Annotated in this window: 229 protein-coding genes, 2 tRNA genes, 1 other RNA gene, 2 pseudogenes and 2 riboswitches (2 of these 236 running past the window's edge); of the genes and pseudogenes, 171 read left to right on the forward strand and 63 right to left on the reverse strand. The window is 37.4% G+C overall.

Annotation, left to right across the window (positions count from 1 at the left end):
- The 5 genes from rnpB to NQZ71_RS09495 form a co-directional block, all read left to right on the forward strand.
- Positions 1-20, forward strand: an RNA gene (gene rnpB, locus NQZ71_RS09475) — RNase P RNA component class B (it extends 363 nt beyond the left edge of the window).
- A 177-nt stretch (positions 21-197) separates the two neighbouring features.
- Entirely contained in the window at positions 198-1331 is a 1134-nt protein-coding gene (locus NQZ71_RS09480) for a THUMP domain-containing class I SAM-dependent RNA methyltransferase (protein WP_144452896.1), read from the forward strand.
- 86 nt (positions 1332-1417) lie between these two features.
- Positions 1418-1585: a hypothetical protein gene (locus tag NQZ71_RS09485; protein WP_186303914.1), complete on the forward strand. Its 168-nt coding sequence runs from the start codon at positions 1418-1420 to the stop codon at positions 1583-1585.
- A gap of 229 nt (positions 1586-1814) precedes the next feature.
- A complete protein-coding gene (locus tag NQZ71_RS09490) occupies positions 1815-3734 on the forward strand; it encodes an ATP-dependent DNA helicase (protein ID WP_144452898.1) in 1920 nt (639 codons plus the stop codon).
- 420 nt (positions 3735-4154) lie between these two features.
- Positions 4155-5669, forward strand: coding sequence for a carboxypeptidase M32 (locus NQZ71_RS09495; RefSeq protein WP_275005686.1), 1515 nt, complete (start codon positions 4155-4157; stop codon positions 5667-5669).
- Positions 5670-5990: 321 nt separating this feature from the next.
- Here NQZ71_RS09495 and NQZ71_RS09500 read toward each other — a convergent pair whose 3' ends face one another.
- Positions 5991-6443 (reverse strand): chemotaxis protein CheX, encoded by a 453-nt coding sequence (locus NQZ71_RS09500; RefSeq protein ID WP_275005684.1) that lies wholly within the window; start codon positions 6441-6443, stop codon positions 5991-5993.
- Between the two features lie 618 nt (positions 6444-7061).
- Here NQZ71_RS09500 and NQZ71_RS09505 point away from each other — a divergent pair.
- The 3 genes from NQZ71_RS09505 to NQZ71_RS09515 all read left to right on the forward strand — a co-directional run bounded on the left by NQZ71_RS09505 (position 7062) and on the right by NQZ71_RS09515 (position 12540).
- Entirely contained in the window at positions 7062-10673 is a 3612-nt protein-coding gene (locus tag NQZ71_RS09505; protein ID WP_317010509.1) for a dynamin family protein, read from the forward strand.
- Between the two features lie 34 nt (positions 10674-10707).
- On the forward strand, positions 10708-11547 hold the full coding sequence (locus NQZ71_RS09510; RefSeq protein ID WP_317010510.1) for a sulfurtransferase: 840 nt from the start codon (positions 10708-10710) through the stop codon (positions 11545-11547).
- 138 nt (positions 11548-11685) lie between these two features.
- Positions 11686-12540 carry a 5'-3' exonuclease gene (locus NQZ71_RS09515; protein ID WP_394374127.1) on the forward strand — a complete coding sequence of 285 codons (855 nt, stop codon included), beginning with the start codon at positions 11686-11688 and terminating at the stop codon, positions 12538-12540.
- Positions 12541-12575: 35 nt separating this feature from the next.
- On the opposite strand, the gene sspL is transcribed toward NQZ71_RS09515, so the two are convergent.
- Positions 12576-12704 (reverse strand): small, acid-soluble spore protein L, encoded by a 129-nt coding sequence (sspL, locus tag NQZ71_RS09520; protein WP_127737664.1) that lies wholly within the window; start codon positions 12702-12704, stop codon positions 12576-12578.
- A 116-nt stretch (positions 12705-12820) separates the two neighbouring features.
- Here sspL and NQZ71_RS09525 point away from each other — a divergent pair, with 116 nt between their 5' ends.
- Both NQZ71_RS09525 and NQZ71_RS09530 read left to right on the forward strand, forming a co-directional pair.
- Positions 12821-13315, forward strand: a complete 495-nt coding sequence (locus NQZ71_RS09525) for a divergent PAP2 family protein (RefSeq protein ID WP_144452910.1) — start codon at positions 12821-12823, stop codon at positions 13313-13315.
- Positions 13316-13342: 27 nt separating this feature from the next.
- Positions 13343-13612 carry a DUF6123 family protein gene (locus NQZ71_RS09530; protein WP_127737666.1) on the forward strand — a complete coding sequence of 90 codons (270 nt, stop codon included), beginning with the start codon at positions 13343-13345 and terminating at the stop codon, positions 13610-13612.
- Between the two features lie 12 nt (positions 13613-13624).
- Here NQZ71_RS09530 and NQZ71_RS09535 read toward each other — a convergent pair whose 3' ends face one another.
- Together NQZ71_RS09535 and NQZ71_RS09540 are read right to left on the reverse strand one after the other, a co-directional pair.
- The gene (locus NQZ71_RS09535; RefSeq protein WP_317010511.1) at positions 13625-14536 is read right to left on the reverse strand and encodes a DMT family transporter; all 912 of its coding nucleotides are present in this window, start codon (positions 14534-14536) and stop codon (positions 13625-13627) included.
- Positions 14526-14939, reverse strand: coding sequence for a reverse transcriptase-like protein (locus tag NQZ71_RS09540; protein ID WP_260054841.1), 414 nt, complete (start codon positions 14937-14939; stop codon positions 14526-14528). The genes NQZ71_RS09535 and NQZ71_RS09540 overlap by 11 nt, the downstream gene beginning before the upstream one ends.
- Positions 14940-15117: 178 nt before the next feature.
- Between NQZ71_RS09540 and NQZ71_RS09545 the strand changes: the two genes are divergently transcribed.
- Both NQZ71_RS09545 and NQZ71_RS09550 read left to right on the forward strand, forming a co-directional pair.
- Positions 15118-15771 (forward strand): reverse transcriptase-like protein, encoded by a 654-nt coding sequence (locus NQZ71_RS09545; RefSeq protein WP_144452914.1) that lies wholly within the window; start codon positions 15118-15120, stop codon positions 15769-15771.
- Between the two features lie 50 nt (positions 15772-15821).
- Positions 15822-16031, forward strand: coding sequence for a zinc-finger domain-containing protein (locus NQZ71_RS09550; RefSeq protein ID WP_225314677.1), 210 nt, complete (start codon positions 15822-15824; stop codon positions 16029-16031).
- A 41-nt stretch (positions 16032-16072) separates the two neighbouring features.
- Here NQZ71_RS09550 and cspD read toward each other — a convergent pair whose 3' ends face one another.
- Positions 16073-16273, reverse strand: a complete 201-nt coding sequence (cspD, locus tag NQZ71_RS09555; RefSeq protein WP_119547134.1) for a cold-shock protein CspD — start codon at positions 16271-16273, stop codon at positions 16073-16075.
- 399 nt (positions 16274-16672) lie between these two features.
- On the opposite strand from cspD, the gene NQZ71_RS09560 reads away from it, so the two are divergent.
- The 5 genes from NQZ71_RS09560 (at position 16673) to mntR (ending at position 21548) form a co-directional block, all read left to right on the forward strand.
- Entirely contained in the window at positions 16673-16960 is a 288-nt protein-coding gene (locus NQZ71_RS09560; protein ID WP_275005666.1) for a hypothetical protein, read from the forward strand.
- Positions 16961-17337: 377 nt separating this feature from the next.
- Entirely contained in the window at positions 17338-17637 is a 300-nt protein-coding gene (locus NQZ71_RS09565) for a hypothetical protein (RefSeq protein WP_144452917.1), read from the forward strand.
- A gap of 2 nt (positions 17638-17639) precedes the next feature.
- The gene (locus tag NQZ71_RS09570) at positions 17640-18617 is read left to right on the forward strand and encodes an aromatic acid exporter family protein (protein ID WP_144452919.1); all 978 of its coding nucleotides are present in this window, start codon (positions 17640-17642) and stop codon (positions 18615-18617) included.
- Between the two features lie 125 nt (positions 18618-18742).
- Positions 18743-20902: a type IA DNA topoisomerase gene (locus NQZ71_RS09575; RefSeq protein WP_275005661.1), complete on the forward strand. Its 2160-nt coding sequence runs from the start codon at positions 18743-18745 to the stop codon at positions 20900-20902.
- 220 nt (positions 20903-21122) lie between these two features.
- Positions 21123-21548 (forward strand): transcriptional regulator MntR, encoded by a 426-nt coding sequence (gene mntR, locus NQZ71_RS09580; RefSeq protein WP_144452923.1) that lies wholly within the window; start codon positions 21123-21125, stop codon positions 21546-21548.
- Positions 21549-21630: 82 nt separating this feature from the next.
- On the opposite strand, the gene NQZ71_RS09585 is transcribed toward mntR, so the two are convergent.
- Positions 21631-21837, reverse strand: a complete 207-nt coding sequence (locus NQZ71_RS09585; protein WP_144452925.1) for a DUF3892 domain-containing protein — start codon at positions 21835-21837, stop codon at positions 21631-21633.
- Between the two features lie 135 nt (positions 21838-21972).
- Between NQZ71_RS09585 and NQZ71_RS09590 the strand changes: the two genes are divergently transcribed.
- Positions 21973-22671, forward strand: coding sequence for an AIM24 family protein (locus NQZ71_RS09590; RefSeq protein ID WP_317010512.1), 699 nt, complete (start codon positions 21973-21975; stop codon positions 22669-22671).
- 93 nt (positions 22672-22764) lie between these two features.
- On the opposite strand, the gene metA is transcribed toward NQZ71_RS09590, so the two are convergent.
- The gene (gene metA, locus NQZ71_RS09595) at positions 22765-23673 is read right to left on the reverse strand and encodes a homoserine O-acetyltransferase MetA (protein ID WP_144452929.1); all 909 of its coding nucleotides are present in this window, start codon (positions 23671-23673) and stop codon (positions 22765-22767) included.
- A 410-nt stretch (positions 23674-24083) separates the two neighbouring features.
- Here metA and NQZ71_RS09600 point away from each other — a divergent pair, with 410 nt between their 5' ends.
- The 4 genes from NQZ71_RS09600 (at position 24084) to coaW (ending at position 27706) form a co-directional block, all read left to right on the forward strand.
- Positions 24084-25754, forward strand: a complete 1671-nt coding sequence (locus tag NQZ71_RS09600) for a formate--tetrahydrofolate ligase (RefSeq protein ID WP_317011740.1) — start codon at positions 24084-24086, stop codon at positions 25752-25754.
- A 59-nt stretch (positions 25755-25813) separates the two neighbouring features.
- Positions 25814-26362 (forward strand): hypothetical protein, encoded by a 549-nt coding sequence (locus tag NQZ71_RS09605; RefSeq protein WP_317010513.1) that lies wholly within the window; start codon positions 25814-25816, stop codon positions 26360-26362.
- A gap of 5 nt (positions 26363-26367) precedes the next feature.
- A complete protein-coding gene (locus NQZ71_RS09610; RefSeq protein WP_144452934.1) occupies positions 26368-26844 on the forward strand; it encodes a glutathione peroxidase in 477 nt (158 codons plus the stop codon).
- Between the two features lie 61 nt (positions 26845-26905).
- Positions 26906-27706: a type II pantothenate kinase gene (gene coaW / locus NQZ71_RS09615; protein WP_260054843.1), complete on the forward strand. Its 801-nt coding sequence runs from the start codon at positions 26906-26908 to the stop codon at positions 27704-27706.
- Positions 27707-27778: 72 nt separating this feature from the next.
- On the opposite strand, the gene NQZ71_RS09620 is transcribed toward coaW, so the two are convergent.
- The gene (locus NQZ71_RS09620) at positions 27779-28363 is read right to left on the reverse strand and encodes a MerR family transcriptional regulator (RefSeq protein WP_144452938.1); all 585 of its coding nucleotides are present in this window, start codon (positions 28361-28363) and stop codon (positions 27779-27781) included.
- Positions 28364-28635: 272 nt separating this feature from the next.
- On the opposite strand from NQZ71_RS09620, the gene NQZ71_RS09625 reads away from it, so the two are divergent.
- From NQZ71_RS09625 to NQZ71_RS09695, 15 genes are all read left to right on the forward strand, one after another.
- Positions 28636-31716 carry a GNAT family N-acetyltransferase gene (locus NQZ71_RS09625; protein ID WP_317011741.1) on the forward strand — a complete coding sequence of 1027 codons (3081 nt, stop codon included), beginning with the start codon at positions 28636-28638 and terminating at the stop codon, positions 31714-31716.
- 31 nt (positions 31717-31747) lie between these two features.
- Positions 31748-32602: an amidohydrolase family protein gene (locus NQZ71_RS09630; RefSeq protein ID WP_317010514.1), complete on the forward strand. Its 855-nt coding sequence runs from the start codon at positions 31748-31750 to the stop codon at positions 32600-32602.
- A gap of 348 nt (positions 32603-32950) precedes the next feature.
- Positions 32951-33607: an HD domain-containing protein gene (locus NQZ71_RS09635; RefSeq protein ID WP_144452944.1), complete on the forward strand. Its 657-nt coding sequence runs from the start codon at positions 32951-32953 to the stop codon at positions 33605-33607.
- A complete protein-coding gene (locus NQZ71_RS09640; protein ID WP_144452946.1) occupies positions 33588-35471 on the forward strand; it encodes an ABC-F family ATP-binding cassette domain-containing protein in 1884 nt (627 codons plus the stop codon). Before NQZ71_RS09635 ends, NQZ71_RS09640 begins: the two co-directional genes overlap by 20 nt.
- A 34-nt stretch (positions 35472-35505) precedes the next feature.
- Entirely contained in the window at positions 35506-36636 is a 1131-nt protein-coding gene (locus NQZ71_RS09645) for a conserved virulence factor C family protein (protein ID WP_144452948.1), read from the forward strand.
- 93 nt (positions 36637-36729) lie between these two features.
- Positions 36730-37008 carry a YrhK family protein gene (locus tag NQZ71_RS09650; RefSeq protein WP_144452950.1) on the forward strand — a complete coding sequence of 93 codons (279 nt, stop codon included), beginning with the start codon at positions 36730-36732 and terminating at the stop codon, positions 37006-37008.
- A 79-nt stretch (positions 37009-37087) separates the two neighbouring features.
- Positions 37088-37522 carry a BrxA/BrxB family bacilliredoxin gene (locus NQZ71_RS09655; protein WP_127737688.1) on the forward strand — a complete coding sequence of 145 codons (435 nt, stop codon included), beginning with the start codon at positions 37088-37090 and terminating at the stop codon, positions 37520-37522.
- Positions 37523-37614: 92 nt separating this feature from the next.
- Positions 37615-38385, forward strand: a complete 771-nt coding sequence (locus tag NQZ71_RS09660) for a class I SAM-dependent methyltransferase (protein ID WP_317010515.1) — start codon at positions 37615-37617, stop codon at positions 38383-38385.
- 177 nt (positions 38386-38562) lie between these two features.
- Positions 38563-39153 carry a YpjP family protein gene (locus NQZ71_RS09665; RefSeq protein WP_144452955.1) on the forward strand — a complete coding sequence of 197 codons (591 nt, stop codon included), beginning with the start codon at positions 38563-38565 and terminating at the stop codon, positions 39151-39153.
- Between the two features lie 95 nt (positions 39154-39248).
- Positions 39249-39830, forward strand: coding sequence for a TerD family protein (locus tag NQZ71_RS09670; protein WP_127737691.1), 582 nt, complete (start codon positions 39249-39251; stop codon positions 39828-39830).
- Between the two features lie 127 nt (positions 39831-39957).
- Positions 39958-40740, forward strand: coding sequence for a TerC family protein (locus NQZ71_RS09675; RefSeq protein WP_144452957.1), 783 nt, complete (start codon positions 39958-39960; stop codon positions 40738-40740).
- Positions 40741-40988: 248 nt separating this feature from the next.
- A complete protein-coding gene (locus tag NQZ71_RS09680; RefSeq protein WP_317010516.1) occupies positions 40989-42188 on the forward strand; it encodes an HpcH/HpaI aldolase/citrate lyase family protein in 1200 nt (399 codons plus the stop codon).
- Positions 42127-43485, forward strand: coding sequence for a phosphoribosyltransferase family protein (locus tag NQZ71_RS09685; RefSeq protein WP_275008041.1), 1359 nt, complete (start codon positions 42127-42129; stop codon positions 43483-43485). The genes NQZ71_RS09680 and NQZ71_RS09685 overlap by 62 nt, the downstream gene beginning before the upstream one ends.
- Before the next feature lies 1 nt (position 43486).
- Positions 43487-44602 carry a cysteine protease StiP family protein gene (locus NQZ71_RS09690; protein ID WP_317010517.1) on the forward strand — a complete coding sequence of 372 codons (1116 nt, stop codon included), beginning with the start codon at positions 43487-43489 and terminating at the stop codon, positions 44600-44602.
- Positions 44599-45420: an HAD family hydrolase gene (locus NQZ71_RS09695; protein ID WP_260054479.1), complete on the forward strand. Its 822-nt coding sequence runs from the start codon at positions 44599-44601 to the stop codon at positions 45418-45420. Before NQZ71_RS09690 ends, NQZ71_RS09695 begins: the two co-directional genes overlap by 4 nt.
- On the opposite strand, the gene NQZ71_RS09700 is transcribed toward NQZ71_RS09695, so the two are convergent.
- The gene (locus tag NQZ71_RS09700; protein ID WP_144452967.1) at positions 45395-45649 is read right to left on the reverse strand and encodes a hypothetical protein; all 255 of its coding nucleotides are present in this window, start codon (positions 45647-45649) and stop codon (positions 45395-45397) included. The genes NQZ71_RS09695 and NQZ71_RS09700 overlap by 26 nt on opposite strands.
- A gap of 306 nt (positions 45650-45955) precedes the next feature.
- Here NQZ71_RS09700 and NQZ71_RS09705 point away from each other — a divergent pair, with 306 nt between their 5' ends.
- The 7 genes from NQZ71_RS09705 (at position 45956) to NQZ71_RS09735 (ending at position 52241) form a co-directional block, all read left to right on the forward strand.
- On the forward strand, positions 45956-47599 hold the full coding sequence (locus NQZ71_RS09705; protein ID WP_260054480.1) for a YceG family protein: 1644 nt from the start codon (positions 45956-45958) through the stop codon (positions 47597-47599).
- Positions 47600-47607: 8 nt separating this feature from the next.
- Entirely contained in the window at positions 47608-48705 is a 1098-nt protein-coding gene (locus NQZ71_RS09710) for a toxic anion resistance protein (protein ID WP_127737927.1), read from the forward strand.
- Between the two features lie 60 nt (positions 48706-48765).
- A complete protein-coding gene (locus NQZ71_RS09715) occupies positions 48766-49380 on the forward strand; it encodes a TerD family protein (RefSeq protein WP_144452970.1) in 615 nt (204 codons plus the stop codon).
- Between the two features lie 32 nt (positions 49381-49412).
- A complete protein-coding gene (locus NQZ71_RS09720; RefSeq protein ID WP_127737700.1) occupies positions 49413-49991 on the forward strand; it encodes a TerD family protein in 579 nt (192 codons plus the stop codon).
- A 231-nt stretch (positions 49992-50222) separates the two neighbouring features.
- On the forward strand, positions 50223-50930 hold the full coding sequence (locus NQZ71_RS09725) for an anthrax toxin lethal factor-related metalloendopeptidase (protein WP_275008035.1): 708 nt from the start codon (positions 50223-50225) through the stop codon (positions 50928-50930).
- Between the two features lie 31 nt (positions 50931-50961).
- Complete coding sequence (locus NQZ71_RS09730; protein WP_144452973.1) at positions 50962-51756, forward strand: thymidylate synthase; 795 nt, start codon at positions 50962-50964, stop codon at positions 51754-51756.
- The gene (locus NQZ71_RS09735; RefSeq protein WP_275008032.1) at positions 51753-52241 is read left to right on the forward strand and encodes a dihydrofolate reductase; all 489 of its coding nucleotides are present in this window, start codon (positions 51753-51755) and stop codon (positions 52239-52241) included. The genes NQZ71_RS09730 and NQZ71_RS09735 overlap by 4 nt, the downstream gene beginning before the upstream one ends.
- A gap of 36 nt (positions 52242-52277) precedes the next feature.
- On the opposite strand, the gene trhA is transcribed toward NQZ71_RS09735, so the two are convergent.
- Positions 52278-52901: a PAQR family membrane homeostasis protein TrhA gene (gene trhA, locus NQZ71_RS09740; RefSeq protein ID WP_260054483.1), complete on the reverse strand. Its 624-nt coding sequence runs from the start codon at positions 52899-52901 to the stop codon at positions 52278-52280.
- A 113-nt stretch (positions 52902-53014) separates the two neighbouring features.
- Between trhA and NQZ71_RS09745 the strand changes: the two genes are divergently transcribed.
- The 7 genes from NQZ71_RS09745 (at position 53015) to NQZ71_RS09775 (ending at position 60052) form a co-directional block, all read left to right on the forward strand.
- Positions 53015-53719 (forward strand): tubby C-terminal domain-like protein, encoded by a 705-nt coding sequence (locus NQZ71_RS09745; protein ID WP_275008030.1) that lies wholly within the window; start codon positions 53015-53017, stop codon positions 53717-53719.
- A gap of 142 nt (positions 53720-53861) precedes the next feature.
- On the forward strand, positions 53862-55127 hold the full coding sequence (gene ilvA, locus NQZ71_RS09750; RefSeq protein ID WP_144452981.1) for a threonine ammonia-lyase IlvA: 1266 nt from the start codon (positions 53862-53864) through the stop codon (positions 55125-55127).
- A gap of 250 nt (positions 55128-55377) precedes the next feature.
- Positions 55378-56220 carry a DegV family protein gene (locus NQZ71_RS09755; RefSeq protein ID WP_144452983.1) on the forward strand — a complete coding sequence of 281 codons (843 nt, stop codon included), beginning with the start codon at positions 55378-55380 and terminating at the stop codon, positions 56218-56220.
- A gap of 332 nt (positions 56221-56552) precedes the next feature.
- Complete coding sequence (locus NQZ71_RS09760) at positions 56553-56711, forward strand: YflJ family protein (RefSeq protein WP_144452985.1); 159 nt, start codon at positions 56553-56555, stop codon at positions 56709-56711.
- Between the two features lie 128 nt (positions 56712-56839).
- Positions 56840-58414, forward strand: a complete 1575-nt coding sequence (locus tag NQZ71_RS09765) for an ATP-binding protein (RefSeq protein ID WP_275008026.1) — start codon at positions 56840-56842, stop codon at positions 58412-58414.
- 220 nt (positions 58415-58634) lie between these two features.
- The gene (locus NQZ71_RS09770) at positions 58635-59465 is read left to right on the forward strand and encodes an SGNH/GDSL hydrolase family protein (protein WP_144452989.1); all 831 of its coding nucleotides are present in this window, start codon (positions 58635-58637) and stop codon (positions 59463-59465) included.
- A 2-nt stretch (positions 59466-59467) separates the two neighbouring features.
- Entirely contained in the window at positions 59468-60052 is a 585-nt protein-coding gene (locus NQZ71_RS09775) for a YpmS family protein (RefSeq protein WP_317010518.1), read from the forward strand.
- Positions 60053-60096: 44 nt separating this feature from the next.
- Here NQZ71_RS09775 and NQZ71_RS09780 read toward each other — a convergent pair whose 3' ends face one another.
- Positions 60097-60852 (reverse strand): DUF4397 domain-containing protein, encoded by a 756-nt coding sequence (locus NQZ71_RS09780; protein ID WP_144452993.1) that lies wholly within the window; start codon positions 60850-60852, stop codon positions 60097-60099.
- Positions 60853-61179: 327 nt separating this feature from the next.
- Here NQZ71_RS09780 and rsgA point away from each other — a divergent pair, with 327 nt between their 5' ends.
- The 3 genes from rsgA to msrB all read left to right on the forward strand — a co-directional run bounded on the left by rsgA (position 61180) and on the right by msrB (position 63381).
- Entirely contained in the window at positions 61180-62238 is a 1059-nt protein-coding gene (gene rsgA, locus NQZ71_RS09785) for a ribosome small subunit-dependent GTPase A (protein ID WP_317010519.1), read from the forward strand.
- 179 nt (positions 62239-62417) lie between these two features.
- Complete coding sequence (gene msrA, locus NQZ71_RS09790) at positions 62418-62957, forward strand: peptide-methionine (S)-S-oxide reductase MsrA (RefSeq protein ID WP_144452997.1); 540 nt, start codon at positions 62418-62420, stop codon at positions 62955-62957.
- Positions 62950-63381, forward strand: a complete 432-nt coding sequence (msrB, locus tag NQZ71_RS09795; protein ID WP_186303919.1) for a peptide-methionine (R)-S-oxide reductase MsrB — start codon at positions 62950-62952, stop codon at positions 63379-63381. The genes msrA and msrB overlap by 8 nt, the downstream gene beginning before the upstream one ends.
- A 43-nt stretch (positions 63382-63424) precedes the next feature.
- Here msrB and NQZ71_RS09800 read toward each other — a convergent pair whose 3' ends face one another.
- Entirely contained in the window at positions 63425-64513 is a 1089-nt protein-coding gene (locus NQZ71_RS09800; protein WP_317010520.1) for an SGNH/GDSL hydrolase family protein, read from the reverse strand.
- A gap of 193 nt (positions 64514-64706) precedes the next feature.
- Here NQZ71_RS09800 and NQZ71_RS09805 point away from each other — a divergent pair, with 193 nt between their 5' ends.
- Positions 64707-64943 (forward strand): YozE family protein, encoded by a 237-nt coding sequence (locus NQZ71_RS09805; RefSeq protein WP_144453003.1) that lies wholly within the window; start codon positions 64707-64709, stop codon positions 64941-64943.
- Between the two features lie 390 nt (positions 64944-65333).
- Complete coding sequence (locus NQZ71_RS09810) at positions 65334-66029, forward strand: hypothetical protein (RefSeq protein WP_144453005.1); 696 nt, start codon at positions 65334-65336, stop codon at positions 66027-66029.
- Positions 66030-66037: 8 nt separating this feature from the next.
- Here the strand turns inward: NQZ71_RS09810 and NQZ71_RS09815 are convergent, their stop codons facing one another.
- Positions 66038-66190 (reverse strand): hypothetical protein, encoded by a 153-nt coding sequence (locus NQZ71_RS09815; protein ID WP_186303920.1) that lies wholly within the window; start codon positions 66188-66190, stop codon positions 66038-66040.
- A 188-nt stretch (positions 66191-66378) separates the two neighbouring features.
- Between NQZ71_RS09815 and NQZ71_RS09820 the strand changes: the two genes are divergently transcribed.
- A complete protein-coding gene (locus NQZ71_RS09820) occupies positions 66379-66549 on the forward strand; it encodes a YozD family protein (RefSeq protein WP_144453007.1) in 171 nt (56 codons plus the stop codon).
- Positions 66550-66727: 178 nt separating this feature from the next.
- Positions 66728-67498, forward strand: a complete 771-nt coding sequence (locus NQZ71_RS09825) for a sporulation protein (RefSeq protein ID WP_260054491.1) — start codon at positions 66728-66730, stop codon at positions 67496-67498.
- 45 nt (positions 67499-67543) lie between these two features.
- Here NQZ71_RS09825 and NQZ71_RS09830 read toward each other — a convergent pair whose 3' ends face one another.
- Complete coding sequence (locus NQZ71_RS09830; RefSeq protein ID WP_259347199.1) at positions 67544-67669, reverse strand: hypothetical protein; 126 nt, start codon at positions 67667-67669, stop codon at positions 67544-67546.
- Positions 67670-67907: 238 nt separating this feature from the next.
- Here NQZ71_RS09830 and deoD point away from each other — a divergent pair, with 238 nt between their 5' ends.
- From deoD to NQZ71_RS09855, 5 genes are all read left to right on the forward strand, one after another.
- On the forward strand, positions 67908-68609 hold the full coding sequence (deoD, locus tag NQZ71_RS09835) for a purine-nucleoside phosphorylase (RefSeq protein ID WP_127737721.1): 702 nt from the start codon (positions 67908-67910) through the stop codon (positions 68607-68609).
- A 48-nt stretch (positions 68610-68657) separates the two neighbouring features.
- Positions 68658-69488, forward strand: a complete 831-nt coding sequence (locus tag NQZ71_RS09840; protein ID WP_317010521.1) for a M15 family metallopeptidase — start codon at positions 68658-68660, stop codon at positions 69486-69488.
- Between the two features lie 131 nt (positions 69489-69619).
- Positions 69620-71098 carry a lmo1851 family serine protease gene (locus tag NQZ71_RS09845; RefSeq protein ID WP_455710046.1) on the forward strand — a complete coding sequence of 493 codons (1479 nt, stop codon included), beginning with the start codon at positions 69620-69622 and terminating at the stop codon, positions 71096-71098.
- Positions 71099-71176: 78 nt separating this feature from the next.
- Complete coding sequence (locus tag NQZ71_RS09850; protein ID WP_144453013.1) at positions 71177-72082, forward strand: CobW family GTP-binding protein; 906 nt, start codon at positions 71177-71179, stop codon at positions 72080-72082.
- An 85-nt stretch (positions 72083-72167) separates the two neighbouring features.
- Positions 72168-73001 carry a hypothetical protein gene (locus tag NQZ71_RS09855; RefSeq protein ID WP_317010522.1) on the forward strand — a complete coding sequence of 278 codons (834 nt, stop codon included), beginning with the start codon at positions 72168-72170 and terminating at the stop codon, positions 72999-73001.
- A 74-nt stretch (positions 73002-73075) separates the two neighbouring features.
- On the opposite strand, the gene NQZ71_RS09860 is transcribed toward NQZ71_RS09855, so the two are convergent.
- A complete protein-coding gene (locus NQZ71_RS09860) occupies positions 73076-73318 on the reverse strand; it encodes a DNA alkylation repair protein (RefSeq protein ID WP_127737726.1) in 243 nt (80 codons plus the stop codon).
- A 444-nt stretch (positions 73319-73762) separates the two neighbouring features.
- Between NQZ71_RS09860 and NQZ71_RS09865 the strand changes: the two genes are divergently transcribed.
- Together NQZ71_RS09865 and NQZ71_RS09870 are read left to right on the forward strand one after the other, a co-directional pair.
- The gene (locus NQZ71_RS09865) at positions 73763-74518 is read left to right on the forward strand and encodes a CAP domain-containing protein (protein ID WP_260054495.1); all 756 of its coding nucleotides are present in this window, start codon (positions 73763-73765) and stop codon (positions 74516-74518) included.
- A 278-nt stretch (positions 74519-74796) separates the two neighbouring features.
- Positions 74797-75300 carry a GNAT family N-acetyltransferase gene (locus tag NQZ71_RS09870; protein WP_144453021.1) on the forward strand — a complete coding sequence of 168 codons (504 nt, stop codon included), beginning with the start codon at positions 74797-74799 and terminating at the stop codon, positions 75298-75300.
- Between the two features lie 37 nt (positions 75301-75337).
- On the opposite strand, the gene NQZ71_RS09875 is transcribed toward NQZ71_RS09870, so the two are convergent.
- Positions 75338-75754: an Hsp20/alpha crystallin family protein gene (locus tag NQZ71_RS09875; protein WP_275008105.1), complete on the reverse strand. Its 417-nt coding sequence runs from the start codon at positions 75752-75754 to the stop codon at positions 75338-75340.
- Between the two features lie 23 nt (positions 75755-75777).
- The gene (locus NQZ71_RS09880; RefSeq protein ID WP_144453025.1) at positions 75778-76254 is read right to left on the reverse strand and encodes an Hsp20/alpha crystallin family protein; all 477 of its coding nucleotides are present in this window, start codon (positions 76252-76254) and stop codon (positions 75778-75780) included.
- A gap of 180 nt (positions 76255-76434) precedes the next feature.
- Here NQZ71_RS09880 and NQZ71_RS09885 point away from each other — a divergent pair, with 180 nt between their 5' ends.
- On the forward strand, positions 76435-77931 hold the full coding sequence (locus NQZ71_RS09885) for an HD-GYP domain-containing protein (RefSeq protein ID WP_317010523.1): 1497 nt from the start codon (positions 76435-76437) through the stop codon (positions 77929-77931).
- 33 nt (positions 77932-77964) lie between these two features.
- Here the strand turns inward: NQZ71_RS09885 and NQZ71_RS09890 are convergent, their stop codons facing one another.
- The 4 genes from NQZ71_RS09890 to NQZ71_RS09905 form a co-directional block, all read right to left on the reverse strand.
- On the reverse strand, positions 77965-79323 hold the full coding sequence (locus tag NQZ71_RS09890) for an MATE family efflux transporter (RefSeq protein WP_275008002.1): 1359 nt from the start codon (positions 79321-79323) through the stop codon (positions 77965-77967).
- An 88-nt stretch (positions 79324-79411) separates the two neighbouring features.
- Complete coding sequence (locus NQZ71_RS09895; protein ID WP_317010524.1) at positions 79412-80509, reverse strand: mechanosensitive ion channel family protein; 1098 nt, start codon at positions 80507-80509, stop codon at positions 79412-79414.
- Between the two features lie 111 nt (positions 80510-80620).
- Positions 80621-81178: a GNAT family N-acetyltransferase gene (locus tag NQZ71_RS09900; RefSeq protein WP_144453033.1), complete on the reverse strand. Its 558-nt coding sequence runs from the start codon at positions 81176-81178 to the stop codon at positions 80621-80623.
- 259 nt (positions 81179-81437) lie between these two features.
- The gene (locus NQZ71_RS09905; RefSeq protein ID WP_285849543.1) at positions 81438-81977 is read right to left on the reverse strand and encodes an undecaprenyl phosphate transporter UptA; all 540 of its coding nucleotides are present in this window, start codon (positions 81975-81977) and stop codon (positions 81438-81440) included.
- 307 nt (positions 81978-82284) lie between these two features.
- Between NQZ71_RS09905 and NQZ71_RS09910 the strand changes: the two genes are divergently transcribed.
- A complete protein-coding gene (locus NQZ71_RS09910) occupies positions 82285-82620 on the forward strand; it encodes a DUF4870 domain-containing protein (protein WP_127737736.1) in 336 nt (111 codons plus the stop codon).
- 110 nt (positions 82621-82730) lie between these two features.
- Entirely contained in the window at positions 82731-83585 is an 855-nt protein-coding gene (locus NQZ71_RS09915; protein WP_275007996.1) for a patatin-like phospholipase family protein, read from the forward strand.
- 64 nt (positions 83586-83649) lie between these two features.
- On the opposite strand, the gene NQZ71_RS09920 is transcribed toward NQZ71_RS09915, so the two are convergent.
- Positions 83650-84213, reverse strand: coding sequence for a YdcF family protein (locus NQZ71_RS09920; protein WP_275007994.1), 564 nt, complete (start codon positions 84211-84213; stop codon positions 83650-83652).
- Between the two features lie 94 nt (positions 84214-84307).
- On the opposite strand from NQZ71_RS09920, the gene NQZ71_RS09925 reads away from it, so the two are divergent.
- On the forward strand, positions 84308-85096 hold the full coding sequence (locus NQZ71_RS09925) for a hypothetical protein (protein WP_317010525.1): 789 nt from the start codon (positions 84308-84310) through the stop codon (positions 85094-85096).
- Positions 85097-85464: 368 nt separating this feature from the next.
- On the opposite strand, the gene fabF is transcribed toward NQZ71_RS09925, so the two are convergent.
- Positions 85465-86700: a beta-ketoacyl-ACP synthase II gene (gene fabF / locus NQZ71_RS09930; protein ID WP_275007991.1), complete on the reverse strand. Its 1236-nt coding sequence runs from the start codon at positions 86698-86700 to the stop codon at positions 85465-85467.
- 116 nt (positions 86701-86816) lie between these two features.
- Between fabF and NQZ71_RS09935 the strand changes: the two genes are divergently transcribed.
- Both NQZ71_RS09935 and NQZ71_RS09940 read left to right on the forward strand, forming a co-directional pair.
- Positions 86817-87650, forward strand: a complete 834-nt coding sequence (locus NQZ71_RS09935; protein ID WP_144453043.1) for a helix-turn-helix transcriptional regulator — start codon at positions 86817-86819, stop codon at positions 87648-87650.
- A gap of 91 nt (positions 87651-87741) precedes the next feature.
- Positions 87742-89019 carry an ATP-binding protein gene (locus NQZ71_RS09940; protein WP_317010526.1) on the forward strand — a complete coding sequence of 426 codons (1278 nt, stop codon included), beginning with the start codon at positions 87742-87744 and terminating at the stop codon, positions 89017-89019.
- Positions 89020-89055: 36 nt separating this feature from the next.
- On the opposite strand, the gene NQZ71_RS09945 is transcribed toward NQZ71_RS09940, so the two are convergent.
- Positions 89056-89856 carry an EcsC family protein gene (locus NQZ71_RS09945; protein ID WP_144453047.1) on the reverse strand — a complete coding sequence of 267 codons (801 nt, stop codon included), beginning with the start codon at positions 89854-89856 and terminating at the stop codon, positions 89056-89058.
- Positions 89857-90102: 246 nt separating this feature from the next.
- A riboswitch (FMN riboswitch) is annotated at positions 90103-90253 on the forward strand.
- Between the two features lie 404 nt (positions 90254-90657).
- On the opposite strand from NQZ71_RS09945, the gene ribE reads away from it, so the two are divergent.
- The 8 genes and pseudogenes from ribE to NQZ71_RS09985 all read left to right on the forward strand — a co-directional run bounded on the left by ribE (position 90658) and on the right by NQZ71_RS09985 (position 98355).
- On the forward strand, positions 90658-91308 hold the full coding sequence (gene ribE, locus NQZ71_RS09950) for a riboflavin synthase (RefSeq protein ID WP_317010527.1): 651 nt from the start codon (positions 90658-90660) through the stop codon (positions 91306-91308).
- 37 nt (positions 91309-91345) lie between these two features.
- Positions 91346-91951 (forward strand): annotated as a pseudogene (gene ribB / locus NQZ71_RS09955) (3,4-dihydroxy-2-butanone-4-phosphate synthase); the annotation flags it as partial.
- 17 nt (positions 91952-91968) lie between these two features.
- Positions 91969-92436 carry a 6,7-dimethyl-8-ribityllumazine synthase gene (gene ribH, locus NQZ71_RS09960; RefSeq protein WP_127737746.1) on the forward strand — a complete coding sequence of 156 codons (468 nt, stop codon included), beginning with the start codon at positions 91969-91971 and terminating at the stop codon, positions 92434-92436.
- 217 nt (positions 92437-92653) lie between these two features.
- On the forward strand, positions 92654-93949 hold the full coding sequence (locus tag NQZ71_RS09965) for an NCS2 family permease (RefSeq protein WP_144453053.1): 1296 nt from the start codon (positions 92654-92656) through the stop codon (positions 93947-93949).
- A 226-nt stretch (positions 93950-94175) separates the two neighbouring features.
- On the forward strand, positions 94176-95411 hold the full coding sequence (locus tag NQZ71_RS09970; RefSeq protein ID WP_144453055.1) for an EAL and HDOD domain-containing protein: 1236 nt from the start codon (positions 94176-94178) through the stop codon (positions 95409-95411).
- A 136-nt stretch (positions 95412-95547) separates the two neighbouring features.
- On the forward strand, positions 95548-96534 hold the full coding sequence (gene dapF / locus NQZ71_RS09975) for a diaminopimelate epimerase (RefSeq protein WP_144453057.1): 987 nt from the start codon (positions 95548-95550) through the stop codon (positions 96532-96534).
- A 146-nt stretch (positions 96535-96680) separates the two neighbouring features.
- The gene (locus NQZ71_RS09980; RefSeq protein ID WP_150908855.1) at positions 96681-97319 is read left to right on the forward strand and encodes an FMN-dependent NADH-azoreductase; all 639 of its coding nucleotides are present in this window, start codon (positions 96681-96683) and stop codon (positions 97317-97319) included.
- A 94-nt stretch (positions 97320-97413) separates the two neighbouring features.
- Positions 97414-98355, forward strand: coding sequence for an ATP-dependent DNA ligase (locus NQZ71_RS09985; RefSeq protein ID WP_275007977.1), 942 nt, complete (start codon positions 97414-97416; stop codon positions 98353-98355).
- A 42-nt stretch (positions 98356-98397) separates the two neighbouring features.
- On the opposite strand, the gene NQZ71_RS09990 is transcribed toward NQZ71_RS09985, so the two are convergent.
- Positions 98398-98982, reverse strand: a complete 585-nt coding sequence (locus tag NQZ71_RS09990) for an HD-GYP domain-containing protein (protein ID WP_275007975.1) — start codon at positions 98980-98982, stop codon at positions 98398-98400.
- Positions 98983-99428: 446 nt separating this feature from the next.
- On the opposite strand from NQZ71_RS09990, the gene NQZ71_RS09995 reads away from it, so the two are divergent.
- Together NQZ71_RS09995 and NQZ71_RS10000 are read left to right on the forward strand one after the other, a co-directional pair.
- Positions 99429-100082 (forward strand): LuxR C-terminal-related transcriptional regulator, encoded by a 654-nt coding sequence (locus tag NQZ71_RS09995; protein ID WP_144453065.1) that lies wholly within the window; start codon positions 99429-99431, stop codon positions 100080-100082.
- 108 nt (positions 100083-100190) lie between these two features.
- Entirely contained in the window at positions 100191-101690 is a 1500-nt protein-coding gene (locus tag NQZ71_RS10000) for an AcpB/EbpR/MafR family transcriptional regulator (protein ID WP_144453067.1), read from the forward strand.
- 57 nt (positions 101691-101747) lie between these two features.
- Here the strand turns inward: NQZ71_RS10000 and ligD are convergent, their stop codons facing one another.
- Positions 101748-102956 carry a DNA ligase D gene (gene ligD, locus NQZ71_RS10005; RefSeq protein ID WP_317010528.1) on the reverse strand — a complete coding sequence of 403 codons (1209 nt, stop codon included), beginning with the start codon at positions 102954-102956 and terminating at the stop codon, positions 101748-101750.
- Between the two features lie 164 nt (positions 102957-103120).
- Between ligD and ku the strand changes: the two genes are divergently transcribed.
- From ku to NQZ71_RS10060, 11 genes are all read left to right on the forward strand, one after another.
- The gene (gene ku / locus NQZ71_RS10010; protein WP_144453071.1) at positions 103121-103960 is read left to right on the forward strand and encodes a non-homologous end joining protein Ku; all 840 of its coding nucleotides are present in this window, start codon (positions 103121-103123) and stop codon (positions 103958-103960) included.
- Between the two features lie 120 nt (positions 103961-104080).
- Positions 104081-104737 carry a phosphatase PAP2 family protein gene (locus NQZ71_RS10015; RefSeq protein ID WP_260054509.1) on the forward strand — a complete coding sequence of 219 codons (657 nt, stop codon included), beginning with the start codon at positions 104081-104083 and terminating at the stop codon, positions 104735-104737.
- Positions 104738-104765: 28 nt separating this feature from the next.
- Positions 104766-105305, forward strand: coding sequence for a glycerol-3-phosphate responsive antiterminator (locus NQZ71_RS10020; RefSeq protein ID WP_144453405.1), 540 nt, complete (start codon positions 104766-104768; stop codon positions 105303-105305).
- Between the two features lie 211 nt (positions 105306-105516).
- Entirely contained in the window at positions 105517-106335 is an 819-nt protein-coding gene (locus NQZ71_RS10025; RefSeq protein ID WP_144453075.1) for an MIP/aquaporin family protein, read from the forward strand.
- Positions 106336-106391: 56 nt separating this feature from the next.
- Positions 106392-107885 (forward strand): glycerol kinase GlpK, encoded by a 1494-nt coding sequence (gene glpK, locus NQZ71_RS10030; RefSeq protein WP_317010529.1) that lies wholly within the window; start codon positions 106392-106394, stop codon positions 107883-107885.
- A gap of 173 nt (positions 107886-108058) precedes the next feature.
- Positions 108059-109738: a glycerol-3-phosphate dehydrogenase/oxidase gene (locus NQZ71_RS10035; protein ID WP_317010530.1), complete on the forward strand. Its 1680-nt coding sequence runs from the start codon at positions 108059-108061 to the stop codon at positions 109736-109738.
- 829 nt (positions 109739-110567) lie between these two features.
- Positions 110568-110653: riboswitch (ZMP/ZTP riboswitch) on the forward strand.
- Positions 110654-110690: 37 nt separating this feature from the next.
- A complete protein-coding gene (locus NQZ71_RS10040) occupies positions 110691-111527 on the forward strand; it encodes a bifunctional 5,10-methylenetetrahydrofolate dehydrogenase/5,10-methenyltetrahydrofolate cyclohydrolase (protein ID WP_317010531.1) in 837 nt (278 codons plus the stop codon).
- A 192-nt stretch (positions 111528-111719) separates the two neighbouring features.
- The gene (locus NQZ71_RS10045) at positions 111720-111920 is read left to right on the forward strand and encodes a cold-shock protein (protein ID WP_127737763.1); all 201 of its coding nucleotides are present in this window, start codon (positions 111720-111722) and stop codon (positions 111918-111920) included.
- Between the two features lie 332 nt (positions 111921-112252).
- Positions 112253-113719: a degradosome RNA helicase CshA gene (locus tag NQZ71_RS10050; RefSeq protein WP_275007963.1), complete on the forward strand. Its 1467-nt coding sequence runs from the start codon at positions 112253-112255 to the stop codon at positions 113717-113719.
- Between the two features lie 108 nt (positions 113720-113827).
- On the forward strand, positions 113828-114028 hold the full coding sequence (locus NQZ71_RS10055) for a cold-shock protein (RefSeq protein WP_127737764.1): 201 nt from the start codon (positions 113828-113830) through the stop codon (positions 114026-114028).
- A 129-nt stretch (positions 114029-114157) separates the two neighbouring features.
- The gene (locus tag NQZ71_RS10060; RefSeq protein WP_127737765.1) at positions 114158-114559 is read left to right on the forward strand and encodes a cytosolic protein; all 402 of its coding nucleotides are present in this window, start codon (positions 114158-114160) and stop codon (positions 114557-114559) included.
- A 44-nt stretch (positions 114560-114603) separates the two neighbouring features.
- On the opposite strand, the gene NQZ71_RS10065 is transcribed toward NQZ71_RS10060, so the two are convergent.
- Positions 114604-114897 (reverse strand): DUF6509 family protein, encoded by a 294-nt coding sequence (locus NQZ71_RS10065; protein WP_144453094.1) that lies wholly within the window; start codon positions 114895-114897, stop codon positions 114604-114606.
- A gap of 344 nt (positions 114898-115241) precedes the next feature.
- Between NQZ71_RS10065 and NQZ71_RS10070 the strand changes: the two genes are divergently transcribed.
- Positions 115242-115445, forward strand: a complete 204-nt coding sequence (locus NQZ71_RS10070; protein ID WP_275008103.1) for a cold-inducible protein YdjO-related protein — start codon at positions 115242-115244, stop codon at positions 115443-115445.
- Positions 115446-115479: 34 nt separating this feature from the next.
- Here NQZ71_RS10070 and NQZ71_RS10075 read toward each other — a convergent pair whose 3' ends face one another.
- The 3 genes from NQZ71_RS10075 to NQZ71_RS10085 form a co-directional block, all read right to left on the reverse strand.
- Entirely contained in the window at positions 115480-116169 is a 690-nt protein-coding gene (locus NQZ71_RS10075) for an LrgB family protein (RefSeq protein WP_317010532.1), read from the reverse strand.
- Positions 116166-116543 carry a CidA/LrgA family protein gene (locus NQZ71_RS10080; RefSeq protein ID WP_260054569.1) on the reverse strand — a complete coding sequence of 126 codons (378 nt, stop codon included), beginning with the start codon at positions 116541-116543 and terminating at the stop codon, positions 116166-116168. The genes NQZ71_RS10075 and NQZ71_RS10080 overlap by 4 nt, the downstream gene beginning before the upstream one ends.
- 170 nt (positions 116544-116713) lie before the next feature.
- Positions 116714-117589, reverse strand: coding sequence for a LysR family transcriptional regulator (locus NQZ71_RS10085; RefSeq protein WP_144453098.1), 876 nt, complete (start codon positions 117587-117589; stop codon positions 116714-116716).
- A gap of 175 nt (positions 117590-117764) precedes the next feature.
- Between NQZ71_RS10085 and NQZ71_RS10090 the strand changes: the two genes are divergently transcribed.
- Positions 117765-117914, forward strand: coding sequence for a hypothetical protein (locus NQZ71_RS10090; RefSeq protein WP_260054513.1), 150 nt, complete (start codon positions 117765-117767; stop codon positions 117912-117914).
- Between the two features lie 83 nt (positions 117915-117997).
- Here NQZ71_RS10090 and NQZ71_RS10095 read toward each other — a convergent pair whose 3' ends face one another.
- The gene (locus tag NQZ71_RS10095; RefSeq protein WP_144453100.1) at positions 117998-118324 is read right to left on the reverse strand and encodes a hypothetical protein; all 327 of its coding nucleotides are present in this window, start codon (positions 118322-118324) and stop codon (positions 117998-118000) included.
- Between the two features lie 230 nt (positions 118325-118554).
- Between NQZ71_RS10095 and NQZ71_RS10100 the strand changes: the two genes are divergently transcribed.
- From NQZ71_RS10100 to NQZ71_RS10110, 3 genes are all read left to right on the forward strand, one after another.
- Entirely contained in the window at positions 118555-119085 is a 531-nt protein-coding gene (locus tag NQZ71_RS10100) for a pyrophosphohydrolase domain-containing protein (protein WP_144453102.1), read from the forward strand.
- 247 nt (positions 119086-119332) lie between these two features.
- A complete protein-coding gene (locus NQZ71_RS10105) occupies positions 119333-119953 on the forward strand; it encodes a TetR/AcrR family transcriptional regulator (RefSeq protein ID WP_275007957.1) in 621 nt (206 codons plus the stop codon).
- Between the two features lie 85 nt (positions 119954-120038).
- The gene (locus NQZ71_RS10110; RefSeq protein WP_144453106.1) at positions 120039-121550 is read left to right on the forward strand and encodes an MDR family MFS transporter; all 1512 of its coding nucleotides are present in this window, start codon (positions 120039-120041) and stop codon (positions 121548-121550) included.
- Between the two features lie 102 nt (positions 121551-121652).
- Here the strand turns inward: NQZ71_RS10110 and NQZ71_RS10115 are convergent, their stop codons facing one another.
- On the reverse strand, positions 121653-121940 hold the full coding sequence (locus NQZ71_RS10115; RefSeq protein ID WP_225314680.1) for a late competence development ComFB family protein: 288 nt from the start codon (positions 121938-121940) through the stop codon (positions 121653-121655).
- A 134-nt stretch (positions 121941-122074) separates the two neighbouring features.
- On the opposite strand from NQZ71_RS10115, the gene NQZ71_RS10120 reads away from it, so the two are divergent.
- The gene (locus NQZ71_RS10120) at positions 122075-122731 is read left to right on the forward strand and encodes a DUF3885 domain-containing protein (RefSeq protein ID WP_275007953.1); all 657 of its coding nucleotides are present in this window, start codon (positions 122075-122077) and stop codon (positions 122729-122731) included.
- A 125-nt stretch (positions 122732-122856) separates the two neighbouring features.
- A complete protein-coding gene (locus tag NQZ71_RS10125; protein ID WP_260054515.1) occupies positions 122857-123114 on the forward strand; it encodes a spore coat protein in 258 nt (85 codons plus the stop codon).
- Positions 123115-123156: 42 nt separating this feature from the next.
- Here the strand turns inward: NQZ71_RS10125 and NQZ71_RS10130 are convergent, their stop codons facing one another.
- Together NQZ71_RS10130 and hpaB are read right to left on the reverse strand one after the other, a co-directional pair.
- Complete coding sequence (locus tag NQZ71_RS10130; RefSeq protein ID WP_317010533.1) at positions 123157-123660, reverse strand: YhcN/YlaJ family sporulation lipoprotein; 504 nt, start codon at positions 123658-123660, stop codon at positions 123157-123159.
- A gap of 161 nt (positions 123661-123821) precedes the next feature.
- Positions 123822-125297 carry a 4-hydroxyphenylacetate 3-monooxygenase, oxygenase component gene (hpaB, locus tag NQZ71_RS10135; protein WP_317010534.1) on the reverse strand — a complete coding sequence of 492 codons (1476 nt, stop codon included), beginning with the start codon at positions 125295-125297 and terminating at the stop codon, positions 123822-123824.
- A 339-nt stretch (positions 125298-125636) separates the two neighbouring features.
- Between hpaB and NQZ71_RS10140 the strand changes: the two genes are divergently transcribed.
- The 6 genes from NQZ71_RS10140 to NQZ71_RS10165 all read left to right on the forward strand — a co-directional run bounded on the left by NQZ71_RS10140 (position 125637) and on the right by NQZ71_RS10165 (position 131098).
- A complete protein-coding gene (locus NQZ71_RS10140; protein ID WP_127737779.1) occupies positions 125637-125819 on the forward strand; it encodes a hypothetical protein in 183 nt (60 codons plus the stop codon).
- Positions 125820-125986: 167 nt separating this feature from the next.
- The gene (locus NQZ71_RS10145) at positions 125987-126430 is read left to right on the forward strand and encodes a disulfide oxidoreductase (protein ID WP_317010535.1); all 444 of its coding nucleotides are present in this window, start codon (positions 125987-125989) and stop codon (positions 126428-126430) included.
- A 442-nt stretch (positions 126431-126872) separates the two neighbouring features.
- The gene (locus NQZ71_RS10150) at positions 126873-128336 is read left to right on the forward strand and encodes a sugar porter family MFS transporter (RefSeq protein WP_260054518.1); all 1464 of its coding nucleotides are present in this window, start codon (positions 126873-126875) and stop codon (positions 128334-128336) included.
- A gap of 249 nt (positions 128337-128585) precedes the next feature.
- Positions 128586-129569, forward strand: a complete 984-nt coding sequence (locus NQZ71_RS10155; RefSeq protein WP_260054519.1) for a ketoacyl-ACP synthase III — start codon at positions 128586-128588, stop codon at positions 129567-129569.
- 298 nt (positions 129570-129867) lie between these two features.
- Complete coding sequence (locus tag NQZ71_RS10160; protein WP_144453119.1) at positions 129868-130059, forward strand: hypothetical protein; 192 nt, start codon at positions 129868-129870, stop codon at positions 130057-130059.
- Between the two features lie 199 nt (positions 130060-130258).
- Positions 130259-131098, forward strand: coding sequence for a glycosyltransferase family 2 protein (locus tag NQZ71_RS10165; RefSeq protein ID WP_317010536.1), 840 nt, complete (start codon positions 130259-130261; stop codon positions 131096-131098).
- A gap of 58 nt (positions 131099-131156) precedes the next feature.
- On the opposite strand, the gene NQZ71_RS10170 is transcribed toward NQZ71_RS10165, so the two are convergent.
- Positions 131157-131744 carry a nitroreductase family protein gene (locus tag NQZ71_RS10170; RefSeq protein ID WP_317010537.1) on the reverse strand — a complete coding sequence of 196 codons (588 nt, stop codon included), beginning with the start codon at positions 131742-131744 and terminating at the stop codon, positions 131157-131159.
- A 435-nt stretch (positions 131745-132179) separates the two neighbouring features.
- On the opposite strand from NQZ71_RS10170, the gene NQZ71_RS10175 reads away from it, so the two are divergent.
- Positions 132180-132794, forward strand: coding sequence for a lysozyme family protein (locus NQZ71_RS10175; protein WP_260054522.1), 615 nt, complete (start codon positions 132180-132182; stop codon positions 132792-132794).
- Positions 132795-132860: 66 nt separating this feature from the next.
- Here the strand turns inward: NQZ71_RS10175 and NQZ71_RS10180 are convergent, their stop codons facing one another.
- Together NQZ71_RS10180 and NQZ71_RS10185 are read right to left on the reverse strand one after the other, a co-directional pair.
- Entirely contained in the window at positions 132861-133577 is a 717-nt protein-coding gene (locus tag NQZ71_RS10180) for a GntR family transcriptional regulator (protein ID WP_144453125.1), read from the reverse strand.
- A 67-nt stretch (positions 133578-133644) separates the two neighbouring features.
- Entirely contained in the window at positions 133645-134844 is a 1200-nt protein-coding gene (locus tag NQZ71_RS10185; protein ID WP_260054524.1) for an enolase C-terminal domain-like protein, read from the reverse strand.
- Positions 134845-135147: 303 nt separating this feature from the next.
- Here NQZ71_RS10185 and NQZ71_RS10190 point away from each other — a divergent pair, with 303 nt between their 5' ends.
- The gene (locus tag NQZ71_RS10190; RefSeq protein ID WP_317010538.1) at positions 135148-136539 is read left to right on the forward strand and encodes a PTS transporter subunit EIIC; all 1392 of its coding nucleotides are present in this window, start codon (positions 135148-135150) and stop codon (positions 136537-136539) included.
- Between the two features lie 43 nt (positions 136540-136582).
- Here NQZ71_RS10190 and NQZ71_RS10195 read toward each other — a convergent pair whose 3' ends face one another.
- Positions 136583-137509 (reverse strand): LysR family transcriptional regulator, encoded by a 927-nt coding sequence (locus tag NQZ71_RS10195; RefSeq protein ID WP_275007939.1) that lies wholly within the window; start codon positions 137507-137509, stop codon positions 136583-136585.
- Positions 137510-137737: 228 nt separating this feature from the next.
- On the opposite strand from NQZ71_RS10195, the gene NQZ71_RS10200 reads away from it, so the two are divergent.
- A complete protein-coding gene (locus tag NQZ71_RS10200; RefSeq protein ID WP_260054527.1) occupies positions 137738-137860 on the forward strand; it encodes a hypothetical protein in 123 nt (40 codons plus the stop codon).
- 346 nt (positions 137861-138206) lie between these two features.
- On the opposite strand, the gene NQZ71_RS10205 is transcribed toward NQZ71_RS10200, so the two are convergent.
- Together NQZ71_RS10205 and NQZ71_RS10210 are read right to left on the reverse strand one after the other, a co-directional pair.
- A complete protein-coding gene (locus tag NQZ71_RS10205; RefSeq protein ID WP_144453133.1) occupies positions 138207-138635 on the reverse strand; it encodes a hypothetical protein in 429 nt (142 codons plus the stop codon).
- Positions 138636-138667: 32 nt separating this feature from the next.
- Positions 138668-139357, reverse strand: a complete 690-nt coding sequence (locus tag NQZ71_RS10210; RefSeq protein ID WP_260054529.1) for a DUF421 domain-containing protein — start codon at positions 139355-139357, stop codon at positions 138668-138670.
- A 462-nt stretch (positions 139358-139819) separates the two neighbouring features.
- Between NQZ71_RS10210 and NQZ71_RS10215 the strand changes: the two genes are divergently transcribed.
- From NQZ71_RS10215 to licT, 3 genes are all read left to right on the forward strand, one after another.
- Positions 139820-141739 (forward strand): beta-glucoside-specific PTS transporter subunit IIABC, encoded by a 1920-nt coding sequence (locus tag NQZ71_RS10215; RefSeq protein ID WP_317010539.1) that lies wholly within the window; start codon positions 139820-139822, stop codon positions 141737-141739.
- Positions 141740-141807: 68 nt separating this feature from the next.
- Complete coding sequence (locus NQZ71_RS10220; protein ID WP_275007932.1) at positions 141808-143229, forward strand: 6-phospho-beta-glucosidase; 1422 nt, start codon at positions 141808-141810, stop codon at positions 143227-143229.
- 129 nt (positions 143230-143358) lie between these two features.
- The gene (licT, locus tag NQZ71_RS10225; RefSeq protein WP_317010540.1) at positions 143359-144189 is read left to right on the forward strand and encodes a BglG family transcription antiterminator LicT; all 831 of its coding nucleotides are present in this window, start codon (positions 143359-143361) and stop codon (positions 144187-144189) included.
- A gap of 34 nt (positions 144190-144223) precedes the next feature.
- Here the strand turns inward: licT and NQZ71_RS10230 are convergent, their stop codons facing one another.
- From NQZ71_RS10230 to NQZ71_RS10245, 4 genes are all read right to left on the reverse strand, one after another.
- The gene (locus tag NQZ71_RS10230; RefSeq protein WP_144453142.1) at positions 144224-145603 is read right to left on the reverse strand and encodes an MFS transporter; all 1380 of its coding nucleotides are present in this window, start codon (positions 145601-145603) and stop codon (positions 144224-144226) included.
- 30 nt (positions 145604-145633) lie between these two features.
- On the reverse strand, positions 145634-146644 hold the full coding sequence (locus NQZ71_RS10235; protein ID WP_317010541.1) for a quercetin 2,3-dioxygenase: 1011 nt from the start codon (positions 146642-146644) through the stop codon (positions 145634-145636).
- Positions 146645-146713: 69 nt separating this feature from the next.
- Entirely contained in the window at positions 146714-147289 is a 576-nt protein-coding gene (locus NQZ71_RS10240) for a TetR/AcrR family transcriptional regulator (RefSeq protein ID WP_144453145.1), read from the reverse strand.
- A 119-nt stretch (positions 147290-147408) separates the two neighbouring features.
- Entirely contained in the window at positions 147409-148419 is a 1011-nt protein-coding gene (locus NQZ71_RS10245) for an AraC family transcriptional regulator (RefSeq protein WP_260054532.1), read from the reverse strand.
- 198 nt (positions 148420-148617) lie between these two features.
- On the opposite strand from NQZ71_RS10245, the gene NQZ71_RS10250 reads away from it, so the two are divergent.
- Positions 148618-149961, forward strand: coding sequence for an MFS transporter (locus NQZ71_RS10250; protein ID WP_260054533.1), 1344 nt, complete (start codon positions 148618-148620; stop codon positions 149959-149961).
- Positions 149954-152701, forward strand: coding sequence for an alpha-L-rhamnosidase (locus NQZ71_RS10255; RefSeq protein WP_317010542.1), 2748 nt, complete (start codon positions 149954-149956; stop codon positions 152699-152701). The genes NQZ71_RS10250 and NQZ71_RS10255 overlap by 8 nt, the downstream gene beginning before the upstream one ends.
- 36 nt (positions 152702-152737) lie before the next feature.
- Here the strand turns inward: NQZ71_RS10255 and NQZ71_RS10260 are convergent.
- Positions 152738-152811: transfer RNA gene (locus NQZ71_RS10260), tRNA-Arg, on the reverse strand.
- 367 nt (positions 152812-153178) lie between these two features.
- Here NQZ71_RS10260 and NQZ71_RS10265 point away from each other — a divergent pair.
- The 17 genes from NQZ71_RS10265 to NQZ71_RS10345 all read left to right on the forward strand — a co-directional run bounded on the left by NQZ71_RS10265 (position 153179) and on the right by NQZ71_RS10345 (position 174126).
- Positions 153179-153892, forward strand: a complete 714-nt coding sequence (locus tag NQZ71_RS10265) for a GntR family transcriptional regulator (protein ID WP_317010543.1) — start codon at positions 153179-153181, stop codon at positions 153890-153892.
- Between the two features lie 230 nt (positions 153893-154122).
- Positions 154123-154947, forward strand: coding sequence for an ABC transporter permease (locus NQZ71_RS10270; RefSeq protein ID WP_317011743.1), 825 nt, complete (start codon positions 154123-154125; stop codon positions 154945-154947).
- A 33-nt stretch (positions 154948-154980) separates the two neighbouring features.
- Positions 154981-156084: an ABC transporter ATP-binding protein gene (locus NQZ71_RS10275; protein WP_317010544.1), complete on the forward strand. Its 1104-nt coding sequence runs from the start codon at positions 154981-154983 to the stop codon at positions 156082-156084.
- The gene (locus tag NQZ71_RS10280; RefSeq protein WP_317010545.1) at positions 156071-157228 is read left to right on the forward strand and encodes an extracellular solute-binding protein; all 1158 of its coding nucleotides are present in this window, start codon (positions 156071-156073) and stop codon (positions 157226-157228) included. The genes NQZ71_RS10275 and NQZ71_RS10280 overlap by 14 nt, the downstream gene beginning before the upstream one ends.
- Positions 157225-158097 (forward strand): ABC transporter permease, encoded by an 873-nt coding sequence (locus tag NQZ71_RS10285; RefSeq protein ID WP_260054536.1) that lies wholly within the window; start codon positions 157225-157227, stop codon positions 158095-158097. The genes NQZ71_RS10280 and NQZ71_RS10285 overlap by 4 nt, the downstream gene beginning before the upstream one ends.
- A gap of 24 nt (positions 158098-158121) precedes the next feature.
- Entirely contained in the window at positions 158122-159390 is a 1269-nt protein-coding gene (locus NQZ71_RS10290; RefSeq protein WP_275007919.1) for a hypothetical protein, read from the forward strand.
- A gap of 20 nt (positions 159391-159410) precedes the next feature.
- Positions 159411-160952: a CehA/McbA family metallohydrolase gene (locus NQZ71_RS10295; protein ID WP_317010546.1), complete on the forward strand. Its 1542-nt coding sequence runs from the start codon at positions 159411-159413 to the stop codon at positions 160950-160952.
- Positions 160953-161232: 280 nt separating this feature from the next.
- Complete coding sequence (locus NQZ71_RS10300) at positions 161233-161847, forward strand: nitroreductase family protein (RefSeq protein ID WP_317010547.1); 615 nt, start codon at positions 161233-161235, stop codon at positions 161845-161847.
- A gap of 219 nt (positions 161848-162066) precedes the next feature.
- Positions 162067-162561, forward strand: coding sequence for an NUDIX hydrolase (locus NQZ71_RS10305; RefSeq protein ID WP_317010548.1), 495 nt, complete (start codon positions 162067-162069; stop codon positions 162559-162561).
- Positions 162562-162844: 283 nt separating this feature from the next.
- Positions 162845-163294 carry a GNAT family N-acetyltransferase gene (locus tag NQZ71_RS10310; RefSeq protein WP_317010550.1) on the forward strand — a complete coding sequence of 150 codons (450 nt, stop codon included), beginning with the start codon at positions 162845-162847 and terminating at the stop codon, positions 163292-163294.
- A 282-nt stretch (positions 163295-163576) separates the two neighbouring features.
- Positions 163577-164128: a hypothetical protein gene (locus NQZ71_RS10315; RefSeq protein WP_275007913.1), complete on the forward strand. Its 552-nt coding sequence runs from the start codon at positions 163577-163579 to the stop codon at positions 164126-164128.
- A 372-nt stretch (positions 164129-164500) separates the two neighbouring features.
- Positions 164501-166012, forward strand: coding sequence for a response regulator transcription factor (locus tag NQZ71_RS10320; RefSeq protein ID WP_275007911.1), 1512 nt, complete (start codon positions 164501-164503; stop codon positions 166010-166012).
- Positions 166013-166022: 10 nt separating this feature from the next.
- Positions 166023-167789 (forward strand): cache domain-containing sensor histidine kinase, encoded by a 1767-nt coding sequence (locus NQZ71_RS10325; protein WP_275007909.1) that lies wholly within the window; start codon positions 166023-166025, stop codon positions 167787-167789.
- Between the two features lie 164 nt (positions 167790-167953).
- Complete coding sequence (locus tag NQZ71_RS10330) at positions 167954-169243, forward strand: ABC transporter substrate-binding protein (protein ID WP_144453177.1); 1290 nt, start codon at positions 167954-167956, stop codon at positions 169241-169243.
- A gap of 202 nt (positions 169244-169445) precedes the next feature.
- A complete protein-coding gene (locus NQZ71_RS10335; RefSeq protein ID WP_144453415.1) occupies positions 169446-170261 on the forward strand; it encodes a carbohydrate ABC transporter permease in 816 nt (271 codons plus the stop codon).
- Positions 170254-171072 (forward strand): carbohydrate ABC transporter permease, encoded by an 819-nt coding sequence (locus NQZ71_RS10340; RefSeq protein WP_375545224.1) that lies wholly within the window; start codon positions 170254-170256, stop codon positions 171070-171072. Before NQZ71_RS10335 ends, NQZ71_RS10340 begins: the two co-directional genes overlap by 8 nt.
- Positions 171073-171096: 24 nt before the next feature.
- A complete protein-coding gene (locus NQZ71_RS10345; protein ID WP_275007906.1) occupies positions 171097-174126 on the forward strand; it encodes a beta-galactosidase, LacZ type in 3030 nt (1009 codons plus the stop codon).
- Positions 174127-174257: 131 nt separating this feature from the next.
- Here NQZ71_RS10345 and NQZ71_RS10350 read toward each other — a convergent pair whose 3' ends face one another.
- Entirely contained in the window at positions 174258-174677 is a 420-nt protein-coding gene (locus NQZ71_RS10350) for a hypothetical protein (RefSeq protein WP_260054546.1), read from the reverse strand.
- 182 nt (positions 174678-174859) lie between these two features.
- Here NQZ71_RS10350 and fumC point away from each other — a divergent pair, with 182 nt between their 5' ends.
- The 3 genes from fumC to NQZ71_RS10365 all read left to right on the forward strand — a co-directional run bounded on the left by fumC (position 174860) and on the right by NQZ71_RS10365 (position 179506).
- A complete protein-coding gene (fumC, locus tag NQZ71_RS10355) occupies positions 174860-176245 on the forward strand; it encodes a class II fumarate hydratase (protein WP_144453183.1) in 1386 nt (461 codons plus the stop codon).
- Between the two features lie 184 nt (positions 176246-176429).
- Positions 176430-178787 carry a sensor domain-containing protein gene (locus NQZ71_RS10360; RefSeq protein WP_317010551.1) on the forward strand — a complete coding sequence of 786 codons (2358 nt, stop codon included), beginning with the start codon at positions 176430-176432 and terminating at the stop codon, positions 178785-178787.
- Positions 178788-178930: 143 nt separating this feature from the next.
- A complete protein-coding gene (locus tag NQZ71_RS10365) occupies positions 178931-179506 on the forward strand; it encodes a nucleotidyltransferase family protein (RefSeq protein WP_317010552.1) in 576 nt (191 codons plus the stop codon).
- Positions 179507-179553: 47 nt separating this feature from the next.
- Here NQZ71_RS10365 and NQZ71_RS10370 read toward each other — a convergent pair whose 3' ends face one another.
- The 3 genes from NQZ71_RS10370 to NQZ71_RS10380 all read right to left on the reverse strand — a co-directional run bounded on the left by NQZ71_RS10370 (position 179554) and on the right by NQZ71_RS10380 (position 182056).
- Positions 179554-180009, reverse strand: a complete 456-nt coding sequence (locus tag NQZ71_RS10370) for a GNAT family N-acetyltransferase (protein ID WP_260054548.1) — start codon at positions 180007-180009, stop codon at positions 179554-179556.
- Positions 180010-180465: 456 nt separating this feature from the next.
- Complete coding sequence (locus NQZ71_RS10375) at positions 180466-181434, reverse strand: bile acid:sodium symporter family protein (protein ID WP_144453190.1); 969 nt, start codon at positions 181432-181434, stop codon at positions 180466-180468.
- A gap of 262 nt (positions 181435-181696) precedes the next feature.
- Positions 181697-182056 (reverse strand): hypothetical protein, encoded by a 360-nt coding sequence (locus NQZ71_RS10380; protein WP_275007897.1) that lies wholly within the window; start codon positions 182054-182056, stop codon positions 181697-181699.
- Positions 182057-182223: 167 nt separating this feature from the next.
- On the opposite strand from NQZ71_RS10380, the gene NQZ71_RS10385 reads away from it, so the two are divergent.
- From NQZ71_RS10385 to NQZ71_RS10415, 7 genes are all read left to right on the forward strand, one after another.
- Positions 182224-182466 (forward strand): hypothetical protein, encoded by a 243-nt coding sequence (locus tag NQZ71_RS10385; protein WP_144453194.1) that lies wholly within the window; start codon positions 182224-182226, stop codon positions 182464-182466.
- A gap of 64 nt (positions 182467-182530) precedes the next feature.
- Positions 182531-182890, forward strand: coding sequence for an antibiotic biosynthesis monooxygenase family protein (locus NQZ71_RS10390; protein ID WP_317010553.1), 360 nt, complete (start codon positions 182531-182533; stop codon positions 182888-182890).
- 129 nt (positions 182891-183019) lie between these two features.
- On the forward strand, positions 183020-183454 hold the full coding sequence (locus tag NQZ71_RS10395; protein ID WP_317010554.1) for an SRPBCC family protein: 435 nt from the start codon (positions 183020-183022) through the stop codon (positions 183452-183454).
- Positions 183454-183780 (forward strand): ArsR/SmtB family transcription factor, encoded by a 327-nt coding sequence (locus tag NQZ71_RS10400; RefSeq protein WP_144453198.1) that lies wholly within the window; start codon positions 183454-183456, stop codon positions 183778-183780. The genes NQZ71_RS10395 and NQZ71_RS10400 overlap by 1 nt, the downstream gene beginning before the upstream one ends.
- Positions 183781-183949: 169 nt before the next feature.
- Positions 183950-185638 carry an ATP-binding protein gene (locus tag NQZ71_RS10405; RefSeq protein ID WP_317010555.1) on the forward strand — a complete coding sequence of 563 codons (1689 nt, stop codon included), beginning with the start codon at positions 183950-183952 and terminating at the stop codon, positions 185636-185638.
- Between the two features lie 86 nt (positions 185639-185724).
- Positions 185725-186315 (forward strand): restriction endonuclease, encoded by a 591-nt coding sequence (locus tag NQZ71_RS10410; protein ID WP_317010556.1) that lies wholly within the window; start codon positions 185725-185727, stop codon positions 186313-186315.
- Positions 186316-186568: 253 nt separating this feature from the next.
- The gene (locus tag NQZ71_RS10415) at positions 186569-186886 is read left to right on the forward strand and encodes a CHY zinc finger protein (protein WP_144453204.1); all 318 of its coding nucleotides are present in this window, start codon (positions 186569-186571) and stop codon (positions 186884-186886) included.
- A 525-nt stretch (positions 186887-187411) separates the two neighbouring features.
- On the opposite strand, the gene NQZ71_RS10420 is transcribed toward NQZ71_RS10415, so the two are convergent.
- Positions 187412-188350: an acetamidase/formamidase family protein gene (locus tag NQZ71_RS10420; RefSeq protein WP_317010557.1), complete on the reverse strand. Its 939-nt coding sequence runs from the start codon at positions 188348-188350 to the stop codon at positions 187412-187414.
- Between the two features lie 79 nt (positions 188351-188429).
- Positions 188430-188774 (reverse strand): hypothetical protein, encoded by a 345-nt coding sequence (locus tag NQZ71_RS10425; protein WP_144453208.1) that lies wholly within the window; start codon positions 188772-188774, stop codon positions 188430-188432.
- 342 nt (positions 188775-189116) lie between these two features.
- Here NQZ71_RS10425 and NQZ71_RS10430 point away from each other — a divergent pair, with 342 nt between their 5' ends.
- Positions 189117-189404, forward strand: a complete 288-nt coding sequence (locus tag NQZ71_RS10430; RefSeq protein ID WP_275007885.1) for a hypothetical protein — start codon at positions 189117-189119, stop codon at positions 189402-189404.
- Positions 189405-189450: 46 nt separating this feature from the next.
- Here NQZ71_RS10430 and NQZ71_RS10435 read toward each other — a convergent pair whose 3' ends face one another.
- Complete coding sequence (locus NQZ71_RS10435; RefSeq protein WP_144453212.1) at positions 189451-190761, reverse strand: prolyl oligopeptidase family serine peptidase; 1311 nt, start codon at positions 190759-190761, stop codon at positions 189451-189453.
- Positions 190762-190963: 202 nt separating this feature from the next.
- Between NQZ71_RS10435 and NQZ71_RS10440 the strand changes: the two genes are divergently transcribed.
- From NQZ71_RS10440 to uxaC, 6 genes are all read left to right on the forward strand, one after another.
- Positions 190964-191965, forward strand: coding sequence for a LacI family DNA-binding transcriptional regulator (locus tag NQZ71_RS10440; protein ID WP_260054555.1), 1002 nt, complete (start codon positions 190964-190966; stop codon positions 191963-191965).
- 160 nt (positions 191966-192125) lie between these two features.
- Positions 192126-193592 carry a tagaturonate reductase gene (locus tag NQZ71_RS10445; RefSeq protein ID WP_317010558.1) on the forward strand — a complete coding sequence of 489 codons (1467 nt, stop codon included), beginning with the start codon at positions 192126-192128 and terminating at the stop codon, positions 193590-193592.
- Between the two features lie 78 nt (positions 193593-193670).
- Positions 193671-195161, forward strand: coding sequence for a UxaA family hydrolase (locus NQZ71_RS10450; protein WP_275007877.1), 1491 nt, complete (start codon positions 193671-193673; stop codon positions 195159-195161).
- A 175-nt stretch (positions 195162-195336) separates the two neighbouring features.
- The gene (locus tag NQZ71_RS10455) at positions 195337-196836 is read left to right on the forward strand and encodes an MFS transporter (protein ID WP_317010559.1); all 1500 of its coding nucleotides are present in this window, start codon (positions 195337-195339) and stop codon (positions 196834-196836) included.
- 122 nt (positions 196837-196958) lie between these two features.
- Positions 196959-198092: a glycoside hydrolase family 88/105 protein gene (locus NQZ71_RS10460; RefSeq protein WP_260054559.1), complete on the forward strand. Its 1134-nt coding sequence runs from the start codon at positions 196959-196961 to the stop codon at positions 198090-198092.
- An 8-nt stretch (positions 198093-198100) separates the two neighbouring features.
- Positions 198101-199513, forward strand: coding sequence for a glucuronate isomerase (gene uxaC / locus NQZ71_RS10465; RefSeq protein ID WP_317010560.1), 1413 nt, complete (start codon positions 198101-198103; stop codon positions 199511-199513).
- 65 nt (positions 199514-199578) lie between these two features.
- Here the strand turns inward: uxaC and NQZ71_RS10470 are convergent, their stop codons facing one another.
- Positions 199579-200343 (reverse strand): IclR family transcriptional regulator, encoded by a 765-nt coding sequence (locus tag NQZ71_RS10470; RefSeq protein WP_317010561.1) that lies wholly within the window; start codon positions 200341-200343, stop codon positions 199579-199581.
- 55 nt (positions 200344-200398) lie between these two features.
- Positions 200399-201241 (reverse strand): sugar phosphate isomerase/epimerase family protein, encoded by an 843-nt coding sequence (locus NQZ71_RS10475; RefSeq protein ID WP_144453225.1) that lies wholly within the window; start codon positions 201239-201241, stop codon positions 200399-200401.
- A gap of 161 nt (positions 201242-201402) precedes the next feature.
- Between NQZ71_RS10475 and NQZ71_RS10480 the strand changes: the two genes are divergently transcribed.
- The 6 genes from NQZ71_RS10480 (at position 201403) to NQZ71_RS10505 (ending at position 205966) form a co-directional block, all read left to right on the forward strand.
- Entirely contained in the window at positions 201403-202056 is a 654-nt protein-coding gene (locus NQZ71_RS10480) for a bifunctional 4-hydroxy-2-oxoglutarate aldolase/2-dehydro-3-deoxy-phosphogluconate aldolase (RefSeq protein WP_317010562.1), read from the forward strand.
- Positions 202053-203066, forward strand: a complete 1014-nt coding sequence (locus NQZ71_RS10485) for a sugar kinase (protein ID WP_317010563.1) — start codon at positions 202053-202055, stop codon at positions 203064-203066. The genes NQZ71_RS10480 and NQZ71_RS10485 overlap by 4 nt, the downstream gene beginning before the upstream one ends.
- A 31-nt stretch (positions 203067-203097) precedes the next feature.
- Complete coding sequence (gene kduI, locus NQZ71_RS10490) at positions 203098-203937, forward strand: 5-dehydro-4-deoxy-D-glucuronate isomerase (RefSeq protein ID WP_144453231.1); 840 nt, start codon at positions 203098-203100, stop codon at positions 203935-203937.
- Positions 203938-203973: 36 nt separating this feature from the next.
- Entirely contained in the window at positions 203974-204756 is a 783-nt protein-coding gene (kduD, locus tag NQZ71_RS10495; RefSeq protein ID WP_144453423.1) for a 2-dehydro-3-deoxy-D-gluconate 5-dehydrogenase KduD, read from the forward strand.
- Between the two features lie 244 nt (positions 204757-205000).
- Positions 205001-205657 (forward strand): MtnX-like HAD-IB family phosphatase, encoded by a 657-nt coding sequence (locus NQZ71_RS10500; RefSeq protein WP_317010565.1) that lies wholly within the window; start codon positions 205001-205003, stop codon positions 205655-205657.
- Positions 205658-205807: 150 nt separating this feature from the next.
- On the forward strand, positions 205808-205966 hold the full coding sequence (locus NQZ71_RS10505; protein ID WP_317010566.1) for a hypothetical protein: 159 nt from the start codon (positions 205808-205810) through the stop codon (positions 205964-205966).
- On the opposite strand, the gene NQZ71_RS10510 is transcribed toward NQZ71_RS10505, so the two are convergent.
- Positions 205963-206733 carry a serine/threonine protein kinase gene (locus NQZ71_RS10510; protein ID WP_275007865.1) on the reverse strand — a complete coding sequence of 257 codons (771 nt, stop codon included), beginning with the start codon at positions 206731-206733 and terminating at the stop codon, positions 205963-205965. The two genes, NQZ71_RS10505 and NQZ71_RS10510, sit on opposite strands and share 4 nt — an antisense overlap.
- Positions 206734-206855: 122 nt before the next feature.
- Between NQZ71_RS10510 and NQZ71_RS10515 the strand changes: the two genes are divergently transcribed.
- From NQZ71_RS10515 to NQZ71_RS10525, 3 genes are all read left to right on the forward strand, one after another.
- Positions 206856-207179, forward strand: coding sequence for a hypothetical protein (locus NQZ71_RS10515; RefSeq protein ID WP_317010567.1), 324 nt, complete (start codon positions 206856-206858; stop codon positions 207177-207179).
- Between the two features lie 271 nt (positions 207180-207450).
- Positions 207451-208800 (forward strand): amino acid permease, encoded by a 1350-nt coding sequence (locus NQZ71_RS10520; RefSeq protein WP_144453241.1) that lies wholly within the window; start codon positions 207451-207453, stop codon positions 208798-208800.
- 139 nt (positions 208801-208939) lie between these two features.
- A tRNA-Val gene (locus NQZ71_RS10525) sits at positions 208940-209011 on the forward strand.
- A 481-nt stretch (positions 209012-209492) separates the two neighbouring features.
- Here the strand turns inward: NQZ71_RS10525 and NQZ71_RS10530 are convergent.
- The gene (locus NQZ71_RS10530; protein ID WP_144453243.1) at positions 209493-210332 is read right to left on the reverse strand and encodes a Cof-type HAD-IIB family hydrolase; all 840 of its coding nucleotides are present in this window, start codon (positions 210330-210332) and stop codon (positions 209493-209495) included.
- 170 nt (positions 210333-210502) lie between these two features.
- Here NQZ71_RS10530 and NQZ71_RS10535 point away from each other — a divergent pair, with 170 nt between their 5' ends.
- From NQZ71_RS10535 to NQZ71_RS10550, 4 genes and pseudogenes are all read left to right on the forward strand, one after another.
- Positions 210503-211402: an AraC family transcriptional regulator gene (locus tag NQZ71_RS10535; RefSeq protein ID WP_317010568.1), complete on the forward strand. Its 900-nt coding sequence runs from the start codon at positions 210503-210505 to the stop codon at positions 211400-211402.
- A gap of 155 nt (positions 211403-211557) precedes the next feature.
- Positions 211558-212091 (forward strand): annotated as a pseudogene (locus tag NQZ71_RS10540) (sugar O-acetyltransferase); the annotation flags it as partial.
- 168 nt (positions 212092-212259) lie between these two features.
- Positions 212260-212967, forward strand: coding sequence for a GntR family transcriptional regulator (locus NQZ71_RS10545; RefSeq protein ID WP_260055445.1), 708 nt, complete (start codon positions 212260-212262; stop codon positions 212965-212967).
- A 188-nt stretch (positions 212968-213155) separates the two neighbouring features.
- Entirely contained in the window at positions 213156-213428 is a 273-nt protein-coding gene (locus NQZ71_RS10550; protein WP_260055446.1) for an HPr family phosphocarrier protein, read from the forward strand.
- Between the two features lie 168 nt (positions 213429-213596).
- Here the strand turns inward: NQZ71_RS10550 and NQZ71_RS10555 are convergent, their stop codons facing one another.
- From NQZ71_RS10555 to NQZ71_RS10565, 3 genes are all read right to left on the reverse strand, one after another.
- Positions 213597-214781, reverse strand: coding sequence for an MFS transporter (locus NQZ71_RS10555; protein ID WP_144453252.1), 1185 nt, complete (start codon positions 214779-214781; stop codon positions 213597-213599).
- 490 nt (positions 214782-215271) lie between these two features.
- Positions 215272-215637, reverse strand: coding sequence for a winged helix-turn-helix transcriptional regulator (locus NQZ71_RS10560; protein WP_144453254.1), 366 nt, complete (start codon positions 215635-215637; stop codon positions 215272-215274).
- Between the two features lie 151 nt (positions 215638-215788).
- Positions 215789-216604 carry an AraC family transcriptional regulator gene (locus tag NQZ71_RS10565; protein WP_275007854.1) on the reverse strand — a complete coding sequence of 272 codons (816 nt, stop codon included), beginning with the start codon at positions 216602-216604 and terminating at the stop codon, positions 215789-215791.
- Positions 216605-216862: 258 nt separating this feature from the next.
- On the opposite strand from NQZ71_RS10565, the gene NQZ71_RS10570 reads away from it, so the two are divergent.
- The 3 genes from NQZ71_RS10570 (at position 216863) to NQZ71_RS10580 (ending at position 220821) form a co-directional block, all read left to right on the forward strand.
- The gene (locus NQZ71_RS10570; RefSeq protein ID WP_317010570.1) at positions 216863-218821 is read left to right on the forward strand and encodes a primary-amine oxidase; all 1959 of its coding nucleotides are present in this window, start codon (positions 216863-216865) and stop codon (positions 218819-218821) included.
- A 61-nt stretch (positions 218822-218882) separates the two neighbouring features.
- Positions 218883-219452 carry a hypothetical protein gene (locus NQZ71_RS10575; RefSeq protein ID WP_260055451.1) on the forward strand — a complete coding sequence of 190 codons (570 nt, stop codon included), beginning with the start codon at positions 218883-218885 and terminating at the stop codon, positions 219450-219452.
- A gap of 109 nt (positions 219453-219561) precedes the next feature.
- Positions 219562-220821, forward strand: a complete 1260-nt coding sequence (locus NQZ71_RS10580) for an ammonium transporter (RefSeq protein ID WP_275008098.1) — start codon at positions 219562-219564, stop codon at positions 220819-220821.
- A gap of 188 nt (positions 220822-221009) precedes the next feature.
- On the opposite strand, the gene NQZ71_RS10585 is transcribed toward NQZ71_RS10580, so the two are convergent.
- On the reverse strand, positions 221010-221771 hold the full coding sequence (locus NQZ71_RS10585) for a YqcI/YcgG family protein (RefSeq protein ID WP_317011744.1): 762 nt from the start codon (positions 221769-221771) through the stop codon (positions 221010-221012).
- A gap of 199 nt (positions 221772-221970) precedes the next feature.
- On the opposite strand from NQZ71_RS10585, the gene NQZ71_RS10590 reads away from it, so the two are divergent.
- Positions 221971-222681 (forward strand): polysaccharide deacetylase family protein, encoded by a 711-nt coding sequence (locus NQZ71_RS10590; protein ID WP_275007849.1) that lies wholly within the window; start codon positions 221971-221973, stop codon positions 222679-222681.
- Between the two features lie 142 nt (positions 222682-222823).
- The gene (locus NQZ71_RS10595) at positions 222824-224149 is read left to right on the forward strand and encodes a diguanylate cyclase (protein WP_317010571.1); all 1326 of its coding nucleotides are present in this window, start codon (positions 222824-222826) and stop codon (positions 224147-224149) included.
- 47 nt (positions 224150-224196) lie between these two features.
- Here the strand turns inward: NQZ71_RS10595 and NQZ71_RS10600 are convergent, their stop codons facing one another.
- Complete coding sequence (locus NQZ71_RS10600; protein ID WP_275007846.1) at positions 224197-224391, reverse strand: PhzF family phenazine biosynthesis protein; 195 nt, start codon at positions 224389-224391, stop codon at positions 224197-224199.
- Positions 224392-224619: 228 nt separating this feature from the next.
- On the opposite strand from NQZ71_RS10600, the gene NQZ71_RS10605 reads away from it, so the two are divergent.
- Positions 224620-225915, forward strand: a complete 1296-nt coding sequence (locus NQZ71_RS10605; RefSeq protein WP_317010572.1) for a globin-coupled sensor protein — start codon at positions 224620-224622, stop codon at positions 225913-225915.
- 29 nt (positions 225916-225944) lie between these two features.
- Here the strand turns inward: NQZ71_RS10605 and NQZ71_RS10610 are convergent, their stop codons facing one another.
- Both NQZ71_RS10610 and NQZ71_RS10615 read right to left on the reverse strand, forming a co-directional pair.
- Positions 225945-226178: a DUF378 domain-containing protein gene (locus NQZ71_RS10610; protein ID WP_144453267.1), complete on the reverse strand. Its 234-nt coding sequence runs from the start codon at positions 226176-226178 to the stop codon at positions 225945-225947.
- 663 nt (positions 226179-226841) lie between these two features.
- The gene (locus tag NQZ71_RS10615) at positions 226842-227069 is read right to left on the reverse strand and encodes a hypothetical protein (protein ID WP_144453269.1); all 228 of its coding nucleotides are present in this window, start codon (positions 227067-227069) and stop codon (positions 226842-226844) included.
- A gap of 48 nt (positions 227070-227117) precedes the next feature.
- Here NQZ71_RS10615 and NQZ71_RS10620 point away from each other — a divergent pair, with 48 nt between their 5' ends.
- The 5 genes from NQZ71_RS10620 to thiM form a co-directional block, all read left to right on the forward strand.
- Positions 227118-227297 carry an H-type small acid-soluble spore protein gene (locus NQZ71_RS10620; RefSeq protein WP_127737861.1) on the forward strand — a complete coding sequence of 60 codons (180 nt, stop codon included), beginning with the start codon at positions 227118-227120 and terminating at the stop codon, positions 227295-227297.
- Between the two features lie 140 nt (positions 227298-227437).
- A complete protein-coding gene (locus NQZ71_RS10625) occupies positions 227438-228361 on the forward strand; it encodes a CobW family GTP-binding protein (protein WP_317010573.1) in 924 nt (307 codons plus the stop codon).
- 134 nt (positions 228362-228495) lie between these two features.
- The gene (locus tag NQZ71_RS10630) at positions 228496-229500 is read left to right on the forward strand and encodes a permease (protein ID WP_144453273.1); all 1005 of its coding nucleotides are present in this window, start codon (positions 228496-228498) and stop codon (positions 229498-229500) included.
- 77 nt (positions 229501-229577) lie between these two features.
- Positions 229578-230366, forward strand: a complete 789-nt coding sequence (locus NQZ71_RS10635) for a TIGR03943 family putative permease subunit (protein ID WP_317010574.1) — start codon at positions 229578-229580, stop codon at positions 230364-230366.
- Between the two features lie 307 nt (positions 230367-230673).
- Positions 230674-230686, forward strand: the 5' end (the start) of a protein-coding gene (gene thiM / locus NQZ71_RS10640; protein ID WP_144453277.1) for a hydroxyethylthiazole kinase. Its footprint extends 815 nt past the window's final position; 13 of the gene's 828 nt are visible here — the first part of the coding sequence; it begins with the start codon at positions 230674-230676; its stop codon lies off the right edge, out of view.

Raw genomic sequence — 230686 nt, forward strand, 5'->3', positions numbered from 1 at the left:
ACAGAACATGGCTTATAAAGCGTTAATGTTGATACACTAAACATGAAAAATAGCACAAGGTGACTCGATGTTTGCACTGACTAAATCAGGTAAGCATAAAGTCATCTTTTTATTTGAAGATAAATGATATTGGCACATGCCAAATGGACATAATAGGTAATACATAATTAGTTATTTTTTAGGAAATAGGTGAAGTCATGAAAAAATATTCATTGGTTGCAACAGCTGCAATGGGGCTTGAAGCAATTGTAGCAAAGGAAGTAAGAGATCTTGGCTATGAATGCACGGTTGATAATGGAAAGGTTCACTTTAAAGGGGATGAAAAAGCAATTGCAAGATGCAATATGTGGCTTCGAACAGCTGACCGCGTAAAGATCATTGTGGGCGAATTTAAAGCAACTACCTTTGATGAATTATTTGAAAAAACAAAGGCATTAAACTGGCAGGACTATTTACCAGTTAACGCTCAATTTCCTGTAGCGGGAAAATCAGTAAAATCTAAGCTTTTCAGTGTTTCAGACTGTCAGGCAATTGTAAAAAAAGCGATTGTTAATAAATTAAGCACACATTACAATAAAACAGGCTGGCTAGAAGAGAATGGCGCTATGTTTAAAATAGAAATCAGTATGTTAAAGGATGTAGCAACATTAACGATTGATACATCAGGCCATGGCCTTCATCGACGCGGTTACCGAGTTGGACAAGGGGAAGCGCCAATTAAGGAAACACTTGCAGCAGCTCTGATTCAGCTCACAAACTGGACACCAGACCGTCCTTTTGCTGACCCTTTCTGTGGTTCAGGCACAATTGCAATTGAAGCAGCCTTAATCGGACAAAATATCGCTCCAGGCTTTAATCGTGAGTTCATCTCAGAAGAATGGGATTGGATGAACGAAAAAATTTGGGATGAAGTCAGAATGGAAGCAGAAGACTTAGCTAATTATGATCAGCCTCTTGATATAACAGGAACTGATATTGACCATAGGATGGTTAAAATAGCAGGAGAGAATGCCTTCGAAGCAGGTCTTGGCGAGCTTGTGACATTTAAGCAAATGCAAGTAAGAGACTTTACGACAATGAAGGAAAACGGCGTAATAGTTGGAAATCCGCCATACGGCGAACGCTTAGGAGACAAGCCTTCTGTGCAAAAAATGTACCAGGAAATGGGACAAGCGTTTGAACCGCTTGAAACATGGTCTATCTACATGCTGACTGCAGATGAGGAATTTGAAGAGCTCTACGGCAAAAAAGCAACAAAAAAACGCAAGCTCTTCAACGGCTTCATTAAGACAGATTATTATCAATACTGGGGCAGAAGAAAACGGGATTAATTGTAAAAAGCAACAGCTGTAGTGCGTATATTTTCTCCATCATTTGTGTATATATAAATCTATATGCCGTTGGTGGAGGGAAAACTATGATGGACAATACAATTGATTATCAAAAAATATTGAATGCGATTAACCAGTCTTTAGATATTATCAAAAACGAAGATATCGGAGAAGATATGCTTCAGTCATATATAGATGCACAGCAGACAGTTATGCAAGCAATGAACTTTTCCATATCAAACAGCATCAAGTAGAAAACCTGATGCTGTCTTTTCTTTTTTAAACTTTTTCGATTAAAAATTGCAATACATGTAAGAGGGTGCTGTGCCTAAATTGGCGGCCCTCTTTTCGCTTGAATAGTACCAGTTAAATTGCCTGTTTTAATCATTTCACACATTTTAGTTAATGGAGGCATCCTCCTGTTAGAAATTAGTAAATTTACTTGCAGGCAGGCCTCTTATTTCATTTTTGCGGAGGGGTATCATGCAAAACAGCATGCCATTTGAGGTTTCGAAAACAGAATCATTTTACGATAAATTAGGAGAATGGATTGGGGATGTGTTTTACGACATTCTTCCGGACGCAGGGTATGAGCTTCGTGATGAACAAGTGTTCATGGCATACCAGCTTGAAAAGGCGTTTAAAGAGAAAAAGACGATTTTTGCAGAAGCAGGAGTCGGTACAGGTAAAACATTTGTATATTTACTTTACAGCATTTGCTATGCAAGATATGTGAATAAGCCTGCAATTATAGCATGCTCTGATGAAACATTGATTGAACAGCTTGTCAAAAAGGAAGGCGATATTGCGAAGTTGGAACAAGCTTTAGGGTTAAAAATAGACGTACGCCTTGCTAAATCGAGAAACCAGTATCTTTGCTTAAATAAGCTTGATCAAAAAATTACTTTTGAAGATACGTATAATACCATTTATGATACATTACCTGATTTCGTTCATGGCAGTGGTTCCCTGCAGTCATTTGCACCATATGGCGACAGGAAGGATTACTCTGACTTGACGGATGAAGATTGGGCTGGAGTTGCTTGGGATTCAATGCAGGATTGCTTTACATGCGATAAGCGTCACCGTTGTGGACAAACCTTGCACAGAGACTACTACCGCAATGCTAAGGACTTGATTATTTGCTCACATGATTTTTATATGGAGCATATTTGGACAAAGGAATCAAGAAAAAGGGAAGGTCAATTGCCACTGCTCCCAGATAGTGCTTGTGTAGTGTTTGATGAAGGCCACTTGTTAGAATATGCAGCTCAAAAAGCATTGACTTACAGACTAACAGAACAAAACCTAGAAAACCTTCTGACGAAACTCCTTGCAAATGACGTTAGAGAAAAAACATTAAATATTATTGAAGATACTATCTATCAAAACGAACAATTTTTCGCTGCATTAACAAATGCATCGTTTGAAACAGAAGGCTCGGACAAGCAGGAAATTAAAAAAACAGATACGGTCATGAAGGAAGGCAAAAGACTTGCAGGACTTATCTCTGACTTAGAGGAAGAATTAGTTTTCGAAAGTGAAATGTACGTCATTAATGAGTATGATTTAAAAGTTGTTGAAGAGTACTTAGAGCAAATCTCTCATTCCCTTCGTTTATTCCTAAGAGAAATGAATGGTATTACTTGGTTTGAGGAGCATGACGGGGAGCGCACATTAGTCATTATGCCTAGACTTGTCCAAGATATTATGAAGGAGGATGTATTCAGCCAGAAAAAACCGATTATCTTCTCTTCTGCAACATTATCTAACAACAAGTCATTTGAATATATGGCAAACAGCCTAGGCGCAAAAGACTTCCTATCTTTCTCTGTCGAATCTCCATTTGATTACGAAGAAAATATGAAAGTAATTATGAGAGAATATAATCACGGAGATAATGAACAGAAGAAGGAATATGTACTAAAGCAGCTTGTCGATGCTGGCGGAAGATCACTTGTACTGTTTAACAGTAAAGAAGACTTAGCTAGGTTTAAAGCAGGATTGCCAAAGGATTTCAACATTCCGGTTTATTTTGAAGGGGAAGCAGAAATTAGCGGCCTAGTTTCCAAATTCCAAAATGAAGAAGAGTCCATATTATGCGCTGTTAACCTATGGGAAGGCTTAGACGTACCAGGAAGATCACTAGAAAATGTCTTTATCTTCTCCTTGCCGTTCCCGCCAAACGACCCTGTTTATAAATCAAAACGTGAAAACTCAAAAGATCCATTTACAGAAGTAGATTTGCCTTACATGATACTCCGCTTAAGACAAGGTATCGGACGTCTAATCCGCACTACAGAAGACAGCGGCAGCATTCATATCTTAATGGACAAAGAAGAAAAACAAGCTGTTAAAGAAGCAGTGACAGCAGCATTGCCAGTAGAACCAGCTGCCGTTTAATAGGAGCAAAAAGTGTTCTCATTTGAACTTTTTTCCGAGTGCAGGCAACCCCAATCGATTTTAATTCGATTGGGGTTTTTATGTTTTAAGCAGATAACTCCACAATATAATATGTCTTTCGAAGAGTCTCAGTCAAAACTTTTTAACAACATTAATGCATCTATTACAAAAATAACTCCAGTACAAGCAGTCTCTCTCATTACATCTATTCGTATAATAAATAGCAAAGGATGCTGTAATAAGTAGACAACTGAATTGTTTGTAGAAGTGTTCGATTGACGATTGCATAGAGGTGAAAAATGAGATAGTTTATTTTGTCACCTACAGCTTAATTTTATTTACATAGTAGAAAAATATGGTAAGATAGTTTTCATATCTTACTATTTTAATTTTGAGGTAATTATAAGGAGGAGAAATTATTTGAGCAACATAAAAGAAATAGAGCAGACCTTTTTAGCATATGTTAAAAAAATCGGAGCATATAATGAAGCATTAGCACTGATATATTGGGATTTGCGAACAGGAGCACCAAAAAAAGCCGTTGATCAGCGTACAGAAGTTGTGGGCACATTATCGGCAGAGGCGTTCAACATGTCCGTTTCACCAGAGCTGGAAAGTTATTTAACAGAATTATCTGATGAAAGTATTCAAACAGAATTATCGTTTGTAACCATAAAAACAGTCGAAGAAATGAAAAAAGAGTTTGAACGTAATAAAAAAATTCCGCCGAGTGAATATAAAGAATATGTGATGCTCCAATCAAAAGCAGAAAGCGTGTGGGAAGAAGCGAAAGATAAGTCTGATTTTTCTATATTTGAGCCATATTTAGAAAAATTGGTAGAAACAACAAAACGATTCATCGGTTATTGGGGCTATGACAAAACACCTTATGATGTTCTTCTAGATATGTATGAACCAGGTGTTACAGTCCAAGTTATCGATCAAGTATTTGATGAATTAAGAGGGAAGATTGTTCCACTTGTTCAGCAAATTGCTGACTCATCACAAAAATTAGACACAGACTTTTTATTTAAGCACTTCCCAAAAGAAAAACAGCATGCATTTAGTTTGGAGCTTTTAAAGCAAATTGGCTATGATTTCGATGCAGGCAGGCTCGATGAAACTGTGCATCCATTTGCAACAGGCATTAACCCAGGCGATGTGCGGATTACCACAAAGTATGTGGAATCTGATTTCCGTGTGGCAGTATTTGGTACCGTTCATGAGGTTGGTCATGCATTGTATGAGCAAAATATCTCGGAGGAACTTGTCGGCACACCGCTAGCTACGGGAACGTCAATGGGAATACATGAGTCACAGTCTTTATTTTATGAAAACTTTGTTGGAAGGAATGCCTCCTTCTGGAAGAAGAATTACGCTTTATTAAAGGAATATGCAGACGGGCAGTTTGATAATGTAGAGGTAGAGGATTATTACAAGGCAATTAATGAATCTAAACCATCACTGATCCGGATAGAAGCAGATGAATTAACATATCCATTGCATATTATTATTCGCTACGAAATCGAGAAGGGCTTGTTTAATGGAGATATAGAGGTTAAAGACCTTCCAAAAATATGGAACGAAAAATATAAATCTTATTTAGGAATTGAACCAAGTAATGATGGAGAAGGAGTTCTGCAGGATGTCCATTGGGCAGGGGGCAGCTTTGGTTATTTCCCGTCCTATGCGCTAGGATATATGTATGCAGCCCAGTTTAAACAAACCCTATTAAAGGACTTGCCTAACTTTGATGAGCTCCTTGAGAAGGGTGAGCTGTTGCCAATAAAAAAATGGTTTAATGAAAAAGTCCATCAATACGGAAAAACAAAAAAACCGCTTGAAATATTAGCAGATGTAACAGGAGAAGGCCTTAACGCACAATACTTAATTGATTACCTGTATGAAAAGTACAGCAAGGTGTATCAACTTTAACTTTAAATATTTCAGACAAAAAGAGCAAGGAAGTCCTTGCTCTTTTCTGCTTTTCGTACGCAATGAAGCGCAATTGTCACGAAAAGCGCAGTACAGGAATATACTATTATAGAATTAATAAACTGGATGTGATAATCGATGGTACATTATTATTGCAAACACTGTCTCATTCTTTATAAGGAAAGCACAATCTGTTCCAATTGTGGAACGAAGGTTGAGAATAAGATAAAGATAGAAGTGCAAAGCCAAAAGGAAAATGAGTGATAATAGCAATAACAAAGAGTATGACGATTATACGCCATCTCTTTGTCAGCGAATTTTCTATACTTCAAGCATTAAAATAATATTAAGCGTGCCTGTGTCAGCTAGTGTTACTTTAAGGCTTAAAGCCTTGTCAAAGCCATACATTTTTGTCTCTCCCACCAAAACCGTCGGAGGGGTTATATCCATTGCAATTCCATTTTTTGATACAAAAGTAGTCAGGTTACCTGCGATCATGTTACCAAGCTCTCCAGAAAAAGAATCAAGCATTTCTCCTTCAAGAGCCATTCCAAACATTGCTTCACCGATTTTACTGAATACCTCTTGATTTCCATCTATAACGACTCTACCGCGGAAGTCACCTGTCAGACCAATTAGCACACCTAAAGATTTCTGCTGATAAGGTGCCGTTACTAAAGTTGGTTTATCAATTGTTAGTTCAAAGGGGATTACATTCTTAACTGAATCAATAGTCCCGTTTAATATTTCTGTTGCGCTTCTTGTGATAGTCAAAATTCATTCCCCCATACTGTAGTTATCATCATCTTAACATAGTTTATAAAAAATTTGGATAAGGAAAATTCAAAAAAACGACAAAAATTATAGTATAATATACCTAACTTTGCTGATGGGTGATTAGGTTTAAACTACTACGGTTTTTACTACTGGTTACTATTTACAATGAAATTTTTACTTTTTCCTTTTATAATGAAGAAGCACAGCAACATCCTTCAAAACATTTCATTCCTCCTTTTATGAGAGGAATTTTTTTTTGCCTATATTGAAAATGATTATCATTGATGTTACAATGTAACTGAAATTGAAAATTACTCTCATTAAGGAAAGAGGTGTACAATCGCATGGTTATGGTCTTTATTGCTGCTGCTGCAATTACTTGCTTGTCCGTTATGAAATATGTGTTGAAAAACGTCTCACCTTCTGCACATACAAAATAAATACATTAATGAAGGATATTTATATTCTTTATTATTTCACTTTTACCTCATAATTTATTCTGGTAATACCTCTTTTTCATCATCTGCGCTTAAAATTCAAAATATTTTCTTTATTCTAATGTTGAAAATGGTTAAAATGGAACTAATCTACATAATAAGATTAAAGGAGTTAGTCATGCTTCCGACAACCATTTTTCAGCTAAACCACCTAACTGAATTTCATCATTTTTTAAACAAACAAAAGGATACTGCTGCGGCCGAAAAGGTGAAGGACTTAATCAACAAAATTCACCAAAGTGATTTTGTCTTTACCTTTTGCGGTCATTATTCTGCTGGAAAGTCCAGCTTAATCAATGAGCTTATTGGCAAACCATTGCTACCAAGCAGCCCTATCCCGACAACAGCGCATAAAATAAAGGTTAGACGGGGCGATGATGCTGTAAAAGTTTATTTCACAGATAAACCTACTCTGTTATTTCCAAACTGTACGGATTTGAAATTAGTGGATGCCGAGCTAACAGACAAAGATTTGATAAAGGAAGTAGCTGTAAATGTAAGCGATATCGAATTGCCGAATAATATTATGTTTGTTGATACACCTGGAATAGATAGTATAGATAAAGCTCATATGCTTGCAGCAGAATCAAGTATTCATTTGTCTGATGTATTGTTTTATGTAGTGGAATATAACCATGTTCAATCTGAAATTAATATTGAATTTACAAAACAACTTGTCGACAGCGGCAAAAGCTTTGTTCTGATCATTAATCAGATTGATAAGCATCGCGAAGCAGAAATTCCGTTCCAAGCATTTAAAGATAGTGTAGAGCAAGCGTTTGTTTCAAGTGGTGCAGTGCCTGAACAGATTTTTTACACGTCTATAAAAGCAATGGACAGCAGCAAAAATCAAATAGACGAGTTAAAGCAGTACATTGCCGAAAAAATGGCGCACAAGGGCTCATTAATGGAAGCGTCTGCAGATCAATCCTTTATAAAGATAAAAACCGATCACAGCAATGCGATGGAATTGAAGTTGGAAAAAGAATTAGCAGAAGCAGGTGAACCGCTTGCTAATTTAACAGCAGAAGAGATTACCGCTTTAGAAAAAGAATTCCATGCACTTGAAAAGAAGCTTGAGGCTCTTAAGCAAACTAAAGTGCAACAGGCAGAATTGGAAGCAGGTTTTCTAGCCATCATTAAAGACGCTTATATTATGCCGTATGCAAACAGAGAGCTTGCGGAAACCTATTTGAACTCTAAAGACAAAAAGTTTAAGCTCGGATTGTTCTCTGGTAAACAAAAGATAAAAGCAGAGCAAGAAAAAAGGTTGGAGAATTTCCATGGCGTTTTGGCAGAAGCCGTCCAATTACAGCTGCTGGGACCTTTAACCAAATACTTAGAAACAGTCTCTGGGAAAATGGGGGTTAATACAGCTGCATTTAAAGAGGAATATTTAACAACTCCTTTATTTAAGCTAGACAAACCAGCTTTAGAGGAGCTTGTTAATCCTAATGCACAAATGTCAGAAACCTATTTGCTCCGATATTGTGAAGAAGTCGAAGATTACATAAAAAGCTCAGTGAAAAAAGAAGCAAACAAGCTTTTTTCTATTTTATCTAGTGAGCAAAATAGTCACACTAAACAGGAAGAGCGCATTATTTCAGAAGACCAGCGCCGACTTGAAACCTTGCTTATAGCTAAAGAGAAAAAGGAACAAATAATGAACAACTGGCTTAAATGGCAGGAAACGCTCATACAGCTTATCGAAAATAGACGTGAGAATATGGCTGACAATTACATGGAGCTGATTGATGATGAGGCTGCGCCCGTCATTCAAGAAATCAATCCTCTTAAACAAGTAAAGCAGGTTCAAAGGAAAAAAGAAACTCAAGTCCGCAGCAAACCAGAACAAATGCTGGTAAACCAAGAGGAAATGCTGGCACAGCTTGATTTTATATCAGATCAACTGCAGGACTTAAAAGGGTTTAAAGAGGTGTGGCGCAATCTACAGCGGCGGACAGAAACAATTCGTAATAAGCAATATACAATCTGTTTATTCGGTGCTTTCAGTGCAGGTAAATCTTCTTTTGCGAACGCGCTGTTAGGGCATCCACTGCTTCCTGTATCACCTAATCCTATGACTGCAGCAATAAATCGAATTCTGCCTGTTAATAAGGAAAACGAGCACGGGAAAATGGTGATTGTCTGGAAAACAAAAGAGGACATGTTAGGAGAGCTGCAGGATTATTTGCAAGTATTTCATGAAAACGCAGATTCACTTGAGACTGCCCAGCTTGTCGTTGAACGAATAAAAAATGACAGTGCTCCTTCCTCAGCCAGCCACTTTCGTTATTTAGAAGCATTTTTAGAAGGCTTTCCTTCCCACAAGGATATGCTTGGAACAGTCTCGACTGCAAGCATGGAGGAACTGAACCAGTATGTATCAGTAGAAACAGTTTCGTGTTTTATCGCAAAAATCGATGTTTATTTTGACTGCAGCCTGACAAGAAAAGGCATCGTTTTAGTTGATACGCCTGGAGGAGACTCGATAAATACAAGGCATAGTGAACTTAGCTTTGAATACATGAAGGCCGCTGATTCTATTCTGTATTTATCCTATTATAATCATGCTTTTGCAAAAGCAGACCGCTCGTTTTTGCTTCAATTAGGAAGAATGAAGGATTCCTTTGAAAAGGATAAGATGTTTTTTATAATGAATGCTATTGACCTAGGGAAGGATCAAGAGGAACTAGATCTTGTATTCAATTATCTATTTGACCAGCTTGAGCACTATGGTATCAGGAATCCGCGTATCTATCCTGTTTCAAGCTTATTTAGTGAAAAAGAGCCATATAAAGGGAAGATGGATGCTTTTAAAGGGAGCTTGCTGCAGTTTATTGAGGATGAATGGCTTCCGTTTATGCTAAAAGCAGCGGAGACAGATTGCGCTGCTAGCATTCAGATGCTCGAGGATTTCATTAATTCAGCGGAACTCGAGCACGCAAAGCAAAAGGAACAAATAGACGCATGGGAAAGAGAGGAGCAAGAGCTTAATTCGCTCCTCGCCCAGCAAAAGCATACTTATTTAAATAAGAAAATAAAAGCAGAGATAGACGAACAGGTACATTATTTAAAGCAGCGGATATTTCTGCAATTCAATGATTGGCTGAAGGAATCCTTCCATCCTGGACTTTTAAAGGGAGAGAACCGGAAGCAAGAGGGAGAAAAAGCGTTAGATGACTTCCTTTTTCAGCTAAGCTATGAGGTGGAGCAAGAGCTGAGGGCAGTCAACTTAAGATGCGAAAATTATTATTATGCGCAAAGAAAAGAGCTTTATGAATTGTCATTAAAAAGCATCCGCCAAATAAATAAGGAAATTATTGTACAGCTTGATGAATCTGTAAAGCTTAGTGGGGTTATTACCCATCAAGCGCCATTCAGAACATTGGAAAGAGGATTGTTTAAAAAGGCGTTGTCTTATTATAAAAATCCGAAGGCTTTTTTTGAAAAAGGAGACAGAAAATATCTTGCCGAAGAAATAAAAGCAGTCTTGGAAACGGAGAGCTTTCCGTTTTTTGAGGATGAAAAGTCCCGATTGTTTGCATTTTATGATGACACCTTAGAGAAGGAAAAGCAAGAAATGATGCAAATATTGCAAGCGCAAATGCAAGAGTATTACAGCGGCAAGGTTGAGTTGTTCCAAAATGAAGAGATTCGCCAAAAAATGAAGGAAGCTCTTCGTACCATAAAAGAAAGTAATGTATTGACATATGCAGACAGTATTTAACAGGGTAATTTGTTAAAAGGGAGGAACAGGACGGATGAAATTCACAGTGGAAGCAGATTGGCTCCGCAATAACTTGACTGAAAAGGTTGTTAGGGTCATTGATTGCAGGTTTGAGCTGGCAAGACCTGAAGCAGGTCAAAAGCAATTTGAGGCAGGCCATATCCCTGGAAGTGTTTATTTTGATTTGGAAAAGGATTTGTCAGCATCTGTGAAACAGCATGGCGGAAGACATCCTTTGCCTGATCTTGATGTCTTTAAAGAGAAGCTAGAGAAAGCTGGTATAGGAAATAATACAACTGTCGTTGCATATGACAATGGAGAAGGAGCGTTTGCTGGCAGACTTTGGTGGCTTATTAGCTATATGGGGCATGAAAATGTCTACATCCTAAATGGCGGGATGAAAGCATGGCTCGAGCAAGATTATCCAATAACGACAGAACTACCTGCTTATGAAAAAACATTATTTAATTATAAGGTCAATTCAGCTATTGCAGCTTCCTATGAAGAGGTTAAAGCGATAGTCCAAGCAAATAATAATGGTGTTGTATTAATAGATTCAAGGGAGCATAAAAGGTTCACAGGTGAGGTAGAGCCAATTGATAAAAAAAGCGGTCATATTCCTGGAGCAATAAATAAGGTGTGGGCTAGTGGACTGGTAAATGGAAGATTTAAAGATGCCGAGGAACAAAAGGAGCGCTTTAGCGAGTTGGATCCTAACAAGCAATATATCGTTTATTGCGGCTCTGGTGTGACTGCGACTCCTAATTTTCTAGCATTAAAAGCAGCAGGATTTCAAAACGTTAAGCTTTATCCAGGGTCTTTCAGTGATTGGATTTCATATGACGACAACAAGGTTTGCACGATAAAAGAATGATTGAGCAAACAGGAATGTCAATGGAAAAACGCACTAGCTTCTTAATGGCTGTTTTTCTGTTATAATAGAATAGATTAATGTGAAGGAGCGATTTATTTGAACACAGAAAAACAGCCATCCCTCCTGCTTGTTGATGGAATGGCCCTTTTGTTCAGGGCTTATTTTGCAACAGCTGTTACAGGACAATTTATGATTAATTCGAAGGGTATCCCGACGAATGCGATACATGGATTTGTGAAACATTTTTTTACCGCAATTGACCATTTTAACCCATCACATGTTGCTGTTTGCTGGGATATGGGAAGCAAAACCTTCCGAACTGAAATGTATCCTGACTATAAAGCAAACAGATCAGAGGCGCCGGTAGAATTAATGCCACAGTTTGATATAGTAAAGGAAGTAGTGGAAAGCTTTGATATCCCTAATATAGGTGTAGTCGGTTTTGAAGCAGATGATTGCATCGGCACAATCGCCAAAAAAATGAAGGGTTCAGCACATGTTACAATATTAACAGGTGATCAAGATATTCTTCAGCTCCTTGATGATCATATCAGCGTTGCTCTTGTTAAAAAAGGATACGGCAATTATTTGGTTCACACTCCAAACAGCTTCTTTGAAGAAAAAGGAATAGAACCTAAGCAAATGATTGACTTGAAGGCACTTATGGGTGATACAAGTGATAATTATCCAGGAGTAAAGGGCATTGGCGAAAAAACAGCTTTGAAATTACTTCAGAATCATTTGCATATTGAAGGAATATTAGAAAACCTTGTGTCATTGACAAAAGGTCAGCGTACTAAAATTGAAGCAGATTTGGACATGCTACACCTCAGCAGAAAATTGGCAGAAATAAAATGTGATGTGCCAGTAGACTGTTTATTGGAGGAAAGCATTTACCGAATTGCTCCAGACAAAGCAATTGCTAAATTTAGAGAGCTTGAATTTAAGCATTTCGACACACTTGTTCAACATAAAAACGAGGCACTTGCATAAAAAATGATCCAGGAACGAAAGTTCCTGGATTATTTTTATTTAGTGTTTTTCTTTTTTGCCGCATTTTCAAGCTTGCTTTTCGGTGCTGGAGTCTGATCTCCGCCTCCAAAGCCTTGCGGGTTTACTCCGCTTGCAGCTGTGCCCTTGTTTCGATCCTTGCTCATTATTAACACCTCCTGCTGCAATATTCGACCATTTGGTAATAAATAATCTTTTGTAGTATTTGCATGCTAGAATAATCTAAACATAAAAAATGAAAACTAAAGCTTGAGGTGATGAAATGAATAAGGGAGTTTACGTTGCTTTGACTAGCATCGGATTGGCTCAATTTTTGAAAATACCAATCCATTATGTGAAAACAAAAAAATGGGATAACCGTCTTTTTTTTCAAACGGGAGGAATGCCGAGCTCCCATTCTGCAGGGGTCTCTTCTTTAACAACATTCATCGCTTTAAGGCGGGGAGTACCTACGATTGACTTTGCTTTGTCCTTAGTTTACGGCCTGATTGTCATGTATGATGCTCAAGGAATTAGGCGTCAAACTGGTGAATTGACACTGAAGGTAAATGATTTAGGAGACTTAATGGAAAAGCTGAAAACGGATGAAAAGGTACCCTTTGAGGAGAAGCAGCCAAAGCGTTTGAAAGAGATGCTTGGCCATCAGCCTCAAGAAGTAGTTGGAGGCGCTATACTTGGGATAGCTATGGGAACTTTAGGTCATGTACTTCTAAAAAATGATAGAAAAATGTCGAAGAATAAAGTAACATGGAAATAAGAAGATTTTGGGAGGAATGGACGGAAGTTGAAGACATTAGAAGAGTATTTGCTGTTTCTAGAAAGCAAAGGCTTTTCATTCGGGGAAGATGCGGTTGGCTTTATTTACTTCGGAAAAGCTTATACAAATGCAGCAGATGAGTTAATTAATACAGCTATCGAGTGTACGCTAAAGATACAGAAGCATTTCGATGGCAGCTTCTATATGTCCTTGCTTGAGCGTTTTGTTAAGGCTCAGGTGAAAACGAGGAAGGAAGCGTTACGATACTTAAAAGAAGAACAGTTATTCCCCCTTTAATGGGGGATTTTTTTATGTTTTATGTTTTAATAATGGTCTGAACTTTTGCTGCGGTAATTCTGTTACAATCATGCCAAATAAAATTAGTAAACAACCAACAAATGCACTTACTGTTAACCTTTCTCCTGCAAAAAAATAAGCAGTGACGGCCGCAAATACAGGCTCAGTCGAAAAAATCAACGCAACAGTTGCAGCACTTGTATATTTTTGCAGGGATGTCTGAATAACAAAGGCAAGTGCTGTAGCAAAAATAGACGTGACGACCAATGCAAGCAATACATCTGCTTGAACAATGCTATGTCCATTTAATCCGTTCCAATCCTCAAAAAGAAGGCTTCCGGTAAAGGAAAGCACAGCTACTGTGAAAATTTGCATAATTGTCAGCAGAAGGGCAGAATGCTTGCTGCTATATGTGCTTGTTAAAACTATCTGCATCGCAAAGCCTACAGCGCATATAAGGACAAACCCATCTCCGGTATTCAGTGACATGGTTGACCCGATTGTTATGGCATAGAGTCCAGCTGTGGCGAAGGCAATGCCTATCGTACTATTGACAGAGAGCTTTTGTTTGAAAAACAAAAATAAAAACAACGGAACTAGCACTACGCTTAGTCCTGTTATAAATCCAGCCTTGGAAGAAGTAGTATATAGCAGCCCTATTGTTTGAAAGGCGTATCCTATAAATAAACAAAAACCAAGCACAGCTCCCGCGACAACAGTTGATGATTTTAGTTCCTTCAGGAGATGACAATGAAACAAAAGAAGCCAAAGCAACAAAAATAAAAATGCAATCAAAAAACGAATGCCATTAAACTGGAGCGGCTCCAGAAATAAAATAGCATTTTGTACAAGAACAAAGGTGGAGCCCCAAATAAGTGCAACGGCAAGCAATAGTATGTTTGCCTGTTTGTTTTTAGAAATCACGGCTTTTTCCTTCCGGTTTATTTTTGCGAATGGCTATTCTTGCCAGTTCATCAGCCGTTTTATTTTCACCGCTTGGAATCCATTTAATAAAGAACAGGTCGAGTTTATCTGCTAAAAGCAATGCTTCTTCTAAAAGTGGTGCGAACGTTTTGTTTTTGGCAAATCGCTTATCCATAGCGCTGTCGACTGTTTTAGAGTCTGTCCGAAAACTAACTGATTTGTAGTTTTTTTCTAAACAGATTTTCAAGCCGTGAATTAACGCATAATATTCAGCCTCATGGTTGCTCATGCTGCCAAGTGGGATAGAATATTTTTCGGCACTTCCATGCCCTTTAATGAAAATGCCGGCACCGCTTGGACCGGGATTTCCAGCACTTGCACCATCGATGTAGACTTCTATCATTTTTAAACCTCCAAAATTTCTGGTATGATTATTCAGGTAATGGCAAGCTTTTTAAGCTATAAAAAGGAGCCAAACTACATAACATTATCTTATATGGATTTATATTGGGAAGCCATTTTATTATACCCTTTACTTTACCCTATGGAACAGTATTTAAATGAAGGAAGGATGCTTTCATATGAAATATAAGCTTGAATATAGATACCGCGTAAAAAAGGAAGAAGTGTTTTTTACATCTGATTGGGTTGTTCAATCTACGGCTATTGTAATCGGTGAAGATTTAGAGAAGAGCAAGCAAGGCATTGATTTGACTTTTTATGATGAAAACGGGACAGAATGGAGTTTAAAGGAGCTGATTAAGCTTCATGCAGAAGTGGAAGAGGAACCGCATGATTTTACGATTTTCTTTGATGGCGGATATCGGAAAGAAACCAATACTGCAGGGCTTGGGGTAATTCTTTATTTTAATCAGGGCAAAAAGAAATACAGGATTCGGGCAAATGAATTGTTTCATGAGATGGAAACAAATAATGAAGCTGAATATGCAGCCCTTTACCATGCATTGAATTTATTAGAGGAATTAGAAGTCAAAGGAGTAACCTGTGAATTTAAGGGTGATTCCCAAGTTGTACTGAATCAATTATCTGGTGAATGGCCATGTTATGAGGAGGCGCTTAATAAATGGCTTGATCGGATTGAAAAAAAGCTTTCTGATTTGAAAATCAATGCTATTTATACACCTATCGGTCGAAACGAAAATAAAGAAGCAGATAAATTGGCAACACAGGCCCTTGCTGAAAAAAGAATATACAGTAAAATGCAAATTATATAAAGATATATTAAGTATTTTGTTTACGATGTAAAAAGAGGAGAGATTGCTTTGTGAGTGATAGAAAAAAATGGCTGCAGCGTGCAGAAAACTTGATGAATGATTATTGTAAAGGCTGTTTTTTGTATGAACATAACAAAACAGACAAAGGAAAAAGGCATGCACATCGGTTTTGTATATCAGAATGCACGGTTGGACTTGAAATAAAAAAATACGGTGATATGCTTGCGGGGAAGGTTAAAGAGGAAGATAAAAAGAGCTGACATAAGCCAGCTCTTGGATATTGTTGCTTTTCGTTTTTTTATTATAGTTTTGTAACGTTAGCAGCTTGAGGTCCGCGATTTCCTTCAACGATTTCGAAAGAAACTTCTTGACCTTCTTCTAGTGATTTGAAACCGTCACCTTGAATAGCTGTGAAGTGAACGAATACATCGTCTCCGCCTTCAACTTCGATGAATCCAAAGCCTTTTTCATTGTTGAACCATTTTACTTTACCGTTTTGCATGTTAAGTTTCCTCCTAAGCCTTTCAAGACACATTAGTGCTGAAAAATAAATATTCTCATAGAACAAAATATTATAGAAAACGATATTTTCAGAATTTTGTTAAATGATGTCTATAATATACATGAATAACCCAATAGAGTCAAGGTTTCATAGAGTTTTTTCATAAAAAGAATTTTAAAAAATGAATTAAAAGTAAACGGATACAAATTTAGTTTAGGAATTAGCAAGTATTATGGTAGAAGAGTGTATGAACCAATTTATCACACATAATTTTATTGTCGTGCACATAACAATTTAATGACAGGTATAACGTTTTTTGTAAGTAGTACAGTTAGTATCACAGATGTGTGCTTTTTGCTAGTTGTTTTTTGATGAAGACAATCAAAGAAGGTGATTAGTATGTATCGGTTTTCAATTGAAAATGCTAACTGGATTTTGCTTTTTTCGCCAAATATTACGTTGGAAGATGAAAGCAAGCAGGCGATAGTTAGGAGCATTCTCCAACTTGGCAAGGAACTCACTACATTTTCCCATGGCGAATCCTTTGTAATTATGAACAAGAATATCGGTTTGATTGTATTTTTGGTTGAGAAAATACCTTCATTAATTTTAACTGTTGCTAATATTGTAGAAAGAGATAAATGGTATCTTCAATCCGAGAAATCTATCAAGAAATATGATGCTTGAAAGTTCGCTTAGTGTGAAGACAATTTTTTGGTACATTTGCAAGGATATTATTTCAACTTTGACAGATGGAGAAAAAAATTTAGAGAAACACTATTATGTCCAGCCATCCTTTTTTTTGTACCTGAACTGCTCTATAATTTTATAGTATTCTGTTCTTTTTTGTCACTTGTTGAAACTAGCTAAGAGCTAGTTTTTTTTGTTTGTTTGCAATGAAAGGCTTACCATAAAAAAACATGTGGGAATAATGATGGAAACCATTGAAATGTAGATGAAAATGTGTTTTTATTAACATGATAAAAGCTGTTATTTAATCTGGATTAGATGCTCGTCCATCAAACCAAATGGAGCAAAAAATTTAAAAGGGAAGATTTTAAAAAATGATTGAAACGATTGTAAAGAACAGTCAAAGTCCGTATTATGAAATTTCCAAAGAAGACCAAGTGATATTGAGCCCATTTGCTGGAATAGTGAAGGATATTTTCATTAAGGAAAATGCCTATTTTTATGAATGGGAAACAATCCTGACAATTCAGACAGCTAATGGAGACTTAGAAAAAGTAGAAGTTCCATTCAGCGGTTCTGTCGTATCATTGTTTGTGAATACTGGAGATGAAATTTCAATTAATGCGAAGTTAGTTTCTTTACAGGATGATCTATTAGTTACAGGTTGTGATTAAGCATGATCATAAGCTTATTAAAAAAATATAAGATAGGCTACCGCACCTTCAAGACTGCTGTTGCAGTAAGCTTAGGGATTACTGTTGCCCAGCTGTGCAATTTGGATTTCTTCGTATCCTCTGCCATCATCACGATACTATGTGTGCAAAACTCAAAAAGAAAATCGCTGCACAGCGCATTCGCTAGATTTGTGGCATGTATGCTTGCCATTCCTTTTTCCTATGTATTCTTTGAACTGATCGGCTATAAGCCATATGTGATTGGAATGCTGCTTTTGCTGTTTATTCCGGCGACTGTTCTATTGAAAGTAAATGAAGGTGTTGTGACTAGTACTGTCATCATTCTTCATATTTACTCGGCAGGCCATATTAATATGGCCGTGATAGAAAATGAGTTTGCGCTTATTGTCATTGGAATAGGTGCAGCACTTCTAGTAAACAGCTATATGCCTAGCCTCGATAAGGAAATGAAGACCTATCAGAAGAAAATTGAAAAGGATTTCCAGGAAATGCTGCAAGGGATGGTTGAATTCTTACGCACGAATGAAATAGCATTTGATTATAAACAAAAGCTCACGCAAACAGCGAAGGAAGTACAAATAGCAAAATCGCTTGCATACAGAGACGTAGAAAACCATTTTACAAGAAAAGAAAACTATTATTATAAGTATTTCACAATAAGAGAAAAACAGCTTGAAATAATAGAAGGACTTTTCGCGAAGGTAACGACTGTGAGCAGCCTGTCAGAGCAGCGGCACTCCATCGCTGATTTTCTGGAGGAGCTGAGCCTTTGCGTCCATCCAGGAAACACAGCACAGCTTTTTTTAAGCAAACTGGAAAAGCTGGAGGAAGAAATAAAGACGCAGGATTTGCCGCAGGATTGGGATTTGTTTGCCGAACAAGCACAGCTTTATTACGTGCTTAAGGAGCTTGAACAGTATTTGAAGGTGAAAAAGTCACTGAAGGTAGCGTATAATTGATATAATGGTTAAGGGAAGATTCTATTAAACATACATGAATTGGATGTTTAATAGAATCTTTTGTTTGCTTATCGCAAACGGGAAGGCCCTAATTTTTGGACAAAGCAAATAAAAAAGGTGATAACATGAAATTGATATTGGCTGAAAAACCATCTGTATCAAAAAATATTGCAGATGCATTAAAAATAAAAAACAAGCAAGACGGCTATTTTGAAGGAAATGGCTATATCATAACATGGGCATTCGGCCATTTGCTGCAGTTAAACGATGCGAAAGATTACGACGAAAAAATGGCGACATGGAAAATGGATAACTTTCCATTTATACCGGAAAGCTTTAAATATAAGGTGAAAAGTGATCCGCGCAATCGGGAAAAGCCTGATAAGGGAGCACAAAAACAGCTGCGGACAATTCAACAGCTCATGAGAAGACAGGACGTTACTGCGATTATATCTGCCTGTGACTATGATCGAGAAGGACAAATCATTGGTGACAGTATTATTTATAATCTGCGGACAGATAAGGACGTATATCGTTTGCTCTTGAATGAGTGGACACCAGATGAAGTATTAAACGGTCTTGAGCAAATTCGGGCAAACAGTGAAATGCGTCCACTTCAGGATGCTGGTGTCAGCAGACAGTGGGCAGATTGGCTAATAGGGATTAACCTTACATCTGTTACAACATTAAAATACCAGAAGGGCAAAGGTAAAGCACTTAATATCGGTCGTGTATTGCTTCCGACCTTAAAGATAATTTATGATCGGGATAAGGAGATACGAGACTTTATACCAGAGGATTATTTTAAGCTTCAAGGGACCTTTTCAAGCACAGAAGGCAAATATACGGGGATTTATACAGTCGGTAAAGAAGACAAGTTTAAAACGAAGGAAGAGCTTGACCAGCTGCAAAAACAAATTGCCGGCAAAAAAGGACTTGTAGCAGACAAAACAGTCCAGAAAAAGAAAGAGTATCCGCCGTTACTGTTCAATTTATCGAATCTTCAAGGCTATATTACGAGCAAATATAAAGGCTGGACGGCTGATAAGGTTTTAAAGGTTGCACAAGGTCTGTATGAAAAAAAATATATTACGTATCCAAGAACGGCAAGCATGGCGCTTGAGGAAAGCTTAATAGGTAAAACTGCTAAGGTCGTTAGTGCCATATCTGCAAACTTACCTTATAAAGATGACATAAAATTTTATGCATCCAAAAGAGTTTTTGATAATAAAAAAGTAGAAAGCCATAGTGCCATTATTCCGACCTATCTTATTCCGAAAAGGCTGACGAACGATGAGGAACAAGTCTATGAGGCAATTAAAACTAGACTGCTGATGCAGTTTATGCCTGTAGCTGAATATGAGGAAACAAGAATTGTTACAAAAATTAAAGATACGAGTCTGCCTGGTGCGTTTCATACTAAAGGAAAAGTGCAGCTTGTCGAAGGCTGGAAGAAAGCAGAAAACATTAAGACAAAGGATGTGCTTCTGCCGTTTGTTGGCATTGGGGAGGAAGTGGATGTCAAAAAAATCGAAACAACCACCCATACGACACAGGCCCCAAAGGAGCATACAGAAAAAACACTATTACGTCTCATGGAAACTTGCGGCAAAAACATCGATGCACTTAGTGATACGGAAGAGGACGTTATGTCCATATTAAGCGGCTTTAGCATCGGCACACCTGCTACCCGTGCAGAAACAATTAAGAAGCTAAAGGATATCGGCTATATTGAAGCAAAAGGCAAAAGTTTGATTTGCACGGATTTAGGAAAAACACTCGTTGAAACATTTCCAATTAAGGAATTGTTTAACTTGGATTTCACGGGCAGGTTAGAAAAATCTCTTTATGATATAGAGAAAGGTAAATACTCTAAACAAGCCTTTTTGCAGCTTATTAGCGAATTTACAAAGAACTCTGTTGAAAAAATCAAGCATGAGCAAGATGTGACCATACAAGAGGTATCCTATACAAAAAGGAAAATAGAGAATTTAGGTAAATGCCCAGTCTGCGGTCATCAAGTGATAGAGGGGCAAAAGGGATTTGGCTGCAGTAACTGGAAACAGGGCTGTAAATTTGTAATTTGGAAAAATGATAAGTTTTTAGCAGCACTTAAGAAAAAACCAACCAAAACTATGGTAAAGGCAATTCTAAAGAACGGGTCTGCCGAGGTTAAGGGACTAACAAGCAAAAAAGGAAATAAATTTGATGCTATTTTAAAATATGTAAAAAATACAGACAATGATTATTTTAGCTGGCAAATGGATTTCGCAAGCAAAAAGTAGCATATGTCTGTTCAAAAAACAGTGGCATCACTAACAATGCTTGTTTCAACAATTTTTATATAGTAAAATGCTTAAAGGATATGCCGCTGCTCCGCCTACCTGCGTTTCGCGAAAAAGCTTTAACGTAAAGGGGGGCAACGGTTAAATCGAACGAATACAGCTCTGTTTAGCTAAACATGGCAAGTGTTTGAGAGTATATGCAAAATTAGGAGGGTCATATATGCCAACACCCAGCATGGAAGACTATATTGAACAAATTTACAAACTGATAGAAGATAAAGGATATGCAAGAGTATCAGATATTGCAGAAGCCTTGTCTGTACACCCCTCCTCTGTTACAAAGATGGTTCAAAAGCTGGATAAGGACGAATATCTTGTATATGAAAAATATAGAGGGCTGATTTTGACCCCAAAAGGTAAAAAAATTGGACAAAGATTAGTTTTCCGTCATGAGTTACTTGAAGACCTTCTGCGTATAATCGGCGTGAAAGAGGAAAATATTTACGAAGATGTAGAAGGAATTGAACATCATTTAAGCTGGGATGCAATCGATCGTGTTGGAGATTTAGTCCAATATTTTCAGGAAGATTCAAAAAGAATCGAGGAGCTAAAAGTTATCCAGCAAAAAAACGAGAACCTGGATTAAAATGGCGAGAGACATATTTTATTGCTCCATGGCAAAAAAGCGTGTCTCTATGTCTAGCCCCTCTTTTCCTATGTATGTTTGTTTAAATCATTGGAAATTCCTCAAACGTATCCTCTATTGTGATAGAAGAGCCTTCTTCTAAGCCTGTCTCTGACAGCTTAACCCCGCTGATTGAGCCTTCTGCTGCTTCCATCACCGCTTTACGGTAAGAGATAATTCTATCATCAGATGTTTTGAAGCTTATTATTTCCCCTGCATGATTTCTTTCCACAGCAACGATTGTTTCCATATTATCTATCCTTTCTTTAAAAAATTAAAAATCATCGCTTAGTATGCTCGAAAAGAAACAAATTAATCATGAAACTTTTTTACCTACCATACGTATTTATAGGAAGGAAGCTTAAAAAAGAGAGGGATCATACATATGAACAGATATACCTTGCAGGATTTTGTAAACCAAACTGAACAGCAGGATAAAGGCGAAGGCCTGTTTGAATTGGAAACACAGCGCATGCTTGAAGTGAATTTAGAGAGCAAAATTTGGGCGAAATCTGGAAGTATGGTTTCGTATATGGGAAACATTAAGTTTACAAGAGAAGGAATTTTGGAGCATGGAATAGGGAAGATGTTCAAAAAAGCATTGACAGGTGAAGGTGCCTCCCTTATGAAGGCAGAGGGTGAGGGCAAGCTGTATCTTGCAGATCAAGGGAAAAAAATCTCCATTTTAAATTTGTATGATGATTCCATTTTTGTGAATGGCAATGATCTGCTAGCATTTGAGCCTTCTGTTTCTTGGGATATTAAGCTGATGAGGAAGGTTGCTGGCATGCTCTCAGGGGGACTTTTCAACATTCGTTTGTCAGGCAGAGGCATGATTGCCATTACCTCTCATTATGAGCCGCTTACTTTGAGAGTGACGCCATCAAAGCCAGTTTTCACTGATCCGAATGCAACAGTGGCATGGTCAGGAAGCCTGCAGCCAGAATTTGTAACAGATGTATCCTTGAAAACATTCTTCGGAAGAGGCAGCGGTGAATCGATTCAAATGAAATTCAGCGGCGAAGGCTTTGTTGTTATTCAGCCATTTGAAGAGGTTTATTTTAGCGGGGATAACAATGGATAATGATTGTTCTTAAAAAAGGGATATTCTTTCAAACTGTGTACGGAATGTATACAGATTGAAAGAAATATCCCTTTTTTATACTTTACTTGCCTTTCATTTCCATTCGTATGGAGTTTCTTGATAAACATAATAGTTCAGCCAGTTTGAAAACAGCAGATGTGCATGAGAACGCCACATATTGAGTGGTTTCCTGCTTGGATCATTATTTGGAAAATAATGAAGAGGAAGATGAATATCTAGTCCCTTTTCTTTATCGCGTTTAAATTCCTCTGCAAGTGTGGAAGAATCATATTCCAAATGGCCAGTGATCATTATTTGTTTTCCGTTGTTTCCACTAATAATAAGTGCACCAGCTTCATCTGATGCTGCTAAAAGCTGCAGCTCTGGATGATCATTAATTTCTCGTGTTGTGACATTCGTATGCCTAGAATGAGGTGCCACAAAGCTGTCATCAAAGCCGCGCAATAATTTTTCAGATGGCTTAAGAACCTCATGAGAATAAATTCCATAGCATTTTTGGTCAAGCTCGTATTTTTTTATACCAAAGTGATGATACAAGGCGGCCTGTGCGCCCCAACAAATATGCAGGGTGGAGGTTACATTTGTTTTAGTCCACTCCATAATTTCAGTAAGCTCTTGCCAATATTGGACTTCCTCGAAGCTCATTAATTCAACAGGAGCTCCTGTAATAATCATGCCATCATACTTATTTCCTTTAATAGCTTGGAAATCTGTGTAGAATTGCTCTAAGTGATACGGACTTGTGTTTTTGGAGTGATAGGATGCAGTCCGAACGAGTGAGATGTTTACTTGAAGTGACGTGTTCCCAAGAAGTCTTAGCACTTGAACTTCCGTTTTCTCTTTTTCTGGCATTAAATTAAGAATTAATATATTTAATGGCCTGATATCTTGAGCCTTTGCTCGTGTTTCGTCCATTATAAAAATATTTTCTTCTTCGAGAATTTCCCTTGCTGGCAGCAGCTGTGGAATTTTAATAGGCATAATGGTTCGCCTCCTGTTTTTTCCTTATTTCTGCATGTTGTGAGTTAGTATGGCTTTTACTTGCACTGGAATATTTAATAGGACAACAAGCAAAGCTATTGTAGTATTCCAGTAATTTAATTGTTGGTTGTTTTAAACATATAGCCTATTATAAGTTTCCTTTCGGTTTGCCGCAATACAATTGCAGGAAATGTGTGAAAATAGTTTTTTTTCAGCATTTTTAAGCACATCTATTTTTTATTTGACGTTCCTTTTCAAGAGAAAGGCGAACATTTTATTAATTTTCTTTTATTTTTATTCGTTAATCTGTAAAATAGTTAAGGAAAGTATACATAAAAATAGATAAAAAGCTCTCTATTAGTTTGCCATGAATTCAAAAAGAACAATTTATTTGAAAGGGTGCTTACATGATGAAAACGGATATTGAAATTGCACAACAGGCAAGTATGGAACCTGTATTGGACATAGCAAAAAAACTTGGATTAACAATCGATGATCTTGAGTTATACGGAAAATATAAAGCGAAAATTTCATCTGAAAAGCTGGAGCAAATAAGCGCAAATAAATCAGGGAAAATTATCCTTGTGACAGCAATCAATCCGACACCAGCAGGAGAAGGAAAATCAACTGTTACAGTTGGCCTTGGCGATGCTTTGCAAAAGCTGGATAAAAAAACAGCCATTGCGATGAGAGAGCCCTCACTTGGACCAACAATGGGCATTAAAGGTGGTGCAGCTGGCGGTGGCTATGCACAGGTTATGCCGATGGAAGATATTAATCTTCATTTCACAGGTGACCTTCACGCTATCACAACTGCCAACAATGCATTAGCAGCACTTATGGACAACCATATCCACCAAGGAAATGAACTGAAAATTGATCAAAGGCGCATTGTTTGGAAAAGGGCCCTTGATTTGAATGATCGTGCTTTAAGAAAAGTAGTAATCGGACTTGGTGGGCCATTACAAGGTGTTCCGCGCGAAGATGGTTTTGATATTACGGTTGCCTCAGAAATTATGGCTGTATTGTGCCTGGCACATGACTTAAATGATTTAAAGGTAAGGCTGTCTAAGATGGTTATCGCTTATAACATAGATAAGCAGCCTGTAACAGTTGGAGAGCTTGGTGTTGAGGGTGCATTGACACTTCTGTTGAAGGATGCTGTGAAGCCGAATCTTGTGCAGACGCTTGAGCATACACCAGCAATCATTCACGGCGGACCTTTTGCAAATATTGCGCATGGGTGCAATAGTGTTATTGCAACTGCAGCTGCAAGCAAGCTAGCTGATTATGTTGTAACAGAAGCAGGCTTCGGAGCAGATCTAGGTGCTGAGAAATTCTTAAATATCAAAGCTAGAAATGAACAAATCAATCCAGAAATTGTCGTTATCGTTGCTACAATAAGAGCATTGAAAATGCATGGCGGCGTAGCAAAGTCTGAATTGGCAGAAGAAAATATTGACGCGCTGAAAAAAGGATTTGCGAATTTGCAAAAGCATGTTGACAGTATTAAAAGCTTCGGCCTGCCATTTGTAGTTGCCATCAACCGGTTTTATACAGACAGTGTAAAGGAAATCGAAGTGCTTGAGGAGCTTTGCAATGCGGAAGGTATTCCAGTGGCACTGACAGAGGTTTGGGAAAAGGGCTCAACTGGTGGACTCGAGCTTGCTAGGAAGGTATTGGAAATCATCGAGCAAGACAAAAATGAGTTTCAGCATAGTTATAGCCTTGATGCATCCATTGAGGAAAAGATTCGAACAATTGCTACAACGATTTATGGCGCAAGCAATGTAGAGTTCAGCACAAAGGCGAAAAAGCAGATGAAGGATTTTCAAGGCTTTGGCTGGGGCAACCTCCCTATCTGTATGGCCAAAACCCAATACTCCCTTTCAGATGATCCATCACTACTTGGACGTCCACAGGAGTTCTCTATTACAGTAAGAGAGCTGAAGCCAAGCATTGGTGCAGGCTTCCTTGTTGCCTTGACAGGAGATGTAATGACAATGCCAGGACTGCCAAAGCAGCCTGCCGCACTGAAAATGGACGTAAATGAACATGGAAAAGCAATCGGCCTGTTTTAAGGTAGTGAACAAAGTAGCGCAAATATAACTATTTGCGCTTTTTTAAAAGGAGAATTTATATGTTTGATCCAACGGCATACGATAATTTAAAAACAGTGATCGAAGGCCTCCTCTATGATAAAGACCTAGAAGGAGTTATTAATATTTTAGATAGAAAAGATATGCTTAACATGAGCACAATGTCTCGTGAATTCCATCTAGCCTTCGCTTTAAGCGACCAAAAAAATGCCCAAATGATATTTTCACTGTACGCCTCTTTAGAAAACTTAGCATCTGAGCTTCTAGAACTGGAAGACAAGCTCGCTTTAGTTGGTGCTAATGTAAAGTTAACAATTGTAGTAAGACACGAAAACAAACAAGAGCTTCTAGAATTGCTGCAGGACTTGCTTCAAAAAATTTGGGGAACAGAGCAAATCATCAAGCAGGAAATTCGTTATCAGCCCTTCGCTTCTGATAATATAGTAACTAATCATATTACAATCGTTTTCAGCAGATTGGTTACAGAAGGCCACATAGACGATTTAGCCGAAATGACAGATTATATGCTGGCTACTTTGGCAGGCTTAAAGAGACAGATGCTGCTGGTCGATTTAGGAAGAGGGGAATGATAAGGATGACTGTTTATGATTTTGAAGTAAAGAAAATCACTGGCGAAGAAGTGTCACTGGATCAATACGAAGGTAAGGTTCTAGTTATCGTTAATACTGCGAGCAAGTGCGGATTTACTCCTCAATTTAAGGAGCTTCAATCCGTTTTTGAAGAATATAAGGAATTGGGACTTGAAGTGCTTGGTTTTCCTTGCAATCAGTTTATGAATCAAGAGCCAGGCAGCGAGGACGAGATTCTGTCATTTTGTGAAATGAACTACGGAGTATCCTTTCCGATGTTCGCTAAAATTGATGTGAATGGAAAAAACGCCGCACCTTTATATAAGCATTTAAGCGAAGAAGCACCTGGCGCAATGGGTCTTAAGGCGATTAAATGGAATTTTACAAAGTTTTTAGTAGACCGTTCAGGCAAGGTTGTGAAGCGTTATTCTCCAAATGCATCTCCTTTAGAGATGAAAGAGGATATTGAAAAATTATTATAATAATTCAAAAGGAAGAATAGAGCAATCTGTTCTTCCTTTTTTTTCAATAGAGGTGAGGAACTTGGCTGTAATTGGGATTGATGCAGGTGGAACGATGATAAAGTTGGCTTATAAAGATAAGGGCAGAATTCATTTTAAAAAGTATGCAAACACAGAAATGGATGCAGCGATGGGCTGGCTTAAGCTGTTTAAGTGGGAGCGGATAGCTTTAACAGGTAGTAAAGCCGCCTATTTGCAATCCATGCATTTTCCTGACGCACTAATTGTTTCTGAGTTTGATGCAGTGTGTAATGGCGCTAAATGGCTTCAGGAAAAGGAGAACCCAAACAGTGAAGAGGAATTTATCCTTGTCAATATGGGAACAGGCACTTCCTGGTTTCACGTAAATAAAACTAGCTATAAACGGATTTTAGGCAGTGGTATCGGTGGTGGAACGATTATAGGCTTGTCTTCCATGCTGGCAAACGAACAGAATTTTTCCGCGATTACAGACCTTGCTGCAAAAGGCAAGCATAACAAGCTTGATTTGCTTGTTAAAGACTTATATGACAAAGAAGATATTGGAGTTAATGGCAACCTTACTGCCAGTAATTTTGGCAAAGGACAAGAGGCTGATGGAAGTCAAGAGGATGGGATTTCGGCTTTATTTCAAATGGTAGCTGAAACGATTGTTCTGTTAACACAACAAGCAAATACCATTCATCAAGTGGATAAGATTGTCTATGCAGGAGGTGCTGTTTATGGTAATAAACCATTGCAAAAGATAATTACTTCATTTGATTATCTGTTTCCTACAAAACAGGTTTTTCTGCAGGATGGACAGTTTTGCGGTGCGATTGGAGCGTTTTTAGCAATAGAGTAAAAAAAGAAGGGATGATGGAATTTATATAGAGGTGATAAGCGTCTATACAAATTCCATCATCCTATTTTGGTGTTAACGGAAAGAAAATAAGCGGAAAAACGATCCTCTTCTTACTGGCACTTCCTTTTCCTTTTGTTCCTCTTTCGTTTTTCTTGCACCATAAGTATGCTCAAACGGTCTATCTGCAGCAAGAGCTAAGGCGGAAATTTGCTCTTTTTGTGTTTCAATGAATTCTTGTTGGCGGTCCATTTCCTCTTGCTGCTTCTTCAATTGCTCAACTAGAACAGAATTAAAGTTAATTTGCAGTTGAAGCTGTTCTTTTGTTGCTGTTAATTCTTCTAAAATCTTTTCTGTTGTTTCATCTGTTTGCAGCAGAATCGGAGCTTGTGGAGAATCGTTTAGTGTTTCTTCAATTTCTCTTAGTGATAATTTATCGTCATTACGCATTCTTTTTACCTTTTCCAATACTTCCATTGCATTGCTGTCAAAATAGCGATAGCCATGCTCTCCAACGATAGTTGGAATAACACCTTTCAATTCCCTGAGCCAGTTGCGCACAACTCCAGGTGTTTCTTCAATTTGTACAGCTGCTTCCTTTACACTTAATAAAAGTTCCTCTTTGGCAGCGATTATTTCCTTTTCTTGTTCCAACATCATGCTTCATCACCCTTCTGTTTTGATAGATTAATAAGACCAAAAACAAAAACGAATCGACTTTAATACTAGTTCGATATAGAAAAATTTTCTCCTTTAGCGAGGTTTGTCTAGTTTTGTTGATTATTAGTTTCTGAAAATTTAAATATAAACTTTACAATAATTTCCATGCATATTAGGATAGATTATAGGTTTAAAAAGCGATTTGTGAAAGTAGGATAGAAGGGATATCGTGTAAGAACAATATTGCAAGAAAAGGATGCTGATTCGTTGTGATGATGGAAAATACTATTTCGAGCATACAGATTGTAGAGTATGAGGATAAGTTTGCAAGCAGTATTGCGAAGATGTGGAATGACAGCAAGGATGCATGGGGAGGCGGTGTCAAAACAGAAGAGCAAATCCTTGAAAAGCATCGAAGCTCTGATAATCTTCACACATTTTTAGCTATGGACAATAGTCAAGTTGTCGGCTATTGCGGATTATCTGTGTATAAGGAAGATATCGATTCACTGTATATTCCATTGTTAAATGTTCGTCCGGATTATTATGGTAAAAAGGTTGGAAAATTGCTGCTGCTCCATGCCTTAAAAGCTGTTGTTGCAAAAAAATGGCCTCGGCTTGATTTATACACATGGGCAGGGAATACAAAGGCTGTCCCACTTTATAAACGATGCGGATTTTTTTGGGAGGAGGAGGACAGCTACACACATTTGATGAATTTCATCCCTACTGTATTAAATGACAGCCTGCTTGCTCCATACATAGGCAAAGTAGATTGGTATAAGGATATGCTGCGCACTTTGGATTTAAAGCCAGATGGCAGGCAAGAGAATGGCTTTACTTATTATGATTATGAATGGGCAAATTCAGAGACGAATTTATCAGCAAGCTTTGAACGAACAGGCAGAGGGTTAAGCGGAATAGAAACAGATGACTTTATTATTAAGCTGTCATTAAAGGACCATGAATTATTAGAAGACGAGGACCATGAAGTAAAATGCTATGTTAAAAATAAATCTGGCAAGCCACTCTCTGTTGAGGTTTCTTCTTGCTCGAATGAAAGAGTAGTATGTGATTTTAACCATATATATTCTGTTGAAAAGGAAGTAACAGCAACAAATGCCTTTTATTTACAAGCAGGGCCTGAGCCTGAACAAGGAAAAACATTTCCAACTATTTCAGTTAATGTGAGTGTCAATGGCTTGATGACAACGTTCAAATTAGGGATTAATCCAAAAACACCAATCACCATTGACACAAAGACAATTCCCTATGTGCTTCAAGAAGGTTTTGAGACAACTGTTGATCTAGAGCTAGAAAACAATCTATTTGTGCCTGCATTGATAGATTTAGAGCTTCCTAACAATAAGTACTTATCCTTCCGGAACCCTTCCTGCCGCATATTGTTAGAGGGGAAAGGAAAAGGATATGTATCTATACCTGCGACAGTTTTGTCATTAGGTTTTTTTCAGGAAGACATTATTTGTCGTGTAAAGCTGGAGAATGACGAGGAGAAGATTGTCACGAAAACAATTTCTGTTGGATTGAAAGGAGCGGGAGAGAGATTTTTCGGTGAAAACAAAAACTCCTATTATATTTATAATGGAACATACCACATAAGGATGTATAAAGCAGATAATGTCATGAAATTTGGCACCAATCATATAGGAGAATTACCTTTTGCCATGTTTGCACCAATGCTGGGCAAACCATTCTCTAATGAATTATCAAAAAATAAACCGGTTAAAACGGAAACAACACTTGAAAAGACATCTATCATTCTAGCTCTTTATTTCCAATCCACTGCTCATCCGCACATTCAGATAGCACTCCGTATACAGCTTTATGCTGAAGGGGTTGTCAAAAGATGGGTAACGCTGGAAAATAGGCAATCATCTCCTGCAAGTGTTCATTTACAGGAAACATTTTATCATGATTGGTCAGAGCTGTACTTTCCGCTAAGAGATGATATTGTTGTGTTTAATGAGGCAGATGCAGTGGAGCCAGGAGATATTGCATCAAAAGATATTAGCGGAAACTGGTATTTCTCTAATGATGAGGTAACTCCAATTGGCGTGTATTGGACAGAAGGGAATAAAATGACAATGGAAGGCTGGAAAATGCATCTTGAGTCAATGAAAGGCTTGAAGGGATATAATAGCTGCAGTTTTCCACCAATTTATATGTCTATTGGTGCATTTACAAGCTGGAGAGACTTAGAACAAGCTGCTACAGGAACTCAGTCTTCTCATAAAGCACTTAAAGGGGAAATAAATCTGGCTGTAAATGAGAACAATCCTGTTATCGATGAAAGCAAGTCTTTATCTGTATTGTTTTCAAGCTATCGAAACAATCAAGCTGATGGTGAAGGGGAACTATTTGTAAATGGTACATCAACATTTAAACAGACTTTGCCTGTTAACAAAGAGATAGCACTACCTGTTGAAGTAACTGAATGGAAGACTGTTAATAAAGTGCAGGCAAAAATTACGACAGACAAAAGGCAGTCTTACTTTGATACCGTCATTTTTCGACCATATGGAGAGATTTTACAGAACAGAATAACAGAAGAAGGATACGAAATATATAGTATTGATAACGGTATTATTAATTTCCGGGCAGCTCCGCATTATTATCCAGGGCTATTTTCGTTAAAAGCTCAGCAGACAGAATGGCTTGACCAAGCATTCCCGAATCTGATACCGAAAAGCTGGTGGAACCCTTGGGCAGGTGGGATAAAAGCAGGTCCACCTGATTTGAGTGTTCATTCTTTGTTAAAGGAAAAAACAGAAGCGGAGTTTGTACAAATGAAAGACAACTTTGATAATGTATGGTCTGGCATTAGGCTTGATACGGATATTATCCACCATTCAAAGTGGAAAGGACTGTCATACTCTCAATTTTATGTCACATTGCCCAATATCCCAATCCTCGCTATTTTTGTCCAAATACGAAATACGGCAGGTAAACTGATGACAGAAGAGGAATGGCATCAGAATCTTTTTATAAAGACAGGGAAAGAGAGCTGTGTACTGCATTTGAATCAGAAAAAAAATCATAATCTTATTTATACTGTTGGCAGGGAGGAGCAGGAAATAATCCTTAAAGATGATTTTTATATTACACAGGCAGCATCTAATGATAAGCTGCACCTGCTTACAGATGTAAACAGTAAAGTCCAATATTATACGAACAAAGAAGTCATTCAGCTTGTTTCGACGAATACATGTGAAAGAGAAAAGAATGGATATGTCCATATTCAGCCAAGCTTTCTTTATTTTGATGAAGATAGTGTCCCTTTTCACCAGTTAGAAACAGTTCGAAAGCTTCAATTTAAGCTGACAGAGGATTGATTGAAAAAAATAAAAGGATAAAGGAGACCGAATGAAAAAAATTATTGACGCACACATTCATCTTTCTAACATTCAATCATTTAAGGAAACAGCGCAATTGCTCTCTAAAGTAGATTATAGCCTAGATGGGGTCCAAGCTGAGATGGAGGCTGCCAATATTGTACTGGCAATTGGAATGGGTGTGACAGAAACCCAAAAAATGGGGTTTCCAGATTATGAAGCGAATACACCGATGGGTCTTGATCTTGGAGAATCACTGCCGAAAACAATTGTTTATTGTGCAGGCATCAATCCATACAAGCTAGAAACAGCTGCAATTGCCGAACTTGAACGGGAAATACAAAAGGACAATGTTGTTGGTATAAAGATATACTTAGGGTATTATCCGTTCTTTGCCTATGATCAAGTTTATGACCCAGTATATGAGCTTGCCGAAAAATACGACCTGCCCGTCGTGTTTCATACTGGGGACACATACTCAGAAAGGGGATTATTAAAATATTCCCATCCTCTTGCAATCGATGAAGTTGCAGTTAAATATCGCAATATTCGTTTTATGATGGCTCATTTTGGGGATCCATGGACATTGACAGGTGCGGAAATATTGTATAAGAACCGCAATGTATATGCCGATTTATCTGGATTGGTGGTTGGTGCTAGAAAGGAGCTAGAACAGGCGCAGGAAGGGATATTTCTTCAGCATTTAAGACATGCACTTGTGTATTCTAACTCCTATGACAAGCTTTTATTTGGTACAGACTGGCCACTAGCACCATTCGGCCCATATATCGAATTCATTCAAAGCCTGATTCCGGAAATGTATCATGAAGATGTTTTTTATAATACGGCACTTAAGGTTTTTCCGAAAATCAAGAAATTTCTTTAAGAGGTATGCAACGGGAAAGAGACTGCCGTCTTAGCTTGTTAATAAAGCTGTCGGCAGTTTATTTAACGTAATATATTATTCCCCATTAAGGCTCTTAGCAGCTTTAGTATAAGTCCTCATACCACCTCCACATCCCAATTTATATGTTTCAAACATAACAAATGGAGCATGTTCATTGTTAACCAATAAAAACATTCATCGATATTGTGTCTAAATGTCCATCCCCCTACCTTTTTAACAAAGTGTTAGGTAATTACGAGTTCCCACTATAATAAACGGTTTTGTAGTTGATTTTTTTCTTTCATGTTACAATATTTCGGTAGGATATAGATTGGAGAACTAAATACAATGAATATCATTCAATTAACAGAAGAATTTGTGAAGGATAAGTTGAAAGGTGATGTGTCGGGGCATGACTGGCATCATATTGATAGAGTCAGGAATGCGGCGCTTTTCCTATGTAAACAAGAAAACGATGGTAATTCATTTATTATAGAGCTGGCTGCATTACTCCATGATGTGGCAGATGCAAAATTGAACGAATCTAAGGAGGAAGGTCAGCGTTTGCTTGAGCAGTTCGTAGAGAGCCTTCCTATTATAAATAACGAAAAAAAGGAAATTCTTTCTGCAATAGCGACAGTCTCCTTTAGTGGTGGAAACAATGAAAAGGCTCGAACGAAAGAAGCGCAAATTGTTCAGGATGCAGACAGACTAGATGCAATTGGAGCAATTGGCATTGCGAGAACCTTTGCTTATGGAGGGAAGTCGGGGAGTCCCATTTATAATCCAGCAGCAAATATTCGCAAAAGCATGACAGAAGAGGAATATCGCAGCGGCGATTCTAGCTCCATTCAGCATTTTTATGAAAAGCTTCTAAAATTAAAAGGGTTGCTTCATACCGATTCGGCAAAGATTATCGCGGAAAAACGGCACAAGCTGATGGAGGATTATTTGAAAGAATTCTATAAAGAATGGAATGGTAATTATGAAGAGTATTTCAGTTGAGAATTTAACAAAAACATATGGGGAAAAAGAATTATTTCATTCCATATCTTTTGCGATAAGTGAAAAAGAAAGAGTAGGGCTAATCGGTATTAATGGTACAGGAAAATCATCGCTTTTGAAAATCGTTGCAGGAATTGATTTGCCTGATGAAGGAGAAATTATTGCTCCAAAGGATTATCGGATAGCTTATTCGTCCCAAAGCCCTGACAGTGATCCGGATATGACGGTTTTAGATTATGTCTATACAGGAGACGCTCCTGTTTGGAAGATAGTCCGAAACTATGAAGAAATTTTGCTTAAGCTCGAAACAGACCCGGAAAACAATAAGCTTCATAGTGAACTGTTTGACGTTCAAAAAAGAATGGATGCACATAATGGTTGGGATGTTCACACGAACACAAAAACTGTATTGACAAAGCTGGATGTCAATTTTTACGACAAAAAAATCGGGGAGCTATCAGGTGGTCAGAAAAAGCGTGTCTCCCTTGCACAGGTTCTTATCCAAGAACCAGATTTGCTTATACTAGATGAGCCTACAAACCATCTTGACTTTGAAGCAGTTAAGTGGCTGGAGGATTATTTAGGGAAATTTAATGGAGCACTGCTGTTAGTTACACATGACCGCTATTTCTTAGATCGGGTTACAAACCGGATGTTTGAGCTTGAAGGTGGCAATCTTTACAGCTATAAAGGAAACTATGCTGAATTCCTCCAAGCAAAAGCAATTAGGGAAGAGAATGAAGCAGCTACGATCGACAAACAGAAAAATTTGTTTAGAAGAGAGCTAGAATGGATTCGCAGGGGTGCTAAAGCTCGTTCCACTAAACAAAAGGCTAGAATTCAGCGCTTTGAAGAGCTGGATGACAAGCTTTCGTCCGTTTCTGAAAAAGGAAAGCTCGATATTTCTTTAAAAGGCAGCAGATTGGGTAAACAGGTTTTTGAGCTTGTTTCTGCTACTAAATCGTTCGGAAATAAAATGATATTAAAGGATTTTAATCTGCTTGTAAAGCCTGGTGACAGAATTGGAATTATCGGCCATAACGGTACAGGTAAATCAACATTGTTGAATATCCTTGCAGGCAAGATTCCGTTAGATACAGGCGATTATATTATCGGCCAAACCGTAAAAACCGCTTATTATACGCAGGAAAATGAGGAAATGGATCTAAGTAAGCGAATGATTGAGTATTTAAAGGAAACAGCTGAAATCATTGAAACAACGGATGGAAAAACGATTTCTGCAGCTCAAATGCTGGAAAGATTCTTGTTTCCGCCACACACACACGGGACAATCATCGGTAAGCTTTCTGGTGGAGAAAGAAGAAGACTGTATTTGCTGAAAATATTGATGGACGAACCAAATGTTCTTCTTCTCGATGAGCCGACAAATGATTTGGATACTCAAACCTTGATGGTTTTAGAGGATTATTTAGATGAATTTAAGGGTGTTGTCATAACTGTATCCCATGACCGCTATTTCCTTGATAAAGTCGCACATGAGCTTCTAATCTTGCAAGGAAATGGGCATATTGGAAGCTATTATGGCAATTACACAGAATATCTGCAAGCAGAAAAGCAAAAAGAGCAGGCTGAAAAAGCAGTGAAGGAAAAGCCGAAGCAGCAGGAACAGCCAAAGCAGAAGAAAGCAAAACTAAGCTATAATGAACAAAGAGAATGGGAAACGATTGATAGTGATATTGAGGCATGTGAAAACCGTCTTGAAGAATTAGAAAAGGAAATGGAAAGCATAGGAAGCGACTTTGAGAAGGCGAATGCTCTCCTGAAGGAACAAGCGGAACAAAATGAAAAATTGGAGCATTTAATTGAGCGTTGGAGCTATCTTTCTGAAATTGCAGAAGGTTAAAACGTTAATATAGTAGATTTGAGGGGGATGCAAGATGAAAATTTTGGCGATTGAACCAACTCCTAGTCCAAATACGATGAAAATCAATTTGAATGAAGAGCTGCCAATGGGAAAAAGCAATAACTATAAAAAAGAAAATGCAGAACATGCACCACAAGTGATTCAAGATATTTTGTCTATTGAGGGGATTAGAGGGGTGTATCATGTAGCTGATTTCCTAGCAGTTGAACGAAATGCAAAGTATGACTGGAAGGAACTTCTTTCTAAAGTACGCAATGCATTTGGTGAAGAGGCAGACAGCACAGAAAATGGTCAGGAAATAAATGATCACTTTGGAGAAATAAAAGTGCTAGTGCAAATGTATAAAGGAATTCCAATGCAAATAAAGCTAACAGATGGAGCAGAAGAAAAGCGTTACGGTTTGCCAGACCAATTTATGCAGGCTGTAGCTGAGGTTAGAATGCCGAATGATAATGTTGTTGCCAGCAGAAAGTGGCAAGAGTTTGGCGTCAGATACGGTGAATTTGATGAAATAGGACAAGCTGTGCAAGAGGAATTAATGGCTGCCTATCCACAAAGCAGAATCGACGCTCTTAGTGATGCGGCGAAAAATCCAGAAACAGCAGAAGCAAACGTAATAAAAAGGGAAAAAATAAAGCTGACACTTGAAGACTTGGATCATGAAGATTGGAAAGTAAGATATCAAAAGCTAGAGCAAAGTGAAGATCCAACTGTAGAGGATATCCCTGTTTTAACGAAGGCCCTTGCTGATGAAAAACCATCGATTCGCAGGCTGGCAACCGTATATTTAGGGATGATAGAGGACCCTGCGGTCTTGCCGTCCTTATACATTGCATTAAAGGATAAGACGGTGACAGTAAGACGTACTGCAGGTGATTGCCTTTCTGACTTAGGTTTTGCTGAGGCAATGGACGCAATGATTTCAGCACTTGACGATAAAAGCAAGCTAGTTAGGTGGCGCGCAGCAATGTTCTTATATGAAGTAGGGGATGAAAGGGCGCTTGAAGCATTAAAAGCCAATGAGGAAGATCCAGAATTTGAGGTAAGCCTGCAAATTAAAATGGCAATTGAAAGAATTGAGCTAGGAGAAGAGGCTAAGGGCTCTGTTTGGAAACAGATGACAGAAGCACGTAAGCAGGATTGACTTAGAAAATTTTTCTTATTTGTTTAGAATGGTTTATAAACCCCGCTAAAAGGAATAATTTCAGTAATCTAATTATGACGGGGTGTATAAAGCTTGAAAAAACATATAGATGAAGACAATAATCTCCATATTTCTTTCGGTTCTTTAGCGATTATTCTTAAGGATAAATATCAGCTGGTTTATACAATTAATGATATTCTGATAGGTCTATTATTCTTATTAGGAACCATTTTTAACATGCTGCTTGAGTGGAAGGTGTTAGGCGCTGTTATGTATATTTGCGGAAGTGTCCTTCTGCTTATTCGCCCAGCTATTCGGATATGCCGCCTGCTTGGTGTGAGAAGGCTGAATAAAGAAAAAACGTGGCGCTAACAGAGTCTCATTTCGTTGCATGAACAATTTCAGTGTTGTATGCTATATTCACATGCACAAATTAAAGGAGGAAACAATTATGTCAATGGCATACGAAGAATATATGAAGCAAATGGTTAAGCCAATGCGAGCAGAGCTAGTTAATGCAGGCTTTGAGGAGCTGACTTCTGAAGAGGCAGTAGAAGAGTTTATTAGCAAAAGTGAAGGGACATCATTAGTTGTTGTTAATTCTGTGTGCGGATGTGCAGCAGGACTTGCAAGACCTGCTGCAACACAGGCTGTTTTGCAGGCGGAGAAAAAACCTGACCATCTTGTAACAGTATTCGCAGGACAAGACAAAGAAGCAACGGCTAGAATGAGAGAATTTTTTGGAGATATCGAGCCATCATCTCCTTCTATGGCTTTAATTAAAGACAACCAAGTCGTTCATTTCATTCCTCGTTATGATATCGAAGGCAATTCAATGGAAGCGATCATGGAAAATTTAATGTCTGCATTTGAGCAAAACTGTTAATTACAGTAATAAAAGATGTAAAAGGAGGGCATGTATACACTGCCCTCCTTTTTTTAACGCTAACTTAGGTTCTTTATGAAAGGTGTTTAAAAATGATTGTTACAACAGCAGGAAGAACAAATGAAGTGATGAAGCAGCAGGCGAAAGACGCGGCCTACCTTTTAGGATGTAAATATGTGGACAGAAATAAAAAGACAGTTCGATCACTGTTATCTTTTTATAAAGAGGATGTATTAGTAGCAGGCAAAGAAAGATACGAGCTGTTTGCCGTAAATGGAGAGGAGCCTTTTTTCTTTCATCCCAGCTCTGCAATGTTCCGTGTGAAAAGACTTCAGAAAAAAGAGTATGATCCATTTATAGAAGCATGCAATCTATCAGCAGGAAAATCCTTTCTAGACTGTACGCTTGGACTCGCATCTGATAGCATTGTCGCGAGCTACGCAGTTGGCGATAGTGGTACCGTTGAAGGCTTGGAGGCAAGCCCGGTCATTGCCTTTATCGTCAAAAAGGGACTTTCAAGCTGGCAGGCAGATGAAGAGGATATTGATAGGGCGATGAGAAGAATAAAGGTTACAGCTGGTCATGCCCTCGATGAATTAAAGAAACGGCAGGATGATAGCGTGGATTGTATTTATTTCGATCCGATGTTTGAGGAGCAAATCAATTCAGATGGAATAAAGCCATTAAAGAGCCTCGCTGTTTATGAGGGATGGACGAGTGAGATGATAAAGGAAGCACGCCGTGTTGCAAAGGAAAGAGTTGTCCTAAAGGATCACTATAAAAGCAGCAGGTTTGAAGATTTTAATTTTAAGCGCATCGACCGAAAAACAGCAAAATTTCACTATGGTATTATTGAATTATAGGAAAAATTAAGGAAAGTCAGCTATTATTTTTATATAAATGCTGTATAAATAGTAGCTGAATAATTGAACTTTATTATATACTTGAATAGTACTGTAAATTATTAAGCAAGAACCATTTTAAAGAGATAGAATATTCTTTACATGGATTAGCAGGACCTTGAAAGTGAGGTGTTTACAATGCCTAATTGGATTCGAAAAAGTCTTGTTGTCTTTGTGTCAATTTTAACATTTGGACTGATTACTCCTTCCCCTTCCTCCTTTTACAATTCTGGGAATGGGGACGAAAAGAAGCCTGCAGATGAGAGGCAGCTCCCAGTATCGACAGAATTGTCGCTTGAGCCTGTCGCAGTTCTTGATGAACGATCGGAAAGAGAAAAGGTCGTGGGCAAGCTGATGGAAGAAGCTGAAGTGCAAAGCTATACGAAATTCGGAAGCAGAATTAAACCAGTCATTGAAGATGAATTTAAACTGGCAATTTTGCCGAATATAGAAAAAGCGATAAACGATGTGACAAGCAGCTTCCCTGATGAAGATTTGAGCCAGCTGACCATAAGTGAAATGCCAAGCCCTGGGACGAGCGAACGGATTTTTCACATTTTGAAAGACGATCAAGATGTGATTCGCTTTCATGTGAGAAGGGATCGCCCCCCACAAGAAGGCTATTGGTTCAATTTTCATTATCACACGTTTCAGGATAACTTCCAAAATCATTATGCACTAGGCAACATCTATTGGGATAAGAATATGCCGCCAAGATGGATGAGCTAATAAAAACTTTCCCGATAAATTATAATAAAATGTGAAACCCTTGGAGCAGTAGAAACGTAGATAATTAAAATGAGAAAAAAATGGAGGAATTAATCATGGCAATTAGTTTATCAAAAGGACAAAAAGTGGATTTGACAAAAGGAAACCCAGGATTAACAAAAGTGGTTGTTGGTTTAGGATGGGACGTTAATAAATACGATGGCGGTAACGATTTCGACTTAGATACATCTGTATTTTTGTTAGCGGAAAATGGAAAAGTAGCTTCTGACGCTGACTTTGTCTTCTACAATAACACAACTGGCGGTAACGGATCTGTCGTTCACTCAGGAGATAACCGTACGGGTGATGGAGACGGTGATGACGAATCAGTTATTATCGATTTGCAAGGTGTACCTGCAAGTGTGCAAAAAATTGCCTTTACGATTACTATTCATGAAGGTGACGCAAGAAACCAAAACTTCGGACAAGTTTCTAATTCATATGTGCGCATCCTAAATGAACAAAATAATGAAGAGCTTATCCGTTATGACTTAGGAGAAGACTTCTCTATCGAAACTGCATTAGTTGTCGGAGAATTATACCGTCACAACGGCGAATGGAAATTTAGCGCTACTGGCAGCGGCTATCAAGGCGGCTTGGCAGCGTTAGCGACTGATTTCGGACTACAAGTAGGCTGATTTTAGATAAAGGGGAAACTCTTTTCGGTTGCATTTCCATTTGATTGCAGGCTGAAAAAAAGAAAAAGCAGCATGATTGTTTAATCATGAATGAAGAAGAGCAATCAATTAGGAGGAACATACACGAATGGGAATTATTGAAAGCATTATCCATACATACTCTCAGTTTTTTAATTGGGAAATGTGGGGTCAGGTACTAACAGATCCAGTAAGCTGGGGATATATCGGAACACTTGTTATTCTTGAAGGGTTATTATCAGCAGACAACGCACTTGTGCTTGCTGTTATGGTAAAGCATCTTCCGCCGGAAAAACGAAAAAAAGCACTTTTCTATGGTTTGCTTGGCGCATACATCTTCCGTTTCATTGCAATCGGAATCGGTGTATTCCTTATTAAATTATGGTGGGTTAAAGTGCTTGGTGCAGCGTACTTGGCATATTTGGCAATCAAGTACTTCATTGATAAACGCAAGGAGAAGAATGCATTAGAAGGAGATGGCGAAGAAGAATCACATGGTATTAACCAAAATGGTCTTTTAATTCGTCTTTTCGGAACATTCTGGGGTACAGTTATCGCAGTTGAAATGATGGATATTGCTTTTTCTGTAGACAGTGTTCTTGCGGCATTCGGTGTCAGCAACCAGGTTTGGGTACTGCTTGTCGGCGGTATGCTTGGAGTCTTGATGATGCGCGGTGTTGCAGGTGTATTCTTGAAGCTTATTGATCGTGTACCAGAATTGGAAGGCACAGCATACATTTTGATTCTGATTATTTCAGTGAAAATGCTTTTAGGTGTTGTTGGTGTTCATGTACATCACTACGTATTCTTCGGCATATTAGTTATCGCTTTTGCCGCGACATTTGTTGTTCATAACCGCAACAAGAAAAAAGCAGAGCAAGGCGAAGCATAAGATAGTTAAACTTAAAGAAGGGATAAAGACATCATGTCTTCCCTTCTTTTATTTCCTTTCCTCCATTCTAATCTCCTCATTGTAGCAAGGATAAATCAATCCAATTGATTACAAAATTCCCTATAAAAAGAAATATATTAATGCAAGAAGCACTATATTATATTAAAATAAATACGTATTAATTTTATAAAAATATTATCCGAATAATCTGAATATATAGGTATTATAGTTGAATGGAGTTAGTGAAAATGAAATTATTTGCTGATTTAAATGATAAGCAACGAGAAAAGCTTTTTTATAAAAAACCTGAAGAGTTATCTATTAATTCAGATAAGGAAATTTTATCCTATGCACTTGCTTCCACCCTGTATATGCCTGCAACAAGACCGAATATATATCATGACCTTCTCATAAAGAAGCATTCTGGTTTAACTTCTATGGTTATATGCCTGGAGGACTCTATTGGTGATCATGAAGTGGAGCTTGCTGAAGAGAAATTAAAAGAAGAGCTTATCAACATCAAGACAAGCATCGAGCAAGGCGTTTTATTAAAAGCTGAGATGCCAATGATTTTTATTCGCATCCGTTCTGTTGAGCAGTTTTTGAGACTGATGGATTCCCTCCATGAGTGCATCCACTTATTAACAGGAATTGTCATTCCTAAATTTGATGCAGAAGTAGGAAGTATTATTTTGAAGGAATTGGAGGCATATAATAGCATAGGAAATTTGCTATATGCTATGCCAATCTTAGAGACGAAAAGAATTATAGAAAAAGAAACTAGACTAGAAGAATTGTTGTCGATTAAGGCAGTGCTCGATACATATAAGCAACTTATTTTAAATGTCAGGATTGGCGCGACTGATTTTTGTGGTTTATATGGGATAAGACGGAATACAGATACGACCGTATATGATGTGACCATTATTCGTGACTGCATCACTGATATCATTAATGTGTTTTTGCGTGCAGATAGCCCTTATGTCGTGTCAGGACCTGTATGGGAATATTTCTCTTCAAAAGAAAGAATGCTGATCCCACAGCTGCGGGAAACGCCGTTTAGGAAAAGATACGGCAAGGCTGGCATGCAGATGAGGACACAGCTAATTGACAGACATATGGACGGCTTGATAAGGGAAGTGCTAATGGATATTACTAACGGTCTAACTGGAAAAACAATCATCCACCCATCCCATATTAAGCCTGTTCAAGCATTAAACGTGGTCAGCTATGAGGAATACTTAGATGCTGCAAATATCATTGCAAGCAATAATGGAGATATAGGGGTTATGAAAAGCTCCTTTTCCAATAAGATGAACGAAATAAAGCCACATTTTTATTGGGCACAGAAAATCATGCTAAAATCTAGAGTTTATGGGGTGTTCCATGAAGAATTTACATACATTGACTTACTCAAACAAGAAAATTTCGTTACCAATCCTAAATAAATTAAAAATGCATATTGAAATTACGGAAAACCCATTTGAACTGGAGGTACAAGAACTGTTTCAAATGGCGGCGAGAATTAATAAAAAAAGATCCTTTTTATTCGTCAGCAAGCTACTAGGAAAACATATTCCTATTAAACCACAATTAGGAATGTGGACTGGCTTTGCGCTTGCTGCCAGATATGAAGAATTAAAGACTGGAGCTGTTTCTTCTAATAAAGAGGTATTGCTGGAAGCCTATTATGACAACATTGCCAGCTTTCGTGATGAACCGATTATTGCCAAGGAAATAGCAAGCCCAATTATCATCGGATTTGCAGAAACGGCAACAGCGCTTGGCCATAGTTTTTATAGGGCATTTTCTCATGCGTCCTTTTTTCATACAACAAGAGAATTAGTGGATGGCATGGACTCCATCATCTCATTTGAGGAGGAGCATTCCCACGCCACCTCACATCGCTGCTATATAGATGCCTCCATGCTTGATACACAGAGAGAGGTTATTCTCGTTGATGATGAACTGACAACAGGCAATACGGCCATAAATATCATTCGAGATATACAGGCGAAATATCCGCGCACAGAATATACAGTTGTCTCTATCCTTGATTGGCGTTCAAAGGAAAATGAAGCAAAGCTTATAAGTCTACAACAAGAGCTTGGTATAACTGTCCGCTGTGTCAGCTTATTAAAGGGTGTTTTCCAATTAGACGGTGAGCTGCAAAATATCGGTGACAAACAAGAAGCAACAGGCATATCAACAAATAATGTGGAAACAGAATATATTAGCTTGAACGAATTTACGAAGGATAGTTTGCTTCCTTTTTCCTCAAGAACGATGCTTGGCGAACGCAATCAAAACCCTTATTTAGAGAATACAGGCAGATTTGGTCTCAACTCAAGTGAAATAGGTTGGGTCAAGGAAGCGGCCTCCTTCCTTGCGCAAAAGCGCATTGGCAATCAGACACTTTCCATAGGAACCGGCGAGTTCATGTATATTCCAATGAAGATTGCATCTCTGATGGGGGATGGAGTCTACTATCAATCAAGCACGAGAAGCCCTATATATCCTCATAATGAACATTATTATGGCGCAAAAACAGCCATTCACTTCCTTAATCCGGAAGATGTTAGTATTGACCACTATTTATATAATTTAATGGAATATCCATATGATGATATATTTGTATTTTTTGAGAGGAAACTAGACGAAGCCAGGCTCCAGCCTCTAATTGAGAAGCTTTCGGGCACGGGAGTTAGAAAAATAAACATAGTGTATGCAGCGGGGGGTAAGTGAGATGATACAGAAAGCTGGTCAGAGAAGGTTTGGATCGTATAAGCAGGAGGATGTCGTTTTTCTATTAAAGGACTTAAGTGACTTCAGCTTAGAGGGGAATACAGAAGAGCGGGAAAAACGCATTCAAGGTGGTCAGCATTATAGTGAGACATTGCCGATTGAATACAATCCGCCAGAACACTATTTGCAGGTTTTTTGGGAAACTCTTGCAGAATACAAGGCAAAGGTAGCCTTTTGCACGGCAGTCGTTGCAGAGCAAATATACAGTAGAAAAGGGCAGAACACAGTCCTCGTCTCCCTTGCAAGAGCAGGCACACCAATCGGTATTTTGATGAAGCGATACTTACAATTTAAATATCGTGAAAACATTCCTCATTACAGCATCTCTATTATCAGGGATAGAGGAATAGATGAAAATGCGCTTAACTACATTTTAAAATCTCATCCTGGCTGCAATATTCAATTTGTAGACGGCTGGACAGGTAAAGGAGCCATTTCAATTGAACTGTCAAAGTCTGTGCAAGTCTTTGAAAAGAAGTATGGCATAAAGCTTGATGATAGTCTTGCTGTTGTCGCAGATCCTGGCTATTGTACGGATTTGTTTGGCACTAGAGAAGACTTTCTTATTCCAAGCGCGTGCCTTAATTCGACTGTTTCAGGCCTTGTCAGCAGAACAGTCCTTAATGATGCGTACATAGGAACAAATGATTTTCATGGCGCCAAGTATTATCAAGAATTAGAAGAATATGACGTTTCAGAACAGTATTTAGAGCAAATCGCCTCGCAATTTACACATATTAACGAACATGAATTAGAACAAGCGATTGCAGAAATCAAAAATGCAGAAGCAGTTTCCTTCAAAGGAATGAAGGAAGTTTTGGAGATAAAGGAAGCCTTTGGCATTGAAACAGCCAATTACGTTAAGCCAGGGGTAGGCGAAACAACAAGGGTTCTTTTAAGACGTGTGCCATGGAAAATCTTAATGAAGGATCCTGACAGTCCTTATGTACGTCATATCATCATGCTGGCAAAGGAACGGAATGTAGAAATAATCCCATATCCAAATATGAGTTATACATGCTGTGGTCTCATTAAAAAAGTGGGTGAAGCGAAATGATAATGTTCGCATCCGATTTGGACAGAACGTTAATTTATTCAAAACGTGCCCTTTCTGAAATGGGCACACCGCTTAATAAAGAAATGGTCCCTGTTGAAAAAAGAAATGGAGAAAATATCTCTTATATGAAGGAAACAGCACTTAATCTTCTTAAGGAACTTGCTAGTGAGGCCCTTTTTGTGCCTGTTACGACAAGGACATATGAGCAATATAAACGCATCTTTATTTTTGCAGAGGAAATACCAGTGACATATAGTGTGACTTCAAATGGGGCGAATATCCATTATAAAGGGGAATTACTTTCTGAATGGACAGAAACAGTACAAAGGAAGCTTGCAGAAGAGTGCAGTCAAAAAGAGGATTTAATGAAACTTCTGCAAGGGTATAAGCTCCCTGGTAAACTGAAAATCGCTGATGATCTATTCTTTTATTTTATATTAGAGGAGCAAATAACTTCGGATACAAAAAAACAGATTGGAGATATTGCTGCCGAAAATGGCTGGAAGCTGTCATTGCAAGGAAGAAAACTGTACTTCATGCCATCACCTGTTTGTAAGGGAGAAGCAGTAAAGTTTATTCAAAAGCGAGAGGGCATAACACAAATAGCAGGTGCAGGAGATTCCTTGCTTGATGTCCCTTTATTGAATGTTTGTACATATCCATTCATGCCAAGGCATGGGGAAATGGCTTCAGAGCTGATGAGCACAAATACATTTACATTCACGGAATTTCAAGGAGCAAATGCTGGTGAAGAGATAATTAAGTCTGTTCACCAGCTTATAAAGAGAAGTTCTACTCTTCTGCAGGAGAGTCTTTGAGCCATTTGGAAAGTAAATAATAAATGGTAGAGAAAACTGTATAGAAAACGAAGAAGGCTACTGCACCGACTAACAGGGAATGAAAGCTAATTGAAACGGCGAAACTGATCATGATACCGATGAGAAAGAGGTCAATGTACAGGAAAGACTTGGAGCAAAGTACTTGCTCCATTTGTTTCATGTCATCTTCCATTTGATGATAAGACATTTTTCGAAACAGTAATCTCATAATAAACACCTACTTAGCCTAAATTACTGTATTGTATGCATTTTGCAAAAAATGGTGAAAGATAGATAGTTTTTACATAAAGGATTTTCCCTTCAGACTTTAGATTAGCAGCAGGCTTAAGCATGACCTTATTAGGGGGAAAACAAAGTTTAGTTGTAGAAAAATGAAACTTTTTGGACAAATAATCGTACTAATTTATATAGGGTAAATATTTAGCAATATTAATATACTGTGCTATGATACATATAAAGCTTTACGCGAAATGATTATTTAAAAAAGAGCAGTTCGTTTAGGGAAGTGGGAAAAATGAATGTTAATTTACACACACTGACTGGGCAGATACTTCCTGTATCGATGGAAAACTGGTATACAACTATGCAACAGCCGCTGAATAGCCGGCCTTTTTATAAGGAAGAAAACGGAACCATTACCTTTGGGCAAGTGTTTGTAAAGCTTCTAGGTGTGCCAATGGATGAAGATGAATATTATAATCAGCTTTATGATTGGGTTCATTCAGAAGACAATAACTTAGAACTGATTAGCAATAATCACTTGAACCGTGTTTTGGATAACAAGCATTTCCAAGCGATTCAAAAAGTACTGAATTTACTTCATGAACAAAATCTGTCTGTTAATCGGTTTGTAGCCTTTTTGGACGGAGAAAACCTTATTTTGAAATCAACGAGTCCATCCATACATCGAAAATTGAGGGAAAGCATGATAAAGCTTGTCGAGCGCTTTGCCGAAACAGAACCAAATGGCTTAAAGAGCAGCGAGCTACGCAGAGTGCTTGTTGATGTTATTAAATGGTCTATCAACCACCTTCAGCCAAGTCTTGAGGCATGCGGTGAAAGTGATAGACTTCCGCAATATTTGTGGTATGGTACTGGCAATAAAAGCCAAGCTTATTTTTTAACATATTTGTCGCAAATCGGTTGTGATTTGGTGATTGCAAGTCCAAATGGTGACGATGTTTTCGAACAAATTGCAGGTGACTTGCAGCCTGTTTTTATCCATAGATATCCGCAGGAAAAAGAGGCGGAGGAATTTCCAACGGAAAAACGGAGAAGGACAGCAACTGTTGCTTACAGAGCGTCAAAAGAAATTGAGAGCATTTTAAATCATGAAGGTTCTGGCCTTTATAAACCATGGCAGCTGAGGGATTACACACCAATGTCCGTAACGCTCAAGACGACTTATGACGAGCTGTTTTTGCTGGAAAAAGAAAAAGCGATGATTCGCCCAAATTTTGAAGTAAGTAATGGAGAAGTGAAAATTCCTACTATTTTTGCTAAAGTATTTGGTGTAAGCGGCAATAGGAAAGAATATTGGGATAGGATGCATACACTTGTAAATGTGGAACATGCCCTATTGATAAAGAATTTTCCTTTTACAAGAGCAATCGTCAGCGATTATCGTTTTCATTATCGAAATGCTCTTGGCAAAGATGGGAAATTGGACATTGACAAAATGATGGCATCGAACTATTGGAGCTATGGCCGTTTGCCAATAGGATTGCAAAAAGGAATCGCATCAAGCATCCGGTCTATTTGCCATAAGCCTCGTCTGCAGTCATTGCCGAATGAAACAGAAGAAGAAGCAGCTATTTTCCTGTTCACACAAGGACTAATCATACCTGCTGACATCTTAAAGCTGCTGCAGAAATTTGACTATTCACAGGATGTTCCAAGCATCATTTTGTATAAGACAGAGCAAAACGGCATTTTTACGAGAGAGGATGCAGCGATTCTGCTTTTATTAAATGCATTCGGAGTGGATATTATTCTTTATAATCCGCCAGGCCATATGGATATTGAGCCGTTTATTACTGAAGGCTCCTATGATTCCCACTGGCTCGAGGATGTTGTGTTTGAACTGGAATATAAGGAAGAGTCGTTCTTTAAGAAAATGATACTGAATGGTTTTAAAAAAAATAGAAGGGGAGATTAGCAGTGAATATGCAATCATCTAATTCTTCAAGCAATGAACACCAAGTTATAGATGTTTTAACGGAAAATAAGGTTTCTGAAATCAAGCTTGCCTTAAGAAATGAACCAGAAGTACAGCAGCTGGCAAAATCTATTGATGAAAGAGACCAAATTCAAATACTAGAGTTCGGAAAAGAGCCTGCTGTTCAGATTTCTAAATTCTCCGATCAAATTCTCAGCAACATGAGAACAACAAAAGTCGAAGACTCAGGAGAACTGTTGAAACAGCTCGGCAGGATTATGGATAAGTTTGATAAAAAAGACTTTGAGCAATCCTCAAAGGGACTGTTTGGAAAGCTGTTCAAAAAAAGCGAAAAAATCATGGAGAAGCTTTTTGGTAAATACCAGTCAATGGGATCGGAAATTGATAAGGTTTATGTTGAAATTTCCAAATACCAAACGGAGATGGTTGATTCGACAAACATGCTTGACAATATGTATGAGCAAAACTATCAATATTATTTGACGCTTGAGAAATATGCCGTTGCAGGTGCGATGAAATCAGATCAGCTAAAACAAGAGGTGCTTCCTCCAATTGAAGCAAAAGCAATCCAAGGAGATCAGCTTGCTTCGATGCAGCTTGATACATTACGAAATGCGATTGAATTGATCGACCAGCGTGTGTATGATTTGGAAATGGCCAAAATGGTAGCATTGCAGACAGCACCGCAAATAAGACTGCTGCAGCGCGGAAATACGAAATTAATCGGAAAGATTAACTCTGCTTTTGTAACGACAATTCCTATTTTTAAAAACGGATTGATTCAAGCTGTTGCAGCAAAAAGACAGAAGCTAGTAGCAGACAGCATGAGCGAGCTTGACCGTCGTACAAATGAGATGCTTGTCCGCAATGCACAAAATATTTCACAGCAAAGTGTGGATATTGCAAGAATGGCAGGTGCGCCAAGCATTAAAATTGAAACAATCGAGGAATCCTGGAATATCATTATGAAGGGTATGCAGGAAACAAAATCGATTGAAGAAGAAAATAAGAGGCTCCGTGAGGAAGGTACGAAAAAACTGGAGCAGCTTCACAGTAATTTTAAACAAATGAAATTAAAAGGCTAATAATCAGGGCAGTTCTGCTGCCCTGACATAAAAAATACATAATACATAGGAGTGGATAATATGGCAATCAATCTGCAAAAAGGACAAAGAGTGGACTTGACGAAAGGCAATCCTGGTTTATCAAAGATTATGGTAGGTCTTGGCTGGGATCCAGTTCAGCAAAATAAAGGCGGCGGACTGTTTGGTTCTTTATTTGGCGGCGGTTCTGGCGGAGCAAATGTTGACTGTGATGCATCAGTATTAATGCTTGATGAGAACGGCAAAGTAAAAGGAAACAGTGATGTTATTTACTTTGGCAACTTGAAAAGCAGAGATGGCAGCATTCAGCATACTGGCGACAACTTGACTGGAGACGGCGCAGGGGATGATGAGCAAATTTTTGTGGAATTAAGCCGTGTTCCTGCAGCAGTACATAAGCTTGTTTTCATTGTTAATATTTATGATGCGGTGAAAAGAAAACAGCATTTCGGAATGATTCAAAACGCATTTATCCGCATTGTTAATCCAAGCTCTAATGAGACATTGCTTCACTACAATCTGACAGATAACTATAATGGCATGACAAGCTTAATTGTTGGTGAACTTTACAGACACGGTCAAGAGTGGAAGTTTGGCGCAATTGGTTCTGGAACATCTGCTGGCAGTCTTGGTGAAGTAGTAAAATCTTATTCTTAATATTAGCAAGGGATTAAAAGGAGGAGAAAAGAATGAGCATCAATCTATCAAAAGGACAAAGAATTGACCTGACGAAAACGAATCCAGGCTTAACGAGAGCGATAATCGGATTAGGCTGGGACACAAATCGCTATGACGGCGGTGTTGATTTTGACTTGGATGCATCAGCATTTCTGGCAGATGCAAACGGCAAAGTGATAAATGATGTAGATTTCATTTTCTACAACAACCTTGCCCATCCGAGCGGCGGTGTGGAGCATACAGGCGATAACCGGACAGGCGAAGGCGATGGGGATGATGAACAAATCGTCATCGACTTTTCTAAAATTCCAGCACACGTACATAAAGTTGGCATTGCTGTGACGATTCATGATGCAGATTCTAGAAGTCAAAATTTTGGTCAGGTTTCTAATGCGTTTGTTCGTGTGGTGAATGAAGAAACAAATGTAGAAATACTTCGATATGATTTAGGCGAAGATTTTTCTGTGGAGACAGCTGTTGTCATTTGTGAATTGTACAAGCATAATGGCGATTGGAAGTTTAATGCTATTGGCAGCGGATTCTCTGGCGGACTTGCAGCACTATGCCGCAACTACGGATTGGACGTATAACTCCTGGCTGTCAAACAGACAGAGTGTATGAAATAAACAGCAAGCTGAGCAGCCTTTCAGAAAAGAAGCCTTTCTTGTTTCTTTTTTGAAGGGCTTTTTTTGAGGGAATTGCCAATATTTTTAATGCGGCAATAAATCTATCATTCTATGCTATAATCTAATATATTATTAATCTCCTCCTCATCAAACATACTAGTAATACATCGGAGAGCAAAGATGGAGAGAGTAAGGATGAAGCATTTAAAAAAGATCATGCCATTTTTTATGATTGGCATTGTTTCGCTACTGATGGGGAATTCCCAGCAGGAAACAGATGGAATTATGCTGAAAGATTATCCTGTCCAATCGATATTAAAGGATAATCTTTCAGCATCTGAACAGATAAACCTGCAATCTATTATTTCGCTTCCGAAAGGAACATTTGATCAAATGGAAGCAGCAGTAATTGTGAAGCGTCTTAATAGGCTGCCATTATCTCTTTTATCAAAAATAGAAGAAAAGGGAATTAAAATAAAGCTATTTACTGGAAAGCTAACCGATAATCCGTCAGCAAAGCAATTTGCTGGAATAATACCAAGAGGGTATCGCACGACAAAAACGTGGGATGATGTGCCAGGAATCGGCGGCGGACAAACGGTGCTTGTAAAGATTGGCTCAAGTAATAAAGGGAGCGGACACGGTTCAGTTAACCTGGAGCTTCATGAACTGGCTCATTCCATTGACTATAAGGTACTGAATTATTATAGTAAAAAGGAACAATTTATTTCGGCTTGGAATAAAGAGAAAGTAAGTCTTTTTCCACAAAGACCGTATTTTTTGAACTATCCTGAGGAATACTTTGCGGAAACCTTTGCCATGTATTATTTAGGCGGTTCATATAAAGAATCATTAAAATTGTTGGCACCTTTAACATATAATCAGATTGCCAGCATTAAATAAGCAAATTTAGCAGGAAAAGGATGTTGAATAAATGAAGCAATATTTAGATCTATGCAGACATGTCTTGACAACAGGAACGAAAAAAGAAGATCGTACAGGAACTGGCACTGTTAGTACTTTCGGCTATCAAATGCGTTTCGATTTAGCAGAAGGTTTTCCGTTGATCACGACGAAAAAGCTCCACTTGCGTTCGATTATTCATGAGCTCCTATGGTTCTTAAATGGGGATACTAATATCAAGTACTTACAAGATAATAATGTTCGCATTTGGAATGAATGGGCAGATGAAGAAGGCAACCTAGGACCAGTATACGGCCATCAATGGAGATCATGGACATCAAGGGATGGTAGCACGATAGATCAGATAGCTGAATTGATTCACACAATAAAAAATAACCCAGATTCGCGCAGAATGATTGTTAGTGCATGGAATGTCGGTGATATACCTGAAATGGCATTGCCGCCTTGTCATTGTCTGTTTCAGTTTTATGTAGCAGACGGAAAATTGTCTTGCCAATTGTACCAGCGTTCTGCAGATGTATTTTTAGGAGTGCCTTTTAATATCTCCTCATATGCTTTACTTACCTATATGATTGCCCAAGTATGTGATCTTGAAGTTGGGGAGTTTATCCATACATTTGGTGATGTCCATATTTATAATAATCATATAGAGCAAGTGGAGCTGCAGCTTACAAGAGAACCGAAGCCACTGCCGTATCTTGTGCTGAATAAAGAAGTTAAGGACATTTTCTCGTTCAAATATGAAGATTTTGAAATTGTGAACTATGAAGCACACCCACATATTAAAGGAGTTGTAAGTGTATGATTTCTTTAATTGTAGCGATGGACGATAAGCAGGCCATCGGAGTAAATAACCAATTGCCTTGGCATTTACCCGAAGACTTAAAGTATTTCAAGAAGGTGACAACAGGTCACCCAATCATAATGGGTCGTAAAACGAGAGATTCGATTGGACGAAATTTGCCTAACAGGGAAAATGTAATTTTAACGAGAGACAAAAATTATACTTGTGAAGGCTGTATAGTCCTGTATTCTATCGATGAATTTAAAAAATGGCAGGCGGAGAAGGATGAGGAGATTTTTATCATCGGCGGGTCTGAAATCTTTAAAGAAACAATCGAAATTACTGACAGACTTTATATTACGGAAATTAGCGGCGAATTTGAGGCAGACACTTATTTTCCTGAAATTGACTGGAATGAGTGGCATATCATAAGTGAAAATAAGGGCATTAGAGATGAAAAGAATGATTATGATTACCGCTTCCTAGTATATGAAAAGAATAAATAATAAAGAAAAAACCAAATCAAAGTTGATTTGGTTTTTTTATACATAAAATAGAATGCAAAAATACATGAACGAGCTTCCAGCTAACACAAATACATGCCAGATTGCATGGAAGTAAGGTGTTTTCTGAAGTACATAAAATATGCTTCCGATTGTATAAAACAAACCGCCAATAACGAGCAGAATGGCTCCTTGTGTTCCGATAGCATGGAATAAAGGGACGATTGCTGAGACAATCAGCCAGCCCATAATTACGTATAGGATTGTGGAAGCAACAATAAATTTTTTAACAAAATAGCATTTAAATACTATCCCTGCAACGGCAAGTCCCCAAACAATCCCGAATAATGTCCAGCCAAGCGGCCCTCTGATTGCTACAAGTAAAAAGGGCGTGTACGTACCTGCGATAAGCAAATAGATGGCAGAATGATCGAGAATTTCAAAGAAATCCTTCAGCTTTTCATATGTTGTACTGTGCAGAAGAGTCGAGCATAAATACAGGATTACCATAGTTGCTCCAAATATCGTAAAGCTGACGATTCTCCACGGATTATCTGTTTCAGCTGCATACAGAATTAAAAAAACAAGTGCTGGAATGCTTAACAAAAAGCCGATTCCATGTGTTATGCTGTTGGCTATTTCTTCTTTTACAGAAAAATTCATTCCATCACCTCTTCTTTATTCTAAAGGAACAACGTTGGAAAAACAAACGAAGACAAAGAAATGAAACAAAAATAGGTCTAGAAACGTATATACTTTATAAGGAGGCTGGACATTTGATACACTTGAATTTTATATTTTTGCTTATTTTAATCGGAACATTTCTACGTTATCTTGTTTATGGCGAATTTGATGCATCATCCATTGTCTTAGCTTCTTTATTTCCCATTACTTCTGTCTTGATGTATATTGCTGCAAGCTATTTAGCCAAAAAGGAACAAGCTTATTCTCCGAAATATGACGATAGCTGGTCCTTTTATGTGCTGCAAAAACTGCTTCACACACCGAAGCCTCTTTTTAAAGGGAAGGAAAAAAAAGGCGTTTACAAACGCTATTATGTTAAAGGCTGGCATTGGCTTATTGATAGCCTAATGGAAGGCAAATCGCCAATGTATTATTCCTTTTACCTAACTATAGACGACCATAACTACAAAGTAGAGTGGAAGCGGGATAAAATTTTTTCCAACAATGATAAATGGGTTATTTATAAAGATGGCGAGTATTTTGGTGAAGCAGCAACTGACTTTCGATTAAAAAACGCAGTCCAATTAAAAGAATGTGTGAAAGCTACATTCGGTAGGGAAGAACTGCTTGTCACTTCAAAAACAATAAAAGGGGAGGCTGTATTACAATGTAATGATAAAGTTGTAGGAACCATAAAGCGCAGCAGTCTGGTAAGCAGTTCGCATATTATCAGCATAGATGAAAATTCAGACACCTACATATTGGTATTAGTGCTTTTCCGTATGTATTATAAATGATAATTAAAAATGGAGTCATCAGCATTCTAATATCTTTTCAACTATTTAATGTGAAAAAACAAAAAATTTAGAATTATTTTATGGTTTTACTCCTCTGACATGTTATAATGTACAAATTAATGGTGGAAATGAGGGTGTGGATATGGAACAAAATGTAATGAAAAAAATGGTGCAGCTGGAGGATATTCTAATTGCATACCAGCGAATTAAAGACATAGTGGCCCATACTCCTTTACAAAAGAATCATAGATTATCAGAGAAATATGATTGTAATATCTATATCAAAAGAGAAGATTTACAGCATGTTCGTTCCTTTAAATTAAGAGGAGCCTTTTATTCTATGGTAATGCAGGAAAAAGAAAAAATGAAAAATGGAGTAGTGTGTGCAAGTGCAGGGAATCATGCGCAGGGAGTTGCCTATTCATGCCGGTATTTAGGTGTGCATGGGAAGATTTTTATGCCTGCAACAACACCGAAGCAAAAAGTAACACAGGTAAAAATGTTCGGTAAAAATTATGTCGAGGTTGTTTTAGTAGGAGATACGTTTGACGACTCGTACGAAGAAGCAATTAAGTGTGCCACTGGGGAAGAGCGCGCATTTATCCATCCGTTTAATGATGAGCATGTGATTGCAGGTCAAGGAACAGTAGGTATTGAGATTATGAATGACATCGATGAGCCTGTCGATTATGTGTTTGCAAGCATTGGCGGAGGCGGACTAATGGCAGGATTAAGCACTTATATTAAAGGTGTGTCTCCTGGAACGAAAATGATCGGCGTTGAGCCAGCAGGTGCTCCTTCGATGAAGGAGGCTATCTTGCAGCGCCAAGTCGTGACACTTAGTAAAATTGATAAATTTGTTGACGGTGCTGCCGTCAAGCGTGTTGGCGAAAAAAGCTATGATGTGTGTAAACAGCTGCTTGAGGATATTCTGCTCGTTCCAGAAGGAAAGGTATGCACATCTATTCTTTCTCTTTATAATGAGCACGCTATCGTTGCAGAGCCAGCAGGTGCTCTCCCTGTTGCTGCATTGGATTTATATAGGGACAAGATTAAAGGAAAAAATGTCGTTGTTGTTATCAGCGGAGGCAATAATGATATCGACAGAATGCAGGATATTAAAGAACGATCCTTATTATATGAAGGACTGCTTTATCATTTCATCGTCAATTTCCCACAAAGAGCTGGAGCACTAAGGGAATTCCTTGATGAAGTGTTAGGGCCTGATGATGATATAACAAGGTTTGAATACATCAAGAAAAACAATAAGGAAAATGGACCAGCGCTAGTAGGACTGGAGCTTAAGCACAGGGAAGACTATAAAGGGCTAATTGAGAGAATGGACATCAAGGGCTTTGCTTATACAGAGCTTAATAAAGATTCAAATTTATTTAATTTGCTTGTTTAAAAACAAGTGGACGGTGTGAAACATAAGGAATCACTTAAATAACCCCGAGTATTATGCGAATTTCCAACAAATTTTCGTTTAATAGTCGGGGTTCTTTATTTGCAGGTTTGTGAATTTTCACTAACTGCTTTATATATAGAAAGGTTGTTAGATTAGGATATTGCTTGCTAACTATAGGTCTATTGTTGTATAATTTATGTTTAAGAAAACGCTTTTACAATTGATTAGATTTTTAAAAGGGAAGTGTAATATGAAAAGAATTAAAATTGTTACTGACTCCACCGTAGATTTGGCAGATGAATTGATTGAAAAATATGAAATTGAAGTGATTCCTTTATCCATAACAATTAATGGGGAAACTTTTTTAGATAGAGTAGATATAGAACCAGCAGAATTTATTCAAAAAATGAAGGAAGCAGACAATCTTCCGAAAACATCTCAACCTCCAGTAGGCTTGTTTTTGGAAACCTACAATAAGCTAAGTGAACAGGGATATGAGATTATTTCTATTCATATGACTGGCGGAATGAGCGGAACAGTTGATTCTGCCCGCAGTGCTGCTACTTTAACAGAGGCAGATGTTACCGTATTTGATTCTGAGTTTATTTCCAAAGCCTTATCCTTCCAGGTTATAGAAGCAGCAATATGTGCACAAAATGGGAAAAATAAAGACGAAATCATCGAAAAAATTCAGCATATTAAGAAGCATACGAAGCTATATGTTGTGGTGGATACACTTGAAAACTTGATAAAAGGTGGAAGAATAGGCAAAGGGAAAGCTTTTATTGGTTCACTCTTGAACATAAAGCCGATCGCCTCATTAGAAGAAGGAGTATACAACCCTGTCACTAAAGTGCGAAGCAGAGCGCAAGCAGTTAAGTATTTGGCAAATGCGTTTGCAGAGGATTGCTTAGGAAAAACCATCAAAAGAGTTGGTATCACACATGCAGACAGTCTCGATTATGCCAAAATGCTTCAGGAAGCAATTGAGAAGGTTTCAGGCTTTAATAAAATCGAAATAGATTTCACTACACCAGTTATAAGTACACACACAGGACCTGGAGCATTGGGATTCAGCTACTATGCTGAATAAACTGAAAATTTTTAAGGTTTGCAGAAAAAGGAAATGCTAGCAATTGCTTAAAACTACAGTCAAGCTACAGTTAAATGAAGTATTCACACTTTGAATTCTGGATGTTTTAGCACCTCGTAAATGAAATTCTGCAGGAACGTTCATCTAGATGGAGCTTTTCTCCGCAGAAGGCTTTGGAGAATTTTCAAGTTACAGAAATCATAGAAAAAAAGTTTGTCGACAGACTGAGAGATTGATACTATATCAATCTCTTTTTTTGCTGTTTCATAGGACTGTGACATGCTTTTAGAACATATATTGTAGTGGGGAAGCGATAAAGGGGGAATTATTAAATGGCGTATTTTGGTTCGAAGGGCTGGTATGTTAGCCGTCTGAAGGAATTGGGAGTAAACAGACATCCACAAGAACAAAGGAAGCTTGAATTATACAAAACATATATTTTAAGGAATTTATATCAGGAGCAGCTCGAAAAAATAAAAGGCAATGTTTAGTGTTATGGAAGTAGTTAGCCGCCAACCTGCCTTGAAAAAAAGTTAGCGAAATAAGAGGGAATTAGTGAGAATCTGTCGAATTCTTTTAGTTATATTTCTAGAAAAGGAATAAAAAGGATTTGGTGGATATGATGATAAAAAAAATGAAGCAAATTCCTCTATTAAATAAAATTCAATTATTCTCTTTCTGTATGCCCTTATTTCTTTTAGCGTGTGCTGCTATCGCCATTTTTGCGATTTTTTCCTACGAATGGAAGGAAGACTTGACTTATCGTGCTGACAGTCTGTTAAAGACTGCAGGATATCAGCTAACGAATGCTGATAAAAGCAGCACGATAAGTAATCAAGATAAGGAAATGCTCACATCCTTGCTAACAATACAGCAAGAAACGGTAACTAATACATATATTTGCTTATATGATGAATCCTCTGCATGCCAGGAGTGGTCAGTAATTCATCAGGACGGCACATATTCAACTGTAAGCAGTACAGCTTTACAGAAGGTATACAATCAAATTGGGAGAAAAGGTGTTTCAAACAACAATGCTGATTTCCTTGGCTTTCATAAGGAAAACAGCAGCTATTTTTATACTGCCTTCCTTCCTTTAACTGATGAAGATGACAAAATTGTCGGCGGAATTGGCATGGATATATCTGCGGATAATCTGTTCCATGATATTCACAAGCTACTTGCTGCTATCATTACTATATTTGTTGTGACTGCACTCCTTTTGTTTGTCTATACGAAAATAACAATAAGTAAATACCTCCTTCCATTAAAGGAGGTTATTTGGGGACTTCAGGAGATCAGCAGTGGCAATTTGGAGGTAGAGCTTACTAGCAATGGTGCTTCTGATATTAGGATGATAAGCGAGAGCCTTAACGAGATGGTTAGAAAACTCGCTATGCTTTTTACAAGACTGTCTAAAACCTCCAAAGAATTAGGTACTTTATCGCGTGATATTGAATTGAATTCTGTGGAAGAGGCACTGAATGAAATGGATAATATTATGAATTACACGAAAATTCATCGGGAGCTGCAGCGTGCAGAAAAAATGAATGCAATCGGTCAACTTGCAGCATCTGTTGCACACGAAATTAGAAATCCAATGACAGTTGTTAAAGGTTTTCTGCAAATATTCTTGGCAAAGGAGCATATAAGCGAAGAGGAACGAATGTACATAAAGCTGATGATAGAAGAAATGAATCGGGCTGAGACAATTATCAACGATTATTTATCCTTGGCTAAGCCTGGAATTGAGCAAACAGAAAAAATTGATGGTCAAGATATGATAATAAAGGTGATTGATCTTATGTACTCCTATGCCATGATGTCGAAAAGTATTACTTTTGAACGGGATATACAGCAAGTATTTTTACGTGCAAACAGGAGTGAATTAAAGCAGGTGTTAATCAATATCGTTAAAAATGGGATTGAATCCATGCAGCAAGGCGGAGTATTAAGTGTTTATCTATACACAAAAGAAGGGTATGGAATATTTGAAATAACAGACACTGGTATTGGGATGACAGAGGAAGAATTAAGCAGGCTTGGCACTGCCTTTTATTCCTTAAAGGAAAAAGGCACAGGCATGGGATTAATGGTCAGCTACCAAATGATTGAACAGATGAAAGGCAAAATAGAAGTGGAAAGTAAAAAAGGCATGGGAACAACATTTAAAGTATTTATTCCACTTTATTAAATAAAAACTTTATCAGCACTAGTTCATTCTTATAACATTATTGCACTGTTTAGATTGCTATAAGGGCCTAATGAATCGGTCTTTTTTAAATAAAACAAGGACGAGTAGAGAAGATTCTCGTATAGTTTTCCTGAATCTGTAGAAGGATAAAAATGTAAAAAATATTCTACTGTCGATATGTTATAATGATTAAAAATGGAATAAAGGTAGGTGTATATAAATGAGACCATTTACCTTAATAATTTCTATTATTACGCTTTTATTGCTTTCTTCTTGTGGCAACAATACCTCTTTTCAAAAAAACAATGGAAAAGAAACTGTTTTGGCCATGAAGCAGGAAGTCCCTGAGAGCTTTGTTTCGGAGGAATTAAATGTTGTTGCTGCAGGTGATTCTTTAACACAAGGGGTCGGTGACAGTACTGGTACAGGAGGCTATGTCCCTTATTTACAGAAATTATTTCAGCAAGAGCAGGGAATAGGAACCGTAACCATTAACAATTATGGTGTAAAAGGCAACAGGACGGACCAGCTTTTGAAAAAAATTAAATCTGCGGAAGTGAAGCAGTCGATTAGTGATGCTGATATGGTTATATTAACAATCGGTGGAAATGATATTATGAAGGTTGTTAGGGACCATATTTCGAATTTGCAGCTTGATGATTTTACACCACAGATGAAAACCTTCGAAACAAATCTTTATAATGTTCTGAGAGAAATTCGCAAAGACAATCAACAGGCAGCAATTGTTCTTGTTGGGGTATATAATCCTTTCACGAAGTGGTTTGCAGATGTGGATGAGATGAATGATATTGTGACAGAATGGAATAGGACTGGGGAAAACATACTTACCCTTTATGACAACACGTATTTTGTCCCAATTGAACAAATCTTTTCCGATACTACGGAAAACCTATTGTATACGGACTATTTTCACCCGAATGATAAGGGCTATCAGCTGATTGCTGATGAAATATACACGAAAGTTAAAGATACTGCCATTGGGGAAATTTTGGCGACAAAGCGCATGAATAGAGAAAACAGAGGAGAATGAGTTTGTTTAAGAAAAAATGGAAAGCAGCATTTTTACTATTAGCAGGCATCAATATTGTTATACTGCTTGCACTTGTCCTGCTGATATTTTTACCTGCTGAAAGGTCAACTTCGGACAGTGCGGATGCAGGAAATGAGGAGGTTATCCCATTTCAGGTTACAACGAATAAGGAAGACTTGACGTTGCTCATCAACAGCTACTTGGAGAAGGAAGGCTTAAATGGACCTGTCCATTATGAGGTTAACTTATCAGATGAAGTAGAGCTTTTCGGTTATTTACCGATTTTTAACAGTGATATTGAAATGAAACTGACATTTGAACCAATCCCGCTTGAAAATGGAGATCTCACATTAAAGCAAAAATCAATCAGTATTGGGCAGCTGTCCTTACCAGTATCTTATGTTATGAAGTTTATTGAAAATCAATATAAGCTGCCAACTTGGGTTAATATAAATCCAGATGATGAGACAATTGATGTACATCTAACAAATATGAAAATTGGGGACGGCATGAGTGCGGAAGTAAAGGAATTTGATCTTGAAAATGATCGTATTCAGTTTAATCTGCTCCTTCCTGTTACGGAATAAGAGTAAATACCTAAAAAAAGGGCAGAATGAAATTTCTGCCTTTTTTATATGGAAATCAGTAGTATTTCGGCGCTTACATCCGCTGAGGTAGCCTCTAGAATAAAGGCTGAATAAGCTTTATTTTCTTTTAATGTGAGTGGAGGAAAGCTTGCGAGCTTGCTGTTTGTTTCCGCATCCTTTGCTTCTAAGTAGACAGTCATAGGGTAAAGCCCAAGATAGGAAGTGGCCGCCTTTAAATGTAAATTAGGGAAAACGACATCGCCCTTTTGAACGGCAATATTTAATGCAGACATTTTTGGATGGAGATGAATGATACGCAGCTTTGTTTCCGATGGATGAACAAAAGGGTCTTCTTGATAGGTGTAAAGCTTTAAGTAATTGTTTGCTGATTCTAAAAATGTAATGGTATGAAAAATATTGCTCTCAACAAGAATTTTTTGGCTGCAAAGTGAATCAACCATTGCTCCTGTTTCATATATATCAACCTGATAGCGGCCGACTGGTAATGTCATCTCATTTGTAACCGATTTAAAGGAGACCTCTTTAAACAGCTTTACTCCATTGATATAAATATCAACAACAGGCTTTTTGGCAGCGGTGTGGATGAACCTTAGTTTGCCGTACTCTGTTTGCCTGTCTAAGTCTGTTGTTATCGAGTTTTGCGGCAAAGCTTTTCTAAGAACCTCGAGATGCTTTTGATAATAGTAGATATGGAGGTCTGGATTAGTATATTTATAATAATCACTTAGCAGATTGTACATTCCGGCTTCATTTAAGGAATTGTCTTCTTGTTTATGCATGGTTTTCACTCCTGTTTCCTAAAAGATGATAACAGTTTATGCATGCATTTAGATACAGTGCCTATTTTAAAAACAATCTTAAAAAGGTAAATTTTATGTACAAATTAGAAATGATGGAATATAATAGATATTAACTACAACGGAAAGGGTGATGACGATGAAAACAACAATCTGTGTAAATAAGGCAATTGCATTCATCGTACAGCCCACTGCTTACTTGCTTATTAAGTAAGTATCTTTTATCCTGCATATTTAATGCATGAGAAAACCATGGGCTGTACGTCGCTTATGGTTTTTTATTATGCTTAAAAAATGGAGGATATACAAATGGATTTGAATAAAATTGGGTTTAATGAAAATATAAACAATGCTTTAGAAAAATTAAACAAGGAAGGTCTCATTGCAGGACGGGTTGCTTTAGAGCATAAGAGACTTTATCGAGTATATACGGAAATTGGAGAATTATTGTGTGAGGTTTCCGGAAAACTGTCCTTTGATGCTGTTGGCAGAGATGATTATCCAGCTGTAGGCGATTGGGTGGCTGTATTGCCTCGTAATGGTGAAGGGAAAGGGACCATCATTTCCGTTCTTCCAAGGAAAAGTAAGTTTTCCAGGAAAGCAGCAGGAATGACAACAGAGGAGCAAATTGTCGCCGCAAATGTCGATACTATTTTTCTTGTCAATTCCCTAAATGAGGATTTGAATTTACGTAGGATAGAAAGATACTTGACGCTGACATGGGAAAGCGGAGCAAATCCAGTGATTTTGCTAACGAAATCTGAGCTTGCTGAAAATGCGGCAGACAAAATTGCCAGTGTGGAATCCATTGCATTTGGTGTTCCAGTTATCGCCATAAGTGTTCATGGAAAACAGGGACTTGAGTCCTTAAATGATTATTTGCTTCCGCAAAAAACAATTGGGTTATTAGGCTCCTCAGGTGTTGGAAAGTCAACGTTGACTAATTATCTGCTTGGTTATGAAAAGCAGTTAGTTCAGAACATTAGAGAGGACGATGATAAGGGGCGCCATACAACGACATATCGAGAAATGGTTGTGCTGCCTAATGGCTGTGTTCTGATTGATACACCAGGAATGAGAGAGCTGCAGCTTTGGAACAGTGATTCAGGTTTATCAGAAAGCTTTACAGATGTCGAGCAGCTTGCAACAAAATGCCGATTCAGGGACTGCAGCCATATAGGTGAAGCAGGTTGTGCTGTTAAGCAGGCGGTAGAGGAAGGAAGATTGGAAGAGGCACGTCTCAACAGCTATTTCAAGATGAACAGAGAGCTCGCCTATTTGGAAAGAAGGCAAAGCAAAAAAGCACAGGCAGATGAAAAGAAGAAATGGAAAAGTATTCACAAAGCGATAAAAGCAAAGCGTAAATAACAGTTTGAGGGAGTGCATTGCATGCACTCCCAATATATTTTTCCTGACCAACAATCATTTTGAGCCTCCTTTTTGCATATTTTTGCGAATTTGTTTAAGCTAAATAAAAGATGTGTTGCCACACACCCTTTGGGGAATATAAAAAGATATGAAATATTAAAGGAATAGAGGTGCATCGTATGGAAAAACAATACGAAAAAGCAACATTTGCCGGCGGCTGTTTCTGGTGTATGGTTAAGCCTTTTGATCAACAGCCTGGAATTATTTCAGTCGTTTCAGGCTATACAGGTGGACATAAGGAAAATCCTACATATAAGGAGGTCTGTTCTGAGACAACAGGTCATTATGAGGCAGTCCAGATTACTTATGATCCTTCCCTGTTTCCTTACGAAAAGCTCCTTGAACTCTATTGGCAGCAAATTGATCCGACAGATCCAGGCGGGCAGTTTTTTGACAGAGGATTGTCTTATCAAACTGCGATATTCTATCATAATGAAGAACAGAAAAAGTCAGCAGAGGAATCAAAAAAGGCTTTAGGAGAAAGCGGCAAATTCAATAAGCCGATTGCGACAAAGATCATTCCAGCAACTGCTTTTTATGATGCGGAAGAATATCATCAAGATTATTATAAGAAAAATTCCCTGCATTATAATGCCTATCATGTAGGGTCAGGCAGAGCCGCGTTTATTAAGAATAACTGGGGGGATAAGCATGAATAAAAACGAATTGAAAGAAAAACTAACACCAATTCAATATGAAGTTACACAAAACAACGGCACAGAACCGCCGTTTCATAATGAGTACTGGAACGAATTTGCGGACGGCATTTATGTGGATGTCATCTCAGGTAAACCATTGTTCAGCTCAAACGACAAGTATGATGCAGGCTGCGGTTGGCCTAGCTTCACAAAACCAATTTCAGAAGAGGATCTTGTAGAAAATACAGATACAAGCCATTTCATGGTGAGAACAGAGGTAAGAACAAAGGAAACCGATTCCCACCTTGGCCATGTCTTCAACGATGGACCACATCCATCAGGATTACGATACTGCATGAATTCTGCATCTCTTCGTTTCGTTAGAAAAGAAGACCTAGAAGCAGAAGGCTATGGCAAGTATAAAGTTTTGTTTGACGAAGATTGATGTTAAGAAAAAAGGCAATCCTTCTATCTAGGATTGCCTTTTTTTAGTTATCTTGCACGATTATCGATGAAATTTGTACCCTGTGAAAACCGGAAGTATTATGTGACGAAGATTTACCCTTCATACGAAACGACACGGTGTGCTTGCTGTCAGAAAGCCCGCCGGCAATATATAAGGAACGAGGCTTTTTGAAGGGCCACCATGTTGAAATGCTTGTAACAAACTCGTCATCAATATAAACATCCACCAAGCCTCCTAAGGGACTTCTTATCATATTTGCCCCAAGATAAGTGCCCGTAAAGGTAAAGTCAATGCTAGCTCCTTTTTCATCAGAGGTATAATAGCCGTCCCTTTTAATAAAAGAGCTGTCTTTATAGTGATAGTCGTTTTTTGTTTCCATGTTGATTGCCTTTGCAGCAAATTCATTTTTGGGAATATCGGTGCTTTTATTCCCTTTTTGTATTCTTGATTCTAAATAATGATAAATATAATCACCATATAGCAGATAGCCATCGTCATTTGGGTGGACTAGATCTTTTGTTAAACGTTTCATGCTTTTACCCGATTCATTAAACGGAATTCTCATATCAAGATTTATCGCATTTACTTCTTTTGATACTTCCGCAATTGTATCGGCAAATTTTTCATTGTCTAAGCTGCTTTCTGTAAGTGTAATAATTTCTGCAGTCGGGTATTTCTCCTTTACTTGCATAAGTAGCTGGCTGTAAAAGGTGTAGAATACTTCCTTATTCATATATTTCCGATCATTTTCACCGAATACGATAAAAACAAGATCAATATTCTGAAGGGAGGAATTTCTGAATTTATATAAGCCTTCAAAAGCTGTAGCCCCGCTTTGAACAAGCATATTCCTCTGCATTGGTGTACCGTGCTGTTCAAACATGGACTGCTCTAACAAGGAAAACCATTTTGTTTGATCCTTGCTCGCACCAGACCCTCTACCGATACTGTCTCCAATTATTAAATAAGATATTGGCTCACTTGATCTGATTTTGTCAAATACATTTTTGGCTGTGGAGCTTGTCTGATTTGGTTGATAGAGGCAATACAATAAAACGAAAGCTAATCCAATTACGGAGCTGATTAAAAGAGTATAGGTTTTGTTTTTCATAGGATTAACTGTACGTCCCTTCTGATTTTTTGCATGGTTTATTATATCCTAAAGAATCTTCATTAAACATAAAGAATAATACTTTATAGCTTTATAGATTACTAATTATCTTTTAATGGTGAATAATGCTTGCACCATTATTTCATGTTATGTATAGTATACGTTATATCATTTCGGATAAGGAAGATGCACGATGACAAAATCTTTTTACCATTTTTTAATGAAATTCCGACATCCCGAGCCAAAGGACGCTATCAGCAGATTTGCAAATCATGCTTATTTAGATCACAGTTTTCCTAAAAACAGCTTTGACTATGATGAAGTGAGCAATTATTTGGAGCTTAATGGCCATTATTTAGACAGTATGAGAATCTTTGATGAAGCATGGGAGACCTATTTATTTCAAGAAGAGAAGGAAACACGCTATTAGCATTTTGCAGTGGTTACTGCAAAATGCTTTTTTTGTTTAGTAACTTGTATGCGGCTTTTACATAATGAGTATTCTAAAATAGTTTGTCAGCTACATATATTGGATTAAAACAAAAACATCGATTTCTAACTGACATGTTTGTTAAAAAAAAACGCGTGAAAATAGGGTGGAGCATTGTCGATTAGCAAGTGAGATGCATATATTATTTCATGAATAGATAAACAGAGAACAAAAAAAGGATGAAGATGAGATGTTGATTGAGGAAAGGCTATGTTGTTTCATTTAATCCCCCACCGTAAACGTTCAAATCTTTAAGCATGACTGTGGGGGAGTGTCGCCACACAAGTGGCCAAAAATATCGCACAATCTGTTTAGAGAGGACTTTTAACTATGGGAAATCGAAAAAAACCGAAATTTAAAATTGGCGATACGGTTGTCATCACCATATACGGTACTGTAGGAAAAATCACGGACGTAAAGTGGCTTGATGATATGCATGTCTATGAAGTAAATAAGAGTGAGGGCCTATACTTAGAATCCAGCCTGCAAATGCTTTCCGAATTTGAAGGGGAACTGATGGATACAGAAAAAATAGATATTGAATATCGCTACTTTATAGGTGATCTCGTCAAAGTGAAAGGCTATGGCTCCAACCTCTTTAAAATTATGGGCTTCCGAACGGAAATATGGCGTTACAAGTCAGATGCATGGGAAGACATCATTTACGAGTTGTCTAGAGTAAGTGATGGAGATTGGCTTGAGGCTGGTGAAGAGGAGCTGACATTAGTAGCAGACGCAGAAAATGCCGATAGTTTCATTCAGAAATTAGGACTTTTGTATATAATGGATAAAAAGAAGAAACCTGTTAATCTGCAAAAACCAAATAGCTCTTACCGAAAAACGGAAAAAGAGCTGCTGGAAAGTACGAAGGAAAAACAGGAGTTAATCGATGGTTTACTTGATATTTACAATGATTATCATATACTACATGAGTTATTTCAGGACAATGAGTATGAACAGGCGATGAGGCTAACAATAAGAAAGCTGAAGCAGCTAAGCAGCAAGGATGATAAGCCTGCACTATAATAATGAAATTACAAGATTAAATAGAGAAAATATGGGATGCATCCAAACACTAATAGAGAAAACAAAACTTGCAGCCCTTTGTCAAATATTCGTAAGATATTACTATTATCCTCATTAACATCTTCTTTTACTACTGCGACTAAATGCTGCAACTTTTTCATGATAATTATCCCCCTAAAATCTCGGATTATAGTAATGTTTTCTTGTTATTAGTAATGAATATGAGCATGACCATCTAAACATGTCTCTTTTTACTTGAAAAATATTTTAATTTATCACATAATTTGTACAAATGCCTTGCATTTTTTATGCATTGTCACATATATTCTTACTAAAGGGGGCGATATGCTTGAAAGAGATTGATGTAATAATAGATACGGAGGAAATTGCTGAGTTTTTCTTTCGTGAGCTATTAAAAAGGGGATACGTTCCCACAGAAGATGAGATGGATGAATTGGCTGACATCACGTTTGAATATTTGCTTGAAAAATGCATTATTGATGAAGAATTAGATGACTAGCTTGCAATGTAAGTTTGTAAAAGACAGTTAATTATATAAAGAAGTATGAATGTATATGGCAGGAGAATCCTCTTGCCATTTTTTTATGGAAAAAATGATCAGTAATCATGAAACCTTTTTGTTATTAATGCGTAAATCAAATTAATAAAATCAAATTAGGGTAACAGGAGGAAAAGGAATGTCTATATTTAAAAAGGCGTTGGCAAGTGTTGGGGTAGGTGCTGCTAAAATTGATGCAGTACTGGATAAGAGGGATTATATGCCAGGTGAAAGGCTAGAGGGAGAAATAAATATTGTTGGCGGTAATGTGGAGCAGAATATTGAAGCGATTTATGTAAGACTGTATACAGAGTATGAAGTGGAACATGATGATAAAAAAGAAACACGCACCGCTCTGATAGGTGAATTTTTGGCAGCAGGCGCCTTCACGATAAATATAAAGGAAAAGAAGGTAATTCCATTTTCTAGTACTCTTCCATATGATATTCCTTATTCCATAGGCAAAACAAAAGTATGGATTTCAACAGGCCTTGATATCAAGCAAGCCATTGATCCTAGCGATGTAGATCCAATTAATATTATTCCATCTCCGCTTGCTGACGAAGTGTTTCGTGCATTTCAAGAATTAGGCTTTAAAATGAAAAGCGGTGTTTGCAAGGAGGCAGGCAGGCGGCATCAGCTGAGACTGCCATTTGTACAGGAATTTGAATTCATCCCAGTTACAGGAGACTTTCGAGGGAAGCTGGATGAAGTGGAGCTTGTGATTTTGTCTTCTGGCGAAAATGTAATGGAAGTAATGCTGCAAATTGACAGGAAAGCGCGAGGACTTTCTGGCTTATTCGCAGAAGCTCTTGATATGGATGAAAGCTATGTATCATTAAGCATTCACAAACATGAGTTGCCAGGACTGAAGAACAAACTTTACCAACTGATTAATAAATATGCCTAAAAACTTAAAGCGTGTGCCATTTTGGCACACGCTTTTTATTTTGACTTAGTTCTTTCTTTCTCTTGCAGACATTTCCTTACCGTGTGCTTCTTGTTCGGCTATAATAGCCTCTTTTGGTATATGATTATTCTTTTTAGGAGAGTTAATTCGATTGCGATGCTTTTTTCCCATAATATTATATGTCTCCTTACGTATCTGTTTTTAGAATATTACCATTGATAAGCATGTTTTCCAAAACCTATGGAAAACCTAAAGTTAGTATTGCCGATTAAAGATTTGTTATCCTGCAATTAATTGTATTTAACCTAAAACTAGAATATGATATAGTACAAATAGTGATTGTTTAAGGTATGGAAATGATTCCTATTATTATTTAAAAGAATGTTCTTAAAATTTGGAGGTACAAAAAATGAGTGTACATATTGGAGCTAAAGAAAATGAAATCGCTGAAACGGTTCTTCTGCCTGGAGATCCTTTAAGAGCAAAATATATTGCAGAAACCTTTTTAGAAAATGCGGTTTGCTATAACGAAGTCCGAAACATGTTTGGATATACTGGTACATATAAAGGCAAAAGAATCTCTGTACAAGGGACAGGCATGGGAGCACCATCCATTGCCATTTACGTTAATGAATTAATGAATAGCTATAATGTCCAAAACCTAATAAGAGTTGGTACTTGTGGAGCAATCCAACAGGACGTAAAGGTGCGTGACGTTATCCTTGCTATGAGTGCATCAACTGATTCGCAAATGAATCGCCTAACGTTCGGCGGTGTTGATTATGCACCGACAGCTAATTTTGACCTGCTTAAAAAAGCGTATGATGCAGGCATTGAGAAGGGGCTTTCCCTAAAGGTAGGAAATGTATTTACAGCAGATAGTTTCTATAATGACAACTCTGAGCTGGAAAAATGGGCGAAATATCAGATTCTTGCTATTGAGATGGAATCAGCTGCACTTTATACATTAGCAGCAAAATTCAATCGCAAAGCATTGTCTGTACTTACTGTGAGCGATCATGTACTGACTGGTGAAGAAACAACTGCTGAAGAAAGACAGACAACTTTTAATGAAATGATTGAAGTATCACTTGAAGCAGCAATAAAGTAACATACGCGTAACTAGTAACCTGGAACAAAGTGTAATATGGGGTGTAGAATGAAAAAACTATTGCTGCTGCTGATGCTTACTTTCCTTTTGACAGGATGCAGTAAATTGGATGGCATTACAGATCATATACCTTTCTTAAACAAAGAAAAGGAATCGGAAGAAACAGCCGTGAATAATAACAATTCAGAACCAACAAACGATCAAGATACTGGAGATAGTACAGAAAAGCTTCCATGGACTTTAGAAGCTGCTTTTTTCAATGATATTAAGGTTGTGGATGGCAGGAACATCATCCGAAATCCAACAAATACAGTGTCATTGGTTAACAAAAGCTTTGGATTGCCAGATGGATACGCACCAGAGGATCTTATCAGGCCAGAAGTTCAGTTTTCCTTTGGTGATCAAGATATAGAGAAAAGCTATATGAGAAAGGAAGCTGCGAATTCTTTAGCTGACATGTTTAATGCTGCCAAAAAGGACGGTATTATCCTTTATGCAGTATCAGGCTATCGTTCTTATGACCGTCAGACTGTTCTGTATGATGCAGAGGTTGACAAGGTTGGACAGAAGAAAGCAGAGGAAGCAGTCGCATATCCTGGTAACAGCGAGCACCAGACAGGTTTAGCAATGGATATATCAGCTGAAAGTGTCGACTTCCTGCTTACAGAGGACTTCGAGGCTACGAAAGAAGGCAAATGGCTGAAAGATAATGCGCATCTTTATGGGTATATTCTGCGTTATCCGAAAGGAAAAGAGGATATTACCAAATATAAATTTGAGCCATGGCATTTCCGCTATGTCGGGGAAAAATCTGCAAACGATATATATGAAAACGATTGGACATTAGAGGAATATTTTGACCAGGTTAGAAAAATCTAAGTAATAAATAGATTTATTTGTTCAAAATTTATTCATAATTATGTCATGATTTAAACCAATTTTTTTGATACTGTTGAGTATAAAAGGCATGTATCACGGTGCCTAAAGGGCAAATGAAAGTGGTGAATTATTTGGAGAATGAAAACAATGTAAATGAAGAAACGGAAAAAGAAGCAAGCGATAAAGATTCCAGCTTTATTCGCATTAAGAAATTTCACTTTGTTATGCTTATCTTCTTTACTGTTATATTGGCAGCTGGTATTACAACGGTTGCCCTGGCATTTGGTGAGGAGCCGGCAGTAACAGTAGGCACAGATCGAAGCGAATTTTCAAAGCTATATTCAGCATATGATACTATTAAGGATAAATATTATCAGGATGTTGAAACAGAGGACCTCGTCAATGGAGCGATTGACGGCATGTTTACAGCACTAGATGATCCATATTCCGATTATATGAACCAAGAGGAAGCAACAAGTTTCAATGAAAGTATATCCTCTTCCTTTGAAGGAATCGGAGCAGAAATTCAGGAAAAGGATGACAGCATCATTGTTGTATCACCAATTAAAGGCTCACCAGCAGAAAAAGCAGGAATAAAGCCGAATGATAAAATTTTGAGTGTTGATGACAAGACCTTGCAAGGGATGAGTTCATCTGAAGCAGTCCTTCTTATCAGAGGTAAAAAAGGGACAACAGTCAGCCTTGAGATTGAAAGACCTGGAGTGGAAGATACTTTAAAAATCGATATTGTCAGGGATACAATTCCAATTGATACAGTTTACGGAGAATTACGTAAGGACGGTATTGCCGAAATACAAATCACGAGCTTCTCCGCAGATACAGCACAAGAGCTTACAGATAAACTGAATGAGTTCAAGGAAAAAGGAATGAAAGGGATTGTACTTGACTTGAGACAAAATCCAGGCGGATTATTAACGCAAGTACAAGCAATTGCCAATTTGTTTGTTCCAGACGGCAAGGTGATTTTCCAAGTCGAGCATAAGAATGGAAAAATTGAACAAGTCGCATCAGACAATGAAAATTCCAATACATTACCGCTAGTTGTATTAATTGATGAAGGTAGTGCTTCAGCCTCTGAAATACTTGCTGGAGCAGTTAATCAATCTGCAGACGTTCCATTAGTAGGTGTGAAATCCTTTGGTAAAGGAACAGTTCAAAGTGCAATAGAACTCTCTGATGGAAGTAACATCAAATTTACAACAGATAAATGGCTGACACCGAATAGCAGCTGGATTCATGAAAAAGGGATTGAGCCAACGTATAAGGTGGAGCTTCCAAGCTATGCGAAGCTGACAGTCATTAACCCAGAGACAAAGCTGAAGCTTGATTCAAATTCCAATGAAGTGAAATCAGCGCAAGAAATGCTGAAAGCACTTGGATATAAGGTCGACAATGCAAACGGCTATTTCGATGAGAGCACAGAAGAAGCAACTAAGGAATTCCAAGAGAAGGAAAAGTTAAAAGTTGACGGTGTAATCACTGGAGATACCACAACAAAGCTTATGGAAAAACTTAGTGAAAAGATTCAAAAAAACGATACACAAATGAATAAAGCGATTGAAATACTGCAAGAAAAATTGAAAAAGTAACAAATGGAAGGAGCGGCACTCTATTTGCCCTCCTTTTTCCATGTCTGCTTTATGAACAAAAGGATTAGGGGGATAAAGATGGAAAAAACAGAAGTGTATATATTGTCAGGGTTTTTAGGCAGCGGTAAAACAACTTTGTTAAAAGAGTTGCTTATACATGAAAAAGCAGAAGGCAGAAAAGTGGCCGTTCTTATGAATGAATTTGGAGATATCTCGATTGATTCGAATGAAGTCGACGAAGATATTCCGTTAAAGGAGCTGTTAGGAGGCTGTGTTTGCTGCACCATCCAGGATAAGCTGGAAGGCCAGCTCCAATCCTTACTGATCGAGGAAAAACCAGATGTAATCTATTTAGAGACAACGGGAGCGGCACATCCGGTTGAAACCATGGATAGTATCCTTTCTCCATATTTCGCAGATAGGCTATGCATGAAAGGAATTATTACCGTAATTGATGGCAAGCTTTGGCTTGATCGTAAAAAAATGAGTCCAAGCGTGCAGCAGCTGCTGATTGAACAGGTTCGTCACGGGAATATGCTGTTAATTAATAAACAAGACCAACTGACAGAGGAAGAAAAAGCAAAGATTACATTCGAGCTTCAAAGTATAAATCCACAGGCCTTTACGCTATTAACAAGCTATTCAAAGCTGCCTTTTCAAAGGTTAAAGGGTATGGTTATGCAGTTTGCAAATGATACTGTTAAAACAACGATTCAAACATTACAGCTAAGTTCTTTTGTTTATCCATTTCAGCATACTATTTCAGCAGAGAAATTTGAGGCATTTTTAAAAGAATTGCCTGATACCATTTACCGTATTAAAGGATATATACAATTCCATCAAAATAAGTATCCTGACCTTTTCCAATATTCTTATGGAATGCCTTTAATGATGAGAGAAGACATGAAAATGCCGTTAAATTTAGTGTTTATCGGTGAAGATGTAAACTGGAAGGAAATAAAGGACAAGTTGGATCTGCTTTAACAGTCAGGGTTTCCAGCTATATCCAGAATGGGACCTTCATAAAAAGGGCAAACTTTCTTTAGTTAAAGGAAAGAGGAGGATAATCTTGTTCAAGAAGCGAAAGTTTATTCCTTGTTTTGCACTTTTGGTTAGCTTGTTTTGTATATCAACGGCAAATGCCGCACCATTGGAAAGCATTTCACCTGTATATGGTATCCAACTGCTTGAATGGAAGGATGCAGATGTAATTATTCCTCGCTACAGCAAGTTTTCTATTTATGATGTCGAAACAGGCAAAGTATTTCATGTTCAGCGGAGGGCAGGTTCTCAGCATGCAGATGTCCAGCCTTTAACCACCGCGGATACCGAGATTATGAAGGGAATTTATAATGGCAAATGGAGCTGGAAACGACGGGCGATATTTGTTTTACAGGATCAATATATTCTCGCCGCATCCATGCATGGTATGCCACATGGAGCAGGATCATTAGCTAATAAATTTCCGGGCCATTTTTGCGTGCATTTCTTAGGAAGCACTACACATAAGACGGATAATATGGATCTATCCCATAAATTGATGGTATATAAAGCTGCAGGCATACTGACACAGGAGCTGGATAAACAAAATCCAAATGAGACAGTGCAATCATTTGTAGCTGGAATGAAAGAACAGGATAATACAATCCTTAACCATTTAAGCTCCAAAAAAATTAATTGGACAAAGGCTTTGGCGAACGTTGAGAATGTTAAGCTGTTAAGGGTAGAGGAAGTGGAAGCAAAGGATTATCTATCCAAAACCTCTATACACATAACAATAGAGTGGCAGCTGTATATCCAAAACGAAAAGAGAAAAAGTGAGAGTAAAACACTGACGCTTGTTAGAAGCTCACCGCTTGATCCATGGAAGGTCCTAACTGACGATCGGTTAATGCCATTATGAGTCGAAAAGCCGTATGCAGCAAGCATACGGCTTTTAAAAGCAATTTTTGGAATGCTACATGCATTCCTTTTTCATTACTTCATCTCTCCAAATTTGGCGAAAGTCCGTTCTTCATCAATTAAACCACAAGCAGCACATTGGATACGATAGTCAGGTCCTTTATATCCCATATGAAAGGGAGAAAGATTTTCTGCTGTGTATTCTTCTACAATATCCCCTGTTTGTGGGTCTAATTTTACTGATTGAGGCACTTGTTGAATGATATTAAAGCGACTCCGATTTGTTCTGCAGTTCGGACAGGCATACGGTGTACTCATGACCAAACTCCCTTCTTTAAAGAATGCATTCTGTTATTACTATTCCATCCTTTGTCCAGATATATACGTGCTAAAAGCCAAGTTTACAAGGTGTTTATTGAGATAGTTACAATTATTGCGCTGATGATATGTACGACAAGTTATTGTCATAAATGTTATAAAAACAAGGCTGCTTCCATGCTGTCAATACTAAAAAAGCTGAATTTTATTACTTGTATGGATAATTAAGGAATTTTAAGCGGTTTGCCGATAAATTATTAAATATAGGAGGATGCTTTGGGAGAGAAGTGATTGATAGCTTGATAGATTTATAATCAGAACAGTTAGTAATGAAGTAGTTGATTATTGGAAGAATCATCCTTAAATATGACAAAAATCGTATGTTATGATTTGTCTGTAAGCAAGCACGAATACAAGCTTTATATTCAAGGAGGATATAATCAAATGAACAAAAAAGTGATTTTATCAACAGCAGCAGCAGCAGCTTTATTAATGTCTAGTCCATTAATGCAAAAAGCAAATGCAGCATCTAATACTGCTCAAGAATCTACAAAAGTAGTCTATCAATCTTACAATTTAAATGAAGACCAAATAAATGCATTAATAAAACAATTTTCAGGTAATGTGGATGTTAACAAGCTATTAAGTTCATTGGAAGCTAATTCAGCTACTGCAGCAAATAAACAGACAGAAAGCACGAAAGCTCCAGCGAAAACAACAGCAACACCTGCAGAAAAGACGACAACAAACACTGCTAAGCAACAAACTAATACAACTTCTAAACCACAGCAAACAACATCAACAACACAAGCAACTTCCTCTGTTAGTGCGTTTGAAAAGCAGGTTGTTGAATTAACAAATGCAGAAAGAGCAAAAAATGGTCTTCCTGCACTGACGCTTGATACAAATTTAAGCAAGGTTGCGAGAGCTAAATCAGAGGATATGAGTAAAAATAATTATTTTGATCATACAAGTCCAACTTACGGAAGCCCTTTTGATATGATGAAGCAATTTGGAATTTCCTATAAAGCAGCAGGTGAAAATATCGCCAAAGGCCAAACAACGCCAGAACAAGTTGTAAAAGCATGGATGAACAGCGAAGGACACCGTGCCAATATACTAAGCGACAAGTTTACACATATCGGTGTAGGCTACGTCGCAAACGGAAATTACTGGACACAGCAATTTATTGGGAAGTAAAAAAGCCCGTGCTATACTAATGGAAAGATTTATCACTATAGATAGAAAAACAAACTTAAGATATTGACCAAAGGTATCATTTCCTTTGGTCTTTTTTTATACGAAAATTTCCGCGGTTTTGAATATTGTTATTTTTACCTATAAGCATATACTTTAGTGGTTTTTTTGGTGAGAAATTTATATAATAGTTTTTCAAATGTTTTACTAAAGAAAATGAAGAAAATAAGATCATGCTAAATAGGGAATAATAAAGAAATACTTTTATAGGAGAATTCAGCGTGGAAATTAGACAAGCAACGATAAATGACTTAGAGAAAATCATGGAAGTAGCAGCAAAAACAGTAAAGATAATGAATGAAGAGGGTAATGACCAATGGTCGGATAAATATCCTGCTGAAAAGGATTTTAAGGCAGATATTGAAAATAGTGCTTTGTTCGTGGCATTTATGGATGATAAAGTAGTTGGGTCCATTGCCATTGATCGTATTGGCGGGAAGAATTATGACCTAATAGAATGGACATTACCGGATAATAACTATTATGTTATTCACCGGCTTATGGTCGATCCGGAAATTCGCGGCGGAGGCATTGCAAGCAAGCTTTTATCCTTTGCCGAAGTTTTCGCAAGAGAAAATGATACATTTTATTTAAAAACTGACACTTATGCCATAAATGAAAAGGCACAAAATCTTTTCTTGAAAAACGGCTTTAACAAGGTTGGAGAGCTCCACTTCCCTGGTAAGGAACGCCCTTTCTACTGCTTTGATAAAACCTTTAAGTAATAAAAAAAAATCAACTCGTGCAGCCGAGTTGATTTTTTTATTGTCGAGGGATTTTTACGGACAGTATTCCGTATTTCAGCTCACAGCAAATGTCTTCTTTTATTATAGTATTTGGCAGTGTAATTACTTTGTGAAAGTCCCTGTTTTGTCTTTCCTTCAAATAATAAGCGTATTCCTCATGCAATGTTTTGTATTGCCCTGCTATATGGAGTTCATTACCAACACATTTTATCCCAATGTTTTCTGGCGTGATGCCAGGAAGCTCTAATTCAATGAAGTATTGCCCATCTTTAACATAAAAATCACAGGGCGGAAATTGATTATTGCTTTTAATACTATTCCGATTACTGAAAAAATCCTGCTGGCTTGCATCTTGAAAGAGATTATTCCAAAGCTTTTCATTTGTTGGATTTTCATGAAATTGAAAAATCTTTTCGAGGTTTTCGTAAGACATTGTTTTCAAATCCTTCCCTTTAGCTATTGCAATTCTGTCACTTCAATTTCTGAATATTGATTATGCTCATTTTTCTGGATCATAATTTCTAAAACGCCTTCCTTATAATTAGCTGTTGAGCCTTTTTTACGAACAAGGGAAGGAAGATTGATAGTATGCTTGCTTTCTAATTCTGGAATGTTCTGAATAACTAATTGGCTTGATGTGTAGTAAACCTTAACTCTTTCAAGCCAAATTTCTTCTTTTATCGGAATGCGAATAAAAACATGATGATGTGTTTCAAACACAACGTAATCAAATTTTTGCTGGTTTGTCCCTTGTTGGTTGTTTGCCATTTGGGACATATTTTTAAACATATCATCACTGTTCATTTTTTGAAGGGATTCTGGCATCATTTTATTCATCATATCTTGAACATAATTTTGAATGTCTCCAGGTCTCATTTGGTTTATTTTGTTTTTAGTGTCTTTGTTAAAAGGGAATAAATTCCATGGGAACATTGGAAATTCATCCTTTCTTTCATTAGTTGCTGAATTTTTTATATCATATTCATGTGCACCCAAATCGTGTTAGTTAGGCATGTATTTATTTTCCTTTTTATTATGAGTAGAAGGAACTAGTTATTTTAACCTAATGATGGTAATATAAAAGTACAATTTAGGAAAATTAGGTGCATTGTTTTGGAAACATACAAAAAGCTGTTAAACAGTCTGTTTTACAATTATATAATTGGTTCCTTTCTGGCTGTATTCGGGGTAGGCGGTGCCTTTATGTACACCAGCTTGAAAATTAGCAGCGATGACATGAAAATTCTTGGGTTTATTATGATTCTTTCCTTTATATGCATGGTTTGTGCAGAAGGTGCCTTTTTTTATAAGGATTTAAACCCGCTACGAAAAGTGCTTAAAGATGGTAAGAGGGATGTAAATAGCCTAGTTGAGGCATATCACCGTTCTAAAAGCTTTCCGTTGTTTTCAGTCAGAAGAATTCTTATTCCCCACTTACTTGGAATGTCTGTCCCGGCAATTATTTGTTCCATTTATTATATTTCATCTGGCAAGCTTGAACTGCCGTCCGTATACATTGTATATGCGACAATTGCGGCGATGATTGTTGCCATATTGCATGCATTTATTGAATTTTTCCTTACTATACGGACGATGAGGGGAATCACTATTTATATTAAATCTTTAATGCCAAAAAACTTGGTTATTGAAGAGAAGGTGTTTATATCCATTCACAGAAAATTTCTACTTACTGTTGTCAGCATAAGTGTATTACCTTTAGTAATCATTCTGCTTTCAACAAGAGTTAAGTTGATTGATAATGGCAATCTTTCAGAACTACCTTATTGGAATTGGGCAATTGTCATATTATTTATTTCGCTAGTTTATTCCGTCCTATCTGCGAGATTTCTGTCCAGAGATATAATAACACCTATCTATCAGCTGAAAAATCTTATGAAAAAGGTTGGTACAAGTCAATTCACCCAGCCAAACAGTGCGGTTTATACAGATGAATTTGCTGAGCTTTTTAAAGGTTTCCACAAGATGAATGATTCAATCATTCAGCGTGAAAGGGTTAATAAGGAGCTGCTTGACAGCTTTATGATGGTATTGAGCGCAACGCTTGATGCCCGTGATCCATACACGGCAGGTCACTCCACAAGGGTTGCAGGTTATTCGAAGCTAATAGGAGAAAATTTAAAGCTGTCGAAGGAAGATATGGAATTGTTATATAAAACAGCTATTTTACATGATATCGGCAAGATCGGTGTTCCGGATAATGTCCTATTGAAGGAAGGAAAACTGACAGAGGAAGAATTTGCTTACATTAAAGCACATCCAGTTATTGGAGAAAATATCTTAAAGCAGGTACAGCCCCAGGAAGAAATGGCGAGAATTCTAGAAGGTGTCAGATCCCATCATGAAAGATATGATGGCAAAGGCTATCCCGATGGACTGAAAGGGGAAGGGATTCCTTACTTTGGCAGAATTCTTGCTGTTGCTGATGCCTTTGATGCAATGACGTCTGACAGGCCATATAGAAAGGGCATGCCTTTTTCAAAAGCGCTGTCCATTTTGCATGAAGGCAAAGAAACACAGTGGGATGGAAAAATGGTAGAAGCCTTCATTGGAAAAATGACAGAAGAGAAGGTGGAAAAAGAAATAAGTTAAAAAGGGAGGATCAATTATTGATCCTCCCTTTTACTATTTTGTTGATAAGGTAATATGCTTTTTTTGGAGAGAATACAGTCTGCTAGATAAGAAGGCTGCACCAGTAGCTAAACCAATGATTAAGCCAATCCAATAGCCGAATGGACCAAAGCTTGTGTAATTAGCAAGCAGATAGCCTGAAGGCAGACCGATTACCCAATAGCTGATTAGCGTCATAATTAAGGTGATGTTAACATCTTTATATCCCCGTAATGCTCCTTGAACTGGCGCCTGGATGGCATCTGACAGCTGGAAGAAGATTGCGTATATAAGGAAGCCAGTTGTAAGCTTAAGTACTTCCGCATCATTCGTATAAATTCCTGCTATTTGTTGGCGGAATGCAAGCAGAATGATGCCGCTCACGAATGCAATAATGATGGCAGTAAATACTCCCATCCAGCTGTATTGTTTTGCATCCTTCAGCCTGTTTGCACCAACTTCAAATCCAACTAGAATCGTCAAAGCAGTTGAAATGCTAAGAGGAACCATATAAAGGAGGGAAGCAAAGTTTATGGCAGATTGATGGGCAGCAATCGTATTCGTATCATAATTACTCATTAATAGTGTAACTGCACTGAAAATGCTTGTCTCAAAAAAGATCGAAAAGCCGATGGGTACACCTATTTTCAAAATCTCTTTCCATTTTTCCCATGAAATACGGTGTATTTTATTGAGCAGCTTAAATCCAGCAAATGGTTGATTATGATAAACAATATGAAGAGCTGTCAGCAGCATATACCAGTATGTAATACTTGTAGCATATCCTGTTCCAACGCCGCCTAACTCAGGAAAAATCCAAATGCCGTTAATAAATAAATAATTTAGCACAATATTAACAGGCAATGCAGTAAGGGTGATAAACATCGTCACTTGTGTTTGCCCAAGTGCGTCAATAAAGGACCGCAATACAAAATATAAAAAGATTGGAATAATTCCTGTGCTAAGTGCGGCCAAATAACGGAAGGCAATGTCTTGGACATCTGACTCAAGTCCCATTAATTGAAGGATTGGCTTCAAAAAAATAAAACCAAAAACAATTAATAAAACTGCCATGGATAAACTTAAATAAATAGCTTGAATAACAGAAAAGCTTACCTTGGATTCTTCTTTTCTTCCAACCAGCTGTGCGACAATTGGAGGAACAGCAAGCAGTATACCGCTTAATCCAGTATAAATCGGTGTCCATAAGGAGCTGCCGACAGCAACCCCAGCTAAATCTGTAGGGCTGTAATGACCAGACATGGTTGTATCAAAGAAGGTGAGACCAAACATACCTACCTGTGTAACGAGTACAGGCAGTAATATAACGAGCATCTGTTTTAGTTTTTGCTTTGTTGTAAAGGTTTGTTTCATTCTTTTTCCTCACTTATGTTCAATAACGTTACGATTATATCACAGATAAAAGGAAAATATGGCAAATACAGATTTTTTGCTAATAAAATTAACCGTGGGACATGAGGCGCTTCATTGGCTCTTTGTTGTGCTCCTGTTCAGCACTTTCTAAATAAACAGCACTTTTCGGCACGGAAAATAATACATTTCTCTTTTCCAGAATACTAATAATTTGAAAATTAATGTCCTCTTTTGTTTGTAAATAGCCGAGATAATCAGTTGCCTTTGTAAAGAAATAAATTAATATGTCAGCACTAGTATCACTCACTGACTCAAAAGAAACGAGAATGGTTTCAGGATGTACATCCTGATGATGCTGCAGCAATGCTTTTATGTCTGAAATAGTCATATGTAATTTTTCTGTTTTTGTAAGAATATCTAGCTTTAAGTAAAAGGAGACTTGCCGTTTCCCCATTTTAGACCAATTGATAATCGGTTCGTTGGCAAGGGTAGAATTTGGCACAGTGACGAGGGCTTGTGCGAAGGTCCGCACCTTTGTACTGCGGAAGGTAATATCTTCAATCGTGCCTTCAACACTTGGAGTTTTAATCCAGTCACCGATCGTAAACGGTTTTTCTGTAATTAACACGATACCTCCAAAAAGGTTGCTGACCGTTTCCTTTGCTGCAAGGGCAAATGCAAGACCGCCTAGTCCAAGTCCAGCGATAAAGCCGTTTATGTTAAAGCCCCATTCCTGGGCAATAATGCTGAATCCGAACAGGAAGACTAGAGTTTTCAGCATTTTTGTCAAAAAAGGGATAATGATTTTATCAACATTAATATCCAGCTTTGTCATCAGCTTTGGAAATAGCAGTGTTGTCACATTGCTCAAATTAAACAAACCCCATGTTAATAATGCGATAAAGCATGAGCGGACAAGGCTTGATTCCCATGCTGCAGATACAGTTTGAAAGGGGAGAAACTGGAAAGCTAACTGCATGCCTATAACTACAAACACCCAGCGCATCGGTTTTTCAAAGGCGACAAGGACAGTGCTTGCTGCATGAATCTTTTTCGATTGTGTATAGGAAAGGACCAATGCAAACAAATGGCTGGTAAACCACTTTCGTAGTAATAGGCTTGTCGCAATAACAATTATTGACAGCAGCAGACTTGCCCAAATGTTGGTGTCTAAAAAATCACTCATAAATAATACACTCCTTCTAATAAAGTTGTCCTATCTGTACTATATTAGAAGGAGTAAGTAAGTATGCCTGCATGAAAAAAGCCTGAAGCGTATATGCTTCAAGCTTTCATATTAAGCCTCCATAAGACCATCTGCCTGGTCTATGGTTGAGCGCATTGTGTAAAGTGTGAAAACATCCTTTGGAACTTCAAATAATTCGTAGCTGACTCCGGTTTCTTCCTTGAGCTTTTCTACGATTGTTTTTCTGGTTTCATTGGCATGGACCGCATAAGGGAGTTTTTCTGCTGCTTTAATAGAACGAAGATTATGCTCTCTTATACGCATCAAGATACTGTTAATATTCAATTCAAAAAAGGTTTCCGAAAAAAACAGTTCCTTGGCTATTTTATTGTATCCTTTTCCGTGATATGGCTTGCCAATCCAGGTTCCTAAAAAGCCGATTCCGTCTTGTATATCATACAGATTGATTGTTCCAATCGGGTTATGCCATTCATCAAGAATGGTGCGAGAAATCAGTTCTCCTTTTTCTTCCGCTTCAATTGTTTGTTTTGTGACAAACAAATATTCTTCATAAGATGCTGCCTTTTGGCGAACAAATGGAAACACATCTGGATGCTTCATTAATTCATAAAGAACAGCACAATCTTCCAATTCACGTTTTTTCAGCATAAAAAATACCCTCCTTATACATGAGGGCAGAAAACAACAGAATGACAAATACCGTTCCGCCCTCGAAATTTTTTATCAACTTGTAACTTGTAAAAAATTTCGGGGTGGGAATCGAACCCACTAGAACCGTAAAGGTGGCGCACCATTTGCCTTCCCTATATTTTATTTATTGTTTTCCTGCAATAATGTCGTACTGCTTATATTGTACAAAAAAAATTTTAAAAATCCTATAGGTAAATGTAAGGTTATTGTAAAGTCTTTATTTATTTTTTTTGCGGATTTGAAGAAGTATATACGCACCAAGCAATAAGACTGCTGCAATGATAATAGGTGTGATGTACGGCTTAGCATATGTCTCTATATTCTCCCAGTGGTCGCCAAGTCTCATTCCCAGCAGTAAAAACAGAACTGTCCATGGAATGATTGCCGCAGTTGTATACAAAGTAAACTGCCCAATCGGCATTCTGGCAAGTCCAGCCGGAATGGAAATAGCATGTCTTACTACAGGAATAAACCGGGCAAGGAAAATCATGCCTGTCCCGTACTTAAGAAACCATTTTTCGGAAGCATCCACATGAGAGCTTTTGATTAAGATGTACTTTCCATATTTGTCAATAAAAGGTCTTCCGCCGTAAAGTGCAATCCAATATAAAAATAGCTGGGCAATCGTCCCGCCAATGACACCAGCAAGTAGGGCGCCGAAAAAATTTATATGGCCGGTATGGATTAAATACCCTCCATAGCTTAGCACGATTTCACTTGGAATTACTTCGACCATCAGCCCCAATGCTATACCCATATAGCCTAAGGATGATAAAAATTCAAAAATTGTATGTACTAATTCTGACACTTACATCTCTCCCGCGTAATGTAATTATTTGTATTTTCTATAAAGAATAGTCAATCATAAGTATACATGACCAATGGACAAAATTGAAATAAGAAAATAAAATGAGTTTTTAATAGATAATCATAAAAGGAATTCTAAATTATTTCCCTTAAATTTCACTTAAAACGAAAAAAGAGCAAAAAAAACTGAAACATATTAACAATATGCTCGTATATAATAAAGACAAATAATTTAAAACCTATAGAGGGAGGACATAATGACTTACCATAAAGAAGTACACCAAGATGAAAGACTATTTGCAATGCTCATTTATGTATTAAGCTTTTTTACAGCATTTATCGGCCCATTAGTCGTTTATTTAATAAAAAGTGATTCACCATTTGTTAAGTATCATGGCAAAGAATATTTTAATTTCCTTATATCTTATGCTATATACGGAGCCATAAGCTGGTTGCTGGTATTTGTGCTTATCGGTTTTGTTTTGATGCCGCTTGTCGGAATTGCTGCATTTGTATTTACGCTTATTGCTGCAATCAGAGCATACGAGGGTGTTGAATACCGAATTCCATTCATTATCCGTATTATAAGATAGTACTGAGATGCAAAAAGACTCGTTCGTAATGAACAGAGTCTTTTTTTGTCTTTTGTCGAAAAAATCGTTATGATAGATTGGAATGAAGGCAAGAGAAAGAAGGATTGAAAATGAAAGAAAAGGTAGGATTAGTGCTAGAGGGTGGAGGTATGCGAGGTGTGTATACAGCAGGTGCCCTTGAGTGCTTTTTAGAACATGAGGTGTATTTCCCATATGTGATTGGTGTTTCGGCAGGAGCCAGTTATGGAGCATCTTATCTTTCAAAGCAAGCTGGCAGGAATAAAAGAGTTAGTTTGGATTTTGTTACAGATCCCCGCTATATGTCTTGGCGAAACTTTCGGCAAACAGGGCAGTTTTTTGGGATGGATTTCATTTACAATCAAATCCCAAATACGATGGTTCCATTTGATTATAATGCCTTTTATGAAAATGAAGCAGAATTTAAGATAGGGGCAACTGATATTCAAACAGGCGAAAGTGTCTTTTTTGGTAAGCAGGATTATAAAGAGGAGCTGCTGAAGGCGTTAGAAGCATCGAGTTCTTTGCCATTTTTGGCACCGATTGTAGATTTTAAAGGTAAAAAGCTGATGGACGGGGGCATTGCTGATCCTATCCCTCTTAAGAAGGCGGTAGAGGATGGTTTCACAAAAAATGTTGTCATTTTGACAAGGAATTTCGGTTATCGTAAATCAAAATCGCGGTTTTCCTTTTTTGTAAAACGCAAGTACCCTCAATTTTCCGGATTGCAACAAGCTATGCAAGCAAGATATAAATATTATAATGAAACACTTGAATATATTGAACAAGAAGAACGGAATGGAAACATACTTGTCATAAGACCACAGGAAAAATTGATTGTTGGACGAATGGAAAGAAATCCTCAAAAGCTCGAAAATTTGTATATGCAAGGCTATCGTGATGCAAAAGCGGCACTTGTGCAGATGAAAGAGCATGAATATATGTAAAGATACCAAATCCCAATTGATGTATACCAATTGGGATTTGTTTTATGTCCAACCATAAAATCTATTAATATCCAAGAACCTTCATTTTGCCTATAGCCAAAAATTCTCGCAAAGTTAACGAGACTTTCACTGAGTTCGGTGTTTTAGCTGCAAGAGGATAGGCGCGTATCCCAATTTTTTCAGAGATAGTAATTGCCCTGTAAAGGTGGAAATCACTTGTTGCGATAATTGCTTCCTTAATGTCATATATGTCTTTACTGTTTTGCAGGTTTTCAATTGTGGAAGTAGAAGTATCCTCCATAAGTATCATTTCTTCTGGAACTTTCTTTTCAAGAAGATAGTTTTTGAGTGCAGCAGCCTCTGAGATATTTTCGCCCTCACCTTTGCCGCCAGATACAATAATTTTAGACTGTTTATTATTATTCCAATAAGAGAGGGCAGCATCAGCACGGTTTTTTAGCACCTTTGATAATGTTTCGCCTTCTACTTTAGCCCCAAGGATAATTATGTAAGGTATTCCGTCTGGTGGTGTGGTAGAGGCGGTTCTTTTCATTTTTACATAGTAAAAGGATGTGCAAGCTATCATTACCACAGTAAATGTGAGGATAGCTAATTTTACTTTTTTCAAAAAATATCACTCCAATCAATCATAGATGATAATGGCTGCTAATAGAATATAGAATACTAGATTATGTTTAAAAAATCAGTAAGGAGCCATGTTCGTGATGAATATCGAAAAATACTACAGACAATCAGCAACTGCTTATCTTAACGCAAGCCTTATCAGCTGCCTTCCAGTCATCTTTTTTCTGGCCATGTTTTTAAGTATTAAGCTGAATCGTCTCTTTCTTTTGTTAATCATACCCTTTTGTTTATACAGTATAACAGCATTTGTCTCGTACTTGCTTCAGAAACGGCGATGTGAGAGGCTTGCGAATACTTTCGAAGAGACAAAGGTGAAGTCTCTCCTTCAATCTCGGACAGTTCTTTTGTCTTTTTTGCCAGCACCATCCTTAAGAATGCTTATATTTGACGGCGAGGGCATCGTACTCGGAGAAATTAGGGATGAAAAGTTTGCTTTGATCAGGTGGTATTTGCCATCATTTTTAGACGGATTACGGTCAAAAAAATATGGCTTCTATAACGGGGAAAATATGCTTCAATATCAATTTACAATGCGAAAACATTCGATAGAGATTCGGAATAGAAAAAATCAGCTTATCAGTAAAATGGATGAAAAGAAAACAGACAAAGCTGTGCAAACTAGTTATAGATATGATGATAAGCAGCTTGTTTTAAAAAGGTCCCTTGCATTTACTGATTATTGCCTTGAGAAGGAAGGCGGCTTAATAATGGCCAATGTGAAAAAAGGCTGGATGCCAAAGGATTGGCAAAAGCGTTTTTTAGACCCAAACCATCCAGTTCTTTCTATCCATCATTCTGCAGCAAATAAAGATATAATTCATATTTATGCAATTTTGGCAAAAATATTTGCTTATAAGGACCATTAAAGAAAAAGAGGCTGGGACATAAGTATGTGAACCAGCGTAAATACCGAACTATTTAATCACTATTGTAAATAGTTCGGTTTTTTTGTTTTTAGTTTTAATACAATAATTAGAAAACTTAGTGGAATGGAGCGGAGGCCACTCGACTACTAAGGGAAATAGAGGACGCTTTAGACCCCGCAGGCGAAGACGAGGAGGCTCAGCTTCCTACCCGCGGAAAGCGAGTGGGTGCAGCGCAATGAAACGAAATAACTTTAACTCAACATTCTATTTAGACCCAACCTTCATTTTTCAAATTTAGTTGTAATTTTATTATTCGTGTTTAGAAAGGTTATCTTTTGATTTGTCCCAGCCTTTTAATCACACCTGCGTTATTCGTATTTTTTAAGCAATATAGCTGAATTATGGCCGCCAAATCCGAATGAATTGGAAAGACCGATGGACATCACTTTTTCTCTAGCTGTGTTTGCAACATAATCCAAGTCACAATCTGCATCTGGGTTTCGCAAATTGATGGTTGGGGGAATAAGCTGGTGCTGAAGAGTTTTGGCGAGGGCAATGGCTTCTGCTCCACCTGCTGCACCAAGCATATGCCCAAGCATTGATTTATTCGCAGTTACTGGAATTCGATGGGCATCTGCACCAAACAGCTTCTTGATTGCGAGTGTTTCTGACATGTCGCCAACCTTCGTGCTCGTTGCATGTGCACTGATTACATCAACGTCATCAGTTGTAATGCTTGCTTTGCGCAACGCATTTTTCATTGCTGTATATGCTCCAATTCCTTCTGGATGAGAAGCAACCATATGATAGGCATCAGAGCTTGCACCATAGCCGATTACTTCACAAATAATTGGCGCATTGCGACTTAATGCATGTTCTAAAGATTCTAGCACTAATATTCCAGAACCTTCACTCATAACGAATCCATCCCGCTCTTCATCAAAGGGACGACTTGCAAGCTCAGGCTCGTTATTTCTTGATGATAATGCTCTTGCATTTGCAAAGCTAGCAACAGATAATCGGGAAATTGCGGCTTCTGCGCCCCCAGCAAACATGATGTCAGCATCATCATTTCGAATCGCGTTAAATGCTTCTCCAATAGATGTATTTCCAATGGAACAGGCAGTTACAGGCGAAAGGGAAGGACCTAAGGCACCAAGCCTTATACTTATCTGTGCTGCCGCTGCATTTGAAATCATCATCGGCACTAAATTTGGACTGACCCTATTTGGACCTCTGTCCTTTAATATATTCACATTATCAATAAGAGTATTCAGGCCGCCGATTCCTGACCCGACATAAACGCCCATTCTTTCCTTATCAATCTTTTCTAGGTTTAATTGTGAAGCAGCTAACGCTTCTTCTGCAGCTGCTAATGCAAACTGTGCAAAGCGATCTAGTTTTTTAGCTTCCTTCGTTCCCCATCTTCCTTCAGCATCTAAATTTATAACACTTCCAGCAATTTTTGTTTTTAAATCAGATACATCAAATTGTTCAATTTTGCTTATGCCTGATTTTCCACTAGAGAGATTTTCCCAAAATTGATTCACATCATTTCCAAGTGGGGAGATAACACCCATTCCTGTGACAACGACTCTTTTCATCTTTGCATTCCTCCAAAAGCTTGTTTTTTTATCTATTTTATCGTTTACTTATCCTATTACAAGTTGTAGTTTATCCTATTATAAATACTACTATCTTAATGAGGAGTTAAATGATTATGAATGATGAGATAAGACTTCGTGCACTGTCAGAGTTTTTGAAAACGAAACGCTCAAAGCTGCAGCCGCAGATGGTTGGGCTACCTACTGGAGGGAGAAGGCGGACACTTGGGCTACGCAGAGAAGAGGTGGCACAGCTAGCAGGGGTCAGCACAACATGGTACACATGGCTTGAGCAAGGCAGAGATATTAAAGTGTCGATTTCCGTATTAGAAGCAGTTTCAGACGCTTTAAGATTGAGTAAGGACGAAAAAAAATATGTATTTGGACTGGCCTTTGAGGAAGCGCATAATACAGAAATTACTTTAGAAGAGGGAGAATTAATCACACCTTCTTTAGAAAAAATTCTAAAGGAGCTTAAATACTGTCCGACAATTATTACAGATAGAAGATGCTTTATCGTTGGCTGGAACGAAGCGGCAGCACAAGTATTCCTGAACTTCGACCTGCTGCCTTTAGAGAATCGGAACTTGATTGAGCTTTTGTTTGCCAGAAAAGAATTAAAGGCTCTTGCTGTTAACTGGGAGCATTTCGTTCAAGGTTTTCTATCCATTTTCCGCACTTATTTAGGCCAGTATATGGCAGATGATTGGTATTCACACTTTATTCAACAAATGGGAGATAAGTATCCTGATTTCCAAAAGATGTGGAAGGAAAGTGAGGTTAGCTCTGCACCAGAAGTTATGATTGAATTTCGACATTCAAAAGCTGGAAAAATGCTTTACAATTTGTCATCTCTGCAGGTTCATGGTGTGAATGATTTAAGATGCAGCATTTATACACCAGTTGACGGTACAGAAACAGAAGAGAAATTAAAGCAGCTTATTAAATAGCAGCAAAAAAACGCATTGTGCAATAAAATGCCTTCATATAAAATGAAAGTAAAAGAAAGTAAAAGAAAAGGATAGAATAGGTGAATGCATCATGCTTGACGACTTACTAGTAAACGGTTTCTTCCTCTTTTTGTTTTGTTGTTTTATACCGCTGCTGTTTGTGTTTCAGAATGGCAGAATTGAAAATAAGAAATACCTACTTATTTTAACTTCTTCAGCTGCAATCATTGCCTGTATGAGTTTTCCTATTAAGGTGGGGAATGGCACGCTGTTTGATTTGCGGCTTGTGGCCCAAATTTTCGGCTCCTTATATGGAGGGCCTATTGCAGCGATTATTTTAACATTAGTTAATATCCTGTATAGAAGCTTTTTTGATGGCATAGGTGTAATAACCACACTTATTATTGCCCCAGTTCATTTGATGGTTATTTTGGTTGTGAGAAAGCGGTTTCTGTTGTTATCTATTCGGAAGAAAATTGTATATAGTTTTTTTGGAGGAACCATTTCCACCTCACTTACTCTGTTAATGGTTAATTGGATAGCGGGAATTAATGTCCCAACTAAGCTGGCGATCCTTTATGCATTGCTCCTATCATCTGTATTAGCCTTAATAATTTATGTTGTGGAGACAATTCAAAAGCTTTGGACAGTGCAGCATAAAATAATGCAATCACAAAAGATGGAAACGGTCAGTCAGCTGGCAGCATCTATCTCCCATGAGGTACGTAATCCACTAACATCAGTAAAGGGATTTATGCAGCTACTTCAAGAAACAACTCTTACTAATAATCAAAAGAATTACTTGGAAATTTCAATAAGTGAGCTTGACCGGGCAGTAAAGGTAATAGAAGATTATTTGACATTTGCCAACCCAAAACCATGCAGTGCTGTGAAAGAATTGGATGTTCAAGAGGAGATTAATCGAGTTGTTAAGGTGCTTCGGCCCCTGGCAAATAAGAACTCTGTACGTTTGGTGCTTAGTACAAGCAGTATACATATTCTAGCAAATCAGCAATACTTTAACCAATGTCTTATTAACATATGCAAAAATGCAATAGAGTCGATGGAAGAGCATGCCCATGGAGCACTGACAATTAAAACAGAAAAAGCTAAAAATGATATTATCATACGTTTCATTGATACAGGAATAGGAATGAGCAAAGAAGAAATAGCAAGACTTGGGGAACCGTATTATTCTACAAAAGGAAAAAACGGAACTGGACTTGGCATGATGTTTGTTTTTAATTGCATTAAAGAAATGGGCGGTACCATTCACGTAGAAAGTAAAAAAGGGCATGGCACAACATTTATCATGCGCCTGCCCATTCAATATCGTACTAATTCAAAAGAAACGGATCATGCATCTTGATCCGTTTCTTTTTTTATTAATAGAATCAGCATCCGCTTAATGCTGGTGATTGTGGAGCCTTTCTAATACTTTGCGTTTTCGATAAAACATTTCACCTGTCTCGGCAATATCGTGAATCATCGAACGGTTGGAGAAAGCACCAAAGACAACCCCGAATACTGGCACCATCTGAAACAGCTTTTTCCAGCCAAAAGTATCGCGATAGGCAAAGACAACCTCCTTCCAGCCTTGCATTTCAAGGAGAACCTCTCTTTGTACTTTATCTGCTTCTTGTTCGAAGTGGGATAGTTGATCCAATATAGTGTTTTTCCCTAATACGTCTGCTGAAACATATTGCAAACATTTAATAATAAAAATACGCTCTTTTTTTTCATTTGGGTTATAGCCGTAACAAATGGCAATATCCTGCAATATTTTGATTTGCATCGAAAGCAGGATGGGAATATCGATTCCTAATGTCAAAAAACCGCCTATTCCTGTACTAGCTCCTTGAATGGTCGCAATGTTTTTGCGGCTTTTTTTCAATTTCTCGACTGCAGATTTCATTTCAACTAACGGCAAGTCCTTAACTTCGTCAAAATGCTGTACATTAAGATGCTTATAATATTTTTTAGAGGAAGATATATCACTTAACAGTTTGCCGCCACTTTGAATATAGTTTCCCATTTCATCTAAAAGCTGACCAATTTTATTTTGAATGAAGGCTGGTGTTAATTTGTCTATTAATTTAAAGGGAAGTCTGCTGAGCTTCTCCCAAAACCATAATCCGCTTTGGTCCTTTTCCCATGCTTTTACTTCCTCCAGCTCATTCAATAAATAGGCTTCATTTTCTGTCATAAAAGCTGCTCCATTTCTAATTAGATGTTTTGTTTTATTGTATTGTAATACGATAGTATGGAAAAATGGTTTCAAAAATTCACAAAAAGAAATTGTAATACTAAGATAATTTTTCTGCTCAAGTTTATGGGAGAATAAAGTCCATTAAATTTGTTTTTTAATGTATATGTATAAACACAGTAGTTGCATTCTAATATTAAGTAGTGTAAACTAGCAACAATTAAATAGTAAAGGACCACATTAAGTGGTCGCCTTCGGGGTAGGGTGAAATTCCCAACCGGCGGTGATGAGCGTTCGTTTGCTCTAAGCCCGTGACCCGGCTTAAAAAATTTTTTAAGGCGGTGGATTTGGTGAGAAACCAAAGCCGACAGTATAGTCTGGATGGGAGAAGGAATAACAAAAGCTGCTGATTCATTATGTGGATTCAGTGTGTTTGGTGTGAGTATTGCTAACTTAGGTTCGCTTTTTTGACTATGGGCTAATTGTGTCCATAATTAAAACAGGTGTAGCTTTATTTAGTGAACCCACATACCAAAATGCGCCTTTATTTGTTATGTAATCTCCCGTATAAATTATTTTATACGGGATTTTTTATTTTTCAATGCTAGCTTAAAGGGCATTTAATGAATTAATTGCATGAATTCTTAAAGGGTTGGTCAAAATGAAAAAAAACTGTTTTTACATACAGCAGCACATACTAAATTATCCTCAACTTTATAAATAATTAAACATGCTTTAATCACCCCGCTTAGGTGTGAAGGCAGCTATTTAAGATAAATAAAAGAGGGAGGAGGAGATTTTTTGTTTACTGGCATTGTCGAGGAAACAGGTATAGTCAAAAATATTTCAAAAACAGGCAAAACGTTAGTGCTTGCCATCCAAGCGAAAACCATTATGGATGATATGAGGCTTGGGGACAGTATTTCGGTTAATGGGGTTTGTCTTACCGTTACAAGCTTTAGGCAAAATGAATTTACTGCAGATGTGATGCCTGAAACGTTTAAAGATACTTCACTTTCTCGGCTTACAAATGGTTCACTTGTAAATTTGGAAAGAGCAATGGCGGCAAATGGCAGGTTTGGAGGTCATTTTGTAACAGGTCATATTGATGGTGTTGGGACCATTTTAAGTAGAAAACCCATTGAAAATAGCATCAGTCTTGAAATCGAAATACCGGAGGCTTGCTCTCATCTGGTATTGGAAAAAGGATCGATTGCCATAGATGGAACGAGCCTGACCATTTTTGAGACAAAAAGCCGATCTATTTGTGTAAGTATTATCCCGCATACTACGTTAGAATCCATTGTTGGTAAAAAACAGGTTGGGGATATCGTAAATCTTGAATTTGATATGATGGCGAAGTATTTCTATTCATTCATGAATAGGAAGGCAGACAAGAACCAGACAAGCAAAATAACACCATCTTTCTTAAAGGACAATGGCTTTTATTAAACGGATTCTATTGGTAAATAGGAAGGGGGAGTATTTTATGTTTCATACAATTGAAGAAGCATTAGATGATTTAAAGGCAGGCAAACTCATAATCGTAGTAGATGATGAAGATAGGGAAAATGAAGGAGATCTAGTGGGGATTTCCGACTTGGTAACACCTGAAATGATCAACTTTATGGCAAAAGAGGGCAGGGGACTTATTTGTGTTCCCATCGAAGCAGAGCTTGCCGACAAGCTCAAACTGACGCCAATGGTAGACAATAGTAGTGATCCCCGTGGGACAGCTTTCACAGTGAGTGTTGATCATAAACAAACATCAACAGGAATTAGTGCATTTGAACGGGCATTAACGATTGAAAAAATGGTTGCCCACGGAGCTAAGGCAGAGGACTTTACAAGACCAGGTCATATTTTCCCACTAATTGCCCATAAAGGCGGCGTCCTTTCTAGAAATGGACATACAGAAGCTGCCGTTGATTTAGCAAAATTAGCAGGTTGCTCTCCATCTGGAATTATTTGTGAGATTTTAAAAGAGGATGGGACGATGGCCAGAGTGGATGATTTAAAAGTGATTTCACAAAAGTTCGGACTGAAATTGGTCACGATAAAAGCACTAATAGAATATAGACAAAAAAGAGAAGAAGCAAAGGAGACAGTAAAATGACAAAAATATTTGAAGGTAATTTAATTGGAAGTGGGCTAAAGGTAGGCATTATCGTCTCAAGATTTAACGAATTCATCACAACAAGACTTTTATCTGGTGCAGAGGACGCTCTAAAACGCCATGGAGTAGAAGCAGAAAATGTTAATGTTGCGTGGGTACCAGGTGTTTTTGAAATTCCACTAGCAGCCAAAAAATTAGCAGAAACAAAGAAGTATGATGTAATAATCACATTAGGAACAGTTATTCGTGGTGCAACTCCGCATTTCGATTTTGTTAGCAATGAGGTGGCAAAAGGGGTGGCAAGCACGTCTTTATCAACAGGGGTTCCAATTATTTTTGGAGTTCTTACGACAGAATCGATTGAACAGGCAATCGAGCGTGCTGGTACAAAAGCCGGAAACAAAGGCTGGGAAGCGGCAGTTAATGCGATTGAAATGGCAAACCTTTACAAAGAAATAGTTTAATCTCAAAAAAAATTGGCAAAGTCCTCCATTTTTACGGTACAGGATTTGGCCAATTTTCATTTAAAAGGATTGGCAAAGTAATGGAAATCTGCTATCATATTCAATTGTGGCTCCCTTAATAAAATAAAACAAATTAGGACTAAAGATTTATATGTCTTAAACTTATTTTTAAGGTGATGCGGGTAGGGAGAGGGCTAAAAATACACAGGTTTACTAAATGAAAAATTATATATCAGAATTCTTTAAGCTGAAGGAAAGCGAAGCTACTTTCAAAGGGGAATTTTTTGCAGGTCTGATTGGCTTTTTTACAGTCGTTTATATTGTCGCTGTTAATTCGCTTATTTTGTCAGAGGCTGGAATTCCACTTGAAGCAGCAATAATCGCAACCATTTTAACATCAGTCGTTGGCTGTTTCTTAATGGGGTTTCTTGGGAATGTGCCAATATTGCTCGTTCCAGGAATGGGGATTAATGCGCTGTTCTCGTACACGATTGTCCAGTCAATGGGATTAAGCTGGCAAGAAGCGCTTGCCGTTGTGTTTGTTTCTGGACTATTGTTCATGCTGATTGCCTTTACTAAGCTAGCGGCAATCGTTAGCAAGTCGATACCAAATTCTCTTAAGGAATCACTGACAGTTGGACTCGGTCTATTTCTAATGCTGATTGGATTGGAAAAAGGCGGAATTGTCGAGAAGGGCAGCAATTCTATCATTGCATTAGGTTCCTTCAGTGATTTGCATGTATTGGCAACCGTTATTACATTAATCATTAGCATTATCTTGTTTTTGCGAAATGTAAAAGGAAACTTCCTGATTACGATTTTAGTTGGAACAATGATTTCTTGGATGTTCGGCTTGATTGAACCAGGAAGTACAGGAGAGTCTGTACAGTTAAAGGATTATTGGAATGTTTTTGGGTCTATGTCCTTTGAAAATATTATTTCCATTCCTTTTTGGATTGCAGTTTTCTCTTTGTCCATGGTGCTTGTGTTTGAGAATATTGGTCTTGTATCGAGTCATGTTCAATATGTTGGGAAGTCAGAGCGTTTTAAACGAGCTTTCCAGGCAAATTCCATTTCCGTGTTGCTTTCAGGTGTATTTGGAAGCAGTCCAACTGTTGCGACAGTGGAAAGTACTGCAAGCATGACAGCAGGTGGAAAAACAGGACTTACTTCTATTACGACAGCATTGTTGTTCATTTGTTCCGCATTCTTCATTCCTGTTATAAAGATGATACCGAATAGCGCCATCGCCCCTATTTTAATCATAATTGGCGGGCTGATGCTGCAAAATATTCGCCATCTTGATTTAAAGGATATGAGTGAAAGTTTTCCGAGCATTTTTATTATTGCAATGATTCCTTTCACATATAGTATTGCGGACGGTATGGCTATCGGATTTATATTGTATCCGATATTAAAGATTGCACTAGGAAAAGCTAAAGAAGTATCTTTGCCTTTATACTTCATTTCTTCCTTGTTCTTAATAAATTTTGTCCTTCAATATACACACTGATGAAAACTGGCTTCCATAGGATTTCCTTTTATGGCAGCCAGTTTTATATTGAGATATCAGGAAAAATTTGCTCAATAGTTTTGGAATGAGTTAATTTACCCATTATAATAGAGTAGATAGTCACTTTTTATAAAAGCTCCATCGTTCGACAGCCTTTGGAGACATCGTTTATTAGAATAAAACTAAATATTTTGAAATGAGTAGAAAGAAGTTCGGAGGTATTTCAATGGAAGTTTTTGTGGCCAGGCAGCCGCTGTTCAATAGAATGGAAGAAGTGTACGGCTATGAGTTGCTGTATCGCAATAATGAAGTCAACATGTTTCCGAACATCGACGGTGATCATGCGACAGCAGATGTAATTATCAACAGTTTTTTAAATATTGGGATTGAAAAACTATCTGACGGAAAGCCTTGTTTTATTAATTTTACAGAAAATCTTCTGGATTTAGGGCTGCCTACATATTTTCAACCACGAGATATCGTAATAGAAATTCTGGAGACTGTCGAACCAAGCAGAAAAATAATTGACATATGCAAACAACTAAAGTCATTAGGCTATAAAGTCGCGCTCGATGATTACATTTTTGATAACAGTAATCCATATGCTTATGAATTATTACTAGCAGCAGATATTATTAAAGTGGATTTTATGAATACGAATGAGGAAGAGAGACTAGAAATAGAGGCACTTGCAAAACAGCTTGGCAAAGAGATGGTTGCCGAAAAGCTTGAGACGAGAGAAGAATATGAAAAAGCTAGAAATTCTGGCTATCATTATTTTCAAGGTTATTTTTTCTCAAAGCCTGCAATTATGTCTACACATGATGTTCCTGCATATATCCATACCTATTATGGTATATCCAAGCATATTCGCTCCAATGACCCGGATATTGATATGATCACCAATCTGATTGAACAGGATATTTCATTGTCGTACAAGCTCCTTAAATTAATTAATACTTTAGGATTCGGCCTAAAGCATAAGGTGACGAGCATTAGGCAAGCGATTGTTCTTATTGGCTTAATGGAACTTCAGAAATGGTTGTATGTACTGGCAGTAAGGGAAAGGGACTGGAATAACGGCATATCATATGAAGTAATGTCCAATTGCCTAATCCGGGCGAGAATGTGTGAGTCTGTTGCAAATCTTATTCCAGGCAAAACAAATACCTCTGGACATTTTTTAACAGGAATGTTTTCGTTAATGGATACGATCTTGAACCTAGATATGCAGGATATATTAACACAGGTTCCACTTGACGGTGCAATAATGGATGCACTTTCAGGCAAAAATAATACACAAAGAGATGTCCTTGAACTTGTACTCGCTGTTGAAAAAGCAGATTGGGCACTAATCAGCAAAGGCTGCAGAAAGCTTAACATTGAAGAGAAGGAATTATTTAAGGTTTATGCAGAATCACTTAACTGGGCGAAAAATCTAATGAAAGATAAAATACAATAAGAAATAAGCCTGCATTCTTAATACTGAATGAAGGCTTATTTTTTATGCGAATTTTTCGGTAAAGAAAAATGTTACAATTGCAAAAATAGTAAAAAGAGAAGTACAATGAGATAAAGTTAATGTTGGAGGGTTACATATGAAAATTAAACTTACAAAATGTCATGGAAGCGGGAACGACTTTCTAATAATAGATGAAATTTCAAACAGCTACTCTTTTACAGAGGAAGAACGTGCAAATTTGGCAATCGCTTTTTGTAATCGTAGCACGGAATTAGGCGCAGATGGAATTTTATTTGTAATGCCTAGCGAGCAGGCAGATGCTCGTATGAGAGTGTTTAATGCAGATGGATCTGAAGCATCGATGTGTGGTAATGGAATTCGTTGTGTGGCACGTTATGTTTGCGAGCTGCTAAATGTTGAGGAAGCTGTAATTGAAACAATGAAAGCTAACTTGGAAGTAAAAAATGAAGCAGATATCTTTCCAAACATACCGACATATTTGGTGGAAATATCGCCAGTTTCTTTCCAGACAAAAGACTTACCTTTACATGTTGGAAAAGAAACTCTGTTAAATGAAAAGATTGAAAGCCTTCATCCTAATCTGGAATTTACTGCCTTAGCTGTCCCAAATCCTCATCTTATTACAATTGTCGACAAAGCAACTGTCGAATCCTCGGTTCAAGAGGAAATTAGCAGCTATGTAAATGGACCTAATGAGCTTTTCCCTGATGGAGTTAATGTGAGCTTTGTGTCTATATTGGACAAAGGAAGCATCTATGTCAGAACGTATGAGCGTGGTGTTGGATTTACAAATGCATGCGGAACTGCGATGTCTGCATCATCACTAGTATCTATTTTAAATGGCTTCAATAAGTCAGGTGATTACATTGAGGTTTATAATAATGGTGGAAAAGTACGCTGTTATGTGCATGAAAATGAGGGGAACTATCGTATTGACCTAATTGGTAATGCGACATATGTATACGAAGCATTTGTGGAAACAGACCTTGCAAAGCCTGCTGATTTTGTGCTTCTTGAAAAAGTGATGGAGGAGCAAGAAGCTATTCATTACAGCAAGCTGCAGGATGCAGCTCAAGCTTATATTAACGAAAAGCTTGTATAAGTATTTTTTGCCTGGAAGGACTACCCTTTCAGGCTTTTTTTATTACATTGTCTATATGGAAGAATATATAAATGTTATGTTGGTATGATTTCCTTCTTTCCTTCAAAAAATAAGACCCTAGTCTTGTAATGGAAAGGAAGTACAAAATGGCAAAATTATTATATATTACGGCACATCCAAACGATCATTCTCAATCCTTTAGCATGGCTGCTGGACAAGCGTTCATCGATTCATATAAAGAGCAAAATCCAAATGATGAAATTGTCCATATTGACCTGTATAAGGAAGGGATTCCGCATATTGACAATGATGTTTTCAGCGGGTGGGGCAAGCTGCAATCAGGTAAAGGATTTGATGAGCTTTCAAACGATGAAAAGTCTAAAGTGAGCAGACTTGGTGAATTGAGTGATCAATTTGTCGGTGGGGATAAGTATGTCTTCGTTACACCGATGTGGAACTTCTCCTTTCCACCTGTTTTAAAGGCATATATAGACTCTGTTGCTGTTGCAGGCAAAACCTTCAAATACACAGATAAAGGTTCTGTTGGTTTGCTGACAGACAAGAAAGCTCTCCATATTCAAGCACGTGGTGGCATTTATTCAGAAGGTCCTGCGGCTGAATTGGAAATGGGACATCGTTATTTGAATGCGATCCTCGTGCACTTCTTTGGTATTCCTACTTTAGAAGGGCTATTTATTGAAGGTCAAGCAGCAATGCCAGATAAAGCACAGGAAATTAAAGATAAAGGAATTGCGAGAGCAAAGGATTTAGCGAAAACTTTTTAAATATAAGGAGCTGCTTATTATTAGGCAGCTCCATTTTTATTGGGATAAAAAGCTGTATTAGAGGCATGTTAAAGAAAAAAAGGAATGGGAAATAATGAAACCAATCGTCCCTTTTGAACCAGTAGTAACAGAGTCCGTACCCATTGGCGACAACTGGGTAGCACAAGTAAAGTGGGATGGGACAAGAATTCTTACATACCACGATGACGACAATACCAAGCTCTATAATCGTAAATTGAACGAACGGACGAAGCAATACCCTGAGTTGCTTCATACCTCCACCTATTTAGAGGCAGACTCTTTCATATTAGACGGTGAAATAATTGCCTTAAAGGATGGGAAGCCATCCTTCTATGAAGTGATGAAAAGAGATCGCCTGAAAAATATCGATCGCAATGGCGGGATGATGGATCGGGTACCTATAACCTATATGGTATTTGACATTCTTTATTTAAACGGTAATTGGGTGACAGACAAGCCTTTAGCAGAAAGAATGGAGCTTTTAAAAGCTTTGGTGAAACCAAATGAGCATGTACAGCTTGTTGAAAGCTTCCGTGACAAAGAAGGGCTGCTGCAGGCTTGCCTCAGCAATGACTTAGAAGGAGTAGTTTTTAAGGATTTGACAAGTACCTATACAATTGGTGCCAAGGATAAACGCTGGTTAAAAAGGAAAAAACAGCATGACTTGATTGCCGTCATTGGTGGTGTCACATATAAAAACGGTGTCGCAAATTCCCTTCATCTAGGCTTATATGATCAAGAAACTAATTTGATTTACATCGGAAGCGTTGGCAACGGTAAATTGACTAACAAGGATTGGGTGGAGCTAACAAAAATTCTTGTTACATTGCAAATGGAAAACTGTCCTTTTATAAATATTAGTGATGGGAAATCTGCCATGGTTTGGTTAAAGCCTATTCTAACTGTAAAGGTCAGCTTTCTTGAATGGATTGAGGACCAGACATTAAGGCATCCGATCATAGAAGCTTTCGTGACTACAGACCCGCTTGAATGCAGACTGGAAAAGGAAGAGTAAAGTTGTGGGCGTTGCATAATAATTTATTGCTTTGCAACGCTTTTATCGAGACAATTGAAGCTTTTCGACTAACATGCGTTGTTTTTTTGCTTCGATAAAGTGTAAAAACGAACAGACTAGCTCAGCATCAAAGATAGTAGTTTTTAATGCTTCTATTTCTAATTTAATTTGCTCTTCATTAATTGGGAATTGATAAGCTCTCCCGTAAAGCATTGCATCATAACTATCAATTAAACGAAGCATTCTTGAAAATAGAGGAATCTCTTGTCCTTTTAAGCCATAGTACCCACTCCCGTCGAGATTCTCATGATGATATAAAATGATATTCATAAACTCCTCTGAAAACACCTTTTTCTCCTGTAATATTTGTTTTCCATAAAATGCATGCATGTTAAGCTCATGCTTTTCTGAAATGGTAAGCCTACCTGTTTTGTTCAGCAAGCTACTGCTGATTTTAAGCTTTCCAATATCATGAACTGCTCCCATGTAATAGATTTCAGCAGACGGCTTAATGTCGATAAAGGAGCTAAATTTATGCAGCTCGTCTGCGACTCGCAATGAATGGCCCAAGGTACTCCTGCAGTGTTTAAATAAACTGCATACTAGCTCCTGAATATGTTTGTTCATTTAACATTCCTCCCTTTAATTAGTATGAAAAATCTATCTGAATTTAGGGTACCACTTATTTACATATTTTGTTTCTCATTTTCGAAACGGTCTGTTTAATTTTTGGTGAAATAATATTTAGCTTCCTATTTTAATATTTTTCGATTTTTAAATCCTATTCAATTGGAAGTTGAATCCATTTTTAAGATTATAGTTACAACGGGAAAGTTGTTAATGCTTTATTTTGAAAAGCTCCGTTTCAATGTTGAGACGAATCAGTTAATTCCTTGTTGTAAAATGTAAATTGTTATTATTTGCACTTAAATCCTTTGTTCCTATTTAGTGAAAAAATAATCCTTAAAAACCTAGCATGTTTTTTTGTTACAAATCCTCTGAGGATAAATAGGAATGTCTTCACTAGCTTGCAAATACTAACACGGAAGAATTAAAAGAGGAGACAATAATCTATGGCTAAAATTGCACTTTTAGATAAGGATCCACTTGCAAGGGAGAAAATGAGACAAAGCCTTAGGATGGAAGAATCCTATCGTATTGTTGCAGAGGGGCAAGATGGGAGATTTGCACTGCCAATCATGAGAGCCCATAATCCAGATATATATATCATGTGCAACAAAATGCCGAATGTTAATGGGGTGGAAGCTGCGAAAGAGCTTATTGAGGAATTTTCAGAAGCGAAAATTATCATGGTATTTTCAAATGAACAAGATATAGAGTTAACGGCATCTTTATGTGCAGGAGTAATGGGGTTTGTTTCCATTGAAAGAATAGAGGATTGGTTGAAGGAAGCGGTGAGGAACCTCCTGTCTAACAGAAATTATATGGATCCGTACATTTCAACTGAAATTCTCAAAGAATATCGTAAGCTTTCAGATCGAACAAAAAAACATAAATTTGGTCGTGCTAGTATTTTTACAACACGAGAGCAGGTAGTTCTCCAATCGCTTGTAAAAGGAAAGAGCAATTTTGAAATTGCAGATGAGCTGCGTATCAGTGATAAAACAGTAAAAAACCATATTAGTAGTATTTTAAAAAAGTCAGATACAGAATGCAGAACAAGAGCTGTTGTTAAAGCGATTAAATACGGATGGGTAAAGTTTTGAATTACTAACCAGCAATTTTACCGAGAAAATATTGCTGGTGGTACGTTTTGCATTATTTTCATCATATCAAAACAGTAAAAAGCAAATCTCGGCTAAAAGGTGATAAGGATGAATCGATTTTATAAGCGGTATTCTGATATAATTTTTCAACTACTAAGTGAGGAAAAGTGGAATAGTTTAGCAGTGCTTTCAGATAAGACAGGATTTTCTAAAACAACCATTTGGAGAGATTTGGAATTTCTTGAAAGTGTTTTACCAGAAGATTGGGTCTTCGAGAAGAACGAAGCATATGGTGTCAGACTCATTAAGCCAGAAAATGGGACACTTGAAGGTCTTTTGGGTCAAATAAGAGAAAAGAACACGTATTTGCATACATTGAAAATCATCCTTTTAAATGATGGTGTTGATGTTTCTCAAATATGTCAAGAAGTGCATATAAGCAGATCAACAGCATACAGGCACTTGGAGAAATTGCAGGAGGTAGTTAAAGAGGCAGAGGTCACATTAACAGCAAGTCCATTTCGGCTTGAAGGTGATGAAAGGAAAATTAGACGCTTCATTATGCAGTATTTAGATTTTATGTCCTTTGAAACAAATCTTGTCAAAGAAGAGCTTGATGCTGGGAAATTCCAAGAGCATTTGGTTAAAATGTTTTCGCGGTTTTCTATGTCTTATCGAACAGGTGCGCTCTATCGCTTGACGATTATTTTGTTTATAGCGAACCATCGTGCATCAATGGGTCATTATATTTCTTATCCAGATTCTGTGTTAAAGACACATGAAGGCAGCAAGTATTTTGAATTGACTAAAAGGCTTTTGCCTTTTATGGTCAAATGTCCGCGCAGAGAAATTCAACTGCAGGAAATTCTGTACATTGCGATTTTTATTATGAGTGAGGAAAGACCGTTAAATAGAACAAAGCACTTGCAGTATATTCATAAATCAATGAAAAGTGAAAGAGGCTATCCAATGTCTGTCTTTCTCAAAAAGCTAGATAAGTATATCGGTTTATCTATATCCCAAGATGATATATTTTTGTTCAACTTCTATCAGTCACTAAAACGAATTTCTGTTGAGACGGAATTTGAAACAGAAACTGTGAAGAATTCAGCTTTGCAATATTTAGATTTTTTTGAGGGAAACCAGCTATATCAGGCAATTGCACAAATTGCAAAAGAGTGCTTTACACATTATTCCCTTTTGTTAAAAAAGCTTGATATACTCGAAATTTTCGCCATTACTCAGGCTGCTATAATCAGAAAATGGAATAACCACAAAATCCAGGTGGCTGTAATGTGCAGAACATACAGTGAGAAGGATTACATCCGTGAAATCTTGAACTATCATTTTTACAGCAAACTGGAAATAACCTGTCTCGATCCTTCAAGCGTTCATCTGCTGTATATGTATGAGGAGTTTGATTTGCTTATTTCTGCAGGAGAATTGAATCCTTCAGATGCACGTATCGAGCATATTCCGAAAATCATCATATCATCCTTTCCAACAAGTGCTGAGTTAAGAGAAATAAGTCATTTTATTGAGGATCATTTTTTTGGCGATTTAGGTGTTACAAAGGAAATGGTTTATCCCTTCAATGAACCAGTTTGATTTCCTTTTATGTTAGAAAAGAATCCCATCTAACTGGTGAAGGGATTCTTTTTTTATTCATGTATGGTTTGACTGGATAAAATGAAGGACTTCTTTTAATGATTGCTTTTCCTTCGTTGCAAAATAAGATTGGAAGGGATCCTCCCTGTTTTTCAGTCGTTCTGACACAGACTCCATTGTAAAGGCTTTTGGCGATAAATTATTTGTGAGTTCATCCCAAAATATCGGGCAAGCGACATATCCACCTTCATTTCCTCTAACAGAATAGGGAGCAATGATCGTTTTTCCTTCGCTATGCTGGATATAATCGATGTAAAGCCGGTTATGGCGATTTTTTTTCAAGCGCTCAATTGTAAATAATTCTGGTTCGATTGTTATCATATAGTTTGCAATAAATTCAGTGAAAATTCTTGCTTCATCATACGTGTAAGTTTTTTCTGGAAGTGGAATATATACTTGAATGCCTTTATTTCCAGATATTTTTATAAAAGAAATAAGCTTTAATCCATCGAGAACCTGCTTGAGTATTTGTGCAGCTTTAATTGCCATAAAGAAATGATCTCGTGATGGCGGGTCCAAATCAAACACAATTTCTGAAGGCATACTGTCAGACAGGACGGTTTCAAATGGTATGTGAAACTCGAATGCAAGCTGATTGCCCAGCCAAAGCAGTGTTTGTTTATTGTTGCAGATAATATAATTAATATCTTCCTTCCAGCTTGTTTCAACAAATGCTGGTGCATAATCAGGACACTGCTTTTGATAAAAAGATTCACCGAACAATCCATGCGGGAAACGGATAACTGTCAGTAGCCGATTTTGTAAAAAAGGCAGTATTTTCTCTTCTGCCAATGTTAGATAGTTGATGAAATCTATTTTGCGTACATTGTTATCAGGAAATAATGGTTTATCTGGATTGGTGATAGTCAGTTTATCAAGTCCGATGTTTTGCAGTAGCTGTTCATAAGTGCACTCCTGCCAGCTTTTTTGGAAAAGAAATTGTACAAATACAGGTTGAATAATTTTTTCGTCTTCAAACGAAGAGAATTCAAGCTCAACACATATACCTGGTTCAACCAAGATCACTTTACCCACTGTCCGTGCATTTTTTTGCACAATGCTTAGTAAGGCAGTACTTTCTTCTTTTGTCATGCCTTCACTAAACTGTCCAACATTTTTGATGATGCCATTATCCGCAACACCTACCGAAAACAGCTTATCCATAAGGTTATACTCTGTAATCGTAAAGGAAGCAGTATATTTCATGGTAGTACTCCTAACAATGCTTATTTGCTTTTAGTGTTTCTCCTATGCAGTCGAATCATTCATTTCCAAGATTTCATTGCATGAAAGGCGGGCTTAAAAGCCATTTTATTAATAAGTACCATCTTAAAAAAGTCAGTGAAAAAACATGATTGGAGAAATAAGAAATGCACACAATGTGGAAAGGAAGCATTAGCTTCGGTTTAGTTAACATCCCAATTAAGCTGCATACAGCAACAGAAGATAAAGATATAAAGCTGCGCACACTTCATAAAGAATGTCATGCACCTATTAAATATGAAAAAAAATGCTCTGCATGTGAAAAAGAAGTTGCACCAGAAGATATAGTTAAGGCATATGAATATGCGAAAGGCAAATATGTTGTCCTTGACAAGGAAGATTTGGAAAAGCTGCAAAAAGAAAATGAAGATAAAGCAGTTGAAATAATTGATTTTGTTAAAATGGATGAAATTGACCCGATTTATTATGATAAGTGCTATTATATGTCTTCAGGTGATGGAGGCAATAAAGCATATGCTTTATTAAGAGAGGCATTAATTGAATCAGGAAAGGTCGGTATTGCCAAAATTATTATCCGTTCAAAAGAGCAATTAGCGGTAATTAGAGTATATGACAATACATTAGTTATGGAAACAATCCATTTTCCTGATGAAGTCCGCAAAGCAGAGGATGTACCAAATGTTCCGGCAGAAGCCACTATCGCCAAAAAGGAGCTAGAGACAGCAATTCTGCTGATTGATCAGTTAACAACAGCATTTGATCCAACGAAATATACGGATGAATATCGAACAGCATTACTTGAATTAATTGAAGCAAAGAAAATGGGCAAGGATGTTGTAACAAGTCAAGAAAAGGTTCAGACAACAAACGTCATGGATTTAATGGCAGCATTACAGGCTTCTATCGACAATACGAAGCCGGAACAGGCAGCAGAAGAGAAACCAAAAAAAACAAAAACAAGAAAAAAAGTCGCAAAAGAAGCATAATACAGCAAAGGGGGAGATCCCCCTTTGCTTACTAGTTTTATTAAAAAGGTCCTTTTGGAAAATTTGTCTCAAGTTGTCTATAATGGGGAGATAACCTAAATAAAAGGGGGATATACTTTATTGAATAAAAGTGAAAAAAAGCTGACGCTAAAATATGTCAGTACAATACTTACGATCGTTTTTTTATTTATAATCGTTTTTGTATTTGTCAGCTACCAAATTAGAAGTGCAGAGATAATCGCTTTTGATAAAAACATCATTGAGTTTGTCCAATCCTATCAAACTGATGCCACAACTAGATGGACCTCAATCTTGACAGATTTTGGCTCTATTAAATTTATAGCAATTGCCATTGCTGTTGGAGCAGTGCTTCTTTGCTTGTACAAGAAATATTCTCTGGCTATTTTCCTTATTTGTGTTCCGGGGATTGGCGGATTATTAAATAAGTTCCTTAAGTGGATTTTTAAGCGAGAAAGACCGGATATACTCCCTTTAATTACAGAGCATGGGTATAGCTTTCCTAGTGGTCATAGTATGGGATCGCTAATTTTTTATGGAAGTGCTGCATATGTACTTCTTCATATTTGGAAGACTAATGGAAAAAAAGTAGCAACAGTTCTGATTGCCTGCTTTTTTATATTAATGATTGGGACAAGCCGAATTTATTTAGGTGTACATTATCCAACAGATATTGTTGGCGGATATGCTGTGGGCTCTGCGTTTTTACTAGTGTGTATCTTAGTTTTCCGCTATTATGAAGAAAGAAAAAATAAATAGATAATAAAACAGGGTAGAGGTAACTATGATGGAACAGAAAATAATACCTGCATCATCCAACTTAAAGGAATTTGAAGCTTTTTTGGAAAGCAGTTATGAAGTTGGCGTCTTTTTAGAAATACATATATCGCAGCTGAAGAACATCAGTAAGCTTGCCAAAAACGCCGGTAAAAAAATGATTTATCATGTCGATTTAATACAAGGGTTGAAAAGTGACGACTATGCGACAGAATATGTCTGTCAGGAATTTAAGCCATATGGACTAATATCAACAAAATCATCTGTTATTTTAAAAGCGAAACAAAAGAATGTAATCGCCATTCAACGTGTCTTCCTTCTTGACAGCCATGCAATTGAAAAAAGTATTAAACTGGTACAGCGAACAAAACCTGATTATATTGAGCTCCTGCCAGGCACAATGCCTTGGATGATTGAAGAAATAAAGGAGCGGCTCGATGTACCGATATTGGCTGGTGGATTGATTCGTACTGAAGCAGATGTTGAAAATGCGATTAAGGCTGGAGCAGCGGGTATTACAACATCAAGAAAAGAATTATGGGACAAATAAACAAGTTTTCACTATTTTTCTAGAGAAAATCTTGTAAACGTGTTGACAGCGTTTACATGGTAGGATATGATGTATCTACAAGTTAATAAAACGTGTTGGAGATAAGGAGATGCACACAGATTTTCACATTTATTGTGATATTTTTCTGTTGTGCCCTCCTTTTTTGCTGTTTTATAAACTTATTGTTTTTTTTAGAGAAGGGGGAGTTTGAATGTCTGCATTTTTAGGTGAACTTATTGGTACAATGATTTTAATCGTTTTTGGGGGAGGAGTAGTTGCTGGTAGCAATTTAAAGAAAACGTTTTCTAATAATAGCGGGTGGATTGTTATTACTATTGCTTGGGGCTTAGCTGTTACGATGGGAGTATTTGCTGTTGGCAGCATCAGTGGAGCACATCTTAACCCTGCCGTGACAATCGCGCTTGCTATAAATGGCGATTTTGCATGGAATCAAGTGCCTGAATATATCATAGCTCAAATGCTTGGAGCGTTTATTGGAGCAGTTATTGTATACTTACATTATTTACCTCATTGGAAAGCGACTGACGATAAAGGAGCTAAATTGAGCGTATTTGCAACAGGGCCAGCTATTCCACATACTTTTTCCAATCTGCTTGGAGAATTAATTGGTACTTTCATGCTTGTGCTAGGCTTGCTCTTCATTGGTGCGACAACCTTTACAGATGGCTTGAACCCGATGGCAGTCGGTTTATTAATAGTAGTGATTGGTATGTCTCTTGGAGGTACAACTGGCTATGCTATAAACCCGGCAAGGGATTTAGGGCCACGTATTGCACATGCATTGCTTCCAATCGTAGGTAAAGGGGATTCTAACTGGAAATATGCATGGATTCCAGTGGTTGGACCAGTATTAGGTGGAGGATTGGCAGCAGTATTTTATCAATATTTCTATAAAGGAACAATCTCCAGCTATTTTTGGCCAGTAGTCATCGTTAGCATAGTGATATTAGGGTTTGCGTTTTTTGCTACAAAAAGCAATAATTCTATTAAAATGAAAAATGCGGCTTAATAATAGAAGGAAATAATATGGTAGACTAGTTTCATAATCAAATAGGGGGTATTACGATGGAAAAATTTATTTTGTCATTAGACCAAGGAACTACTAGCTCAAGAGCGATTATTTTCAATAAAAAAGGGGAAATTGTACACTCGGCGCAAAAAGAATTTACGCAAATCTTTCCAAAGCCAGGTTGGGTAGAGCATAATGCAAGTGAGATTTGGGGTTCCATTCTATCTGTTATTGCAACCGTTTTATCGGAATCAGATATAAAGGCAGACCAAATTGAAGGTATTGGGATTACGAACCAACGTGAAACAGCAGTTGTTTGGGATAAAGAGACAGGTGTTCCAGTCTATAATGCAATTGTTTGGCAATCAAGACAAACAAATGATATTTGTGAAGATCTAAAGGAACAAGGTCATAACCAATTATTTAGAGACAAAACTGGTTTGCTGATAGATGCGTATTTTGCAGGTACAAAAGTGAAATGGATTCTTGATAATGTCGAGGGTGCAAGAGATAAAGCGGAAAATGGTCAATTATTGTTCGGTACAATCGATACGTGGCTGATTTGGAAGCTTTCAGGTGGAAAAGCGCATGTGACGGATTATACGAATGCTTCTCGTACATTAATGTTCAATATTTATGATTTAAAGTGGGATGATGAGCTTCTTGAAATCTTGACTGTACCTAAGTCTATGCTTCCGGAGGTTAAACCTTCTTCTGAAGTGTATGCACATACAATTGACTACCACTTCTTCGGTAAGAGTATTCCTATTGCAGGTGTAGCTGGAGATCAGCAAGCAGCATTGTTCGGCCAGGCTTGCTTTGAAGAAGGAATGGCGAAAAATACGTATGGAACAGGCTGCTTCATGCTTATGAATACAGGGGAAAAAGCAGTCCGCTCTAATCATGGTTTGTTAACAACAATTGCATGGGGATTAAACGGAAAGGTCGAATATGCGCTTGAAGGAAGTATCTTTGTTGCCGGATCTGCTATTCAATGGCTTCGTGACGGCCTCAGAATGCTGAAGGATGCAAAAGACAGTGAAGCGTATGCTACAAAAGTAGATTCAACTGACGGTGTCTATTTAGTTCCTGCATTTGTTGGTCTTGGCACACCATATTGGGACAGTGATGTGCGCGGTGCGATGTTTGGTGTCACTAGAGGTACGACAAAAGAGCATTTTGTCAGAGCAACACTTGAATCCCTTGCCTATCAAACAAGAGATGTCTTGTCTGCGATGGAAGCTGATGCCAACATTAGTGTCAAAACATTAAGAGCAGATGGCGGAGCGGTAAAAAACAATTTCTTAATGCAATTCCAAGGAGATATTTTGGATGTTCCTGTACAAAGACCTGTCATTAATGAAACAACTGCTCTTGGTGCCGCATATTTAGCAGGGCTTGCTGTAGGCTTCTGGAAGGATCAGGCTGAAATTGCTGAGCAGTGGAGATTAGATAAGTCATTTGAACCAGCAATGGAAGAAGAACAACGAGAAGCACTTTATTCAGGTTGGAAGAAAGCGGTTCAAGCAACAATGGCATTCAAGAATTAAGCTAGTACAATTCAATTCTAAATACTATGAATATATATATAATTATGTTATAATGAACACAAGTTAATAAAATGTCCGGAGATTTGGAGAGACCACAAAGTCGTTATCGCGTATTGGTAATGATTCTTTGTGGTCTCTTTTTTGTTGGACATTATTCTTAGGAGGACATCCAAATGAAAACGAATCGTAACTTCTTAAAAAAACAGCTTCAGGAAAACAAATTTGATGTGCTAGTCATTGGTGGAGGGATAACTGGTGCTGGGATTGCGCTTGATGCATCAACTAGAGGGATGAAAACAGCATTAGTGGAAATGCAGGATTTCTCTGCAGGCACATCAAGCAGATCAACAAAGCTTGTCCATGGAGGACTTCGCTATTTAAAACAGTTTGAAGTGAAAATGGTAGCAGAGGTTGGTAAGGAAAGAGCGGTCGTTTACGAAAATGGTCCACATGTTACAACTCCAGAATGGATGCTTCTTCCTTTTCATACAGGCGGCACATTTGGAAAATTTACAACAAGTATCGGCTTACGAGTTTATGATTTCCTTGCAGGTGTCAAGAAAAAGGAAAGAAGAAAAATGTTCACAAAAGATCAGACACTTGCAAAAGAGCCTCTTGTTAAAAAGGAAGGTCTAAAAGGCGGCGGTTATTATGTGGAATACCGTACAGATGACAGCAGATTAACGATTGAAGTAATGAAGGAAGCAATCGAAAAAGGGGCTACTCCACTAAATTATACGAAAGTAGAAAAACTGATTTATGATAATGAAGGAAAAGTTAATGGAGTATATGTAACAGATATGTTAACAGGAGAAACCTATTCGGTATTTGCTGATATAGTTGTTAATGCAGCAGGTCCATGGGTGGACACGATAAGAGAAAAGGATGGCAGTAAAAAAGGGAAAACATTGCAGCTTACAAAAGGTGTGCATATCGTCATTGACCAATCTGTTTTTCCGTTAAAACAAGCCATTTACTTTGATACACCAGACGGCAGAATGGTATTTGCAATTCCAAGGAACAAAAAGGCTTATGTTGGCACAACAGATACCTTCTATAAGGAAGATCCAGTGAATCCAGCGATGACAGTGGAGGATCGCACATATATTCTTAACGCGATAAAATATATGTTCCCAGCAGTTAATATTACAGAAAACGATGTAGAATCAAGCTGGGCTGGTGTAAGGCCGTTAATTTTGGAGGATGGAAAGGATCCATCAGAAATCTCAAGGAAAGATGAGATTTGGGTATCAGATTCAGGACTAGTGACAATTGCAGGAGGTAAGTTGACTGGATATCGTAAAATGGCAGAAACCGTCCTTGAGCTTGTCGGTAAGAAATTAACAGAAAAGGGTAAGAGTTTTAGCGGGTGTCAAACAAAACATTTGCCGATATCAGGAGGAAAAGTTGGTGGTTCAGCCAATTTTGAAAGCTATATGGAAAAAATCATACCAGAGGGTATAAGTGCTGGTTTGACAAGAGAAGAAGCTGCGACAATTGCGAAAATGTACGGAAGCAACGCACCAGATATTTACAACATTGTGAAAGAAAAAAAAGCAGCCGCACAACAGTTTAACTTACCTGTCCTACTATGGGCGAAAATTCATTATGCCATGCAGCGCGAACTTGCGATGACACCAGTCGACGTTTTGCTTCGTAGAACGGGGATGCTTTTATTTGACATAACAGAGGCATTAAAATATAAAGAATCTGTTCTAGCATATATGGCAAACTATTACGAATGGGATCAAGTAGAACAGCAATTCCACAAGCAACAACTCGAAAAAGAAATCCAACACGCAACAATACCAGCAGATTTACAATCAGCCGAGCGTTTAAATAATATTATGTAAGCAAAAAGAAGGTTTAACTTAAGTTTGTCTAGATAAAACTGAACTATTTTAACGTTAAATAGTTCAGTTTTTTTCTTTTGACGTTTTCGACTTTAATATAATAATTGAAAATCCTAGTGAAATGGAATGGAGGCTGAGACCCAGCAGGCGAAAATACCTCCCAGCGGAAAGCGAGTTTTGTTGATCGCATGGAACGAACTAATCTTAGAAAACATACTCTATTTTTAATGTTTAGGTGAGTTTTTTTATAGCTAGATTATGGATTTTATTACTAATATTCAGCACGGTTGACAAAATGTAAATAATAGGGTATTCTATTTCTTGTATGTATTTGAGGCAAGAACGGATTTGTACAATAAAAGTAAAAGATTTTGTGTAAAGTTATGTAGATGCAAAGCAACCAGGAACAGTTGAAATACAGAATAAACACCACTTTAACAATCTTCTCCAAAAATCACATTAAAATAATCTTCCATATGCGGATTAAACCCTTCCAAAAAATTATTCTCAGTTAATGTTATTTTTGCCGCCGTTCTAAATTGATAGAACCTAAATTCACACTGGCACGGCCTCGGAGCCGTAAGGATGAAAGAGAGGTAGGGCTTTCGTTGTTTTAGGCAATTGCACGAATTAGTAGTGCATTCCTTAAATATATGCCAATAAAAGTGCAAGATTTTACATAGGTCTACTTTCTTCATATAATAATGAACAAAGATCTATTGCAAGCACTCACCACTGGGCATCTCCTAAATACAGGAGATGCCTTTTTTCATGTCGAAACTTGTTTTCATAAAATGAGAGCTATGTTATTATTACCTAGTAAATAGATTCGTTTCACAGTGACTGACGACAATAATGGAATGAACCATATGGGAGCTGCGAAAAGGTGTATAGCCGGTCGTCTGGGCAAAAGGTGATAAACCTTTCTAACACAATACCTGGAGGGATATACATGTCTGAGAAAGTAATATTAGATGGAAATGTAGTAGCAAATGCTGTAAAGGAAGAATTGAAAAGCAGAATCGATGCACTAAAAACGAAAGGCATTACACCATGTCTTGCAACGATCCTTGTTGGTGAAGATCCATCTTCCGCTACTTATGTACGCATGAAAGGTAATGCGTGCGCTAAGCTTGGAATTGACAGCAAAAAAATCCATTTAGACAAAGAGACAACAACAGAACAGCTGCTTGAGACCATCCAATCGTTAAATGAAGATAGTAACGTACATGGAATTTTGCTTCAGCATCCTGTACCTGACCATATTGATGAAAGAAAGGCGTTTGAAACAATTGCGATAGATAAGGACGTTGATGGTGTAACGAGCCTAGGATATGGACAAACAGCTTTAGGCTTCGGAAGATACCCATCATGTACACCTGCTGCAATACTGAAAATAATGGAGCATTATGGTATTGACGCAAGCGGAAAGCATGCAGTCGTTGTTGGCAGAAGCCCTATCCTTGGTAAGCCAGTATCAGCATTGCTTTTAAATGAAGATGCAACCGTAACAACCTGTCATTCTCGCACTAAAAACTTGGCTGAGCATGTCAAACAGGCTGATATTGTTATTGCAGCAGTAGGTAAGCCTAACTTTATTCAAGGTGACTGGATTAAACCAGGAGCTGTTATACTTGATGCGGGCTACAATAAAGGTAATGTTGGGGATGTTGATTACGATGCTTGTCTTGTAAATGCATCAGCAATAACTCCAGTTCCAGGCGGTGTAGGTCCTGTTACAATCAGTATGCTTTTAAAGCATACAGTTGATTCAGCAGAAGGAAAATAAAAAAAGATAATTGACAAAAGTCGATATTGAAGATATGATGTATATAACGCTTGTAAGTTCGGTATATGTTTTTTAAGGATTGTTGGTCATGGTTGTAAATACAGCCTATGTCCGAAAAGGTAGCGATGCTTCACTGATTCCTAAGATTTATATAAGTTCTTAAAGGTGTAACACAATTTTGGAGGTTTTACAATGAACACAGGTAAAGTAAAATGGTTTAATGCAGAAAAAGGTTTCGGTTTCATCGAGTCTACTGAAGGACAAGACGTATTCGTTCACTTCTCCGCTATCCAATCAGAAGGTTTCAAAACTTTAGAAGAAGGCCAAGAAGTAACTTTCGAAATCGTTGAAGGTAACCGTGGACCTCAAGCTTCTAACGTAAACAAAGCTTAATAATTTTTAGATTAAAGGTGATGCCTTTCCTTAATGCATCACCTTTTTTTAGTGTAGTACGCTATCGCTCCACAGGACCAATCATTTTCATCAGGAATTTTAATCCCCTAATACTTTTTCCAGAATGTTTTGGAACATGAAAAAAAGTGAATGGAAGTGGAGAGTATATATTTATCAATAATTATACAAAGCTCTTGCTCCAATATTTCTCAAGATTAGATTATTTAAATGCCTACCATTTTGGGTAAAATAGGCTAGGGAATCCAATGTGGACGACCAGCATTCTTTAAAAGTATTTAAGGCAATGAGCAATAACGAAGGAGGAAAAAGTATTGACGACTTTTTCAGATTTTAATTTAAGCAGCAGTTTAGAAAAAGCATTATCCAATATGGGTTTTGAAGAGCCAACACCAATTCAAGCACAGGCGATTCCGATTGGTCTTGCAGGTAAAGATATGATTGGACAGGCACAAACAGGAACAGGTAAAACAACAGCATTCGGTGTTCCACTTTTGGAAAAAATCGAAGTTGGTAAAGCTGTTCAAGGTCTTGTTATCGCTCCAACTAGAGAATTGGCTGTACAGGTTGCAGAAGAACTTAACCGTATCGGTGCAGTAAAAGGTATCCGTACATTGCCAATTTATGGTGGACAAGATATTAACCGCCAAATTCGTGGTTTAAAGAAAAAGCCAGAAATTATTGCGGCAACTCCTGGACGTCTTATCGACCATATTGAAAGAAAAACAATTCGTTTGCAAGATACAAAAATGATCGTTTTGGATGAAGCAGATGAAATGCTAAATATGGGCTTCATCGAAGATATCGAAAGAATCTTGAGTGAAACACCAAAAACACGTCAAACTTTACTTTTCTCAGCAACAATGCCAAAAAGAATTCAATCATTGGCAGAGCGCTTCATGGTGGAGCCAGAGCTTGTTAAGGTTAAAGCGAAAGAAATGACTGTTACAAATATTGAACAACACTTTATCGAGCTGCAAGAACGCCAAAAGTTTGATGTACTATGCAGTCTTCTTGATATCCAATCACCAGATCTTGCGATTGTATTCGGAAGAACGAAAAAACGTGTTGATGAAGTAGTTGAAGGATTAATCAAACGTGGATATTCTGCTGAAGGAATCCATGGTGATATTCCTCAAGGTAAAAGGGATCAAGTAATCCGTCGCTTCAAGGAGCAAACAATTGATATCATGGTAGCAACAGATGTAGCTGCCCGCGGATTGGATATTAGCGGTGTAACACATGTTTACAACTTTGATATTCCACAAGATCCAGAAAGCTATGTTCACCGAATTGGTCGTACTGGCCGTGCTGGTAAAAAAGGTTATGCTGTAACATTTGTATCTCCAAGAGAAGTAGATCACCTTCGCATCATTGAAAATGTAACGAAGAAAAAAATGGTTAAAAACCCAATTCCATCAACTACAGATGTATTGGCAGGAAACCAACAGGCAACAATCAACAAAATCCAAAAAACGGTTGAAGAGAATCAATTCGCAGAATACAAGCGTCTTGCAGAAACTTTACTGGAAGAAACGGATTCTGTTACATTGCTTGCAAGTGCATTAAAACTTCTTACAAAAGAGCCGGATGCAACGCCAGTTAGATTGACTGCTGTTGAACCGCTTCGTTCTAAAAAGCCAAAAGGTGACCGTTCTGGCGGCGGCGGACGTCGTCGTAGTGGTGACAGAGGCGGACGCGGATATGATCGCAACCGTGGCGGCGGCAACGGCGGCGGCGGAGAAAGAAGAAGCAGAAACAGAAATAGAACTAGAGACTAATAAAAAATATTTTCTGGATTATGTTTAATTTCTCCTCATAATGGTTAAAATGTACAAATGAAGGATATAAATGTATATCCTGGTTATTTAAATCTAGGAGGCAATAAAATGGCAACAGGTAAAGTAAAATGGTTTAACTCAGAAAAAGGTTTTGGATTTATCGAAGTAGAAGGTGGAGATGATGTATTCGTACATTTTTCTGCAATTCAAACAGACGGTTTCAAAACATTAGATGAAGGCCAAGAAGTTAACTTTGATATTGAAGATGGCGCACGTGGCCCACAAGCTGTTAACGTAACGAAACTTTAATATGCTTATCTCAAAGAACCCTGCATGTACAGGGTTCTTTTTCGCATTGTTCATTTTTTAGGCTATGTTTTTTGCGAAATGGACAAAGTCTGTTACAATTAAGGCTGATTAAGAAAGAGGTGCTAATATATGAAGGAATATACTGTTGAATTTCATAAAGAAGACGGTATGGAAAATATTACAGTTCAAAAATTAAGCGAAGAGGACTTCAATCGTGTCACAAGCGGTGGAACTAGACAGCTGTTTGAGCTTGATACAAATATCGGCTTTTTCATCTATTTTGATGCAGTGGATGAAAGTGGCAAAGAATCTTATTTAGTTCTTCAATATGAAGAGGAGAATGAATCTCCATCCGCTTGCTATTCATTTGAGTTAAAGGATTTTTATCAGTTTATCGCATTGCATTTAAATGATCTGCAAATAGATGAGGATGAAGAGGAAGAAGCGGATGAACAAGAATTTGGTCCAATTCATTACCTTGCACATTTAATGCATCATATTGTTGAAGACGGGAAGTCTGTGGAAGTATAAGAAAAGAAAAAGGAGCAGGATTAGCCTGCTCCTTTTTATGTAGATTAAGCCTCTTCTGATGCATAGTGGCTGCTGCAAAAGTTGTGAATCTCTTGGAGCTCTTCATCCTCTAAAGCAAAGTCTAAGTACTTATCCTGACTGCTGTTATGGAAATGATAATTTAAAACCTTCATTTCCTTCTCATCAACAAAAAATAATACCTTCAGCTCAACTGCTCCGTCCTCAAACAGCTCATCATCTTCCTCTTCTTCAAGCTGTAAGATAAATTCATAACGGTCTCCGGCTAAAATACCTGTAGGATCCTGAAGCTTTTCAACTGTGTATTCTGTTATATTCATTTGTGTTAGCCTCCTATGTTAGTACTTGCTAGTATTTGAAAGTATCGGTGAATTTATTGCACACTCGAAAATAATATCATATTGCTTTCAGGATAGCTATTGCTTTTCATTTGAAATGAAATATGTTACTATGAAATATTAAATATTTGACTTTTTTTATAAATGTGCTATAATTATAAGATAGGTTAAAAGATAGATATGTTTTGTCACTTGTTTTTTAAGGTCTAGTCTGTAGATTTCTTACGTTTACAAGTGATTTTTTATTTTTATCGGCTCGAACGTACTCTGGCATTGTATCCAGAGCCGAAACAAACAAAAGCTTCATGGAGGTGTTTCATTTGGCAATGGGTTTTGGCCGGAAGAATAACGAGGAAGTTGTAAAAGAAGAAGTAGTAATTTGGGATTGTGTATCTGAAACATGTAAGTGTTGGTTACGAGACAATTTTAAAAGCAGTGAAAAACCGAAATGCCCAATTTGCGGCAGTGATATGGCACAAACGACTAGAGAATTACAAGTCGTCAATAATAATAGCATTTATTCAAAATAAAAAACTAAAATCCTTTTGGATTTTAGTTTTTTTTTTAACTCGTTATATTCATTAATAATGGGATGAGCGAGCTACCCCAAATAACCGTAATCCACGCAGCTAATATCATCGCAAGTGTTGAAAAGGTTGCTTCCTGTTCTCCAAATTCCATTGCTTTTGTTGTTCCTACACCATGTGCACCCATCCCTAACGCCAAGCCTCTTGCTATCGGTGATTTTAGCGACAAAAATTTAATCGCATATGGGCCGATAATTCCACCAATGATTCCTGTCAGAATAACAAATACTGTTGTTAATGGCGGTAGCCCGCCGATTTCCTGTGAAACTTCTATTGCAATTGGAGTCGTAATTGAACGCGGCAGGATACTTATCATAAAATCAGGTCTTAAGTGAATGAACATAGAAAAGAAATAAGAAGAAACAATAGCAACAACTGTTCCGGTTGTGACGCTTATAAGCATGACACCGAAGTATTTCTTCAGCAAATGCTTATGCTTATATATTGGCACAGCAAATGCTATTGTTGCAGGACCAAGCAGATGAGTTAAAAATCGGGAAGCATCTGTATAGTTGCCTGCAGGTATATGCAGGCAGCTGATAAAAAGTATCAACATTAATGGTGCCAGCAGGAGTGGGTGCAGTAAGGGATTTTTCCACTTTTTATAGCTCCACTTTGTCAGTCTGTATAATAAATAGGTTAATGCTGTAAACAGTAAAATATTCATTTATGAAAACTTCTCTTTCTATTATAGATTTTTTCTGCTGTAAAACCTGTCGCACCCATGACTATAAAGGTACTCACAGCAATGAGAAGTACTGTTTCGACGCCTTTCATGTTAAAAATCTCTTCATAATTAACGATTCCAACTGCTGAAGGAATAAAAAACAGCAGTAGCTCTGCTAACAGCCAGGCAGCTCCTTGCTCCACCCATTTTAATTTAATCCAGCCAAGCTGCAATCCTATAAATAAAAAAATGAGACCAATCATGGATGCCGGCAGCGGAACTGACACAACCATTTTTATTCCCATTCCCAGAAAAAGAAAAAGATGTATAAAAGCAATTTGCCCAATTATTATGATTAGTTTCAATAAAATCACCTTCCTAATGTTAATCAATGAAAGTGCATGCTTCAAAAGATTAACTATATGGATATAATACGATGATTGTTGGTATTCGTAAAATACATAATAATTATAATTAATATAACTATAAGTTATGATGGAGCTGTGAGATGACAAAAGGAGGAAGGGAGAGGGAAGAAGGGAAGCTACTGCTGAAGAATAAAATCTATAAACCTTCTTCCGGCGACAGAAAGATAGCGGTCTTTTTTTGTTATGACAGCCAATTGCCAGTTTGTTACTGGCTTTAAATCCATAAATCGTACTTGATTATTCGTAGTTCTGCTGCAAATTGATTCTGGGAGCATGGAGATTCCTAGGTTTGCTGCCACTATTTCAATCATAAAGTCCCATTGTGAGCTTTTGAAAATAATGTTTGGCTCAAATCCTTCATTAATGAAGCCTCTTTTCATCATTTCATACAGGGCAAACTCTTCGCTATAAAAAATGAATTCCTCCTCTTTCAGCTCCTTCATATGGACTTGCTTTCTATCTGCAAGCTTATGCTGCTCATTTACAATTAGTTTGATTTCTTCACTTACAAGATGAAAAACATTAAAGGAAGATTCATCCGTTAGAGGCAATACAGCGATACCAATTTCAAATTCGCCTTCTTCCACACTCTTAACAACTTTAGCAGCTCCATATTCTTTTATATTGATATGAATATTTGGATAAGCTTTATGAAATGCAGCAATTACTTTAGGAAAGAACAAGCTCCCAATCATTGGCGGAATACCTATTGTAATGCTTCCTCTTGCAAGATTTGTCATGTCATGGAGAGTAGTTGCCATCTCATCCATTTGCGCCATAATTTTTTGTGCATATTCGTACACAATTTGGCCGGCATCTGTTAACTCATGCGTTTTATTGGAGCGATTTATGAGCGTAATCCCAATCTCTTCTTCTAAACTTTTGATCCCCTTGCTTAATGCAGGCTGTGAAATATGCAATTTTTCTGATGCTCTTGTCATGCTCTTTTGTTTAACAACTTCAACGAAATACATAAGCTGCCTAATATCCATGTTTCTCCTCTATTCTTCACTTGTTTAATGCTTATTATTGTACTCTACTAGTTGAAAAAGGAACAGGTAAATATTATTATTTCAAAAAAAGATCGAAAATATAGGGGTTAGGCGTTTATAGTTAGCAGCAGGAGGGTATAAACACGTTAGAATGAATGAAAAGGGTGTGGAAGCTATGAATACTCATGAGCTGAAAACGAAAAGAAAGCATTCTGACTGGAAAAATAATTTAATGGCGCAAAAGAAGTATGAAAATTTAATTACGAAGAAACCTATTGTGGAATTTATCACAAACAATATTAACCGCAATAAGGTACAGCATTAAGCTCTTATGTGAAATATATGATCTCAGGCTGTTATTGCACAGAATGCTAAACAGCCTGAAAATAGTATCTAAAGTGAGCGCAATTATTTCAGCGCGGAAGGTTCCATTATATAATCTTCAAAAACTTTTTCTATGATTGCATTTTCTTCCATATTATTTGGACTTTCAAAATGTTTGATTCGCACAATATAAACAGATTTAACAAACATATGAAGTGCTTCATCCTCGGTTAAAGCATCAATCTTTTCGATTAATACTCGGTCGGATATATAGTTAACAATTCGACTCAGAAATTCTTTTGGATAATCCTTTGGCAGTTTTCCGGTTTCTTCTGTAAAGATACCCCCTTGACCTTCAATTTCGACATGACGTATAACCTCTGATAATTCTTTAATACTGAATATATCCACTGATTCAACACCTCTTTCCTCTAGTATTATAACAGGGGTTTAAATGCTAGTAAATTAGTGTTTTTTCACATGGTTAATATGCTTACAGCTGCTTGGTCTAAAACGTTGTTATATAAAAGAAAATCGCGGGTATTTTTTGGATTACAAAAAAAAAAACAGAATGTAAGTCCCATATTGGGAACAATAATGGTAAAATACTCATGGTAGACTATTGATAAAGGGAGTAAGGTATGGCTAACGAACAAAATAAAGATTTAAATATTATGTATAATATGGTAAAGGATTTTCATCAGGCATTTGGTCACCAAGTAGGAGAAAGTCCTAAGCCGATTGCGGAAAAAACTGCCGTTAACAGAGCAGTTTGGACAGGAGAAGAGCTTGTGGAATTCCTTTACGCTACTGCAGCAGGTGAGGAAGAGAAATTCCAGGAGTTATTCCAGCAATTTCTTAAAGGACTCCATAAAGCAGCAGATAAAATGATGACAGAGAAAAAACCTGTCGATGATGTGCTTGTTGCACAAATGGATGCATTAACAGATGTGGAATATTTCAATCAAGGCAGCTTTGTTATTGCCGGAGTTGAACCGTTCAATTTATTCAATATTGTCCAAGAGGCAAATATGGGCAAACTATTTGAAGATGGAAAACCGAGATTCAGGGAAGAAGATGGAAAGATCATTAAGCCGCCAAATTGGGAAAAGGATTTTGCCCCTGAAGGTCGTTTGAAAGAAGAAATTGACAAGCAAAAACACAAGGGATAATGAGTTACCACATATAGAGCTAGGAGATCATTCTTTAAAAGAATTCCTCCTAGCTCTTTTGCTTGTTAATTTACTTTTCCATTTAAAGGTGTGGAACATCATTAAAGAAAAATGCCTCTAAAAATTAGCAATCACAAAAAGTGACACATTGTCATGTTTTTATATTGACATATGACACTGTGTCACATATAATAAATTTTGTTAATAGATATGACACAGTGTCATATGAAGAGAGTAGGGTTATGCTATGCCAAAACAAACTTTTTTTCACTTAGCTCCGGATAAGCAGGATACACTAATACTTGCTGCTAAAGAGGAATTTTCAAGAGTGCCGCTCCATGAAGCTTCGATTGCAAATATTATTAAAAGCGCAGGTATTCCAAGAGGTAGTTTTTATCAATATTTTGATGATAAAGAAGATTTGTATTTCTATTTATTAAGCGAAACCTCTAAGAAAAATACCGAAAAATTTCTGCTGATATTACAGGAAAATAATGGTGACCTGTTTAAAACGTTTATTGAGTCATTTAGATTTATGGTAAGCAATCATAAAGAAAATGACCAAGCTAGCTTTTTTAAAAATGCTTTCTTGAATATGAACTATAAATTGGAAAATACCTTAGCCAATAATGTATATGAGGAAAAACAAAAAAGTCATTTTGAAAACATTTCTAAATCGATAGATAAAAGCATGCTGAATATAGAAGATGAAAGTGAATTACATCATATGGTAAGGGTAATGACAGCTGTTACCTTTCATAATTTAGTGCAAATGTTTGTGAAGGATCTTACCGCAAAAGAAGCAGAAAACAGCTATTTAATGCAAATGAAGCTGCTAAAAAGAGGGTTTTGCAAAACAGAGGGTTAAGATGAACAATCATAAAGTAGCTGTGATTTAAGCAAACTAAAGGTAAATAACATGATGAGTTAAAAATAGTGAGGAGATAAATTAGATGGATTCAAGTTTACAACAAAAAAAACCCCCATATTTGATGATTGCTATTCTTTTTGTGGGAGCCTTCGTTTCATTTTTGAATAACTCCCTTTTAAACGTTGCGCTGCCATCCATTATGGTGGATTTAAAAATTGAAGATTATTCAACAGTACAGTGGTTGTCAACAGGCTATATGCTTGTGAGTGGTATATTAATTCCTGCTTCAGCATTTCTTTTGACCCGTTTTTCAAACAGAAGCCTATTTATTACATCAATGGCTATCTTTACAGCAGGTACGGCGTTGGCAGCATTTGCGCCTAACTTCGGCACATTGCTTGCTGGACGTATGATCCAAGCTGCAGGATCTTCTGTAATGGGTCCGTTGCTTATGAATATTATGTTAATCAGTTTCTCCCGTGAAAAACGTGGAGCTGCAATGGGTATTTTCGGATTAGTTATGATTACGGCTCCAGCAATCGGACCAACATTATCTGGTTATATCGTAGAGTATTACGATTGGAGACTTCTTTTTGAAATGATTCTTCCACTAGCTGTTATTAGCTTACTGCTTGCAGTATGGAAGCTAAAAAACGTTATGAATCAAAACAAAAATGCAACACTTGATTATATTTCAATTGTGTTATCAACTATCGGATTTGGCGGTTTGCTTTATGGCTTTAGTTCTGCAAGCTCTGACGGCTGGACAGATCCAATTGTGTTGACTACATTGATTGCCGGGGCACTAGCTTTAGCTGCATTCATCGTTCGACAGTTAAAAATGGAAGAGCCGCTGCTTGACTTGCGTGTTTATAAATATCCAATGTTTGCGCTTGGCTCAGTCATTGCCATAGTAAATGCCGTTGCCATGTTCTCAGGGATGATATTAACACCAGCCTATGTGCAGAATGTAAGAGGTATTTCACCACTTGATTCAGGGTTAATGATGCTTCCAGGTGCGATTATTATGGGGATTATGTCTCCGATTACAGGCAGACTGTTTGATAAGTTTGGACCTCGTGTTCTTGCAGTCATAGGCCTTGCTATCACAGGATTATCCACATTTATGCTAGCACATGTGCAGCTTGATTCAACACATACGTATATCATACTTGTGTATACACTTCGTATGTTCGGAATGTCGATGGTTATGATGCCAATTATGACAAATGGTTTAAATCAGCTTCCTACACGCCTGAATCCACATGGAACTGCTGTTAATAATACAGCACAGCAGGTATCAGGTTCCATTGGGACAGCAATATTAGTTACAATCATGAATACCGTTACAAAAAACAACGCAGAAAGCATGATGGCAGGTGTAGATCCTGCAACAATCACACAATCCTCTGCAGCGTTGATTACACAAAAAGCATTGTTAGAAGGTATTCAATATTCCTTCTACGTAACACTTGCAATCAACATTATCGCATTGGTTCTTGCCTTCTTTGTTAAACGTGCTGATACAAGCGAAAGTGCAGTGAAAGAGCTTGAAAAACAAAGCAATGCAACAACAAAGCCTGCAACTAACTAAAGAAATGAAAATAAACCAGGCGAATGCCTGGTTTATTTCAATTTATAGGACGTAAAAATTTTCAAAATGATATTTTTTAACCTGCTAAAAAAGTGTGAGTCATTAATGTTCGTCTAAATGTTTTGGATAATTTCCAACAAGATAAATCGCACTGATAATTCGTTTGTTAATCCATTTGCGGTTTTCGTCTGTATTCAATTGCTCAAAAACATGTTCTCTGCCTTTATCTGTAGTAACATAATGGTGTGGCAGATTATTTAGGCTGTATGCAATTATATCCATTTTACATTTTTCACATTTACAAAAAAGCTGGAAATCGGGACTGAGCAATAAATAGGTTACGAGAGACTCGACGATTTCTTCCATGACATTTAAGTATTTTCTATCCATAGCTATTCCCCCACATATTGCACTATATTATTTATATCGGCAAATTTCGGGATTTTTTCACTCAGTTATAAACATTTGTTTATCGAATCAAAAAAAATATTTTTATTTATTTTTTCAGCGAAGGAGAAGCTATTTTGATTAACCAGGTGAATGTATTTTTACAAAGCCATTTTAAGGATTTAGTATTAGAGCCACCGTTATTTTACAGCTGGAATTATGGATTAAGATTTGAAATCGCAGATCCAATTAAATGGAATGAAAAGGGTGGCATGAACCAAGCTTATGAACGTTCCACCACATTATTCAATGAGGTGTTTGCAAAAGAGGATAACATTATTTTTGTGACAGATGTCCATACTTTCAAAAGCAACAAGTATCTGCAGCAGCGTCCGCTGAATGTATATTCTAAATTCATAAAAAGTAAACAAAAATTATATCAATTATCGCACCAAACACTCCCTGAATTGGAGGAGGAAGAGGGAGTTACCCATCGCTTTAGTCTTATTTGTAAGAAGGCCGAAATTAGATACGCTTCCTTGCTTAAGGCTATATGCCATGAAGATATGGGTGATTCGCAAACTATTCTAAGAGGGGATAGGCGGATTGGCTATAACATTTACTTGATAAATCACACGAAGCAGATGATTTATCATCTATATGATGACCGTGGCTGTGATATTATTGCGGCAAGTAAACAAAACCTGCATGCTATTTATGAGAATTATAATCATTGGTTATTGGATTATGATCGAGAAAAAATGGCTTCCTTGTTTCCACCAAGCAATATGTAAAGACAATCTTTCGAAAAAAGAAAACTTGCCCTTTTTTTTTTCCTCCACAATTAGTGAATTCACCTAGGCAAAATAAGGGCTGGGTGAATATCGTATTAAGGATTACAGGAGGAGGTAATATAGAGATGAATGAGATAGCTGCAAATTATCCAATTAACAGTGCTGATTTAAGAAGACCATTTGGAAGGCCTTTTGGCTATGGCCATTTTGGCTATGGCAGAAGACCGTGGGGATACCGTCCGTATGGATTTGGCTTTCCTTTCGCTGCAGGACTTCTTGGAGGTCTTGCTGCTGGATCACTTATCGGCGGACCATATGGATATGGATATCCATATGGAGGATACCCATACCCATATCCAGCCTACCCTTATTATCCTTATTAATATAAAAGATGCCCATCCAATTGGATGGGCATCTTTCTTTTGTTAGCGTGAATTAGGGAAAATTCTTCTAACTGTTTCGACAAATTCGTCATATAAACCGCTGATTGGTTTTCCATCTTCAATGTCATTAGCATAATTTGTAAATCGATCAAAAAAATCGGGGTTGGAGGATACGTACACGTTATTGATGTCCTTATCTGTATCTTTTACATGATCGGCAATTTTATCCTCTAGCTTATTTGTTACACCGTCTTCTTGATTGCCTTCAAGCTGGACAGCAACAAAGGCATTTTCGTCTGTTTTCATTACAACAGCACGCTTTACTTCTTTCATATCTTTTACTTTATCAGCTGCTTTGTCTGCGACATCTAGGTTGGCTTTTTTACGCTCATCTGTTTTATAGCCAACACTATTATCTCTTAAATTGTTTGCAGTATTATTATTATCATCATTCATGGCTGTGTTATTATTATCGTCATTATTGCCACAACCTGTCATGATTGTCATTAGGGCAGCAACTGCAAGCATATGCTTCATTTTTTTCATGGTGATTTACCTCCTTGTATATGATTCAAATTAAGTTTTCCCGAGAACTTAATTTAATATGTACAAGTAATCACCATACCTGTATAAAGCGATTCTCTAACGACATCCTAATAATATCTCAAGGGTTGAAAATTCCTTTTAAACATCATTTGAAGTTGAAGTTAGATTGTCTGTTGATTTGTCGGCTTGTCATCATCAGAATTTCCTAATTGTAAGAAGCTGCTTACAGAGCGTACATGCTCATCCAAAGCATAATTTCGGTACAAGCTGCTTGCTGATCTTACCGGGTCTCCAAAGAAAAATCTTTCATACTGTGTTTGTCTTGTGCCAAAAGCACTCATCGTTAAATCCCAGGCTAAACGAAAAATTTTATTGCGATCAACTGCCTGTTTATTTGCACCCTGCAGATACTGAAGTAAATCCTTTCTTATCTCAGATTGAAAGGCTGCTTCTGTCGGTAATGTAACAAGTCCGCTCGCCCCGATTAATTGAATGATTTCAACAAATCTAGGGTAATTTTTTGAAAATATATTGCTGGAAACCTGAAGGGGAGTAATGTTGGGTACTATGCCCCCAAAATTATCGTACATTGCATCGTTCTCAGATTTATCTAATAACGCTTTCATCGTTTCAAGTGTAATGATGATTTCTGCCATTTTTTCTTGTATATGAGTGTACTCTCTTATATCAATTGTATCAATGATTAATTCAGCAATTCCTAATAAAAATTCCGTTTTGACGATTTGCCTAATTAAAACTTGATGTAATGCAAAATGATGGAAGGAGCTGGAGTTTAAAAATTCGTTTGCTGCATCTAAATTGTCATAAAAAAATACACGGCTCCATGGAACCAATACATCGTTAAATACGAGGATACAATCCATTTCCTCGTATCTAGAGCTTAATGGATGATCAACATGAGATTTCCCTCCAAAAAATGACTCTCTGCCAATAAACTTAAGTCCGGGTGTATTAGAAGGAATACTGAATGCAAATGCCTCGTTTTTATCATACTTTGGTGCACCAAATACAAGAACCTCGTCCGTTATTCCACCCTGTGTTGCCAATAGACGCGCTCCCTTTATAACCAATCCTTCTGAGGTACGTGCGATGACTTTAGCAGAGATAGGTTCTTTTGCATCCTCTAAAAATATTTGTGACCGATTTACCTGTGGAGTAATAAAAGTATGGGTAAAAGTCAAATCACGCTCTCTTGCTTCTTCATAAAGGCGTACAATGTTTTCAGGAAAACAATTTTTCTTGCCTGTAAGCAGACTAGCTGATGAAGCTAAACTCATTACCGCTGTATTTAAATAATCAGGACTTCTGCCCATCATCCCGAAGCTTGCTTTCGCCCAGCATTCCATCATTTTACGGCGCTTATATAAATCTTCCTTCGTTTTTGGCTGCAAATAGGACATCCCAATACGTTCCCCTGTATCCGGGGAAGGAAATGTCATTAGCTGCTCCAAATCTAAGTTTGTCTGCAAGTCAAATAATGCAGCTTTTTCCTCCAGTATCCCTTTAAATGCTGGATGTGCTGACAGCTTTTGCGTGACTTTTCTGCCGTCCAGCCATATTTCTGAATTCATGTTATCAATTCTTTCCATAAAAGCTTTTCCATTAATAGCCCCCATAAAAATCCTTCCCTCATATGATATTTAGTTAAATATATTTTATTGAACATCATTGACTATTGTTCCACGTTTTTAATGTATAAGAGTATGGATTTAAAGAAATTAATCTGTTGTATAGGGTAAAAGTTAAATTAATTGAATAATTATTCATGCGGTAAATATTACTTGGTTGTCTTTTTTGCTTCAAATAGAAAAAACAGGACAGTAATATTTATTGTCCTGTTTTTCCTATTGTTTTTTATATGCAAGTACACATTATAATTGAACATAGGGAATGTCATAAACATAAAAATATAATTATATGATATGGAGAGGCACATGTTATTGGAGGTGATGCTTTTGGTAAGATTAAACACGCTGTATCAGGATAAAGGAAAAGGCTGGCAGTCTAAACAGATTATCTTTCAGATAGCACCATCCATTGGCGAAACAATTAAAATTGATAAAAGTTTTTACAAAATCACCAATATCATTCACCATGCAGAGGATGGCAGCTTGGAAGTAATTGCCCAAGCAGATTGAGCTGAAGATTAAGGAGATAGTGGCTTATAGTCAATACCTCCTTAATCATCTATAATAATGAGGGATAAACAGGGAAATTGTTTGGTTGCGAGGAATCGTTTCTTATATACAAAAAAGGGACAAGCTCTGTATTATGTGTTCGTTTAGCTATAAGGGAGGTAATTAATGTGGAAACAAAAAATAAAGAGAAACTGTTAATGGCAATATGGGTTGTCTCAACAATTGCCACATTCGGAAGCTTGTTTTTTTCTGAAATTATGAAATTTGAGCCATGTAAACTATGCTGGCTTCAGCGAATATTTATGTACCCATTACCGATTATTGTCGGCTTAGCTATTATAAGAAAAGATTATAATCAAATTTGGAGCTTTTTAACGTTAGCAAGCATTGGCTTTGCTATTTCTGTCTATCACAATTACATTATGCTGTTTCCGCCAGAGCTAGGCTCATGCGGCAGGGTGTCATGCACAACGGATTATTTTCATTTATTAGGCTTTATTACAATTCCGCTTATGGCTCTTATAGCATTTTTCATTGTTATTGCTTTATGTATTATTGGCTTGAAAATGGACAAAAAGTCTACATTTATTGTTGGTGAAAATCAGGAATAAGCATGGGGACTGGGACCAATTAATTTCTAATTTAGACATTGGGCGATGCGATTATATTATTAGTATGGAATGAAAACTAAGTTCGTTTCATTGTGCACATGGACTGGCTCTTTTCGCAGGGAGGTAGGGAGCTTTTTTGTCTTCGCCTGCGGGTACTCATCTCCCGCAGGCGTCCGAGTGACCTCCGTTATTAAAAAATACAAAAAAAACAAAACAGAACTATTTATTGATTTGTAAAATAGTTTTGTTTTAACTTAGGCTTAAATTCTTTTGTGCCACCACCATTTTGCTTATATTTCTAAGAAAATTTCTGAATCAAGAATAACTGCCCTTATTAATATATGTTTAAACACTCCCTTAAGAAGGTAAATAACTCGTACACACTTCCTTAACAGCAAAGGAAGCTGCGAATCTATATTTACATAAAAGGGTGAGGAATTAAATGAAGACTAGTGAGGAACCTGCTTTTGTAAAAACATCCGCAGCAAGCTCAAATGAAGGGCAGAAAAAGCAGAGGTTTTCACAAAAAACATATTTAAAAATGATTACATTTATTTCTACATTCGGCGGTCTTTTATATGGTTATGATACGGGTGTAGTAAATGGAGCACTGCCATATATGTCAAGAGAAGATCAGCTTAACTTATCTCCTTTTACACAAGGGCTTGTAACGAGCTCCCTTCTGTTTGGGGCAGCATTTGGGGCCATTTTTGGAGGAAGGCTGTCTGACAGGAAAGGAAGACGCAAAACAATCATAAGTGTTGCATTTATTTTCCTTATCGCAACAATTGGTTGTTCGATTGCTCCAAATATGGAGATTATGGTTTTAAGCAGATTTATTTTAGGACTTGCAGTCGGAGCAACATCTGTAACAGTACCTGCATTTTTAGCGGAGATGGCTCCAGCAGAAAAAAGGGGAAGGCTTGTTACTCAGAATGAATTAATGATTGTCACAGGACAACTGCTTGCATACATATTTAATGCCGTTTTAGCAAACTCATTTGGCGATATGGGCAATATTTGGAGATATATGCTCGTTATTGCGACTCTTCCAGCAGTTCTATTATGGCTTGGAATGCTGATTGTTCCCGAAAGTCCACGCTGGCTAGCTTCTAAAGGCAACTTAAAAGGAGCTTTACAAGTACTTGAAAAGATTAGGGAACGCATGCAAGCACGAAAAGAACTAGAGGAAATTGAGAATACGATTGTAAATGAAGGGAAAGTGAAAAAAGCAACCTTCAAAGACTTGAAGCTTCCTCATGTTCGCAGAATTATACTTATAGGAATAGGAATTGCCATGATCCAGCAGTTAACAGGTGTTAACTCTATCATGTATTATGGAACAGAAATATTGAAGGATGCAGGCTTTTCAACAGAAGCGGCTTTAATCGGTAATATTGCAAATGGAGTTATCTCTGTTGTTGCAACATTCGTTGGTATAACCCTGCTTGACAAGGTAGGCAGAAGACCAATGCTGTTTTTCGGTATGGTTGGGACAAGCACTTCACTCCTGCTTATTGGTATAATTTCAATGACAATGGAAGGTTCTTCCGTACTTCCGTATATTATCTTGAGCTTAACGGTGTTATTCTTAGCATTTCAGCAAGGAGCTGTCTCACCAGTAACTTGGCTGATGCAGTCAGAAATTTATCCACTTCATCTTCGTGGTTTAGCAATGGGTATTTCTATTTTCTGCCTGTTTATGATGAATTTCCTTGTAGGATTGCTATTCCCTGTGTTATTTGATGCATTTGGACTGGCAACTACTTTCTTCATCTTCGTTGGATTGGGATTAATAAGCTTATTTTTCATCAAACGATATGTACCGGAAACAAAAGGTCGTTCACTGGAAGAGATTGAGCAATCCTTTGCTAAATCACAGAAAAAATATGCTCAACAAGGTTAATAACTATGAAACGTTCCTAATAAAGGAACGTTTTTTTTTTAGTTAACAGCCTGTTTTTTCTATTCCTTGTCGCCAATACCTTCCTCCAATCATTTTATATAAAAAGGTTTTCTGTGAAAAGAGGAGTAATTTAAAGTCGATACTCCACTGTTGACAAATAAAGTTCATTCGTAATAATATAAATTTAGTACCTGATACTAATAGTAGAATATAATAATTGGTTATAAGTATAAAAAGGAGCGAACGGAAATGACTTCAAAAGCAAGGATTTCTGCAATTGGAACATATGTCCCTGAAAAGAGACTGACAAATAACGATCTTGCGAAAATGGTGGATACAAGTGATGAATGGATCGTCCAAAGAACTGGCATAAAGGAAAGACGAATTGCAGGAGAAGAAGAGTTTGCTTCCACATTGGCGATTAAGGCAATTGAAAACTTAGCTGCAAACAGCAACCAATCACTGCATGATGTTGACTTTATCATCGTTGCAACAACTACTGCTGATTATGGTTTTCCAAGTGTAGCAGCACAAATACAATCCCATTTTAAAATCGAGCAGACAGGTGCGATTGATTTAAGTGCTGCATGTGCTGGATTCACATATGGTTTGCATTTAGCGAATAGTATGATTACATCAGGAATGCATAAAAAAATTCTTGTTGTTGCGACAGAAACTTTGTCTAAGGTGACAGACTATACGGACAGAACAACATGTATTCTGTTTGGTGATGGTGCTGGAGCATTTCTTGTTGAATATGATGAAGAAAATCCGAGCTTTCTCGCATCCCATATGGGCACAAATGGAGAAGGAGGCGTTCATATTTATAGAACTGGACTTTCAGAAAAGATGAACGGAGAACCTTTAAACAACAGCGGAAAAATGGTTCAGAACGGCCGTGAGGTATATAAATGGGCGACAAGAACAATTCCAGCCTCCATGGACGCATTATTGAAAAAAGCAAATATGAAAAAAGAACAGCTGGATTGGTTTGTTCCTCACAGCGCAAATTTACGGATGATTGAATCCATTTGTGATAAATCTGGTGTATCAATTGAAAATGCTTTAACAAGCATGGTTCCATATGGAAACACCTCATCAAGCTCGATACCTTTAGCAATCCAGATAGGGCTGGATGAACAAAAAATCAAAAATGGAGACCATTTACTTCTATACGGCTTTGGTGGCGGACTTACACATCTTGGGTTAATTATAAAATGGAATTTAGTTTAAAAAGTTGCAGGAAAGAGCAGGTGCTCTTTCCTGTTTTTTTGCTGCTTTATTAAATGGTACCGTTGTCCGTCATAGACCCACAATTTATACAAATAACGTGATTATAGAAGGGAATAGAAAGCTTAATCATTTAAGTGGGGTGTATATATAAAAGTGAATTTCCACAAAAAGAAATTGATGTATATTGAAAAAAAAGGAAGATTCATGCATAATAAATGGAAATGAGAAATGTTATTTTTTGTTAGTGATGTTGATGTATGCCGTTATAATGGATCACTTTTAAAAAGGAGCTTGTCTGATGAATGGTAAAAAAAGACTTATCCAAGCAAAATACAGGGCTAAAAAGAAGGAAATGCAGGAAAATAATAAATCAATTGCAGTTTTTTATCTTTTGGCTTTAATAGTGCTCATTTTGCTGCAAAGTGATTTTGGAAGTAAGTCTATATTTCCTTTCGATGGAAATGGCAATTATACATATTATAGCGAGTAATGAAATCAATAGAAATAAATAAGTGAGTCCTATACAAAATGTACAGGGCTTTTTTGTCGGGTATTCCCTTAAGCTTTAATGTGCACAATTATTTACTACGCAAGAGCTGAAAAAGTGGATAAGGAAGATGTTTGAACATACCATTTCAAACCCTCTCTCATAGTATATAAAAGTAGTTATGAAATGGAGGGAAAATAGCTTGGATAATCTTATTACAGTCCTAATCCCGTTTTACAATCCTGGCAAATATATCATTGATGCTATTAGCAGTATTTACGCACAAAAGTATTTCTCCTGGAAAATTGTTTTGGTAGATGACTGCTCGACAGATGAGAGTACAGAGTTAGTAAAAAAATATCTTGTTGATCCAAGAATAACATATGTACGACATGACGAAAACAAGGGGCAATCAGTTAGCTTGAACACTGGACTTCAGCATATTGACACACCCTTTTTTGTTCAGCTTGATCCAGATGACTGGCTTTATCCAGACACATTGCAAAGTTTAGCTGATGAAGCGTTGAAGCAGCCAGAGGATGTTGCGGTAATTAGCGGCAATATTAATATAAGTTTTGAAGATGAATATGGACAAGTTTATTTATCGCGAATAAAAAAAGGCAAGCATTATGATAATCCATATGCTTTTTTATTGGCAAATACATCTATTTGGCCGAGATGCTACAGAACCTCTGCTGTACGAGAGGTAGGAGGCTGGCCATTGGATGATCCTTATGGCGGCAGATATGTGGAAGACATTAGAATACTGCTTTTGTTGATTATGTCTTATCGTTTTTATTGGATAGATCAGCTTATGCTTTATCATCGCAGACATGAAAAAAATAATACAAATGAAAAAGATGAAACAGCTTCTTCCCTAAGATTGCTTATAGAAGAAACATTAGTCAATTGGGGAGATGTATACAAGCCTGTATTTAAATATGAAGATGGCTACATGATTCTGCATGGTCTTGAGGTTAATAAAGAAAGTCAAGATGATAATATAGCAGAAATTATTACGGAAATACCAGAGTCAGAGTAAACATAATAGTTAATGAAAAAAGGGAAGATGTATCGCATCTTCCCTTTTTCAAAATAGATTAAAGTGCACCTTTACCAAAGGAACCTTCAAATAGTGACTCACTTAATGCACGTCTGTTGCTTGGCTTTTCACGCTCTTGCAAATTTGCAGGGAGCGCTTCTTTTTCTCCTTGATAACCTATTGCAATAACAGCGTGTAGTTCATATTGCTCTGGAATGTTTAACACTTGACGAGCAAGCTCCTTATCAAATCCTCCCATTGCATGTGTGACCAAGCCTTTATTATGTGCTTCAAGAGCAAGGTGACTCCATGCAGTACCAGCATCAAATGCATGCCAAGCATTGGGACCACGTTCTGTTAATGTTTCTGAAAGTATAACTGCTATAGCAGGTGCATGCTTAGCCCATGCCAGATTTCCAGGTACAATAAAGGAATGGAACTTCTCTAAATCTTCTTGCGTGCGGGCGATAACAAATCTCCAAGGTTGAATATTGGATGCAGAAGGAGCCCATCTTGCAGCTTCGAATATACTTAATAGCACATCCTCAGGTATATCCTTCTCCAAAAAGGAACGGGGAGACCAGCGATTGATAAATTGCTGTGAGATTTCGTAATCAGCATTGCGGAAGTCTTTCATATCAGCCATAAATAATCCTCCTAACTAGTAATATTAGTTAAAATATACCATAAATAACCTTGGATAAAAAGTTTTGCAAGTAATTGTTAGAAGATAATGATATTTCTAAAAGATGTGTAAATAAGGAAATATATGTTAGCATATAGTTAATATTATAATGGAGGATAATAATGTCATATATTACTGGTTTTTGGCAAATAATGATTTTTTTATTGTTAGTCTTATTGGTGAGAGGGGTATATAGATTTATAAAGGTAAAACGGTAATGAACTGAGCAATATATCTGCACACAGCTACTAAAAAGGCAGCTATTTTTTAATAGGAAAAACATTTGCAAAAAAGTAGGACAGTGTTTAGGTTAAGGAAAGAAATTCTTACCTGTTTCTTGTATAATAGATAGAGAAAAACATGAAAACATTTAAATTGCTTTAATGAGGGGTTAAATTGAAAAAAAGAAGAAAAATGAAAAAACTGCCAATGCTAATCTTAATCGTTATTGTTTTATACGGTGGCTATTTAATTACCGCTAAATCTATTAAACAAACAGCTGAAACAAGATTAGCCAATTATTTGCCAGAGATAAAGGATGAATTGGAAAAAAATGAACTGGATGCAGATGAGTTTGCACCTGTTTTGCTTGCCATTATGGATCAGGAAAGCCATGGGAAAGGCAGTGATCCAATGCAATCATCTGAATCTGCTGGTTTAGCGCGAAATGAAATCGGTGACCCCGCAGAAAGCATTAAACAAGGAGTGTATCATTTTTCCGAAATGTACAAATATGGTGAAGCAAATGATGTAGACCTTGAAACAATTATTCAAAGCTATAATATGGGTCCAGGCTATATCGATTTTGTTGTTAATAGTGATACATTTCATAGTGAGGAAACCGCTAAATCCTATTCTGAGCTTATGGTAGAGAAATCGCCTGATTTGTATACATGTAATAACGATAAATTAAATTTCCGCTATCCTTATTGCTATGGTGATTATAGTTATGCAGGAAAAGTCACTGCAAAAATTGATGCGATGAATAAGCTTGTGAGACAGCATTTATAGAATTAGGTAAATAAAAATCTAAAAGTTCTAAGACCAGTGGAAATCACTGGTCTTAAAACTTTTAGGTTATTTTTTTCTGTACTCATGCTTGTGTCGATTGAAGGGTGTAAAATAGGAGACGGAATAATCTAAATTAATCATTTCACTATATTCAAACACCTTGCCATTTTCTAATATACCTCTATTAATAATTTTCATGGCTGCACTCCCTTTTTTACAATTAAGCAGGTCTGCATCCTCTTTAGAGATGTTAATAGCACGGTATGTTGTGATGAAATGGGAGATGATAAGCCCGCATTGCTGTACATAATCATGAACAGATTTTTTAATTTCTTCTTCGTTCAGATCTGGAAAATAAGAACAGGGAAGTACAGATGTTTCAATCTGCATCTTTTGAAAGTCGACAATTCTTATCCGTTTAAACTCCCATAATTTCTTATTTGGAACCATATGTAAATCAAAAATTTTTTCCAGCTCTTGATTAGGCTGGATTTTTTTAAAGTACATAATTTTTGAATGGATATCCTTGAATTTTTTTTCCGTAAGTGAATTATAAATTAAAGGACTTTTATATCTAGTTTCAGACACAAAGATTCCAGAGCCCTGAATGACTTTAATGCATCCAATGTTGACAAGCTTCTTTAACGCTTCTCTTATCGTATACCTTGAAACAGTATACAGATCGGAAAGCTCCCTTTCTGTCGGGAGCTTTTCTCCAGCTTTGTACTTATTCTGATAAATTTTACTGAGTATATCCTCTGCGATAAAATCTCTTTTTTTCATTATTTATACCTCGAAAATTAGTATCTCTCCTCGGTTCATTGTAGCATGCAAAGGAATAGAACGCTTGTTATGGTGTGTGGATTGCACCGTTCGGCAGGCGGGACTCTGTCCACTCGTGTTTACGGTAAATAACAGGATAGCTGGCTGCCATCTCTTCGTCAAAATCTACACCAATGCCGATTTCTTCAATTGGATAAATATACCCATCCTGTACCTTCACATTACCAGGAAACATTTTTTTTGTTGTTTCATCAGGTTCTTGAATTTCCTGAATTGCTGCATTATGCAGATGGATATTTAAGTGCGTATTGACGGCAACACCAATTGGTGTCATATCAGATGGGCCGTGCCATGCTAGACGAACACCAAAATTCTCACAAAGCGCTGCAAGCTTTAAGGCTGGTGTAATCCCACCTATTTGTGAGACATGACAGCGAATAAAATCAATTTGCCGATTAACAATCAGATTTCTCCATTCTACGGGATTATTAAATAATTCTCCTGTTGCAATTGGGGTGCTGCATTGATTTCTTAAGGAAACAAGCCATTCATTTTGGTCTGGAGGAAGAATATCCTCTAAAAAGTATGGTTTAAATGGCTCCAAATCCTTCGCTAGCTGCAATGCTTCATTAGGAAATAGTCTTTCGTGAACATCATGCAGAAAATGGATAGAATACCCATATTTCTCCCTGAGCGCCTGAAACATTGTGATAACGTCCTGCCGATAGTTATGCTGATCAAAATATTCACCACCAGCGTCCTTTCTGGCGCAATGCATGTTAGGGTTTTTCCCACCGTATTTTCCCATTTGACAGCGGATATGCCGATAACCTTTTGCAAGCAGCCGATCCACATCCTCTAAAAGCTGTTCGATTGTTAATCCATCAGCATGTGTATAAGCAGCAATAGCATTTTTTGATTTTCCGCCAAGTAGTTGATAAAGAGGCATGCCAGCTAATTTTGCTTTTATGTCCCATAATGCCATGTCAATGCCAGCAATAGCATTATTGATGACAGGACCGTTTCGCCAATAAGAATTAACCATCATTACTTGCCAAATGTCTTCTATATGATTTGCATCACGATTAATGAGCAGCGGTTTTAAATACTCTTCGATTATTGTTTGAACAGCTAATGGTCGTTGTTGAAATGTGGCACAACCGTAACCATAAACACCCTTATTCGTTACAACTTTAACAACGACAAGATTATGCCGATGCGGATTTGTTACAAATGATTTTATGTCAGTAATTATTGTCGGTTCCAACTCTTATTCTCCTTTTCTCTCGCTTTTTTCGTCAAATCAAAGCCTTATAATGACTCCATTAAAGCATATCGAAAAACAACGAGTCAATTTGGTCAGGGAAGTACTTCATATTTATCAATTTACCGTACCAATTTATTAACTCATAGATGGTGAAAGCCAGTAGCAGCAACGGTCTACATAATAATGGGTGCTTTTTTAACCGCTTTCATTGTAAGCGGTGCTATGCTATTATGACCTTGTCAAATCAAGGTTCTATAATTATTGTTAATCTGCATTTACTTGAAAATGAGAGGATGCTTTAGGATGAAGGAAAAAGAAGCTGTTAAAAGAATCATAGAATATGTTGGCGGAAAAGATAATATTAAGAAGGCATGGCATTGCATGACAAGATTGCGGTTTGATTTAGTCGATCAAGCAAAAATTGATCATGAAAATGTTAAACAAGTTAACGGAGTTATTGGAGAACAGCTGCAAAATGATCAATATCAAGTTATTATTGGTACAAATGTGCAAGTCTATTATAATGCTTTAATGGAAGAATTAGAGGTAGATGAAAATACAATTAGCACAACAGCAGATAAGAGCAGTAAAGGAATGTTTGGCAGATTGTTGGATATAGTTTCAGGTGTGTTTGGACCAATTGTGCCTGCCATTGCAGGAGCGGGAATGATAAAAGGGGTTCTGGCTGGTTTAATAGCTTTAAACATTTTGTCAAAAGAAAGTGAAACGGTTGTTATTTTAGATTTAATTGCTAGTGGAGTCTTTTATTTTCTGCCATTCTTTTTAGCAGCATCTGCAGCAAAAATCTTTAAAACAAATCAATACTTAGCGATAGCAGTAGCAGGAGGGCTGATGTACCCGACGTTGCTTGATGCGGCTAAGCTTGGAGAAATTACCAAGTATTATTTTCTAGGGTTGCCGATACCTGTTATTAATTACTCAGGTACTGTTATTCCCATTATTTTATCTGTGTGGGCATTAAGCTATATACATAGATGGGTAGATAAATGGATGCCAAGTGTATTGAGGACCGTATTTACGCCAACCTTGACCTTATTCCTCGTCATTCCAGTTACACTTATTGTAACAGGTCCTTTAGGCAGCTATGTTGGGAAGGGCCTTGCATATATGGTTGAATTTTTGTTTAATGTGTCTCCGATTTTGGCAGGTGTTGTCATGGGTGGGGCGAGACCAATTGAAATCGTTTTTGGTGTACACCATGCTATCACACCGATAGCCTTGCAAAATTTCGCGGATAAAGGGTACGACATGCTGATGCCAATGATGTTTATGACAAATATGGCGATTGCTGGTGCGACCTTTGCAATGTTTTTCAAAGCGAATAGTAAAACAGAAAAGTCAGTGATACTATCTGCAACCATTTCGGCCATACTTGGCATAACTGAACCTGCTTTATTTGGAGTTTTAATCAGAAACAAAAAGGCATTTATTGCGTGTACAATCGGCAGTACGATTGCTGCGACATTCTTTGCTGTCATGGGCGTGAGAATATACGGGTATATTCTTTCAAGTATTGTAAGTCTTGTTGCATATGTCGGACCGTATTTTCCGTATGCAATTGCAGGTATCATCATCGCAATTGGAACAGCCTTTTCCATCACGTTTTTGACGGTAAAAAAGAATTCATTCGGGGCGGGCCATAAAGATACTCCCGTTCAGAAAATAAGTGGATAATAATAAGAGAGGTCCGTCCCTTTAGGGAAGGACCCTCTGACTATTAAACAAATGCCTCTATTGGTGATCTTTGATTAATTAATTTTTTTACGATAGATAAGTACCTTTGCATAACCTCATTTTTTGCCACTGATTTCGGATAGACAGCCCATATTTCCCGGTACAAATAATCGGGGCTTTTAAAGGGCAATACAATAATATCTCCTGATGCATAATCTTGGTGATTAATAAGGGAAAAATCATCGAGTGCACAGATGGCATGGCCATCCTTAACGACATTTCTTATTAGCGCACTATTATTGGAGGTAACAAAAACAGGGTTGTTTTCCAAGCCTGTTTTTTTCACAAGCTCTTTATGTGTGGATGTTTCAAGGACGGCAATACTTTCATTAACTAAATCTTCCTTCGTCAGGAATTTTCTAGTACATAAAGGAGAATGCTTACTTAATGCAATACAGACATAGCTTCGATAAAATGGCTCAATATGGATGGAACTGCTATTATCTAACAGATTTCTGTTCTCAACAATTAAGGATAGGTCTAGTGATCCATCATTTTTTGTGATTTTTGAGACGATATCCTCATGCATACCCTCCTGTATTTCAACCTTCAAATCCTTATGTTTCTCCTTTAAGGACATAAGAGCAAGATAGCCTACATTTCCAAATGTCGGCGAAAAGGCGATTCTTAAAGGCAAGCTTTGCTGTCCATTTTCCATTCTTTGCACTTCGTCATATAGCTCTTTATACTTACACTGCAGCTCGTATGCTCGTTTAAGGACAATTTTTCCTTCAGGTGTAGGATTAGTCCCTTTGTTGGAGCGCTGAAAAATAGTCACCCCTAAATTTAATTCTATTTGCAGGATGGATTGGCTGATTGCAGAAGGCGTTATATGCAGATTATCTGCTGCTTTCCTGATAGATCTTTCCTTAGCCACTTCCAACAAATAATCAATTTGTTCTATATTCATTTTCATCCTCCTACCATAAAGAATACTTAAATGATATTCCAACTTTATTACTGTTCTTATAGTACTTAATATTTGTCCTTTAGTAGTCTCAATAATAAAATGGAGAATTTCAATTTAGAGACAAAAAGGAATTAACTAGCTAATGTTCCTATTTTCGACTATTGATGTTTTCATTAGCAAACAAAGCAAGGGTTTTTCGCAGGAAGTAAGAAGAGGCTGGTGATTGATATGAGCAATAAAAAAAATTGGAGCACGGATGAAGTGAAATTACTGCAATCCTTCGCCGGATTCAAACCGAACTCTGTCTGCTCCACTGACTGGCCATTGCTGCAGAAGTCCTGCCAAGTTTAGAAGTGGGGGAAGCAACATAATACTTTGTTGCAATGACTATAGCTGGGTTAAGCATACGAAAAGAATATAAAAGGGAGTTCTATTAATTGATCGGAAGGACTTTAAAGCTTGGGCATTAAGCAGTGATTTTACGAAGCTAACAAACAAAATTCTTCCACATTCCTCATAGGGGTTATTGCAGAAATAAACAAGAGCGTAAAGAAACGGAAATATCGGCATTTCATAACAGGCGAATTAAACCTCCCGAAGGATTAACAGCAAAGTTTTAAACAGAACAGAATTGAGTATTCCAAGCTGACCAAAAAGGTGTAAAAAGGAAGTAAACAGACTGCCGATTGGCAGCCTGTTAGCTTCCTTTATAATATTTTACAAGCTTGATTTCAAGTCCATTCACTTTTTCGCTTTTTAACCGTGGTGCAGTGCCGCCAATATTCGGTGCGTCAATTTCGAGGATTACTGTATCTGTATATGTATCGCCATCAGGCTCTCCGACAAGAATGGACAGCTTTACTTCATACCAGCCATTGTAACTGTTTTTGCCTGTTTGCTTCTGCATAATGGCGACATCTTCTACCTTTAATGGATTAACAATCATTTCCTTCCCGTATTGATCTTGAACTATTTTGATTAATTTTGGCTCAAATATAGAGAAAAGAATATCCTCTGTTGTAAAGTAGCCCTCGACTCTTTCTGCCTTTGTTTCCGTTTTGGCATAAGTATAATGTCCATTTGCGAAAATTATTCCACCTACCAATAAAATTAGTAGTTTTTTCATTCATCATCTACCTTCCTTCCACATTTATGTTGTCATTGATTTGGAGCTTTATTATATGTTGCCACTTGTAGCCCTTTATCTTCCTGCCATTCAGCATAAAGGACATCTTTATAATCTGAAATTTGCTGTTGGGATAACTGCTTTTTCAGCCAGCCTTCGTTAAATTGGAGTGTTTTTAGATTTTGTTTATTTACTTTACCATCAAGCACTAATGCATATGCAAGCTGTACTTTTTTTTCTGGAATCTGTAAATCTTCTTTAGTAGGAGCACCATATGAATGCTTTGGTGCAACACTAATATTACCATCCTGTTCCAAAATGACATACTCTGCGTCAAATAAAGAAAAATAGCCTTGTTTTCTTAAAAGATGCTGCAACTGGCTTAAATCAATATGATTTTTTTTTAACGCTTTAAAATCAATCTCTCCTTTATTAATAAGCATGGATGGTTTTCCTTCAAAGAAGCCGCGCAGTATAAAGGACTTTTGTGTCAGTAACTCAACAAGGTAGATAAGTAGACCCCAAAGTAAAATGCTGTATACGATATCAAGCACACCTGTACGCTCATCAAAGATAGAATCTCCTACGAAATTCCCTAATACCATTCCAGTTATAAAGTCAAAGGGAGTAATTTGCGAAAATTGAATCTTACCTAGAATTTTCAGCATCAACAGAAGTGTAATAAACCCGACACATAATTCCACTGTGATATCAACTAACATTTTCTTCACCTATAATCTTTTAATTAATTTGCATAAAGGGATGTTATACTATACGGAAATTTCATCCGTTTATATCATGTGGAAAACTCCCTGAAATATACAAAAATTGGTCACTTCTCAATAGAAAATCGAAAAAACAGTATAGCCGCCGAAAATTAATAGATTAGTTCTGGTTTGAATCATTGTTATTTGCTTATGTCAGGCTTCCTTCACTCACGATACGCAAAAAATCAACTAATCTGTAATAGATAGAAAAAAATTTTATTGAAAGCGTTGACATGAAATCGTTCTCATGATAAATTAAACCTATCAAATAACAACTTAATAAGTTCCTTGATGGAATGTTACCTTAAGTGGGCATAACCTGAACTGACTAGAACACGCTTATATAGTGTGATTTAGTGGGCTCAGGTTTTTTATTTGGCAAAAACCAAAAATAGATAAAAGAAGGAAGGGTCAAAAATGAAATATGAGCAGCTGGCAAAAGACATTATTGCTAATGTGGGCGGAAAAGAAAACGTTTCCAATGCGGTCCATTGTATTACACGCCTTCGCTTTAAGCTAAAGGATGAAGGAAAAGCAAATACAGAGGTATTAAAAAACATGGATGATGTTGTTACAGTCATGAAAAGCGGCGGTCAATATCAAGTCGTTATCGGAAACCATGTACCTGATGTATACAAAGCTGTAGTTACAGTTGGTGGCTTTCAAGGTCAGGAGCAAGTTGAGGAGGATGAAGGACCTAAAGGTTCTCTTTTCAGCCGCTTTATTGATATGATTTCTAGCATTTTTACACCAGTCCTTGGCGTGTTAGCCGCATCAGGGATGATCAAAGGCTTTAATGCATTATTTGTCGCACTTGGCTGGCTGGAAAATACATCTGGCACATACCAAATCTTAAATGCTGCCGGTGATGCGCTATTTTATTTCTTGCCAATCTTCTTAGGATATACAGCAATCAAAAAGTTCGGCGGTACACCGTTCATCGGAATGGCGATCGGAGCAGCGCTAGTATATCCGACCCTTTCGACCTTAACAACAGGAGACCCGCTGTACACAGTATTTGCAGGTACGATGTTTGAATCACCAATTTATGTTACATTTTTAGGAATTCCCGTTATTTTAATGTCTTATTCATCATCTGTTATACCAATTATTCTTTCTACATTCTTTGCAGCAAAAGTAGAAAAATGGCTTCGTAGCTTTATTCCAGATGTTGTTAAAACATTTGTAGTGCCATTATTAACATTATTAATTGTTATTCCAATTACATTTATGGTCATTGGCCCGATTGCAACATGGGCAAGCAGCTTGATCGGTGCAGGTTCCTTATTCCTTTATAACCTAAGTCCATTAATTGCAGGGATTTTGCTTGGCGGTCTATGGCAAGTAATTGTTATTTTCGGGCTTCACTGGGGCTTAGTGCCAATTGCGATCAACAATGTGGCGACAATGGGCTTCGATACAATTCTTGCAACAGTATTTGCCGCATCATTCGCTCAAATTGGTGCAGTTCTTGCAATCTTAATTAAAACAAGAGATAAAAAGTTGAAATCATTGAGTATACCAGCATTCATTTCCGGTATCTTCGGTGTTACTGAGCCGGCTATTTACGGAATTACATTACCATTAAAGAAACCATTTATCATCAGCTGTATTGGTGCAGCAGCAGGTGGAGCTATTTTAGGTCTTGCTAATGTAAAGGGTTACATCATTGGCGGTCTTGGAATTTTTGGAATCCCAACATACATTAGTCCTGATGGTCTTGGCATGGATTTATGGGGTGCACTAATTGCAATCGTTGTAGCATTCATCGTTGCTTTCATCTTAACGTACTTGTTTGGCGGAATTGGCAAAGAAAAAGCTGCAAGTACTAATACAGAAGTAAAATCTGCTTCAAATGAAGTAGCTGCAACAACAGCAGTACAGCATGAGGTTATCATTAGTCCATTAAATGGTGAAGTGAAAGCATTATCAGAAGTAGAAGATGCAGCATTTTCAACAGGTGCATTAGGTCATGGCCTTGCAATTGAACCAACAGAAGGGAAGCTTTATGCTCCAGTTTCTGGAACAGTATCAGCATTATTCCCAACAAATCATGCTATTGGTATTACGACTGATTCTGGTGCAGATATTTTAATTCATATTGGGATGGATACTGTACAATTTGAAGGAAAATACTTTAAAGCATATACAGTCCAAGGTGAATACGTGGAAAAAGGCCAATTGCTTATTGAGTTTGACATCGAAGAAATTCGCAAAGCAGGTAAGCTGTTAACAACACCTGTAGTTGTAACAAACTATAAGGATTACAGCATGGAGTTAACGAATAAAAAGCAAGTCACTACAGTAGATGAGCTGTTCAAATTAGATGTAAAATAATAGGGAGGTAGAAGATAAGGAGCATAAGCTCCTTATCTTCTACAATGAATATAAAGGAGGAAAAGAAAATGGCATTTCAAAAAGGATTCTTATGGGGCGGCGCAATCGCTGCAAACCAAGCAGAAGGTGCATATCTTGCTGACGGAAAGGGCTTAACAACAGTTGATCTACTGCCGACAGGTCAAAAAAGATGGGACATTATGATGGGGAATTTATCTTCATACGAACCATTAGAAGGAGAATTCTATCCATCACATGAAGCAATTGATTTTTATAACCGCTATAAAGAGGATATTGCATTATTTGCGGAGATGGGCTTCAAAGCATTGCGACTATCGATCTCTTGGGCAAGAATTTTTCCAAATGGGGATGATGCAGAGCCAAATGAAGCAGGACTGAAATTCTATGATGATTTATTTGATGAGCTGCTGAAATATGGAATTGAGCCTGTTGTTACGATCGCCCATTTCGATGTGCCAGTAAATCTTGTTAAAAACTATGGAAGCTGGCGAAGCCGCAAGCTTGTAGGATTCTTTGAGAAATATGCGACAACTCTTTTCAACCGTTATAAAGATAAAGTAAAGTATTGGATGACATTTAATGAAATTAACATGCTTCTTCACCTTCCGTTTGTTGGAGCTGGTCTTGTATTTGAAGAAGGGGAAGATAAGAAGCAGGTGAAATACCAGGCAGCACATCACCAGCTTGTTGCAAGTGCATTAGCTGTTAAAGCATGCCATGAAATCAGTCCTGACGCTAAAATTGGCTGTATGCTTGCAGCTGGACAAACCTATCCATACAGCTGTAATCCTGATGATGTTCTCGATGCAATGGAAAAGGATCGCGATTCTTTCTTCTTCATTGATATTCAATCTCGCGGTAAGTATCCTGGCTATGCAAAGAAATTCATTAAAGACCATAATATTACAATCGAGATGGAAGCAACGGATGAGGAAATTCTGCAGAATAACACGGTAGATTATATTGGCTTCAGCTATTATGCAAGCAGAACGACAAGCACAGATCCGGAAATCAATAAGACGACTTCCGGCAATGTATTCGGCTCGATTGAAAATCCATTTTTAGAAAAGTCAGAGTGGGGCTGGACAATTGATCCTAAAGGGTTCCGCATTACAGCAAACCAATTATATGACCGTTATCAAAAGCCGTTGTTTGTTGTTGAAAATGGATTGGGTGCCATTGATATCCCTGAAGAGGATGGGGCTGTCACGGACGATCATCGCATCGACTACTTAAACAAGCATTTACAGGAGCTATCTCAAGCAATCGATGAAGGTGTCGAAGTACTAGGTTACACGAGCTGGGGCCCGATTGACCTTGTGAGTGCATCAACTGGAGAAATGAAAAAGCGCTATGGCTACATTTATGTGGACAAGGATAATGAAGGAAATGGATCATTAGAGCGTTCACGCAAAAAAAGCTTTGATTGGTATAAAGAGGTTATTGCGACAAATGGAGAAAATTTATAAAGAAAACACCTTTAGGAAAGCGAGTCAGTTGCTTTCCTTCTTTTGAATTTTCGAAAAATAATCCTTTTAGATTCCTATTTTCCATTATATTATAAGTAATAGAACGATAATAAACGAATAGGTGGTTACATGAGAATAGCCAAAGTATTTAATAATAATGTCATTAGCGTAATGGATGACAACCAGGAAGAGCTCATCATCATCGGAAAAGGTCTTGCATGGCAAAAAAAGCCAGGAGATATTGTGGACGAAGAGAAAATTGAAAAGATTTTTGAGCTGAAAAACAAAGACATTTCACAGAAATTTAAAACCCTTCTATATGAAGTTCCCCTTGAATATATGGAAGTGACCGAAGAAATTATCAAGCTTGCAAAAAGCAGACTTGGCAGAACCTTCACGGATAGTTTTTATATTTCTTTAACAGATCATGTTCACTTTGCTGTGGAAAGAATTCAACAAGGACACATAATCAACAATGCATTATTATGGGAAATTAAAAGGTTTTACAAAGATGAATATACAATCGGCAAAGAGGCATTGCGTTTGCTGAATGAGAAGTTCGGTGTCGATTTACCTGAGGATGAAGCGGGATTCATTGCGATGCATATCGTTAATGCTGGTCTTAGTGAAGAGATGCCAGATGTTGCGAACATCACAAAGGTCATGCAAGACATTCTTAATATCGTGAAATATCATTATAAAATGGAATTTGATGAAGAATCATTGAATTATTTTCGGTTTCTCACTCATTTGAAGTTTTTTGGTCAAAGATTGTACAGCAAAACGTATTTGCAGGATGACGATCCATTCTTGTATGATGCCTTTAGACAAAAGCATCCAGGAAGCTTTGAATGCACAGAGAAAATCAGTGAATATATTATGAAGCAATTTGACTATAGCATTACAAATAATGAAAAGCTGTATTTGGCAATACATGTCCAACGGCTGGTCAGCAGATAAGATAGTCATGCAAAGTAGGAAGGCGGAAGCCTTCCTATTTTGCATATTCAGCACTATTTTCCTTCAAACGAAAATGATAGGTTAAAGTGATGATAACAACAAGAATACTTAGTACTGTATATATATTGCTGTAGCTAATTCCATTCTGTGTCAGCAGGAGTGGATTCAGCTGCATGCTAAGGTCTTTTTTCTCAAGGGATGCACTCATCATCGTTGTAAACACTGCCCCGGAAATAAAATTAATCATCATCATTATCCCCATTCCGACACCTACATCAGCCTTAGGCAAAGTGTTTGAAACAGTGTTTGCCATGGAAATCTGCATAAATGTTTGGCCGATACATGCAAAAATAAGGATAAACATTGTCATATATGGTGAATATCCTGCAAAAATGGACAAAACGCTAAAGCCGATAAAGAAACCTATCAAAGCTAAATGGGTTAGAGAGCGATTCCCCTTCCTATCGGCAAGTCTTCCACCGCTAATCCCTAATAATGCTGCTATTAATGCGCTTGGGAACATGTATAAACCACTTAAAAGAGGCGACAATCCATTAACCTCCTGCAATAATAGCGGCGTCAAATATGGAATTCCAAAGCCTATTCCTGAACAAATACCGGAAATGGCAATTCCTAATGAAAACTGTTTGTTTTTGAACAAGGAAATCGGTATAAATGGATTTTTTACTTTCATTATCCTCCAAATGAATAAGACAAAGCATAAAGCAAATAAAGCAGCATAGCTTAATGCACTTAGTGTGATTGCTAACAGAAGGAAAGCAAGAGCACAAGCCAAAAATGCCGCTCCAAGTAGATCCGTTTTCCCTTTTTTCTGTCGTTTTTGTTCCTTTAAATATTTGCGGAAAAACGGCAATGTAATAAGAGAGAGCAGAGAAATAACAAAAAGATAATGCCAGTTAAAGAAGCTGGTGACACCTCCAGCAACGATGGGGCCAATTGCTGTTCCTAATGCCATTCCTGCAGATGTTAAACCTAAAACACGCCCTCTTGTTTCCTTAGGGAAGAAGCGGGCAGGAATGATCATTGCAACAGTCGGCATAACAGATGCTCCTGCTGCTTGCAGACATCTGCCCGCAAGCAGCAGGGGAAAGCTGTTAGCAGCAAACCCCAAGATACTTCCAGCAGCAAAAGTGCATAAGCCGATAGTCAGCAAGGTTTTTAGCATATATTTGTCGGCTAGCTTCCCATAGAGAACAGATCCAATCGCATAAATGATAATATAAGCAGTTATAATCCAGCCTGCTTCTGTTGGCAAGAGCTTGAATTCCTTAGTGATAGAAGGGACTGCCATATTGAACATTGTTGAATTCATAACACTTATTACTAGAGCAAAAGTAAGTACCGCCACTAAACGGTTACTGTTTAGCTTTTCCAATTTTAAATCGCCAGCCATTTTTCTTCTCCTTTATAAACTTATAGGTTGCTAGTTTTTGCTCACGACCTTCAAATCTAACATTTCCAAGTTTTCTATAATCCTGTCAAAACGTAAGGGCATTGGTTGACTTGGGAACATACAATGCTCATAAGGATCACCTAAAATGCGGAAGAAAGGTTCAAATAATCCGGAGGCAAGCAGACCGACCATCTTCGTATAGTGGGAGTCAAGGCGATAGGAATGAACGATACCTGCAGGAACATGCAGAAAATCTCCAGGGTGCATCTCGATTTCTTCTCCCATTGCCCACATCGTCATTTTACCCTCGAGACAGAAAAAGGTCTCTGTATGCTGTTCATGATAATGCTCTACAATTCTGTCCCCTTTAGGTCCATCTGAAGCAACGATGATAAATTGGCCATCTGTATTTTTTTGTGATGCGATAATACGGTGAAGCTGGTCACCTGTCAATAAACGGTCACCTTCACCGGAAAGGATAACATAGGGGCTAAGTGTATCAGGAAGCCTTGTTTTATTTGGCAATGTCCATTTAGCCGTTGGTTTTTGCCTGCTTAATTCGAAGTCTGTTTTTGCCTCGGCTTCTGCCAGCAAGACAGCAGAAATGTCTTTATTAACATGTGGAGGATATTCAGCATGTGAATAGGGACTACCGATGATGCGATAAAGGTTTGTCACGTCACCATTTGAAGTATAAGAGATAAATCTCGTTCTGTGGGCAAGCATTTTGTAGCTATGTACCGTACCAGCAGGAATATGGGCATAGTCTCCTTCTGTAAGCAAATAGCTCTCACCGCCAAAAGAAACTTCCAATTTTCCACTAAGAACTAAAATTCCTTCATGTGTTTTTTCATGAAGATGGGAAGGAAATGAATCGTCTTTTCCGCCTGTAATCAGCACCATTCCGAAAATATTATCTGTACTTGCAGCATTAGCCATAATTGTTGCGACTTGTCTGCCGAACAGCAGGTGCTCTCCATTTCCACTTCGCAGTAAATAGGGTGTTTTTTCGGTTGGTAAGTAGTCATTTAATTTTTTCATTTTTTTCGCTCCTTTACAAAATAACTAGACCAGTCTGTCTAGAATAATAATACAAAGGGATAAAAAATACTACCCCTTAGTTTTTAAAATTTGTGGAATTGTTTCCATAACAGCGATAAGTGGGGCTTTATCCTTACGAGTTATGGACTGCATAATCCCTCCGCCAATCATAGAATTAATCAGCATCCCCATTTTTAATGCATGCTCTTCTTTCTCCCCATGTTGGATTAATTTATCAGCAATGATTTTCTCCCATTTTGAAAATGCATCTATACAAGCAAGGCGTAATGGTTCACTAATAAGTGCTGTTTCGCTTGCAAGCAGGCCGACAGGAATTCCTTCAATGCTTTCAGGGGAATCAAACTGGCTTGATGTATCCTTTATAAACGCTTGAATTGCTTCAACCGGTTCTGATATTTCCTCCATTATTGCAAGCAGCTTTCTTTCAATAAAGCTGCTTGTAAAATGGACAGCCTCAATGGCGAGAAGCTCTTTGCCTTGCGGAAAATGATGATAGATAGACCCTTTCGGCAATCCGCTTTCACTTATGATTTGATTCATACCTGTTGCATGATAGCCTTGCAGCTGAAAAAGACGAGAAGCTGTTTGCAATATTTTGTCACGAGAATTCAATTTAGTATCCATTGTAAGTTTCCTTTCCTTCAAATGTGAGGATAGTCCTACTTTACTATAGGAAATAGATAGAGTATTGTCAAAGAACTGTTATGGATTTTCGAAGATAATCTTAATAGCTTCATAGAAACTCATTTCTTCTTGTCTTTTTGCTCAAGCAGTCCTTTACGGTAATCTGCGGGAGTACATTTATAATATTCCTTAAATTTTTTATAAAAATGATTAAAGTTGGTATAGCCAGTTTCATCTGCAATTCTGTTTATTTTCATTTGTGTATTTTCTAGTAGAAGCTTTGCTTGACGAAGTCGAAGCTCTTGAACCATTTCACTAAAGGTTTTTCCAATATTCTCCTTCAGCAGCCTGCTCAAATAATTTGGGTGAAAATGAAATATGGAGGCAACCTCTTTTAAGCTTGTTGTTAAATAATGCTCTTCAATATATTGAAGGATTTCTAAGATTACTAGATTCCAGCTTTCATCCTTAGCTACCACCTGACTTTGTTTCTTTGATATTCTCATCAGCTCTGTAAATAGGAGAACAATATTACAGCTTATAACTTCCTGGCTGGCTATATTGGGCTTATAAAACTCATATAGCCCTTCATTAATATATTGGCGGATTTTTTTATTTCCAGAAGACGGGAAGTAAAGGTAACGGCCCTTCATTTTCGGCTTGTATATGGTGTCAATAACAAATTTGGATATTAAATCATTTTCTGTTAAGCGGGCGAGAATATCGTGATTAAAGTAAGTTTTACGTAAGAGGATGTTGATAATGATTGTGTCCTTGTCTGCCTTTTTTATTGTATGCATCACGTCTGTATCTAATATTGTTAAGTCACCCTCCTGCATTTCAACTGTCTCTCCATCTATCCACTGTGTAAAGCTGCCAAAATACGCATAGCTGATTTCTAAATAATCATGTTTATGTACTTCTATGTCTACATAACGGGGATGCTTCATGAAGGTTATTTTCTCGTGTTTTTTCATCAACAAGTCTGCTGACAGGACAGAATCCAGGCCTGTTACTGGTGAAATCCGATTAATAGTCGATAATATTTCCTTCAGGTTATATACACCTGATGATAAAGCGATTGCTTCAATTTCATTTTCAGCAAGCAGCTTTTTTTTCAAGTCCTTCACCAACATAGCCTCACCATACCCTTATCTCTAATAGGTTACTAATTGTTATAGAATAGCCGTTCATTTGACATAAAAATATAACAGTTAATTATATAAAATGATTATGACACCGCTTACAACTATTAAGCAAGCGTTTTATGAAATAGTCAGTCTTTTTTTGTGGACGGTTCAATGATAAGAGGAAAAGGAGTGGGGAAAATGGCGAGCAAAGCATATTCTAGCATTTTACTCAGGGAGAAGCTGGCTTTTGGCGCAGGTGCATTTGGTAAAGACTTTGTTTATATTTTTGTTTCGATGTATTTATTGTACTTTTATACAGATGTATTAGGTATCTCTGCTGCAACAGCAGGATCCATTCTGTTAATTGTCCGGTTTATTGATGCAGCATTCGATTTGCCATTCGGTTTTATGGTTGACAAAACAAATTCAAAATGGGGGAAACTGCGGCCCTATTTGCTTTTTGGAGCAGTTCCATATGGGGTTACAGCGGCGTTTTTATTTTTCGCACCAGAGATAGGGGAAGGAGGAAAGGTTTTTTACGCCTTCAGTCTTTATTTCCTTATCAGCATTCTTTACAGTGTTGTCAGTATTCCGCATGCAGCCCTTAACACAGTAATGACAGATAATCCTGAAGAAAGGGCTCAATTAACGAAGTATCTGATGCTTTTTTCCGGACTCGCTGCAGCACTTGCTGGCAGTATAACAGTTCCTGTTGTTGGTATGTTTCCTTCTGAAAGATCAGGCTATTTCTTTATGGGAGCTGTTACTGGTGTAATGGCAATCCTGCTACTATTCCTGTGTTTTAAAGGTACTAAAGAGCAAGTAACAACGAGTGAGCTAAATGAAAATATTCCCTTTAAACATGCCTGGAAAACAGTGCTCACAAATAAACCGTTTATTATTCTTTCTGCATCCTTTTTAATGATGCAAATAAGCCTTGGAATCCGAGGTGCTGCGGGTATTTACTATTTTATTTACAATGTTGGCAATGCAAATCTTTTCAGTGTCGTCTCAGCAGCGGGCGGTCTTGCCGGGTTGGTAATCACCTTCCTCCTGCCGGCAATTGTCCGCCGCATCGGCATGAAAAAGTTTTATATTGCAGCAGGCCTGTTAACGCTCCTTAACTTTTTGTCCATCTATGCCGCACCAGTCCATATAATTCCGCTTGTATTAATTTTGAATATTGCTGCGTCCGCGTTAACTTCGGTTGCTTTATTTGCTGCATGGGGTTCACTCCCAGATGCGATAGCCTACCAGCTAAAAAAGAATGGATTACACATTGAAGGCGTGTATTACGCATTATATAACTTTATCCAAAAGGTAGGCTCGTCGATTGCAGGCGGTCTTGCCGGATTTGTTTTAGCTGCATTTGGTTACAAATCAGGCATGACACCAACAGCTCGAAGCTTAGAAGGAATCCTCGTTACATCTGCGATTATTCCAGCAGTATGTGCCTTATTGTTTACGATATTTATGTTTTTCTATCGTACAAAGGACAAAAACAAAAAAGAATCAGTGGAAAAGGGTGTTATCAATGGATAAAAGCATATTTGTAAAAAATTTAAAGGTGGAAAATCAAACTAATCCTCTCGGCATTGATATCCCATCACCTCGTTTTAGCTGGATGATTAATTCAGAGGAGAATAATGTGCTGCAATCTGCCTATCATCTTATCGTGGCAGATGAGGATGGGGAGGAGGTTTGGAATACAGGAAAAACAGACAGTGATCAATCTGTGTGGATTCCATATAAAGGACCAAGTCTTAAAGCAAGGAAATGTTATTTCTGGAAAGTGAGGATTTGGGATAATAAAGGACAGATTTCTGATTGGAGTAAAGCATCATGGGAAATGGGACTGCTTCGTAAAGACGACTGGCAGGCTTGTTGGATTGAACCGGAACAGAAGGAAGCAGTCGAGGAGCCTTTTATTACAGTGCAGGAAATGTTTTCAGGGGGTTTCAAGGATAAAAGCTTGGAAGAAAAAGCAAAGGACCTTCGTCCACCACAGCTTTTGAGAAGAAAATTCACGATAACAGGTGACATAAAAAAGGCAAGGCTGTATGTAACAAGCCATGGTGTTTACCAGTTGGAGCTGAACGGCAGTCGTGTCGGGAATAATGAATTCGCACCAGACTTTACGGCCTATAATGTCCGTCTTCAATACCAAACATATGATGTGACAGATTTGCTTACTGCTGGAAATAATGCAATCGGAGCAGTTATTGCAGACGGCTGGTATATTGGCCGCATTCAGCTGACAGGGCACAGCTGCCAATTCGGGAACAAACTTGGTTTGCTGCTGCAGCTGGAGGTAGAATATCAGGACGGAACGACAGAACGCATTGTTTCAGATGAGCAGTTTGTTTCAAGTACAGGTCCATGGGAGTATGCTGATTTATTTATTGGAGAAAAATACGATGCCCGCTTAGAACAGCAAGATTGGAGCTGTTTTGACTTTAATGATCAAAATTGGAAGAATGTAAAACAGGTAGATTATTCCTTCGATAATCTAGTTGCACAGTTTGGACCAAATGTGCGCGCAATGGAGGAAATTGTTCCACTATCCGTTCATCGTGAAACGGATGGTGCCCAAATTATTGATTTCGGGCAAATCATTGCCGGACGCATTCGGATTGCAATCGAAGCGAGGAATGGGGACATAATCACACTTCAGCATAGTGAGGTGCTGGATAAAGACGGAAAGTTCTTTATGAACATTATCGGCCGAAATAAGGATCAGACAGATATATTTATTGCAAAAGGGAACGGTTCGGAAGTATATGAGCCGAGATTTGTTTTTCATGGCTTCCGCTATGTAAGAATCACAGGTCTTAAGGCACCTATAAAAAAAGACGCTGTGCGAGCAATTGTTCTTTACAGTGATATGGAGACAACTGGCCATTTCGAATGTTCGGATCAACGCTTGAACAGGCTGCAGCAAAATATTCAGTGGAGCCAGAAAACAAATATGCTGTCCATTCCGACAGATTGTCCGCAAAGAGAAAGAGCTGGCTGGACAGGTGATTTACAGGTTTTTGCACCAACAGCTGCTTTTAACATGGACGTATATACATTTTTGGAACGCTGGCTAGGGGATGTCAGAAAAGAACAGTTTCCAGATGGTCAGATTGCCAACTTCGTGCCGACTGGAAAATACTATGTAAAGGAATGCTCAAGCATGGGGCAGCTTTCCAGCGCAGGCTGGGGGGATGCGATTATTATCGTTCCATGGGTGCTGTATGAGCGCTATGGCGATGTACGTGTGCTGGAACAGAACTATGAAGCAATGGCAAAATGGCTGGAATATGTTCAAGACAAGGCAGAAACAGAGATACCAGTTTCGATGACAGAAACGGACCCGATTGTTTTAGAAAGACAAAAGTATTTATGGAATACAGGCTTTCATTTTGGCGACTGGCTTATTCCAAGCATAGTCGAAAGTGCGAATGAAAATACAGGACCGATGGACAGTGCAATACTTACAAAAGAGCTTGTGGCAACTTGTTTTTATGCAAATTCTGCCTTGCTTTTCGCTAAAATAGCAGAACTTCATGGAGACAAGGAAATTAGCCAGACTTACTACACTTTGAACAAACGTATACGCAAAGCCTTTGAGGAGGAATATATAGAATCAAATGGCAGAATTAGCGCTCACTTTCAAGGGATTTATATTTTGGCACTGCAAATGAACATGGTTTCAAGTGAAAAACGTCCGCTGGTTGCAGCGCAATTAGCACAATTAATTAAAGACAATGACCATAAATTAGATACAGGCTTTTTATCTGTTCCGTATTTAATGGATGTGCTAATTGCGGAAGGATATGAAGATATCGCTTATCGTATCCTCTACCAGACGGATTGTCCTTCTTGGCTTTACGAAGTAGAAAGGGGTGCAACGACCATTTGGGAATCGTGGTCAGCTATTCAAAAAGACGGAACAGTCGGGCATATGTCCTTTAACCATTATGCCTTCGGGTGTATTGGCGATTGGCTTTACCGCGAGCCCGGAGGCATCAAGCATATCTTACCAGGCTATAAACATAGTATTATCGAGCCAAATGTGAATGTTGGGTTGAGTAGTGCTAAAGCGGTTTTGAGAACAGGATATGGAATCCTGTCATCTGCTTGGGAAAGAAACAACGACTTCATAAAGCTGGAAGTAAAGATACCGCCAAATACGACAGCAACAGTTATATTGCATGGGGAAAATCGAGTGGAAATAGGAAGCGGTACACACCAATTCCAATATAAAAGTCCTTCCGTATTAAATGGAAGAGCATAGGAAAAAGCTGGCTTAATAAGCCAGCTTTTTTTATGACGTCCCTGGAGGGAATCGAACCCACGACACACAGCTTAGGAGGCTGTCGCTCTATCCTACTGAGCTACAGAGACATGTATGATTGTTTAACTGCTACCATAAGAGGATACATCATTGCCTGAAATCTGTAAAGTAATTAGCACTGGTAAATTCCAAAGTTTTTCCTTTTATTAAAGCAGGGATAAAGACGCTTATACTTGGTTGACGTTGCCGATGTTCATTTCGATTAAAGAATAGATGTAAATGAAAAGCAATCGCGTATTTTAGAGAAGCACAATATATTAAGATTGTAATTATTATGTATACTTTTTAAATTCTGATTCACAGGTCTACTATATTATTGCCTACGTTAACGATTAACACATATAATAAACCTGTATTAGAGACGTACCTTACATAAAATATTAAAGTATCTAACCTAAAACTAGAGGGAGGATTATAGTGAAACCTCTTTACATGTTAATAAAAGAAAAAATTGAGGCAGACATGCATTCAGGCAAACTAAAGTCAGGTGACAGGCTGCCTTCTGAAATAGTGCTAGCAGCAGAATTTAAAGTCAGCCGAGAAACCGTACGTTCCGCTATCCGCCTTCTTGAAGAAAATGGAAAGCTTTATGTTAAGCATGGGGTAGGGACATTTGTTGTTAACCCATTGCCTAAGACACCGAATAGCTTAGAGCAGCTAATGAGTGTTACCTCCATGATAAAGTATGCCGGCTTAGAGGACGGGGAAAAACGGGAAAAAATAAAGCTGGATAACCCTACAGAGGAATGGAGAAATCTTCTACAACTCAAGGAGGAAGAAGAGGTAATCATTCATGAAAGAATCCGAACGGCGAATGATGAACCTGTTGTGTTTTCTCAGAATGTCATTGCGGAATCTCTTGTTAAGAAAAAAATGATTAATCAAGGCTCAATCGGCTCTCTATTCGATTACTTAAAAAAAGAATGCAATATAGATATCGCTAGAGCTACAACAGAAATTGTTGTTCCCCTTCATACAGATCGTAATTGTCATAAGCTGCTTATTCATCCAGAAACGACTGTTTTATTATTAAAGCAACTTCATTACGATCATCAAAATCGCCCAGTTCTCTATTCATTAGATTATTTTAGGAATGACGTTTTTACATTCACTGTAAATAGAACAAGATAAATTTAATAGGCTCAAAGAGTTGGATAACCAATCTATCATTTTAATAGATTGGTTTTTTGTTTTTTAAAAGAAGTCTAGACAACCTAACGAAAGATAAAGGAAAGTTATGAATATTTACAAGAAAACAACAAATAGATGAAAGATTATTAATAATCGTTTGTTAAATTAAAGCTAAGAGGTATAGACTTCTTATTTTTAAAAATCTTTATCTTAACAGGAGAGGAGAAGAGATATTGTGGTATTTTAAAACACTTGGTAAGGGGAAAGTAGTTGAATTCATTCTACTTGCGATTTTCCTGCTATTCTTTTTTGGCCCCTTATTGAATTTACTGTTACTAGCGTTTTCTGGTGAGTGGCAATATCCTGATGCTTTGCCAAAGTCTTGGTCATTGGAATGGTGGAGCTTCGTCTTAGCAGATGAGTCAATCGTAAGATCAGTGTGGTTATCTTTTCTTATTGCAGCAATAGTTACCATGATTTCCCTTATTATTTGTATTCCTGCAGCATACGCGTTTGCCCGCATCAGTTTTCCATTAAGGAGGTTTTTTCTTTTCTCCTTCTTGCTGACTAATGCTTTTCCGAAAATGGGATTATATGTTGCAATCGCCGTTTTATTTTATCAATACAACCTTATGAATACATTCATTGGGATTATATTAATACACCTAATTAATACGCTTATGCTCATGACCTGGATTCCTTCTGCTGCATTTGAGAATGTGCATCGTTCACAAGAGGAATCTGCTCGCGATGCTGGGGCATCTCCGTTAAAGGTATTCTGGTATATCACTTTACCGATGGCTAAGCCGGGAATTATCGTGGCGTCTGTTTTTACCTTCCTATCTTCCTTAGATGAAGCACAAGGAACCTTATTAGTAGGAATACCAGACTATAAAACGATGCCAGTTATCATGTATTCCATCATAGCGGACTATCCAAGTACAGCAGGTGCAGTGTTTTCAGTAATATTGACACTTCCAACGATCATTTTGCTATTTGCCGCTAGAAAATTTGTTGGGGCAGATTCATTTGCAAACGGAATGCGTCTTAAATAATGGTTGCAACCAAAGGAAGGAAGGTAATCAAGCGTGTCAATTAGCTTATCAATAACTAATTTAAGTAAAATTTATCCTACAGGAGAAGGTGTAAAAAGCTTTTCCTTAGATATTCAAAATGGAGAAATGGTTACGTTGCTTGGGCCTTCAGGCTGTGGGAAATCTACTGTCCTTCGCAGTGTTGGCGGATTTATCGAGCCTAATGATGGTTCCATCATAATCGATGGGCATGAGGTGAACCACCTTCCGCCTGAAAAGAGGCCAAGTGCAATGGTTTTCCAAAGCTATAATTTATGGCCGCATATGACTGTATTTAATAATCTGGCATTTAGCTTAAAGCTTAAGAAAATGAAGAAAGCTCATATTATCGATAAAGTGAAATGGGCATTAAATCTAGTACAGCTTCAAGGCTATGAAAAGAAGTTTCCAAGTGAATTATCTGGAGGTCAACAACAAAGGGTTGCCTTGGCACGTGCATTGCTACTTGAACCGAAAGTGCTGTTGTTGGATGAACCGTTTTCTGCTCTTGATGCAAAATTAAGACACGAATTACGGGAAGAACTGCGAGAGATTCAAGCAAAACAGCAGCTTACCATGCTATTTGTGACACATGATCAAGAAGAAGCATTAGCCATCTCTGATCGAATTGTTGTAATGAACAAAGGAGAAGTGGAGCAAATTGATTCTCCGCAAAATATTTATAATTATCCTGCATCCCTGTTTGTTGCTCAATTTATTGGAAAGATGAACTTCCTAACAGGTTATGCAGAAGGAAATAAAATTCATATCGGTTCACTTAACTTTCCTAATATGAATCGATATAACAAATCGGTGACTGTTGCTGTTAGACCAGAGGATGTTGTGCTTGCAAGTGAGGTGGAAAATGGCCTTGAGGCAATGATTGAAAAAGTGATGATGTTAGGTCATTACGCAGAGGTCAGCTTGAAAACAGAGTTTGGGATTCTAAAAATGTTTATTGATCGCAGTGAAATAAGTCAATTTAAAATGCACCAAAACATCCGCATAACGTTCGCAACAATTCAAACCTTTACAGATGAACAGGACATACATACTAATGGTTATTCAAAAATACAAAATCTAACTAAAGAGGAGATTGAAGTATATGAAAAAGTCTAAATCATTAAAAAGAATGCTAACAGGAACAATATTAGCTGTCAGTACCTTTTCATTAGTTGCATGTAATTCTAGCGAGACAAACAGTGCGGCAAGCGGAGGAGAAGATGTAACTAAAATATCTCTATACAGTTCAGGCTCTCAAAATGTTGAGACTTTCTGGGAAACAGTTATTCCTAAATTTGAAGAAGAACATAAGGATATTGATGTGAATTTCGTATTTGTTCCGTCTGGGACAGGTGGACAGGCTACAATTGATCGAATTGTTGCAGCTAAAAAAGCAAATAAAGATTCTGAGATTGATATTTATGAAGGAGCACTTGCTGATATTATCCGCAGCGAAGAGGAAGGTGGACTGTTTTATGAACTTTCAACAGAATCTATTAAAAATCTAGATAATGTTCAAGCAGAAAATCTAGAGGGTACACAAAATCTAGCAGTTCCTTATCGTGCATCATCAGTTGTTCTTGCATACAATTCAGACAAAGTAAAGGATGTGCCGACAACGGCAGCAGAATTGAATGCTTGGATAGAAAATAATCCAGGCCGCTTTGCTTACAATGATCCAAATACAGGTGGAGCAGGAAGCTCATTTGTTCTATCAACTGTTTATAACGAACTTGATGAAAATGCTATGAATGTTCAGGATGAAAGTATTATGAAAAGTTGGGACAAAGGAATTCAAATACTAAAGGACATGGCACCAAACCTTTATAAAGCAGGAGTATATCCTAAAAAGAATCAAGGAACGGTTGACCTGCTTGCTAATGGTGAGGTTGATATGATTCCAGCTTGGTCTGATATGGCTTTAGAACAAATAAATTCAAAATTATTGCCAGATACTACTAAATTAACACAAATCGATCCAGCTTTTACTGGTGGACCAGCTTATTTAATGGCTGTGGATAATGGTAATGATGAACGTAAGGAAGCCTCTGAAACGTTCCTGGATTATGTTCTTACTCAAGATGTGCAGAAGCTGGTTATAGATACAATGTACGGCTATCCAGGTATTAAGTGGGACCTATTGCCAGCAGAGGATCAAAAGAAATTTGAAGCAGTCAGTGGCGGTTACCGTACTTTTAACGGCGGCGATCTAGCAAGTGAATTAATGAAAGTTTGGCAAAAAGAGGTAGCGAGTCAATGAGTAGGGAAGTGGCCTTAAAAGAGAGTTTTGTCATTCAGAAAAAAACAAAATTAGCAGTGTTAGGAATAGGGCTTGTTATGCCCTCTTTCCTAACGTTGCTTGTTTTGGTCATCTATCCAGTCGCACTTGCCATAATGGAGAGCTTTCAAAATGAAGAGGATGCCTTTTCACTTGAGAACTATCAATATATTTTTACAGAGCCATTAATCTTGCAAAGCATTCAACATACTTTAGTAATTACATTTATTTCTTGTTTATTAACTTTAGGATTAAGCTATATATTAGCTATTTATCTTAACTTTAGTAACAGTATTTTTTCTAAAATAATCAACAAGCTGTATTTTATCCCATTGTTTATTCCGGGCGTCATCGCCATATATGGATTTTTAAATTTTTATCGAGATAATGGCTGGGTTGCAAGAATCATTGGTGAAAACAATATGCCCTCCATTATTTATGACATGAAAGGCTTATTAATGATTAATGTGTGGTTTAATATTCCCTTTACAACCATGCTGTTATTATCGGCTTTACAAGCTATTCCTCGGTCTGTCATTGAAAGTGCAAAAGATACGGGGGCATCAAAGCTCAGGCTGTTTATTCATTTCATACTTCCTCTTTCCTATAAGACAATGCTTGTTGCATTAACGTTTCTGTTTATGGGCTTAATTGGCAGCTTCACAGCACCCTTTCTTATCGATCGGAATGCGCCGCAAATGCTAGGTGTATCCATGCAGCAGCATTTTTCCGTATACAATGAGATCGGCCAATCAAGCGCACTTGCTGTTTTTATGTTTGTACTATGCTCTATTGTAGGCTATGTATATATTCAAAATAATATGAAAAAGACAAAGAAGGATATGTTCTAATTTTAAATTAGGGAGATGGTTAGGATGACGGTATTAAACCCTGCAAAATTAAAGCATTTAGAGCGGTATCAATCTAGCTTTATTATTGAGGAAAAAGGCTATTATGCTGTTAATCTTAGGGCATTGGCATCTACCTCTTGGCAGGAGGAAAATAATGAATCATTAATGCTGAGATTGTCTGTGAATCAAGTGCATCATCAAGATATTATATTATTTTATGGAAGCAATACCTTCACATATAAGCGTCTGCTTGGCTTAATGGAGCCTGGAACATACGAAATGGAATGGCTTTGTGAAACACCTCGAAACAGTGAAGCATTTGCTCAGCTTGAAGGCTGTACGCTAGAAAAATTAGCTTTATCTGATCGGGAAGCACTTGCAGTTCAATATGCTCCTAAGCTTTATGGACGTGCAGTGTACAGCCAATTTGATAATTTGTTTACGGACACTCCTTTAGAAATGATTTATTTTTTTGATAAATGGGAAAAAGGCGCGGTAATTGAATATCATATGGTTTTTAGTCATGAAGATGAGGGGACACCTGCGGTTCTGTTAATGTCAAAGTGGGGGCGTTTATTAGATATTGAATATATGGCAAGTATTTTTTTGAATGAACAGAATGAAGTGGAATATGTTGAATATCAAGGGGCAGAGCATCAGGTGAAATCATATCAAGTAGATGATAACCAAATAATTCTTCAAACAGCTACCTGCAATGGGAACTTTACGGATGAAATTACAAGTTCCTACCATTTCTCCTTTATTCCAAGCTACGAATGGAAAATAGAAAACGAGGCTCGAGAAACAGTCATGGTGCGTTTTCCTTATATCAATCATGTCATGAAATGGGAAGCGGAGAGACAGTTGAAGAATTCTCCTTTGCCTTATAATAAAATCGAAAATGTGAATCAGTATATTTATATTCAATCCTCAGTATGGGGCATGGAGCTTGGCAGCCCAAGCGTAGATTTTCTTTGCCGGATTAAAGGTGATAACGAGTGGTACTCAAGTTCTTTACATAATAAAAAGCTAGGCGAATTCTCGGCAGCATATACTGGTCCCTACAATCACTTTGGAACAGCTATTTGTCTGCCAGATGGGAAATCAATGGAAGATATAGTCGAAATAAAGATTGCTCTTATTAATGAAAAGCTGCCTCAAGTCAACGTGAGAAATTTGCAGGTTTTCGCTTACGATGAAAATAACGACATGAGAAAATATATAGAAAAAGCCTTTGACGAAAATTTAAACTGGATAGAATCGGAAATGACTATTTGGCGAAAAGAGATGTAAGGATGGTGTAAAACAACAAGATGAGAGAAAAAGAGGATCATATATTATTTGAAATCAATTCAACATTAACGAATAAAAGTACACAATCACATATCCAACACAGCTTTTTTGTGCCGGAAGATACGGACGAAATTTATGTGGATTTTTCTTTTGACCCACCACATCAAACAGATATAAATGAAAATAACCGATTAAGTGAAGAAGCTGCTACCTATTATGAAGCAAAGCTTTCACAAAATGAATTAATTAGAAACCTGCTCACAATATCCATTGATGATGCTGATGGCTTTAGAGGGGCGCGTCATTATCATTCACCTATCCAACATCATATGCTTAGTGAGTTTAATTCAACTGCAGGATTCCTTAATAAAAGAAATCCTGCCGGGCTATGGTCTGTTACGGTAAGCATTCATGCATTGGTAACAGAGAGCTGTACATATAAGCTTCGTATATATAAAAGGCACCATTTGGGATCCGAAACGGTGATACCGTGGCAAGATAGGCCGTTAAATAAACAAATAATAGATAATGACTCAAGTATTCCAGCATATCCCCCTCTAGAAGGTCCTGTGAGGTGGGTACCATCTGAATTGCATACACATACATTTCATAGTGATGGGAAACAGTCACTGTTGGAAATGGTAGAAGCTGCTAAGGAAATGGGCCTTAAAGCAGTCGTTATGACAGATCATAATACTATCAGCCCTTTTGAGGGAATCGAACAAGCAGAAGATCAAACAGGTCTGAATATTCTGTATGGTTTGGAATGGACGACATTTTACGGACACCTACTAACGATAGGATATGATTCGCCAGCCTACACGGATTGGCGAGTAATTGGACCATTAGATATTGAAAAAGGTATTAAAAGCATTCGGCATCATGGTGCCTTGGTTGGAATAGCCCACCCGTTTCGGATCGGTAACCCAATCGGGACAGGCTGTCACTGGGAATTCCCTGTCGAATCCATTAATGTCGTTGATTTTATAGAAGTTTGGAATTCCACAAGACCAGGGTCGAAAGCCTATAATCAGCGGGCCTTTTTATATTGGACAGACTTGTTGAATAAAGGCTATAGAATAACAGCAACTGCAGGAAGGGATTGGCATCATAATGAAGAAATAAATCCTTTACCTGCAATTACGTATGTACAAATGTCTCAAGGCAGTGCAGCAAAAGATACGTTCAGAACTGCTTTTTTACAGTCTATCCGTGGAGGGCGAATCAGTATTTCATATGGAAAACCACTTGAACTTATCGTAAAGCACGAGGACATGACTTATAGTGTTGGTGATGTACTTGATAGAGTGGAAAATCAACCGTTAATTGTACAAGTTTCATCAGAGGGATGGGAATATAATAGCCGCATTGATAGTAATAATGCTGTCTTGGTTATAGTAACAAATACTGGAGAAATACTACATGGCAGCCCTGGGCTGTTACAACTTCAAGCTGAAATAAAGGAAACAGATGTAAAATGGATTCGATCAGAATTATATGCTTCCATTGATAATGGCACCCCAGAGCTGGTCGCTTTTACTAATCCTATTTATATAAGGTGAAATACCTGTAGTTAAGAAATGAGTAGGATGAGTCCGCTAGGGAGCCAGACTCATCCTATTCATTTCCAGTTTCGTTTAGAAAAAATAGTCTGCATACTCCCGTTCTATTTCCTGCATGAATCCTATTCAAACTACAATTCCTTCTTCAAAAATATCATTTTATTATGCTTACAATTAAGTGTTAGGACAAAGTCTACTTCTTTGACAAAATAAACTTACTAATGGTAAGTTAGTTATTATATACAATTTGTAAATATACATTATGAGGAGTGAAATAAAAATGTCACAATTAGAACAAGTTATAAGAAGCCGCAAATCAGTTAGGGCCTATGACCCTGAATTTAAAATAGAAAAGAAAGAACTGGAAGAAATTTTAGAAATTGCTTCTAGTGCACCTTCCTCAAGTAATTTACAAGCTTGGAGATTTATTGTTATCCAAGATCAAGAGAAGAAAAAGGAATTAGTACCATTTGGAAACAACCAAGCTGCAATTGATGCATCCTCGGCTATTATCGCAGTAATTGGAGATGCAGAAGCATATAAAAATGCTCAGGAAATTTATGCACAAAACGTTGATCTAGGCTATATGGAACAAGCTATTGCTGAGACATATGCTACTAATACATATAATTCCTATTCTAAGCTTCCACAGCAAGTGTTATCTCAATTTGCTAGCTATGATGCTGGATTAATCTCTATGCAAATTCTTTTATTAGCAAAAGATCGTGGATATGACACGTTAGTTATGGGCGGATTTGATAAAGTGGATTTTGCAAAGCGATTTGAATTACCAGAGAATCAATTCCCAATCGCACTTATTGCTCTTGGAAAAGCAAAAGCGCCTGCATTTAATTCTAGTCGTTTACCTCTCGAAAAAATTGTGACGTTTTATTGATAATAAAGAAAGGCTATTTGCATGAGAAGACTATTCTGAGTAAATAGTCTTTTTTTTGTAAAATATTGTTGTTTTTACAGTAATCACACTTTTTACTGTTCATAATTTGTGGCTCAGTCACTTTGGCGGGAAAGCCTGACATGGATTTGTTTATGAGTTTTTAGAAAAAGAAGGTAATTTAGTTTTTGTGAAAGAAGTTATAGAAAAGGAGGTAATCGTGTGGGCTATGTATCTGATTTAAGAAAAATAATTGGTAAACACCCAATTATTACGGTCGGTGCGACCATCATTATTGTGAATGAGCAGGGAGAAATTCTATTCCAGCATCGGTCCGATACACTTGATTGGGGATTGCCGGGAGGAGCATTAGAGCTAACTGAAACACTAGAAGAAACTGCATTGAGAGAGTTAAAGGAAGAAACAGGTCTATTGTCAGAAGAGTTTGCGTTAATTGCTGCTTTTTCAGGGCCGGATTATTACTACCGTTATCCAAATGGTGATGAGACATATAGTGTGATTCATTTGTATCACGGAAAAAGGGTAAGCGGCCAGCTTGAAATGACTGATGGAGAAAGCTTGGACCTTCAATACTTCGCAAAAGATAAACTACCTGAAAAAATAGAAAAGCGGGCGAAAGCTTTATTAAGTGCTGCAGGTGATAAGCTTTGGAAGCTTGAATCTTCTTTTTCAAAAGGTGGTAGGAAAACTGAATAAGTTAAATTTATTATTAAAAATGATTATCACTGTATTAGGAGTCTTTTTAATCATCAAATCAGATCATCATAGTTCCTTGTATGTGTTTTTTGTTGTTATTGTAATTGGATATCTTATCTATGATTCTATTACAGCTCCAAAAAGTAATAGTAAATAATCAGTACATAATAGTTCATTCAAGAGTCTTATAAAGGCTCTTTTTTTGTTTCAGCTTGATTAGATGAACATGCGAAATTAATATATAATAGTAAAAAATACTTTATACATCGCTTAGGAGAATAAGATGAATTGGAAAATAAAAGCATTTAATGAGTTAACTGCAAATGAGGTCTACACTATTTTACAAGAAAGAACGGCTGTATTTGTTGTCGAGCAAAACTGTCCTTATTTAGAGGTGGATGGGAAAGACATAGAGTCCTTTCATCTTCTTGCTGAAAAGAATGGAGAAATTGCCGCATATTGCAGAGTTTTGCCTGCCGGAATTTCTTATGAGGAAGCATCAATTGGCAGGGTGCTTGTAAAAAAAGAATACAGAGGACATGGTCTAGCATATGACTTGCTGAATAAGGCGATTGCGTTTATAAGAGATGAATTAAAGGAGCCTGCCATAAAAATTTCAGCACAAAGCCATTTAGAAAAATTTTATGCTTCCTTCGGCTTTAAAGCCACCTCAAGTGAGTACCTGGAGGATGATATTCCTCATATTGATATGCTGCTTTTCTTTGCAGAATAATAGATTCCTGTTTAGAAGAGGAGGGAGAGAGTGTGAATCTTGGGAGCTATATGATCCTAATGACAAGAACTTCTCCCCGTACGGAAGCCATTTAATCAACAGCTATTGTCACGCATGGAGCTGTACACCGACATATTTAATCCGAAAATATGATTTATAAGAGGACAGAGACAATCACTAGTGATTGTCTCTGTTTTTCATAGAAAAGTAGATAAAGTATATCTTATCTTCCGCTATTATGGTAATTTAAAATATAGAAAAATATGCAATTTGAGGTGGAAAATGGATTCGGAATGGAAGGCGATTTTACGGTTTTTAGGCATTTCGTTTTATGCTCTATATTATACAGGCTGTTTTATTATCATTAAAGCGTCTCAATCAACCTATAATATTGTAAATATAACAATAATAGTTTTGCCGATACTTATTGTTTTGATTATGAATTATCTTAGGAAAAAACGCCAAAAGACAACTACATTTAAATATATGAAAGCGGTGCTTCTATATAGCATTGCTCCAATTATTTGTCTTTACCTGCTCACAGTTAATGAATATAAATCTATTTTCACTACTGAAAAATGGCTGGAGCAGGAGACAGAAAGAACCTTTATGATAGATAATTTATTAAAGGAGCATCCTTTAAAGGGCGAACAGAAAAAAGACATAATTTCCCTGTTAGGTCAAGAAACAGCAGAAGCAAATTTTAAAGAAAAGGATAATATGGTTTACCTGCTCGGTGCTGAACGTGGTTTTATTTCAATGGATACTGAGTGGCTTATTATTCATTTTAATGATGAAAACATTGCAGATAAGGTGGAGGTTGTTTCCTCTTAATAGAACTTAAAAAATATTAGTTTTTCTGCATCTGAGGCGCTGCATATGTTCCCTATATATAAGTCTGTAAAGCATGGTTTAATAGTTGACCATGCTTTTTTGTTTGATAAGTATTAAAGCGCATACATTCCGTGCTGATATTAATCGTTTTTTTAAAATAAAGCGCTAATCACATGATATACTTAATAAAAAGCGGGAAGGAGGCAGATAACCAATTTGCTATGCTGCCAAACAGAATAACATGAAAGCGTTTTTTTGCAACTTAGTCCATACATAGGCTGTAGCATTCATTCCTTTTAACTGAAATTACATGTATCTGCTTCAAGGCCAATACATACTTAACACATCTTTTCACTGGCAGGGGGTATATCAATGGCAATAGAACGGGGCCGATTGCTGATTGTAGATGATGAAATATTAATACGGCAGGGGATTAAGCATTACATCAATTGGGAACAGGAAGGTTTTGAGATTGTCGGGGAAGCTGCACATGGGAAGGAAGCACTTGAACTGATCGAGGTTGTTAAACCAGATATAATCCTTACAGATATTGTTATGCCAATTATGGATGGCGAAGAGCTGACGAGAATATTGAAGGAACAATATCCTCAGATTGGAGTGATTGTCTTAAGCAGTTTTGGGGATTTTGATTACGTCCGCTCCACTTTTCAAAATGGTGTGCTCGATTATATTCTAAAGCCAAAGCTTAATTCGGACAGCTTACTAACGGCTTTAAGAAAAATGAAGCAGCAAATAGCAGGACAAAAGCTGCCGGAAAAGAACGAAGGAAATTCTTATATAGAACAGTCGATTCGTAAGATGCTGTCAGGCTATGACATAGAAAAACATTGCGACAAAATAGCTGCCATATTTCCAGCCGAAAATTACTGGTTAGCTGCCATTCAAACTACGGGCGAGCAAGTACACATGGATACTTTCAAAACAGAAATAATCAGTGGTTTGAAAGGACGCGGCTTTACATGCTTTATGGAAAAGGACATTGCCATTATTAATGGCAATAATGTGCAGCAATTACAAGCTTTTTTTGAAGGAATGGCTAGCGAGCATATGGAGTTACGTGTTGTTTTAACAGATTCATTCGATGACTTTACATTAATCGGCAAGCATTATAAAGATACATTAGTGAAATTAATAAATACTAGATTTTATTTTCCAGAGATTCCTGTTTTAACAACACAAGTTTTTTCTGAGAAAACCCCTGAATTAGAAGCATTTCACCTAGATTGGTTTATAAGTGAGTTTAAAGGTAAACGCTTTGATACGGCTTTATCATATGTAGAGGAGTATGCTGCAAATATTTCTAGTAATTTCATGCTTGATGTCTATGAATACAAGTCTTTTTTCAGCAATATTATCTTTAATATTACGATTTTACTTGGAAACATGGAATATGATGTAAAAAAACTGGAGCAGGAAAAATATACGTATTTGCGCGGAATCGAGGAAGCAGCAACTGCTGATCAAGTAGGGCTACAACTGCAGCGATTTTTGATAGAAGCGAAAAGAACGATTGATGTGTTGCTTGAACAACCAGACAGTATAAATATAAAAAGAATTATTTCCTATCTAAATGAACATTTTCAAGAACAGCTGACACTAACAAATGTAGCAAATCACTTTCACTTTAATCCATCCTATTTGTCCAGTTATTTTTCCACACATATGAAGGAAGGCTTTAGCGAATATCTTAACAGAATCAGGATCGAAGAGGCGTCTAAGCTTCTTACGGCTGGAACGGAGCCAATTTCAGAGATTAGTGGCATTGTCGGTTATTCCGATCACAGTTATTTCTGTAAAGTATTCAAAAAAATGAAAGGGCTATCACCAAGTCAATTTAGACGTAAACAATGGGTGGAGAAGTGATGACTAAACGATGAATCTTATACCAGAACGATTTAAACACAGCAATCTATTCATCACAATGTCACTAATTACGGTCATTATCATTATCATCGTTTCTATAACGATAACATGGACAACAATCCGCATGAGTGAACAATTCTTTTTTGAAAAGTTCAGCATAACAAATGCGAAGGTTATGGACCAGGTGAAGGATAGTTATGAGAAATATCACTATTCTGTCGTCATTGCTTCAAATAATTTGCAGCAAAGCATTGCTATCAGAGACATGCTGACAGAAAAAAAAGAATCTAATATCGAGCGGTTTCAGTCCATATACGGACTGAGTGAGCTTATTCGGCGTATTGAACCTAATTTAGCTGCATATGAGGTTGGGATAATTGTAGCAGGGGAAAACGGTTTAAGCTACGCAACAAATGACAGGTCCTTTTGGCCAATTACAGATGAAGAGCTGGATAAAAGCAGTTTAGCAAAACAAACAGCCCAAACTCCATTTAAGCTGCAATATCATTATGATTGGCGTCCTAGCAATGATTCAGGCAGTTATCTTGTTGCTTCTAAGGCATTAGTGAATCGTGCTGGTGAGCAGTACGGGGCAGCATATATATCTATACGAGAAAGTGATTTTCGCAAGTTTTATTCAACCTATACTTCTCCAGGTAATAATGTCTTTTTAGTCGATAAAGCTGGCGTTATTGTTTCAAGCAGCCTCACAGAACAAATCGGCCAACACTCAAGTGAGCTGAAGGATTATGAAAAGCAGATTGGAACCACTGAAAATAATGATTACGTAATTGGCGATTTCCTAGGAAGAGAACAAATCATTATGATGGAATATATACCTTTCTTTGATATGTATATGTTTAATATTATCGATAAAGATACTGCATTTGGGAATTTAATAGATAAGAAAAAGATTTTGCTTATTTCGATGGGGATTGTGATTGTTGCACTATTTATAGTTTTGCTTGCTTCAAGACGGCTGACAAACTCTCTATCTAGTCTTGTTAGACAAATTGAAAGTGCATCAGAATACGATTTTGATGAATATGTATCCGTTTCTGGCACATATGAAACACGCAAAATCGGCATTGCCTTTAATTCGATGCTCGATGAATTACATGAATATGTCGATCAGCTTGTTCTGTCACAGAAACAGCGCCGAAATGCCGAGCTTGCTGCATTGCAGCAGCAAATCAACCCTCACTTTCTTTACAATACGTTAGCATCAATAAAATTTATTGCAAGTAAAGGCAATATCGCTGAAACAGATGCAATGATTAACTCCTTGATCTCATTATTACAAAACACGATTGGAAATGTCAGTGAGACGATAACAGTAGAACAAGAAATGACTAATTTGCGTAACTACGTTTTTATAAATGAAAAACGATACGGTAATAGGATTAAGGTTAATTACTTTATAGCACCAGGCTGTGCTGATATTCTTGTACCAAAGCTGATACTGCAGCCATTCGTTGAAAATGCTTTTTTTCATGGATTTATTGAAAAGCAGGAAGGCTATATCCATATTCTGATTTGGCAGGAGGATGGCAGCTTAATCTGTGAGGTGGTTGATAATGGTGATGGTATGGAAGAGACATACAGCTTAAAACAGCAAACAAAGCGGAAGCAGCAGCTTTTTTCTGGAATAGGGATAACAAATGTTCATGAACGCATTAAGCTTATTTATGGGGAGCCGTATGGTGTAGAAATTTCAAGTGAGCTTAAAGAAGGAACAAAGATAAGAATAACCATGCCGATACAAAAAAAATCATAAAATCTAAAAGAAATCCAAATACAAAAATGAAAACGAATTCATATTCTTAAAATAATACAAAAACAAAAAAATATCTTCCTAACGGTTTTCCCAAGCAGGATGCTAACATAATAAGTGTAAGTGATAACGCTTACAAAAAATGAAGGGTTCTTGGGGGGAAATGGATGAAAAAGCTACTTGCATTGATTTTAGCCAGCATCCTGCTTTTGGCAGCTTGTTCTTCTGGAGGCAATACAGAGGATGCATCTGGAGACGAAAAGGATACAAATAAAATTACGGTATGGGCATGGGATCCTAACTTTAATATTAAAGCAATGAATTTGGCGGTTGATGCATATGCATCCGAAAATTCCGACCTTGATATTCAAGTAATTGAAAATGCTCAAGATGACATTATTCAAAAGCTTAATACGTCTTTAAGCTCTGGCACAACAAAAGGTTTGCCAAACATTGTATTGATAGAAGATTATCGTGCACAAAGCTTTCTTCAAGCATATCCAGATATGTTCTATGAATTGACTGACAGCTTTAAGCAAGACGATTTTGCTCAGTATAAAATTGCTCCTACAAGTGTTGAAGGAAAAAATTATGGTTTGCCATTTGATACTGGGGTTGCAGGTTTGTATGTCAGAACAGATTACTTAGAAGAAGCAGGCTATACGGTTGATGATATTAAGGATGTTGACTGGAATAAATATATTGAAATTGGCAAAAAGGTGAAGGAAGTAACAGGCAAAAACATGATTACACAAGATCCTAATGATCTTGGTTTAATTCGCATGATGATTCAATCTGCTGGTTCTTGGTATACGAAGGAAGATGGCGTAACACCTAACTTAGCTGGTAACGAAGCATTGAAAAAGGCTTTCGAAACATATAAAGCCCTTTTAGATGCAGATATTGTCACACCTGTTTCAGACTGGAGTCAATTTTTGGCAGGCTTTAACAGTGGTGATATTGCTACAGTACCAACAGGCAACTGGATAACTCCATCTGTTAAAGCAGAAAGCTCTCAGTCAGGAAAATGGGGTGTAGTTTCCTTACCGCGCTTGCCTGATGTGGCAGGTTCTGTGAACTCTTCAAATCTTGGCGGAAGCTCCTGGTATGTTCTGAACGTTCCTGGTAAAGAGAAGGCAGCTGAATTCCTTGCCAAAACATTTGGCTCTGATGTTGATTTCTACCAAACGCTTAATAAAGAAGTAGGTGCAATTGGAACTTATTCTCCTGCTGTTGAAGGGGAGGCTTATCAAGAAGCAGATGATTTCTTTGGCGGACAGCAAGTAACGGCTGATTTTGCGAAATGGACAGAACAAATTCCGCAAATAAATTATGGTTTGCACACGTATGCCATTGAAGACCTACTTGTGGTAGAGGCACAAAACTACTTGAAAGGCAAAGACATTGATAAAGCCCTTGAGGATGCACAAGCACAAGCAGAGGCGCAAATCAAATAAACTAGAGTAGTGATGAAAAAATGCAGCCTTACTTGGATTCAAAATTCCGTTTAAGGCTGCATTTTTATCAACTAGATGCAAGGAGTGTTGAGTTGTGATTCCAGCAAAAACCAATCAGGGTCTCCAGCCAGTAAAAACGTCAAGAAGCCTGCGAACAAAAAACACGGCAATAGGCTGGTCTTTTATTACGATTGCATCTGCAATGATTTGCTTGTTTTATTTTTATCCAATGGTTCAAGCATTTATTTTGTCATTGCAATCAGGAACAGGCACAAATTTAACTTTTGTCGGCTTTGATAATTATGCACGCTTACTGAAGGACCCGACCTTTTTGACAACAGTAAAAAATACAGTTATTTATCTCATTATTCAAGTTCCAGTGATGATTTTGCTGGCATTATTCATCTCGGTTTTATTAAATGATAAAACATTAAAGTTTAAAGGTGTTTTCCGAACAGCTATTTTTCTACCGTGTGTCACATCATTAGTTGCTTATTCTGTTATTTTTAAGTATTTATTTGGACTTGACGGCATTATTAATCTATTTTTGTTGAAGGTCTCCATTATTTCAGAGCCGATTCAATGGCTGACAGATCCTTTTTGGGCAAAAATCGCCATTATTACCGCCATAACTTGGCGCTGGACTGGCTACAATATGATTTTCTATTTATCTGCATTGCAAAATGTCGACCAATCCATTTACGAAGCAGCAAAAATGGATGGGGCATCAAGTATCCAAACCTTTTTCAAAATTACTATTCCGATGCTTAAGCCTATTATTTTATTCACTTCCATTACCTCCACAATTGGTACACTCCAGCTGTTTGATGAGGTCATGAATATTACACAGGGCGGCCCGGGGAATGCCACGATGTCGATTTCCCAGTATATTTATAACCTTTCATTTAAATATACTCCAGACTTTGGTTATGCAGCGACCGTCTCGTATGCGATTGTGATTATGATTGTAATTTTCTCTATCATCCAGTTTAAAGTGGCAGGTGATAAAAATGATTAAGAAAGTATTCAGCTATGGTTTTTTAACAATTGCATCCATTGTTTCTGTGTTCCCATTTTTGTGGATGATTGTCAGTTCCACAAATAAGTCAGTCGACGTCACACAGGGACGACTGTTGCCAGGAAGTCATTTTATGGATAATTTAAACAGTTTGCTTGAAACAGTAGAAATTGTTCCTGCATTAATTAATTCTGGCAAAATATCCATCATTACAACAGTGCTTTCCCTGCTCATTGCATCGCTGGCAGGCTATGGATTTGAGGTTTATCGAAGCAAAATGAAGGACATGGTCTTTAATATTCTTTTATTGTCGATGATGATTCCGTTTGCAGCATTGATGGTTCCCTTATTCAGAATGTTTGGCATGATTTCACAAACTGCACCATATATAGGAATTGACACAGCGGCGGCTGTTATATTGCCAACAGTAACAACAGCCTTCTTGATTTTTTTCTTCCGTCAAAGCACAAAGATGTTTCCAAAGGATATTTTGGAGGCTGGCCGAATTGATGGTTTAACTGAATTAGGTTGTTTTTTCCGAATTTATGTACCAACGATGAAAACGACGTATGCGGCGGCTGCGATTATTACATTCATGGCAAGCTGGAACAGTTATTTATGGCCATTGGTCGTATTACAGTCACCAGAAAACCAGACAGTGCCGTTATTGATTTCTGTTCTTGGATCAAGTTACTCTCCAGATTTCGGTGTTATCATGACAGCAATTGTCATTGCAACATTACCAGCAGCATTTATCTTCTTCATTATGCAAAAGCATTTTGTTGCGGGCATGATGGGATCAGTGAAGTAGTAAAAAATGGAAGGAGTTAAAAAAATGCCAAAAATTATTCCGACAACAGATTGGCTCGAGGATGTTAGTGTGTTCGCAGTTAACCGTCTTAAAGCACATTCGGACCACTTATACTATGAAACAAAAGAAGAGGCAACAGCTCAAGCTCCGATGAAGCTCCGCAGTTCTTTAAACGGAGATTGGAAGTTTCATTATGCAGTAAATCCTAGTTTAAGGCCAAGCGAATTTTATAAACAAGATTTTGATTGTTCAGGCTGGGATTATATATCTGTGCCTGGCCATATTCAGCTGCAAGGATATGGGAAGCCCCAATATGTGAATACGATGTATCCTTGGGACGGCCATCATGATATCCGTCCGCCGGAAATTCCGACAGACCACAATCCAGTAGGAAGCTATGTTAAATACTTTACAGTGCCTGCAAACTTGGAAGCATCACCACTTTATATTTCCTTTCAAGGGGTAGAATCTGCGTTTTTCGTATGGCTGAATGGCTCATTTGTCGGCTATAGTGAAGACTCCTTCACACCTGCTGAATTTGAGTTGACACCGTATTTAACAGATGGAGAAAATAAGCTTGCAGTAGAGGTGTATCAGCGCAGTACAGGAAGCTGGCTGGAGGATCAGGATTTCTGGAGATTTTCAGGGATTTTCCGCGATGTCTACCTTTATTCTGTACCAACCATCCATGTTGCAGATATTCACGTCCGTCCAGAATTGAACGACACCTATACATTAGGTAGTTTGGCAGCAGATGTGAAGCTTGAAGGAAAAGCTGTGTCTAAAGTAGTTGCAGAGCTTACGGACAAGAATGGAAAAACAATATCTTCAGCAGCTGGAACCGAGCAAAATAACAATTGGACAATTCAAATGGAAGTGGAAAATCCAGAACTTTGGAGCGCCGAAAATCCTCATTTATACACTTTATATGTTAGTGTCTTTGATGAATCTGGCGAGCTCATTGAGGTTGTTCCGCAGAAACTGGGCTTTAGACATTTTGAGCTGAAAGATAAAGTGATGCGATTGAATGGGGAACGAATTGTATTTAAAGGAGTTAATCGCCACGAGTTTAATCCAAGACACGGAAGAGCGATAACAAAGGAAGATATGCTCTGGGACATTAAAACATTAAAAGAGCATAACATCAATGCAGTCCGCACCTCCCACTATCCAAACCAAAGCTTATGGTATGAATTATGTGATGAATATGGTGTTTATGTTATTGACGAGATGAATTTAGAAACACATGGCTCATGGCAAAAGATGGGGGCAGTTGAACCTTCCTGGAATATTCCAGGTAATAAGCCAGAGTGGCAAGACATTGTAATGGACAGGGCGATTTCCATGGTAGAACGTGATAAAAATCATCCATCGATTCTAATTTGGTCCTGCGGAAATGAATCATATGCCGGCGAAGTAATCTTAAATGTTGCCAATTATTTCAGAAGCAAAGATGCAAGCAGGCTTGTCCACTATGAAGGTGTGTTCCATAATCGTCAATACGATGCTGCAAGTGATATGGAAAGCCGCATGTATGCAAAGCCTGAGCATATTGAGAAATACTTGACAGACAATCCAGAAAAGCCCTATATCAGCTGTGAATATATGCATGCAATGGGAAATTCCCTTGGAGGCATGTACAAATACACAGAATTAGAGCAAAAATATCCAATGTACCAAGGCGGGTTTATTTGGGATTATATTGATCAGTCCCTCTATAAAAAGGACCGGTTTGGCAAGGAATATTTGGCTTATGGCGGGGATTTCGATGACAGGCCAACAGACTACGGTTTTTGCACAAATGGCATTGTTTATGCTGATCGTAAAGTATCACCAAAAATGCAGGAAGTGAAATTCCTGTACCAAGATTTCAAACTTGTTCCAGATCAAAATGGAGTCTTGATAAAAAATGAAAGCCTGTTTACTAATACGGAAAACTATCACTTATTATATAAGCTGTTTTTGAATGGAAATGAAATAAGTACGAAAAAATTGACTGCTTCCGTTCAGCCACAAAGCTCTAGTTATGTCGCAATATCGTTTCCTGCCAATCTTACAGAAGCGCCAGGTGAATACTGTATTCAGGCATCATTCGTTTTGCAGGAGAAAACACTGTGGGCTGATGCAGGTTATGAAATTGCATTTGGGCAATATATTTATGAAATAGGGGAAAAACAACTAACACAACCACTAGGAGAAATAAAAACAGTCCATGGTGATGTTAATATTGGTGTACATGGCAAGGACTTTACGGTTATGTTTTCCAAGCAATCTGGCAGTCTAGTATCCTTGTCTTATGCAGGTAAAGAAATGATTTCCATGCCTCCTGCTCCATTATTTTGGAGGGCAACAACAGATAATGACAGAGGGTATTCACAAAGCTATCATTCTGGATTATGGTATGCTGCAAGCCTTGCAAGGCAATGCACGGACATTCAGGTGGAAGAAAGCAGCAGTCAAACTAGTGTTGCCTTCACATATGCTTTTTCTGTCCATGAAGACATAGAAGTGAAGGTGATATATACGGTTTTGGCTAATGGAAGTATTCATGTGAAGTCAGTGTATAAAGGTGCTGACAAATTGCCGCAGCTGCCGATATTTGCCTTGTCCTTCAAGCTTCCAGCCGAATACAGCCAGACCCATTGGTATGCTCTTGGACCTGAAGAGAATTATTCCGATAGAGCAACGGGTGCCAAACTAAGCCGTTTCCACCAAAAGGTATCTGATAACTTATCAGGCTATGTAATGCCACAGGAATCAGGAAATCGCACAGGCGTCAGGTCTGTATCTGTAACGAACGAGCACGGCCATGGCATCAATATCTCGTACGTAAATAAACCGCTAGAATGTAATTTTTCTCCATATAATGCATTTGAGCTTGAAAATGCACAGCATGTGTATGAGCTTCCAAACATTCATTATACTGTGGCAACAATCGCAGGCAGGCAGATGGGCGTCGGTGGTGACGACAGTTGGGGTGCACCTGTTCATAAAGAACATTTGCTTAATGCGAGTGAAGACATAGAATTTGAGTTTGTTATAGAAAGAAGATAGTCAAAAGCCTTATTGTCCTTCACTATGGTGGGCGATAAGGCTTTTTAAATGGCGGCAAAAGGGTGTCAAAAAATTTTTATATATTTCAACATATTGAAGCTCTTACACAGAAATAAATAGAAAGAAGATTATCATTGATCACGAAAAACATACATACCGATTAACATCGGCACAATCATCAACATCCCGATAGTGAGTGTAGGGTAAGGAATTTTGGGGGCAAGTAATGAAGCTATTTCTCCCAAAAAGCCTGCAATAATAAAAGGGATAGCGGTTTTAGCCTTGTCTCCCCCCTCGCGTGCATAAAACCAAGAATCCCATACTGCATACACATAAAAGCCAGGATAAAAAAGCATTACTTCAAAATTGGTTGCGTCTATTGCTTGTTGGTGAAAGCCATTAATGTCAAGGGCTATCGCTTGATTGATTCTACCAAGCATATTATCAAAATGTTCTAAGATAACAAAGATAATACCTTTAACTAATTCTCGATTGTAGATTTGACCAAAGCCAGGCATGATGATGGAAAATAGGGCTGGGATTATTCTCATGCAATTACCTCTTTTAATAAAGCTTTTACTTAGTATAAGTATTTCCTTTCGTCACTAATTGGATACAAAATTTGTAAAAAACATAAACAACCTCTTTAAGAGATTAAATATGAAAATTCAGTCATCAGCGTTTATAATAGTAGGTAGACAGACAATTTTTTTAAAGAGAGGATGGAATGTCAATGGAATACCGTTTAGAGAAGGATACGATAGGAGAAATTAAAGTCCCAGCTACTAGTTATTGGGGTGCACAAACACAGCGAAGCAAGGAAAATTTTCCTATTGGTGAAGAAAAGATGCCAGTTGAAATCATTCATGCTTTTGCTATTTTGAAAAAAAGCGCGGCTATTGTTAACAATGAACTCGGGCTTTTATCAACTGAAAAAACGGAAGCGCTTTGCTTTGGTGCTGATCAAATACTCACTGGCAGTCTAAATGAGCATTTTCCTCTTGTTGTTTGGCAAACAGGCAGTGGCACACAGTCAAATATGAACGTAAATGAAGTAATTGCATTTGCAGGGAATAAATGGCTTGCTGAAAAGGGAACAGAAACCCGCCTACATCCGAATGATGATGTTAACAAATCACAAAGCTCCAATGATACATATCCAACAGCTCTACATATTGCAGCAGTTGTACAGCTAGAAGATGTTGTACTACCTGCTATTACTAAGCTTAAGCAAACCTTCGCGGAAAAGGTGGAAGCATTTTCTGACATTGTTAAAATCGGCCGCACCCATTTACAGGATGCGACACCGCTAACATTAGGGCAGGAAATCAGCGGCTGGCACCGAATGCTTGAAAAATCAGAAAGCATGATTACAGCAAGTTTACCTTTCTTACGAGAGCTCGCAATTGGAGGTACAGCAGTTGGAACCGGGTTAAATGCTCATCCGGAATTTTCAGAGCGAGTTTGTCAGAAATTAACAGAATTCACAAATAAACAATTTTCTTCTGCTAAAAACAAATTTCATGCATTAACAAGTCATGATGAAATAACGTTTGCACATGGAGCGTTGAAGGGATTAGCAGCAGATATGATGAAAATTGCCAATGATGTCCGCTGGCTTGCAAGTGGACCAAGATGCGGCATTGGTGAAATCAATATTCCTGAGAATGAGCCAGGAAGCTCTATCATGCCTGGAAAGGTAAACCCAACGCAAAGTGAGGCAGTAACAATGGTGGCAGTGCAAGTGATGGGGAATGATGCAGCAATTGGGTTTGCTGCAAGTCAGGGGAATTTCGAACTGAATGTATTTAAGCCAGTCATCGCTTATAATTTCCTGCAATCAGCCCGCCTGCTTGCCGACAGCATCTTATCCTTCAATGACCGCTGTGCAATTGGAATCGAGCCTAATTTAGAAAAAATAGACAAAAATCTAAATGAGTCCTTAATGCTTGTGACTGCCTTAAATCCACATATAGGCTATGAAAATGCAGCAAAAATTGCCAAAAAAGCATTTGCCGATAATTCAACCTTAAAACAGGCAGCATTAGCATTAGAGCTGTTAACAGAAGAAGAATTCGACAGCTACATCCAACCGAAAGAAATGACTTATCCTAAATAAAATTTTTGTAAGCTGAGCCTATTTGCCAATGGGTTCAGTTTTTTTAGGTGGACTACGATTTTATTTGTTAACTTCATGTTAAAATAGTAGTATAGTCTTATGATTAAAGTCTCATTTGGTTTATTATAGAATCATAGACTTGTTTTCTAAACAAGCAAGCTTTACTACTCAGGAGGTCATGTTATTGCTTTTTCAACACATCATCGATCACTTTCATACACAATATATGATCTTAATTCCGATAATGTCTGTAATAAGCTGTGCAATAGGGCTATGGATCAGCAAGAAGCTAAGAATGGATGGAAACAACAAAACCTCCATTCTTATTGGCGGTTCTCTGTTGCTAGGGTTTTCTTTTTGGATTACATTTATTCTTATTTCTTATATGGTCCCACTGCCGTATTCGTCAAAGGATTTTTCATTATACTTTTTCATCATCTTTATGTTTTGCTTTATCGGTTCTTTAGTCATTCTCTCCCTCTCACAATCGAGAGCAGTGAAGGAAACCCATTATTTATGGGGGAGTCTAATTTTGGCTGTATGTTTAATAGCATCAGATACATTTGGTTTTGCGTTGCTATTCAGTCAGCATATTAAATTTAATCTCATTCTTTATGTGACTACCTTCTTGCTGACACTAGGTTCGTCCTTTTCTGTATTCAGGTTTTTAATTCAAATAACAAGTGATGATATATTTCAAGGAGCTTCGAAAAAATGGGAGTATATTGGTGTTATTCTTGCAGGGGTCTCACTAGCGAATATTCCCTATATTGTTTTAATATCGATTTTGAAATTTAATTTAGGATACATGTATAGTGACTATGAAATTTTCATTCCTTTTATACTAACAATCGGAGCCAATTTCCTCTTAATGCTGCTACCATATTTTTTAGGTGACACTATTTTGAGTACAAAGGCAAATTTTTATACAACATTATTTGAGCATAATCCTGTGGCAGTTATTGGTATTGATTTGCACGGAGCAATTAATAGTGTTAATTCCGAAGGCACTAAACTCCTTGAATTGGAGGAGAAAGAATTGCTTGGCAAGGATGCTTTTGAGATCTTTTCTAATATTGACAAAAATAAAATGGACGCTTATTTAGCTGGTTATAATAAAAAAATGGTACATAAGTTCGAAACAGAAATTACAATGAAAAATAATAGTAAAAAGGATGTTTATATTACTGCTGTTCGAATTATTACAAATGATAAATTTATCGGCGTTTTTGCATTAGTGGAGGATATTACAGAAAAGAAAAAGTCAGAAGAGCAAATTAAACATCTTGCTTTTCATGATGATCTTACCCAGCTTTCTAATAGACGGGTTGCCAAAATGACGATGAATGAATATATCAAAAACAAAATCCCATTTACACTTATGCTGCTCGATTTTGACCGTTTCAAAAGCATTAATGACACACTGGGCCATTCCTTCGGTGACAGTTTGCTGCAGAAAATTGCGCGAAGATTAGACAGTTTAGTGCTCGATAAAGGGAAGGTTGCAAGGTTTGGCGGAGACGAATTCCTTATCATTATTCCAGATGATTTGGATAAAAGGGACTTATATAAGTCCATCGCTCAATCTATTAACCAAGTATTCAGGCAACCCATTCTTATTGACGGGTATGAGATTATTTTGACAGCAAGTGTAGGTATCAGCAGATTTCCCGAGCACACAACAGATGTGGACGATCTCGTGAAATATGCAGATATCGCCATGTATCAGATGAAGGAAGCTGGTGCAAATGGGTACAAGGAATTTAATAACGATATGTCTCTTCATGCAAATCATAAAGTCGGTTTGGAAAGTGATTTGCGTAAAGCGATGGAATACCAAGAACTATTTGTTCACTATCAGCCAAAATACCAAATCGAAAGCGGGGATATTATAGGTGCAGAAGCATTAATTAGGTGGAAGCATAATAAAAAAGGCTTTATTCCTCCTAATGAATTTATCCCGTTGGCTGAAGAAAGCGGTCTGATTGTCAAGCTTGAAAAATATGTGTTTACAGAAGTATGCAAGCACATACATAGGTGGAATAAAGCTGGTAAAAACATTGGACGAATTTCTATTAATATATCGATTGTAACCTTACTAAGAGAGGATTTTATAACGTTTATTGCCGAACATTTGCAGAAATTTAAGATTGATGGAAGCGTCATTGAGCTTGAAATTACTGAGCGAATCGTCATGAAAAATGAACTTGTAGTCAATCAAACATTAAAGAAAATAAGTGAATTGGGCATCAGCATCAGCATGGATGATTTTGGTACTGGCTATAGTTCCCTTTCTTATCTTCATAAGCTTCGAGTCGACTGTATTAAAATTGACAAATCCTTCATCGACCAGATTGAAGGCAATATAGAGGTTGTGTCAGCCATCATTTCCATGGCAAAAAATTTAAAGTTAGAAATAATCGCAGAAGGTGTTGAAACAGAAGCACAGGTGAAAAAGCTGATTCAGCTTGGCTGTGATCAGGCACAAGGCTATTATTTTTCCAAGCCCATTTCCATGGCTAAATTTGAGGCAATACTTTAACTAAACACCCCGCTTATTAGTCTTTGCTCTAATTTAGTGGAGGTGTTTTTTTTATAATAATAACAAGTTGAATATTTACAAATTATAGGAGTGGTTGATACGATTAAGATGGAAGAATTGGTAAAACAAGGAGGTGTTTTCTTATGGATAAAACAGAACAGGAAATCATGAAATGGATAAAAGAAGATGAATGGATGATGAACATACTGCAAATTGTCCAAAAGCTTGATTTGCCTGACTGGTGGATAAGTGCGGGCTTTGTCCGTTCGAAAATTTGGGATAAGGTTCATCAATATTCAGATAGGACGCCACTACCAGACATTGATGTTATCTACTATGATGCGAATAATATCGAGGAAGAAGAAGAAAAGCAACTGGAGAAAAGGCTAAATCAGCATTCACTTTTACCTTGGTCTGTCAAAAATCAAGCTAGAATGCATACGCTTAGTGGCTTTTCGCCTTATACATCTGCGGTCGATGGTATTGCTCATTTCCCTGAAAGAGCAACGGCATTAGGAGTGAAGCTTGCTGAAGATGGCAGCCTTGTTTTAGCAGCACCATGGGAAGTGACAGATGCTGTATCCCTTAAAGTTAGGCCAACTCACTATTATGAAAAAACAAATAAAAGAATCATTTATGAAAATAGAGTAATAAAAAAAGCTTGGCAAAAACATTGGACAAGGCTGGAGATCGAAGGAATAGAGGAGAGTGTCCTTTAACAAGGAATCGGCTAGTTCTTTTACCATGATCTAGCTGATTTTTGCGATTATAATGATTTTGTCATAAACATGCTGTTATCATCCTCTATGTAACCTGCAAATGGACTGCAATAAGTGAAGCCTAGTGCTTCATATAATTTTCTTGCTGGCAAAAAGGCCTCCATTGACCCAGTTTCTAAACTTAAGCGTGTATAGCCTCTTGTTTTAGCGACTTCTAGAATATGCAGCATAATCTGTTGTGCAACTCCTTTGCGCAAGTGTGCAGACGCAGTTTTCACAGACTTCACTTCAGCATGATTTTTATCCAATTCCTTTAATGCCCCACAGCCTAAAAGCTCATCATTTTCCCATGCGCTCCAAAACGTTATTTCAGGCTTGCGAAGTCCCTCTAAGTCAAGGGCATGAATACTTTCAGGCGGAGAATGAAGTGTCATACTATAGAGATGGTCCTCAAGCAGTGCGGCAATTTCAGGACCGCGTAAGTCGTCAATCTTGATTATCATTAATTATACTTCCCTTCTGATAACAATGTGAGTGTGTTTTTCCTATGCATATAATAGTATCATACGGAAATTGAAATAAAAGATGTATTTAGAATATTCATATATTATCAGTGGATATAAATGGGCAGTGTAACAGATGCTTCTATTTTAGTAAGCGCTCATATACAAAGGAGTTTTTGACTTTGGTATTTTTTTATTGAGTAGTTCGGTTTTTTTTTTGGAGTTTTCGGTTTTAATGCAATATTTAAAAATCCTAGTGGAATGGAGCGGAGGCCACTCGACTACTAAGGGAAATAGAGGAAAGGATGAGCTCCCGCAGGCGAAGACGAGGAGGCTCCATACCTCCCCGTGGAAAGCGAGTGACTATAGTGCAATGAAACGAACTAGTACTTACATCTATTTATATTCTTAATTTAAAGATCATATAGGAGTATTTTCCTATCCCCCATCATCCTATTAAACATGCAGCTTATTATTAACAGACGAATCTGTTTTTGTTTTATCCTTCATGCGGCTGAAAATGTTGGCAAGAACAGAACCTGATAAATTATGCCAAACACTGAAAATAGCACTAGGAACGGCCGCAAGTGGGGAGAAGTGTGCTGTGGCAATGGCAACACCTAATCCTGAATTTTGCATGCCGACCTCCATGGCAACAGCCTTTTGCTTTGCAAGGTCCATACCACATAGTCGTGCAAAGAAAAACCCGATTAAAAAGCCAAGAACATTATGAAGAATGACAACTCCAAAGATTAATAGACCAGTTTCTGCAAGTCTATCTGCACTTCCAGCCACAACTGCAGCAACAATTAAAACAATTGCAATAACAGAAACTAGAGGCATTGCCTTTGCACCAGCTTTTGCTTGTTTTCCAAAGAAGCGTTTCACGATAAATCCAAGCACTAGTGGAATAATAACAACTTGTACAATCGAAAGGAATAAAGACCCTACACTGATTTGAATCCATTTGCTAGCAAACAAAAGGATGAGTAGCGGTGTTACAATTGGTGCCAAAATAGTAGAAACAGACGCTATGGCAACAGCTAGTGCGACATTTCCTCTCGCAAGAAAAACCATCACATTAGATGCTGTACCACTTGGACAGCAGCCAACCAAAATGACCCCAACGGCAATTTCACTTGGCAGGTTTAAGCCGACTGCCAACAAAAATGCAAGAAGTGGCATAATCACAAAGTGACCGATAACCCCTAATGCAACATCCTTAGGACGTGTAAATACTTCTTTAAAATCAGATAATTCAAGGGTAAGGCCCATACCGAACATAACAATACCTAAGAGTGGCACGATATAATCGCCAATCCAAACAAAATGCTCTGGCATAATATACGCAACTGCCGCAAAGACCAAAACCCATAATGTAAATGTTTTTCCTGCAAAGCTGCTTATTTTCTCGATGAATCCCATAAGACGAAACCTCCAAAGAATGATAATTCAGATTTTTTCAAATAAAATTACTTTACTATATTAGATGAAATATTTAGAAAAATCAATACGCGATGATTCCGATATAATGGGTCTAATTTCTTATTTTTATGGAGGTTTAGAAGGGGATATGATAGGGGAAAAAGCTGGGAAATATGTCTATTTTTAAAAATATGGTTAATAAGCCTTGTTTTTACAGCAAGACTTGTTATAAATAAAGGAAGACACTATTTCCCTATTAATCTTATATTTCGACAATGATAGCATTTGGAAAGCTTGTTCTTTTTGCCATACGATTTAGCTGCATTTTTAATACAGGGCTTCTTGGAATAATGATGATCATACTAACAAAGCCTAATTCCTGATAAAGTCTAAATGAGTTTTCCATATATGGCATCATTTCCTGTGTGAGAACATCCATGTTTTTGCAGTCAATGATTAATTTAAATTGCTTGGCATTAGCAATAGAAAGATTAGCAACTTTATTCCGGTAATCACTTGCGAATTCTGCAACAGTTGCTGGGTCAAAAGTTCCTTCTATCAGCATATCAATCGTTTTAGAGGAGCGATTCACCTTTATGTCAAAACATCCTTTTTCTTCCATAATGATTAGATCTCCTTATGTTGTAACTATTCAGTTGAATTTTTTGTAATTATAGCACAGTGTTAAAGAAAATAGGATATTAAATAATTGAAAGCAGTTGGTTTTTGCATAAATAGAGACGGGAATAGTAAAATTAACAGTCTTATTCAGCGAAAGCAGGTGGGAAAGTGGAAATAAAATCCTACTCTTATCGAAAAAAAGGTAGTATGGAATTTATTTATGATAAATTTGCCCATTCAAGGGTTATTCTATATCCAATTAAAAACTACTACTTTATAAAATTTGTAAAATGGAATTCGAAAGATCCATATGTAACAAGACAAGATCTAGAAGAGATGGAAGAACTGGCGAATGAAGAAATGGGGACACTTGAATTTTATATGCAGCGCAAAGGCAGTTCATTGGCATAGGATTAGCAAAGTCCTATGCTTTTTTATATAGTGGAGGAAGCTGAATAAAGAATATCAAGGAGTTATGGATCAGATTGGCGAAATAAAAAAAGTAGAAACGAATAAAGGGGGAATTTTGGTGGAAAGCAAAAAGGAATATTATGCAGTTATTTTCACATCAAAAAGAACAGCTGGTGATAAGGGTTATGGAAAAATGGCAGAGAAAATGGAGGAGCTGGCTGAAAAGCAGGCTGGCTTTATTGGGGTGGAAAGTGCACGTGATTCAAGCTTAGGAATAACAGTTTCTTATTGGGATTCTCTAGAAGCGATAAAGCAGTGGAAGGAAAATTCTGCACATAAGCTTGCACAGGACCAAGGAAAAGCGCGGTGGTATGAAGATTATCATGTCCGTATATGCAAGGTAGAAAGAGAGTATAGTATGTAAGAATGGAGAATATTGGACATTGATAAAGTTAAAGGGTTATCTTGACATATAACCAAAAGGTGTTATAAAATCCGAAGTATAACCAAAAGGTGTTATATTAACTGAATCTTAAGGAGCTAACAAAAGCATATGACAATCAATCAGAACCAGGGTAAAGTGCAAGACATTAATCAAACTATTACGATTGACGCAAGTATTGAAAAGGTATGGAACTTTGTTTCCACAGCAGAAGGGATCGCAGCATGGTTTATGCCAAATGATTTTCAGGCAGAGCTTGGCTATGAATTCCACCTTCAATCACCGTTCGGACCATCTCCTTGTAAGGTAACAGAATTGGAACCACCACATAAACTGTCATTTGATTGGGATACAGATGGGTGGTTTGTTACGTTTTCTTTGAAAGAGCTTGACGGAAAGACGGAATTTACTGTCGTTCATGGTGGCTGGAAAAATACAGAGGAACTGATCGGCAAGGCAAATGAAAAGTCTGCCATTATCCGTGATAGAATGAATCAAGGCTGGAGCGGTATTGTTCAAAAGTTAAAAAAGGTAGTAGAAGCATAATGACAGCTGCGGCTGGAAAATCCGATGTTTTTCAAGCAATTGCTGACCCAACGAGGAGAAAAGTACTAAAGCTGTTATCTGAGAAAGACATGCCGATAACGGAAATCTCAAGCCAGTTCCCAGTCAGCAGAACGGCTATTGTAAAACATCTGCAAGTCCTTACAGATGCTAAACTTGTCTCTGCCAGAAAAACAGGTAGAGAAAAGATATATACTCTTAGTCCAGAGCCTCTCGCTGAAGTACAGGAATGGATTGCCTATTATGAACAGTTTTGGTTTAACAGGCTTTCCGTGCTTAAGCATTTGATGGAAGAAGACAAAAAGTAAAGGCGCGAATTTTGCGTCTTTTTTATATGGATATATTTATTTGAGATAATTGTCCTAGGAAAATTACTAGAAAATAATGTATGATAGAAGGTAAATGGTAGCGGTGACAATATTAACAAATTCAACTAAATATGTCTCAGATCACAACTAAAGAAAGTAGGGACTTGGGATGGCAACGATTACTGCTAGACATATTATACAGCCTGAAGCGGCTTTGAGTAAAAATACAATCATCACAAATGGAACACATATCTCGTATGTCTCCACAGAGTTTAATAAATACATAGAAAACGCCCTTTATTTTATAACAGCAGGTATCGAATTAAATCAAGAAATCCTGTTTATTGATAGTAACAAGGTCCTCAAGCTTCTTAATGAGCGCCTTAAGGAGCAGGGGACTACCCAAGCACAGCTGGAGAAAATTAACTTTATTGATAATATGGAGTTTTATGAAGCGAATACTCCGCTAGATCCTGACAAAATAATGCACAAATTTGCATCTGCGTTAACACCTCTCTTAAACACTAGAAATCCAGTCAGACACTGGGGAAAGGTCATTTGGCTTGAGGGGCAGAAAAATCTGCTTGAAAGGCTATCTAAATATGAAGCAGCTGCCAACCAATTTATAAAAAAGTCAAACAGCTTTGGTATTTGTGCGTTTGATGGCATGCAATTGCCAGCATCTGTCCATATGGAAATTATGAAATTCAATCATTATATTATGTCAGATAATGAACTGGTCGTATCGAGCTTCCAAGATAGTGAAAATCTGCATCCTTCCATCAGAAGGGAAATGAATTACAAAAATGCCCTTTCTACTCTGAAAATAGCTCAATCACATTATGCTAGAATAATAGAAGAAATGCCTGATGCCGTTTTTATTACGTCACGAGGAAATATTGCATACACAAATAAATCTGCATTAAAATTAATGGAGTCAGACTCTGCCCAGCTTCACAATAAGGTAGTGTGGGAGATAATTGACCCTGCCTTTCATGAACAAATTAAAGCGAAGGCAGTCGGCGTTTTAAAAAGGGAGCGTTTTTCGACTTGTGAAATTCAGTTAATTGCTTTGACTGGGAAAAAGGTCGATGTCGAGGTTTTGTCGTTTCCTTTTGTTTTTGAGGACAAAAAAACAATTATTCATATTGCACGAAACATTAAAGAACGAAAAGAAAATCATGACCTGATGATTCGCAACGAGAAGCTAGAGATTGCCGGCCAGCTTGCCGCAAGCATCGCTCATGAAATAAGAAACCCACTAACTGCTATAAAAGGCTTTATGAAGCTCGCAGAACAAGGCTCCTTGCATATTAAAGATGTTTATCCAATTCTTGATGCAGAAATAAATCGAATTGAAACGATTGCGAGTGAGTTATTACTACTCGGAAAGCCTGTCTCAACAGAAATAAAAGTGATGGACCTATCCAAGCTTTTATATGATATTTGCACATTTATGCAATCACAAGCAAACATGGAAAATGTAATTCTCCATTTCAACATACCAAATAAACCGCTATATTGTAAATGCAATGGTGACCAAATCAAGCAGGTATTTATGAATATAATTAAAAATGCGATTGAAGCAGTTCCTTCAAGTGGGCAAATAATAGTTAATGCCAAGGAAATAGAAGGAGATGCTATGTTTGAAATAATCGACAATGGAGTTGGAATCCCAATAGATATTCAAAACAAGCTGGGTGAACCTTTTTATACAACAAAGGAAAAAGGCACAGGTCTTGGCTTAATGGTTTGCTATAACATAATTGAACAGCATAATGGCAATATTCGCTTTCATTCCATAGAAGGAGAAGGAACTACTTTCATTGTAAGTATCCCCTTAATAGTAGAATCATGAGTATAAGCTTGTATTAAAAAGTAAGAGCAATGTGTATATTTCTTTATAATTTCTGTCTATCCTTATAGAAAAGGAGGGGACAGCTTTTGCTTTTTTTGGAATTAATAGCAGGTATTCTAATTGTGCTTGCCTTCATCCATTTTTTCTGGACAAAAAAGCAGGATGAATATAAAGGCAGATTAATTATGCAGCATCTACATACAAGTCAGGACATGAAAAAAACCCTTGCACTTGGCTTATATCTCCGCTTCCTTCCCACAGGAAAGAAATTGGAAAACCATTCCCTTTTATTAAAGGATGACATTACATTGGAAGCCTTTACAGCAAGCTTGCTTGAAAAAACAAGGGGAGGAACTGCATGGGTTCTGGCAGATGCAGATCGGTTGGGAATCAATTTGGAACACCAAACGAAGGAAGGTTTGTTTTTAGGGCAAATCGTAAGAACTGAGTATGAAATTGGTTTTGAACAAATTGCTCTTGTTCATTCAAACGTTGTAAAAAAACGTGCAGCCGGCGGATATGTCGTGACAGCAGGCATTTTTTCGGAGGATGCCATTGTTTATGCAAAAGGGCTGAATATAGAGTTAATAGATGGTGTTGGCTTAACCGATTTATGGCTTGCCAGTCTTGGAATAGCAGAAAAGGAAATGCAAAAAATTCTGCCGCAATTAACGTAAAAAAGTGGAAATTCCTTTTGAAAATGGAATTTCCACTTTTTTTATAGTTTTCTGCATGCTGCTAAATGTGTAGAAAGGTATATGGCTACAGCATTATGCTTGGAAAAAATGCTAACAGAGCCGTATTAAATTAACGATATATGCTGTTTGTATAAAAGTCACGCTTTTTATTGATGGTACTGTAACATGCTCCATTGTATAATGGGGAAATGAGCAATTCAGATCAATAGTTTTTAAGGAGAGAGAAACATAAATGGTGAAAGTACTTGGTTTTACAGTAGATGACCAGACAAGGTGTAAGCATTATCATAGTGACATTGATGTTATCGCTATTAAATTTTATTGCTGTAATACATATTATCCTTGCTATAAATGCCATGAAGAGGCTGCAGATCATCCGATTAAAGTATGGCCACCGCAGAAATTTGGTGAAAAGGCAATTTTATGTGGGGTGTGTAAGACGGAGCATTCCATTGCTGCCTATAAGGACATGACGTCTTGTGCAAATTGTGGAGCGAAATATAATGACAGATGCTCTTTACATCATCATCTGTATTTTGCAACAAAGTAACAGATGAATTATTAGTTTAGCAGTTTGGCAATAGCTCTAATTAGTAAGCGTGTTAGCAGGTAGAGAGGCTCTACTAGTTCTATGGCTAGTTCAGCTAATTCGGAACGGTCCTTTTTTTCCTTCTTCTTTTTCAGTTTCATCTTTTTTGGCCTGCCCTTCGTATTATCATTATGAACTCTTATTTATATAAGTTATACGGAGGGAGATGGCAAAAGTTTCATAATGGGAAAAAGTTGGTGGGGACATAAGTCTGTAAGCATTATTCAAAACCAAACTATTTAATTGTTTAATAATAGTTTGGTTTAATCATTCATTAGTTCGTTACATTCTGCTTTCCGCGGGGAGGAAGCTTTAGCCTCCTCGGCTTTTTCTCTATTTCCCGCAGGAGGAGTGGCTTTCGCTCCATTCCACTAAGACTTTTAATTATTATTTTTTACTGAATAAATAAAAAACCAACTATTTATAATTCCACGCTTTAGTTAGATGTTGAAAGGATATTATATTTATGTCTCACACACTTTGTACCTATCTCAAAGCCCCGTAAGGTAATACTGCATGCACGCCTTTCACGCCATTAACAACTTGGGTAATTCTTAGGTCAACAACTGTACTTGATAGGGCAGTTGCTTCTGTTCTGCTTATAGCATAGTTGTTTTGCATAAAGGTTATCATTTCATTTAAGGCATCCTTTGCGGCTTCGTTCAAGTCCTCCTGAAATCCGAATGTAATCCATCCTGATGGTGTTTTGGCAAGTGGGGATTGCAATTTCATATCGTCTCGGGCAATTAATGTAATGTCTACTAGGTCCATTGGACATTCAATCGCTGTTCCAGAAATCTCTCCATCTCCTTGGAGTGCATGACCGTCACCAATGGAAAATAACGCACCTTCAACAGATATTGGTAAAAACAGACTACTTCCTTTAACCAATTCTTTACAATCAATATTGCCACCACAATATCGTGGAGGTGGGGTAGGATGAACACCATCCTCCTTTGGAGCTACTCCCATTACTCCCATAAAAGGCTGGAGGGCCACAGAAAAAGTTCTATCACCAATAATAGTGGATCCTGTCATCTGATTGGCATCCAGTTTCCAGTCAAGCTGAATTTTTTCTTCCTTGGCAATTCCAAGCGCAATGTTCTGCCAGTTTGGCAAGCCCCCGCTCCAATTCCTTCCATACCAGCCTGGCACTATATCATTTATTTTAATTTCCAGCACCATTCCTGGCTTTGCATCTTTTACAGCAATTGGTCCAATCATGGGATGACCAGCCTTTTGTTCCGATTTATTTGAGGTGAATTTTTCGTACACTTCAGCTTCTGAGGGAGAATAACCCCACTCAATATCCAATGTTTTCATTTCAATCGAGTCTCCAGATTCGACGGTTAAAACAGGAGAATAGTCTCTGCTAAACGAGCCATGAAAATTTTCTTGTTTTAATGTTAATATATGCTTCTTCATATGATCACTCCTTTATTAGTTTGTTTATTTCTATGTACAAACGAAAAAACCCTTTTTCAAATATATGAAAAAGGGAGTGTTAGTAATATTTCTTTTCATCTGGTGTGAGAATTCTTGTCAGAGAATGTACCTTTGTCGAAATTAACTTAGAGCTTAACCGCTGTTTTAATGTTGGAAATACATGACCAACATAGTCATCTATCGAACGGCAATAAGGTATTTCAGTGAGTTGAATATCAAAGGAACAGGAAACTCGTACATGAATATCACCATCTATATCAAAAGGTTCAGAAACAGAGAGTACTTCATAGTTATCTGAAAACTTATTTTTTAACCCATTTATTTTTTTCGACACATGCATCTTATAGTTGGAAGTTTGTGTCGGCTTAAAGTTAAAGTCTGCTATACCAATTGCATTTATCATTTTTTCCTCCAATAAAAATAAACTATGTATGATTATATCATTTTTACGTAAAAAAATAAGAAAATTAAATCGCAATAATAACGGAAAAATCAGGTATATAAATGGAGCTCCACCATATATATAAATGGTATGGCTTAAAAGTGAATTATTTTTGTCATTTATTCATCTATTTTCTTTGGCTCTGTGACACCAGATGATTATTTTCTTAAGAATCTACTCTATTACGTATGTAATTAAACGAGAGTTTGAATGCTTCGTCCAGAGCTTATTCTTTTGAAGGTTGGCAGTCATTCCTGACATCATAAGAGGAATGGAAAAAATTTTTTTCATAAAGGAGACTATATGAAAACTAAAGCAAAAATCAAAGGTGTAAAGTATAAGCCAGAGTATACTCATCCACGATATAAAGTAAAATTAGAGACGCCAGCTGGAAAAGAACTGATTATTGAGTTTGATTACAGTAATACAACAGGAAAAAAGGGGTATAAACCACTTGGTGTACAGCATGATGGTGAAGATATGGGTGTAAAATTATCGTGGTATTCCCGTCAAGTAGAAGGGATGACAGTCTCAGAGTTTTTAGGCATACTAGCATTTAAGGTTGATAAAAAATATAAAGTTATTTCGTAGTAACATAGACAAAAGCGGCTGATGGTCAGCCGCTTTTGTTGATTTTTTAATGTAATGTTTTTGAAGCAAGCCATTCCATTATAGTTGTATTTTTTCCATTTATTTTGGATACAGGATCATTATTAAATACATAAATCCATGACCAGTGACCATCGTATTGATAAGCACTTCCGTCCACATTTTTGTATAAACCTGATGTGTCATGAACATCATTATATAATGTTAAGTGAACATCCTTTGCATTTGCAGAAATGAGACGTTCGTATGTTGGCAATGTGTTTAATTCCGGAAGCAATGTTTTATCATTTTTTGCTGTCACAAACCATGTTGGAGTTTTCGCTAGCTTATTAATATCAGAATCTGAGATATATTTATCATTTAATCCTTCACAAACAGGGAAGGCGCCTGCGAAGTAATCAGGATGATCACGTGTCATCAACAGCGTCATATAGCCGCCATTAGATGCTCCGCCGATATAAATACGGTTTTTGTCAATATCACGGTTGCTGTTCACATAATTTTCGATAAGAGACATTAAGGCTTCTGAATATTTAGAAGTTCCATCAGCTCTTCCTGTTAGACCATCCATCCAGTAAGTTGGAGCTTGAGGAGCTAATACATATGCCCCATTAAAAATAGATTGGATATCCTCAGAAGCGAAATTCACTGCTTTATTTGCAGCAATTGGAATAGTTGCATCTGTTCCACCTTCACCACCGCCATGCAGCCAAATAATCAGCGGATTTTTGCTCTTATCTTTTGCTGGCTCGAAATCAGCATAGGATAATGTAGTTCCTCCAGCTGAATGCTTACCTAAAGAGAATTCGCCTACCAGTCCATTTTGCGAACCATTGTTCTTCGTAATGGTTAAACCAGTTAGCTTAGTTGACTTTGAATTAATGTCTTTTACTTGTTTAATGGTATAGTCAAAGTTTACCCAATTATTCAGTCCTGTTACAAAGTCATAATTTAAAGCAGCGCTGATAGTTAAAGTCGGACTATTCTCAAGTTCTAATACTACATACTTGCCAGATTTAACAGCCGTACCATTTTTATCGGCAACATATGCATTCGTCACATTATTATAGCCTTCCTCAAGCAATGGGTTAGCAAGCCTGCTGTCTGTTCTTTTCACATATACTTGAAACGTATCCTTATTGACACTGCCTTTTGTAATATTTTTGTCAATATTGACAATCAGCTTTGTAACAACCGTTCCCCAATCCTTAACTTCCGTAACTGTTTGATAAGATGTTTTGTCCTTTTGTTGTTTTGCTGCGCTAGCACCTGTGCTGTAAGAGAAAATCAAGGCGAAGCCTAAAACAACCAATAAAGCTGATCTTATGTACTTATTCATTCTTTAACTCCTCTCTCTTTGTGTTTAAGCGCTTACAAATTAAATGCTATCATGTTCTAAAGGTATATATAAGGGAAAAAATGCCTATTTTAGTTGTTTAATACATTAATATCCTAAAATTAATAAGCAGTATTCAAATCTTGACCACTGTTGAAAATTTCAAGTAAACTAATAGGTAGAATAAGAAAAGTGAGTGATACCATTGGGTGTAACAATTAAGGATATTGCCAAATTAGCTAATGTTTCCCATACAACCGTTTCAAGGGCTCTTAATGGAAGCCCGCTTATTAAGCCAGATACAAAAAAGAAAATACTGGAGCTGGCCGAACAGCTGCATTATGTGCCAAATTATAGTGCCAAAAGCCTTGTCCTGAAAAAGTCATATACGATCGGCTTGTTTTTTACAAGCATTTCAAACGGGACTTCTTCAACTTTCCTTGCGAATGTAATAAAAGGGGTTAACGGGGAAATAGATGAGAATTATAATTTGTTCGTCAGAGGCATTGATGATTTTAAGGATTTTGCTGCCATCAATGGACAAAGGTTTGATGGAATTGTATTAATGAGTCAAAGCGATGAAGATGATGCTTTTATTGAACATGTGAAGCAGCAAAACATCCCGATAGTCGTTCTCAATCGGGAAATAGATGATCCGTCCATTACAAACATTCTTTCAAATGATGAATCTGGCGCGATGGAGGCAACTAATTATTTAATTAGTCAGGGCCATGCAAGAATTGCAATAATTGAAGGAAAAGAAAGCTTTAAAACAGCTTTAAAGAGGAAAAATGGCTATATGCAGGCATTAATGCAAAATAGTTTAGCGATAAACAAACGCTATATTGTGAAGGGCAGCTATGATATGGAAAGCGGCTATAATGCAATGGAGCAGCTATTAGCTTTGAACAACCCTCCAAGCGCTGTTTTCTGTTCAAATGACGATATGGCAATTGGCGCAATCAATGCGATTTTTGCAAACGGCTTGCATGTACCTAATGACATCTCCATTGTCGGTTTTGATAACAGTGCTTTTAGCCAATATGTTATGCCGAAGCTTACCACTGTGCAAAGACCAATTGAACAGATCAGCCAAAAAGGCGCAAAAAAGCTGTTAGAGCTTATAAACGATTCTAATGAGACAGGTGAAAGTGTGTTTGTAAAGACAGAACTAATTATTCGTGATTCGGTTATTCCGCAACTTTAAATAAAATGTTAACGTGAGCATAATCGGATGATTATGCTCATATTTTTAAAGGAAAAGGTTGATAGAATGGAAAACGAACGGTATATTAAGTGTGTAGACGTTTTGTTTTGGCCACACAAAATGTTAACGTGTGCATAAAATAATAAGGAGGCGTTTCCCTTTGACTAAAAGCATAAAAACCAGTTGGATTGAAAAAAGAAATACGTATCCAGAAAGAATTGTCCAGTTTGGTGAAGGAAACTTTTTGCGAGGCTTTGTCGACTGGCAAGTTGACAGGATGAATAAAACTGCTGGATTCAGAAGCAGTGTGGTGATTGTTCAGCCACGTGCAAACGGAACGGTTAGTAAGCTGAATGATCAAGATGGACTTTATACGTTGTTTCTTCAAGGTTTAAAAAATGGTAGCGCTGTCAGAGAGCATACAGTGATTGAGGCGATTTCCAGAGGGATTGATCCATATAAAGAGTATGGAGAATATATAAAGCTCGCAGAAAATCCAGAGCTTCGCTTTATCGTTTCCAACACGACAGAGGCAGGAATTGCTTTTGCCCCTGATGATAAATTGACCGATTCCCCGCAAAGCAGTTTTCCAGGCAAGCTGACAGCATTGCTTTATCATCGCTATCAATATTTTAATGGCAGTAAGGAGAAGGGAGTTATTATTATTCCATGTGAGTTGATTGACAGAAATGGCGATGAGTTGAAAAAAATCGTCCTTACATTTGCGTCTTTATGGAATTTAGGAGGTGAATTTACAAACTGGCTGGAAGAATACAATGTTTTTTGTTCGAGCTTAGTGGACAGGATTGTTCCTGGATATCCTAAGGATTCCATTAGCGAAATTACAGAGGAGTTAGGGTACGAGGATCGCCTTGTTGTTGTTGGTGAACAATATCATTTATGGGTAATCGAAGGTCCAGCTTGGCTGAAAGCAGAGCTTCCTGTCGAAGAGGCCGGGCTAAATACATTAATAGTGGATGATATGACACCATTCAGGAGTAGAAAGGTCAGAATCCTGAATGGAGCACATACAGCAATGACGCCAATTTCTTATTTATGCAATAAGGAGACGGTCGGTGAAGCGATGCTGGATGGGCAAATTGGCGAATTCGTGCGGGAATTGATTTTTAATGAAATTATTCCAACACTTGACCTTCCAAAAGCAGAGCTGACTGCTTATGCAGATGAAATTATGGACCGGTTCTTAAATCCGTATATTACCCATTATGTTATGGATATCTCCTTAAATTCCATTTCAAAATTTAAAACAAGGGATTTGCCGTCATTGCTGGAGTTTGTTGACCGAAAAGAACATCTTCCCCAGAAGCTAGTATTTTCCTTAAGTGCGCTTATTTTCTTTTATAAAGGTAAACGTGGTGATCAACAAATAATGCTTCGAGATGATGATTCTATTCTTACATTCTTTCATGAGCAATGGAACACAGTGGATGGGTCTCAGTCTTCCATGCATACTTTTGTACGGAACGTATTGCAGGAGAAAATGTTATGGGAGCAGGATTTAAGCGAATTAGCTGGCTTAGCTGATACTATTACCAACCATTTAATGATGATGGAGCATTCAGGCATGAGAGATGCACTTCAAGCATGCTTAGTTAATACTCACTAGTAACTATTTGGATTTGACTTATGCTAAAGTCCGATATATTTGTTTCATATATTAGAAGTTTAATGGAGGGTTTGAAACATGCGTGAATTTATAAAAATTAACCAAAAGGACAATGTGATTGTCGCTTTAAAGAATTTGCAAGCAGGTACGAAGCTATTGGTTGATGAAAAGGAGCTTGAATTGAAGGAGGATGTTGAAAGAGGCCATAAAATCTCCACTACATCCATTCTTAAAAACAGCGATATTATTAAATATGGATTTCCAATCGGCCATGCGACAACAGATTTACAAGCTGGTGTTTGGGTGCATACCCAAAATACGAAAACAAATCTTTCTGGAATCGAGGAATACAGTTATTTACCTCAAATAAGTTATATCCCTGTTCAAAACGAGAAACGCACATTCAAAGGGTACAAAAGAAAAAATGGCAATGTCGGTATTCGGAATGAATTGTTTATCGTACCAACAGTTGGCTGTGTGAACGGGATAGCTGATTTAATAGTGAAGGAATTTATTCGTGAAGTGGGGGATATTGCACCATTTGAAAACATTCAAGTTATTAAGCATAACTATGGATGCTCACAGCTTGGGGATGACCATGAGTATACCAAAACAATCCTTGGAAATGCGGCAACACATCCGAATGCGGGTGGAGTATTAGTATTAGGACTAGGCTGTGAGAATAATATAATTGAAGATTTTAAGGAATCACTAGGGAGTATTGATGAAAGCAGGGTGAAATTTCTATCCTCTCAGTCGGTCTCTAATGAAATAGATGCAGGAGTTGCGCTTTTGAAAGAAATTTATACTAATGCGAAAAATGATGTAAGAGAGGACGTTCCTTTATCTGAATTAAAGGTTGGGTTGAAGTGCGGAGGTTCGGACGGTTTTTCGGGCATCACCGCAAACCCTCTATTAGGCCGGTTTTCAGATTTTCTGATCGCACAGGGAGGGACAACTGTGTTGACAGAAGTACCTGAAATGTTTGGCGCAGAAAAAATTTTAATGGAGCGTGCAGAAACAGAAGAGGTATTTCATAAGACAGTAACATTAATCAATGACTTTAAAGAATACTTCCTGCGCTATAACCAGCCTGTTTATGAGAATCCTTCGCCTGGTAACAAGCTTGGCGGAATTACCACACTTGAAGATAAGTCACTCGGCTGCACACAAAAAGCAGGAAGTGCTGCTGTTGTAGATGTCTTGAAATATGGGGAAAAACTCGCCAAGCATGGCTTGAATCTTTTGAGTGCTCCAGGCAATGATCTCGTAGCAACATCAGCATTGGGCGCTGCAGGCTGTCAGCTTGTTTTATTTACAACAGGAAGAGGCACTCCATTTGGCAGCTTTGTGCCAACAATTAAAGTATCGACTAACACACCGCTCTATCAAGATAAATCCCACTGGATTGATTTCAATGCAGGCAGCCTTCTTGAGAATGTAGAGGAAGAAGCTGTCCTGCAAGAATTTATTGATTACATCATAACCGTTGCGAGCGGTCAGCTTGTTAATCATGAGAAAAATGAGTTTAGAGAGATTGCTATCTTTAAAGATGGTGTTACCTTGTAATTTGAAGGGTGTGATGTGTTCACACCCTTTAAAATATTTTGTGACAATAATTTGAAAACGATTGCTCAACGTTGAGCAATCCACTATAATGATTTTATTGTTAACGTTAACATAAAGTGCATCATTCATTAAGAAGAAAGCAAATCTTTAGTTCATTGTTAGGAGAGAAGGAAATATGGCTAGAAAAATAGGTTTGACACATCAACTTGCATATGGAAGCGGCAATTTATTAGGAAGTGGAGCTTTAGCAATCAGTGGCGCTTGGCTCATGTACTTTTTAACAACCTTTTGTGGATTGTCTGCAGTTCAAGCTGCTTCCATCTTTTCTATTGCAAGTATGGTGGATGCGATAAGTAATCCTATCATGGGATTTATTACAGATAATTTCCACAAAACAAAACTAGGCAGAAAATTCGGTAGGAGAAGATTTTTTATTTTGCTCGGTATTCCCCTCATGCTTGTTTATCCAATGATTTGGGTTGAAGGATTTGGTTACTGGTATTATCTATCAACCTATATTTTATTTGAACTGATCTATACTGGAATCATGGTTCCTTATGAAACGATAGCGACCGAGATGACAGATAGTTTCAGTATGCGGACGAAGCTGACCGGATACAAGGCTATTTTTGGTAAAATCGCAGGATTCTTGGCTGCATTTATTCCTGGCCGATTTATTGCTGAATACGGACAAGATGTGGCCACACCATTTCTATACACGGGAATGGTATATGGAGTCATCATGATGCTCGCAATGATAGCGCTATATTTCTTCTCATGGGAAAGACCGTTTGAAAGTATTAAGAATGAAGAAAGCGGAGGCAATCTTTTTGAATCTTTAAAAAAGCTTGTAGTTGATATGCTGTCTACTTTCAAAATAAGGACATTTCGTCATCATTTAGGAATGTACTTGTTTGGATTTGGTGCTGAGTGGCTGTTTGCTTCCATGTTCACTTATTTTATCATTTTTGGTTTAGGTCACAGCTCAGAAGTGGTATCAAATCTCAACAGTATGAATTCTATTCTCCAACTGATTTTCACAGCCATTTTTATTGGCATATGCTTAAAGATGGGATTTGCCAAGCCATACAGAATGGCATTAACGGTTGTTATTATGACAGTAGTTGGCTACGCAGCTTTATATTTCACTGGTTCATCCAATTTGATGATACTAATAATCGTTATAACCGCTATATTTGGATTTGGAACTGGCGGAGTTTACTATATTCCATGGACAGTTTATACTTTCCTCGCAGATGTAGATGAGCTCGTTACAGGAAGGAGACGAGAAGGGATTTATGCAGGAACGATGACGTTTGCAGGAAAGCTTGTACGCGCAGTTATCGTTTTCCTGTTAGGGTGGATTTTAGAACAGTTCGGTTTTGTGTCAGGCAAAGCAGTCCAGCCTGAATCGGCTGTAAATGCAATAGTTTGGGTTTTAGCAGTCGGCGTTATAGGATTGGCGTTAATTGCTATCTTTGTAACCTACAAGATGAAGCTCGACCGCAAAACACATGCGATGATAATTAAAGAAATTGAACGTATTAACAATGGTGGTTCAAAACTGGAAGTTGACAAAGAAACGAAGGAAATGGTGGAATATCTTACAGGATTTAAGTATGAAGAGTGTTTTGGCAATAAAACGCTCGGATACCAAGCGAGAAAGACTGTTTAGTTAAATGGAAGGAATAATGAGTTTATTCTTGAAAAATAGGTTGTAAACCCTTACACTTATTCATATAAATGTTAACGTGAACATTTCAGCGGATGTATAAATAACTTTTCGAGGTGATAAAATTGGAAAAAGTATTTGAAAAGAAGCAGACGTATAACAACTGGGGGGCAAAAGCTGCCAAAAGCGTGATGGAAAGAAAGCCGAATATCAATCCGAGAATGAGGTGGGAATATGAGGATGGCGTTGTCCTTGAAGGCATGTACCTATTATGGAAACAAACTGGTGACAGGGAGTATTTGGATTATATAAGAAGAAATCTAGACTTATTCGTTGATGGGGTTGGCAATATACCGAAGTACAGCTTACAGGAATTTAATATTGACCATGTAAATAACGGCAAAATTTTGATTGATCTGTATAACGAAACAAAAGATGAAAGGTATAAAAAGGCTGTTGATTTGTTGAGAGAACAGCTTCGTCGACATCCACGTACTATGGAAGGCTCATTTTGGCATAAACAAATTTATCCTTACCAAGTATGGCTTGACGGTTTGTATATGGGATCTGTGTTTTACGGAAAGTACATCCATACTTACGGCGAAGAGGAGAATTGGGATGACGTAATCAATCAATTTTTACTTTGTGAAAAGAATACGAAGGATGATAAAACGGGATTATTACATCATGCCTATGATGAAACGAGAGAGCAGCCATGGGCTGATAAGGAAACAGGACTTTCACAGCACTTTTGGGGACGCTCTGTTGGCTGGTTTGCGATGGCACTTGTAGATGTTCTCGACTATTTGGACGGAAATGAACAGAAACAAAGATTAATAGTGATGCTAAAGGATGTACTGGAAGCGGTTATGAAATTCCAGGATAAAGAGACGGCACTATGGTATCAAATTCTTGACCAAGGAACTAGAAAAGGAAATTACCTTGAATCTTCCTGTAGCTGCATGTTTCTTTATGCCATTGCCAAAGGTGTGCGCAAAGGTTATTTAGAGGAAGCATGGTATGAGATTGCTGAAAAAATATATGAAGGAATCCTTGATGAATTTATAACAGAAACAAAGGAAGGTTATATCAATGTTAATAAAATCTGCTATGTCGGCGGACTTGGGGGTGCAGATAAGCGTGATGGCACCTTCACTTATTATATAAGTGAACCAATTGTAACAAATGACCATAAAGGCTTAGGACCATTTATTTTGGCAAGTGCAGAAATGGAATGGCTTAATAAAGGGAGAAGGTAGGGAAAAACATGAAGCGATTTATGGATGAAGAAACGTTTCTGCTAAACAATGAAACTGCTAAACTACTTTATCATGACTATGCAAGCAATCTTCCAATTATAGATTATCATTGCCATTTGGACCCGCAAGCAATCGCAGAGAATAGAGGCTTTGAGAGTATAACAGAAATATGGCTAGCTGGTGACCATTATAAATGGCGTGCAATGCGTACATTCGGAATAGAAGAAGCGTTTATAACAGGAAATAGGACAGATGAGGAAAAGTTCCAGGCTTGGGCGAAGACCTTGCCGTATACAATTGGTAATCCGCTTCTCCATTGGTCTGCGATGGAAATGAAAAAATACTTTGGTGTGGAAGAACAGCTCTCAAGCGACAATTGGCGGGACATTTATGATGTTTGTAACAGACAAATCAAAAGCGAAGGCTTCCATGTCCAAAAGCTCATAACAGATTCGAATGTGGAGTGGATTTGTACAACAGATGACCCAACGGATGTGTTGCAACATCATAAAGCTATTGCTGGCAGTGCTTTTTCTACATCTGTTACCCCAACGTTTAGGCCGGATCGGCTGTTAAGAATTGACAGAGAAGACTATAACGAATATATAGATCATTTAGGGGAAGCTGTGGGCTTTTCGATAGACAATTTCCCACTGCTTGTCGATGCAATTATGATGCGGATGGATTATTTTCATGCAAACGGCTGCTTTATTTCTGATCATGCCTTTACAAGCATTCCATTTGCAAGAGCAACAGACAAAGAGCTGTCTGCCATATTTACTAAAAGACGTGCAAATATTTTGCTGTCAGAGCATGAAGTGGAGCAATATACGACAGAGCTGCTGCTTTTACTTGGACGGAAATATGCAGAACTAGGCTGGACTATGCAGCTCCATATAGGTGCAGCAAGAGATCCTAACACAAGAATGCTGCAAAAGCTTGGATCTGATTCTGGCTTTGACTTTATTGGTGACTGGAACTATGGGGAGAAGCTTGCCTTGTTTATGAATGAGTTGGAATATGAGGATAAACTTCCGAGAACAATTCTTTATAATTTAAATGCAGTTCATAATGACATGCTGGCAACATTGGCAGGTTCTTTTCAGAAGGAAGGTATTAAAGGGAAAGTTCAGTTTGGAACTGCCTGGTGGTTTAATGATCAGAAGGATGGCATGGAGAAACAGCTTAGCTCCCTTTCTAATTTTGGGCTGCTTAGCACATTCGTCGGTATGCTGACAGATTCCCGCTCCTTCCTGTCCTATCCTAGACATGATTATTTCAGACGGATTTTGTGTAATCTTATCGGCACATGGGTGGAATCAGGGGAAGCACCTAATGATAAAAAGCTTCTCGGAAAAATAGTGCAAGACATTTCTTATAACAATGCATTTGAATACTTTAGGCTAGGCGAGAGAAAATAGAAGCAATAGGAAACGAAAGCTCTTGCTGATATTAGCAAGAGCTTTCGTTTTTTTGTATTGCTTCCTTATAAGGAAGCAATAATATCTTTTTTTATCTTTTCTTGGCAGCTTTGAACAGCTTTAATCACCTTTTGCTCAAACTCCTCTGATACTCTGTATTTTGGGGTACTGACACTGATGGCACCATAGTTTTTTTCATTGATTGATATGGAGGCACCTATACAAAATACTTCCTCTTCATGTTCACAATTATCATTGGCATAACCAAGGCTTCTGATGCTTGCAATTTCCTTGCGAAAGCCAGCTTTTGTTGTAATGGTGTTTTCTGTCATTTTAACCAAATTATTTTTTTCAAGGTATTCTTCGACCTCGTCATCGCCGCGTTCAGCAAGGACCGCTTTTCCCATTGCAGAACAATAAATGGGAATACTTTTGCCGACTTTTGAATAAAGGCAAATCGGGTTTTTGCTTTCAATTTTGGCAATATACACGATATTTGTTTTATCCTGGATACCAAGGTGAACAGTTTCGCCTGTTTCTGCTTGTAATGCTTCAAGATGAGGCTGGGCAATCTCTTTTATATCAAGATGCTGTATGGCTCTATTGGCATATTTAATAATTGTCGGACCAAGAGAGAACTTTTTTAATTCTGTGTCTTTTTGAACGTATCCAATGTAATTTAGTGTTTCCAGTATCTTTAACGCAGTAGAATTCGTTAATTCGGTTTCTTTTGCGATTGTGTACAATGCTTGCGGCTCCTGACAGTCTGCCAAGTAGGCTAATATTCTGTCTGCTTTCAGCAAAACAGTTCCATATAGTTGTTTTTCCATTGACTTCCTTCCTTTTTCACGCGGAAAGGGAAAAATTCACTCCCTTCCATCAGCTTTAGTTGATACTATTGTACACGTTTCTTATGAAATCCGCACTTTCCTTGATATGAGGTTCTGTGGTCGATTCCATCAAATAATACATAAAAGGCTTCTTTTTCTTGAAGCATGTAAACAGCTTTTTATAGTCAAGCTGTCCTTTTCCTACAGGAACCGTCATTATTTTGTTGTCTTCTATCATAAAATCTTTTAAGTGGACAATGGCAATTCTGTCGCCAAACAGCTCGGCAGATTCCAAAAAGAGTTTTTCCTGGTCATGATAGTTATCAAGTGTGATGAAGTTAACAGGATCATAGATAACTTGCAGGTTATTAGAATCGACAATATCCAATAATCTCTTCATATGAAATGGAGTGTGGATAGGGTGGTTAATGCCACCTTCAATTCCGACGATAACCCCAAACTTTTCAGCTTCAGCAACAAGCTCTTTTACACTAACTGAAACTCTTTGAAACGCTTCTTCGGTGAAGTTTTCCTCCGTGTATTCCATTACTTCCAGAATATTGCCAGTTTCAGTTCCGACAATACTGCAATTGAAATCTCGTGCATATCTTACATGCTCTTTAAATCTTGTTAATTCTTGCTGCCGAATTTCAGGATTAGGATGAATCATATTAATATAACAGCCTAGCACCGCAATTTGTATGCCAGCTTGGTTGAAGGCTCCACTAATGTGGGAAGCGAGGCCTGTGGAAAGGCTGCCGTTTCGTATGTTCAATGAAGGGAATGATTTTGCGAGAGCTAATTGGACAGCAGAAAATCCTTTATTGGCAGCTTCATTTGCCAATTCTTCCAGTGAATGGCTAGTTAAATCATGCGCTCTAATACCTAAATTAATCATTTTCCTTTTCCTCCCTTAAATGGCGAAATTAATTTTAATTAGCAAAAATTTGTTTTTTCTTGAATTCGTTTTCAATAGAAGCTATAATGAACTTGTGTTTCCAAATAATAAATGGAGTTTCCTTATAAGAAATTATATAACGTTATTTTCGGAGGTGCAAGATGAATAAAGCAAATACTTTGAAAAAAGTGACAGATTGTGGGGTTGTTGCAGTAATCCGGGCAACCACACCTGAAGAAGCCGTTAAAACATCTCAAGCATGTGTTGAGGGAGGAATCACCGGGATTGAAGTAACCTTCACAGTGCAAAATGCAGAAAAGGCTATTAAGGAGCTGGTAGAAAGCTACCAAAACTCAAACGATGTTGTCATTGGAGCAGGAACAGTGTTGGATGCTCATACAGCAAGGCTTGCTATTATGGCAGGTGCCCAGTTTATTGTCAGTCCATGTTTTGACAAGGAAACTGCTAAACTATGTAACTTGTATCAAATTCCGTATATGCCAGGATGTATGACGGTGACAGAAATGAAACAGGCCCTTGAATATGGTGCCGATATAATCAAGCTCTTTCCTGGAAGCGCCTTTGGACCTGATTATGTAAAGGCTGTGAAAGCACCACTTCCACATGTGAACATTATGCCAACTGGTGGTGTAAGCCTGGAAAATATTCATGAATGGATTGGGAACGGCTGTGCAGCTGTTGGTGTAGGCGGCAACTTGGTAGCACCAGCTAGTGTGGGCAATTTTGAGCAAGTTACCGCCTATGCGAGGCAGTATGTAGAAAAAGTAAAGGAAGCTAGAGGCAAATCTTCATGAAAAAGGTTGTCACATTTGGAGAGATTATGCTGAGGCTTTCTACTAATCAAGGCGAGCGTCTTCGTACAGCAAACACTCTTCACATGCATTATGGAGGCGGAGAAGCAAATGTCGCCATTGCCCTTGCCGGATACGGATATCATACATATTTTGTCAGCAAAGTACCGGATAATCCGCTAGGTAAAGGTGTATGTCGGCATCTTAATGGAAACGGTGTATCAACAGACTTTCTGCTCACAGGCGGTCAACGATTAGGAACCTATTATTTGGAAAATGGCAGTGGTGAGCGCAGTCCGCATGTGACATATGACCGAAAATACTCTAGTTTTTCTGAAATCACAAGTGATGAGTTAAATTTTGAAGCAATCTTTAAAGATGCTGACATTTTTCATATTTCCGGTATTACATTAGCATTATCAGAAAGTTTAAGAGAATTGGTTTTGCAGGCTGTTAAAACGGCAAAAAGGCTTGGGGTCCAAGTAAGCTTTGATTTTAACTACAGAGCAACATTATGGAGTCAAGAAGAGGCTGCAGCAGCAATTAAGCCAATATTGCCATATGTGGATATTTGTTCATGCGGGGAACTGGATGCTATTCATCTGCTTAGTATCCCTAAGGCAAGAAGTGAATGGGATAAACAGGAAAGGCTTGTCTATTATTACGAGAAAATGCAGGAGATGTATCCAAATATTGCTGTAATGGCATCTACCTTCCGCACAGTGCATTCAGCCTCCCACAATGAGCTGCAAGGAAACTTGTATATGGACGGCAAACTTTATCAATCGAAAGTGCATGATATTAAGCCAATAATCGATAGGGTTGGTGGAGGGGATGCATTTGCGTCAGGAATTTTATGCGGTCTTTTAGAAGAACAAGCACCAGCCGAAATCGTTGCATTCGCAACAGCAGCATCCGCATTAAAGCATACGATTTACGGAGATTGCAGTCAATTCACCAAACAAGAAATCACTAGATTTATAGAAGCAGGATCAGGGCGGATTTCCCGCTGACAATTATAGAAAAATAAAGGAGCGATTTAAAATGACAGAATTAGCTACTCGTTATGCCATCCATCCTGAGGACATGAAAAAATATACGACAGATGAACTGAGAAATCATTTCCTTGTTGACACAATTTTTGAACCAGGCTATGTCCACCTTACTTATACGCATAATGATCGAATGATTTTTGGTGGTGTAACACCAGCGCAAAACGAACTGACAATTACCTTAGATAAGGAATTAGGTGTTGAATATTTCTTAGAACGTAGAGAACTGGGAATTATCAATATTGGCGGAGATGGTTCTGTCATTTTAGATGGAGAAGTATATGGCATGCAAAAAAGAGATGGTTTGTATGTTGGGAAAGGAACAAAGGAAGTAATATTCCGTTCAGAAAATCCAGAAAATCCGGCGAAGTTTTATATCAACTCAACCCCTGCACATCATCAATATCCAACTGTGAAAATTGACATAAATAAAATTGAGCCACTTCAAGCTGGAGAGCCTGGAACACTTAATGAACGAAGAATTTATCAATATGTTCATCCGAATGTGTGTGAAAGCTGTCAGCTGCAAATGGGCTTGACGATGCTGTCACCGGGAAGCGTTTGGAATACGATGCCATGCCATACACATGAAAGACGCATGGAAGTATATTTGTACTTTGATATGGAACCAGAAACTCGCGTATTCCACTTTATGGGGCAGCCGGCTGAAACTAGACATTTAGTAATGAGTAATGAGCAAGCAGCCATTTCACCAAGCTGGTCAATCCATACAGGGACTGCGACAAATAATTATACTTTCATTTGGGGCATGTGCGGAGAAAATATTACGTATACAGATATGGATCATGTGAAAATGGAAGACTTGCGCTAATAATACGAATCTAGTAAAAAAAGGAGGAATATAATGATGACTACACAATTTGATCAATTTTCTTTAGATTTCTTTAAACTAGATGGACAGGTCGCCATCGTAACTGGCGGAAATTCAGGGTTAGGACAAGGGTATGCGGTGGCACTTGCTAAAGCGGGTGCAGATGTCTTTATTGTCACTCATGATGATAATTGGAGTGAAACGAAAGAGCTGATTGAGAAGGAAGGCAAAACAGTTGTTTTTCATCAAGCCGATTTGACTGACAGGAACCAAGCAAAAGCAGCAATTACAGCCTGTCAGGAAGCCTTTGGAAAAATCGATGTTTTAGTCAATAATGCAGGAACAATCAGACGTGCTCCATTACTTGAGTATAAAGAGGACGATTGGGATGCTGTTATGGATATTAATTTGAACGCTGTTTATTTTTTAAGCCAAGCTGTTGCGAGAATCATGAAGGAACAAGGAAATGGTAAAATCATTAATGTTGCCTCCATGCTTGCATTCCAAGGCGGCAAGTTTGTTCCGCCATACACAGCAAGTAAGCATGGAGTTGCAGGGATTACGAAGGCATTTGCCAATGAACTGGCTGAATATAATATTCAGATAAATGCTATTGCTCCAGGCTATATTAAAACAGCAAATACAGCACCAATTCGAGCCGATGAAAAGCGCAATGCGGAAATACTTTCCCGTATCCCCGCAAATCGTTGGGCAGATCCAGCTGATTTAATGGGAGTAATCGTATTTTTAGCAAGTAAGGCCTCTGACTATATGAACGGTCATATTTTAGCAGTTGATGGTGGCTGGTTAGCAAGATAAAAATGAGAGAATAACCGCTATTCACTATAAATTAGTGAATAGCTTTTTATTATTTATATTCACTAAAAAGGAATTTGTAAGCGTGTTAAAGAATATTTGTAAGGATATCTTTTCCTAGTAAAACTTACTAATAAGAAGAAAAGAGGCTGAATTTATAAGTAGTTTGGATTAAAAAAGTAGTTTTATAGGAACTAAACAGATGGTACGAACATTAATAATTTAGAATTAGGAAGGACGACAAATAATGAAAAAATGGGCATTTGTATCTGACTTTGATGGAACCATTTCCAAAAAGGACTTTTATTGGATTGTAATTGAACGCTATTTTCCAGAAGGCAAGGAGCTGTATAAAGAGTGGAAAAACGGAAGCATCAAGGATATTGACTTTTTAAGTACAGTATTTGGAGCTATCCATCAGGAGGAGGACCAAATAATTCGTGATGTACATGGGATTCCAATTGATGAATATGTGCCTGCCTTCGTTAAAGCTGTCCAGCAAAGTGGTGGCGATTTCTACATTCTTAGTGCTGGAACAGATTATTACATAAAGCATATTATAGAAAAGTACAAGCTGGAAAACGTTGTCGTTCTTTCCAATGAAGGAGTATTCAAAGACAAAAATATTCAGTTAAATATAAATAAGGAAGACTGGAAATATTCAGAGCGGTATGGCATTGACAAGGCAATCGTCATCCAAAAGCTAAAGGAGGAATATGAGAAAGTCTACTTTGCTGGTGACAGTGAACCGGATTCTCACCCAGCAGCATTTGCGGACATAACCTTTGCAAGGGATGTGTTAAAGGATTTGCTGGCAGAAAAAAATATCGACTATATCCCATTTGAATCCTTCCGCGAAATAGAAGAACAGCTTATAAAAAATGGGCAGATCTCCGCGGAATAATACATGAAAGTTAAGGTAATGTAAAGATATTGTTAATATCATGTATTTAAGGTGTAAATACAATATGATGGAATTAGCAAAGTTTCAAAGGGGGTGAGCAATTGTTTAAAAAAATAATTCGTAAAGTACAACAACTTACAGGAAGCCACAGTGATCGTCACAAGCATAGAAAGTACAGCAGCAGTCGCCGTAGTCGCAAGTATTATGGTAGCAGCAGTTCTGGCAAAAGGAGTCATGACAGATACGGTGGCAGCCATCGTTATAAACGAAAAAGCTATAGCATCAGCTGACAAAAAAACTCTTGCTTAAATTAGCAAGAGTTTTTTTATGGCATTTTCAATATCATAACGAATGCTTTGGATTTCTTGATAGCCCTTATCAATACCAAGCAGTTTCTTAATAATATTTGTAGTTTCCTCATTTAGTTCAAGCTCCGTAAGCCAGCTGCCCTTCCTTTTTCTTTTACCTGTATATGTGGAATACAGCAAATAGAGGAGGCATTCTCCAATATCAAAAAAATCATCCTTTTTAAGCACTTCTGCTTCTTTTGGGTCGGAAGCGTGCTTTGCGAGTCCATAATCGATTAAATAAAGATTATTTCCCTTTATAAGAATATTTGGCGGCCGGATATCATGATGATAAATATGCTTATCATGCAAATAAGCAAGTGCATCTAAAAGCTTTTGAATCAGTTTTAAAGCATCTATTTCAGAAAACGTCTGTTTTTCGTAAAAAAGCACATCCTCTATATTTACCCCGTCAATATACTCCATTACGTAAAAGACCTCTTTATCTGATTCAATTGTATCAATTAGCCTTGGAATTTGATGGTGATTTAATGAGGAAATCAACTTGATTTCTTGCAGGAAACGCTGTTTTTCCTTTTTTTTCAATGCCTTGCTTGGACGCAGCTGTTTGGCGACATATTGCTTATTTGTATCAATATGTGTGCATCTGTAAATCATGCCGTAACCACCCATACCGACACATTTTTCTATTCTATAAGAATTTCCAAGAAGTTCGCCCTTTTGCAAGGGTTGATCATAAATCCACCTGAGAAGAATTTTCCAAATCATTCATCCACATCCTAAGTTAACTCTTTAGAATATTGTAGCAAATAAACAGACATTACTGGTACTGGAAAGTGCTATACGACGTGCATTTAAAAATAGAGGAATAGGTCTACATTGGCGTTAATATGATACATAAAAGGGAGAATGAAGGTGATAAATTGGACAGTCATTTCATATTTACTCAATTTCTTTTTTATGGGATCCTCTTTGCAGCATTATTTTTCTCTTGGAAAATCGGCAAGTACTTTCTGAAAACGAAAGGAATAGTGATTGCTGCAGTTGCATCCATATTGTCAAGTATATGTTTTCTAGTGATATGTGGAGCTATTTGGTATCAAACTGTACCCGATTTATTCGGCAAAGGAGTCATCCTTTTAATTTATATTGGTCTGCTTGCTGCAGGGAATGGAGTGGTTATCCGTTTTTTGCTGTACAAAAGATCCAAGTGAAAAGGAGCATTTTCTCTATTTTTAGAGGAAATGCTTTTTTAATGGTAAGCATCGATTTTTTTGGAAGAAAAAAGCCATGTGCAACGGAAAAAATATATGCTATAATTTTTCTTTTATGTATAATAGAAAATGTGGGAAAATTCTAACAAAGAAGTACTTCAAACATGATCAGCGCAATTTTTTATGGTCATGTAAAAACAATCATGCTAATAAAAATAGTAGAGTAGTGATTGATTGCTAACATCATAGAAAGAGAGTGTGAAGAATAATCATGCAAGAGCAAAAGTTAGCGAGAGGATTAAAGAACAGACATGTTCAGCTGATCGCAATCGGTGGTGCGATCGGAACAGGATTATTTCTTGGTTCAGGAAAATCGATTCATCTTGCAGGTCCATCCATATTATTTGCCTATTTGATTACGGGCATCATTTGTTTTTTAATTATGCGGGCTTTAGGTGAATTGCTTCTTTCCAATATGCAATATCATTCATTTGTGGACTTTGTCCAAGATTATCTTGGCAATATGGCTGCATTTGTTACAGGCTGGACGTACTGGTTTTGCTGGATAACTATCGCTATGGCTGATTTAACGGCTGTCGGATTGTATACACAGTACTGGTTGCCGAATGTACCGCAATGGGTGCCAGGGCTAATTTTACTGGTTATCCTTTTATGTATGAACCTTGCAACAGTAAAACTTTTCGGAGAGATGGAGTTTTGGTTTGCACTAATTAAAGTCATTGCTATTCTAGCTTTGATTGTAGTAGGTTTATTCATGATATTTAAAGGTATTACAACAGATGCAGGAACTGCAAGTTTTTCTAACCTGTGGAGTCATGGGGGAATGTTCCCGAACGGTATGAATGGATTTATCCTTTCCTTCCAAATGGTCGTATTTGCCTTTGTTGGCATTGAGCTAGTCGGTCTTACTGCAGGCGAAACGGAAAAACCTGAGGTTGTACTGCCAAAAGCAATCAACAGCATTCCTATAAGAATATTAATATTCTATATCGGCGCATTGCTTGTTATCATGGGAATTTATCCATGGAATGCCATTAATCCTGCTGAAAGTCCATTTGTACAAGTATTCTTGACAGTTGGTATTCTTGCAGCAGCAGGTGTAGTCAATTTTGTTGTGTTAACATCTGCAGCATCTGCATGTAACAGTGCGATTTTTAGTACAAGCAGAATGGTGTTCTCATTAGCGAAAAATGACAATGCACCCGCGCCAATGACTAAATTGACGAAGAGACGTGTACCAGCAAATGCGCTTTATTTCTCATTAGTTGTTATATTAATTGCAGTTGTGCTGAATTATATTATGCCAGAGGATGTATTTACACTTATTACAAGTATTTCAACTGTGTGCTTCCTATTCATATGGGCAATAATCGTTATTTGCCATTTGAAATATAAAAAACAAAAACCAGAATTGGCGAAAAACAACCCATTCAAAATGCCGCTTTATCCGGCTGCCAACTACATTATTTTAGCGTTTTTGGCATTCATCCTAGTTGTTTTAGGATTTGCAGAGGATACTAGAGTTGCATTGTTTGTAACACCAGTTTGGTTCATTTTACTAATTGTCATCTATCAATTCCGCAAGAAAGTCGTTCAATAAAAAGTGGAAAAGGCAGCTACCAGGCTGTCTTTTTCTTTTGTTTACGAAACCTTTACAAAAAGAAAAAAATACCTTGACGCTAAGACAAGCATCCGTTATTATAATTACATCAAGTAAGCGAATATATTACATAAAATATGATCCGATAGTTCAGCGGGAGAATACATCCTTGACAGGGATGGGGTCGGGGGTTCGAATCCCTCTCGGATCATCAAGAAAAGGTCACTTTCCAAGAGAAAGTGGTTTTTTTTTATGCCTTGATACTGCAATAAAAAGACTTAATTTATATGCCCATTTTACGTTTGAACAACATAATTGTCATATGGAACATAAGTATATAAGTCTAATTAAAAAAAATATTTAATGTGATTGATTAATAGTTTGGTTTCTTTGAAAAACAATAATTAAAAATCTTAGTGGAATGGAGCGGAGGCTACTCGACTCCTGCGGGATATAGAGGGAAAGATGAGACCCCGCAGGCGAAGACGAGGAGGCTCATCTTCCTCCCCGCGGAAAGCGAGAGGACGAGCGCGCAATGAAATGAACTAATTTTTAAAGCCATACTCTATTTTATATTTTCATGCTACATTGTCTCAAAGTTAGATATAATATTATTTGTGTTTAGATAGGTTAATTTTGTTTTGTCCCATCCTCTTTGCATTTATATGATTAGTAGGTAAAGTAATAGGCAGTTAGTTAAAATATTTACTTAATGTATATGCAATTCCGTCTTCTTCATTTGAGCGAGTCACTTCATCCGCAACAGCTTTTAAATCGTCTACTGCATTAGCCATAGCTACACCAATACCAGCATATTCGACCATTGTAGCGTCATTATGCCCATCTCCAAAGGCAATCATTTCTTCCCTTTTGTAACCTCTAGGGATAAGGACTGTATCCAACGCTTTTGCTTTATCTATTCCTTGAGCTGTAAATTCAAAGTAAAAGGGTGCCGTAAACACACAATTTAATTTATCTTTAAAAGGCTCCATCATTTCTTTATAATGCTGCTGAAGATAATCAGGAGATCCTGCAGTTAGGATTTTATTTAGTGGATAGTCAGCAAAAGCAGCTAAATCTTCTATTTCACATAAATTAAATTTACCGCCGCGGGATTCATATTTTATGATGTTAAGAGGATTTCCATTATAATCTATCTCATTGTTAAACACATCATTGACAAACATATAGTTATCTTTATCAATCATCGGAATAACTTCAAACTTTTTCATATGCTCAAGCACTTCTTGACCTTCGTCCACACTCATCGTTTCATTAAATAATACTTCATCTGTTTCACAATCCACCACTTTAGAACCATTAAAAGAAACTAAAAGTCCATGATGCTTTTCCATTTCTAATTCTTTTGCAATATCCCTTAGTCCAGATGTTGGTCTTCCTGATGCTAGAACTAAAATGGCCCCAGCTTTTTGCGCCTTTACTAAGACCTCTTTTGTTTTAGCAGTAATTACTTTTTCATTATTAGTTAACGTACCATCTACATCCATAATAATTACTTTAATATCATTCATATTGGGATCCTCCCTTATTTTTACAGTTAGTAACTATGAATTTCTACAATATCGTATACTTCATTTTTTTGAATTTCTTTCCTAATCCTAATTTTATAACAATTAATCTTGCATTATCCATCAAAATTGGGTTTAATATTATCAAAATCGTATAATTTGGGAGGATGTACATGAATTCGGCATTAGAGATTTTTTCAGATGCATCAGAAAGATTAAATTATAATATACCAGGTTTTCCGTTATATGCTCGAAAAGGAAGGCTGCATTATTTTGATAAATATGCAGCCCCAAGTCATTGGCATTCAGATTTAGAGTTTATCGTCGTGCTAGATGGTTCGATGGAATATTTTGTGAATGGTCGAACGGTGTGTGTGGAAAAGGGTGACGGAATCTTTGTGAATAGTAAACGGATACATTATGGCTATTCTAATACTATGAATGATTGCCATTTTATTGTTGTTGTTATTCATCCAGCCTTGCTTGGGGAGCATACTCAAGCAGGAAAGGTTTACCTTGAGGAAAAGTTCGGATCAAATACGGAGGATTACTTATTATTAACTGAAAGTTTTTCATGGCAACGAGAAGCACTGAATTCATTAAATGACATTTACCAAGAAATGCAACAAAACCAAAACCCGCTACGATTAATGGCACAAGTCATGGCACTATGTGCAAATATCGGTGATCATATCAAACAAACTCCCAAGAATTATCTTGATGACAATTCTTGGGAGACAGTATGGAAAATGACTACTTTCATACATGAGCATTGTGAGGATAAAATAACACTTGATGACATCGCATTAGCCGGTAATGTTTGTAGAAGTATTTGCTGTAATTTGTTCAATAAATTTATAGAACAAACCCCAAATAATTATTTAATCGGCTATCGAATTCAAAAAAGCTGTGAAATGCTGAAAGAAACAAATAGATCAATCAGTGAAATAGCAATTGCATGTGGGTTTCAAAGCGGCAGCTATTTTTCGTATACATTTCGGAGGAAAATGGGCTATGGGCCACAGGACTATCGCAAGCAAATTACTATTGTTACTCCTGATTCTACCTGCTAAAAAGTCAGCTAGTGCAACTTTTTTAAGAGTAACGAGAAAAGTTTAATAATATACGATTTTGAAAGAAAGATAGGAGATTTTGATAGAAGAGAGAGAAATAAACAGATACAATTTTTAATAGGATAACTATTGAAGCATAAAAGGAGACATAGTAAATGACAATGAGAGACAGAATTCATTCAGGGAAGTTATTTACCGACAATTGTGAGGGATTACCTGAAGATAGGATGCAAGCAAAAAGAAGAATGAAGGAATTTAATGCTACAGGACCAGAGGCTATTGATAAGCGAGTTCGACTTATGGAAGAAATTTTTGCTAAAAAAACAAATGCGTGGATAGAACCACCATTTTATTTTTGCTATGGCACAAATATTGAAATTGGTGACGGTACTTATATAAATTTTAACTGTAATTTTGTTGACGATACGAAAATTATCATTGGAAAAAATGTTTTGTTTGGCCCTGCCATAACTATTGCTACTGTTGGTCATCCAATTAACCCTAATTACAGAGAGTATATGTATGCTGATCCAGTTAAAATTGAAGATAATTGCTGGATTGGAGCTGGCAGTACGATATGTCCAGGAGTAACCATTGGCGAAAACAGTGTTATTGGAGCTGGCAGTGTAGTGACAAAGGATATTCCGGCTAACTCAGTTGCTGTAGGGAATCCTTGCAGAGTAATTCGTACAATTAATGAACATGATATGGAATATTACTATAAGGACAGAAAAATAACGCAAGAGGATTTAGCTGAGGAAGCAAGCTTAAGAGCAAAGAAGCCAGTCGTAAAAAAAATAATTTTCCCATTACAAAACAATACCCATTTTAATCGTTGTTAAGAGTGAGGATTACCTATGTTAAAATATCAAAAAATCGCCTTGGAAATGGCAAGACATATAACTGAAAATTTACAACAAAAAGACAAGCTTCCAGTCATAGAAACGTTAATTAGTCATTATAATGTTAGTAAAAGCACCATCATAAAAGCGCTTAAGGTATTGGAGGATAAAGGAATCATTTATATGGTGCGAGGAAGTGGGATTTTTGTAAGAGGTGAAGGTAGAAAGGGATATTATAATCTTTTGGGAGTAAATGAGCTTCAGGAGGATGCTAATGATAACCGTTATGATTTGTTGAACATAATGGAAATAGAACTAATATGTGCATTACCTGAAGTTACAACAGCTCTTGGATTGGAAAAAAACGCAAAGGTGTATTCTGTAAAGTATGTTTATTATCTGGATAAGCAAGTAACATGTTTGGAGCAAGTTTTTTTAAATCAGAAGATAATATCCAATCTGGACGAAGAAATAGCTCTCAAGCCGATTTTGAAGTATATCAAGGACGTTCTCGGAATAAAAATGGGGTTTCCAGATATTTATGTCAATGTGGATAAACTGAATGCGGAAGAAGCCAGTTTTTTCGGACTAAATGCAGGAGATCCAATGCTGTGTAAAGAAATTATTTATCATCTTGCAAATGGCCAGCCATTTTGTTATTCAAGAGCTGTTTTTCATTACAAACAAGCTAAGTTTTTCCTTAAAGTAAATAGTCCTAACTAAATTAATGGACTAAGCTATTATCATAAGAAGTTACTAAATGAATAAGACTCACTTATTAAAGTTTTTTAATAAGTGGCAGCAAAAATAAATAGATATGTGCCTATACAATCTCTTTTCTTTTTTAGGGGGACACAGTTGAATTTGATGATTTACGAGAAATAATTGAATGGTTGTTTGAGGTGCAAATTATGCTGAAAAGTCAGGTTATTGTTAAGCTTAAAAGAGGACTACAAGCAAGAAACACGGTGAAATTTTTTGTTATTGCTGCTTCATTTGAGTGTGAAATCCATATTATTCATAATGGAGTTACTTGTGGAATTAATTTAATGGATATTATGAATTTAAATGTTTTAGAGGAAGACGAAATAATGATAGTTGCTAATGGGAGGGATGAAATATATGCTATTTCAGCATTGAAGCAATTTTTAAGTGAAGGACAAAGTGATGTTCCTTTAAAATAGAGGTTTGAGAACATTTTAAAAAACCAAAAAAAACTGTAATAAAAAAGTGAATTTACCTAATTACTTGTTAAACAAAGAAGCGGTTCTCGATAGGAAGAACCGCTTCTATCCTTCTAAGCTCCCCTTAAAAAAGCAAGGCACTACTTCCTAAATCCTCTACTTGTTTAGCTACAACACGTTTCTCTTAAGTAATATTCTTTTTTCCTTCCGAGAGGAAACCAAGGAGATGAAAAAGGCAGTAAAACAAGTTCCAGCCAGAAATATAAATGCTGCCTTCATAGATAAATGCTCATAAATACTGCCACTGATAATAGGAAAAGTAGTCATACCAACAGCATAGACAGCCTGGAAGAAGCCCATCGCTGTAGAGCGCTTTTGCATTGGGACCGATTGGAGTGCCTCGGAAGTTATAAGTGAAAACAATATACCAGTACCCACACCTGGAATTAGTTGTAAAAGACAAACAATCAAGATGGAACTAGATTGAGGAACTAATAGACAGTAGATGCCTAGTAATAAAAAGCTAGAATAAATCCACTGTTTTTTCGTAAGCAACTCAAGGAATTTAGTTGAAGCAAGCTTGGCAAAGAAAACGGCAGAGAGCATATAGATGATGGATGAAAACCCAATTTCCATATTTGTAGCGCCAAGTTCCTTAATTATTTGGTTTGTAAAAGACATGGTTGTAGACATTTGCACACCCTGCTGTACTAGTGCTAAACACGAATAAAGCAAAAGGTTTTTATCTTTAATAACCTGTAATAACTCGATTACACGTATGTTAGGTCGTTTTTCCGGTTTTGTTGTCTGAAGGAAAAAGGAAAGGAGACAGGCTATAAGTCCAGCTCCTAAACTGAAGGCACAAATTACCATCATGCCGACAATATCATACAAAAAGGTGCTAGTGACAAAGCCGAGTAACATCCCTGTGTTATTAGCCATAATAATTTTACTGGTTGCACGAGTTTGATCTGCCTTTTTAAAAAAGCTCATATACAATATCATAAAGGAGATCCAGGTTGCACTGGCAGTACCTGATAATATATTTGCCATTAAAAAGCCAACCTCATCAGGTAACAAAATTCGCATGAAGGAAGCAGCACCAGCTAAAAAGGCTCCCAAAATAATAAAAAATTTATGATTGCTGCTAAGATCAGCAAGTACACCTACAGGCAATCGAAGCAGAAGCTGGGAAATACCATATGCACCAATAATAGCACCAACTAAATTACTAGAAATATGTGCTAAAAGTAAATAGGTGGTTTGATAGGGGACATATACATATTGAGCGAACCAAAAAAACGCCACAATCCATAAAACAAGCGATGCTTGCCTTTTTTGTACAGTTTGCATTTTCCAATAGCTCCTTTCGGATATATTTATCTAGTAAGTAGAATAAGTCTAAAGAGGATGATTTCGGCATAATACGAAAGCGTTTTCTTTACCGTTTTTTTGAGCACGGTGTTAAGTAAGTGTTTCCATATGTATAAGGGTAGACGAAAAAGAATGAATGTTCAATCATTTCATACTTTAATGCAGTATAATATTCTAAGTTGGAAATTAGTACATGTTAATTTTTTTCTATTTAATAATTACAAAGAAGAGTCATTATTCTAAAATGTCACAAGTAAAATAGAAATTCGAAAGATGGATGTGGTTATTTCTGTTGTAGAAAGTGGTTTTTGTATATTACGGAGAGAAGGCTCAAAAGGTCATTGGACAAATGATGTTTTGAGCCTATCTTTATGATTGGAATGACATTTGTAAAAGCTTTTACAAGACTGAAATTAATATAGTATAAGTGTTACTGCATTCCCCCCTAAAGCCAAGCCTAATAGGTGTATCACTGAACTCCATTCAAGTATGGCAACTGATTTTCAAGATTTACTCTCTTATAGTTTCTTCCCCATTCATGCATTTCCTCTAGTATCGGCATAACGCTTTCTCCAAGTTTAGTAAGTGAATACTCTACTTTAGGAGGAACAACTGGATAAACTTCACGATGAATGATAGAGGCTTCTTCTAGTTCTCTTAATTGATTTACAAGCATTCGATGAGTTATTGCAGGAATTAATTTTTTTAGCTCGCCAAAACGTTTGGTCCCTTCTTTTCCTAAGTGCCATAGAATTGGTATTTTCCATTTGCCGCTAATGATGGAAAGTGTAAGTTCCTTTTCACAATTAAACTTCTTTTCACGTAGATGACTCATTTTTCCCTCCTCTAGAAAGCTTGATGTCTTAATTATAGTAATCTTGTGAAAAAAGGATTGTAAAAAAACAACATAACTGTCGCTTAGCTTAAAAACCATTCTGTTGTCAGACACTGGAACTCTAATAAAGAGTGGTTTATTTATGACCATGTCAAATATTCGTGAAAATCTTTTTATATTGTTTAGGTGTTAACTGGATAAATTTTTTAAAGCCTTTAATGAAGTGTGCTTGGTCGTAGTAGCCGTTCTCATAGATAATATTCAGCAAATTTTCCTCACGGCTGTCTAAGTACATATCAAGTGTATTTTGGAAGCGGACGATTTGGCAAAATTGCTTAGGCGAAAAGCCGATATAAGCTTCAAACTTCCTGCGTATATGCTGTTCTGAAAAGCCAACTGCAGTTGATAAGTCATGTATATTAATTGTGCCACTAGACAAATAAATTTGATCAATTGCAAAACGAACCATGCTTTGATCTTTTGTTAACTCCATCTGACGTTGTTGCAGATAATCTCCAAACAATTTTATTTTTTCGCTAAAGTTTTCACCAGACATGATTAATTCTATTAATGGCTCGACATCATTCATAACGTCAGTTAACGGAATTTGTTGTGCAAGCAGGAGAATCATTGCTTCATTTAAACGGAAAATACTTTGTTCCGGAAAAAAACGAATGCCGAAGTACTGACAGTTCTTTCGAAAGTCTGGTTGCTTCGTACGATAGAAAGGGCTAGTCCAAAGGTATGCTGAGGGATTGGCAGTATCACAGCAAAATAGAATATCAAAACATCCATCTGGAATAAGTGATAAAAACGTATAGGTATCTGCATTCGTAGTGAATTGATAAAACAGGGCTATGTTTTGGCTATACCATCCACCAGCAGGTTTAAGCTCTTGATAAAGGTGCGTGTTTTGCTTAATTTCTGGTTGAGAAGGAAAATACTTGTAATTTACTAATGTTTCCAATTTAGGGCTCCTTTCTTTATTGAAAATGGATATGATTTAACCTAATTACAATTAGTTAATTGAATAATTTGAATATACGGAAAATAATAACAACATAATCATGTTAAATACAGTTTCTTGTCAGAAGACCTAACATATAAAAATAATCATAGTTCGTTTTTTACAATAAATTCATAAAAAAACTAGCTATTCTAAACATGTAGTTAAGTTAAGCAAAACCACATCCACTAAAATTCAGCAAATTCTGGAGGTAATTTAATGAAAGCATCTGAAGTGAAAGTAAAGGCAGCAACACATCCTTTAGAGCCGTTAACAGCAGAGGAAATTACAAAGGCAGTAGCTATTTTAAAAGAAACAAATAATTTAACTGAGTCTGTACGGTTTGCTCAAGTGGTTTTAAATGAACCTGAAAAAGATGTCGTGTTGTCTTTTAAAGAAGGAGATTTGTTTGAAAGGGAAGTTTTTATTATTTTATTAGAGCCAGAAATAAATGAAACGTACGAAGCTGTAGTTTCCTTGACAAAGGAGCAAGTAATTTCCTTTGAAAATATTCCCGATGTTCGACCTGGTTTTATTCTTGATGAATTTGAAGCAGTCGAAGAATTAGTGAGAAATGATTCTGATTACCAAGCAGCTCTTATAAAACGGGGGATTACTGATCCTAGATTAGTCATGATTGATCCATGGTCGTCTGGTTACTTTAATATCCCAGAAGATGAAGGGAAGCGTCTTGTTCGTGCATTAGCGTGGGTTAGGCCGGCTGAAGGAGAGAATGGCTATGCTTTTCCGATTACAGGTCTAATCCCTGTCGTTGATGTAAATAAAATGGAGATTATTCGCATCGAAGACTACGGGGTGAAACCAATTTCGCCAACAGATGGTGCTTATACTCCTGAAGAGGCTAAGAGCTATGCTATTATTACTCGTCAAGACGTAAAAGCATTGGATATCATCCAGCCTGATGGGCCAAGTTTCGATATTGATGGACATCATATTAAGTGGCAAAAATGGAATATTCGGTTTGGTTTTACACCAAGAGAAGGGCTTGTTCTTCATACTGTCGGATATGAGGATAAAGGGAAGGTTCGTCCGATACTTTTCCGTGCGGCCTTATCTGAAATGGTGGTACCTTACAGTGATACAAACCCGGCACACAATTGGCAAAACGCATTTGATGCAGGAGAATATGGCATTGGTCAGCTCGCCAATTCATTAGAGCTAGGGTGTGACTGTGTCGGCTTTATTAAGTATTTTGATGCAGTGATGTCAAATAGCAAAGGAGATCCATTTATCGTGAAAAATGCTGTTTGCTTGCATGAAGAGGATTATGGGGTCGCATGGAAGCATACCGATTGGCGAACAAACAGTGTCGAGGTTAGGCGTTCTCGTCGCTTAGTTCTTTCTTTTTTTGCAACAGTTGCGAATTATGATTACGGATTCTTCTGGTCCTTCTATCCTGATGGAACGATTGAGTGTGAAGTCAAATTGACTGGTATTTTAAATGTAGGTGCACTAGATGTTGGCGAAACTCCTAAATACGGAACAGAGGTTGCACCACAAGTGAATGCACCATATCACCAGCATTTCTTTAATTTCCGAATTGATCCAATTTTGGATGGTGTGAAGAACTCTCTTGTTGAATCATACACAGTCGCAGAAAAGGCAGGTCCAGAAAATCCTAATAATAATGCCTTTTATACAATAGCAAATGCCTTTAAAACAGAAACAGAATCAGTCAGTAATATTGATTTGGCTACCCAAAAAACATGGAAAATCGTCAATCCGAATTCAAAAAACTACTTGGGTCAGCAAGTTGGTTATAAGCTTGTCACTGGTGAAAATTGTTTCCCGTTCGCAACAGATGAAGCTAGTGTCATTAAACGGGCAGGCTTTATTAAAAATCATCTTCATGTTACAAAATACGATCGTGACCAAATGTATGCGTCTGGAAAATACCCGAACCAATCAAAGGGTGGAGATAGCTTAGAGCATTATGTTAAGGCTGACCGGAACATTGAGAACGAGGACATTGTTGTCTGGTATACAATGGGACACCACCATATAACGAGACCAGAGGACTGGCCAGTTATGCCAACAGCGTATCAAAGCTTTCAATTAAAACCAAATGGATTTTTTGACCGTAACCCAGCACTTGATTTGCCACGGCCAAAAGCAAAAGCTTCCTGCAGTACAAATAATGATTCCACTTGCCATTAACAAAGGAAACGGGAGCTTGGCTTTTAACCAACTCCCGCATTATAACAAATGAGGTGAAGACATGTTAATTATTATTAGCTCCGCATTCATCGTTGCTTACACGATCCTTTTTAGTATATACACAGCCTCCAAAAAACACCTTGTCAGTGCTTCTACAGGAAAGTGTATTTCCATGGGCGTAGGGATGGTAAGCAGTACGATGATTGGTCTCATGCTTTCAATATTAATTCCAGGCGAATTAGCGTATACCACTATCTTGTCCATATTCATCAGCAGTGTTTGTAGCTATTTTACAGGAAAGCATTTTGGTATTAATGGAATGATCGAAACATTATCAGCAAGCTTTATGGGAGCGATGATGGGAGCCATGCTTGGAGATATGACCCCAGCAAACAGGCAAACCTTTATCATTGTGGCAATGGATATCATCTATTTATTATCGATATTATCCTTACTATTTACCATTAATAAAGAGGCTGTTAAACAGGATGCGATGCAAAAAACAAAATTAACTCCCATTTTTGTAAGTATGATTCTCTCTATTTCCGTACTTGGTATTGCTGTAATAATGGAAGCAAATGCAAAGGCTGCAGATGATGCTCCCGAAATGAATCATCAACATCAGCATTAAATTTAATTAATCAAAGGGGGGATTGGTGTTGTCCAAAAAACTATTCATCCTGCTTTTTTTCTTACTTACTCTTGTGCCAATTAATACATTAGCAGCAACAGAACCGGTAATCGATTCAGGTGATACAACCTGGATGCTTGTTGCAACAGCGATTGTTATCTTTATGCATGTTCCAGGATTAGCTCTTTTTTATGGAGGACTTGTGAGTGATCGCAATGTTGTCTCCACAATGATGCACAGCTTTGTTAGCCTGTTAGTTATCACACTAGTGTGGGTGTTATGGGGTTATACGTTAAGCTTCGGAACAGATAATGGCGGACTTATCGGTGGCTTGGAATACTTAGGATTTAATGGGGTTGGTGGAGAAGCTGCGTTTGGGACTTATACGATTCCGCATTATACGTTTGCTATCTTCCAATGTGCCTTTGCAGCTATTACCGTTGCGATTATTTCTGGGGGGATTGCTGGGCGAATCTCTTTCCCTGCATGGATTCTCTTCAGTGTTTTATGGATTACCTTTATTTATGCACCGATGGCTCATTGGGTTTGGGGAGGCGGCTGGTTAGCTCAGCTTGGCGAACTTGACTTTGCTGGCGGAACTGTTGTTCATATTCTATCTGGAGTCAGTGCGCTTACTGCCGCTATCATCATTGGACCTAGATATGAACATTTGAAGAAGAAAAACAATCCACATAATATCGTTCTATTTTTAATTGGTGCTGCAACATTATGGTTTGGTTGGTTCGGCTTTAATGCAGGCAGCGCACTGGGCGCAAATGAGGTAACGGCACTTGCCTTTGCAAATACCCAAGTCGCGGCCTCTGCTGGCGGGTTGAGTTGGCTTTTAATTGAATGGAAAGTGCGCAAACGGCCAACCTTAGTCGGCACAGCCACAGGAGCAATTGCTGGTCTAGTTGGAATTACACCAGCAGCAGGGTTTGTAACAGTTCTATCTGCCATCATTATCGGTGTACTTGCTGCACCGGTTAGCTATTATGGAATTAACTTTATTAAAGAAAAATTCCGATATGATGATACATTAGATGCGTTTGGTGTACATGGTTTAGCTGGAATTTGGGGATCAATTGCAACAGGAATTTTCGCGACAACAAGTGTAAATGCAGCAGGCAATGACGGCTTGCTTTACGGGAATCCTAGCCTGATTCTCCACCAAGTTACAGGTGTGGCAACAGCATTAATTCTTGGTGTAGTTGGTACATTTCTTATCCTAAAAATAGTGAAATTATTTGTGCCTTTACGTGTTACAGAAGAAGAAGAATTAATGGGATTGGACATTAGTCTCCATGAAGAAAGAGCCTATAACTCAACAAGTGAGTCTATAGACATGAATGACTCACATGTATCATAAATAATATAATACAAAATCTGTGACAAGCATCATTTAGACGCTTGTTTTTTCTTTGTGAAAGACATGTTAGCATCCTATTTAGGTGAAATTGTTAGAAGTACCTAGTAATAAAAAAAACTATCTTTTGAATAGACAATTTTAATTGTCTCCACATACCTGAAAAGACCATCTTCTAAAAGAAAATGGCCTTATTCCTTTTTTGCGTCATAAAGGCCCAATGCTTTCAAAACGCGATGATACGGACATTTTATTGGGATTGTATCATCATCACGGAGAAAATATTGCTTCCATTCTTGATTATCTACTTCTCCATAACTATTCAAAGCAGGATGAATGTCGATTGAGTCATAGTTCCCAAGTCTTTTTCGAATTTTAGTTTTGATTCGCCCAGCTACTGTAGGTTTTTGATTAAATTCCTGCAGCACCCATCTTGGGGTTATGGCAAGCATCATATTATGTGAATTTCTGCTTTGCCGATTTATATGTGCAGGTGTGGCACAATACATGAAGTATTGTTCACCAAAAAAGCAAAATTCCCATAAAGAATGCTCAGGATTCTTAGGGATATGTTTTGGCCATTCCATGTCATCAAGGCTTGCTAGTTTGACTAGCTGCTCCCAAAAAATCTCTTCATATTGTTCCACACTAATTTGCTGCAAGTCAGCAGGTGTTTCATAAAAGACAATTAGGGAGGTGTATTTTCCAAAGGACCGAGATGCTCCTGTGTAGGCCTTCAGCAGATCAGCGAAATCAGAGCTGCTTTTATCTAGTCTGGGATCACCGAGAAATCCGTATCTTAATTCATTTGTGGTAAATCCAATCACCGCAGGAATGCACGGAAAAGGCTTTTCTTTATCTGTCATTTTTATTTTAAACGCTTCAAAGGCTTCCTTCTGCCATCCATCAGGACTGTTTTGTTCTAAAGTATCCTTATCAAACAGGCTATTAATTATTTTCACCTCACTTTATGCACTAATACTGTATTCAATACAAATCAAAAGGGAAGATGTCCAAACCTTTTGGTTGAGGAAGAGCTAGTAAAATTAATATCGAGAAAGGGTTTACAGAGTTCTTCAAGAATAGATATATAATGCTTAAAAATAGATAATTTCTAAAATACATTATTTTTTTGATTGTGGAGTGAGAAACTTGAACAAGAGGCGGTTAATTTGGACGATAATAATTGTGTCAGTTGCTTTCTTATTTTTATTTAGTGCATATAAATGGATGAACTCACGTACATTTCAATTGGTTGGCACTATAGTAGATCATGTGGAAACAAAGGAAAAGCTGGTAGCTTTGACATTTGATGACGGACCGACAGGAAATGTGGATGACCTCCTTCTGCTTTTGGACAAATATAATGCCAAGGCAACCTTTTTTCTAATAGGAAGAGAACTGAAAGAAAATTTACCAACTGCAGAAAAGATAGTAGCCGCAGGGCATCAAATCGGCAACCATACCTATTCACATAATCGTATGGTTTTCAAATCTCTTAGCTTTATTAAAGAAGAAATAGAAACCACGGATGCATTAATACGGGAGGCAGGCTTTGAAGGAGAAATAGATTTTCGTCCGCCTAACGGTAAAAAACTAGTAGGATTGCCCTATTATTTAAACAAAAATGACAGAAAAACAATTACATGGAATCTTGAGCCTGACAGTTATTATGAGAAACCAAAAGATAAAGTGAATTATGTTAAGGAAAATATAAGCCCAGGCTCCATTATATTGCTTCACCCAATGTATGATAAGACAGGAAATGAATATAAAACAACTGAAGGGATAATATCGGTATTAACAGATATGGGATACAGGTTTGTAACCATAAATGAGCTTCAAGAAGCAGAAAGTAGATGAAATAAAACATCCTTTAGCTTTTTATAGAATTGGATTAATTTACATAGGATATAATCATTGCTATCCGGTTTCATCGCTCATATAATAAATGATATACAGTACTAAAGAACTAGTTAATACGGAAATAGAAAGGGTTAATCCTATGGACTTTACTCAGCACCTTTCTTTTTTGAAGCATCATGAGGGCGAGCTTCGCCTGCTTATTGATATGATTGAGGAATTTATTGTCTTAAAGGACGGTTCAGGCAAATGGATTTTGGCGAATAAAAAAGTCATTGAAACATATTGTTTAGCTTCTATTTCGTATCAAGGCAAAACAGATCTGGAGCTTGCTGAATTGATTCCAGAATTGGAAGAAAAGTTTATTAATAATTATCAAACAGATAAAGAAGCATGGAATTATGGCAGTTCCTTTAAGATGGAAAAATCCTTATTTGATCAACATGGTGTTGAAAATACTTGGGAGGTTATAAAGACCCCTGTATTTGATGATGAGGGAAACAGAAGTCATTTGATTATCGTTTCCCGCAACATAACGGACCGAAAAAAATCAGAGGAATTACTATATCAACGTGAGCAAAAATTTAGAGTGATTACTGAAAACATGAAGGATATTATCCTGCTCGTTAACAGTAATGGTTTCATTCAGTATGCCTCGCCATCTTATGAAAAAGTATTGGGTATAAACCGTGACTTGCTAAAACGAGAAAACATCTTAACACAAGTTCACCCAAATGATGTAAGTGACATACAAGAGCGGCTTGAAAAGGTGTCAACAAGGAAAACACTTGAACATAAATTTGAATTAAGACTAATTGATGCAAACAAGCAATATCGATGGTTTGAAGCAAACTGCTCTTGTGTGAAAAAGCAATCCGATGATTTAGAGTATATCATTTTAGCTGCAAGAGAAATTTCTGAACGGAAACAGTATGAACACCGTCTGGAAAAAATGGCTTATCAAGATTACTTAACAAAAATACCTAATAGACGGTCTTTAATGGAGAGCCTGCCTAATTTAATAAAGAATGCAGCGGAAAACGAAAAATTGCTAGCAATTGCATATCTTGATCTTGACTTTTTTAAACAAATTAATGACACATACGGACATGAAATCGGTGACAGGTTGTTGGCACTGTATGTGAAAAGGATAGAAAGTAATTTACGTGAGACAGATAAAATTGCAAGAGTAGGTGGAGATGAATTCATCATTACGATTGAGGTGCTTAACAGTAAAGAAGAAGCAGTTAAAATCATCTCCAGATTATGTGAGAGTCTTAAAGAGCCTTGGAAAATAGATGATGAGCATATGCTGCTAACAACCTCTTCATTGGGTGTTTCCTTGTACCCAACGGATGATACGGCTATTGAAGCATTATTGAATAAGGCGGATATCGCATTATATGCTGCTAAAAATAACGGCAGAGGGCGATATCAATTTTATTCAGAAGCGACTTGTCATATTTAGAATAGTAATACAAAAAACAACTTCTTAAAAAACTCTAAGAAGTTGTTTTAGTTAGAATAATAATCTGCAGTATCATCAGATGATTGCAGCAAAAAAGCTGTTTCAGACAAATTTAATTCATTCGCAATTTTCTGCTCTTCCACTTCAGTCAAACTATCTGCATTTGGCACAACACCTGCAGGATTACCGCCAAACGATTTGGGAGTAAAAGCATCGATATGGAAAAGTGGTAACGATTTCATCAAAACATTCTCCTTTATATGTAGTTACTTCCTCCATCTTATTTCGATCTAGCAAACAAGTAAATGAATTTGTATTAATAAGAGAGCATTAAGCCATTTTTCTGAGTAATTTTTCTTTGGTTGCAAAATAGTTATTTATACCTATTAGATGTTTAGTGAAGGATATATTAAAACTGGAAATCATATGGTATTCTTAGTTTGACATAGGATAAAAGTTGGGGTGGGGAAATGATTTTTACAAAAAAGAGAGAAAAACAGGGTATAGATGCCCAGTTCACTTTAAGGGATGTAGAGTTGAACATTGATACACATAGTGAGGTCTATAAACAGGTCCAAATGATTGGTTTAACGTCAGAGGATTTAATCCAAATAAAAAGAATGCATCCATTTGTGCTGCAGCATATAGATGCAATTGTAGATAGATTTTATAAAAATCTGGAAAATGAGCCGTCTCTGTTGAGGATTATTAATGATAACAGCTCGATTGAACGATTGAAAAAAACTTTACGGACACATATATGTGAAATGTTTGCAGGTGAAGTAAATTCACAGTTTATTGAAAAGCGTATTCGCATTGCCCATGTTCATGTCAGGATTGGCTTACAGACTAAATGGTATATGTGTGCATTTCAGGATTTGCTTCTGTCACTACTAGCAATAATAGAGGAACACTTTCCTAATAAAGAGTCACATATGCCGATGATAAGAGCTGTATCAAAAATACTAAATTTAGAACAACAACTCGTGTTAGAGGCTTATGATGCCGAATCAGCAAGGATTAAGGAAGCAGCGGAAAAGGATAAAAGCCTTATCCGTCACAGTGTTACAGAAGCCTCTCAAAACCTGGCATCCATTTCAGAGGAAACGAATCAATCGTTTCAAAGTCTTATTACCCAGTCAAATGATATTATTGTTTTCGCCAAAAAAGGTGCAGATCTTGCGAGACTTGCAGAAGGCAAGGCTTTACAAGGAAAACAACAGATTAACAGCCAAGCAGACAATATGATAAACATCAATCAAAAGGTAAATGACATTTCAAAGGATGTCCATGCTTTGCTTTCTATCACAAACCAAATGGCCGAAATTATCAATATTGTCAAAGGAATTGCCGACCAAACCAATCTTCTTTCATTAAATGCTGCAATCGAAGCAGCGAAAGCAGGGGAACATGGCTTAGGTTTTGCCGTTGTTGCCGGCGAGGTGAGGAAGCTTTCCGATGATACGAAAAAATCTGTCGCAAATGTAGCAGCACTAATCCAGAATACAAATGGCCAAACGGAAAAATTAACTGCTTCCCTAGATGAAATTATGGATGAGATTACAAAAGGCAATGAAAGTATGCAGGAAACTGCAGAGCACTTCCAGCATATTTTTGAAGCGATGCGTGAAACAAAAGTGCAAAATAATCGAATAGATGAGGAGCTAGCTTCGTTCCTTCATGTAATAAATGAAATGGGCATTGATTTCAAAGAAGTAGCTGTATCTGCGGACAAATTAACCTTGATAGCTAATGATATGGAATAAACAAAAAAAGCTGGCAGCGCCAGCTTTTTTTAGTGGTTTGTTCTTACATGCTGATCAGAAGTTCGTTCCTTCGGAGACATAAATAACATACCGATATTAATTAATCCTGCAATACCAACTACGCCGTAAATAATTCTAGATAATGCTGCATCTTGTCCGCCGAAAATTGCTGCAACTAGATCCCATTGGAAGAATCCGATTAACCCCCAGTTAATTGCCCCGATAATAGTAAGAACTAATGCTGTTTTCTGTAATGCTGTCATGACTATTCCTCCTTAAAGTGTAGTTTGTTTTCTTAGTTTGTATTTACACTGTTTGGAGAGAAGTGAAACATATTGTGGAAAGGTAAATGTATCCAAAAAAAGACGGGTCAAACAAAAAAACTTAATTTGAACACGAAGAATAAATGATTTTTATCTTACTTTGAAAGACTGCAGCTTGAGACTAATTGGCTTTCTGAAGGGAATGTCAATAACAAATACTATGATGTATTAGAGAATAGGTACTTTGTATATGAAGATAACGGCATAAAAGGTTGCGATATGCTTTCAACAGGAAAAAGCTTTAGTCGTTATATCACATTAAACAATTTTAAAAGCAAAAACTTAGAATTTGTATATGTAGACAATTAAAACAATAATTTCATTACATTATATTGTAAAAATTAATACAAGAGGCTTGGATATAAGTATGTAAATCTTCTTCAAAACCAAGCTACACCAACGTTAATTATTAATAGTTTGGTTTTTATGTATCCGGTTTAAAAAACATAAATAAAAATCTTAGTAGAATGGAGCGGAAGCAACTCGACTCCTACAGGAAATAGAGGAAAGGCTTAGACCCCGCAGGCGAAGACGAGGAGCTTCCTCCCCGCGGAAAGCGAGTGGGTGTAGCGAAATGAAACGGACTAATTTTAAGTTCATACCCTATTTATTATCGCCATGAATGATAATAGCCACAGGCAATGCGATGTAGCTCTTGTTTCCAAAGTATAAATAGCCTCCACCGTATTCATTAATCGGCTTGTCTATCTTCAAGTTGAAATTGCCAATACGGATATGGATTGAAATATCTTGAATAGAAAAAATAAAAAACTCACATAATGTTAAAGGAGCATTTGACCATTTTTGGAACCAAATGGACCTTTTGTTCATAAAATTAGCTAAGCAGGCAATCTCTGATGAAGAAAGTAGGTGGAAAAAGTGGACATCAATAGAGCGAAACAGATCTTATCTTCTCCTGCAGAAATCGAAGTCCAATACAACGGAGTATCCATCTGGATTGATGAGATTAAAGAGGAAGATCAGACGGCCGTTGTGCATTTAGTTGGCGGTATAGAAGAAAGAACAGAAGTGGATATTGCGAGCTTAAAAGAAATGTAAAGGCTTTAGTATAATAATCAATAGAGGAAAAGCCCATGTTGGTCATCGGGCTTTTTTTGTTTGAAGATAAAACCGCCTGTTCTAATTAATCTGTGCCTTGCATACATTTTGAAAAAGATTTGTGCTTATAGGAGGAGTTTATGAAAACAGATGTCTATTTAATTAACGGTTTTTTAGGCAGCGGCAAGACGAGCACCCTGTTGAAATGCATGCAATATTTTAAGACGATGAACAAAAAATACGCGATTATTCTTAATGAATTAGGGAATGCCAATTTGGAAAAGCATTTATTTGAAGATGAGTCACTATTTGAGCTGTTAAACGGCTGTGTATGCTGCTCTGTCAAAGATGATTTGCGCACAACTCTAGATGAAGTTGCCGCTTTAGCGCATAATCAAAAAATAGATATAGTGCTTCTAGAAGGAACAGGTGTAGCTAATCCATCGGAAATAATCGACACCTTTCAAGAGGAGCGATTTAAGGAACATTTTCGGCTAAAGGAAAGTATATGTGTGGTGGATGGTCTGCGTGTCAGCGAATATACAAGTATCTTTTCCAGCACGAAGGAAGTAAGGCAGCTTCAGAAAGAGCAGATTGAAAGAGGCAGCCTGCTTATTTTAAATAAAATGGATCAACTAACAGAAAAAGCAGCGATTGAAAAAGCAGAAAAAATAATCCGAAAATACAATAAACAAGCACCGATTATTCATACAGCTTATGGAGATGGCATCACTCTTTATTTAGACGGAAATGATACAACCATCCCTTTACCTAAAGAGGCAGAGGGAGGACACCATCACCACCACCACCATCATATTAAAGCAGTTAAGCTTCATTTTAACCAAGTGGCATCAAAGCAGGATATATTAACAATGCTAGAACAGTATGAGGATAAGCTGTTTAGAGCAAAAGGAATTGTAAAAATTAAAGAAGACAAAGAATGGTATCATTTTCAGTATGCTTCAGGGCTAATGGAATGGCAAAAGCTAGACAAAAGTCCACATTATGCAGGTGAAATTGTACTTATTGGTGATAACTTACAAAAAGAAGAGTTACATATATAAACAGGGCTTGTCTGCAGGAATAATTCTGCAGACTTTTTTATTAGAAGGAAAGGTAGACATAATGGAAGACTACTTCGCATAGAGTAAAAGATAGAGAGAGACAAGCTGTGAACAATTATTAAAAGGAGATAGATATGTCCATACCTACTAGTATAAAAGATGTTATCGTATTTGCATTATTCCTATTTTTGATGTATTTATTTTTCTTCGGAGATGTTTCAGCCCTTCCGTTTATTGAGCAATTACTGTCAGAGGATGTTCAGTCTATTTTCATCGTTTTTCTTGCTATTTTTCTTGAGGCACTGCCTTTTCTTCTACTTGGAGCAATTGCTTCGTCTGTTATCAATATTTATGTATCAGAAGCAATGATTGCTAGAGTTATTCCGAAAAATCCAATCGCCGCTATTTTTGTTGGGGTTCTTGTTGCTGTTATCACGCCTGTGTGTGAATGTGCAATTATCCCTGTGGTCCGGAGGCTCATTCAAAAAGGGGTTCCTGTTCATGTCGGAGTCGTATTGCTGATGTGTGCACCGATTTTAAATTTTATTGTATTCGGCAGCACCTATTACGCATTCAGATTAAATATGCCGATTGTATATGGTAGATTTATCATTTGTGTTTTGGCTGCTGTTATCGTCGGTTTTATCATGCATCATTACTTCTCCAAAAAAAACGTTTTAAAAATGCATAAAGAAGATTTAGTCGGAAATGTTCCTATTAACGAAAATAAAGGTGATTCCAGGTGGAAAGGAATACTTCATCATACTAGCTTTGAATTTTTTGCAGTCGCTAAGTATTTCATTATTGGCGCGCTATTTGCCGCAATTGCGCAAGTCTATTTCCAGGATGTATTATATGGACTTGCAGGGGAGAATCCGTTTAAGGGAACGGCTGTTATGATGGCTTTAGCTTATATTCTGTCATTATGCTCAGAAGCAGATGCATTTGTGGCAGTATCTTTCGCAAAAACCTTCCAGCCAGAAGCAATTTTAGGCTTCCTTGTTTTTGGACCGATTCTGGATTTCAAAAACACGCTTGTTATGCTCGCATCCTTTCGATTTAAATTTGTACTTGTTTTTATTATGGTTGTCTCTGTGATTGTCTTTACCTTGTCCATTCTCGCAGGGTATTTCCTATAATTTCCTACTGAATATACTGCTGTGATAAAAGGGAGAAGCTAATGTTTAAGTAGACTGTCATAAAGGAGGAAAGTTAAATGAGGTTGCGGTGGAGTCCGTTGTGGCAGCTTTCGAATGAAATGCAAGGAATTATTATGATCGGTTTTAGTCTTTTGATTTTTAAGCTTTATGCGAAAAATATGATTACTGCCTTTGTTGCGCCAAAGATGGAGCCGTATTTGCTTATATCGATGGGAGCCTTGTTTTTGCTCGGTTTCTTTCGGCTGTTAAACAGCAATTTAAAAGGCGCTGATTGTGACTGTGATGTATGTGATGAAAATGTGCCCCCGTGGAAGCTTGCGCTAAACTATTGCTTCTTTTTAGCACCGCTTGTGTTGTTTTTTTCGATAAATGATTACTCTCTACATGATGAAGCGTTGTCCAAGTTAACTGCTCATGATGGCAATACAACAGAGCTTGCTAATAGTCCGCAAACAAAAGGGGAGGTACAAGCTGTCGTTAATGATAAAAAGCAAATAGAGGTAGGAGACGATAATTATTTCCAGGTAATGGACGTACTGAACAATAAGCTTGATGATGTGGAAGGAGCATCAATCGTCATTAAGGGGTTTATATATAGGGAGGACGGCTTCTCTGAAAACGAGGCAGTTATTGCTAGATATGTAATGACACATTGCATTGTGGATTTATCTATTTACGGATATATGCTAAATGGGGACTTGCACGCTGCTAAAACAAATGGCTGGTATGAAATCAGAGGAACTGTTATTAAACAAGAAATGGATGGGCAAGTGATGCCGGCAATTAAAGTGGACAGCGTAAAGACAGCAGATCCTCCCAAAGACGAGTATTTATATATGTTCTAGTCTAGCAATCTTGCAAATTCAATTTCTTTCTTATAAGATAATAGTAATTAAATATTTTTCCGGGAGCTTGTGGAATCAGGCTGAGAGGGTGGCTAGAGTCATCGACCGAATGAACCTGTTGGGTAATGCCAGCGTAGGGAGGTGTACATATTATATCGACACTTTGCTTAGGCGAAAGTGTTTTTTCTTTTTTAAGCCTTGTTTGCTAAAAAACCTCCTTAAAGTTAGACGACTGTATGGGAGGATTTTTACTAAACATAGGCTTTTTTTATTGAATATTATCACAGTGGAAAGCAGGGACTTAAACATGACAAACGTAA

The sequence above is a fragment of the Niallia taxi genome (genome assembly GCF_032818155.1).
Lineage (GTDB): Bacteria > Bacillota > Bacilli > Bacillales > Cytobacillaceae > Niallia > Niallia taxi_A.

Bases quoted from the DNA above. Each gene is read 5' to 3' on its own strand.
- NQZ71_RS09985 (WP_275007977.1), top strand. From the start codon at position 97,414: ATGAAACCAATCGTCCCTTTTGAACCAGTAGTAACAGAGTCCGTACCC.
- NQZ71_RS10370 (WP_260054548.1), bottom strand. From the start codon at position 180,009: ATGATAATCAAGATTGACGACTTACGCGGTCCTGAAATTGCCGCACTG.
- NQZ71_RS09625 (WP_317011741.1), top strand. From the start codon at position 28,636: ATGATGGAAAATACTATTTCGAGCATACAGATTGTAGAGTATGAGGAT.
- ilvA (WP_144452981.1), top strand. From the start codon at position 53,862: ATGGAACAAAATGTAATGAAAAAAATGGTGCAGCTGGAGGATATTCTA.
- NQZ71_RS09970 (WP_144453055.1), top strand. From the start codon at position 94,176: ATGGAAGTTTTTGTGGCCAGGCAGCCGCTGTTCAATAGAATGGAAGAA.
- NQZ71_RS10450 (WP_275007877.1), top strand. From the start codon at position 193,671: ATGCGTGAATTTATAAAAATTAACCAAAAGGACAATGTGATTGTCGCT.
- NQZ71_RS10625 (WP_317010573.1), top strand. From the start codon at position 227,438: ATGAAAACAGATGTCTATTTAATTAACGGTTTTTTAGGCAGCGGCAAG.
- NQZ71_RS10560 (WP_144453254.1), bottom strand. From the start codon at position 215,637: ATGAGTCATCTACGTGAAAAGAAGTTTAATTGTGAAAAGGAACTTACA.
- NQZ71_RS09895 (WP_317010524.1), bottom strand. From the start codon at position 80,509: ATGAGTGATTTTTTAGACACCAACATTTGGGCAAGTCTGCTGCTGTCA.
- NQZ71_RS10255 (WP_317010542.1), top strand. From the start codon at position 149,954: ATGGATAAAAGCATATTTGTAAAAAATTTAAAGGTGGAAAATCAAACT.
- NQZ71_RS09645 (WP_144452948.1), top strand. From the start codon at position 35,506: ATGAAAATTTTGGCGATTGAACCAACTCCTAGTCCAAATACGATGAAA.
- NQZ71_RS10345 (WP_275007906.1), top strand. From the start codon at position 171,097: ATGCCAAAAATTATTCCGACAACAGATTGGCTCGAGGATGTTAGTGTG.
- NQZ71_RS10085 (WP_144453098.1), bottom strand. From the start codon at position 117,589: ATGGATATTAGGCAGCTTATGTATTTCGTTGAAGTTGTTAAACAAAAG.
- NQZ71_RS09875 (WP_275008105.1), bottom strand. From the start codon at position 75,754: ATGTCTTACGAAAACCTCGAAAAGATTTTTCAATTTCATGAAAATCCA.
- NQZ71_RS09620 (WP_144452938.1), bottom strand. From the start codon at position 28,363: ATGATGTTGGAACAAGAAAAGGAAATAATCGCTGCCAAAGAGGAACTT.
- ligD (WP_317010528.1), bottom strand. From the start codon at position 102,956: ATGAAATATACTGCTTCCTTTACGATTACAGAGTATAACCTTATGGAT.
- ku (WP_144453071.1), top strand. From the start codon at position 103,121: ATGCACACAATGTGGAAAGGAAGCATTAGCTTCGGTTTAGTTAACATC.
- NQZ71_RS10075 (WP_317010532.1), bottom strand. From the start codon at position 116,169: ATGAATATTTTACTGTTTACAGCATTAACCTATTTATTATACAGACTG.
- NQZ71_RS10430 (WP_275007885.1), top strand. From the start codon at position 189,117: ATGAAAACTAAAGCAAAAATCAAAGGTGTAAAGTATAAGCCAGAGTAT.
- hpaB (WP_317010534.1), bottom strand. From the start codon at position 125,297: ATGGGGGCTATTAATGGAAAAGCTTTTATGGAAAGAATTGATAACATG.
- NQZ71_RS10605 (WP_317010572.1), top strand. From the start codon at position 224,620: ATGATTTTTACAAAAAAGAGAGAAAAACAGGGTATAGATGCCCAGTTC.
- NQZ71_RS09680 (WP_317010516.1), top strand. From the start codon at position 40,989: ATGAAATTATTTGCTGATTTAAATGATAAGCAACGAGAAAAGCTTTTT.
- NQZ71_RS09995 (WP_144453065.1), top strand. From the start codon at position 99,429: ATGGCTAAAATTGCACTTTTAGATAAGGATCCACTTGCAAGGGAGAAA.
- NQZ71_RS09690 (WP_317010517.1), top strand. From the start codon at position 43,487: ATGATACAGAAAGCTGGTCAGAGAAGGTTTGGATCGTATAAGCAGGAG.
- NQZ71_RS10350 (WP_260054546.1), bottom strand. From the start codon at position 174,677: ATGAGAATAATCCCAGCCCTATTTTCCATCATCATGCCTGGCTTTGGT.
- NQZ71_RS10315 (WP_275007913.1), top strand. From the start codon at position 163,577: ATGGATTCGGAATGGAAGGCGATTTTACGGTTTTTAGGCATTTCGTTT.
- NQZ71_RS10205 (WP_144453133.1), bottom strand. From the start codon at position 138,635: ATGAAAAAACTACTAATTTTATTGGTAGGTGGAATAATTTTCGCAAAT.
- NQZ71_RS09860 (WP_127737726.1), bottom strand. From the start codon at position 73,318: ATGAGTACACCGTATGCCTGTCCGAACTGCAGAACAAATCGGAGTCGC.
- NQZ71_RS09660 (WP_317010515.1), top strand. From the start codon at position 37,615: ATGATTGTTACAACAGCAGGAAGAACAAATGAAGTGATGAAGCAGCAG.
- NQZ71_RS09965 (WP_144453053.1), top strand. From the start codon at position 92,654: ATGAAAAATTATATATCAGAATTCTTTAAGCTGAAGGAAAGCGAAGCT.
- NQZ71_RS09545 (WP_144452914.1), top strand. From the start codon at position 15,118: ATGAAATATAAGCTTGAATATAGATACCGCGTAAAAAAGGAAGAAGTG.
- NQZ71_RS09510 (WP_317010510.1), top strand. From the start codon at position 10,708: ATGAAATTCACAGTGGAAGCAGATTGGCTCCGCAATAACTTGACTGAA.
- NQZ71_RS10320 (WP_275007911.1), top strand. From the start codon at position 164,501: ATGGCAATAGAACGGGGCCGATTGCTGATTGTAGATGATGAAATATTA.
- NQZ71_RS10100 (WP_144453102.1), top strand. From the start codon at position 118,555: ATGGCTAACGAACAAAATAAAGATTTAAATATTATGTATAATATGGTA.
- NQZ71_RS10125 (WP_260054515.1), top strand. From the start codon at position 122,857: ATGAATGAGATAGCTGCAAATTATCCAATTAACAGTGCTGATTTAAGA.
- NQZ71_RS10230 (WP_144453142.1), bottom strand. From the start codon at position 145,603: ATGGCTGGCGATTTAAAATTGGAAAAGCTAAACAGTAACCGTTTAGTG.
- NQZ71_RS10390 (WP_317010553.1), top strand. From the start codon at position 182,531: ATGGATCAGATTGGCGAAATAAAAAAAGTAGAAACGAATAAAGGGGGA.
- NQZ71_RS09540 (WP_260054841.1), bottom strand. From the start codon at position 14,939: ATGATAGAAGTCTACATCGATGGTGCAAGTGCTGGAAATCCCGGTCCA.
- NQZ71_RS10190 (WP_317010538.1), top strand. From the start codon at position 135,148: ATGAAGGAAAAAGAAGCTGTTAAAAGAATCATAGAATATGTTGGCGGA.
- NQZ71_RS09890 (WP_275008002.1), bottom strand. From the start codon at position 79,323: ATGAAACAAACCTTTACAACAAAGCAAAAACTAAAACAGATGCTCGTT.
- NQZ71_RS10055 (WP_127737764.1), top strand. From the start codon at position 113,828: ATGGCAACAGGTAAAGTAAAATGGTTTAACTCAGAAAAAGGTTTTGGA.
- NQZ71_RS09905 (WP_285849543.1), bottom strand. From the start codon at position 81,977: ATGGGTATAGCATTGGGGCTGATGGTCGAAGTAATTCCAAGTGAAATC.
- NQZ71_RS10455 (WP_317010559.1), top strand. From the start codon at position 195,337: ATGGCTAGAAAAATAGGTTTGACACATCAACTTGCATATGGAAGCGGC.
- uxaC (WP_317010560.1), top strand. From the start codon at position 198,101: ATGAAGCGATTTATGGATGAAGAAACGTTTCTGCTAAACAATGAAACT.
- NQZ71_RS09865 (WP_260054495.1), top strand. From the start codon at position 73,763: ATGAACAAAAAAGTGATTTTATCAACAGCAGCAGCAGCAGCTTTATTA.
- msrA (WP_144452997.1), top strand. From the start codon at position 62,418: ATGGAAAAACAATACGAAAAAGCAACATTTGCCGGCGGCTGTTTCTGG.
- NQZ71_RS10110 (WP_144453106.1), top strand. From the start codon at position 120,039: ATGGATTCAAGTTTACAACAAAAAAAACCCCCATATTTGATGATTGCT.
- NQZ71_RS10025 (WP_144453075.1), top strand. From the start codon at position 105,517: ATGTCTGCATTTTTAGGTGAACTTATTGGTACAATGATTTTAATCGTT.
- NQZ71_RS09735 (WP_275008032.1), top strand. From the start codon at position 51,753: ATGATTTCTTTAATTGTAGCGATGGACGATAAGCAGGCCATCGGAGTA.
- NQZ71_RS10160 (WP_144453119.1), top strand. From the start codon at position 129,868: ATGAATGGTAAAAAAAGACTTATCCAAGCAAAATACAGGGCTAAAAAG.
- NQZ71_RS09485 (WP_186303914.1), top strand. From the start codon at position 1,418: ATGATGGACAATACAATTGATTATCAAAAAATATTGAATGCGATTAAC.
- NQZ71_RS10045 (WP_127737763.1), top strand. From the start codon at position 111,720: ATGAACACAGGTAAAGTAAAATGGTTTAATGCAGAAAAAGGTTTCGGT.
- NQZ71_RS10405 (WP_317010555.1), top strand. From the start codon at position 183,950: ATGGCAACGATTACTGCTAGACATATTATACAGCCTGAAGCGGCTTTG.
- NQZ71_RS09915 (WP_275007996.1), top strand. From the start codon at position 82,731: ATGAAAGAAAAGGTAGGATTAGTGCTAGAGGGTGGAGGTATGCGAGGT.
- fumC (WP_144453183.1), top strand. From the start codon at position 174,860: ATGGAATACCGTTTAGAGAAGGATACGATAGGAGAAATTAAAGTCCCA.
- NQZ71_RS10325 (WP_275007909.1), top strand. From the start codon at position 166,023: ATGAATCTTATACCAGAACGATTTAAACACAGCAATCTATTCATCACA.
- NQZ71_RS09825 (WP_260054491.1), top strand. From the start codon at position 66,728: ATGTCTATATTTAAAAAGGCGTTGGCAAGTGTTGGGGTAGGTGCTGCT.
- NQZ71_RS10520 (WP_144453241.1), top strand. From the start codon at position 207,451: ATGCAAGAGCAAAAGTTAGCGAGAGGATTAAAGAACAGACATGTTCAG.
- NQZ71_RS10510 (WP_275007865.1), bottom strand. From the start codon at position 206,733: ATGATTTGGAAAATTCTTCTCAGGTGGATTTATGATCAACCCTTGCAA.
- glpK (WP_317010529.1), top strand. From the start codon at position 106,392: ATGGAAAAATTTATTTTGTCATTAGACCAAGGAACTACTAGCTCAAGA.
- NQZ71_RS10575 (WP_260055451.1), top strand. From the start codon at position 218,883: ATGTTAATTATTATTAGCTCCGCATTCATCGTTGCTTACACGATCCTT.
- NQZ71_RS09525 (WP_144452910.1), top strand. From the start codon at position 12,821: ATGAATAAGGGAGTTTACGTTGCTTTGACTAGCATCGGATTGGCTCAA.
- NQZ71_RS10635 (WP_317010574.1), top strand. From the start codon at position 229,578: ATGAGGTTGCGGTGGAGTCCGTTGTGGCAGCTTTCGAATGAAATGCAA.
- NQZ71_RS10470 (WP_317010561.1), bottom strand. From the start codon at position 200,343: ATGGAAAAACAACTATATGGAACTGTTTTGCTGAAAGCAGACAGAATA.
- NQZ71_RS10500 (WP_317010565.1), top strand. From the start codon at position 205,001: ATGAAAAAATGGGCATTTGTATCTGACTTTGATGGAACCATTTCCAAA.
- NQZ71_RS10000 (WP_144453067.1), top strand. From the start codon at position 100,191: ATGAATCGATTTTATAAGCGGTATTCTGATATAATTTTTCAACTACTA.
- cspD (WP_119547134.1), bottom strand. From the start codon at position 16,273: ATGCAAAACGGTAAAGTAAAATGGTTCAACAATGAAAAAGGCTTTGGA.
- NQZ71_RS10090 (WP_260054513.1), top strand. From the start codon at position 117,765: ATGAATACTCATGAGCTGAAAACGAAAAGAAAGCATTCTGACTGGAAA.
- NQZ71_RS10020 (WP_144453405.1), top strand. From the start codon at position 104,766: ATGGAACAGAAAATAATACCTGCATCATCCAACTTAAAGGAATTTGAA.
- NQZ71_RS09765 (WP_275008026.1), top strand. From the start codon at position 56,840: ATGATGATAAAAAAAATGAAGCAAATTCCTCTATTAAATAAAATTCAA.
- NQZ71_RS10530 (WP_144453243.1), bottom strand. From the start codon at position 210,332: ATGAATGATATTAAAGTAATTATTATGGATGTAGATGGTACGTTAACT.
- NQZ71_RS09590 (WP_317010512.1), top strand. From the start codon at position 21,973: ATGAACAGATATACCTTGCAGGATTTTGTAAACCAAACTGAACAGCAG.
- sspL (WP_127737664.1), bottom strand. From the start codon at position 12,704: ATGAGCAAGGATCGAAACAAGGGCACAGCTGCAAGCGGAGTAAACCCG.
- NQZ71_RS10615 (WP_144453269.1), bottom strand. From the start codon at position 227,069: ATGAACAAAAGGTCCATTTGGTTCCAAAAATGGTCAAATGCTCCTTTA.
- NQZ71_RS10600 (WP_275007846.1), bottom strand. From the start codon at position 224,391: ATGAAATCGTTACCACTTTTCCATATCGATGCTTTTACTCCCAAATCG.
- NQZ71_RS09910 (WP_127737736.1), top strand. From the start codon at position 82,285: ATGACTTACCATAAAGAAGTACACCAAGATGAAAGACTATTTGCAATG.
- NQZ71_RS10220 (WP_275007932.1), top strand. From the start codon at position 141,808: ATGGCATTTCAAAAAGGATTCTTATGGGGCGGCGCAATCGCTGCAAAC.
- NQZ71_RS09490 (WP_144452898.1), top strand. From the start codon at position 1,815: ATGCAAAACAGCATGCCATTTGAGGTTTCGAAAACAGAATCATTTTAC.
- NQZ71_RS09605 (WP_317010513.1), top strand. From the start codon at position 25,814: ATGTTTGATCCAACGGCATACGATAATTTAAAAACAGTGATCGAAGGC.
- NQZ71_RS10070 (WP_275008103.1), top strand. From the start codon at position 115,242: ATGGGTTTTGGCCGGAAGAATAACGAGGAAGTTGTAAAAGAAGAAGTA.
- NQZ71_RS10400 (WP_144453198.1), top strand. From the start codon at position 183,454: ATGACAGCTGCGGCTGGAAAATCCGATGTTTTTCAAGCAATTGCTGAC.
- NQZ71_RS10375 (WP_144453190.1), bottom strand. From the start codon at position 181,434: ATGGGATTCATCGAGAAAATAAGCAGCTTTGCAGGAAAAACATTTACA.
- NQZ71_RS10545 (WP_260055445.1), top strand. From the start codon at position 212,260: ATGTTAAAATATCAAAAAATCGCCTTGGAAATGGCAAGACATATAACT.
- kduI (WP_144453231.1), top strand. From the start codon at position 203,098: ATGACAGAATTAGCTACTCGTTATGCCATCCATCCTGAGGACATGAAA.
- NQZ71_RS10480 (WP_317010562.1), top strand. From the start codon at position 201,403: ATGAATAAAGCAAATACTTTGAAAAAAGTGACAGATTGTGGGGTTGTT.
- NQZ71_RS09655 (WP_127737688.1), top strand. From the start codon at position 37,088: ATGTCAATGGCATACGAAGAATATATGAAGCAAATGGTTAAGCCAATG.
- NQZ71_RS10280 (WP_317010545.1), top strand. From the start codon at position 156,071: ATGAAAAAGTCTAAATCATTAAAAAGAATGCTAACAGGAACAATATTA.
- NQZ71_RS10425 (WP_144453208.1), bottom strand. From the start codon at position 188,774: ATGATAAATGCAATTGGTATAGCAGACTTTAACTTTAAGCCGACACAA.
- NQZ71_RS10550 (WP_260055446.1), top strand. From the start codon at position 213,156: ATGCTGAAAAGTCAGGTTATTGTTAAGCTTAAAAGAGGACTACAAGCA.
- NQZ71_RS10515 (WP_317010567.1), top strand. From the start codon at position 206,856: ATGATACATAAAAGGGAGAATGAAGGTGATAAATTGGACAGTCATTTC.
- NQZ71_RS10040 (WP_317010531.1), top strand. From the start codon at position 110,691: ATGTCTGAGAAAGTAATATTAGATGGAAATGTAGTAGCAAATGCTGTA.
- NQZ71_RS10285 (WP_260054536.1), top strand. From the start codon at position 157,225: ATGAGTAGGGAAGTGGCCTTAAAAGAGAGTTTTGTCATTCAGAAAAAA.
- NQZ71_RS10035 (WP_317010530.1), top strand. From the start codon at position 108,059: ATGAAAACGAATCGTAACTTCTTAAAAAAACAGCTTCAGGAAAACAAA.
- NQZ71_RS10170 (WP_317010537.1), bottom strand. From the start codon at position 131,744: ATGGCTGATATGAAAGACTTCCGCAATGCTGATTACGAAATCTCACAG.
- NQZ71_RS09935 (WP_144453043.1), top strand. From the start codon at position 86,817: ATGAATGATGAGATAAGACTTCGTGCACTGTCAGAGTTTTTGAAAACG.
- NQZ71_RS09575 (WP_275005661.1), top strand. From the start codon at position 18,743: ATGAAATTGATATTGGCTGAAAAACCATCTGTATCAAAAAATATTGCA.
- NQZ71_RS10555 (WP_144453252.1), bottom strand. From the start codon at position 214,781: ATGCAAACTGTACAAAAAAGGCAAGCATCGCTTGTTTTATGGATTGTG.
- NQZ71_RS10180 (WP_144453125.1), bottom strand. From the start codon at position 133,577: ATGAAAAAAAGAGATTTTATCGCAGAGGATATACTCAGTAAAATTTAT.
- NQZ71_RS09670 (WP_127737691.1), top strand. From the start codon at position 39,249: ATGGCAATTAGTTTATCAAAAGGACAAAAAGTGGATTTGACAAAAGGA.
- NQZ71_RS09705 (WP_260054480.1), top strand. From the start codon at position 45,956: ATGAATGTTAATTTACACACACTGACTGGGCAGATACTTCCTGTATCG.
- NQZ71_RS09760 (WP_144452985.1), top strand. From the start codon at position 56,553: ATGGCGTATTTTGGTTCGAAGGGCTGGTATGTTAGCCGTCTGAAGGAA.
- NQZ71_RS10195 (WP_275007939.1), bottom strand. From the start codon at position 137,509: ATGAATATAGAACAAATTGATTATTTGTTGGAAGTGGCTAAGGAAAGA.
- NQZ71_RS09805 (WP_144453003.1), top strand. From the start codon at position 64,707: ATGACAAAATCTTTTTACCATTTTTTAATGAAATTCCGACATCCCGAG.
- licT (WP_317010540.1), top strand. From the start codon at position 143,359: ATGAGAATAGCCAAAGTATTTAATAATAATGTCATTAGCGTAATGGAT.
- NQZ71_RS10060 (WP_127737765.1), top strand. From the start codon at position 114,158: ATGAAGGAATATACTGTTGAATTTCATAAAGAAGACGGTATGGAAAAT.
- kduD (WP_144453423.1), top strand. From the start codon at position 203,974: ATGACTACACAATTTGATCAATTTTCTTTAGATTTCTTTAAACTAGAT.
- trhA (WP_260054483.1), bottom strand. From the start codon at position 52,901: ATGAATTTTTCTGTAAAAGAAGAAATAGCCAACAGCATAACACATGGA.
- NQZ71_RS09770 (WP_144452989.1), top strand. From the start codon at position 58,635: ATGAGACCATTTACCTTAATAATTTCTATTATTACGCTTTTATTGCTT.
- NQZ71_RS10150 (WP_260054518.1), top strand. From the start codon at position 126,873: ATGAAGACTAGTGAGGAACCTGCTTTTGTAAAAACATCCGCAGCAAGC.
- NQZ71_RS10415 (WP_144453204.1), top strand. From the start codon at position 186,569: ATGGTGAAAGTACTTGGTTTTACAGTAGATGACCAGACAAGGTGTAAG.
- NQZ71_RS09610 (WP_144452934.1), top strand. From the start codon at position 26,368: ATGACTGTTTATGATTTTGAAGTAAAGAAAATCACTGGCGAAGAAGTG.
- NQZ71_RS10485 (WP_317010563.1), top strand. From the start codon at position 202,053: ATGAAAAAGGTTGTCACATTTGGAGAGATTATGCTGAGGCTTTCTACT.
- NQZ71_RS10200 (WP_260054527.1), top strand. From the start codon at position 137,738: ATGAGCAATAAAAAAAATTGGAGCACGGATGAAGTGAAATTACTGCAA.
- deoD (WP_127737721.1), top strand. From the start codon at position 67,908: ATGAGTGTACATATTGGAGCTAAAGAAAATGAAATCGCTGAAACGGTT.
- NQZ71_RS10630 (WP_144453273.1), top strand. From the start codon at position 228,496: ATGTCCATACCTACTAGTATAAAAGATGTTATCGTATTTGCATTATTC.
- NQZ71_RS10475 (WP_144453225.1), bottom strand. From the start codon at position 201,241: ATGATTAATTTAGGTATTAGAGCGCATGATTTAACTAGCCATTCACTG.
- NQZ71_RS09850 (WP_144453013.1), top strand. From the start codon at position 71,177: ATGGAAAAAACAGAAGTGTATATATTGTCAGGGTTTTTAGGCAGCGGT.
- ribH (WP_127737746.1), top strand. From the start codon at position 91,969: ATGACAAAAATATTTGAAGGTAATTTAATTGGAAGTGGGCTAAAGGTA.
- NQZ71_RS09635 (WP_144452944.1), top strand. From the start codon at position 32,951: ATGAATATCATTCAATTAACAGAAGAATTTGTGAAGGATAAGTTGAAA.
- NQZ71_RS09505 (WP_317010509.1), top strand. From the start codon at position 7,062: ATGCTTCCGACAACCATTTTTCAGCTAAACCACCTAACTGAATTTCAT.
- NQZ71_RS09560 (WP_275005666.1), top strand. From the start codon at position 16,673: ATGTATCGGTTTTCAATTGAAAATGCTAACTGGATTTTGCTTTTTTCG.
- NQZ71_RS09815 (WP_186303920.1), bottom strand. From the start codon at position 66,190: ATGAAAAAGTTGCAGCATTTAGTCGCAGTAGTAAAAGAAGATGTTAAT.
- NQZ71_RS09630 (WP_317010514.1), top strand. From the start codon at position 31,748: ATGAAAAAAATTATTGACGCACACATTCATCTTTCTAACATTCAATCA.
- NQZ71_RS09685 (WP_275008041.1), top strand. From the start codon at position 42,127: ATGAAGAATTTACATACATTGACTTACTCAAACAAGAAAATTTCGTTA.
- NQZ71_RS09830 (WP_259347199.1), bottom strand. From the start codon at position 67,669: ATGGGAAAAAAGCATCGCAATCGAATTAACTCTCCTAAAAAGAATAAT.
- NQZ71_RS09940 (WP_317010526.1), top strand. From the start codon at position 87,742: ATGCTTGACGACTTACTAGTAAACGGTTTCTTCCTCTTTTTGTTTTGT.
- NQZ71_RS10310 (WP_317010550.1), top strand. From the start codon at position 162,845: ATGAATTGGAAAATAAAAGCATTTAATGAGTTAACTGCAAATGAGGTC.
- NQZ71_RS10570 (WP_317010570.1), top strand. From the start codon at position 216,863: ATGAAAGCATCTGAAGTGAAAGTAAAGGCAGCAACACATCCTTTAGAG.
- NQZ71_RS09725 (WP_275008035.1), top strand. From the start codon at position 50,223: ATGAAGCATTTAAAAAAGATCATGCCATTTTTTATGATTGGCATTGTT.
- rsgA (WP_317010519.1), top strand. From the start codon at position 61,180: ATGGATTTGAATAAAATTGGGTTTAATGAAAATATAAACAATGCTTTA.
- NQZ71_RS09570 (WP_144452919.1), top strand. From the start codon at position 17,640: ATGATCATAAGCTTATTAAAAAAATATAAGATAGGCTACCGCACCTTC.
- NQZ71_RS10065 (WP_144453094.1), bottom strand. From the start codon at position 114,897: ATGAATATAACAGAATACACAGTTGAAAAGCTTCAGGATCCTACAGGT.
- NQZ71_RS10420 (WP_317010557.1), bottom strand. From the start codon at position 188,350: ATGAAGAAGCATATATTAACATTAAAACAAGAAAATTTTCATGGCTCG.
- NQZ71_RS10340 (WP_375545224.1), top strand. From the start codon at position 170,254: ATGATTAAGAAAGTATTCAGCTATGGTTTTTTAACAATTGCATCCATT.
- NQZ71_RS10210 (WP_260054529.1), bottom strand. From the start codon at position 139,357: ATGTTAGTTGATATCACAGTGGAATTATGTGTCGGGTTTATTACACTT.
- NQZ71_RS10250 (WP_260054533.1), top strand. From the start codon at position 148,618: ATGGCGAGCAAAGCATATTCTAGCATTTTACTCAGGGAGAAGCTGGCT.
- NQZ71_RS09730 (WP_144452973.1), top strand. From the start codon at position 50,962: ATGAAGCAATATTTAGATCTATGCAGACATGTCTTGACAACAGGAACG.
- dapF (WP_144453057.1), top strand. From the start codon at position 95,548: ATGAAAATTAAACTTACAAAATGTCATGGAAGCGGGAACGACTTTCTA.
- NQZ71_RS09810 (WP_144453005.1), top strand. From the start codon at position 65,334: ATGGGAAATCGAAAAAAACCGAAATTTAAAATTGGCGATACGGTTGTC.
- NQZ71_RS10115 (WP_225314680.1), bottom strand. From the start codon at position 121,940: ATGGATAGAAAATACTTAAATGTCATGGAAGAAATCGTCGAGTCTCTC.
- NQZ71_RS10130 (WP_317010533.1), bottom strand. From the start codon at position 123,660: ATGAAAAAAATGAAGCATATGCTTGCAGTTGCTGCCCTAATGACAATC.
- NQZ71_RS09990 (WP_275007975.1), bottom strand. From the start codon at position 98,982: ATGAACAAACATATTCAGGAGCTAGTATGCAGTTTATTTAAACACTGC.
- NQZ71_RS09600 (WP_317011740.1), top strand. From the start codon at position 24,084: ATGAAAACGGATATTGAAATTGCACAACAGGCAAGTATGGAACCTGTA.
- NQZ71_RS10290 (WP_275007919.1), top strand. From the start codon at position 158,122: ATGACGGTATTAAACCCTGCAAAATTAAAGCATTTAGAGCGGTATCAA.
- metA (WP_144452929.1), bottom strand. From the start codon at position 23,673: ATGCCTATTAAAATTCCACAGCTGCTGCCAGCAAGGGAAATTCTCGAA.
- NQZ71_RS09720 (WP_127737700.1), top strand. From the start codon at position 49,413: ATGAGCATCAATCTATCAAAAGGACAAAGAATTGACCTGACGAAAACG.
- NQZ71_RS10365 (WP_317010552.1), top strand. From the start codon at position 178,931: ATGGATAAAACAGAACAGGAAATCATGAAATGGATAAAAGAAGATGAA.
- NQZ71_RS09840 (WP_317010521.1), top strand. From the start codon at position 68,658: ATGAAAAAACTATTGCTGCTGCTGATGCTTACTTTCCTTTTGACAGGA.
- NQZ71_RS10435 (WP_144453212.1), bottom strand. From the start codon at position 190,761: ATGAATAAGTACATAAGATCAGCTTTATTGGTTGTTTTAGGCTTCGCC.
- NQZ71_RS10330 (WP_144453177.1), top strand. From the start codon at position 167,954: ATGAAAAAGCTACTTGCATTGATTTTAGCCAGCATCCTGCTTTTGGCA.
- NQZ71_RS10335 (WP_144453415.1), top strand. From the start codon at position 169,446: ATGATTTGCTTGTTTTATTTTTATCCAATGGTTCAAGCATTTATTTTG.
- fabF (WP_275007991.1), bottom strand. From the start codon at position 86,700: ATGAAAAGAGTCGTTGTCACAGGAATGGGTGTTATCTCCCCACTTGGA.
- mntR (WP_144452923.1), top strand. From the start codon at position 21,123: ATGCCAACACCCAGCATGGAAGACTATATTGAACAAATTTACAAACTG.
- NQZ71_RS09710 (WP_127737927.1), top strand. From the start codon at position 47,608: ATGCAATCATCTAATTCTTCAAGCAATGAACACCAAGTTATAGATGTT.
- NQZ71_RS09880 (WP_144453025.1), bottom strand. From the start codon at position 76,254: ATGTTCCCATGGAATTTATTCCCTTTTAACAAAGACACTAAAAACAAA.
- NQZ71_RS10155 (WP_260054519.1), top strand. From the start codon at position 128,586: ATGACTTCAAAAGCAAGGATTTCTGCAATTGGAACATATGTCCCTGAA.
- NQZ71_RS10610 (WP_144453267.1), bottom strand. From the start codon at position 226,178: ATGACAGCATTACAGAAAACAGCATTAGTTCTTACTATTATCGGGGCA.
- NQZ71_RS09715 (WP_144452970.1), top strand. From the start codon at position 48,766: ATGGCAATCAATCTGCAAAAAGGACAAAGAGTGGACTTGACGAAAGGC.
- NQZ71_RS10105 (WP_275007957.1), top strand. From the start codon at position 119,333: ATGCCAAAACAAACTTTTTTTCACTTAGCTCCGGATAAGCAGGATACA.
- NQZ71_RS09565 (WP_144452917.1), top strand. From the start codon at position 17,338: ATGATTGAAACGATTGTAAAGAACAGTCAAAGTCCGTATTATGAAATT.
- NQZ71_RS09900 (WP_144453033.1), bottom strand. From the start codon at position 81,178: ATGCTGAAAAAACGTGAATTGGAAGATTGTGCTGTTCTTTATGAATTA.
- NQZ71_RS09480 (WP_144452896.1), top strand. From the start codon at position 198: ATGAAAAAATATTCATTGGTTGCAACAGCTGCAATGGGGCTTGAAGCA.
- msrB (WP_186303919.1), top strand. From the start codon at position 62,950: ATGAATAAAAACGAATTGAAAGAAAAACTAACACCAATTCAATATGAA.
- NQZ71_RS09695 (WP_260054479.1), top strand. From the start codon at position 44,599: ATGATAATGTTCGCATCCGATTTGGACAGAACGTTAATTTATTCAAAA.
- NQZ71_RS10395 (WP_317010554.1), top strand. From the start codon at position 183,020: ATGACAATCAATCAGAACCAGGGTAAAGTGCAAGACATTAATCAAACT.
- NQZ71_RS09665 (WP_144452955.1), top strand. From the start codon at position 38,563: ATGCCTAATTGGATTCGAAAAAGTCTTGTTGTCTTTGTGTCAATTTTA.
- NQZ71_RS10235 (WP_317010541.1), bottom strand. From the start codon at position 146,644: ATGAAAAAATTAAATGACTACTTACCAACCGAAAAAACACCCTATTTA.
- NQZ71_RS10215 (WP_317010539.1), top strand. From the start codon at position 139,820: ATGAAATATGAGCAGCTGGCAAAAGACATTATTGCTAATGTGGGCGGA.
- NQZ71_RS09945 (WP_144453047.1), bottom strand. From the start codon at position 89,856: ATGACAGAAAATGAAGCCTATTTATTGAATGAGCTGGAGGAAGTAAAA.
- NQZ71_RS10240 (WP_144453145.1), bottom strand. From the start codon at position 147,289: ATGGATACTAAATTGAATTCTCGTGACAAAATATTGCAAACAGCTTCT.
- NQZ71_RS09640 (WP_144452946.1), top strand. From the start codon at position 33,588: ATGAAGAGTATTTCAGTTGAGAATTTAACAAAAACATATGGGGAAAAA.
- NQZ71_RS09780 (WP_144452993.1), bottom strand. From the start codon at position 60,852: ATGCATAAACAAGAAGACAATTCCTTAAATGAAGCCGGAATGTACAAT.
- NQZ71_RS09515 (WP_394374127.1), top strand. From the start codon at position 11,686: ATGGCCCTTTTGTTCAGGGCTTATTTTGCAACAGCTGTTACAGGACAA.
- NQZ71_RS09755 (WP_144452983.1), top strand. From the start codon at position 55,378: ATGAAAAGAATTAAAATTGTTACTGACTCCACCGTAGATTTGGCAGAT.
- NQZ71_RS09675 (WP_144452957.1), top strand. From the start codon at position 39,958: ATGGGAATTATTGAAAGCATTATCCATACATACTCTCAGTTTTTTAAT.
- NQZ71_RS10300 (WP_317010547.1), top strand. From the start codon at position 161,233: ATGTCACAATTAGAACAAGTTATAAGAAGCCGCAAATCAGTTAGGGCC.
- NQZ71_RS09980 (WP_150908855.1), top strand. From the start codon at position 96,681: ATGGCAAAATTATTATATATTACGGCACATCCAAACGATCATTCTCAA.
- NQZ71_RS10595 (WP_317010571.1), top strand. From the start codon at position 222,824: ATGGACTTTACTCAGCACCTTTCTTTTTTGAAGCATCATGAGGGCGAG.
- NQZ71_RS09800 (WP_317010520.1), bottom strand. From the start codon at position 64,513: ATGAAAAACAAAACCTATACTCTTTTAATCAGCTCCGTAATTGGATTA.
- NQZ71_RS09585 (WP_144452925.1), bottom strand. From the start codon at position 21,837: ATGGAAACAATCGTTGCTGTGGAAAGAAATCATGCAGGGGAAATAATA.
- NQZ71_RS10535 (WP_317010568.1), top strand. From the start codon at position 210,503: ATGAATTCGGCATTAGAGATTTTTTCAGATGCATCAGAAAGATTAAAT.
- NQZ71_RS09700 (WP_144452967.1), bottom strand. From the start codon at position 45,649: ATGAGATTACTGTTTCGAAAAATGTCTTATCATCAAATGGAAGATGAC.
- NQZ71_RS10295 (WP_317010546.1), top strand. From the start codon at position 159,411: ATGAGAGAAAAAGAGGATCATATATTATTTGAAATCAATTCAACATTA.
- NQZ71_RS10380 (WP_275007897.1), bottom strand. From the start codon at position 182,056: ATGGAAGAAAAAGGATGTTTTGACATAAAGGTGAATCGCTCCTCTAAA.